Raw genomic sequence first — 225,488 nt, 5'->3', positions numbered from 1 at the left:
GATCCTAACGAGAATGCGATGGCTGAGAGATTATTCCGGACACTTAAAGGAGATTTTGAAATCAGAGGTTTTGTTTCTTTTTCGTCAGCATATGAAGCTGTCGAGAAAGCGATTAACAATTATAACGCCATGCGGCCACATGCATCGCTCGGATATCTGACACCCCATCAGGCACATTACCGGACCGGACCTCTCCCATTGAAATGGTATCCCTATAAAAAAATCCGTTTTGGGAATGTCCACTATCCGGATCATTATCAGAAAACCGGCTAACTGTCAACAGATTTCAGTAGCATATGAATGTACTTCGCAATTTCTGTTACCGAGGTGATCATTGATTACAGATGCTCGAGATGAATGAATCGGTCTTATTAATATGCTCTGAGGTTTTTATAAACCGGACCAATGTGTAGTTCTTTAATTTTGTTCAAACGTAAGAGCCAGTAACTTATGAATTGTCGAAGCTAGTTAATTCAAAGCCAGGAACTTTGGGCCAAGATTTCCATGTGAAGAATGTCGCCAATGAAATTGAATTTGAAACAATCCTTAATTTGCGCTTGCTATTTTTTATGATTTGCCGCCAGAAGTCGGCGGCAAATCATAAAATGGATTTTAAGCCACGTCGCAAATTTCGACGCCCTGTTTTAGTGAAGCAACTGCGTCAGCCCGTTTTGGAATAAATTCCTGGGCTACGAAACCTTTATAGCCTGTTTCAACAATCGCTTTCATAATTGCCGGATAGTACAATTCCTGTGTCTCATCAATTTCATTTCTGCCCGGAACACCACCGGTATGATAATGACCGATATACTTGTGATATTTTCTGATTGTCGCGATAACGTCACCTTCCATGATTTGCATGTGGTAGATGTCGTAAAGTAATTTGAATTTTTCCGAACCGATCATGTCACAAAGCCCAGCTCCCCATTCCGTGCGGTCACACATGTAGTCTCTGTGATTCACTTTGCTGTTCAGCAATTCCATGATCATCGTGATATTATATTTTTCAGCTGATGGCATTAATCGTTTCAGACCAACAGCAGCATTTCGCATTCCATCGATATCCGACATGCCCCGTCTGTTTCCGGAAAAACAAATCACGGTCGTATAACCTGCTGCCTGCAATTTTGGGAAAATGTCTTCATAACTTTTCACCAGTTCGTCATGATTAGCCGGATCGTTGAATCCTTTTTCGATTCCCATACCGGCGCCATTCGGCAGTGCACAGGTAAGACCATATTTTTTCAAAACCGGCCATTCATCCGGACCCAGCAGCTCAATTGATTTTATGCCAATTTTTTTACAATCCTGGGCGAAAGTTTCCAAAGGAATTTTACCATAACACCATTTACAGACCGAGTGATTAATTTTCCCTTTTAGCTCGGGACCAAGGACATTGTCCGAAGCGGCAAAGATGTCAGTTACGGTGAGGGGTAAACCAAGTGCACCTGCACCAGTCACCATTTTTTTTAATACCAATCTTCGGCCAGCAGTATTTTTCATTTTTTCTTTATAAAAATGTTTTGGAGTAAAATTTATGTTCAATTTATAAATTAGTGAAATAGTCTTTCCTATTTCGTCCTTGAATTTCACGAATTCGCTCTCCCCGTCTATTCCTGTTAAACATCATTCAAACGAAGAAGTGGTGTCCCGGCACCCTACCCTTTTTACCAGGTTTTGGTCGAATCCGTGACACCACTACTTAAGAACAATTACTTGAAATCTACTCTATAATTATTATTTGCCTGTTTTCTTTTGCGACGCACTTGATTCAGAATAAATCGGATTTTTCTTATTTCCCCCTGACATCAGATAAGCGATTAGATCTCTTAATTCATTAGGGTTAAGTCCATTAATTAGACCCGGAAGCATGACCGAAGAAGGTGAAATGGTTGTAGACAACACCTCTTTTTTACTGATTTTTCTAATCGTCTTTGAGTCAAATGGGTTTTGAGCAATGTAATAAAAATTAGCATCTTCATTAATCTGACGACCAACTACCGACTCTTTATCTTTTAAAAGGTATGCAATAGAAGCATACTGGTCGGATATTGCTTTGTTAGGTTCAATAATTGCTTCCAGCATGTCTTTAGCGGAAAAGCGTGTTCCCAGTTGCGTCAGATCCGGGCCAACATCCGATCCTTCTCCCTGAACCATATGACAACGACTGCATAATACAGCAGAGAAAATCATTTTACCTTTTTCAAAATCACGGTTACTCAAACTGTCCTGAACCAATGCAACAGCTTCCGGAACTCTCCATCCGCGTCCCGGACCTTTGGGACTGTAAAGTTTTACCAGATCATTCCCATTACCAGTTACAAGATCAGCACCGGAAAGTTTGTTGTAATAAGCAAATTTATCTTTAGGTACATTTTTCAAAGCGAGCTGCCGTGCCTTGTCAATAAAACCAATATAGCTATTCCCACCCTGGTAACTAAATGCTTTACTAAACCATTTGAAGTATTTCTCACGCAACTGAGGCGTCCAACCGGATTTTTCACTGCTAAGTACAACAGCATAAAATGTCTGCTGAGCTGGCGGCATTTTTTCCAGAAGCCTGGCAAGATCAAGTCCGTATTGTGGATTACGCAAAATCAGATCTGCCGTTGCTGTTGCTGTCGCATTGTCTTTGTCATCGAATTTTTCGTCGGCTTCCAATAGGGCCAACGTACGGTCTACTACTTTTGGAGCTTCCAGATTGACCAGTATCTTACTATAAAATCTGTTCAATAACGGTGATGGAGACGGATATTTAGGATTCAGATACGCCAGCAATGTTGCTTTTGTAGCAGCGTCTGGTTGACCGGTCCTGTACAAAATCACTTCAATTGTCCTAAGCAAATCCTGTTTTTGTATCTGGTTCAATTTGTTGTAATCGATTTTGGCCAGCCCTTTGAGCAGAGGCCCTCCTACTTTTGAGGAGTCTCCCTGGCGGCCTAATGCTAACGAACCGTAAATTAAGGTCTGCGGATCTTTTTCGGCATAAACTTTACTTTCCCACTGGCTAACTGGCTGATGTTCAATTGCAAGCCGCGCAGCATACCTAAGGAAACGATCCGGGCTTTTCAGGAAAGGCCAGGCTGCATCAACGGCTTTCGGATCTTGTTTCGCATGGAATTTTTCTAGATCTGTTCTTTGTTTATGTTCAGGTGTGATAACTACTTCTGCCGTATTTGATCCGGCTGGAATATTTTTATAGTCTCCATAATAAACGCGGTACAAATCAGATTCCAAACGGCGGCCACCGGTTAAGAAGTAAAGTGCACCATCCGGTCCGATCGCGCCATCGGTTAGCGGTAACGGTGCTCCGGAAAGAAACTCTTCATGATCGGCAGTATAGGTTGAACCACTTGGTTTCAAGTGCAGGCCATGCACAATGCCAAAACTCCAGTCGAAGGCCAACAGCGTGTTTTTATATTTTGCAGGAAAACGTGCATCTTTCAGATAGATCAGGTTAGTCGGTGACCCTTGTCCAATGTTCATAATCGGCGAAAGGTTATCAGCAAAAGTGGGTGACCAGTTAGCTGATCCGGTTCTCCATCCGTATTCTGCTCCACTCGTTGCATGGCAAACCCTGGTTGGCCGATACCACGGTGTTCCAAAATCCCACTCCATATCCGAGTCATAGATAAAAAGATCTCCCGCTTCATTAAAAGCAATATCATAGGAGTTTCGGTAACCAGCACTTTCCAGCTCCCATGTTTTACCTTCCGGATCAGTATGGGCAATCCATCCGCCAGGTGCATTTCTGTCTGTCGCATGTCCGCGCGGATCTTTTATCCATGGGAAAAGATTGTCATTTTTCCAATTTGGCATCAATAGATAGCTATCCATTTTTGGCAAATCGGTAAAATTTCCTGCTACGACATAAAGTGATTTTTTATCCGGAGCCAAAACAATACTATGCGGACCGTGTTCGCCTTCCCCATGCAGTGACTTCAGTAAGGTAATTTTATCGTACTGATCGTTGTTATCCGTATCTTGTAAGCGGTACAGCCCGCTTCCTTTTGGAAAGCGTGGGTTTTCACGATTATTGATCATCACATACAGGCTATTGAATGCATATAACAATCCGTGCGCATAGCCCATTGCAATCTTGGACGTATCACCGGCTATTTTTAGCTCTTCAACTTTTGGTTTTTCGGTAGAGCCAATTGGTGGCAACTCCAAACGAAACAGACCGCCGTATTGATCAGATGTAATCAACCGGCCTTTGTTGTCAAATGTCATGGAAACCCACGATCCATTGGATTCAGCCGAAGGACTATATAAATGTTCAGCCTTAAAGCCGGCGGGTAGTTTTAATTTATCTGCCTTTGAACCAGGCGGACGGTGTTTGGCCGTTCGGTTGCTCAACATAACTCCACAAAATACCCCTACTGCAATTAAGATAGCCAGGGTCATCGGAAGTTTTAGCCATTGTTTTTTTGTGTACATTTTAAGATAAAGAGTTTAAGTAAATATTAAGGTGAAAAGTAATCGTAGGTTCGAATTTTTATAAACATAGTCTGCTTACTTACATGCAAAAGTTTGAGCAGAGCTATAAATACTGCTTCCTGACTAAAAACAAATAAAACTTAGAATAGTCTGATTAATGCAATATTAAACTGATTTTGTATAGACTCTATCCTGCTGTGTCGGGTTAACAGGTCGGGAGTTTATGGCATGGCCAAATTAAACGTAAGCTCGATAGTATTCTCATTATATATGAGTTAATCGGCTTCTAAATCTGCCGGGTGGGTTGTAGACAAAATTGAATTTTTAATAAAATATTCACTGTCACTTCGGTTGCATATGATATAAAATATGTTGCGTATGGATTTAAAATCTACTTTATGTTTTATTTCAGTTACAGAAATTTATCCATCTATAACGAGCCGAAAACCAGTGAATTAAGAACTTCTCAGTAGTATTTTCTAGAAATAATTTATAATTTTAGATAGTCCAATTTTTTGTAGTTTTTACTGGTGATTATGCTGAGATATTTACTACTGTTTTTTCTATTCCTGAAAAGTACTTTTCTTCTTGCCAATCATATTGTAGGCGGAGAACTCAAAATGAAGCCAACAGCCGCTAATACTTTTGAGATTTCACTGATACAGTATTGGGACAAAAAAAACCTCACAATTCCCACAGGTAACACCGGAGGCAATCGGGATCCCGACGCAGATGTATACATATACAACAAACGAACACATCAGCTGACTGATATGGTGAAGGTGACACTTCGAAGTACTTCTGACATTGAATACCAAAATAAAGCTTGTGCTACCAGTCGCTCGATGAGCACGGTTATAGGAATATATACAGGGTCAATTTACCTTGATCCTCAGAAATACGTGGAGCCGGAAGGTTACTATGTCGTTTGGGAACGTTGCTGCAGAAACAGTGACATCAATAACATTGTCGATCCCGGTGCCGCAGGGATGGTTTTTTATCTAGAATTTCCGCCTGTTGCATTGCGCAATACGTCTCCGGAGTTCCAGCTTCCAAACGGGCAGTACATTTGTAACAAAAAAGGATTTACTATGAATATGTCTGCGGTTGATGCAGACGGGGATGAACTAAGATATTCGTTGGTTACCCCGATGAACGGTTACACCACAACGGGTAACGCAAAAGGGAATTCAAGCAGTAAAGCTACTTATCCGCTAATAACCTGGGCCAGCGGCGTGTCGATTTCGAACGTAATTCCCGGGTCCAGTCCACTTGCTGTGGATAAAAATGGTATATTAAAAGTGACATCGGAATTTACCGGACTTTATGTTTTTGCGATTCAAATTGAGGAATACAGGAATGGGAAAAAGATAGGACTGGTTAGAAGAGATTTCCAGCTTTTAGTGATTGATTGTAATGATGAAAGGCCGGAACAACCAATTGTCATGTTTAACGCGCAGCCTGTCACGGAGGTAAAGTTCTGTCCCGAAAAGCCAATTCAGCTTGAAACGTCTTCTGCTCAGGATTGGTTTTATCAATGGCAATTAAATGGCCTGAACATTCCCGGAGCAACCGATTCGCGGATAACCGTAAAAGATACAGGGAGTTATTCAGTTGTAAAAAGTTTTAGTAAAAAATGTTCGAGAGACACTTCTTCTACCATTATTCGTGTATCATACAGCAAACCGCCAGAGGCAGTTATTACGGTTGAAAAATCTGTTTTATGTAGGGATGAGAAAACAAGGCTTCTTGCAAATGGAGGAACGCCTTCACCTGGTCTCAATTTTTCATGGAAATTAGACAATGCACTTTTTGGTGGAAATGACCCAATAATTACTGCGGATAAACCAGGATTATACAATCTTGTAATTACTGAAACTTCATTGGGATGTACAGGGCAGGATACCGCATCGGTCCATTTGGAATTGATATCAGTAACCTTACCTGAAAAAGCCTCTTTGATAGAAAGCAGAAAGATGACACTTACTCCTGAGATTTCTCCTCCTGATTTGACATACACCTACAGTTGGATGCCAGACGAGGGCCTTGCGGTTAATACTCTGATATCTCCGGCTATTGATGTAGCTCCCCTGCAACCTACAAATTATACTATTGAAATAACTTCTTCAAATGGCTGTAAAGCAGATGCGACTATTCAAATTAATGTTATAGACAAAATGCATATTCCTTCTGCGTTTTCACCAAACAACGATGGTATAAATGACACTTTTGAAATTTTCAATGCAAAAGGTCAAATTGAAACACTTAGAATTTATAATCGCTGGGGTGAAGTGATTTATAGTTCGACGGGATATGATGTTCCCTGGAATGGCACAAGCCACGATGAGCCGGTTCCTCCCGGCATTTATCCTTACACTATAAAAGCCTCGGGCGAAACTTTCCGGGGTGAGATTCTTTTGCTCCGTTAATCAGTATTCTTGCTCGAAATAAGATCCCATCAGCTTTGTTTAAATTCCCTGAAAGTCCCGTCAGAATAAAATATCAGGATACGTTCAATGTTTTTTTCGGGTTCAACAAGCCGTTTTGAGTCTTCTACGTTTTTCCTTACAGGTGTTGGTTCAACCTGTTTTCGTACACGTAATTCTGCCGGTGTTTCCACGGGTGCTTTTTCCTTTATTTCAACAGGTTTCACTACTGATTTATAGCTGTTTACATCTGACTGTATAGCCGGTAATTCCTGGTCGTCCAAAATCCAATTTAAGCCAAGATCGGGAAATCTTTTGACTATTTTCTGAACAATATCTAAGCTTGGCTTGTTCCTGCCAGCAAGAATGTGGGAGATGCTTGACCTTTGTATACCTATTTCATCTGCAAATAAAGACGGAGATATTCCTTTTTGAGATAAGATTAATTTAATTTTTTCATTTAGATCCATACTAGCTTAACTTTACAATATTTACATTAACAAATGTAAATAATATTATAAAATATACAACAGAAAAAATAGTTTAATATCTTAATTTATTTCTTTTGGTTTAATATTATAATTTTAAATCCATTTCCCGCACATAGTTTACAAAGTTAAAAAGGTGCGAAATCATTTCTGATAACGCACCTTCTAACTATTTATTGAAACTACAATGTTAAACTGCTACCTGATTATCGCGTAAAGCATCATTTAGAGAAGTTTTAAGATCTGTACTTGCTTTACGCTTTCCAATAATCAGTGCACAAGGTACATGGAATGTTCCAGACGGGAATGTCTTAGGAATGCTACCAGGGATAACAACAGAATCCTCAGGAACAAATCCTTTGTACTCAATTGGTTCAGGCCCAGTTACGTCGATTATTTTTGAACTACCTGTAATAGTCACTCCCGCTCCCAAAACTGCTCTTTTCCCTATTCGTGCGCCCTCAACTACAATGCATCGGGATCCAATAAATGCACCATCTTCAATAATTACCGGCGAAGCCTGAACCGGTTCCAAAACCCCTCCTATTCCAACACCTCCACTTAAATGAACATTTTTACCGATCTGTGCACAGCTGCCGACGGTTGCCCAGGTGTCGACCATCGTACCCTCATCAATATAGGCACCGATGTTTACGTAGGATGGCATTAGGATGACTCCTTTAGAAATAAACGCACCATACCTTGCCACTGCCGGAGGCACTACGCGGACGCCGAGTTTTTCGTATCCGCCTTTTAGCTTCATCTTGTCGTGGTATTCAAAGATTCCAACTTCGCTGGTTTGCATCTGTTGGATTGGGAAGTACAAAATAATAGCCTTTTTAACCGCCTCGTTTACTAACCAAGTTCCATCCTGTTGTGGTTCGGCTACCCTTATCCTCCCCTTGTCTACTTCTTCAATAATGCTTTTAATCAGCTCTATTACCTCCGGGCTCCTCAGTAATTCCCGATTTTCCCAAACTTCTTCAATAGTACTTCTAAACTCCATGTTAATTTTAATGTTTAACAAAAATTATTTAAAGTGTTGTAGTATAGGCACTTACTCTGAAATTCAAAATTATTAATTAACACATAATCGAATTGGTTGTTTACAATTAACCGCTCAGCCCACGCACTATATTAGCTGTAAATATAAGAGATGTTTCTTAAAAAACTACCTACTTAATATTCGTAATCAGCAACGTAAGGAGAATCTTATTTACCAGCAACTAACTACTTATTTTAGTAATTTACTAAACCGAATATATCGGAAATTTCGATTTTTGCTAATTTAAATAGTAATATTCTAACTTGCCTTAGACCTCTTATTTCATAAATAAGTCTTGTCCATAAACCCAAATTTCATAAATTTGTACCTAAGAAATAACATAATCAAACAAGACATGTCTACAGTAAAAGTTGCAATTAATGGCTTCGGGCGGATTGGCCGCCTTGTCTATCGTCAAATCTATAATATGGAAGGCATAGAAATCGTTGCTATCAATGATCTGACAAGCCCAAAAGTACTAGCTCATCTATTGAAATACGATACAGCCCAAGGACGTTTTGACGCAGATGTTAAATCAACAGACAATTCAATAATTGTTAATGGCGAAAACGTAGTAATATATGCTCAAAGGAATCCTGCTCAAATTCCATGGGGACAACATGAAGTTGATGTAGTGCTTGAATGTACAGGATTCTTCACAAGCAAAGAATCAGCATCAGCACACATAACTGCCGGCGCAAAAAAGGTTGTTATTTCTGCTCCGGCTACTGGTGATTTAAAAACAATCGTTTATAATGTTAACCATAACATTCTTGACGGTTCCGAAACAATCATCAGCGGTGCTTCTTGTACAACCAACTGTCTTGCTCCAATGGCACAGGTATTGGAGGAAAAATTTGGTATTGTTAATGGGTTAATGACAACCATTCACGCTTATACAAATGACCAAAACACCCAGGATTCTCCACATCCAAAAGGTGATTTGAGAAGAGCACGTGCAGCTGCTCAGAATATTGTTCCAAACAGTACAGGCGCTGCGAAAGCAATTGGACTTGTTTTACCTTCACTAAAAGGAAAACTTGACGGATCTGCTCAGCGTGTACCAACCCTTACAGGTTCATTAACTGAATTGACCGTTATTCTTGCAAAAGAGACTACCGTTGAAGAGATCAATTCTCTGATGAAAGAAGCAGCCAACGAAAGCTATGGTTACACAGAAGATGAAATCGTGAGCAGCGATATTATCGGAATTAGCTATGGTTCTTTGTTTGATGCAACTCAAACAAGAGTTCAAAAAGTAGGTGATACGCAAATTGTAAGAACTGTGAGCTGGTATGACAATGAAATGTCTTACGTTTCTCAGTTGGTTCGTACAGTATACTACTTCGCTAAATTGATTAAATAAGCAGCGAATAAAATTTAAAATCGGCTCGATCTGTAATTGATTGAGCCGATTTTTATTATACAACCGTTGCTTTAATGTATTTTATTGAGTATCCCTTTGCAACAAAAATAGACTCGTAATGCGTTTTTACACCATAATGTTCCGCCAGTAACTCCGAGCTGTAAAGATCTTCAGTATGCTCAATTAGCCGGTACTCTTGCAAATCTGATAACGTTTTTAAACTATACTGATACAAAAAATCGCTATCAGTCTTCAGGCAAAATATACCATTTTTCTTTAAGTATTTTGCGTATTTACTTAAAAACGAAGGATTTGTAAGCCGCTTATTTTCGTCGCGGTCTCTCACTTGAGGATCCGGATGAATAAGCCAGATCTCATCGAGCTCATGCTCTGCAAAAAACTCATCCGCATACTGAATACCGGCACGAAGGAAACCAACGTTTTCTAAACCCATTTCCGATGCAGCCAGACTTCCGCGCGCAATTCTATCTCCTTTTATATCCATCCCGATAAAATTCTTTTCAGGAAACAGCTTACCCAGCCCTACTGTATACTCACCTTTTCCACAGGCAAGTTCCACTACAATCGGATTTTCGTTATTAAAGTAAAGTTGATTCCACCGGCCTTTAACTGTTGTGTAAAGCTCTTTTCCATCTTCAACGACGTTGGCTGCCTGTGCACTATACTGGTAATGATGTAACTTTCTGCGTGACATTTAAATAAACTTCAAAAATTATAAATCAATGAGATCTGCGACGACAAATGTGCTACCGCCAACATATATCGCATCCCCGGGCTTTGAATCACTAACCGCGTTCTCCAGGGCTGAATTTACGTTATCATATTCCTTACCCACAAGTCCAAATTCCGAGGCCATTACGTGTAATTTGGATGCTTCCAATGCCCTTGCGTTTGATGGCTGAGTGAAATAGTATTCGGCTCCCTTTGGAAATAGACTAAGCAAGGCAGTAATATCTTTGTCACTAACAAAGCCAATAACAAATCTTTTGTTCTTAGCTTCAATACTCATAAATTGAGGTATCGTAAATGACATGCCAGCTTCATTGTGAGCGGTATCACAATACACCGCTGGCTCAGATCTTAATTTTTGCCACCTACCTTTAAGACCGGTTAGCTCAACAACCCGCGAAAGCGCATCGTAAATATCCTTAACTGAAACTACATAGCCCTTTGATCGTAAAATTTCAACAGAAGCAAGAACACCGCAGATGTTTTTGTACTGATATTCTCCGGTAAGATCCAGACAGAGATCCTTATATTTTATCTCTTCACTTATAGTATCAGTGATTGAAAGCAGCAATTTTCCATCTGTCAAACTCGTATCTCTAACCCGAAATTGATCTGAAGCATAAAGTAAATGCGTCTCTTTATCCCTGGCAATTTCTTCAAATACACCGCTTGTTTCTGATTGGTATTCACTGATGACCACAGGCGTCTTAAACTTAATTATTCCGCCTTTTTCAAACGCAATTTTCTCTAAAGTGTCACCCAAGTACTGTGTATGATCATAACTTACGTTGGTTATGACAGATATAATTGGCTCGATAATGTTTGTAGAATCAAAACGCCCTCCCATACCAACTTCTATCACAGCGATATCCACTTTACTTTCGGCAAAATAAGAAAATGCCATAGCAACAGTTACTTCAAAGAAAGAAGGAGATAATCTATCAATGTTAGATAAATTATCATGTGTAAACTTTACTATAAAATCCTCTTCCACCTCATTCCCATTTATCTTAATGCGTTCTGTAAAGGATTTAAGGTGAGGAGATGTATAAAGACCCACCTTGTAACCGGCTGTCTGAAGAATGGCTGCCAGCATATGAGATGTGCTACCCTTGCCATTTGTTCCTCCCACATGGATACTTGGAAACTGACTCTGTGGATCTCCCAGTAATTTGCAAAAGGCTGATGTAGTATGAAGGCCCGGCTTGTAAGCACGGGCCCCAATATTTTGAAAAACAGGTAATCTGCTGTATAAGTAATCTATGGTCTGCTGATAATCCATTTTAAACTACCTGGAACGAATTTTAAAAGTAATTGTCCCGGTGGATTCATCAGGCACATTTGCAGACTTGGGAACAAAAGTCAGATCCCTCACTGCACTCTTGTATTTGTTCACAACAGCATAATCGGTAACCGTTGTGTTCTGAGTTATTATACTTTTTACACGGCCGTTTTTATCAACTGTAATCTTAAATGTAATGTCGCCGGTAACGTCGGAATTATCATCTACAACGGGTCTACGCGACATACCCCAGCCTGAGAGACTTAAACCAACCGCTGTACCGCCTCCGCCACCCTCACCTTTGTATGTTTTAGCAAACAAGCTTCCGGATTTAGATCCCTTATCTCCCACGCCTTGTGCATCGTCGCCGTTGTTGTTCCCTCCGACACCACTTTTGGTGCCGTTGGTACCGTTACTTCCCGACTTACTGCCGGAGGACTTCGTGAATAAAGCATCCTTGTTTACGGCTTTTTCCGGAGTTGGTTTGGCTGCCGGCTCCGAGGAATTAGCACTTCCGGTAGACTTCTTTACCTCCGTTTTTTCCGGTGCTTCAACCGGACTTTCAACTTTGGAAGTGATCGCGGGTTTTTCCGCAACTACCTTTGTTGGTTTGGCTGACTCGATCTTAGGAGGCGTTGGCGGAGTAGGTTTTGGAGTTGAAACCGATTTTACTTTTTTAACCTCATCCGCATCAGCGCGCATATTTTCAGCAACTTTTGAATCATTCGGTTTATTGAATGTTTGAATGTCGCCTTTTCCTACTTTACTTGTTCCGTAGTTCACCTCAACAAAAAGCTCCAACGGCTCTACCTTGGGCATGGAGCTTCCTAAACGAATGAAGAAAAACAGACCAAGTAATGCTATGGTAATTCCTATGGACAAAGCCCAGGACATGGCAATTCTCTGACGGTCTTCTGCCTCTAATGCAATCATTGGTTTTAATCTTGTGGTTATTTCGAAATGAACGTAAAACTAGGCATTTTCGTATAAAACACAAAGAGGAGGCGATCAGGCCTCCTCCTCTAATATAAGTCTTACTAAACTATTTGATCTTCATTACCCAACCTTCTTCTCCAATTACTTTTTTGAGCTTGGATGAAGCCTGATACGCATCCCTTTCCTGATCAAATCCCTGAACAGCAACCGTTACTTTTGAACTATGCTTGCCGGCAGGAATGACCAATGCATCGGTATAACCTTTACTTTGAAGATCCTCCAATAAAATATTTGCTCTCTTCATTCCCTTGAATGCACCTGCAATCAGATAGAATTTTTTATCAAAACTGATTTCCTGTTTTCCTACCTGAGCAGCTTCCACTGGTGCAACTGCTGGTACTGGTGGCACTTCTACAATGATACTGTCTGGTTTAACAGCAGTTTCAACCACTACACTATCAGCAACTGTTGGATCCACTTTCGATTCCGAAAGCTGAACCGGCTCTTTCACCACAACAGTGCTTGCTGTATTCCCGAAAAGATTATCGAATGGATTTAAAGTGCTTTTGTAATTGTCTTCATTTGCGGTTACCAGAAAGAAACTAACATAAAACATAAGTCCTGCCAATACCGCAGCCGCAGCCCATCGAAACCAATTAACTCTAACTGTTTTACGTTCACTAAACTCAATCACCTCAGCGTCGTTCTCTTCCAGGAAGTTGGCAGAAACAGTTGAGGTAGTCAGCACTTTATCAAATGTCTTGGCAGTGACCTTCGAAAACCCGTACCATTCATCCTTAAAGTGATTTTCGGTATTTGGTTCAAAAACCAGTTTTCCTTCACCGTTTGTCTGGAATCTTCCAACCCCATTAATCTTCGTTTCACCGTAGGTGTTAAGTGCAGACCTGAGCGTATCGGCATACTGCTTTACATAACCTACCGCTTCAAGATGAGAAACCTTTTCTTCCCGGGAAATATAGTTAGCAAGAAGCCCATCATCCAGTTTCAGAAACTCGTTAAAGGCAAGCTTCTTTACCGGCGGTGAAAACACACCTGAATTTTTATCAAAACTGGCATGAATCTGCCGTGACAGCAGGGCACCAAAGCCAGGAATGATTACAAATTCATAATCACTAACTAATTTCCGAATTACAGTTTCAACAGCTATCATGAAGCGTTTTTACAATTAATGCTGGCGAAGTTAAAAAGAAAACGATAATCCTCCAATAAAGTTAAGACCTTGCTGAGGATAATACTGATAACGCTGGTACTGTTTTCCCAGCACATTGTTGATCCCCACAAAAGCAGAGAAGTTCTTGGTTAACAGATAATCTATCTTCAAATTCAGATCAGCAATAACAGGCAGTTTGGTAACAATTCCTGACTGAAAATTTTTGGCTTTTATTCCTCTAAGCATGTAAAAATCTGCGGTCACAAACAGTTTTTTACTAATCGTCAGTGCATTGAACCAATTTAAAGTCAGATCCGGACGATGCCAGGCTTCCTCTACCGAACCCATCGAATAATCAAAGAAACTAACTTTTAAGGATGTCTTGAAAAGATCATTATAGTTATAACCAGCCTGGCCGGAAATTGTAAGAACCTTTGTCTTTTGCGGATCATAAATTATTGCGAACCGGGAAGTGTCGACAAGAGAATTATTAAAGTTGTAAAAATTCCGGTAACGGGCATAAGAAACCTTTCCTTCATAATTAAATCCGCCACCGGGCTCTCCTTTTACACCCGCATAAATATCTGCGTTTTTCTCTGTATTAACGATTAAAACATTAGGTGCCAGCCAAAGATTTTCACTCAGCATACTACGCAGGGTATTTCGTACAATATCCCCATCGTAACCCGCGAAAATATGTAAACCTGTAAAAGGAGCGACGTCGAAATTAACAACCGGGAAAGCTTTTGTTTTATTTATGTTTAATTCGCTGTCCGTCTCATTAACCGCGTTAAGACCTGCCGTAATAGTGAACATATCCGATGTGTACTTAAACGTAGGTTTTACTCTGAATAAATTCCTGTTATAGGTTAGTCTGTCCACGCGCTGTGACACAAACGCATCAGCATTCAGCAAAGCATAAAAGGATTCCGATATAGGAACTGAGGCCATCAGCTTGGTTCCCCAGTCCAATTCAGATGCATTGTAACGGTCCGTGATATTGTTCAGACTGGTCTTTACCGAATAATCAACTGCGACTGAAGCATCCGTGTTCTCAAATCCCAAATTAAGACCAAACTGATTAAGCGTCTGACGGATTGTATCCCGGTTTACTTCAAAACCTTCCGGCTGCGGTTTGTAACCATAGAAATAATAATTCTTACGGTCATAATCAACCGATGCTTCAACTTTGTAGGTTGGCCTGATATACTTGCCGCCAATTCTGAGATTAGTCCCGGCATTGGCCGAATTCTTACCATCTACAGGTCCGTTGGCTGCCGATAGGTGTTTAATCTGAGCCGTGAAAACCAGATCCTCCGATGTGCGTGAACCAACAAACAATTCACCCAGGAAACGACCATAGTTTCCCGCACCTAATTTTAGATAATTATTTAATACGTCCGGCTGCTCTGTTCTATCCTTTTCATCAGAAGAAACCCCCACGGCCGGCGTTAATTTTGGAGAAGAAATATTAATCTGCGGATCAATAATTTCATAGGAGACTTTCTTTTGTCCCGCCGCTGCCTGAATCGGCTGCACCTTATCAAATACCCGGTTGGCAGGTGCAAATTCTATACTCTTTTCTTTTACAATTTCGTAGGTCTGGCTTTCAATTTCTCCCCTCTGTGCCACTGCAAAGGTTGAGGAAAAGCCCAGCGCCAGTAAAAACAGGGAACTGCGTAATGCGATTGAATTCGTCATAAATAATATTTTTCTGTTAACTAAGACAGTGTTCATGATTTTACTTTGTAATCTGGGCCAACTTCGCCTTCGCCAATTCAACAGCTTCTTTATCATCCGAATTGTCAATGATTGAATTCAGCGTTGCCTTAGCCTGACCCATCTCATTTAATCCCACATACACCTCAGCCAGCAAGATAAAAGATCTGACACGCCAGAAATCGTAACCCTCAAAACTTTTTCCCATCTCAATGATAGCCGCTTCGGCTTCCTTATATTTTTTGTTTTTGTAAAGAATCGTTGCTCCCCAATAGCTGGCTTCTGCCCCATACTCATCTTTTGAAGACAAAGCAACCTTTTTAAATTCTTCGGCCGCTTTTGTTAAATCTCCTTTATCGTAGGGGACCTTACCCAAATAAAGCTGCGCCTTACCAAGGCCACCCGGAATGATATTTCCAACGTTGATGACTTCCTTGGCATAATACAGAGTAGAATCATAGCTTTTCAGCGTGTAATAGTTGTCCATCAAACCAATCCATGCCTGTGTTTGCTCCTTTTTACTTTCCGCATTCCGTAGAAGTATTCTGAAATTGGTAACCGCGTTATTGTAGTTCCCCCTGGCGATTTCCAGTTCAGCAGAACGCTGAGCCGCCGCAGCTACGAAAGTGGAGCGGTTTTCCTGAACTACTTTCGAAAAGTACTGCAGTGCTTCATTTACATTTCCTGTTTTGTCAAAAGACGAACCGATGAAATACCTGGCATCGTACTGATGCTTGCTTGCTGGATAGGTATTCAGGAATTCAAGAAGTGCTTTTTTAGCATTGTCATACTTTTCAGCATAGTACAGGTTGCGCACATTATCGAACTCAACCTCTTCCAGTTTTTCATTACCAGGATTATTTTTCCTGACTACACCTAAAACCTGAGTGAATTCCTCCGGACGACCAACCGCAGTGTAACTTTCCTGAATTCCTTCCAATGCACTACTTGCTGATGGAGACTCCGAATATTCCGTAAGTATTTTCCGGAAATCTACAATAGCCTGTTCGTATACCTGAAGGTTGTAATATGACTGTGCGCGACGTAAAAGGGCAGCAGGTATTAAAGTACTTTTTGGTTTTTCGTTAATCATGCGGGTAAAGCCTTTAACAGCCGCTGAATAACTTTGATTCTGAAACTCGATATCAGCTAACTGGAAATAGGCATCATCCAGGTATCTCGAACTAGGGAACGAACTGATTAAAAGTTCAAACTGACGTTTGGCTTCCTGCTCTCGGCTCATGTAAACATAGGCCCTTGCTTTTTGATAGAGTGCATAGTCCTTATCCGCTTTACCGTTCGCTGCAACCTTTTCATAAGTCCTGATAGCCTCATCGTAGTTTTTGGCTGCCAAATAACAATCTGCCAGCCTGGCGTGCGCGTCTTCAATGATCTGACTGTCGATACCATTCAGGTTGCTGACAAATTCCTTAAAATAACCCAGCGCCTGGCTGTACTTCTTTTGATTGTAATAAACATATCCCAAAGCATAAAGACTCTTTCTCGCATAAATTCCAGCTTTCGGATTTTTAGATATCTGTACGTAAAGCGGAACAGCTTCATCCACTTTTTTCAAACCATAGACCGACTCCGCTTTGTAAAAACTTGCTCCTAAAAATATCTGCTCATCAATGGGGAATCTAAGCGACTTATTGAACATGGCAATTGCCGCATCAAATTTCTGTGCGTTAAATTCTACCACACCCTGATTGAACGTTAACCGCTGATAGGTACCATTAATTTTAGCATTTCTTTTAGAAAGCCCCTCAATGTATTTGATCGCACCTGCATTGTTGCTTGCGCCAGAATATCCTTCCGCTACTAATTCACTTGCTTCTTCAATATGTTTGCTTTGCGGGTAAAGCGCCATAAAGTCATTTAGTTCTTTAATAGCCTCATTGTTATTTCCCGTCTCCAACTGGATTTTCGCGTGGTTGTAAGCAGCCTCTTCCCTTATAACTGCGTTGAAGTTCAACTTGGCGGCATTGCCTAAGGCTGTTAAAGCATAACTTGAATTATTCGTCTTTAAGTAACTGATACCGACCAGGTAAGATGCGTACTGCGAAACAGAATCCTTGCCCTGCGCAATACCTTTTAACACCGTAATTGTACCATCGAAGCTGTTGGTCCTGAATAGTGAATGACCATAATGTAATGCAACAGTTGGAGGTATGGTACCAGCCTTCATTTTATTATATCGCTCGTAAGCTTTAACTGCCGCCGCGTAGTCCCCCTTTTCATAGTATACTTCTGCAACGTAAAGAGCGACATCATCAAGCTTAGTATTTCCTCTTTGCTGAGATAAGGTCTTTTCACCGTATTGAAGCAGCTGATCGTATTTTTTTTGCTGATACAAAGAAGATATAATCCAGTTGGGCGCTTCGTTTTTGTAATACGGATGATTCTCAACACGAAGAAAATCCTGATATGCCTCATCAAAATTGTTTTTTTGGTAATTTATAACACCCGCATAAAACGAAGCGTCTCCTGAATTAGCAAAGGAAGCATCTGCTTTGACCTGATTAAAAAGAGGTAAAGCCGAATCCAGCTGTTTGGTATTGTAGTAAGACATGGCCAGCTGGTAGGTACTCTCGGTCTTTTTGGCGTTGTTTCCAGGTAACTTAACAGCCTTTTCGAGATAAGTTATTGCTTTCTCGTACGAACCACCCTCATAGTAATATTTTCCAAGGTCACTGTAAATTTGCTGTGCCTTAGGATGTTCCGAATGGTTTTTAACAAACCGGTCAATCTGGACTTCAGCTTCCGGGTAATTTAGATATAAACCGGTAACAGCCACATAATATTCTGCTGTCACTTTATTGTAATCCGTTGTACTTATCAGCTTGTCCTGTGTATTGAGGTATTCGCCAAACTCCTGTCTGGCAGCCACATAGTTTGATTTTTCGTAGTATTCAAGGCCGTTACGAAAGTGTGCTTCCGGCTCTGTAATACTCAGGGTATTCTGAGCCAGTGCGGCCGAAGCACCAAAAGCGAAATATAACCCAAGGGTATAAGTGCTATGTTTAAAAAGCATAGGGGTTGATTTGGTGGATTGTTGGGATAATTTAATGTTTTTAACCATATTATACTGATAAGTCAAATACAGAGGGCTGCTACCTTTAAAGTTTCAGCTATCTAACGAAAAGCATATTAAAACCGTATACGCAATGCTCAGATGCAAGTTTTATGTTTATTTTAAAATTAAAAAATCACTTCATTTCTTTTGAGTGTATCGGTAAAATCTACGTTCATAGAATCAAATAAGTTTGTTACCTTGTTGAGGAACAAATCATCCACGCATTTTTCGATTTCTTCAACGTTGGATACCTCATACTGGTCAATTTTGTAAGTTTGCTCGTACATTCCGGATTCAATTTTGATAATGTACTTATTATTCCACTGGTATAAGCTAATCTTGTATTTGTTGCTGACAATATCTTTAATATATCTCATTAATGTTTTTCTCCAAAAGTAATCATTTCCAGGTTGCCATAAAGCGCTCCTCTCACTTCTCGATCATACTAACAATAATAGTACTAATTATTGTAGCTTGCTCCGGGCAAAAAAAAGAAGATGCTTCAAATTTTTTCTTAAAGGCGAATATAGCATTTGCACAAAAGAACTATACCGAAGCCTTGCGGCTTTATGATGAAGCAATATCTAAAAATTCAGAGTTCCCCGATGCGTTGCTCAACAAGAGTATTTGTCTTATCAAGTTAAACCGTGCCGAAGAAGCTTATGAGATTTTGACAGAATCGATTCGGATGGATCCTACACTTGTACAGGCGAATCTCGTGCGGTCGGAAGCAGGCCTTCTTTTGGGGAGATTTAACGAAGCTGAGGCAGATTTAAAACAAATCGAAATGCAGTACAAAGATTCTTCAAGATTCTACCTGCTTCATGGAAACCTTATGGAAGCCCGAAGCCAGACGGCTCTCGCTGCGGCAGATTTTGACCGCGCAATTGCTTTGGATAAATCAAACGTAGAAGCACTGGTCAACCGTGGTGCTGTTTATTATAAATCAGGAAATATTGACCTTGCGAAAAATGATTTTACTGCCGCTTTAAAAATCAGACCTTCTCAGCTTGAGGCTTTAAACAACCTTGGCCTGATTGCTATTAAGCAAAATAACTTACCGGAAGCAATCCTCTACTTTGACAAAATATTAAATTTTAATCCTGCAGATGCATTGGCCTTAAATAACAAGGGTTATGCTCTTTTAAAAAGTGGAGAAACCGGGGAGGCCGGTAAACTTATCGACCGTTCACTTGACATACAGCCAAAGAATGGATATGCGCTTAGGAATATGGGTATTTATTACCAATCTTCCGGAAATTTGCCAAAGGCAATTGACGAGTTTAACAAAGCAATCGATCTGGCCGAGCCTGTTGAAGATTTATACGGACTAACCGGGATTGCATATCAGAAAGCAAATGATAAGGAATCAGCATGCCGCGTGTGGAAGCAGGGTATTGTCCTTAAGGACTCAATTGCGATTGGTGAATTCTCCAAAAACTGCAAATGACTAATTTATTTCCCTTATTCTCGATTTAAGACCTTTCCAAACATCAGCGTTGTGAGCAGGATCAGTAAATATTTCCATCAGGCTAATGTCCGTATGATCAAGAAATACAGTCAAATTTTTATGTAATGACTTTAAATCATGGACTGCGATATAAAATAATCCGGAATCTTCCGCTGTCCTCTTTGCATTAAATCCATGTTTGGTTTCAAAATAACTACCCAGTTCAGGCAATTTGGCTGGCCCATCGATCATCCGGAAAATGTTTCCACCGCCATTGTTCAGGACGATAATCTTTAAGTTCGAAGGCAAAGTATTTATCAATAGCCCGTTACGGTCATATAAAAAAGCTACATCTCCCACGAGCAGAACAGTTGGTGTGTTATTAACCATAGCTGCTCCGATTGTGGTACTTACACATCCATCAATACCGCTTGTTCCACGGTTACAAAAAACGCCTGTTAATGCATTACTTTTCCCCAGAGCATTGACATACCGGATAGGCATACTATTTCCAATATGTAACTGACTATTAGATTTTAGTGACTTAATTACAATATCTATCGATGTTAGATCATTTATCTTTGATAGATTAAGGAGATAATTTTCGATATTCACCCTGACGATAGCACTTTTAGAAAGCCACTTTGCCAGGAATGAACTGTCATTTTCGGAATCAGAATTTTGAACAAACAACTGATAATCAATCTTTTCGAATAAATTTTCAAAGAAATATTCATCTGACACTGCCAGTTGCCTGGTTACCGTTTTTATAGGATCTGTCCAAATGTTATCTTCACCTATATGCCAGTGACAAACCGCCGGATGGTTTCGAAGAAAAGTTTTTAATTCTTTTGACATCAGCGATAATCCGTAGGTAACTAGAAGATCAGGAGCCAATTCCTGGGAATTTTCTAACAACAAAATAAGATCCTGATGGTAAATAAACTGATCGCTGCCTTCCAAATTGCTGATGCTGTCGCCTACAACAGGAACATCCAGTTCTTCTGAAATACGACTTAAAGCTTTATTTAATCTGTCTGATTTTGGATGCTGCCCACCAACAATCAGGATCTTAGACGCATCGTCCCATTCATTTAACAGCTCGTGCCACATTTTTGTGGAAAGAACTTTTTCAACAGGAGCCCTTTTGACGATTCGGACCTTTTCTGAGGGAACCAGGTTCTCACTACCTGTTGGGTAAAAGGGTTCACGAATCGGGACATTGATATGAACAGGGCCGTAAGATAAGGCGGAAGCCAGATTTATAGCATCGTTCCCTATCCTATTCACCGACCAGGCAACATCATCATTTCCATAATCAGAAGAAAATTCATAAGACTTTTTAACATGCTTTCCATATAATTCAGACTGATAGATAGTCTGCCCATCATGCTGATGAATCCACTCCTTTGGTCTGTCCGCTGTAAGGATCAATAAGGGAATGTGCTGAAAATAAGCCTCCGCTATTGCAGGAGCAAGATTATATGCTGCGCTTCCGGATGTACACAGCACTACTACCGGGATTTTAAGCTGCTGAGCCATTCCAAGGGCAATAAATCCTGCTGAGCGTTCATCCATTACCGGATGTATCTGGAAGCCTCCATGGCGTGAAAAAGCAAGTGTTAAAGCTGCACTCCGGGATCCGGGCGACAGAACAACATGACGTAGTCCGTGTGCATAACATATCTCCGCCAGATCTATTATTGGTTGTAGTATTGCCATTATTTACTTCTGTACAAAAAAAGCCTCCGGAGAGGCTATTTTAAATATAACTTGCACGCTTTGGAAGTTATCCAAGATACGTTTTCAAAGCTTTGCTTCTTGATACATGGCGCAATCTTCTGATCGCTTTTTCTTTGATCTGACGAACGCGTTCACGGGTAAGATTAAATTTCTCGCCAATTTCTTCAAGCGTCATAGCATGCTCACCGTTCAAACCGAAATATAACGCGATAACGTCAGCTTCTCTTTGTGTCAATGTGCAAAGCGCTCTCTGAACTTCTTTACGTAACGACTCATTAACCAATCCGGAGTCGGGCTTATCTTCAAGGTCGTTTTCCAAAACATCCAAAAGGCTGTTTTCTTCACCCTGAACAAAAGGAGCATCCATGGAAACATGCCGCCCTGAGATCTTCATTGTATCAACCACTTCCGAAGAAGAAATTTCAAGTACTTCTGCAAGTTCTTCCGGAGAAGGTTCACGCTCGAATTTCTGCTCTAATTCAGAAAAAGTTTTTGAAATTTTATTCAAAGAACCCACTCTGTTCAAAGGCAATCGAACGATACGGGATTGTTCAGCCAGCGCCTGAAGGATCGACTGACGAATCCACCATACAGCGTAAGATATAAATTTAAAACCACGCGTTTCATCGAAACGCTGCGCAGCTTTAATTAAACCAAGATTTCCTTCATTAATTAAGTCGCCCAGAGAAAGACCCTGGTTTTGATATTGTTTTGCAACGGAAACCACAAAACGAAGGTTTGCCTTTGTTAATCGTTCCAGAGCAAGCTGATCACCGTCCCTGATCTTTTGAGCTAACGTCACCTCCTCATCCGGCGTTAACAAATCCACCTTACCGATTTCCTGCAAATACTTATCTAATGACTGACTTTCGCGGTTGGTAATTTGTTTACTGATCTTTAGCTGTCTCATCTACATTCTTATATTAATATGTATAAATAACGGCAAGTAAATGCCCTTGTTTAGAAAAACACCGTTTTAAGCGTTTTTGTTCTCCGGTTTTGGAAGTAAAACTTTGCGGGACAGACGGTACTTACCGGTCTTCTTGTCAACCTCAACCAATTTTACCTGAATCTCCTCACCAACTTCTAAAACACCATCCATGGTCTCCAGTCTCTCCCATTTGATTTCAGAGATATGAAGCAAGCCATCTTTACCCGGAAGGAATTCAACAAATGCTCCGAAAGGCATGATTGATTTCACTTTTCCTGAATAAATTTCACCTACTTCCGGCACCAAAATGATTCCTTTAATACGGGCAACTGCTTTATCCATTGAAGTCTTGTCGGCAGAGAATATACTTACGAAACCGGCACCATCTTTTTCCTCGATAGAAACTGTTGCTCCGGATTCTTTCTGAATATCCTGAACAACTTTACCGCCAGGTCCGATTACTGCACCAATCATCTCACGGTCAATTTTGATTATGACGGCACGAGGTGTGTGAGGTTTCAGTTCTGCACGACTTTCTTTTATTGTTTTGTTCATTTCGCCCAAAATATGCAACCTGCCGGCTTTTGCCTGGAGCAAAGCTTCGGTTAATACTTCAAATGAAAGACCATTTACTTTCATGTCCATCTGGCATGCAGTAATTCCTTTTTCCGTACCTGTAACCTTAAAGTCCATATCACCCAGGTGATCTTCATCTCCAAGGATATCGGAAAGTACTGCATATTTTCCAGTCACTTCATCCGAGATCAATCCCATTGCAATACCGGATACGGGCGCTTTAATTTTCAGACCTGAATCCATCAACGCAAGAGATCCTGCACAAACAGTTGCCATTGACGAAGATCCGTTTGATTCAAGGATATCAGAAACAATACGGATTGTGTATGGGTTGTCCTCAACCGCAGGAAGTACTTTTTTAAGAGCACGCAAAGCGAGGTTACCATGACCTACTTCACGACGGCCTGGTCCGCGGTTTGGTTTTACTTCACCAGTTGAAAATCCGGGGAAATTGTAATGAAGCAAAAATTTGCTGTATCCGTATTTCAACGGCGTATCTATAATTTGCTCATCATTTTTAGTTCCAAGCGTTACAGTTGTTAATGACTGTGTTTCTCCGCGTGTAAACAAAGCAGATCCGTGTGCATTTGGAAGAAAATCAACTTCGGAAGCAATTTCACGAACCTGATCCAGGCGACGGCCATCCAGACGAACTCTTTCGTCAAGAACCAGTCGGCGCGATGCTTCCCAAACGATATCTCCGAAATAACGTTTTACCAAAGAATTATTAAGAACTTCTTCTTCCGGAACGCTTGCAAGGAATTCAGTTAAAACTGCTTTGAATCCTTCTTTACGAACATTTTTATTGTTTGAACCAAGTTTTGTTACTGCATAGACCTTGTCATAACAAAATGCTCTCAACCGTGCTTCCAGTTCTTCATCCTGCTCATCTCCTACGTATTCTCTTTTAACTGTCTTGCCAGCTTCTGCTTCAAATTCTTTTAAAGCAAGACACTGCATTTTGATCACTTCATGAGCAAACTTCAGAGCTTCTATTACCTCGTCTTCTGAAACTTCGTCCATTTCACCTTCTACCATGGCGATGTCGTCATAAGTAGCACCAACCATCAATTCAAGGGTCGCATTTTCAAGCTCAGCAGCGCCAGGGTTGATTACCAGCTTACCATCGATTTTGGCTACACGCACCTCAGAAACCGGCCCTGCAAAAGGAATGTCCGAAACCATCAGCGCAGCAGAAGCCGCGAAAGCAGCAAGCGCGTCAGGCAAAGCCGACTGATCAGCTGAGATCAAAATAAGGTTTACCTGCGTTTCAGCATGATAATCATCCGGAAACAACGGACGCAAAACACGGTCAACCAAACGGCTAACCAATACTTCATGATCAGAAAGTTTACCTTCACGACGCATGAAACTTCCCGGAATTCTACCTGCAGAAGCGAATTTTTCCTGATAGTCTACGGATAACGGTAAAAAATCAAGGCCTTCTTTTATGTCTTTATTAGCAACCACAGTGGCAAGAATCATGGTATTACCCATACGTACCACTACCGATCCGTCTGCCTGTTTCGCTAATTTTCCTGTTTCAATTGTAATTTCTCTACCGTCAGGAAGAGTTATAGTTTTGTTAACTATATTAAATAGCATAGATATATATTGTTTGAAAAGCTGTTGAAACGTTGAACTACGTTTCCAAAGTTACTCTGGGATAAATTAATGCAAAAAATCAGGGAACTGTCTAGTAGAAGTTCCCTGATCGATAATTACTTACGTATGTTCAACTCGGCAATAATCGCACGGTAGCGGCTAATGTCGTTTTTGAAAAGATAGTCTAACAATCTTCTACGCTTTCCTACCATTTTAAGCAAGCCTAATCTGGTATCGTTGTCTTTTTTATGCGTTTTTAAATGCTCGTTCAGATAATTGATACGGTAAGTAAACAACGCAATTTGAGATTCGGCAGAACCGGTATCTCCACCTTCTTTTTTAAATCCTTTAGATTCGAAGATTTCTCTCTTCTTTTCCGCGGTTAAATACATGATTGTAACGACAGATTAAATATTTATGAGTATTTTACAGCACCCTGCTGTAAATAAGGTTGCAAAATTACAGAATTTATCTCTTTAATAAAAATATAATTTAACTATGATGGGATAAGCTCCTTTTTTCCAAATCTACTTGTCCACTTTGTTTTTATTTTTTTGATAAACATCAGGTAAACATCTTTTTCAAAAAGCCGCGAATCACTCCGGGCGCGGTCAACAAAATACAATCCTGTAAGCAGCAAAATTGTATTGGCAAGCCACGCTCCTACCGGCACTACAAGCAATCCTTCCTTCACCCATTTGTCACCCTGATTGGTTAGTACATATAACAGAATAAAAAACAGGATAGAAACCAAAACAGGAACTCCAAATCCACCTTTTTTTATAATTGCCCCCAAAGGAGCGCCAATCAGAAACATAATCAGGCATGACAGCGCCTGGGTGTATTTATGATGCTTTTCCAATTCATATTTGTTGGCATCTTTCAGTTTGGTCTGAAGGTAATCGGACTGAGAATTTACATAGCTCAGCATACTCGCCGACGCACTTTTTGCATTGGTGAAAATCTCTTTTTTCAAACTATCAGTTACGGGCACAGCAAGCAGCGAATCGATCCACTTCCCTTTTTTAATCGATTGATCCGAACCGGTTCTATAATTATATGAATAATACTGCTGACTGTTGGGAACAAGATCTTGCTGCGTCTGATCGTAAGATTTTCTTAAAGAATCTGCCGTAGAAGTAAGATCACCTATATTTTTCATGAACTCGTGATATTTAAACTGGCCCTCATCGGTCCTTTTCATACCAAATGAGGATAAACTTTCGGTCATTTTATAGTGATCAAAAGCGTCCCGCCGAAAGTTTGAAACCACTGTTCCAGGCAAACCTGGTGACGCTATATAAGACGCTCCCGCAGCACCGGAACCTGCTACCTCAGTATAATGTGTGCCATTGTATAACTCAATTACCAGGTAACGGTTATCATTAATGGAGTACATCCTACCCGAATCTGCAAGAATAATTTCGGTATTTCCCAGTTCGTACGACCGGTTAGAATGTTTGTAGATCACCATACCAACAAGCTTACCATTCTCTTCTTTTTTATCGACTTTTATACTGTAACCCGGAAGGTCATTGTAAAAAATTCCGTCCTTAATTTTTAATGTAGCCTTGGTGGTCTTTATATCATACAACAGACTATAACCCTTCAAATTTGCCCAGGGTGAAACTCTGTCATTGAAGTAAAAAGAGAATATACTGATCCCGATCGCAACGATAAACAAAGGCGCCATTGCACGGGTAACAGAAATGCCTGCACTTTTGATTGCTGTAAGTTCAAAGAATTCGCCAAGATTACCAAAAGCCATTAAAGACGAAAGCAACATGGCCAGCGGCAGGGCTGTCGGGACGGTGATGAGGCTAAAAAAGAAAAATAACTGTGCATAATCCAAAAGACCGAGATCCTTGGAGACAAAGTCATCTATATAAAAAATCATGATCCTCATTAAAAAAACGAAAACCACAACGGACATGGTAATTATAAATGGTCCCCAGAAGGACATTAAAATAAGCTTATCAAGCTTTTTCATCAACTCCCTACTATTTCTTTAAGATTATCTATGAACCCATGCCAGAGCGAATCCAACTCTGCCTGATCACGGTTAGCAGAATAATCTACAACGCGTAAAAAGGTAGTCTGTGTTAAATCGCTTACCTCAAGTTTTAGTTCCACATGATTATTGTCCAGATCATCTTCACTGGTATGTTCGAATTCAAATTTTACTCCTTTGTTTATACGAAGACCGGTCTGCCTGGCAATGTGGCTGTCTCCATCCCACTGGAAATCAAAACGATGATCCGGCAATACAGTTACTTTTTCTGCGAACCATTGTTCCAGGCCCGACGGCGTGGATATATAAGGGAACAACACTTTTGGTGAAGAGCGTAGTTCAAACTCGGTTACAAACTTATATTTTTCCATACGAACAAAATGTAATAGAGTTAATCTGACCAGCGAATACTTTACCAGCTGATTTCAAAGTTGTAATATAGCATAATTCAGTTATATAAAGCAGTAAATCAGACTTTGCTTTTTTTATTAAATATAATTTTGTGGTGAATTTAATAAATATGGTTGCAGGATAAAAAATTTTAACATACTTTTGCACCACAATTACGGCGGGGTAGCTCAGATGGTTAGAGCGTAGGATTCATAACCCTAAGGTCGGCAGTTCGATTCTGCTCCCCGCTACGAATAGAGGCCTCTTTTGAGGCCTTTTTTGTTTTCAGTCACACATAAATCACACACATTCAACTTTCTAAAAATCTGGACAAATCTTTAAAAATCTTGTTTCTGGGCCGGAAAAGCAGTTTTTAATAGTCAATAGTTCTTACCGCTCATGATCCTTATCACGGTCGCGGGCCGTAAACTTTCCCAAGAATTCACGTTTACGCCTCGCTTTATCCGTTTCAATTGGCTTAATGTCTTCAAATAATTCTTTGTTTTCGTGGGCCGCTTTATAAACTTTTTGATTAGCCCGGATCTCCTTGATGACAACTTTGTCTAGGGGAAGCTCCATATTTTTCATACGTTCCCGCATTTGCTTGGTACGGACAGAAAATTTTGCTTCTTTATCAACAAGTTTTTTCATCAAGTCAAAGCTTCTGCCTTTTTCGTCAATAATCATATATGGACGGCGGGTAGTTGAAAACGCAATCGTGTAACCGTGAACACGACAGTTTTTTATAAACTCCGGCCCATCTTTTGAAGCCTGCCAAGCCTCTATGACATTTTTGGTTAACACAGGTCTGTCAAGATTCCGGCGTGGTGTACGTGGGTGATTAAACTCAATTTCCAGCTCCTCACGGGTGTTATCGTTTTTATGATGTGTATGGTTGTCTCTGCGCATCTTCCCTGTTGCTGGGTCGTACTTCTGATGAACAACATGCATGTGCCAACCGTCATCATCTTTGTGCATCACCCCTGCCCAAGGCTGGCCCTCCCACCCTAAATTCTTTTGATGGGTCTTAATGGAATGCAACCAATGCTCGTCAGGCATAACCAAACTTTCTGCATGTGAAGGACGAATGATAGCATGAAATACCGGGTTCTTGCTTTTAGTGATTTCCTCAAATCTGCCCATCTCAATAACGGCCTGTTTCAAGTCGTCAGTAGTCGCACCCTCAATTCCGAAAACTCGAATTTCTTCATTATTACCCATGGTCAAAAGGTAATCAGCCAACTGCTCTGCATTTCCTCGGGAAGCCCCTTTGATTATCATTTTTTCAACCCGTTAGAAATAAGTTGCCCGGCTACGATAATTTCATTTCTCAGCATAACCAATGCCTCATTGGTAAACTTACCATTGAGAGCTTCAACAGTCTGCGCGATCTGCTGCAATGCAGATACCCCGTTTATCAATTGTTCCCTCAACGGTGTCGCAACCTTCTTGGTGGGTCGGACATTCAAAACATCCAAACGGATCATTTCAGATACGTTAATTCCACGGGTTTTTGCCTGCAAGAACAGGGCTTCATGCTCTGTGTTGGAGAAACAAACATGAATGCGTTTTTTGCGCTGCTCTATCTTTTTAGGTCGGGCCATGGTCTGTAACGTGAGGGTTAAGGGAGAGTGTAACGTCTCCTTACAAGATTGCCTTATGAGGAGGAATAACGCGAGTTTTCATACACATCAGGCACGTCTTGCAATATAGAATAAAATCCACCCCAGTACAACCCCTACCCTGCTGCTAACAAAATAATTTTCAGTCGGTTACAAAATAACACTGAATAATTCGATACCTTGATAACTCACTTTAAGCCTCCCTATTTATGTTCTTCAAACTTACCCCGGAAGAGGTATATCAACTCCTCAAGCCCAAGCCAGACCCAGAGGGAAAGGCCAAATTAAAACTCCTGCTGATCGGTACGTTACTCACTCCCATAACCCTTGGCGGCGCTCTGTGGGGATATGTGAGGGCATACAATCGGAAGCTATTTCATTTGAATGAACCACCGACACTTAACCCACTTCACCCGTTTGCAAGGCAGTCAATGAAGCTCTTTGCTGCGGTGGTATGGGCGCTTATTCTGGCGGTTATTTTGTTTTTTGGTCTGTTGTTTTTAATCACCTACAATAAAGGGCAAGGCCCCGGCCTCCTCTTTAGAATTGTGGTTGTATTTGTTGTCGTGTGGATTGTTCCCAACGCTCTTATTAGCTTGGCCGTACTTAGAAAATTTGAGCTATGGCGGGGTAAGATGTTCTCTCTGCGTACCAGCATGAACAAGTTTGGTTCGGCTAAATTTGCGGACGCTGGCGAACTCACCGACTTGGAAGGGAACAACGGAATATACATTGGCGGCGGCTATACCTACTCTAAACAAGGACACTTAATCACGGTGGCAGGAACGCGCTCTGGAAAATTCACAAACCTCATTGCACCCAACCTATTAGGCGCTGGTGGTTATGAAGGATCGTGGTTTGTAATTGACCCAAAAGGAGAGTGCGCGTTTGTCACTGCTAGATATCAACGGGAAACGGGAAAACATGTTCGGATAATTGACCCGTGGAAGGTGTATTCAAATAGTCCTGACACTTACAATCCCCTTGATATCATTCCTTCGGACGACCCGGAAGCACTTTCTGACGATGCGGCCATGATTGCTGAAATGATGGTGCCAAGTGATGAAAAAACGAATGACCCATTTTGGAACAATAGGGCAAGATCAATTATTAATGCGCTGATAATTCATTGCGTTTTAGAGAGTGCGGAAGGAAAGTGCGAATGCTCACTTACTACTGTTTGGCGGTGGCTGCGGATGGATGATGATGGCTTTAAGGAATTGCTTGGTGATATGGTTGCCTCCGATAACGAGATTGTGAGCCTGTCAGCGAATGAAGCCCAAAACACCATGAATAACTCGATTAAACAACATGGAAGCATAATGTCAAACTGTTATTCACAGACGGACTTTCTAAAGTCACCCATGCTTCAAGGGTCAATATCGGGTTCCAGCTTTGATATTAAAGAGCTTTCTAAAGGAAATACCTCGCTATATGTGATAATCCCACCGGATAAAATGGATAGTCAATCCAAATGGTTACGGCTCGTTGTTGCCACATCACTTAGGGCGGTTGTCAGGAACAGAGATAAAAAGGTAACCTTCATCCTAGACGAATTCAGTTCTTTGGGGAAAATCAAAGATGTAAGCAGTTTCATGGCTATGGGTGCAGGGTACAATATATCCCTGTGGCCCATTCTCCAAAGTCTAAGTCAGTTAAAGGATATCTACGGCAATGGCTGGGAAGTTTTCATGGCAGGGGCAACAGCTAAACACTTTTTTGGTGTGGGAGATAACTTTACCGCGGAATATGTTTCAAAAATGGCAGGGCAATCAACGTATATGGTTTATGATAGGAGTATTATCGGACCTGACAAGGGAAACCCGCAAGCACGAGCTTTAATGACACCGGATGAAATCAGAAGGGGGTCAAACGATAAAATATTCACCTTCATTGAGCAAAGGCCAATTGCAGTGTTTGAGAAGTTCCCGTATTACGAGATGGGCGTTATACAAGACCGGGCCGATAAAAACCCATATTACGTATCGGATTAAAAACGAGGTTTAAGCGTGTTTTTAGGCTGGTTTGAAGTGCCTTGGCTGCTCTGGTAGCCTTTGTCACGCATATAATAGGCGCTCAAATCTTTAAAGCCTAAATAATCCTCATTAAAGCCAAATGGTATGTCCTCAGCTTCTAAAATGGAGCCGAGGGCATGCATGGCTTTCTCGCCTGCACCTGACGGGTCAATATCTGGAAACAGCACTACAAGCTTTATTACGTCCTTTTTGGACAGCAGATACGCCCCTACTTCACCAAGCAAGCTGTCGCCGTTGCTGCATATAAATTCCTCGTTTGGCTTCTGGCCGTGGTTTATCTCATCCCATGTAGCCAAGTCAAACTTGCCATTAAAAACAAACGCTGTTATTTCTGTCTGCGCTGGATGCGCTGGGAAAGTCGTAATGGCTTTCGGGCCAACGCAGTTTTTAAACGGTTTACCGCCCCATTGACCGTAGGTGCTTATTTCATGGCCTCCTTTATCGTTTTCAAAGGAAATTGCTCGGAATATCTTCTTGTTAACCTCAACGTCAGCCTGTTTTAGGTATTTGCCAATCGTGGTTTTTGACAGGCTGCGCCTTTCCAACTCGTCTAGACAAGCGCGGTCAGTGAAACGGGCTGAATGCTTTTTGATCTTGTAAACGTCTGAATAGGTCACTTCGGCGCTCGTCTGCTGGTATGGGGTTATTCTGGGGATGGTATCAAAAGCCTCCAAAGCTTTCAATGCCTGTTTGGTGGCCTCGGGATCATTGCGGGGTAGGTCGTGGTAATCAAGCCATAAGTCGATGGTGTCGCCCATTGGCCGATGGTGGCCGTGATCTTTAAACCTGTTGGTTCGCTCGTTGATATGGAACGATGGCGTCTTTTCATTCCGAAAAGGCGAATACCACACTGTTACATGTGGCTTCGTCCGGCGGTCGAACCGCGCGCCTAGCTTTTCAGCGAGGTCAGTGATTAAGATGGTTTTGGCGTCATTGACGTTCATGGGCTATGGCTTGGATTACTGTATGAAGTTCTGCCAGCTCCTCCGTTGGAAACCAAATAGTCATACCACCAAAGAACGCAGAACCAGTTTTGTATAAACAAGCTTGCCATTTTAAGTTCATGTCTTGAAATATTCGGAAAGTCCACCCCTCAGGACGTATTGCCTTTAAAGTATCACGGCTACGAGTATATTGTGGCAAACCTGATGGAATTCCTAATGATATTGCAACTCTGGATTGATACCCATTTTCCCTAAAAATGTACTCGTAAATGTCAACATCCAGACGATCTAGTGCTTCCTTATCATTCACATTAACAGTTTCGATCCTTTTTAATATTATTTCAGAGTCAGTCATAATTCTATTCCTTATTCGAGGTAAAAATCCCGCTAATCACGGCGGCGCATGCAGTTATTCCCCAATTCGGGTGCAGGTCAAAGTCGCTCAAAACGCAGTCGGCCAGTGAAAGAAGCAGAATGCTTCCGATGAACAGTATATATTTTAGTATCATAGTTCCACTCCGGTAAGTATTAAATAAATGCTGTATAGCAACAGCGCACATGCGATAGTGACGGCTATGGATGTAAGGGTGTTCATTTGGATGCCTCGTATTCGGTTAGTGCTTTTAAAGCTGGCTCGTGTTCAATTCCATTGCCATGATTCATGAATACATCGGCAGGCTCTTGAGAACCCTGCATCAATTTTGACTTTTCTGCGTACCATTTCAAAGCATCGGCTAATTTATCAACAATATCAGCACGGATATACTTCACAACCTTCTCTGCCTCTTCATCAGCTTCATTAACAGATGCAAACCATACCTGCCCATAGCTATCAGTGTAAAAACTATCGTAGTCCGCGCGCTCTATGGCGTAAATTACATCCAGCATTTTATTTTGGGTCATTCTGTTATATCCTTAAATTGGGGCATGGCTACGGCAAGCACGTTCTCGATCTGGTCACGCTCTTTGACGCTGTATGAGGCTTGTGCTTCCGGCCATTGTGTTACGGTTTCGGCAATTGCGATACGCACACGGCGCTTTCCTTCAACGTACGACAAGGGAAGTGTGCCAATGAAAAGGGCAAGCAGGATAGCTATGATGTAGTTTTTGGTCATGATTTAGCTTTTCTATTCATTTGTTTAAAGAAAACGTCTTCTTGTTTTGCCTTCACTTGACCGTAGTGCCGAGAGCAAACTTTAAAGACATCTGCATCCCCCTGCATGTAGCCATTCTCAATACGAACAGTATGAGTTGCAGCTTTTGAACATGCTACACATTCCAATATTTCAGTCATCTGCGTTTCCTTTCCTGCTTCATGATAAGTGTTCGGATAATCTGGGCTGCTGTCTTGCAGTCTTCTTTGCCTTCCAGTTCTGATAAGGCGTCGTATAGGCCTTTGAGGTATGTTTTGCGGGTCATTTAAATATCCTATTCAATGGTGTTAATAAGACAAGAGCCGGAACAAAGAATACGATAAACAGCGTGGCAATGGATAGGTGGATTAATTCAGGCATTATTGAGCCTGACTTTCTTGGGAAAACGCCTCGTTGCAAATTTCAGCGATTTCATCATATCCGTTACCTTCTGCAATTTGGCGGATACGAGCAAATCGTTTTAGGTTGTCTTCGTGGGCATTACAGGCTCGTACGATAAACTCAGCGTTTGCCTCGGCTTGGTTCATCATGACCGTTGACGATGAAGGCGCTTCCACAAATCCAATAGAAGTCCTTCCCATGCCGGAAAACTCAATTTGTTTTGTGAATGACATTCCGTCCTTTTTGCTATCTCCGACTTTCCAAGGTGTTGGGGTGTGCTTGATTTCAGTCATTCATATTCTCCATAAATTCGTTGTAGGTGTTGGTAAAGAAGGGTGTAGAAAAGTAGAACCGTGCGTTAATCACGGCTTGGGTTAAGGCGCGTAACTCATCCATTGTCAATCACCTCCCTAACGTAATCGTCAAAAGCTTCTGTGGTCTGGATTGAACGGGATTTGCCGTTGTAGACTAGTTTCACGTCTTCGATCTCTGCGCCGCCGTAAATGCCGCAATCACGCTCTGACGGAGCAATGGAATAAAAGACTTCTACTGTGTGGCTGTTGTGGTCGATTTCGATTGATTGCATTACGTTTCTCCTTGGTTGGTAGACATACCGTACCATTTGGGGATTGTATTGTCAATACCTTTATTCTAGAAAAGTGATATTATTTTAAAATAAAAAAGGGCAGCTATTTGCTACCCTTAATTAATCTATTTTGTGGTGTCGTTCGCTTCCTGTCCTTTTCTTTCCTGATCGAGTTTTTTAGCCCGTTCATGCTGCTTCTCGTCATCTGATTTCCGCATCTCGTCAGCAATTTCTTTTTTGTCCGCGATTTGCTTTTTGTTCAAATTCTCTAAAGTTCCCATAATGCGTTGAGGTTAAGATGATTCAACTCCGTGCTGAACCAATTATCAACATCAAATTCTGTGCCAGATATCTCCTAAATTACTTCTTCCCGAAAACATTCTTGTGCGAAGCACGGTGAGCCTCTATACTGCCGGGAACAAAGGAGCATCCATGTACAAATATTTCACTCCCGAAGAAGAAAAAGCCCTGCGTGATAACGGTATTCGCACCGACCAAGGCAATGAGATTGACCCTAACCCTGTTGTAAAGCTGTTTACCACCAATGGCCGCGCTATCTGGTTACTGACAGAGCTATCCCCGTTCTATGAGGGGTTGGCGTTTGGTTTGTGTGATCTGGGCTTTGGTGAACCGGAGCTTGGCAATGTGTACATCCCAGAGATTGAAGCAGTTAAACACGCTACAAATGGAATGCCGTTGGTTGAAAAGGATTTGCATTTTGAAGCTACTCACCCGCTATCGGTATATACAGGAGCGGCACGGATGTTCGGTGAGATTTGCGAAGACAAGGATTCCTTGGAAGAGGCGGTTCGGTATATGAAGAAACAGAAAGGTTCTGAGCCTTTGTAGAATGGATTTAGTAGGCTTTCTACAATTAAAATTATTACAAGACTGTTCTTGCAATAATTCAATACAAATAAGTTCTACACTACGTTAAATAGATTTATTTAAAAAAATAATCCTATTTAATGGAACCAATTAGATTTAATAAATAGTTAGCTTATTTCAATCTAACTAAATTAATACAGTATGGAAGACATTGATTACCAAGTAGGAATTCAGAAAAAAATAATAGCTGATATTCAGAGTAGCTACGTTACTATTTTTAAAAATTATCCAGTAAAAAATATAACCACAATTGGACAGTCACCCCGGTATGCCCAGATCAATCAGCTTCTAGTTCCATTACACAATATTATGGCAATATATCACGGCCACATCAATAAGCTTTATGAAGGCTTCATTACAAGTTTTGATGCGGAGATGGGTGATGTAGAGCCTGTAAATATTAAGCTGGATCAGTTTTCCAGTATTTACTATGTCGATATGGTTACAACAAGTCAGCAGATTTATCTTTTAAACGAGGAAAAGAGAGAATTGGAAGTAAAATTAAATTATAAATTCCCTGTCTAAGTAAACGAATTGATTTGTATGAAAACTGAAGAGATAGAGCGCCTTGAAAAACAAATTATCATTGCGAAGGACAATATATGGAAAAGCGAACAGGCAATAACTGCAGCCGAGGAACTCGCGGTATTTGCCAAACACAATGTAAACATCAAAGGTAAAAACAATATATCGATAGAACGGGGCTTAATTCAACGCTTTAAAGTTGAATTGATGCAGCACAAAGAGGATTTACAAGTCTTAGAAAATCAACTCGCTGAACTAGAAAAGTAAATTACCCGCATTTCTTTTGACGCATTTTGTCATGTGCCAACACCTGACGCTTAGTTTCAACCGTATCCAGTGGGTGCGCCAGTATTGTGCGTGTCCACTGGATTAAAGTGCCTGATGAACCTAATTGCGTATACTACTGTTTTTGATGTATAAATTATCGTTTAGTATGGAAAATGTGTTAAATGAAGAATATGACCTGAAAGAAAAGATCAGGATCAATGAGATCAGGATTGAAGGTTATTTCAGTGATATCAGAAGCATGGAGTTATTTCCTGATGCCCATGGTACAACCGATCAAGTAGCGGCTGGTATTATCAAACTGGAAGAAAACAGTGAAAAAAGAAGAGAGGAGATTATTCTATATAAGAATAAGCTGAAAACTTGGAAAAAAAGTAGAGAGGTTGAGTCTAAAATTGCTGAAATACAAACGGAGGAATTTCTACTCAACAGTGATGTACTCATCGATGCATTCAACCAAAAGCATCACCTGATCGAACATAATCCAGTGAATATCCTATCGGAACGCACAAAGCATATTCATAATTTGAAACAAGAGTTGATGAAACTTCATGCTGAATTTAATGAAATGTATAATCTATATGCGGAAAAGTAATTTTTACTTTACTCTAGCCTGATCTCTCATTACTTGATAGTCGGGCATAAATGTGTTTGACAAGACAGGACACATACCGCCTAACATTTCCTTAGCGGCTTCTTTTTGAACCGCTGGACTGTATGCGATAACGTCAGGCTGGCTGTTAAAATGAACCGGACTGCAACCTGTTGATAACACCAAGGGCATCAGGGCGATTATTGCGTATTTCACGTTGCTTCTCCTTGACCTGTACGATCTTTTCAATTGTGATGGTCTTTTGCTGGGATTTACCTTTGTCTACACCAATCCAGTGTCCGGTTGCGTATCCGATATTCAGGCCGATAATTACGCCCACGATTGCCAGTAGAATGTCTTTAATGTGAAACATCAGGAAGCCTCACATAACAGTTTTTCACGTTTACGTCTGGCAACTATACCATAGCAGCCGTTACTTTTTACTGTGCAATTCTTCCCTGCTACATACGTCCAGCGCATAATTTCATCACAAGCTTTCGGGTCCTTGTTGTTCAGGCGCTTCAAAAGCGTTGAGCCTTTAAACGCACCCAGTCCGATATTGTAGGACAATGACACCAGTCCGGCAAAGCGCTCATTTGACATGGGGGTTTGTACCATGCTGTCAACACGCGCCCCGACAATTTTAAGTTTGGCTTTCATCATCAGTGAGCAGGATTCGGCTGTCTCAATTTGTCCAAGCTTAACACCTTCGGTTTCCCCGTGGCAGATAGTAAGCACTCCAGCTAAATCGCGGTAAGGAGTGTAAGAAACACCTTCCATCGAACCTATAACAGGAACCGCAATTGCAAGCATCCCGGCGATAGTACCAGCCGCTGCACCGCGTTTAATTGTCTGTGAGCTTATCATTTACCACCCCAAGAATTTAAGCATTTTAGGGCCATATAAGACGATACCGCCAAGTAAGGTCGTTCCACCACCCCAGAGAGCTGCCAGAAATTTCAGTTTTGTCTTGCGTTCCAGACTTTCGTCTTCGAGCTTTTTTGTTCGGGCCTCATGCAGTGTACAGGTTGCTTTCATCTCGGCAATGTCTGTTGTCATGGTGGTCATGGTCATTTTGAACTGTGCTAGTTCAACAACCTGTGTCGCCTGAATGCTTTTGATAATATCAACGTGGTCTTTAACATCTGCCAGCATTGCAGTGTTTCTACCTAATACCTCATTCATCCCGAACATTAGGCCGTATAAATCAGGGGATGGTGTATTGCTTGGCAAAGGCTATCTCACATTAATTATTCTGGTTTTGTAGGCCAAACGATATTGTTTACGTCATCAGTAATGTCACGAAGTGCTTTGCGGTATGCTTTCCAAGCTTTCTGGTCAGCGGATGTTAAAGGACTGTCTGATATCATTGTCCAATCACTAGCAGAAAGTAAATGGTCACGCTGGGCGCGAATAGAGACCAATCTTTCTTCCATTGTCGGCGGGGCTGGAATGTGTTCTACAACACTTCCGTTATCCCATTTTCTAAGCCCGGCATTATTCACTAAATCGAGCCATTGCTCATCGGTTAGCTTTATGGATTCTTCTGGAATATCATCATGCACATCTGTGGAATAGTATGCGAGAGGAAGACCGTCTTCATCAAATACGCCGTATTTAATAATCTTGTCAACGTTATCTTCTACGATTTTTTCTGTCATGATATCTCCTAATATCCTATTGCAATCCAATTAAAATTAGCACCAAAAGGTGAGGCAGCATCAACTTGTCTAATGGTCGCAGTAAAATTAGTGAGTGTCGAGGCTCCAAAATAGGTCACTACATCAGCCAAACGATTAACGTGTGCCATGGACAAAACACCATTCGGAAATGCAATAGGAAAGGTAACTGTCACAGGATTGGTTGATAAGGTGTTAGCATATCCCCATTGAACGATCAGGCCACCCGGAAAAATCTTATATCCGTTTGTTGTTAGAGATTGTGCGCCTGTTCCAAAATCGGTAAGTGACTGCCAATTGGTGTTATTTGTGCCAAATGTTGGCAGGGCATTCCCGGTGTTGTTATCAGTCAGAGAAGAATACAATTGAGTTGTACCGGGGGCTTTGACGATACTCTTTTGGTAATAAGTGGTTCCTGTGTCGTATTCCGGAATGCCCTCCTGAAGAACATAAGCGATTTGGGATGTTTCAATATAATGAAGCGCCTGAATTTCTTCCAGTGGTGGAAGTCTCTGGCCTGAAATGGTAATAGCGTTTAATCCGGTTAGATAGGCTGCTTTGGCTTGAAGCGTAACTAGGTCAGTGCTTAGCACTTTCGTTCCATCAGCGGCAGAACCAATCACACCATTATTCGCTGCGCCGGATGCAAAGACTTTTTGGGTTTTTCTTGTAATGCGTGGCATCAAATCTCCTAATTCATCAGCTTATCATAGTTAAGAACTTCACCTTGCAAGGTGTCGAAATCGGCGTAGGTCGAGAAACCCATAATTTTGTCAGAATATCCATCGTATGTAGCAAAACCAAAGAACGGCTCTTCTTGCTCGATAATATACTGTAACCTGACACCCATTGGACGCGGTAAGACGTTCTTTTGGATGGCTACGGTCAATATAACAGATTGTTGTCCGTTGGCAAAGTAATTCATTACCATGTTCCCAGAGCTGTCAGGAACAACGGTATTTCCGAAAAACGCGAACATACTGTCATCAATGCTCTTGTGGGAGTGATTACTATTATTCTGAATAATCTTCATCTTCAGTATTGTACGGTAGGCATCATCAGACAACACCATACCCTGACTTAACACACTGTCGTAATCAAGGAACTTGCCGGGCTTGGTGTCAAAGTCGGAATAGTTGGAAAAACCAATCCTGCCAGCCGGAGGGGATGCGACTTCATCATAATTGATAAATGAGAAGAACCCGGTCAAGACCTGACCAGTGTAAAAACGGTCAATTCCCACATAAAGGCCGATAACATCAAGCTGTGCGCCAACTGCGGTTTCAATATCAAAGCCATCTCGAACATCGAAAATAATCCCGTCAGCCAATAGACTGTCAATCAAAAGGCCGATTGTCGCCTGTGCTTTGGGTTTATTGTGATACTGAATTATCAGAAGGTTTTTATAAAATTCCGTCAGATCACTCATCAAAGCACCGTAACGGCTATGCGGGTAACGTCTAAAACAAACTGGCTGCTTAGGGTTGTTGGAGTGAGATAATCAAACCATGAAGACCCGTTCTTTGAAATCTCAACATTTACCGGGACAGCAGAACCACCTGTGGCAAGGATAGCGGAAAGCGCCACGGCTGTAATGCGGGAGGTTTCAGCATATTGCCCGATGTTGTATTCGAGATTATCCACGATGTACTGCTTAATGCCAGCGGAATCAACTGACGTACCAGCTACGGTACGCTGTACGTCAAAACGGATATAGAGGTTTTCAGCGACTGGACGGTCAAATCTGGCTGTAAATGTATCACCGCTGGCGGTAGTGACAGGGATAGCAACCGTTCCCTTCATGTTTGCGCCGTAGGACTTTTTATTATAGATGGCTTCGGCGATATCAGCGTTAGCTCCGCCTTCGGCAATTACCCAAATTCCATGGGCTGGAATACCGTTGCTGTCCGTCACATCACTGTAATTCTCGTAAACCTTTGCATCGGTCACGCCATCAATATTCAGGATTGTACCGTATAGGCCATTCAGGTAACCAGAGGCAGATAAGGCAACGGATTGCTCACGTCTGATACGCAATTCAAGGTCGGTTTCCTCGTTCTGACCAACCTGTAACGCACCGCTTGAATTGTTTACGGCCGTCACACCCAAAACGATTGTTGATTGGGTTGTGATGGTTCCAACCGTGGTTTCCACAAGACCGATTTGTTGGGCGCGGAAGTTTAAGGAAGTGGTGCCAACAGTTAAAGTAGTGCTATCCACAAGAATAAACTTATTCCCTGCGTCATCCTGAACTGTAAATCCCGTTCCGTTTATTTCAGTAAAATCAGCGTCCAAGCCGGACAGATCAACCGTACGGTCAACTGTAATATCAATTGGCTGGATGGTAAACGTACCGCCTTTACGGGCGATATTATTGATAGGAACGCGCTGATCTAGGACTGTACCGATAGCGTTATTGGGGTTAAAACTGTTGTAAATTCCCAACAGTGCTTCGCGCAAATCCGTAGCCGCTTGTGCAAAGATGTTCATCATCTGGCCGTCAGGGGAATTTTGGTCAAGGTTGATATCTTCGCCGTAAATATCACGGAAGCCTGTTTCCAAATCCGAAAGAACCTCATCCATCGTTTTAACGGTTAATCCGGTGCTATTCAGAATATCAGGCATCTAATTCCCAACTTGTAAGGTATCGCTCAAATCACTTGAATATACCGTGGTTACATTGTAAGAGGCTGTAAAGTCTCTGTTTGCAGCATTCAGGTATGTGTCGAAGCTGATTATGCCTGTAACCCCGTCAGATTGCAAAACTATTCTTCGTAGGTCGGCTTCAAGCAAGGCACGTTGGTTTTTACTGCCCAAACGGTTTACCCAGTCAACGCCGTCTTCCAGAGCAAAGAAGCAATCCCCTACCCAGCTTAATAAACGGGTTTTGATATGTAGGCCGATGGCGTCAACTTCGGACAGGTAATTCGATTTGCCCTTTCCAAACGTGAAATCGAAGTTTTCGTCAAGATTGCGAAAGATCATGGGGTTCCTCCGGTGACAATACCGTTTGCGACTGTCACGGTTGAGAAAGTACCCGTTGCACCATTGGCAAATACTGCGGCGGGCGCGGTGATTATTCCTGATGTGAGTGGCTTATTTATCACAACCCCTGCACCTTTTACCATTAAACTTGTGCTGCCATAGCGTATTTCAATACTATTATTCATGTACCCGGCAATAGCGTTCTGGGAATTGCGTATTCCAACAATGGCAATACCATCACTCAGGTCATGTGTCCGGTCAGATGAAGGAGCTTGAACGCCACCAGCCGTAAACCAGTTGTCTATCTCCCTATCGTTGAATAAAACGATACAGGTATCACCTTTTGAAACGGGCATACCAATGTGCCCAGCGCCACCACTCAACACCATAACAGGGCATTGAACGAGCAATGGACGCTCTTTGAGGGTTTGTGTTCCATCTGGGGCAATGCTGATAATGTGTTTTAAGGCCAGTTGAATTGTAGCCGTCTGGCTCTCCGCATTGAACTGCTCAACAATCCCGATCTGCACACAATTAATGTCGTGCATGATTTCAGACTTAAAGCTGTTCAGAAGGTCGTTTAAACCGGATTTGCTAGTTTGTTTCTGCAACTGTTTTATACGCCCCGTATAGTTGGTTACCCATTAAAAGGCTGAATCTGCTCTGGCACTGACCACCGATTGCCTCGGAAATTATACCCTGATGACTTGCGCCGATAACTTTATATTGCCCATTGTATACAGGTGCAATTGTGCTTTCAAGGGATATTGCTTGCCCAATTATAATTCTGGGTTCTAGTAATGTTGTGACGGAAAGATAGCTTTCCTCACGGCGTGGCGTTTCTAGCAGTCCAGTGCTGGAATCTATAACATCCAACTCACCAATAATCACCTCATTATCCTGAATCACATGCACTTTGTTCAGGTCAATAAAGGCGCTCAATTTCGTATATTTTTTGATCTGCTCCCATGTATTGCCATCCAGTACTACGGGACGGGATAGTTTTGCATCCATCCCACTGACAACGCCTTGGTTGACATTTGGGAAGTCGCCAATCAGGGTTTTCACCACATCGCCAATGGTTGCCCCGGCTTGGATGGTTTCAAAGCTTAACGTATTGGTCGTGTCAAACCCGCCATCATCAGCAATAACTGTTGTGATGATATTTGAGCCTTGTCTCATGCTCCCGGCAGAACGAATTGTACCCACAAAGATGGTTGCCAGAGTTTCATAGCCGACTTCAAGAATGACGGTTCTAAGCTTTGTCGTATCGAAACGATCATGTAAAATCCGTCCACGGGTGATTTCGCTTAGGTTGTAAATAATAAGCGTAGCCGCGTTAAGGCTTGCCAAGGCATTCCGTTCAACAGAGAATTGAAGGGTAAACGGTGGCTCGATTATGATTGCTTGCTGGCCGTCATCCATCTCAAGTGTTAGACGGTACTGTCGTCCAAACTTCATTCAAAAGCCGTTTCTATCAGGTCAACGTCTGCCTGATTAAGAAGGTAAAGCTTTATGCGTCCGGTGGCAAAGTCTGTCAGGTAAAACGGGTCAAGTCCGTCTTCGCTGATACAAGCAAGTCCAAAGCTGAAACGGTTGCGGAAGTTTCGCAAGATATTAGCCCCGGTCACAAGTTGGATACCGTTTGCAGTAATACCGTTGAATGAGATATTGAAACACCAAGATTGCTGGGTGGGAAGATAAAACAGGTAAAATGATATGCGTTCCCCGTTCTCACCTATCAAGTTGAAACGCTGCTTTGCATTAGCATCAATGGCATCAATCAATTTCATTGTAAGTTACTCAGCGGAAGTGATGGTGGCAATGCCGGAGACTTCGGATAGACCTCTAAAAAAATAGGGTCATTTGACAATGCTTTAATATCATTGTTTGTCATTACCTTCCCAGTAACATTACCCTTATTTGTCACGGGCGCATTCTGTACGCCGTTTCTATTTTGAGGGCCAACCGCGCCGGACGTAGCTCCCACGGGTGTAGTGCCGTTCAATGCTCCTGACTTACTGCGGTATTTGGAACGGTCAAAGGCTACGGTCTTGGTTTTGGCGTAGCGGATCTCTTTTAAAGTAATGGTAAATTCGCTTATCCATTCACTATCCCCGCTTTGTACGGCCGTAACGGATTCAATCGCCATATTTGCCATGTATTCAAAAGGGGTTTGCAGGCTGACAATGATCTTCTGTTCGGCCAATGCTTTGAAATACATGTAGGCTTGTTGCTGGCGCTGGGTCGGCGGGGTCAGGTTCTTCACGGTTGCCCAAAGATCAACGATGTTATTCACACCAATCCCTGTCAGTGTATCAAGCTTGTTTTTACCCTCGAAAACTGATTTTAGCTGTGTGGCTCCGGCGCTCAACTTCGGCAGATAATCACTTAGGATTGTCAGCTTCTGGGTCACGTTTTGCAGAACGGTATCGGTGTTACCATCGGTTCTGTGCACCAACTCACCGACAAACGTACTCAAAGTCACACGTTTGGGTTTAACGGCAATGTGATCCTGAATCGTGCTGTTGTCTTCGGTGTAATGGTCTGTGATTTCGTTTGTCAGCAATACCGTGGTGTCATTGGCAATGTCAAACACAAACCCGCCAAGGCCGAAAGCATTGATCGGACGGACAATGTATTTGCTGAACGAATCAACGAAACCGGAAATATTCATGGTAACCTCGCTGGGCGCTGGTCTTGCGCTTCTTGGATGTGACGTTGAACCGCTTCACCAACTGCGTCCGGGTCTTGAACACCGTTGACATTGATCGTTACGTTTGTGTCGCCCTGTGCTGTACGGACATTCCTATCAGCTTCTTCCAAGAAACTAAGGGAGTTTTTAAGACCTTTGTAAAGCAGGGTGTCCTCAAAAGGGATATCCGCTTCCGGCTGTGCCATCTCTTTCAGCCAGTTAACGCCACCATCAACTTTATTTCCAGCGCCTTCTTTGACGAACTCCCACCAGTCTTTGACTTCCTGAACGCGGTTGTTTTCGTATCTGGGGTCACCTAAACCTTCTGCCCATTTAAAGAGGCTGACGGTTGCTTGGCTTTTCATTAGGCTTAGATTCTTCCACATATTATTCAACAGGCGGTCAGCTTCTGCCAATGTCGCCAAATCATCTGGTGAAATAGCCAGCGGCAAGCCTGTTTGATTAACGTAGTTCGGGTTTTGGTAGATTTCTTGCAGAAGTTTGAGGTAATCCCCGCCTAACCCTGTCTGGTTTAAAAGATCAGTTGCGCGAGCGCGGTCCATGCCGTTGGTTTTCTCGGCAAGTTCGTTGATAATCTGTTCAATGTCTTTTCCAGTAGGGTCGATACCCAGAATATTCCAAGCGGAATTATTCCCTTTTCCCATTTGAATGTCGTAAATGGATTTCCGGAGATTTGCCAGACCAGACAAAGCACTATCAAAGCTAAAAGCGGAATTTGCGTTGTTTGCGGCATATGCGAACTTTTGCAGTTCTGTGGTGCCTAATCCGGTCTGCTCCCCGATATTGGCAATCTTTGCGGCGGCGGTTGTGCTGCTTTCAACAAATCTATCCAGCGCATAAAGCCCGGCTGTGATTGAACCAACGGCGGCAAGCATGTTGCTGCTTAGGCCACGAATACCACCATCAAACTGTTTAAGGTTCTTGTCATCGACTTTGAAGCCGAGGGCTACGAAAATTGAACCCACATTCATGTTTGGCAACCTACTGTATTCTTATAATAATCTTTGTTTGGGGCGTACATTTCAAGTAGTGTATCATAAAACTGATGACAATCAAAATATTCGCATACTCGATTAATATTAGAAATTACCGTCTTTTGCTTTTGCCAAACTCCAGCCCTGTATGAAGAAATGATATTCTGTATGTAAGAAGGGCAATCAATATAAAACATTCTCTTTTCTGAATGAATAACATTGAAAGTATCGTCAGGGCTTTGCGGGGTGATCTTCCCCTTTTTAGATGAAGAGATCTTATTGATGGTGTATTTGGAGCGTACCTTGCCATAGTTGCCGTGGTCTTCGCCTCTATTAAGAGATAGCTTCTCGGAAATAATCTTCTTGGTTTTTTCTGTATGGTTTTTACCATACATGCCGTTCTTAGCTCCTGACATGGAAACTCCGAACATGGAATTATTTTCACCCATTCGGGTCTGGCTATACAGGAGCTTTGTACTTTCAGAGTGCTTTCTTCCACGCATTGCAGCTACTGCGTCCCGTGCGATATTATAAGCCTGCGCTCCAATTTTATCAAAAAGCATTGTAATGTAATGGGTTTCTTTTAAAAGCAACTCCTCATAGGTATCTGCCCAATAAAGGACTTTACGCTTGAAGTTATCCCTCCCGTAAATCTTGATTGCTTTCTTGATATTGTCACCACCGCCCCAATAGTTTTTGTTAAATACGGGTTTGCAATGGGAACCAACATAAGCTCTGCCATTTTTCATGTTTCTGATGTAGTAAACATACCCAATTGGCAAATTAAACTCCCGGCTTATTCAGCGCAGTAAAAGTGTCAGTGTACTCATTTTCAAAGCGTTCATAGGCCAATATATTCAAAACAGTCCTATATGGCGCTTGCATGATTGCATCTGGATTGCCACCATAGTAACCTATTTTAGCCAGTTTCAAACAGTAAAATAACGCCAGATTATCTATTCTTGTTTCTGGGTGTTTGTACTTTGAATGCTCGATAGGCCGAACAACTTTGAAACCAGCGGCTTGAAAAAATCTGTCAGATTATCCTTCATGCACTGCATCATAATCGGCATGTAGTCTTGACGGCATTCACGCGGTTCAAAGGTATTGGCTGTGATCTTCTCGCCGTTATAAGTACAACGCATCAGGCATTTCATTAAACAGCGGTTTACTTCAGCGCTGCTGTCAACGGCCATCGCCATGGTCAGAAACTCGCCAATATCCAGATCGGATGTGGATGAAACCCCGGCAAGGTTAATTGATAACTTGGCTTCTTTGATTTCACGTTCAACAGCGTTTTTAAGAGCCATGGCATCTTCAAATGAAGCAATATCCATGACAACCTTAGCGCCTGACGGTACGGTGAGTTGTTCCATTAGCTGATTTCCACTGTTGCTTTCCCGCCAAGAATTATAGCGGCCAATTTCAGGAATGGGATTGCCAGCCACGCACGGATACGGAATTGTTTTGAAACCTTCACAAGGATAGTCAAGCTTTCCAGTTTTTTAATGGTGACTTCATCCATTATTGCATGCTCCGTACCGCTTGGGCGAAGCGCATGTTATAAACAGAAACGGCTTGGGTAGTATCACCTTCCACGTTGTCTTTGGATTCAACGCCTTTATAAATGACACCGCCACCCATGACATACACTTCACTGACAACACTACCCTGACCATCACCAAGACGCTTTACAAACGAGCCTGCCGCGAGGGAGGACGAAGCAAAATCACGCTGTTGGGCGTCAAGTTTACCTTGCAGGAAACGGTCATCGCTGGAACCCTTGTTCACACGGATAACAGCTTCAGCATTAATACCGTTGGCATTCTTGAAAAAGATCGTATTACCGTTTTTCCCTGTTTTCATGGTAACTAGGTCATTCGGGAAGGTGATAGTTGAAACATCACCGTCAGCCATATCAGTCAGAACGCGGTCATAAATAACCAGAGTGTCTTCGCCTGTAATTGTATTGGTAGCCATGATTTACTCCTAGTTATTGATGTTGACGATAACGTCTGAGGTGTGGATTGCTCCGGCACGTTTAACCGCGATTTGAACCAAAGGAGCTTTACGGGCTTCGCGTTCAGGTGCGGATTGCTGTGTGATTGGCAGGCTGTAAACATAGTAGCCACGGTTCAAGACATTCTCATCGAAAATCTCTGGGTCGCCAAATCTCTCGGATGAAGTCCATGAACCTGGGGCGATAGAGCCATTTCTTACAAAGCGTTCTACAACCTGAGAATAGGCGTTTTTCAAGCCATTCATGCCCGGCTCTGTCTGTGGAACCTTTGTATTTGTCTGGCGTAGATAGTTGAAGCCAGCGGTTTCCAAAGCGAACTTTAAAGCCAGATCAGCGTAAACATTGTCAAAGAAGTCGTTACCACCGTTGGAAATGACACAAGGCACACCGTCAATAGACACATAAATGTCTGCACCGCTAATCTCGGCAGCGTCATACAACGTCTGTGTAATGTTTGTATCAGGAACAATAGTCGCCAATTGCTTCAAATGCATTGTCTGGGCTGTTTGGCTGCCTGTGAAGTTTACAGACAAAGCGCGTCCGGCATAAGCTGCTTTCATCAAATTGGCTTGTGCTGCGCCTTGGGCGTAAACCAGAATACGGGTTTTATCCAGTCCGGCGTTTTTAACCGAAAGGGCGATACCTGAAATATCTTCCTGACTTCCTCCGTGTTGGAAGTACATTCTATCCATAGCTTGAATTGCTGTGGCATTGGCTGTAATAACAGCGTCTTCCAGATCAAGATTGGACATTACACCGACATAAGCCACTGAACCGCTTGTACGGGCGATAGCTGCGGTGATTGTTTCACCGGATGCATTCACACCAGCAAGAGCAGCACCTGCCGTGGAGTTTAGATATGTGGCTGTGATTAAGCTTGTACCAGTACCACCAGTGGCAGCCGCAAGAGCAACTGTTGAAGTCGTACCAACCTTTTTGCTGCTGAAGACAAGCGTGTTACCAACGGCTGTGACGATACCAAACGGAAGCTTTGCCTGAATAACGGCGGCAATGTCGGCAAGCGTTTGAACGCCTGTGAAGTTCATTCCCAAAAGGTTGTAAGCAATCGTATTGATTGTTACTCTCACATCACCGTTTGAAACAGCGGCAAAGTTGGCAATGTTCGCATTGATGGCAGTTGTTGTAAACTTCCCAGCGGTAGCAGAGACAGAGGCCAATAAAGGAAGAATAACCAGACGGCCATTACCTGTACGCAAATTGGGAGACTGTGCAAATACTGCATTTGCCATTTGAGCCGTAACGCTGGCTGTACCAAAATCAGTGGCAACCTGTGATGGATTAATGTAAATCCCATAGCTTCCGAAAGTACCCGGATTGGCTGGCTGCTCTGTCGTGAACAATGCCAAGCTATTGACATTCTTTTCTGTCAGACCGGAAGGGGTATTCGTAATGGATACGTTAATGATATTCTGTACTGGGATTTCTCCGGCCATTTTAAGCGTCCTCTGTTATATTAAACTCAATGATACCAGTTGGTGTTTCGATGGATTTATCGTCATCAACGCGGGTATCGAAATCATTGTAGTAGTCGTATCCGGTAAGTAATTTTTCCTTACGATACCAGATGTGGCAAGGGATTACTACAGAAAATCTGTTCAGTTGGCTGCTTCCCTCGGCATCGCTTGAATTAACGAAACTCATGGGCAAACCATAGATTTTAAAGCTGTTCAGTTCCTGTTGTTGCTGGGAATAAATGGACTTCAAAGCGGCAAGTATTTCGTAACGGCGAAGAATGGCCGATGTGTCACGGGAAAGAATGTCAATCTGTATATTCTCGCGGGTGATGACCTTTTGAACTTCCATCATACCAGCGGGAACGGAATAGGTCTCACGCGTAATTGAGAACGGTTGTGAATCTACCATCCCGACAATGACATACAGTTTTTTATCCTTGGGCATGACTTTGTTTTGGTCGCGTATCCAAATTTGATCGGCAGTTAAACCCATTTCAGCCGTTAGAATATTAATGATGATTTGCTCGGCAAGGCTATTCATTGCCAGCCTCGTAATCGCGGACTATATGAAATTCCATGTAATTGTTCAGGCTGTAATCTTTCGATGCCATCACTTTGTAAAGGGTGCCGTTATAGCTTACACGGTCATTGTTTCGCAAAGGAACTGTCGTGCCCATTACATGTACGTCCAGCCACTCCCAGAAGCGTTGACCCTCTGGTTTCAGGATAACTTCCTCGGCACTTAAAGGTTGGATAGTACCGTTAAAAACAACGGTCTTTTCACTGTCCACGACAAAGCCATCAACAACGGTCTGGGTTATCAGTTTGAATGTGATTTTCTGTGTCCACCCGGTAAAGGCGGCTTTCATTTGTGGCATACCGGACAACTGACTTAGCTTTTTCATGCCTTGTCCACCGTGCTTGTGATAGAGCGGCGCAACTGTCCTGTGTCAATAAGTGGGCTGGATGAACCCTTTGCATCAACTGTCTGTGGTTTTAAAGCAGGCCAATGTCCGAAGCCTTGTGTCTGGAATGCCCGGTCAACGATCTGCTCACCCTTCAATCCAATCAAGCGAAACACTTGAACGACTTCACCCTTTTTGATTAAATCCATCACATCCTTATTGCCCAGCATTTTCACGATCTCCTTAGATTTTTCCATCAAAGGCATACGGAGAAAGGAACGGATAGGAATATTACGGCTGGCGCTGCCAAACTCATGAATAACACCCAGCTCGGCATTGGTCAGATAAGTGGATGACCCGGCAGTCTTATAAGGCTTTCCGGTTTCAGTGTTGTACTTTGTAACGGATTCTTTATGGAGCGCGGTTGCATCAGAACCCATAATACCAACCTTTGCCACCAATTCAGTTCCCAGCTTTTTACGAAGGTTTGCAAGCTTGGAAAGGTCAATGTATACGCCCTTTTCTTTTCTCATGGCCGTGTAGCACCTGCTACCCAAGAAACACCACCTATCAGGCGTGGGATGAGAAGGGTAAGGTACTTAGTCCCATAACCGGATTGGGTTAGGAATGAATATGTCGGATTATCAGCATAGGCTTTGGGTATGGCATAGCTCTCGGAAACATTTCCTACTGATCTGCTGGCTACGCTGTACGAAGCTCCACCAAAGGAATTTCCGGCTGTGCGAATGTCATTGACCAGAAAATGCGCTGTCAGGTACAGGTACATCATCTTAATAGTGTCATCGTCACCAAATAAGTCTTGGTTGAAAATGATACGTGCCTCAGCCATGGCGCGGGTAATATCGGTGTCGGACACATAATCATTAATGTCCTCATCCGCATTGACTGACCACTTTGTAACGTCAGTTGGCAGGGCGGTATTCGAATTTGCAAGGGATGTATAAAATGTCTCGGTCGGCGTGTAATAAACAACAGCGCCTAACTTATATGTTTTGGTATTAACCAAAGTCGGTAGAAATGGAAAATCCCGTGAAAACAAGCTCTTGAAATCATCAACTGTGATTGTGCTTAAATCCACGGGATTTATCCTTAATTATTTAGTTTTTTTGGCAGCGGTCTCTGTCTCTTTTGTAGCAGCTTCGGCAGCGGCATCAGCAGCGTCCTTTTCAGCTTTCAAACGAGCTTTTTTCTCAGCAGCGGTCTCTGTCTCTTTTGAGGTTTCAAGAGATTTCGGCTCAGTAGTTGCCAAGTCTTTTGCCTTGTCAGACATGTCTTTTGCATGTGCTTCAAGATCATAAATCTCATCAGGATACATTGACACAAGCTTTGCAGCCAATTCTTTGGAAACAGACACAACTTCATTTGGAGCGAAGTCACCGCCCTCAATCTGAAAGATGCGCTGGCCCTTGTTGAGTAGTTTTGCAGTCATGGTTATCTCCAAGGTTTAAGTGAAGTCGAAATACAGGATTTCACGTTCACGGAACGCATTAACACCTGTGAAACGAGCGTGGGCCACGTTCTGGAACTGGAAGCCATTGATTGAACCCAAAGCAGTCGGGGTGTAATCAACAGGAACGTCCATACGCAATGTATCCATGTCATAACGGTACAGGATGTAACGGTTTTTGCCCAAGCCATTCAATGCCTGATCGCCGTAAGGAGATGGCAAGATTTTGAAGTTAGGGTTCATCGTTACTGCGCGGAACGCTGTTTCCAACTGTGTCAAACGTGTGACCATTGGGAAGTCTGGGTTCGTTGGTGCAGCCAAGCCATTAAAGTCACTTTGTGGAATGACAAAACGGTCAGGATAGGCTGTGTAGTTTGATTGTGTTTGGTATGCGCTCAGCAAAGTACCCGGCAAAGCAGCCAATTGAGCCGCAGTCATCGAGCTTAGACGAATTGTCATAGCTGAAGTGTTGGCTGTGATGTTCGGCATAGTCAAAAGACCATTGATACCGGGGTTGCTTGGCAATCCTAGGAATGCTACACGCTGGATACCCAAATCCCAATCACGCTTACGGGCGCGTTCTTTGGCTTCTACCAAATCCCAGTTGCCTTGGCTTAGGCGGGAAGCGAAAGCAAGCTGTGGCAGGGAGTAGGTAATTGTTTTGGCCCAACCAACGACTGGAACCAACTGGGAATCAATACCAGCGTCAACATCGGCCAAACGGGCCATGCTTGAACCATCATTGATAAGACCAGTCTCAAAGCCACCAGCAATTGCATACTCTTTGTATGTCAGAAGGTTTGTAGCATAGTCACCGGAGCCTACGCGGATAGGCACGTAGTCAGCAGGGGCAAATGTGTAGAACTTTTGCTGAATGATACGGGATTGAACCTGTGTCAGAGTGGTGAAGCTAATATCACCGCCCAAAGCGTTTTGCAGTTCTGTACCTGTACCCAACTCAGCTTCAAGCTTGCGTTGCATGTTGTTGGCATACGCTTGCTGACCCGGTGTTAACTGGATCGGCTTGCCATTAGCGTCTAGGATAGTTTGTTTCATTTGGAGGGTTCCTATTAAACGATTGGAGAGATGATGCGGACGCGAACAAGGTCACCAGCAGCGGCAACACCATTCAAAGCATGACCGATTTTAGTGTTAGAGCCAGCGGATGTGATGACACGGTTCGTTGTGTACACGTATTCAAGGCTTGCACCAGCGGCAATCGCGGCACCGGCTGTCATCCACATTACTGAGTTATCCATCGCCAGTTCAGTTACTTTGCTTGCAGCGAAGGTTCCGAAAACTGAGTTGTAAGGGACAAATCCTAAGATTTTATCAGTGTTGGCAGTTAGGGCAACAACCTTTGGAAGACCAGTTGTAACAGCTACGGACTGCTTAACGGCTTGACCCGGAATAAGCGGTGTGGAAACTGTCGTGTCAACTTGAACTTCGATAACAGTACCCGGAACTTGTAAGTCCATCAAACCTTGTACGGGTGCAAGGGCGAAATCGTTTAATGTAGGCATGTTCTATTACTCCTGTGTGCTAGAACCGTAACGAGACTGACCAATAGCGGCTTTGTCCGAGGATGTTTGGATGATGATGGTGTCAACATTATCCTTTTCGTTTGCATTGTTTAGTGCATCGAAATGTTTTTGACCTTCGGCAGCGGCCTTGGCGGCGGCTTCATCAGCTACCTTTTGAGCAGCAGCATCAGCAAGGGCTTTTTGAGCGGCTTCGTCAGTAGCTTTTTTATCAGCTTCATCCTTGGCATTTTGCAGCTCTTTGTATTTGGCAACTAAGTCAGTAACAGGCATTCTAACGCCGTCCACTTCAACTTCTTTGGTATTAGTTAATTCTTGTTCGGTAACCACTTTCGCGGCTTCTTCTGCGGCAATGTCAGCGGCAGTCTTTTCTTCAACGGCCTTGACCATATCACCAATAGACATGGCAACAGTCTCACCCGCTGCGTTTTGAAGCTCAACCATCGTGTCAGTGTCAACTGTCTCAACGGCTTCGCGTTTCATTTTAAATAGGTTAAGCATTCGTTTTACTCCGTGGTTTTTACTATTGTGCAACTCATTTGATTGATCTGCAAGGGTTTTTTTATAGTTCTTGAATTGTTCAGGCGTGAACACTTTTGCATCTTCATATCGCGGGTCGTCAACAATACCCAGATGTGTGAATACACTGGATTTGACGCTCTTTTGATATGGGATGTTCAGATATTTACCAGCATCCCCCCACTCTATCGGGCGGTGAGAATTACTAATTGACTTGCCGGAATCCATCTCGCGGATACCTTTGTCAGAAATCATCAGGACTTTTGACCATAGCCAACCGTCTTCCGGCAGAAAGAATGTTTGCGTGACGTAACCGTCTGCTTCGTCCTGGATGTTCTCCAGTTCAATATCACGGTGGTCAATATATACGGGCTTGCCATCGAAAGAAGGAGCCATGGCCTTAATAGTGTCAAGGGGGATATAGACGTTCATACCACGATACCCGACAACTCCGGGGGTCATGTGACGGCAATAATAGGTTTTGGCATGCTGGGAGGCGTTACTAAGTTCAGTCATTTATAAACTCGTCTCCCGGAAGTACTGGAATGGCAACACATCTACAACCAAATGGCTCACCGGGGTTACCTGTTTGGCCGTTTTCACCTGAGATGGGAGGATTACTGAAGTCAAATATCTTTCCGTTCAATTCTTTGTGACTGTGACGGACGCGCTCATCTTCGCTGCTTGACCATCTGTATCGTGTAATTCCGGCATCTGCGTATCTCTGTTGTCGTAGGCTGCTAACTGCAAGGCTTGTTTCCTGACGAGCAAGAAATCGGGCTTTGTTTTTAGAAACTTCGTAGTTGCCTTCAATTGTTTTTACCAGATTTTCAAAGCGTTGTCCAGCTACTACATTACTCAATACTTTCTGACGTAAGTCAAGAATATTCGTATCGCTCCATTTCTTGATATAAAGCTGCAAATTACCAGTCCATTGACGAGCAAGCCGTATCTTGTCTTCATAAGTGAGTACCGTGGGAATGCGGATTGATTTGACTGTCTCTTGAAACTGCGCCTCTGTCCGGTTGATTGTGTCGTAAAATGACGTTTCAATCCCTACCTCAGACATAGCGGCGGTGATACTGGCATCATCCAGCACACGGATAATTGACTGTCTCAGCGCTTGGTAACGACTATCAGCAGCGGCAACGGCCATACTGTACTTCGGGGGCAGACTGTCAACTTTCCATGTTTCAGATCTTCCATCATACTTTGCACCGATTGACCGGAGGATTTTTAGAATGGCGGCATTCGTATTTCTGGAGATTACCCCGGCATCGTAGTCCAGTCGTCCATAGGCCAAAGCATCGTAAAGGGCATCCGTGGCAGAGTTTTGAAGCTCTTTCTTGCCGATTGTGTCAATGATCTTTAACAGTCGGCCATATATCCAGCGATACCAAATACCGTTGATTTCCTTCTCAATGTCCTCAAAATATGAGTTTCTAAGGATAATTGGCCGTAATGTCTTCAAGCATACACTCTGACTGCCTTGGTGTTATCGGTGAACGACCATACCAAAGCCCATAACCAACCCAGACCAGACAAGCCAGTGAGCAGGTTAATCAGGAATATCGGCATAATGTTGTTGTGGCTTCTGAAAAACGCGATAAGCGTTGGAAAGAAATAGATAAATAGGGCTAACCATACTGACATTGTAAAACCTTTGTTTGAATGAAAAGGCATGGTATCACAAGTGAGGCGGCGAAATAAACAAAAATCACAAGTTCACTCTGTACGGCGTTTCTGGAATAACTTCATATTGCACAAGATTTTCAGGAAGGTCACCCGTCCAATTCACATGCCAGCCGGATTTGGTAATTGGAAGCGTAATGACAGCCAGTGTTAAAATATCAATCACCGCTGGAATGACTATCTGCCCCACCACGTCAATAGAACGCCCGTGTGCTTGAATAAATCTTCCATCTGCGTCCTTGTATGGAGCCATTGCTGTGTTCATAGCCGCTTGGGTGCTGAATTTCAGGTAGTGAATCATGTTGTCACCTGTTGCAGGAAATCATTGGGTTTTTGTGTGTTCCAGTAAGCAATCTCTTTGATACGTTGTGGAGCGCCACCGCCAATAATTATCTGGTTTGCCGTTGAAACCGTACCAGAGGCATCTGTCTGAACAACAGAACCATTTCTAGAAGCAGCAAAACTATTGGCTTTGTATGACTGCGCCACCTTGTAGACGGTATCTTTCACAAAAGGAGCAAATGCAAAATCATATTGACTGACATTGCCAGAGATACCGAAAGAGTTTGTTGTATTTGATGAGCCTTTCAATCTAACCGTCATACGTTCAGCAGCGGAAGCACCTAGGTATAACGAGTCAAAACCAGCATTGTTTGCATCAGTTTGTACAGAAATATAGAAGGTTCCTTCCAGTGCATTAAACCATGGCGTGGTTCCTAGACAAACATCTGTCACACGGGTGACCTGTGTCGTGCCAGTAGCAACGTAGCTGGATGCATTGATTCCAGCCTCGAATTGGTGGCATCCCTGATAGCGGGTTGAGTTTGGAATACCAGTGGCTGCACCATTAGAAGCGGCAGCATCTATATAAACATTACCACTTGTGGAGCTTGCATCTAGATAAGTGAAGGTAAAAACTCTCCATAGTTGTGACGCTGGGTGCCAGACCGCATAAGGAGTGGCCATAGACAATCCGGTGCCAGCTTGGGCAATTGTTCCGAATAGACCTGTAGCCATGTTAAACCAGTATGTGACAGCAGCAGTAAAACTGTTATTGTATATCTGAATCCTGATCCAGTCGTGGCTCCCTCGGGCAACATCAAAGTGAATTGCCTTTGTTTCCCCAGCAACAAGCGTCAATGCCTGTACGATTTCCGAGTTACCAGTGGCACCCTCGGTAATTAAATCCATATCCAATTGACCAGAAGCACCCATACGGACATTTGAAGTGATCGTTGTATCGACTTTGCCCCACGGAGAGACAGCTAGGTTGTTGGATTGAAGGCATTGATTGGTTGCAGAATTTTCCCAAAGATAACCTTCAGGTTGTAATGTTGTGGGGTTGTAGGTTTGATTTTCAAAAGCACGGGGTTTGAAAAAAGCGTCCGCTGTTGTGCGGAAATATGGACGAAGAATAGCTGATCTGTCACATTGTGCATCAGCTATTAATACAGCTTCGGTTGATGCAAATAGCAATCGGACACCACCTACTCCACTGGCTTGAGTCATGCCTGTAACGAAAATGCGCTGCCAAGTTCCTGTTGAGACTGCATTTGTTACAGCTCTTGAAATGTCACTTTGAGCATCCACAACATGAATAGCGACAGCCGTATCAACAACATCTGTCTTAATCCAAATACTGTTCGTAAAAACGGTATTTGCAACAGTGATTTGCTGATATTTTCGGTTTATACTCCCTGTTACGCTAGGCGGCTGGCCGAGAACAGCGGGAGTAAACCTAGAGGCGGTCATGCCTCCATAAGGGCCAATCGCTACATTATTTGTTGTTGAGCCGCCTGCCACATCCCAATTCGCAGAATTGCTAAATTCGTTACTACGAAACAAAAGGTTTTCAGGTGCGTATTCACGGAAACCCTGCGCATTATAGCGCATAGAACCACCCAGACGGGTAGCTGACACGCCGTTAAGCGCCGCGCTCTCCGGGCCTGCGAAGTTCATCCGCATCACTGCATCTGAGAACGGGCCACTTCCTGTCTTGTTGCCAAACAGCCCTTTTTGCCAAAACAGACCCTTTTGGCAGAACAAGCCTACTTTTCCAAACAAACCTGATTGTGCAAATTCAGCCATTAAACAGCCTTAACGAGTAATCCGGTGACGACAATAGAAGTAGCGGTGCCGGAAACATATAGGTAATTCGGGATAGCCACAAAGTAATCAATACCCGTAAATGCCGTGGCAGTTTGATACATGCCTGTCGGGGCTGTGCCTGGCTGAACCTGTGAGCCGTAAATACCGACTGAGCCACCAATCACCTCGATATTCGGAGCGATGGCATCAACGCTGTAACCGCTTCCGGTAACCTCATAAAGTGTGTTTGGCAGGATTGTGACTTGGTTTGGCTTCAACGGCATTATTTGTCCCCTTGGGCAATGGTTTCATCTTTTTCACGCTCGGCGGCGTAATTGACTTCTGTTTCAACAATTGTAATCGGCAGTAATCCAGCGGTGTTGATGGCTTTCTTAGCCTCAATATCCGACATGACTCCCATTTGCTGGGCTTTCATTATACGGTTAAACTGGAAGTCTTTGATCTTTTCCTGTTCTTCGGCAGACATGATACGAAGGGACGGCCACTTAATTTCAAGGCCGTCCGGCACAACCCCGAATAGCTTCTGGCAGCACAGTTTAAGGATTGAAATGATCTCGTCATGAGCCTTATAGCGGATTTCGCTTTCAATCATTGAGTTGTAGTTTTCAATGTCATCTTCACCAGAGCTGAACCCGGCAGCCGAAACACCAAACAGCTTGGTAATCGGGATTTTCAAGTCTGCTGCAATGCCCATACGAATTTGAGGGAGCATATCTGCAAGACCCGTGAAGCTCATTGTCTTTTGCTCGTGGTCGTCTTCACTATCCATTACCAGCGCATTGATGTAATTCTTAATCATGTTCGCTGCCTGCAAGCGGATGGTAGCTTTTTCAGTACCTCCAGCCATTGCAAGCAACTGGTTAAATCCCTGAATCTTATAAACATCAACCTTGGCTTCGTCCATCAATTCAAACACAACATCCTGATATTTTAGGTATTGGTTCAATGAACGGACAAGGCGTTCTACCTCGGACATACCCCAGCCACGCAGATTACCGCGTACCATTGCAGGGGCTTCTTTACCCTTGGCAACATACACTCGGGAAGGGTCAACCTGAATACCGTAGTACTGGAATGGTGTGGTTGTGCTTAACTGGTAGCGGGTCATTTCCTGTGGGTCGTAATTCCCGTACAGCTCATGCATATCAACGGCACGGAACTGCATAGGGGAATTTTCGTTGATACGCTCAATGGTCAACGGTCTGGCAGGGTCTTGGTCTGTGATAATAAGAGTACCAGCACCACCAAACAGACGCGCCCACTTACGGGCTTGGATGACAGCAGCCATTGCACCGGATGTACGGAGATAGTCTTGTAATGTGGCAATGTCAGTCTCGTCCAACTGTGGACAGAGGATTTCAATACCATGCCGGAACGCATCATCAACAGGCTGGTCGATAAGCGTCTGGACAATCCCCAGCTCAACGTAAAGCCATGAAAGCAGACCACGGTTATTGGAAACAAGATGCTGCCGGGTGTTATAATAGAATGTCGCGGGTGAGCTTAATTGAGCTTTGTTCCTGAAATCGTTGCCTAAATTCGTGGTTAAATCCGTAAGCGAATTACGGAATTCATCAGAAACGGCAAGAGTGGAAGTATCGCTCATCGGGAACCCTGTTTAATTATATCAGAACGATAGCACACTGCGAACATGGCAGCAAGCGCAAATCACAACACATCCCAAATGGTTACATTGTTCTTAATGTAGTCACCCAGAGCATACCGGAGGGCATCAATATAGTGGTTCCAAGCGTCCACAATCACAGGAAGGATTTCTTTGGTATTACGGTCAACCTTAAACGAATACTTCATAAACTCCTCGATTGTCTTCCGGCAACGGGGGTGTATGTAGATCGTATTGAATGAACGAAGATATTCTACACCGTCTTCAACGCTCCCAGACCATTTGGGGGCTGATTCGGTGTTAAAGCCCCTTTTCTTCAAGTGGCTGACTGTCTCCGGCCGGGCAGCATCAGCGTAAATCTTCCAACGGCGGCTATCAGGCACACTATCAAATAACTGGGGTATCTCATCCAGCTCCACCCCTACGCCTCCGGCTTCATGTTCAATATACAGGTTCTTTTCCCCGTTCTCCAGTTTGATAAAACAGCTTACAAGTGTGGTGGGGTCATTGGCAAAGCCCCAGTCAGCGCCATAAAAGAAGCGGGATTGGTATATATCGTACGGTGACGGATGGTCAAACTCCTTCTCTTTCCACTTACCATGGAATACAATCTGCTCTGCACGGCCAACGGCAACACCCATGTATTCATGCTCGTATTTAAGCGGGTCATTGCGTTTCAGTGTCTCGGCATCACGGATAAACTTACCGCCAAGCCATTCAGGGGGAACGTCCAGATATGTGGATGTGTGCACCATCCTGTCATCGACTGGCATTTCACATTCCTTATTCACCCATGCGGAAGGGTCATTCGGAGGGTTGTAGGTGATGAACTCAACGAACTTCTCACCACCACGAAGGACGGACTGTTCTACGTTACGGATTTCCTCCATCCCGTTAAACTCGGCGGCTTCCTCAAACCATAGGTATTTGAAATACCCTTTTTTGATCTTGATGGATTTGAGCTTTAAAGGGTCATCCAGCCCTTTCATGATGATCTTCTGTCCGGTGGGAAGGTAAGTAATCTCTGGCGGGGCTTGGGTGTGTCGGAAGTATTCTTCAACTTCCAGCTTCTCAATTGCCCAAAGAAGGTTCTCCATCACCGATGTACGGATGGTATCACCCACCTTTCTCAGTACCAGAGCGTTTGCAGTACCGTCACGGATAAGTCCGGTGATAATCTCAATGGCAGCAAATGAGGACTTTGTACTTCCCCGGCCACCCTTTAGCCAGAAAGATGAGAATGCGTTTTCTTTAATTGCTAGATGAACAGGCGCAAATACAGGGGCAATATTATCGGAAAGCTTGACGCGCCTAAGTGATGTCATCAAGGATTTGAACCTGTAAAGGCCCACCACCACTGCCAGTAACCTGTAAAGGAAGAACTTTGGCAATCAGCGTCAGAAATGCGGCAGGGCTTTTATTGGCTTGGGTTGTCAGGTAATCAACGCCACCGGCTTTATCCAGCGCCGTGAGAATCATATCCTTCAATTCGGCAGTAACCTTGTTGGCTACACCTTTCTTACGTCCCCCAGTCTTAACGCCCTTTGGCATTGTCTATTTCCTTCTATTATAGATACAATTTTATCTATTATTTGCTTTTCATTATGGTTTAGCAATTACTCATTGTAGCCATGTTTTGTTTAGTGGTCAACAAGTTATTGCTGGTTTTGGAACTTCAGTCATTCAGATTTAGTTTGAGAATTAGACAAGTATAAGAAATGACAACATTAGACTACATAATTGAAGCATCGGACAAGCTGAACAACCTCTTTTGGTTTCCAGCGCTGTTAGTTGCTGCCTTTTGGTGGTGGTTTAAAAGGGGAAAAATAGAGTTGTCAGAATTTGAGATTGAGAAAATAAAATATGAGGAAATTCAAAAAAAAATGCCTCAATATTTGTACATTTGCAGCCCCATTTTTTTGTTGAACATATTCATATAGAATATTGATATAATACAATTTAATCCTCTTCGGAATGTCCGATGGGGATTTTTTTATGGCACTTTACGAAGGAGGTTTCTCATAGTCCAAGCCCATCACTATTATTCCATTGGGTCAAGTATTTGCTTCACGTGGAACTATTCCATAATTTTGGAATAAATCCATTATAGCTATTTACTGGTATCTTTTCCGGTATTTGACTAGCTTTAAAGCATAATCCTCAAAGCGTTAAAAGTCAATGAAAGAAACACTTGAATCAATTCGCAACTTCCACAATATCCTAATCTTAATTTGTGCAGCAGGCTTTTTGTTCTCATTGTCAGTAAAACCTAAAGAAAATCCATACTCACTAACCAAGTCATTTCTCCATGATTTTGCTACGGATGTGCCTTCCGTGCGAGGTATGAGCATTGTAGATAGTATTAATCAGCCAATTTCTTCCGGAGAAAATATTTTGGAGAGATTCAGTAATGCAGAAATTTCTTCTATCTACAATTTGGTTAGTGAATGGGAAAGGATTGAAGATTCATCTAGCAATCAAAAGGATAGCTTGATGAATTCGGCAATATTTTTATTTGTTTTCGGTGGTGAGCCTGCGGATCCACATTACAATATCGTCAATCGTGATTCACTGAGCATGCTAATTGATAATTATAAAAACGGCTTCTCACTTGTGGCTGACGATTCGGATTTTTCAACATCTTGGAATTTTGTTAAAAACATGACCTTAAATGACGCTGTAAATGAACTAGAATCCCAGGTAAAAGCTTACGATCAGTTACCTGATTCGGATGCAAATTTATTCGGTTATTCGGTTTCAGCAAAACATATGCCCATTATTGCTCCTGCAATTGAATTATTGATTTTACTATACATTTTGACCCTAATACGTCACGCAACATCATTAACAACCATAGCAGATAAAGAAACGCTTAAGTCATTTCCTTGGGTCGGATTGTTTCCGGGGGTAATGGCAACTTTCCTAACTATATTAACCTTATTTCTTTTCCCCCTAATAGCAGCAATGGAAGTAATCTTCAGCACAGATTTACAACCGATTGAAAAGGGAGCAATTACACTAGGTTATTTTGTTGTCCTCAGCTTTGTTTGTAATTCTATACGAATAAAAGTAGAAGTTTTACAAGTCTTCAAGAACTCATAGCGATTTAGGGAAGATCACTTATTCCCTAAGTGTTTGAAAAGTGCAGCATTCCAGCCCTCAACGTAGCCGTACCTTTGATTAGTTTCACAATGTGCGTGTTCCAAAGCATTGACCAGATCGTCTGGTGCTGTGTTCTCCTGTAAGGCGGCTTGAAGCGTTTCACGGTCTTTTTTCAAACCATCATAGCGAATGCCGTTTGTAGCCAGCGCCATCATGACTCTCCGTAAAGCAGCAGCCTTATCGCCTGTGGGTGCTGCTGGAACCAGATCAGCTCGAGTATTCCATGCTTTATGAATGATGTCGTAAGATTTTTCCCCGTATTTTTCTTCAAGGTCTGCATCACGAGTTATTTGAAGTCCGCAAGTGCAACTGATAGACATTGTTGGTTTGTATAATTTACCACCTCTTTCAATTGCGGTCTTTGGTGCATAAACGTGTTCTTGTTTATATCCCGCTGGTTGACCGCCGCAAAATGGGCACGGCTTCAATTCAGTGGTGGGTTTTGATTGATCGGTCATTTCATTAATTCCTCTACAAGTGTTTCGTTATCCCACATCTGCAATCGGAATCCATTGCAATGATGTTCACAGTAGGCTTTTATACAGTTTGACAGATTATCCCCGTGATAAAGAACTTCTGATTTTCCATCATTGTAATTGGTAAGCATTAAATAGGTCATTCGCTTTTCTCCGGTGGGGTTGGTGGGGGCATCCAGTGGGTTGGGTATATTTTATCGCCGTATTCGCTGTCTAAGTTTGCCCACCACCATTCATCTTTTTCGTAGTGATCGTATTGCAAGCGTCTATTGTCAGCTTCCCCAACATCGCCATCATAAAAAACAATGCACGGGCTTTGATTACAAGTTTCAATTGGCTGCCATGTGGGTGCTGTCTTAGCGTCTATCAGGGTTTGTAGATATTTAATATTATCGATAGCAGCATCATAATCCTCATAAAAATTACCTCTTCGCAATCTGGTTACAATTGTTTCCAGCCGTGTCTTTGTTAAATGGGTCATTTAATAACCTCAATTTTCAATTTTGGTGTCAACGCACCAGTGTACTGCTTGGCTACTTCTTTCAAAGCCATGGCAGACTTCCTATAAAAACCAGACGCCATACGATTTTTTCTGTATGAGTAAAATGCATCCCCCAAGATGTTTTCTCCTGTCCATGGGTTTATCCAACATATTTTTATGTACTTCGCGTCCATCTTATTCCCCCTGTTTGAACTTGTTGTAATTGGCGAGTGCTTCACGGCGTGTTTTTTCAAACCAGACTGTTAGGTCTTTATTCAAAACGCTTTCAGAATAAAAAGCCGGATCAGGAACGTATCTCAAAGCCTCTGCCAGTGCATCAGCCTGTTTTTGTAATTGATCTATTACAGATTGAAGAGCGGCGTTGTCACTTTCGGATGGCGTTTGTAATGATGCGCGGATTGTTTCATCGTGTGGGCCTGCTCCACCGTCAGTAAATTCATTCCACCAATCCAAAGCCTTCTGCTTATCTTCTGGCAATGGTGCGGCGGTTCGGGTGTTCCATGCTGCTATTGTTTCTTCGACGGTATCTTTTATTGAACCCATAGCACTACAACCTTGGCAAAGAACATACTTTGAGGAGTTATCATAGGGTTCAATTATCATTGATCCTCCACCACAGAACGGGCAAGGCAACAGGTCTGGTTTATCGGTCATTTTTTACCTCGATGGCTGTGGCGCTTAATACAAATACAGGGATACCAAAGATTGCACCTAACAAGAAAAGATTATGCGGAAAAAATAAAAACAGGATGAGGCAACAAGCTCCACCAAAAAGACCTATCATCGCTATGATTGTTAAAATATTGTTCTTCATCTATTCGCACTCCTTCATAAGTTGTTGGGTCATTGCTTTGAAAACTTCACCAAATCCGGGTTCCGTATCAAGGTTCTCACATGATTTAAACATTAAATCACTCGGCTCTTCCTGTAGTCGGGAGCAGATCAACAGGGCTTTGCGGATGGTTTCAGATGCATTATCGGACAAATTAAAATCGTGGCCACCGCATTCGTTACAGCACCTAGCATCATCGGTAAATTCATCCAGTGCTTCTTTGAAATCAGTCATTTATAAATTCCATTCGTTGGTTTATCTTGGCTATACCTTATCCTGAAATGATTGTATGGTCAATACTTATTTAATCATTTTCTGATATTATTTTGAAATAACCATTTTGTAGCTGTCTACAAATTGGTCCAACCAGTGAAAGGACACCATGTATTACAACTCTTACGCACTCACACGAGAAATGAATGAACGGCGTATTGCCAAGCTAAAAGCGGATTTAAACGGTCTGGAGGTATGTATTGAGGCTTGTCTTGATGCTGATACCAGAAAAGCACTTCATCGCATTCACGGGCAGCTTAACGGGCAGATAGAGGCTTTGCAGGGGTGTAATCTTCGGCGGGTCGGATAGTGAGCAGCGACAATTTGGAGTTTTATAATTACCCAACTACTCCTTGACCATTCGGGCGACATTCAAATGTACGGGTTCGCTTCGTTTGGCATTGCCGCTATTACTTGTTACTCACCGCCAAGTCGAAAGGTATAAGTTGGAACCGAATTGAAGAACAGGCAGGTGGGATTCGAACCCACAACCACGGTCAAAGTTTATGTTGCGCAACCCTTGCTCTATCCATTGAGCTACTGACCTGTCCAGAAGTGCCGTGCTGCCCACCTAGGCGCTTATAGTGCGACAAGCACACACGACACATCAAGAAAGGTTCCGGTCATTACGCTGGCCGGAAAGCGCTTAAAAACAGGAGACCTGTCTTCGTTCTGAAGCCTTAAAATACCACCCTCAACAGATGCCGTCAATATTAATCTGTGCTCTTTGAATAAAATCTCTAATTGTTCAGTAGAAAGTCATCTACAACCGATAGTATTTCACCACTTTATGATCTAAATCGTTTTTATTTTCTTGGCAATTAATTACCTTACGTTCATAACCCTCAACGCTATGGATAACAAGAAAGCACAGATTATTCGCGACATGGAAGCGCGTATGGCAAAGATCATAGAACGCCATTCAGACGCACCCATAGAACAAACAATCCAGCCAATCCCACACAAGCCACCAACGCCCAAACAAAGCGATCCTGTCGTAAATAAGCTACTCGAGCCTGTAAAGCCGTACGTTCCTGCCGTAACTGTTGAAGTTCCAGTTGTGCAACCCCGTCAGCAGGATTGGCAGAATGAGGAAGTTGAGCCTGCCCCGAAAGCTCCGGTGAATTACCGGGCTGTGATTGGCTGGATTGTTCTGGCTCTTGTGCTTGTCGGGGCGGTTGTTGAGATGTGGTTTGTACTGTCATAATTTTAACCTCTAACTAAAAATAAAATGGGAGCGCACGAAGATTTACGGAGAGCAAAAGAGAAACTTGACACAAAAAAGCGGGAAATCAAAAGGAAGAATGAAGCAATTCAACAGAAAAACTCTAATTCGGCTATGGATAATTGGTTGGATAGCCTTCAACCAGCCAATCAAGATGATAGATTTGAGCCTACCGGCGACTGGGAGATTGATAGAATTGCGTATATCCCATTCATTGTTGTTGTAATTTTGGCCTTATTATTTCTCATTATTGAGAATGGATAGTGTTTTCTTCGGTCTCCCATGGAAAAGAAAGGCGGTATTGAAGGGTTTGAGGAGTTCGCTCAGAAAGTTGAAGATGACAAAGAACGGACAGAATTTGTTAAGCGATGGGAAGATAGCCATATCCCACATCCACGGTTTTTAACGAGGCTTAAAACGGCTCTTGGAATGCTTGAAGTTTGGCGTTTTCCGGCGCTTGAACCTGACGAACTTGAACGACTTAAAAAGAAAGGCCCGTTACACCCGGCGGCTAAGTTCATGACTGAGCTTTTACTCATCCTGATTATCCTCCCGTGTATGCTGTATAAAATTGGATACAGGCTTGTCACTACCGGGTCTATTTACGGGAAGTAAGCAGTCGAACGGCTCGTATTCTTCTGGTTTCAGGGTGTACATTGTTGCTGCTCAATCCAAAGCTTTGCAGCTTCAAAAGGTGAAAGGCCGTGGGTGTATAGGTATTCGATAATTTGCTTGTCGGTCATTGAAATTCTCCTCGCCGTTCATCATGTTTTAAGTTTTGGTATTGTTTTTATCTCTATTTTTCAGTCTAAATCACTAACCCATGGAAACAAAAAAACGCTCTAAATTTTGGATCAGGCTAGCAACTTTATCTTTTGATATCCTCAGCTTTCTTAAGTTGGCTCTTTTTTCATAGCTGCAACTTCATGAAGCTTTGATGTTTAAAAATATTTGTAGAACAGGCGTTTTACTTTCATCCAGAATGGAATTGGTTTCAAGACTACAGTTACTTCCACCTCCTGAACACGGTATTTGTCTTGCAATTGTTGTCTGAAGTTATCATCAAAAACGCGACATCTACCAGTGTGACGGCCCTTTGCGTTAAAATGTGGAATTGGCTGGCTTTTCACTTTATGACCTAAGTGCCATTTTTGACATACAGGACATTTATAAACAGCAAGTTCCTTTTTCAGGCCAATGTGGTGTCTAGTAGCCAAAGCCTGCTGCATTGTTTCATATGCTTTCTTCTTCCCGCAAACCTTTTTTCTAATCCGGCGCTTACTTGCCATTACTCATTCCCTCGGTGCTTTAATGTTTAAAAATACGCGTAGTCTTGTCTTCCAGTCCTTGGGTCGCCAGTCATCGTTGAAACGGTTGGACTTACCCATATTACACGCCCTGCACAGAATTTGAAGGTTTGTCAGCTTCAATGCCAGCTTTGGATAAAGTGACCGGGGTTTCACATGGTCAACGTGTAACTCACCATATTTACCGCAACACATGCACTTGTTACCGTATAGGCGCAATGCTCTGTATCTTAGCTTGTACCATGCGTCTGAGGTGTAGAAGTCTTGTTTAAGCACGGATGCGTCCTAGCTGCTGGTTTTCGTAGTGTTCAATGTATGCCTTTTCTTCCCGTGTAAGCTCAAACGGCCCTTTTTTAGAACGGGTGACAAAGCTTTGATATACTCTCGGGCAAAGCGGCTTTACGGTAGGGTCAAGAATTTCCACGATGTCAGCCGGTGTAGGGATTTCCTTACCTGTTTTCAGATATTGGATAAAGGCTCGTTGAACGTCATCAATCGGATAATCGCCTAATACCATCTGGAAACCCATGTCACGCATTTCTGCAACGTCTGAGGCTTCACCGAATTTCTTTAACATCGCGTATGTCTGTTGCAATAGCCGGGTTAGTTGTTCCTGGCTCTGCAAGCAATCCCTTATCAGGATTTTTCCCGCCGTTGGCTTCCCATCTTGCTCTTCGTTCGGCAATGATTTTTTCTGTAGCATCGGCGTAAAGTTCTGTCTGTGATTTACGACCGCCAAATCCGTTTCCGGTCTGTTCTCCGGTAGGGATTCCATTTCTGACAGCAATTTGTCCAGTGTTGTTTTGAGTGTTGTTTCCATTTTCTAGCGCCTCGTAATCGTTAAGAAATCTATCATCGTTCATCCATGCAGGGAATCCTTTGGCGTACTGGCTGTTACCTTCTCGGGAAACAGAATACTTTTTCACCCCTGCCAAGATTAGCTCTTCGGAGTTTCCACGTTCAACCGCAGCCTTCCAAGCTTTCAAGGCGTTGCCCCTACTGCCTGCCCTAAGTTTAGGATAGATCGCCCACGCCTGACTAAATATATCTTCGTTAGAAGATATTGTGGTTATGGTTGTGGTTGTAGTTACTAGGGCTTTGCTAGGGGATTGCTTTGGCATTGCTCTAGCATTGCTAGACTTGCTTTCACCACCCTTTTTCCCAGCATTTACGCGCTTTTCGTGGCGTTCGTTGGTTTGATTAATGACTTCAATTGTCTTTTCACTGACCCAAAAACCATTTTTCAGTTTGAAGAATTGATGCAGCACAACATCAACGTCTGACTGGTCTTGATCTGACAATGCCCTAGCAATGCTATAACATTGCTTCACGGGTATTTGCTGTTCGGTGGTGTAGATGTGGCGAAGCAGAAGCATGTATGCCCCATGCTGTGCCATCGTTAGATTGAAAGTCTTGCCGGAATAGTCAGACCAGTAAAACGGATACCATGCTTGCGTCATTGAGAGCCTTTGCCTTCACTTTGCCAATAGTCTGTTAAAAAATCGGGGCTGTCCTAATCCGGCAAAGGATAGACAGGACACCACGCGCATGGCTGCCCCAGACAAAGCATGCACATTGGTATATTTTTTGTCAACAAAATAATTCCGAACTTCGCATAAATCCACCTAAAATATCTAACTCCTAATGACACCAAGGCAAAAGCTCAAAGTATACCAAGATTTAGCCACAACTATATTGAGTGAACACTCTTTTGAGCAAGCTAAAAATCTGTTATCTATGTACGGCCTGTCGATGGAATGGACAAAGTTCGATTTACCACCAGAAGCATTTCTCGTAGATACATTTTTATTTCACGACCCTAATAGTGTATTTGAAATGGCAAAAGATTATGAGGTTGAAATCCCTTTGGAAGATGCAAAAACTAAATCTGAAAACAATCAAAATGAATCTATTGTGAATAGTCCCGCCAAAAAGATATTTATAAGCCATTCCAGCCAAGATAGAGATGTCGTAGGTAAACTGATTGACTATTTAAGGGCCATTGGTGTAAGCACAAGGAAGATATTTTGTACTTCTTATGAAGACTATGGTATTCCACTTGGTGAAGATTTTCTTGAAAAAATCAAAAAAGAGATTAGCAGCGAAACCTTGGTATTATTTGTTCTTACCGATAACTTTTATGCTAGTCCGGTATCTCTATGTGAAATGGGAGCGGCATGGGTTAATTCAAAGGATCATATCCCTATACTCGTTCCACCGTTTGATTTCATTGATATTAAAGGCGTCATACCTAATACCCAAGGTATGAAGATTAACGAAAAGCCCAAATTGAATAGCTTGAAATCAAAATTGGAAATTTTTTTTGAACTTGACCCGATAAGCTTTTCAATTTGGGAACGGGAACGTGACGAGATTTTTTCCCGCATGGATGCCGTGCTTCAAAAAAGAGCTACTCCAATCGTCTAATCCGATTTACATGAAGCTGAGCGACTTCCTGAAAGATTACAATGAAGCGGCGAACGATATCTTCGTAGACAAGTATTACGTTGAGGATTATATCCGGGAAAGACGTATTCCAGACGAAGACGGTGTTTATGACACAAGGACGAATGAGCAGTTTATCAGGGAGGAATACCCGCACCTAGTGGATAACCCGGAGCAGTATTACGAAGGAAAGCACAAAGCGAACTTTGAGAAAACGGTTAAGAAGCTGCAAGCGTCAAACCTTCCGAAAAAGGAGGTAAACAACGCAGTTAAGAACATACAGGCCCGGATTGAAACGAGTAAATCAGCCACACCGCATACAGCTATTGCGCGGGTTGCATATAAGGATGCGTTCAAAACTTATGTCAAGGCTCTGGATAACCAGATCGAACAGCTCAAAAAAGCTGAATTCATGAAAGCTTTCGGACCAAAAATAGATAGGAATCAGGAGAAGGAACGATAGATTTATTTTGTAAATTTACATCAACGTCAGCTACATTAAGCTGCCGAGACTACTTATATAGTACAGTACCCATGGTGGAGCTTTCTATCATGGGTATTCTATTATGATACCAGTGGCAATATACCAGTTCCACAAACTGGGTCAATGAGTATGCTTATGCAGATTATTTGATAAATATTTATCAAAACCATCTTGATATGTGCAACACTTTAATCAAAAGCACTTACATTTGTACAAATAATTTCAGTACATCTGGAAATAGAAGTGCTGCACCAATTGGCACAGCACTCTAACAAAGAAGAACGAGTTACGCATAGTTATGCGCAAAGTATTAAAAGAACTTATCTATGATGTGTGAGAGCAGTCCAGCTAGAACCAGCTCAATCAACCATCTTAGACAAGAGGGAGTACCATTCCAGAAACTCTGGAGGTAATTCCAAATCGCCTGCGACATCGGTGTCATTTAGGTGAAACATTTATTATCCGTATGCCCCATTGCAATCTCACCTGCAATGGGGTTTTTCGTTGGGATAAAAGTACGAAATTAGAAATAGATTGCCATATTGAATATTTGAATTTCCATTACCTCAAATACTAACGTATTCAGAAAGAATTGTTAAAATTCTTAGAATGAGATTGTTAGTCTCAACAGAGTTGTGAAAATAAATACAACTTTTTTTTATTGATTATCAATTAATTACAAAAATCAGGCTAAACGTATAGACATTTACCGTTATAGCAGTCTTGTTGTATCACCTAAGTCCACCATCAAGGCTTCGATCTGGCTATCTTCACTCTCATATAGCTCATAGTCTTCTGGCGCATTAGCGTAGATTTTGGGGAATGGTTGTTGCCTTCTCTTGCGTGCGTTGTTGCTGTTGTGTCTGCGAACCTGCCTGCCGTACTCTGTGTCTTTACGTTCCATTAACCAAACTCCCGCACCACCCAGTTGTGGTATTCTGCCACTGCTTCAATCGAATTGATAATCTTATATTCACCTTGCCAAGCGTCTTTCCAAACCACTTCATCCGGCGTAAGTGCTTGGGCGCTTTTAGCTTTCTCACCGTCTTTAATTTCTATTACTACCGTAAACCTGTAACCGCTGGGCAAGTGTTTGCTTGCTATAATATCAGGAAATCCACGGCCAATCATGTGTGTGTGCGCGACTGTCCAGCCTAGTTGTCGGAACGATTTGACAATTACAGGCTGGTTATCGTCTGCCTTAGCCGCTCTACGCATTACGCTGCATCAATCCATAAGCGGATTACTTCACTGGCAGTAATTTCACGCTTCTTGGCTAACGAATGCAGCTTTTTCAACTGGGATGGTTTCAGCTTCATTGAGAAAAACTCATTGTTCTTCTCTGGGATAATCTTTTTTTCTTTTTTCATCTTTTTTCTCCAGAAAGGTATTGACATTAACAGTATTGGCATGTAAAACAGTAATTGTCAAGCAAAAGGAGAGATAAAATGATTTACGGTTATACCAAACCGCCACAAGCTGTAAAAGATGGCATTGTCCAACGCCTTGCTATTTTCTACAAATCATTATCAGAAGATGAATTGATCGAAAAAAGCGGCGCACCGGAATATGTGCCAGTAGCAATTGAGGAGCTTACCATTGAAGGTAAAATTGAATTCATCAACGGGCGATATGTGCTGAAAGGAAACAACTAATGTCAGACAATATGAGAATTTGGGATCTGGTAAGTAAGACCGACCCAAAACATACCAAGCCATTTAAGCGGTCGGGCGGTTTCTCCGGTACGGCTATCAAGCCTATATATTCAGTTGAAACGATGACCAAACAATTTGGTCCTGTTGGCTTTGGATGGGGATATACCAAGCCTGAATACGTAACTCATTCTGGCCCTGACAATCAGCTAGTGGTCTATTGCACGATTGGTGTGTGGTACAAAGACGGCGATTTGAAGTCTGAGGCTTTTTATGGTGTTGGTGGCGATTTTGTAGTTGTCAAACAATCCTCTGGCCTACGTGCCGACGACGAAGCTTACAAAAAGGCATTTACGGATGCCATGGGTAACGCTTTCAAACATCTTGGTCTATCTGCGGATGTTCACATGGGTCAGTTTGACGGTAGCAAGTACATGGATGAGCCTAAGCCAGAGCCAAAGGTTGAGCCACTACTACCTGAACGCAAAGCTTTTATAATCGAAACCATCAACAGTGCAAAAGATGTGGCTACGGTTAAAAAACTAAATTCAGATGCACAAGCGGAATGCGTTGCAGCAAATGACCCTACCACTTTCCAAGACATACTGAAAGCTGCCAAGGAAAGAATAACCCAACTACAACCACCAAGAGAAGAACATCTTATTACCGGCGGTGGCTTAGTACCTACCGACATCTCACAATTTTAATCAAAAAAAAGGAGACTACAATTGACCAAAACATTTAATATCGACCTGAAAGCGGTTGCATCTTGCGCCCCAGCCATGTCAACAGAAGAAACCCGTTACTATTTATGCGGTGTTCACATTTTTGAGCGTGAAGGAAAGGTCATTTACGAATCAACCAACGGTCATTTTCTTATTCAGGTTCAATCAGAAATTGAACAAGATGAGATGGATTACGCTGGTTTAAATATTATCCTTCCTGCTTTTCTTGTAAAACAATTATCCAGTAAACCAATTCAAAAGGGCTTTGCAGTTGAAGAACATACTCTTGTTCCATGTGTGATTGATGGCACTCGTATCAATGTTGAAATGATTGACGGCCTCATTAATTTCAAACTGATTGACGGTAGCTTTCCTGACACTGCACGAGTTATCCCGACAAAGGCAAGCTGCAAAAACTTGGATTTTGACGCAATTGGTTTTAGCCCAACATACATGGATAAACTCGGTAAATCCCTTAAATCCTACACGGGTTTCAGTGTTCTTTCTGCCAAGTTTTCCGGTGATGAGAAATCGCCAATCCTGATTGAATGCAGCAGCCCATCATGGATTGCCGTATTAATGCCCGCCACTGTATAGGAGAACAAAACATGGCATCTGTAAATAAAGTTATCCTCCTCGGAAACGTAGGAAAAGACCCCGAAATCCGCACGTTCCCGAATGGTGGCCGTGTAGCCAATTTCACGATTGCAACATCTGAAAGCTGGAAAGACAAAGCAACGGGCGAACGTAAAGAACGCACGGAATGGACGAACGTATCTGTGACCAATGATGCGCTTGTCGGAATTGTTGAACGATTTGTCAAAAAAGGCTCTAAACTCTACATCGAAGGCCAACTGCAAACCCGCAAATGGACTGATAGCAACGGCGTTGACAAGTACAGTACGGAAGTAGTGTTAAAGGCTTTCAAGGGTGAAATTACCCTATTGGATAGCAAGCCGGACGATCAACAATCGGACAATGGCGCTGCTTATTCCAAAGCCAAAAATAATAGCACCCTGTCATCAAGCCTTGAAGGCGAAGAACCAAACTTCGATGTTTTCAATAACGATGAATTTGAAGCACCGTTCTAATGTCCGAAAGCAAGACCATAATCTTGCGATCTGAAAAGCAGGTTGATTATGCGAAAAGCATTTTAGTCAGCCTGCCCAAAGATGAACAAAAGCCTATATGGGTAATTATATTTGAGACTTACGAAGCAATCCGGTCAAAAAGATTTAATAGCTATTACTGGGTTTGTCTTACTCATATTGCCTCATGCAAACCAACTGGAAGTTATTTCAATCCCGAATCGTTCCATGAGTTTTTTGGTGGAATGTTCCTTGAGCCTAATATTTCCTACAATATTTTGACGGGTGCTGAAATACGGTCTATTCCATCCACTACCAAGCTGGGGTCTAAAAAGTTTAAGAAATACTTTGAAGACATTCAGGAATTTTGCCTGCACGAATGGTTTGTTATTCTACCCGACCCTAAACAACATGATATGGAGTACATAAAATGAAATACGTTGACCTACTGGAAGCAATACGCGACCACAACAATAAAATTGATGAGCAATACGGCGAACTGTTCGCAGAAGACGAAGAAGTTTCCGGTGACATTGATGAAAGTTTGGAATGGTGGTGTAACTACCTTCTGACCTTGTATAATGAAGATAAAGCCAAAGCTGACGCTGCCAAGGAGCTTGCTGACAAATATACTGCCCGTTCCAAATCCTTCGGAAACTCTGCCGATTGGCGTAAACAGGGTATTGAAACTCTAGTAGCTATGGCCGGAAAACCGATCAAAACGGTTGCTGGTTCTGCCCGTATTCAACAGGGCGTTATCAGTGTATTGGTGAACTGCCCACCTGAATTATTGCCAGAAGAATACAAAAAAGTCTCGTATGCTGCCGACAAAGCTGCTATCAAACGTGATTTGGAAGCTGGTAAGGAGATGAACTACGCCACTCTCGAACGTGGTAAACCATTTTTGGTGATCCGATGAACGAACTTGACGGTATTAACTATATCAGCATAAGCCACTGGGGATTGTTCCTTGCCCCGAATTAAGCCAAAACGAATAACGGACGCGGGTTTCCTACATTTCCTGCGTTCGCTCCCTTGCCTATGTTCCGGGAGAATGGGACAAGTAACTGCTCATCATCTCCTTGACACAGGTTTACGAGGTATGGGGTTGAAAAGCCCTGACAGGTATGCAATCCCTCTGGACTGGAAAATCCATGATGCTCTCCACCGGGCAGGCGATGAAACGATGTTTCTCGCTGGCTATGGCATTACTGACGCTATGGATATTGCAGACCAGTTCTACGAATGCTATCTAAACAACGACCACGAAACACCGTATGATTATATAATGAGGAGATTTCTTTGACCGATCTACATGACCAAATTACAGGTAAAATTATCGAACAACTTGAACAGGGTTTGGCCCCATGGCGGCAACCATGGAAAACCGGAATAACTTTCGGAATGCCACTCAACGGCGTTACAAGAAAGCCCTACCGTGGTATCAATGTGCCTTTATGCTGGTATGATATGCAGGAAAAAGGTTTCCAGAGCAATGAGTTTGCCAGCTTCAAGCAATGGGCCGAGAAAAAAGAATACGTCCGTAAAGGCGAAAAAGCCACCCAGATTGTTTATTACGACACAATCGAGCGCAAGAAAGATGACGAGATCACGAAAATCCCCTTCCTGAAAATGTCCTACGTCTTCAATAAGTGCCAGTTAAAATCCTACAATCCTGAACAGGAAACAAAGGAAGAAGTTGACATTGTGAAGAGTATTCAGCAAGTTGACGCATTCGTAAAAAACACCGATGCCATTATCAAGCATGGTGGAAATCAGGCGTTCTACAACAAAGCCCAGGACTACATACAGATGCCTCCCACGGTTGCTTTTATCGGCACCAAAACACAATCACCAACGGAAGCGTATTATTCAACAGAACTTCACGAGTTGTCTCACTGGACTGGCGCTGAAAAGCGTTGCAACAGACAGTACGGCAAACGCTTTGGAGATCACGACTATGCGTTTGAGGAACTTGTAGCAGAGTTATCATCTGCGTTTCTATGTGCGGAATTAGGGATTGCAGACGGCCCCCAGCTTGACCATGCAAGTTATATAGGCCATTGGCTGGCGATACTAAAGGAAGACAAAAAGGCCATTCTGACGGCTGCTAGCGCTGCCAGTAAAGCAGGAGATTGCTTAAAGGCGTTTCAGACTAACGCTCTTTCTCATGATCGCCCTTTGATTGGAAATTCACCCGGAATCGTTCTTTCTTAGCCTCCTTAGCCCCAGCAGAGAAACCCATATTATAGTTATTGAGTGTTAGAGCTTGATTACCCTTAATATGGGCCTCAAACTCTTTCACAAGCTTAGGGTCATGTTTTTCCAGTAGGTAACCGTCGTTGTAACCCTTAACCATGTCAGGATTTACCCGGTCATCAAGTTCATCGCTCATGGTCTTTTTGTTTATCGTTTTTCTTAAATGCTGCTAAGAACTTTTCCTTTTTAGTTAAGGTCGGCTCAGGCTTACGTCCAATCTTCTCGTCAAACCGCTTGCTTTCCTCCTCTCGCTTGTTGCGTAAGTAATCCCGTTCGGCCATTTCGGCCTGATGCATGTTGTATTTTAGCTTATCGCTCAGGTTCTTAATGTCGCCGCGCTGGACATTCTGTTCCATTTCGGAAACCTCTCTTTCGGTAAACTTTGGCTGACCGTTATCAAAAAATGGCTCGGTTGCAGGCTCATCTTTTTTGAGTGCCTTTTCATTGTCAGCGAATTGTTTTGCAAGCCGTTGTAGTTCTTCTGGTGTCATATCAGAATGGGTTTTTGGCGTGTTTATCTAAATAGGCATCAATGCTGTCAAGGTCATACAAAATATGCTTTGGAAATGGCTGGCTGAAACGGATAGCACCAGTGTCACGAAGCTTCTGCAGCGTGGTTTTACTGGATATCCGCATGTATTTCATAGCTTCTGCCCCATCGCACCAGCGGTCGCGTTTGTTACCCTTAACACGGGCAACAACCTCCTCTATGATGCGGTAAAACTGCTCGTCTGTAAGTTTAGAGGGTTCCATGAAAGCAATATATTAATTTATTCACCTAAAACCGCGTCAAGAGCATCATCAGCCGTTTTGTGAATGAAATTATTTTGGTAAGAAATTGTCGTGGTCAAGCTGCTGTGCCTGTAAAGCTTTTGAAGCATCTGTGGAGTGATTTTATCACCAGAGATATTTCCGAAGGTATGGCGGCTAATGTGGTTCGTCATCGGCTTGTCTATCTCGGCCTTTTCCGCTACCTTTTTAAGATATTTATTGAGATTTTTAACCGCGTAAGATATTTTTCTTTCCACTGTATACTGGTCACTCATATCTTGAACAACCTTTAATTCTGGGAATATCAGATTATTAACTTTCTCATCGCCTCTGTACTGGTCTAAAATTCCTTTGACTTTTTGGGGTATTTTGAGTGAACCAGCTTTGTCGTTTTTACCCATGGAATAGAAAAGACGATCATTCTGAAAGTCTGACCATTTCATCCTCAGAACGTCAGAAACTCTCACCCCAGCAAAATAATAGGAGAACAAAAATACGTTTCGAGCATGGTTCATTTTAGCGTCTGGCAAATCCAGCTCCTCAATTTTGGTAACTTCTTCCTTTGTTAAGCCAATTTTAGAGGATTGAGGAATTTTGATCTGTATCTTCCCCCGTCCGAATGGGTAGGCTCTCGGGTCGGCGATCTCCGCCAATATTGCCTGATTATAGATAGTTCGGATAAGTATTAGGTGATTTACAATTGTCCGGTCACTAAGCTTCTTATCCCCTTTCAAATGAGCCTTAAAGCGGTTGAGCAGTGCAACGGTGATTTCAGAAAAATCAATGTTCTTAGTTTCGAGGAATTCTTCAAAGTTTTTTAAACGTGATAAGTCAGTCGGAACTCGGTTGTATTTACCCTCTTTGGTCATGTTATCCGTAAATTCCTTCGCAACTGCAAAAAACGTAACACCCTTTTTAGGTTTGATCTTTTTGGCTACAAGCTTTGCGGAAACATCCTTTTTCTTTGCTTGTAGTTCAAGGCTGGTGTCACTGGCCTCTGCTAGCTTCTGAGCAATTAAATTGTTGAGTCTGACGGAATTCCGGTGAGATTTTTTAACTTTACAGGCGACTGCATCCCAGTCTTCTAGATTGACACTCTGTCCGATATGGATGTATGAGTGCTTTCTATCCTTCGTAATCCGCAGTGCAAGCGGATAGGTGCCGTCCACTTTTGCGGTATTCCTGACCACTACTTTTATTGTTGTTGCCATGACTGTCTGTTGTTTACAAAACAAAGATACAAATTTTCAGTCACACATCAGTCACACAAAGCATGGTTTATTGTGTATCACCATGAAATATATTAAACACTAAACTGCTGATTTATAATACGTTAATTTCATAGTGAACCATAGTAAACCATAGTAATACAGATGGAATAGATTTCATAACCCTAAGGTCGGCAGTTCGATTCTGCTCCCCGCTACGAAAATGAAAGGGCGCTCTGATGAGTGCCTTTTTTTGTTACTATAAGAATTAAATTCGTCTTCTTTCAGTTTGTACTAAGTACAGGTAAATACACTCCTGAAAACCACCATGACATGAAATTACTGATACAATACCTAAGCAGGTATAAAGCCCTCATTTTGCTTGCCCTTGTCCTCGCAGCCATTAACCAGATTTTTTCTTTGCTTAACCCGTACATTCTGGGAAACTATCTGATTGATCCTTTTGCCAATAAAGCAAAGTACTTCCGTGATAACGGGCTTGATAATGAATTTTACAAAGGAATAACGATAGGATTACTGCTAATTATCGGTACGGCGATGGTTTCACGTATAGCCAAAGCCTTTCAGGATTACGTTGTTAATGTTGTCATCCAAAAATTTGGAGCAAACTTATATACAGATGGTCTTCGTCATGCGCTCCGTCTACCCTTCCAGGATTTTGAAGATCAAAGAAGCGGCGAAACTTTATCGGTACTGCAAAAAGTAAGAGCCGACTGTGAAAAATTCATTACCAACTTTGTAAACGTTCTTTTTGCGACATTGGTCGGAATTGTCTTTGTGGTGATCGTCGCTTTTAAACTTAGCCCGGCTTTGCCGCTTATCTATCTGGTAGGCTCCGTTGTTCTTGCTTATCTAACCAGCATTTTGAGCAGGAAGATAAAAACGATTCAGAAAAACATTGTCAACGAAACCACGGCACTTGCCGGATCAACCACAGAATCGCTTAGAAATATTGAGCTGATAAAAAGTCTTGGTTTAACCCAGCAGGAAATCGCCAGACTGAACACGACTACATTCAAAATCTTAAAACTCGAACTTAAAAAGGTTAAGAGCATCAGATCAATCAGCTTTATCCAGGGAACGTTTGTCAACTTTCTTCAGCAATGTATCATGTTCGCTTTGCTGTTCTTTGTTTTCCGTGATCAGATTACGGTAGGACAAATGATGATGATGCAGTTTTACTCTTTTTTCATCTTCGGACCTTTACAGGAACTTGGCAACGTAATTTTGTCATACCGTGAAGCAGAAGCGTCATTGTTTAATCTTGAAACTTTGCTCGCCAGGCCGGTTGAGCACAAACCGGAGAATCCGGAAATCATTAAAGACATTGAATCACTGCGTTTTAAACATGTGCGTTTTCAGCATCAGTCAGCAACGCGCCCTGCTTTGGAAGAAATATCGTTTCATGTAAACAGAGGGGAAACCATCGCTTTCGTCGGTCCTTCGGGTTCGGGAAAAACAACTTTGGTAAAACTCCTTGTCGGACTTTATCACCCCAATACCGGTGCTGTTTATTACAACAACATCGATGGAAGTAAAATCGATTTTGATGAAATGCGTCATAAAATAGGTTTTGTAACACAGGATACGCAGCTATTTTCCGGTACGATCAAGGAGAATCTTTTATTCGTTAATCCGGAAGCGACTGACGAACTAATAGAAGACGTACTACATAAAGCTGCTTGTTATAATTTGCTTGCCAGGGCAGAAAACGGAATTGAAACGGTTATTGGTGAAGGTGGACTGAAACTTTCCGGCGGTGAACGTCAGCGTTTGTCCATTGCACGCGCACTGCTGCGAAACCCGAATTTAATGATCTTTGACGAAGCTACTTCCGCGCTGGATTCACTTACGGAGGAAGAAATTTCAAACACCATCCGCACCATTACCGACCAGCGTCAGCACATTACCGTCATGATCGCCCACAGGTTATCGACAATCATGCATGCTGACAGGATTTATGTCCTGGAAAAAGGAAAGGTGGTAGAGACTGGCAGTCACTTATCTCTTATCAATGAAAAGGGATTGTATTATGCCATGTGGAGACAGCAAATTGGCGAACGAAAAATCGAGCCTGTTCTTGCATCATAAACACAAAAAGGGGAGCCTGAAATAAGATAAGACTCCCCTTTCCAACTTTTTTAAATCTGTCAGTGAACGATTTTGAATACCAGTTCTTTTAACAATTCTCCTTCCGGAATGGAAACACCGTCCAGCCCTTTCATACGGGCGTCGCAATCCCTTAAATAATGAATAACCATCGCTGCCTTGTTCAGCGGGTAATTTCTTGCAGCTAAATTGTAATCCTTTACAAAAAAAGGATTGATCCCTAATTCAGTTGCCAGTCCACGTTCGGACTTGTCTTTACTTGCATGAGTTAAAAGAACCTTTGAAAAGAAATTATACAAAATGATCAGAATCGGCGATAATGGATTGTCTTTTGAATTAGCCGAAAAGTATGATGCAATTTTATTCGCCTTCAAAACATCCCGGGTCGCAAGTGCTTTTTGAAATTCAAAAACATTGTATTCCTTACTGATCCCCACAAATCTTTCAACTGCCTCTGCATCAATCCCCTGATCTACCCTCAGGTTTACCATAATCTTGCGTATTTCATTGGTTAATCTTTTCAAATCATTGCCAATGTTGTCGACAATCATCTGGACGGCCTTGGGACTTATCTTTACACCCTCTGCCTGACAAAAAGAGGCGACCCAGTCAGGGAGTTTGTTGTCATACATTTTCTTGGACTGCACAACAACTCCATGATTATTGAATGCTTTGATAAATGATTTCCGCTCGTCGGCATTGGCCTGGAAACACAAAATAAGCACGGTGCTGCTCAACGGGTTTAAAGCATAGTCTTCCAGCCTTGCCTGCTGTTCCTTTTGTTCAATTCCCCCAAGCTTATTGGCATCTTTAACCAGAATTAGCTGCCTCTCCGCCATAAACGGATACCTCCGGGCATAGCTTAACACACCGGCTACGTCGGTATCTTTTCCATACAATACAAACTGATTAAACCCTTTCTCTGATTCCGGTACAATCCGTTTTTCGAGCTCGTCAGAGATAGAATCAATGTAAAAAGGCTCATCGCCATGCAGAAAATAGAGCGGTTTAAACCGTTTTGCTCTAATGTCTTTTAATATAACTTCGGGCGTTTGCGCCATAGGACTCTTTAAATTTTTAAACTATCCGAAACGATAAATTCCGCTGCTCTTTCTGTCAGTTCCGGATAAAACACTTTAAATTTTTCGCTATAATATTCCTGATTCTTTCTTAGTTCATGGCCTGCATCTTTTATCGGGCTCATAAATCCGGCCCTGCGTGACATCCTGCTGAAAGTAAGATCAATTCCTTCGAAGGATGCATAACTGTTCAGCCAGTCCTGACGTATCATTGCATTTGACATGGGAATCATTTGCTCCGGAATCAAATATTCATTTTTTTCGATCAGCGAATATATTTTATGCGAATAAGTCCACAGCGATTCGGTGCAAAAATCGGAAAAATATTTTGCCAAAAAATAATCAAAATAAATATCGACGATAATTCCGGCCAGCCTGCCATGAACCAGTGCCGCTTTATTTTTCGCTTCCCGAACCACAGCGTGTGTATCAGTAAACATATCAATAAAGCGGTGCAGTTTTAAACCTGTCACGTATTCAGGGTTCCAGGTCAGGGTTTTCTCGTCTGTTAACTTTCCTTTGACGAAATCCCCGACATAATTTCCCATTATTACTCCATCCTTCTCTCCTGACAGCAGCAAATGCGCTAAAAAATTCATAAAAATGACATTTTGACAAAATTGCCGTACGTTTGCTTCTTTAATTCTTTCAGGGTAACATGCAGGAACAATTATTTTACAACAACAATTATTTTAACCAGACAAGCAAATGAAAGTCGAAAAAAATAACGTGATCACGTTAACATATAGTCTGCGGATTCCCGATACAGACGGAGAAATGGACGTAGTTGAAGTAGTAACGGAAGAAGATCCGATGTTGTTCATTCAGGGGATCAGCGGTCTGCCGGAAGGTTTCGAAAACCAGATCGAGGGACTTGTGGTTGGCGATATCTTTGATTTTACGGTAGAAGCTGAAAATGGCTACGGTGAATTCGATCCGGAAGCAATCGTTGAATTGCCGAAAGAGGTATTCCAAATGGATGATGTTGATCAGGAAGAGTTACTTCAGATCGGCAACATTATTCCGATGACAAACGAAGACGGAGAACGCATGCACGGACAGGTTACGGAAATTAAAGATGACGTTGTTGTCATGAACTTTAACCATCCTTTAGCTGGTAAGGAAATGCACTTCGAAGGGCAGATTCTTTCAATTCGTCCCGCAACTGCTGAGGAAATCAGCCATGGCCATGTGCATGGAGAAGGCGGTGTTCACCATCACTAATGAAATGAAGAATTAAAAAATGAAGAATTAAAAATTTGCTACTCCAGCTAAATTCTTAATTCTTCATTCATAATTTTTAATTCACTTGATACTGCTCCACCTCCACACCGAAACGTCTTAAAAACTCCACTCCTTCTTCCACAGCAATTCCTTTGTATGCTGCGTATGATTTAAGAAAAATCACTTTTTTGATTTTCATTGTATAAATCACCCGGGCACAGGCTATACAAGGTGCGAGCGTAACAAACAAAGTCGATCCTTCAATATTGGACCCGTTTTTTACAGCAAACAGAATCGCATTTTGTTCTGCATGAAGCGCAAGGGAACAACTCCCTTTTGCATCCCTCGGACAACCTGTTTCAGGGAATTCCTCATCGCAATTATGTGTTCCTGCCGGAGGGCCATTGTAGCCAATGGAAATGATCCTGGTATCTTTTGTCAGTACCGCACCCACCTGTGCTTTGATACAATGGGAACGCTGCGCCAGATTATTTGCCAATTCCATAAAAATATCATCAAATTCCGGCTTTAAATTCGTTGTTAGTAAAGTCATTGCGATTTTTAATACTGAAAGAACATACAAACTTAGAAAAACGATGGTTTGGATTCAATATACATTGCCATTAACATACAAAAGCCGGCTGATCACATTACTGCTAATACTTTTGTATCTGAATGGATACGCACAGCAGGACAAGGTTACTTTACGCTTTTCGAAACCGTCGCCTTCTTTGCTGAAATCGTATAAATTTTATATTCAGGAAGTTGAGGATAAAAGAAAGGAACCAGGATCCGGATTGGGAAAGGTGGTGGCATTTGGTAAAGATGTTGCATTGGAACTGAACGGAAGTCTTGAAAAAAATCTGATATCCTACTGGTCCTTTTTAGCACCGAAAAATAAAGAGACTTACCTGCCTCTTTACATTACTGTGAAAGATTTCAAGGTGAGTGAAAAAAAAATAGGTACCAATAAAATCGCTGGTGAAGTCAGTCTGACCATCACATTTCGATGGTATAGAGACATGCAGCCCGTGGAATTGACAAATTATCAAACCTCGGCAAGTTACACCAGGCCGGAGCATGATCTTTACTATGAAAAAATTACCGAACAAATTCTGACTCAGTCCATTGTCCACTTTAATAAATGGATGACGGATAATGCAGGTAAAACTCCGTCCCTTGCGAGAAATCTGGTACTGGTTTTTAAAGAAATCAGAAACAACTCCAACCGTGATACTGTGTTTTATGATCCCAGGCGACCCCTGATCTGGTCGGACTTTCGGGGAATGGGAGGCAGGCCGGGAAGCCGTTATGCTGCTGCCGTTTTCACCAGTTTCGCCTATGAGGGAAGATCTTATCCAAAGGGTGATGATTTGGTTGTGGAAATCGGATTAAAGGTATTTATGGTGAAGGACATGTCCTGGGGCAGACCCGAATACCGCACAGCGAGTACACTTCGGCATGAGCAGCTTCATTTTGACGTTACCCGTATGGTTGTTGAGAGATTTAAAGCCAATTTAAAAAAGGCTGAACTTACCATAGAGGATTATGATAGTGAAATACAATATCAGTTTCTTGAAACCTTTCGTGAAATGAACCGGGAACAGGAAGCTTATGACGGTGAAACCGGTCATGGGCTAAATCCGGCGGCACAAGCTGCGTGGGACAGAAAAATTACAGCAGAAATTTCTTCGATCTATTCAATGCAGTGATAGCGCTCCGCTGGACAAATCATAAAAAGTATTTTTCCCAAAGTAGCGTTGCCACTGCGCTTGCCTGCGACCGTGTATTTCTCCACCAGTGAGAAAAATAGTATTTGACTTCATCGTTGGCATTTTCCCTGGTTTTCCGGAGGTGATAAGCATGTAGTCGACTGACTGCGAAGTATTGACATAATTTCCATGCGTGATTATTTTGTCCTGCCATGCTATTAGCCGGCCATCATCCCAATTCTTAACAGTTAACTTTCCCGATGTATTTTTATAGGTGTTAGGGATAAAAATCCTTTCCAGTACACCTTCGCTTATCGCATAATTCTTTATCCGAAAATCGTAAGCATCACTGTCTTGTATAAAAGCAGGATCACTTGAAATGTACAAGCGATTACCTTCTTTAAAACTGATTACGGAATGTTTTGGCACCGAATGGATCATGGCAGCAGGCGTAACATACTTTTGAAAACTTAACGATACGGAGTAAAAAATAAAGACTAAAGTTGCAGCTGAGCAATACTTCAACCATATATTTTCCTGCTTACTATAAGAAAGCCAGACCAATACGATACAACCATACAGTAAAACAACCTCAAATTTGTCCAGATATAAATTTTCAACCAGATATCCGGGAAGAAGCTTTGGTACGGAGACAGAAACGTTGGTCAGATAAGCAGAAATGTCGACAGTCCAGTTCACCACGGCTTGCAACCAGGTAATATTTAGCAGACTAAATAGCAACAAAACCATTGCCGCAGGTAAAAGCACATTGGTAAAACCGATCACAAACGGATTGATCAGCCAGAAATAGGAAGGAAACTGATGAAAATAATACAAACTTAACGGGAAGGTAGCGAGCTGTGCAGCAAAAGACAAAGCGGTAATCTGCCAGATGTATTTTGACAAATGGTTTGACGGTTTCCAAAATCGCTCGATAGGTTGATACAATAAAAAAATACCGGTCATCGCCAGATAGGAAAGCTGAAAACCAACATCATAGATGGCATTTGCATCAAATATCAGGATCAATAAGGCAGAAATGGATAAAGTATTTATCGATGCCTGCTTACGTTTAAAAACCTCTGCGATTACAAAAACGATGCACATCAGTGTGGCGCGCTGAACCGAAGGAGGTATTCCGGTTACCAGCGCATAAAAACACAAGAGAGCTGTAACGAGTAAAAGATAAATGTAACGGCCCGGGTTCCACCGTTTCAACCAGTTGAGGCATGTACTTATTACCAGAAAGATGATTGCAACATGCATTCCTGAAACCGATAAGCTATGTACAGTTCCGGAAGTTGTGTAATCATCTACCTGATCGGAACGAAGGTCATCGCGCCTGCCTAACAACATGGCTTTGACCAAACCATAAGACTTATCATCTTTGATATTTTCACGAAAGGTCCTATCAGCCCACTCTGACAGCTTCATACTCCAAAATGCTGGTCCCGACGCCTGATGATCAGGTAAAATCTGATAACTTCCTTCCGGCAGATAGCCGGTCCATACAATTCCTTTATTCCATAAATAAGTCTGATAATCAAATTCTTCCGGATTAAGCGGTAAATCCGGTCTGCCAAGTTTACCTCTTACAACGATAAAATCACCTGGTTTCGGCACAACTGCCGCATCTGAGGGAATACTTAGCAAAGCCCTGGTACTTTCGGACTTCCAACCAGCTTTCTTCCTGATAGCCTGTATCAGAACCTCCATCCGGATACTTTTTGCCCGCTTTTCCGGAAGAGAGCGAACCACCGTCTGATATGACGTGTAGGTTGAATCTGATAATGCAGTTAAAGAAGTGTTGAGCTGATTGAGCTGCAGTAAATGTGTCACGGCACCTGCAGATATCAAGCAGACCGATAGGCAAAAGGTGGTAAAACGGTAAGATCTGATTTGGAAAAACCAAAAAGACAGCGCAGCGCTTGATAAAGAAATACCGATAATTACAGTATTTGAAATACCCGTTTGTGACAGCAGATAGGTATCTAAAAGTATCCCTGTGATAAAGAATATCACAAACCCAAGGTAAGGTGTTCGTGAAAACATGTAAACTAACTATCTAACCAAAAATCGTTTTGTAACGGTTTCTGAATCTGTATTGACCCGAAGGAAATACAAACCAGCAGGATAGTTTTTCACGTTGATATAAGTTTCATTAACCGCATCAGCAGACATCTTCACGCCCCGGACATTAAAAATACTTACGGTAAAAGGCTTGTAATCCGGAGTGTAAATATTGGCATTAAGATATTCCTGTGCGGGATTTGGAAAAAGCTCCACGGTGACGGACGGAGTTGTGATCTGAGCATATTCGACCAGTTTTGCACGCCTCGGGCTCAGTTCCAGCACGGCGTACATTCTGTTTTTTTGATCCTGAGTAAAAACACTCATGCACCTGTCCGGAGAATAATCCATGTAATTTTCGATCATATTTCGGGAAAGAGCGCCTCCGCAGGTCGAATATTTAGGGCTGCAAGAAAGATCAGTTGTTTCATTAGCAGCCTGTGCACGTGGGGTATCGTCGCAATAATCGGTCCCACAACCGTTAACGTTCACACCCCAAATATGAAAAAGTCCAAGCCAGTGGCCAACTTCGTGTGTTGTTGTACGCCCCAGATTATAAACTGCGCTGGTGATCGCCGGTGAATTTCTGCCAAAGTAACGTGAATCAATTATTACGCCGTCAGTTAAGGGATCAGTGTCCTCTTCATCTTCAAGTAATAATCCGGTAGTTTGTTTATTAATCTGGGTAATTACCGGAAATTGCGCAACACCCAGAAATAAATTAGATAAGGAACAAACCCAAATATTCAGATATCTGCTGGTTGGCCAGGGTGGAGATATGGTTGCCAGGGTAATGTCATCCGTATAGGCACTGAATTGTCCTTGCGCATCATACTTACGCACAACGCCCACCAGCTTAAAACGTATTCCCGTATCCACACCGAGAGAATCCGTGTAAAAACCTTTATATCCCGATTTGTTGGCATAATCCTCATTGAGCACATCAATCTGGCTTTGAATCTGTTCGTCAGAAATATTGGAATTGTTGGTCCCTCCGATACGATTGTCTTTTTGGTTGTGGACTACATGCACGACAACCGGAATCGTAATTGCATCAGCCGAAACCCGCATCCGCGAACGGATCCTGCTAATTTGTTCCTGAATTGCTGTTTCAGAATCCTGTCTTAACCTGCGAAGCATTGGACTTCCGGAAATCCGTATAGAATCCCGCTCGGCAGTGACGCAGCGAATCAACAGAGAATCTGCCTGCTGCGCCAGTGCCGGTACGGAAATCATTAACAATACGATTGTCTTTAACAGAAAGTTATTGCTCCGTCTTTTCATAGGCTGCAAGAATATCTTTTACCAGGCGATGGCGTACCACATCTGATCCGTCTAATTCAACAAAACTGATGCCTTTAATACCTTTCAGTATTGATAAAGAATCTATTAAACCTGATTTCAAATTTTTCGGCAAATCGATCTGCGATTTATCGCCTGTAATAATTGCTTTTGAACTTGGTCCCATCCTTGTAAGAAACATTTTCATCTGCATTGGGGTCGTATTCTGAGCTTCATCAAGCAAAATAAAGGCATTATTCAGTGTTCTACCCCGCATGTACGCCAGGGGCGCTATTTCTATGACGCGGCTTTCCAGATAAAGTTTCAGTTTTTCCGGCGCAATCATATCGTCAAGTGCATCGTAGATCGGACGCAGATAAGGATCTATTTTTTCTTTCAGATCACCCGGAAGAAATCCCAGATTCTCTCCCGCTTCAACAGCGGGACGTGTGATTATGATTTTTTTAACTTCCTTGTTTTTTAATGCTCTTACAGCAATGGCCACGGCCGTGTAGGTTTTACCTGTACCAGCGGGGCCAACCGCGAATACCAGATCGTATTTGGAGGCCTGATCAACAAGCAATTTTTGGTTTGCCGTTTTGGCTTTTACAACAAGACCTTTATTTCCATAGATAATTACATCATCGTCATCATCGGCCGATTTCTTGCCGGGCGATAACGTAACCCCGTTTAAATATACTTTGACATTCTCGTTCGTAATTTTTCCGTACTTCTGATAGTGTGCAATAAGCGAGTCCAACACATCGGTGATACGGATTATTTCGGGAGCAGTACCCTGAATCCTGATTTCGTTACCCCTTGAAATAATTTTACTACCGGGAAAGGCCGCAGCTACTTCTTTGATATTCGAATTGTGAATTCCTAAAAAGTCGACCATTGAAACGTCTTCGAGCGTGATGATTTTTTCGAGCAAATGAGTTAATGTTTGAGTGATTAATTAAAGTTTGTAAAATTTAGTAATAATAACCAAGATTTGCGAAATTAAAATACAGCGTTTCGCCCTTCCTTTTTTATTTAACGGCAAAATCCCGTCAAATAAGAACCAAGTGATTCAGTATCAGCCACCCATATTTTGATATTTTTTGTCAATACCTCTTCTAAAAAAATAGTTGATGCAACTTCCTTTACTTCAAGCCCGGCAATGCTTAATTTTGTTATAACATGGAAAATAACAACGCATCAAACAACTATTCCAAGAACGGTTCAAAACTAGCCGGTTCCGCCAGGAAACCAAACGGCACACGCACAACAGGTCCTGAACAAACCTTTGGCAAACTACCTCCTCAAGCCATTGATGTGGAAGAAGCAATTCTGGGAGCACTGATGATTGAAAAGGATGCCCTGACTGCAGTTGCCGACATTTTAAAACCTGATAGTTTCTACAAGGAAGCTCACCAGAGAATTTACACGGCAATTATTACCCTGTTTGCTGACTCCGAGCCAATCGATATGCTGACCGTTACTTCTAAATTGAGAAGTACCGGTGAACTTGAAATCATAGGCGGCGCCGCTTATATTATGGAATTAACTTCCAGGGTCAATTCTGCTGCCAATATTGAATTCCATGCACGTATTATTTCACAGGCTGCCATCAAGCGTGAACTGATCAAAATATCATCTGAGATCTTAAAAGAAGCATTTGAAGACACCACAGACGTTTTCAGATTACTGGACAAAACGGAACAGTCACTGTTCCAGATCTCAGAAAGCAATATCAAGAAAAATTACTCTGACATGGGTGCGCTGATGCGTCAGGCACTGGAAGAACTTGATCAGAAAAAGAATAATACCGACGGGCTTACCGGCGTTCCTTCCGGTTTCAGCGCTTTGGACAGGCTGACTTCCGGATGGCAAAAAACGGAATTAATGATTCTGGCCGCTCGTCCTGGTATGGGAAAAACGGCTTTTGTTGTCTCCTCGCTTCGTAATGCAGCTGTGGATTTCAACATGCCCGTTGCGATATTTTCTCTTGAAATGTCGTCTGTCCAGCTGGTGAATCGTTTGATATCAGCGGAAGCCGAAATCGATAGTGAGAAAATCCGGAAAGGTAGTCTTGCTCCTCACGAATGGGAACAGCTTCACCACCGGATTCATAAACTTACCAATGCCCCTATTTTTATTGATGATACCCCTGCCCTGTCGATCCTGGAATTGCGTGCAAAATCGAGACGTTTAAAAGCGCAGCACGATATTCAGATGATCGTTATTGATTACCTCCAATTGATGACAGGTGATACAGGCGGAAAAGGAGCGGGAAACAGGGAACAGGAAATCGCTATGATTTCGCGTTCGCTTAAAAACCTGGCAAAGGAACTTGACGTACCCGTGATCGCGCTGTCGCAGCTTAGCCGGGCAGTGGAAACACGTGGGGGAGAGAAAAGACCTCAGCTGTCCGATTTAAGGGAATCAGGATCTATCGAGCAGGATGCCGATATGGTTTTATTCCTTTATCGACCTGAGTATTATGGAATTACAGAAGATGAAGCCGGAAATTCAGTAGCCGGTATCGGCGAAGTAATTGTAGCTAAAAACCGTGCAGGTTCACTGGATACGGTTCAATTAAGATTTATTGGTAAATATACCAAGTTTGCAGATCTGGATTCGCAGTTTTCCCCGGTTCCTTATGCTGTTGACCGCCCGATCGTAACGAGCAATCCAATCGCTTCCTTTGAAAGCCAGGCGCCACCAGCAAGCGGAACATTGAGAAGCCGTGCAAATGATTTAAGCAATTTCGATTACAAAGGCCCCGACAACGAGCCCCCGTTTTAAGAGCAGGGGCTTTGGGTTATGGGCATAGGGAAAAATAGCCGATGCCCATAACTCTTTGCCCTACCCTCTCCTCACCAAAAGAGCGATGTTCTCCACATGGTGCGTGTTGGGGAACATATCTACCGGCTGAACCTTTGTAACTTCGTAATCATCCGACATCAGCGCCAGATCCCTTGCCTGCGTTGCCGTGTTACAGCTCACATATACAATCCGGTCAGGACCCGCTTTTAATATCGTTTCCACAACCGGCTGGTCCATTCCTGCACGCGGTGGATCGGTAATGATCACATCCGGCCTTCCGTGTTTTCTCAAAAAATCTTCATTCATGATCCGGCGCATATCTCCGGCAAAAAATGAAGTATTGGTAATTCGGTTTATCTGAGAATTTATTCTCGCGTCTTCAACAGCAGCTTCCACATACTCCACACCAACTACTTTTTTAGCACGCCTGGCTACAAAATTGGCGATCGTTCCTGTTCCTGTATAAAGATCATAAACAGATTCATTACCGGTAAGCCCTGCAAATTCCCGGGTAACATTAAACAGGGTGTAAGCCTGCGCTGAATTGGTCTGGTAAAAAGACTTTGGACCAACCAGGAAAGTAAGATCTTCCATCGTTTCACGTATCGTCGTCTCTCCTGCATAATGTATCACATCCTGGTCCTGATACGAATCATTTCCTTTCAGATTGACGATGTAGTTAAGAGAGGTAATTTCCTTGTGCGTTTTGTGCAAATATTCCATCACTTTTTCAATCGCCTCATCGTTTTGCTCACCGAATTGTACAATCACCATCACATCACCGGAGTTGGCTGTACGGATCACAACATTCCGGAGTGTTCCCACATTAAAACGCACATCGTAATAGGGAATGCCATGCAGCTCACCAAAATGATGCAGGGAATTCCGGATTGTGTTGGAAGGATCAGATTGCAAATGACAATGATCGACGGTGAAAATTTTGTCAAAGCGTTTTGGAACATGAAACCCGAGCGCATGTTTGGTAAACTGCTGACCGGAATCCATCTGATCTTTCGTAAGCCAGCGCCAGTTGGAAAAAGTAAATTCCAGTTTGTTACGGTAATATTCCGTCGCCGGAGCAGCAATAATCTGATTGATTTCTACATCCTTGATTTTACCGATTCTTTCAAAATGATCTACAACCTGCTGTCTTTTAAAACGCAACTGATGTTCATACCCGATGTGCTGCCATTTACATCCACCGCAAACGCCATGATGCAGGCAATACGGGTCCGTCCGCATGGAAGACTTCGAATGAACCTTGGTAACAATGGCTTCCTTTAATTTCTTTTTGGTTTTTACTACTTCAAGATCCACTATGTCACCGGGAGCAACATTTCCTTCTACAAAAATTACGCCGTCTTCTGATTTAAATATACATTTGCCTTCTGCCGCGAAATCAGTAATTTCAACGTATTCATATTTGTTATGTTTTGACATATTTCTTTTTATAATTTCTAAAACCGAATACTTATCGGATAATCTTTACTCTTGTTATCAGTCATGAAAAATCAGTTTATTTTACTGTTTCTGATACTGTTTTCTTTTTTTGAAGCCAACGCCACACACATAGTCGGCGGACAACTTTTTATCACCCAAAATAAAGGAACTGTCAATAATTACCGCATTGGCCTGACGATGTATTTTGATGCCATCAATGGAAATCCGGGTGCAGAAGATCCGTTTGTAAACATTTATGTTTTTCGAAAGAGGGACAATGCAGCAGTCGGTTATCTTCAGGCCCCAAAAATAGAACGAAAATCGGTCAATTACACCAATCCGACCTGCGGAATATCATCTTTAGAAACCTACATGATCACCTATGCTTCGGATGTGCTGCTGGAAACCAGTGCTTTTAACGATGCCCAGGGGTATTATATGGTGTGGGACCGGTGCTGCCGGAACGGAACAATAACCAACATAAAAGATCCGGGTGATGCGGGCAGTTTGTTCTATCTGGAATTCCCACCCATTGTGAAAAGTAACCTTGCTTTTAATAACAGTTCGCCTGTTTTTCCGACTATTCAGGGAGATTACGCCTGTGTAAACACCCCATTTAATTTTGACTTTGGCGGAACGGATGCCGACGGAGACAGCCTGGTGTATAGCCTGGTAACACCCATGCAGGGGTATTCTTCAAAAGACCAGCCCAGTGCTCCGGGCCGTGGTTCTTCTAATTATCCGAAGCTGACCTGGATTGACGGGATCTCGGTTTCCAACATGATCCCAGGACCAAAACCCCTTAGCGTTAATACCAGAACCGGTATGCTTTCGGTAACCGCTGGAAATAAAGGTTTATATGTGTTCACTGTCCAGGTTGATGAGTATCGGAAAGGAGTAAAAATCGGTTCTTTAACAAGAGATTTTCAGCTGATGGTGGTTGACTGCCCAAAAATGGATGCTCCGAAACTTTTATTTAAACCGACAGGGAAAGATACCTACTACGCCAACAACGAAATTATAACAGTCAAAAAAGACGACCCAAATTGCTTCGAAGTTATGGTTGTTGATCCGTCTCTCACAGATCTGATCAGAGTAAACGGAAAAGCAATAAACAACTCAAAAAATTATTTCACGATTCTGCCTGCTGAGTTTAGGAAAACCTCCCAAAGCGATACGATGCGTTTTCAGATTTGCCTGGATGAGTGTTTTGTCACTTACGATAACCGCCCGATACGTATCGAGCTCATTGCCGAAGATGGAAGCTGTCCGGTACCCTTAATGGACACGCTGACCATTTTTATCCGCCGTGAAAATAGTACAAATACCCCTCCGGTCGTTACCACTTCCCTACCCGGCAATTATGTTCATGCGACGGTTGGCGTACCGGTTAATTTCACGGTCTTTGGAAAGGATGCCGACAAAGATGATCTGGAACTCTCCGCTCAGGGTCAGAATTTCTCGCTCACTTCCCAGGGTATGAATTTCAGGCCCGCAACCGGTAAAGAAACCGTGCAGCAAAACTTCACATGGACGCCGCCCTGCAATGCCCGGAAAGGTGACACGCTTGCCGTAGACTTTTTATTGGAAGATATGCGCTGCTCTGGAAATCCGCTTGGCGTTTCCAAACCGGTTTACTTTGTAATCGATCAGTCGCCAAACAATCCGCCATCAGTGTCCACGAGTCTCGCATCGCCTTCCTTGACCTACACAATAGGGCGCTATGATCCGATTCAGTTTAATGTATCAGCTTCTGATCCTGATACGAACAACATCACGCTCACCGCAGCAGGAAGAGGATTTGACATGAAGGCGCTGGGTATGAGCTTCACAAATAAATCTGGGGTTAAGAGCCTGACAAGCCCTTATTTATGGGCTCCCGACTGTGCGATGATGAATGGCGAATCAGAACAGGTCTTTACAATAGATTTTATTACCGTGGATAAAAACTGCGGCGCAGCCAGTGACACGACCACAGTTGAAGTTTTGGTAAAAGATGAAGTAGATGTCGAAATGCCTGAAATAGCGAATGTGATTACTCCAAACGGGGATGGTAAAAATGATTGCCTTGTGCTGGAAACGCTGCCACCGGGCACCTGTGGGAACGAATTTAAAAGTGTGATTATATACAACCGCTGGGGCAAACAGGTTTATTTCACCAGAGAAATCGGTAAAAACTGGTGTCCTGATGATATTTCTGCCGGTTATTATTACTATCTTATTGAGTACACTAATAAGTCATTTAAGGGTGGGTTGACAATCCTTAAATAATAAATTCACCTGATTGAAAATCCTCCCTGTTAAGGTTATAAACCTAATCAGGGAGGATTTTTTGTTTTCCGACAGATCCAAATAATAATGATCCAAATAATAATCTGTTATCTCATTTTCTCAAAAGTTATTTCGTAAACCAGCCCAGGACGAAACCAGCAGAGAACAGCCGATGTTAAGTATTATATCAATCAAAGAAAATATGACAAATTCTTTTCAATGGTCCTTTCTGCTGGGACGACTTGCAGTTGGCATGAGTATGTTTGGCCACGGGCTTGTACGGCTTCCAAAGCTTGCTGGTTTTAGCAGTTGGATGATCGGGCAGTTTCAAAAATCCATGCTGCCGGTAATTCTGGTCAAACCTTTCAGTTATGCATTGCCAATCGCTGAACTTTTGGTGGGCTTGTTTCTGCTGCTTGGACTGTTTACCAGACAAGCTCTTATTGCCGGAGGTTTCGTGATGATAAGCCTGATCTTTGGAACTTCCATGATTGAGGAATGGAGCGCAATACCATCACAACTGATTCATACAGCTTTCTTTTCAGTAATGCTTTGCTTCGTAAGAGATTATAATTTTTACGCAATAGACAATTTGAAGAGGAAATCCTGACGAGCAAATGTATTAAAAGGAACATCTTATGGTTTGTAACAAAACATTTTAAAAGTATAAAAAGTGAAGAACTATTTAAATTAATAATTAATACAATAAGGTATTTAAGGTATAAAAGTTTAATACACTGTAATATTAGCTATGATTTAAAATGTAAAATATGTTTATCACATTTTAAAAGTATAGAAAGTATAAATATTCGAATTAATATATATTTATTAAACCTTATTATACTTTTAATAGTATGAGTAAACTAAATATGTACAGAAAGTAAAAATGACTTTAATACAAAAATCACTTTTTATAAGCATTAATAATAAATAACATATTATTAATATTAAAAGTATTTACAATATAATTAGTTAAAATCACAAAGTTATGGAAAAGAGACAATTAGGAGAAAGTGATTTGTATGTAGCACCGCTAACACTGGGAGGTAATGTATTTGGCTGGACAATTGATGAAAAGAAATCCTTTGAAATTCTGGATGAATTTGTAGCTTCCGGGTTCAACTTAATCGATACTGCGGATGTATATTCCCGGTGGGTACCTGGAAATAACGGCGGTGAATCCGAAAAAATAATTGGAAAATGGATGAAAGAAAGGGCTAACCGAAACAAAGTAATCATCGCCACTAAGGTTGGAGCAGACATGGGACAAGGCAGAACCGACCTGAGTAAGGCTTATATTTTAAAAGCTGTAGACGATTCTTTACGTCGTTTGCAGACAGACTATATTGATTTGTATCAAACGCATTGGGATGACGACGAAACACAGGTGGAAGAAACACTGGAAACTTATGGTGAGCTTGTGAAGGCGGGCAAAGTTAAATGGATCGGAGCCTCTAATCTTTCGCCGGAAAGACTATCGGCTTCTCTGGAAGCCAGCAAAACACACGGCTTCCCCTCCTACCAAACATTTCAGCCGGAATACAACCTGTATGCCCGTGAAGGTTTTGAAAAAGAGATAGAAGCGCTTTGCCTTGAAAACAATCTAGGCGTGATCAACTATTATGCGTTGGCCAGCGGGTTTCTTACGGGAAAATACCGGAGAGAAGCAGACCTTGGGAAAAGTGCAAGAGGTGGTGGTATAAAAGACTATCTGAATGAAAGAGGATTCAAAATATTAAAATCGCTGGACGAGGTCTCTGGCCGTTACAATACAACGCCTGCTAGCATATCCATCGCATGGTTGATTGCTCGTAAGTCCGTTACTGCGCCAATCGCAAGTGCTACAAGTTTGGAGCAACTGAAAGCTTTAACCAAAGCAGCAGAATTGCAATTGGATACAGATGCAGTTGAACAGTTAAATAACGCCAGTGCATACTAGAGTCTTTGACTGATTAATCAGGGCTGAATCCGAAAGGATACAGCCCTTTTTTTATGCAAAAAAAATGAGTCATGAACTTATTTTCCAGTTAAAATGTCTTCATACTGTAATGAAAATAATTACAGTATGAATAACGGAAAATTTGCGATTTCGGTCCATATATTGACACTTCTTGCAACGAGTGGGGAAGAATGGACTTCCTCGGATTATCTTGCCGGCAGTATCAACATAAATCCCGTTTTAGTTCGTAAAGAGCTGATTAATCTAAGGGAATATGGATTGGTTAAGAGTAAAGAAGGAAAATCAGGTGGAAGCAGGTTAAATAAAGCACCGGATCAAATTTTGATGTCGGACATTTACGAAGCAGTCCGACAAAAAGATTTATTGGGAAAAGGAATCAATTTCCCAAACCCTGCGTGCCCGGTAGGAAGGAAAATCAATGATCATTTAGATGATTTGTATGAACAGTCCGAACGAGCACTTGTTTCCAGTCTCGCCAGGACCACCCTTGCCGATTTTTGCAGCAAGTTCTGATTCTTCGAGAACTGTAACAGATCATTTCAGTATTTTACAACCTTTAAAAATTAATAAAATGAAAGTAGCATTGATCGGAGCAACCGGATTTGTTGGAACCCAGGTATTAAATGAGTTAGTTAGCCGTGGACATGAGGTTATCGCTATTGCGAGAAATACGGACAAAATTGAAAATAATGCGCTGGTGACGCCTTTGAAGGGAGATGTCTCAAGCACAGAAGAAGTAGCAAAACTGGTAACGGGAACCGACGCGGTGATCAGTGCTTACAACGCCGGCTGGACTAATCCTGATCTTTACAATGAGTTCCTAAGAGTATCCCAAATCATACAGTCAGGTGTGAAACTTGCTGGTGTAAAGAGACTGCTGGTTATAGGTGGAGCGGGTAGTTTAGAAGTGGCACCCGGTGTACAGCTTATTGACACGCCACAGTTTCCGGAAGAATACAAAGCCGGTGCGGGTGCAGCAAGGGATTATCTAAATATACTTAAAACCGAAAATGAACTGGATTGGACTTTTTTAAGCCCGGCGATAGAAATGCATCCGGGAACTTCGGGGGTGAGAAAAGGAACTTACCGCACCGCTCTGAACAATCCGGTGTTTAATGAACACCACAGAAGTATTATTTCTGTAGAGGATCTTGCAGTTGCCATCATTGATGAAATTGAGAATCCTCAGTTTATTAAAAAGCGTTTTACTGCTGCCTACTAATTATACATTTTATATTTCTAAAAGATATAATCTTTTAGAAATATTCATAAGTGCTAAGCTTATTCAACTAATTAAATGTATCAAAAGTATATTTCTTTAAATATTATAAATACATATATTTAATTTTACGCTAATTAAATAAAAATAAATATAAAAAGTAAGGTACTTTCAAAATGTTAAATACATATAAATATTATTATTAGCATTTAACTTTCAAAAGTAATCAATATAAAAGTCTCATTTTTAAAATATTAAACAATGAACTTACAAGATCTAAGAAAGATATCAACTGGCTTATCAGCGTCTGATTTAATGCCCGTGCTATTTCTTGGCCATGGCTCACCAATGAACGGGATCGAAACAAATGTTTTCACAGAAGAATGGAAAAAACTTGGTGAGACAATTCAGGTTCCTAAAGCGGTGTTGATTGTGTCGGCCCACTGGCTTACAAAAGGTACCAGGATAACAGCAATGCCCTTCCCTGCCACTATTCATGACTTCGGAGGATTTCCAAAAGAACTATTCGCCGTTCAGTATCCTGCACCCGGCGACCCGCTGCTCGCTTTGGAAACATCACAGCTTGTAAAGAGTACAAACGTAGGACTAGACCACGATTGGGGACTGGATCACGGAACCTGGACGATCGTTAGGCACATGTACCCAAATGCGAATATTCCAATATTACAGCTAAGCATTGATTACGATAAACCAGCAACTTATCACTACAAATTAGCCAGAGAAATAAACTCTCTCAGGCAGAAAGGTATACTAATCATTGGAAGTGGAAATATCATACATAACCTGAGAATGGTAGCCTGGGACAAAATGAAAGAGCCGGAATACGGCTATGACTGGGCCATGGAATTGAAGGTTAAGGTTAAAGATCTTCTTGAAAATGGAAACCACGAACCGTTGATAAACTATGAGAAACTGGGAAAAGCCGCCACTTACGCCATCCCGACACCGGATCATTATTATCCACTTTTATATACGCTTGGTCTTCAAAACAAAGAGGAGCAAGCTACTGTTTTCAACGACATTGCTGTGATGGGATCGCTTTCAATGACATCCGTTAAAATAGGATAAGTTGGCGGCAACAAACCAGGATTGCAGACTGACGTTTGCATATTACGGTTAGGGCTATGGCACGATTTTTCAGTATAATCAGGTATCACCAGACCGACTTACGAACATGAATCGCAAACTTCTTGCAACAACATCGCTATCTATGCATGCAACGCCGGCAGAAGTGTGGCAAGCGCTGATAAACCCTGAAATCATAAAGGAATATCTACACGGAACTGACACGATTACAGACTGGAAACTTGGAAGCCCTATTATATTTACCGGAGAATGGCAGGGCAAACCGTATATTGATAAAGGAACGATTCTGGATGTTAATCCGGAGAGAGTTTTAAGTTATAGTTATTGGAGTTCCATGTCCGGTACAGATGATTTTGAGGACAATTATGCCCATATCACTTTCCATATTTCCCCGTATGATGAAGAGACGACACTGACAATTACCCAGGATAATCTCGAAGATGACGAAGCGGTTGTCAAAGCTGAAGACAACTGGATGACCGTTTCGCATACCATCAAACGGATCGTTGAAAATACGTCTGAGCTAAATCACAAAACCAGCTAAAATTACAATGGTTTACCAGAAATTTGATTCTGGTAAACCATTGAATAGATTGGACGGATTCTCAACGAAATTTTTCCGTTAAAACTTTCTTCCTATACTCAAATATTCCGGTTACTTCCTTCCTGACGAAAAGCGCGTCTACGATATTTCCCAAAAAACCCAGAGGAACCTTATAATTAAGGATGTCCTCCATCAGAACACCGCCAGCAACGGCAGTAAAATGATGCTGATGATGCCAAAAAGCATATGGACCGAAACGCTGTTCGTCAACGAAATATTTTTTGTCTTCAACATGCGTAATTTCAGTGCACCATTTTAGAGGAATTCCCAGAACCGGCTTTACGATATAGCGAATGATCTGTCCCGGATACATGACATCGCCATGGTGCTTTGATGTAACAACAAATCCCATATGCGCCGGGGTGATTTCTTTTAAGTTAACGGGGTTAGAAAAAAAAGCCCATGCTTCATCTAACGAAATAGGCAATTCCTGAGTAAAATATAATTTCTGCATAAACCTGTTCATGTGAAAAATAAAGATCAAGGCAAAAAGCTCTCCTGAGATCCGATAAATCAGAAAATTCCTTTCATACTTAATGCAATCCTTTTTCGCGCAAGATCGACTTCCGTAACTTTAACGGTGACTATTTGCTGCAAGCGCACTACTTCGTTGGGATCCCTGATAAATTTATCGGCCATCTGAGACAAATGAACCAGGCCGTCCTGCTTTACACCCACATCGACGAATGCGCCAAAAGCGGTAATATTCGTAACGATTCCCGGCAATACCATCCCTACTTTTAAATCCTCAGGTTTTCTGACTGAGCTGTCGAACTCGAATTTTTTAACAGGTGTGCGCGGATCACGCGATGGTTTCTCAAGTTCCTGCAAAATATCCTTTAAAGTGGGAAGCCCTATTGTTCCGGAAATATATTTCACCGGATCCAGTTGTTTACGCAACTCCTGTTTTTGGACCAGATCTTTAACCGTCGCTCCTACATCTTTTGCCATTTTTTCTACGATAGGGTAACTTTCCGGATGCACAGCGCTGTTATCCAAAGGGTTAGTTCCATTTTCTATTCGTAAAAAGCCTGCAGCCTGCTCAAATGCCTTGGCGCCCAGCCGCGGAACTTTTAACAATTGTTGTCTGGATTTGAAATTTCCGTTTTTTGACCTAAATTCTACGATATTTTGCGCCAAAGCGGGTCCGAGCCCCGAAACATAGCGCAATAAATGCTTACTTGCTGTGTTGAGATTTACGCCTACGGAATTTACGCAGCTTTCCACGACTACATCCAAAGCATTCTTCAATGAATTCTGGTCTACGTCGTGCTGATATTGGCCCACACCGATTGACTTGGGATCAATTTTAACAAGTTCAGCCAACGGGTCCATTAAACGCCGGCCTATTGACACCGACCCGCGAACTGTAACATCCTTGTCGGGAAACTCTTCCCTTGCCACATCCGAAGCGGAGTAGATAGAAGCTCCCTGTTCGCTTACGCTGAATAGTCCTATTTCGTCTGACTTATCAAGCATATTTAAAATTTTCTTGACAAAGTCTTCTGTTTCCCTTCCAGCCGTACCGTTCCCTACCGCTATGGCTTCAATTTTATATTTTGATATTAAATCCCCAAGTGTGGCGCTTGCTTCATTGGACTTATCGAAAGGATAAAGCACTTTATCTGCCACCAGAGTTCCCTGTCCATCCAACACCACAACCTTACAACCCGTTCGATATCCCGGATCGATCGCAATCACGTTCTTTTGACCTAAAGGCGATGCCAACAATAGCTGACGCAGGTTTTCGGTAAATATCTGAATGGCTGAAACATCAGCTTTGTCTTTCGACAGATTAGAAAACTCTGTTTCGATGGATGGTTTTAAGAGCCGTTTGTAACCATCCTCTACAGCCAGTTCTATCTGGTCCTTACATGCATTTGAGCCTCTTACAAAAATCCGGTCAAGGGCTTCCAAAGCATCGTCTTCATCCGGGGAGATATCCACACTTAAAAACCCCTCTTCCTCACCCCGACGGATAGCAAGTAACCGGTGAGAAGGGATGCGTGACAAAGGCTCTGAAAACTCAAAATAATCCTTATACTTGATTCCATCTTCTTGTTTCTTCTTTTTAACTTTGGAAGTAATCAATGCACTTCGCTGAAAAAGATTCCTAATTCTTGTGCGAGCGTCCTGATTTTCACTGATCCATTCTGCCATAATGTCTCTGGCGCCCTGTAGCGCCTCATCAGCTGTTTTAACCTGCTCATTTACAAATGAACCTGCTTTATTTTCCGGATCATTCTCCTTACCTGAAAAGATAAGCCGTGCCAGCGGCTCCAATCCTTTCTCAATAGCCAGGGACGCCCTGGTCTTTCGTTTCTGACGGTAGGGCAGATAAAGGTCTTCCAGCTCTACCAGAGAGAATACACCTGTAATCTGTTTTTTAAGTTCAGGAGTTAGCTTGCCCTGCTCTTCTATATTTTTAAGTATTGCCTCACGACGTTTTTCTACTTCAAGTTGTTTTTGCCATGCATCTTTAATGGCACCAATCTGCACCTCATCCAGCCCTCCCGTGGCCTCTTTACGGTAACGTGAGATAAAAGGTAACGTAGCACCTTCCTCGAATAACTGTATGGTATTGCGGACTTGTTTTTCCGATACGCTTGCCTGGCCTGAAATCAGGGAATAATTCATATTTACTTTTAACAATGACAAACTCTTTTTGTAAAAGTAAGGAGTGTTTTAAAACAATGGTATTTTAAGTTAAGCTTTCTCGCAGCTGTAACTGCTGCTTGTTAGTGGTACACAAATACGTAAATTTATCCCGCTAAGTTTTTTACCATTAATTCTGCTTTTTACCATGAATTTACTCCTGCCGAGATCTATAATTTCCCTCCTAATTTTTCTGATGTGCTCTGCACCTTTTCAACTATATGCACAAACTGCAAAGTTTAGAGTAATTGCTTTTTATACAGCTAAAAATGACAGGGCACATGTAAGTTTTGTGCATGAAGCGAACAGGTGGTTTCCGAAAATGGCGGAAAAATATCAGTTTTCCTATGACTCCACCAACAATTGGAATAACCTGAACACCAAATATTTAAGCGATTATCAGGTCGTAATATTTCTTGATACACGTCCTGAAACACCGGAGCAGCGTTTGGCATTTGAAAACTATGTGAAAAACGGAGGCGGATGGATGGGTTTTCATTTTTCTGCCTTTGCGTTATCACCATCGGCTTATCCGCAAAACTGGGATTGGTACCACAATACTTTTCTTGGATCCGGACAGTATAAAAGCAACACCTGGCGTCCCACCTCCGCAATTTTGCGCATCGAAAACCAAAATCATCCGATCACTAACAATTTACCCGAAACATTCAGATCATCACCCAACGAATGGTATTGTTGGGAAAAAGATCTGAAAGCCAATCCGGATATAGAAGTTCTCGCTTCGGTTGACTCCACAAGTTTTCCGTTGGGGACCGGCCCAAAAGCGTATGAAATTTGGAATAGCGGATATTACCCAATCGTGTGGCGAAACAAGAATTACAGAATGGTTTATTTCAATATGGGTCACAACGATATCGATTATGAGAACAAAACTAATAAGGAACTCTCTTTTACATTCGAAAATGAGGTTCAAAATCGGCTCATTTTGAACGGTTTGTTGTGGATTGGCAATGCTGGTAAAAAGGTTAAGAAATAGATAAAAAGTTTATTTAATATACTGACTATCCTTGGTTTAATTGAATTATTTTACAGTGTTATAATACTTAACGTTAAAAAATACAGCTGTGAAATCTCTTTCATAGAACCAAGGCAACTACATCCGAAAATAAAATAGGTAATTTATTGGGCATTTTAAATTTCCAAAAGGTATGTCACTTATGATACCAAAGTTATTTCCGTTCAAAACTGCATTGGTGTTAGTGACCGGTTTAATGGAAATATTGTTTGGCCTGAGCTTACTGTTTATTCAGTCAAGAACAATCACAGCCTGGTGTCTGATTTTATTTCTTTCTGGCACTGTTGCCCGCAAATATTTATGCTGCAATGCATAAACTTCATTATCAGAAAGGAACCTATGACGGTAAAGGAATGCGATACCTATGGTTTCGAATACCGATGCAGCCATTTCTAATCTGGTGGGTCTGGTATTTCTCCCTGAGCGTCTAGCAGTTTTATTTCTTTTGAAGTAGGGCCATATAAAACCCGTCAAAACCATCATTGGCCACAGAAGTGCGGTGTTGGGAAAGAAGCTTCCATTCCTTTCCATGTTTTTTCATAAAACGCGCGATCTGGTCCTCTGATTCAGAAGGCAACACGCTGCATGTTGCATAAACCATCTTACCTCCTTTTTTGACCATAGTACAGTAGGTACTTAAAATCTGCCACTGTACATTTCGAATCGTTTCTAAGAACTGCGTTTTAAGTTTCCATTTACTATCGGGATTGCGCCGCAGCACTCCTAAACCTGAGCACGGCACATCCAAAAGCAATCGATCCGCTGTGCCGGCCAGACCGTGGATAATTTCCTCCGAAGTAATCAGCATTGTTTCCAAATTTGTAACGCCGTTTCGTTTTGCACGCCGTTGCAGCTCGGTCAATTTGTTTTCTTCTATATCCATAGAGAGAACCGATCCTGAATTCTGAAGCAATGCAGCCAGATGCAATGACTTTCCGCCTGCACCTGCACAGGCATCAATAACGCTCAATCCAGGTTTTATGTCAAGAAATGGAGCGATAAGCTGTGAACCAGCATCCTGAACTTCAAAAAATCCATCTTTAAAACTTTCAGAGCCAAATACATTCCGTCGTTTTTTAAAGACAAGTGCATCAGGAACCCCGTCAATCGTTTCTACATCTTCCGCTCCCAAAAGCTGCTTCACCGTTTCGATATTGCTTTTTAAGGTATTTACCCTAAGTACAACCGGCGCAGGCTGATTAAGCGCATGAAGCTCAGAAGGCCACTTATTACCCAGTTGCTCTTCGCCGGTCTGATCGATCCAATCCGGAATTGACTCTGCAATTTTTCTGATTGGCAGCGCCTGTGCATACAATTCTAAAACATGTTCTGCATTAAGGCGGCTAAATTCTTCCCATTCCGGTAGCTTATTATCGGTTTCAAGTTTTAAATGCAGCGGTTTTATGATCTGCCAGGCACCGAACAAAGTCCAGAATTCGTCTTTGTCAGTAGCTTTGTCAATTGAACTTACATATTTGATAAGTCTCCACCATCTGACCATCTCATAAGTATTCTCAGCAATGAAAGCGCGGTCCCTGGCGCCCCATTTTTTGTTTGACTTTAACAGCACCTCTACGACCCGATCAGCCTGACGGTTTTTTACAAAAATGTCCATTACAGCCTGAACAGTGGCATCTACTAATCCTTTATATAGTTTCAATTGTTTTCTGATTGACGGCTAAACCGTGATTTTATACTGAACAGTCAATAACCTGACGGCTTCAAAGTTCGGTAAAATTGGGTTAGATAAGTTTACAAATCTGAAAATTTCAAAGTTGAACGGCACAGTTTTTATCCTTTTAGTAAGATGGACTCGTATATTATCATCGTCATTATTATTGGAATTGCTACGCTCGGAATGGCCTGGATGCCTTCCTTTACTAAGAAAACCGGTATCTCCGATTCTGTTGTTTATGTTTTGCTGGGCGTTATCGCCTATGAATGCCTTGATATATTACCCTCTCCAAGTCCGCTTGTTTATACCGGATACACCATCCATCTTACCGAACTTGTCGTAATTATTTCGCTGATGGGAACAGGGCTGAAAATCGACAGGCCATTTTCCTTTAAGTCCTGGCAGGTTCCTTTTCGGCTTTTAACCATTACTATGCTTCTTTGCATAGCTGCCGTCACATTTTCCGCCTGGTATTTTTTGGGTTTTGATCTGCCGTCAGCGTTGCTTTTAGGCGCCGTGCTAGCTCCTACTGACCCGGTCTTGGCATCAGATGTACAGGTTGGCCCTCCACTGGAAGATAGGACCGACGATGTACGGTTTTCTCTAACCGCAGAAGCAGGCATGAACGATGGCATGGCGTTTCCATTCACCTGGCTTGCAATATTACTGGCCGCAGCATCGGGTACAAGTTTCACGGGAGTTTTAAAAGAATGGTTTACCATAGATTTGATATACAAGATATTATCCGGTGTAATTTTTGGCGTTCTCCTCGGTCGGCTGCTGGCTTATGTAATCTTTAACTTTTCCGAAAAAAACAAACACATTAACCTGAATGATGGCTTTATTTCCGTTGCAGCTTCTTTAACTGTTTTTGGTATTGTTGAATTGCTACATGGTTATGGCTTTGTTGCTGTTTTTGTGGCTGCGATTACACTTCGTAACTACGAGCTGGACAACGAATTCCATAAAGAACTGCACAGTTTCTCCGACCAGATCGAACGCATTCTCGTCGCAATCGTCTTATTGATTTTTGGAGGAAGTCTGGTACACGGAATATTAGATTATCTTACCTGGCCCATGGCTCTGCTATCCGTTATTTTTCTCCTGCTAATCCGGCCTATGTCCGGAATTATCGCGCTGATCGGTACAAAACTACATTTAAAAGAAAAACTGGGAATTAGTTTTTACGGAATACGCGGAATAGGATCGTTTTATTATCTGGCATTTGCATTGCGTGAAGCATCCTTTCCACTTGGAAAAGAACTTTGGTCGATGGTTGCTTTTATCGCCTTGCTATCCGTATTGATGCACGGACTTTCTGCGGCCAGGGTGATGGCCAAACTGGAAAAGAAATTTTCTCAGATAGCTTAGCACAATTTTTTAGAACATTCTGACCAAAAAATACATTGACCATGGGAACACAAATCGAAGTCATCTGCCCTCCTGACATCAGCAGCAGGCCATTCAATTTAAAATTGGAAAAGCATGTGCCGCTTTCTATTGAAAATTTGTTTAAAGCCTGGACCAGCCAACTTGATTTATGGTTTGCATCCCCTGGATCTCTGCTTTCAAAAGCTGAACCTAATACTGCATTTTATTTCGAAACCCAGCACGAAGGACGCCGGTCGCCACACTATGGCCGTTTTCTGAGGATTGAATTTCCAGGTTTAGTCGAGTTAACCTGGATCACCGGTGAAGGCGGCACGGAAGGTGCAGAGACTGTTCTAACTGTCGAGCTAAATTCAGAAAACGATGGCACACTGATAAAGCTGTCACATGCAGGTTTTGCTGATGAAGTTTCCAAAGATAAACATCTGGAAGCATGGCCATACGTGTTGGATCAAATGACTGAAAGACGATCGAGACCAATCGATTGAATTGTGCCCGGTTAGGCCAAGGTGTTTACATACCGGGAATTGTGAGCGATATACTTTTCACCAAAGCCAATAAGACTTTCTTGAAATAATTCAGTTTACCATAAATTAAATAAGAGTTGTATATTGCACAGTATTTGCTTTGAAGAATATAAATAAAGCAAGTTAGTTCAAGGATAAAAAGCGAGCATATTAGAAAGAAACAGGTGATTTAACATAAGAAAAAATATTTAACATTGTTAGAAGTATTGTTAAATTACTAAAAATCTGAGTTTCTAAAATTTCACCGTTAAAGAGCTCAAAATCATCCAAATAAAATACTATCATTATTTTAAGCAAGCAAGAATATTCTCCTCTATACAAAAACATTAAAAAGAAAATGAAACAACTGGTTTTATCAATAATTTTAATTTTTTCTCCGCTACTTATTTATGCTCAGGATACTGCTGCTGATAAGATTTTAGGAGAATGGCTCAACGAAGAAAAAGATGAGAAAATTGAAATTTATAAATCCGGAATCCACTACTTTGGAAAGGTAACCTGGGGAACCGATTTTTTGGAGGCGGATGGTAAAACTTCAAAAAAAGATCTTCGGAATACAGACGAAACGCTCAAAGCACGTAACCTGATCAATACAATTATTCTTAACAAATTTGAATATAACGACGGTACTTGGGACAATGGGACGATGTACGATCCTAAAAGTGGCAAAACTTACAATTGTATCATCAAACTAAGAAATAACAAACTCGAAATAAGGGGATATGTTGGTGTATCACTCTTTGGCAGAACCACTTACTGGGAGCGATTAGAATAATATCCTTCACCTGCTATACCAAAGGTTAGTTGCATTTTAATTTTTCGGGAATACATCCCTGCTTGTCATTGTTGTCTAATAAAGACAATAAACCGATGACAAATATAAAACTAGGAATTCTGGATCAATCCATTGTCCGGCAAGGAAGTACGGTTCAGGAAGCCATACAGGAAACAATTGAAACGGCTAAACTAGCGGAAAATCTCGGTTACAGCCGTTTTTGGGTATCAGAGCACCACAACTCGACTTTTATTGCCGGCTCTACACCGGAAGTTTTAATGGTGAAACTGGCTGATGTTACTAAAACCATCAGAATCGGCTCAGGAGGAATTATGCTTCCTAATCACAGTGCCTTAAAAGTTGCCGAAAATTTCAGGATGCTTGAAACGCTTTTCCCTGGCCGGATCGATCTTGGAATGGGACGTGCACCCGGAACTGACAGAATTACCTCTTCCATATTAAATCCTTCCAACGATTTTAGCGAAATCAGCTATCTTCGTCAGCTTGATCATTTACAGCATTTCTTTAGGGATACAGCAGGAACGGAACGGGGTTTCATCTACGCAACTCCTCAGTCCACAACAATTCCGATGCAATGGATTCTCAGTTCAAGCGGAGGAAGCAGCAAGATAGCAGCCAAATATGGTATGGGACTAGCCGTTGCTAAATTCATTAATGGATTTGTTAAACCGGATGTTGTTGAAACCTACCGAAAAAACTTCCGCCTCTCCGATCAATATGCAGCGCCCCACGCAATCTTATCAGTGTTTGTGCTTTGCGGTGAAACCGAAGAAAAAGCATTGCAGATGCGAAAAATGATGGATTATATTCTGGTTGAATTTGAAAGGGGCAAGTTTGGCCCTTTTCCTGATGCTGAAACGGTGAGAAAATATCAGTTTAATATGGGAGAACTCGAACGGATCCGCTACAATAGCGGACGGATCATTTCAGGAACAGCCGAATCGGTAAAAGAACAATTAACGACTTTGGCAAATGAATTTGACGTTGACGAAATTATCATATCGACTATGTCGGACAGCCGTGATTCGCGAAACCGTTCATTTGAATTACTATCAGAAGCATTTAGCTTGAGAGAAGCGGTAGTTTAGTTATTTTTGTTTTTTTGGTAACAATAGCTGCCAAGTCAGCAACTGCCCTACCCTAATCAGCCAAATAACTAACTGATAATGAATCGTTTTGACCGAATAACAGCTATCCTGATTCAACTTCAATCGCGAAAGATTGTTAAGGCCCAGGATTTGGCTGAGCGATTTGAAATTAGTTTGAGAACCGTATACAGAGATATGAGCACGCTGGCGGAGGCTGGTGTACCAATTATCGGAGAGGCGGGCGTTGGTTATTCCATCATGGAAGGCTATCGCCTGCCTCCCGTCATGTTTACAAAAGAAGAGGCTCGTACGTTTATAACTGCTGAAAAACTCGTTGAAAAGTTTACTGATTTTTCAACACAGAACCATTATCAGTCAGCCATGTTCAAGATCAAAGCCGTTCTCAGAAGCAGTGAGAAATCGATGGTTGAAACGCTTGAAAATCATATTGAAGTCAGAAGAAATAATGTGGCTTTCAACACCGCAAGCAGTAACGTGCTGGATTGTCTGCTTAAAAGTATCTCAGAGAAAAAGGCTGTCAGGATTAGTTACCTGGCTATGACAGCCGACATTCCCGGCGACCGTGTAATCGAGCCCGTGGGCATTTATCATGAGACCAGTTATTGGTACACGATTGCGTTCTGCCACCTTAGAAACGCCTACCGTAATTTCCGTTCCGACCGCATTCAGCGAATAGAAATTACCGAGCAGTCGTTTGAACATCAACACGCACCTTTGAATGACTTTTTAAATGAAGTTCGTGAAAATAGAAAAGTGCAGCTGGTTGTGGTTCGCGTAGCAAAAAATGTGGCCCGCTACATTGGCGATCAAAAATATTACTATGGTTTTGTCTCAGAAAAAATTATCGGCGACCAACTCGAAATGGCTTTTTTAACCGAGTCGTTGGAATGGTTTGCGCATTGGTATCTTATGATTGCACCAAATGCCATTGTTATCGAACCGGAAATTTTAAAAAGCCATTTGAAAAAACTTATTTCCCAAATATCGGAAAGCTTGCAGTTATGAAAACAGATACCGGTTACAAAATCAAAATTCTGGGAATCTCAGGGAGTCTGCGTGATCATTCTTCCAATACGCACCTTTTACGAATCATAGGCAATCTACTACCTGACAACGTTTCATTTAATTTGTTCGGCGAGCTTCATTTAATACCTCCATTTAACCCGGGTGACAAGGAGAATGAAGTAATAGTCAACTTAAAAAACGCCATTTCTGCTGCACAAGGGGTAATTATCTGCACACCCGAGTATGCTTTTGGTGTTCCGGGTGTACTCAAAAATGCCCTGGACTGGACAGTGTCCAGTGGAGAGTTTAACGACAAACCGTTAGCCGCCGTCAGCGCTTCTCCTCTCAATAGTGGCGGCGACAAGGCCCTGGCTTCCCTTCTGCTCACGATGACTGCCTTAGGAGCCAGAAAAAATGAGATCTGTTCTTTATCCGTTCCCAACATAAAAGCGAAACTTTCCGTTGAGGGTCACCTAACAGACGCATCACTTTTACATCCGTTACAAATTCTGGTGGACAACCTTTTGCTAACTATTGACGAATCTGTTTGATCCTGAACAAATTCGATTCTATATTGGTAAAATAATATAAATTACATCAATAATAAAAGTCTATAATTTCTACATACAAAATAGATTTTTTATAGATTTGCAGCCTGTCCATTTAAACATGTCCACGAAAATGAAATTTGAAACACTGCAATTACACGCCGGCCAGGAGCCGGATCCGGTGACAAACTCCCGCGCTGTACCGCTTTACCAAACAACTTCATATGTTTTTAACAATGCAGAGCATGCAGCTAATCTGTTCGCATTGAAGGAATTCGGGAATATTTACACCCGGATTATGAATCCGACCAGTGATGTTTTTGAAAAGAGGGTGGCTGCTCTCGAAGGCGGCGTCGCTGCACTGGCTACTGCTTCGGGGCATTCAGCACAATTTATAGCTATCAATAACATTACGACTGTTGGGGATAACTTTGTAACAACCTCATTTCTGTATGGTGGCTCACACAATCAGTTTAAAAATTCATTTAAAAACATCGGTGTAGAGGCTCGTTTTGCAGATGGAGACGACGTTTCAAGTTTTGAAAAACTAATTGATGATAAAACTAAGTTCATCTATTTGGAAACGATCGGAAATCCGAGTTACAGTGTACCGGATTTTGAGGCTTTTTCTGCACTCGCTACTAAACATGACCTTCCGCTCATTGTAGATAATACATTTGGAGCGGCGGGAGCCATATTTCAGCCTATAAAACACGGCGCTCATGTTGTGGTTCAGTCTGCAACCAAATGGATTGGCGGACACGGTACTTCCATTGGCGGTGTTATCGTAGATGCAGGAACTTACAATTGGGGTAATGGTAAATTCCCACAGTTTACAGAGCCGTCACCGAGTTACCATGGCCTGGTAATGAACGACGTTTTTGGCATCGGCGGACCGTTTGGCAACATCCAGTTTATCATTAGGGCCCGGGTTGAAGGACTGCGCGACTGGGGGCCTTCCCTTTCGCCATTTAACTCATTTTTGTTTTTACAGGGACTTGAAACGCTGTCACTTCGGGTTGAAAGAATTGCTGAAAATGCATTAAAACTTGCCTCCTGGCTTGAAAAGCATCCAAAAGTGGAAAGTGTAAATTACATCGGGCTTGAAGGGAATAAATATCACGAACTTGCAAAAAAATATCTGACGCGTGGATTCGGAGGAGTGCTTTCTTTTGCGCTGAAAGGTGATAAAAAAACAGCCGAAGGTTTTGTAGATCGCCTTAAATTAATCAGCAACCTGGCGAATGTGGGAGATGCGAAAACGCTGATCATCCACCCGGCATCTACCACTCATTCCCAGCTTTCCGAAGAAGAGCAGCTCGCCGCCGGTGTTTTACCGACCCAGCTTCGTATTTCCGTCGGAATAGAGCATATTGACGACATCATTGCAGATATTGAAACAGCATTTAATTCATAAGATTTCACGCAAAGTCGCGGAGGAAAACGCAGAGCGCGCAAAGGATTTAATCTTTGCGCGCTCTGCGTTGTTACTTCACAACTCTGCGTGAACCTTTAACAGATTCGTTATTCCCCAATGCCTTCCAAAGCAAAAAGAAACGAATACTGCAAAGCAATTTCCTTCAAGTATTCAAAACGACCGGAGGCTCCGCCATGTCCTGCTTCCATGTTTGTCTTTAAAAGAAGCACATTTGTATCTGTTTTATGCGTCCTGAGCCTGGCCACCCATTTAGCCGGCTCAAAATACTGAACCTGACTATCGTGCAAACCAGTAGTTACCAACATATTAGGATAGTCTTTCCTGTCGACATTATCATAAGGTGAATAGGATTTCATATAATCGTATGACTCCTTATTTTTGGGGTTTCCCCATTCGTCAAACTCATTGGTAGTGAGCGGAATACTTTCATCGAGCATCGTTGTAACAACATCCACGAAAGGTACATCTGCAATGATACCATGCCAGAGATCCGGACGCATGTTGGCAACTGCTCCCATCAGAAGACCGCCGGCACTGCCTCCTTCTGCATACAGATGATCAACCGAAGTATAATTTTCTTTGATCAGATACTCACCACAAGCGATGAAATCCCCGAAAGTATTCTTCTTTTTAAATAATTTACCATCTTCATACCATTGACGCCCCATTTCCTGTCCACCGCGTATATGAGCAATGGCAAACACAAAACCCCGGTTTAGCAAGCTCAAACGGTTTGCGCTGAAACCTGCATCCATACTGTGACCGTACGATCCGTATGCATAAAGTAAAAGAGGTGCTTGTCCGTTTTTCTCAAAACCTTTTTTGTAAACCAGAGAAACCGGAACCTGTACACCATCAAATGAAGTAGCATATAATCTTTCAGTCACATAATCGTCCGGATTGTAACCGCCTACCACTTCCTGCCGTTTTTTCAACTCCCTGGTTTTTGATTCCATATCGTAATCATACACAGAATTCGGCGTAGTCATCGATGTGTAAATATACCGAAGTGTTGTACTGTTAAACTCGGGATTGGAACCGGTATAAGCGGCATAGGCAGGTTCTCCAAAATCGACATAATGTTCATCACTGGTTTTGTCATTACGGATCCTAAGCTGAATTAAACCATTTTTTCTTTCGGTAACGACCAAAAAATCCCTGAAAACATCGATTCCCTCCAACAGAACGTCATCTCTGTTCGGAATGACTTCTTTCCAGTTTTCAACCCCTGTTTTGTCCAATGGCGTTTCCATCAGACGAAAATTCAGAGCGTCCTTATTTGTTACAATCAAAAATTTATCATTCTGATGCTCGATCTCGTAAAGCACATCCTTCATCCTGGGTTGAAAGACTTCAAATTTACCTTCCGGCTGATCTGCATCCAGAATGTAAAACTCGGAAGACATGGTCGCCGAAGAAGCAATCACAATGTATTTCTCAGACTTGGTTTTGCCAACGCCGATGTAGTTACTTTTATCCTTTTCGTTATAGACAACAACATCCTTTTTCGAATCCGTGCCAAGTGTATGTCTTTTGATCTTCTCACTCAGCAGCGTCTTCGGATTGGTTGCCGTGTAAAACAGTGTTTTATTATCATTACCCCACTCCGACCCGCCGCTGGTTGGAAAGATCGAATCTTCCAGCAGTTCGCCGGTTTCAAGATTTTTGATGTAAAGGGTGTATTCCCTGCGTGAAACGTTGTCGACCCCGTAAACAAGCAATTTATTGTCCGGGCTGATATTGAATCCTGTGGCAGAATAATAGGCATGTCCTTTCGCAAGTGCATCCACATCCAAAAGTATTTCTTCCGGTGAAGACAACGAACCTTTTTTCCTACAATACTTGAAGTACTGTTCACCCTCTTCGCTGCGGGTATAGTAAAAATAACCATTACTGAAAACAGGCACCGATTCATCCTTCTCTTTAATCCGGCCTTTCATTTCCGAAAACAGGTTCGCCTGAAACTGGTCCGTACCTGCCATTAGGGTATCGGTGTACTTATTTTCGGCGTTGAGATATTCCACCACTTTATCGCTATCAGGTCCGTTTGTGAAAAAATCAGCCATCCAATAGTACTCATCATTTCGCTTATCCCCGTGCATTCCGGTCTCATAAGCTTTCAATTCGGCCGACGGCGCCTCTGCAACAGGCCAGTTATATGTTTGTTTCACTTTAAATTTTTAGTTACCGAAAAAAAAGACAACAGCTAAAATCATTAAAATAATTCGAATACGTATGTTTTTCTTACATTTTTGTCGTACATATAATACTTTTGATACTTTTATTAAATTTATATCTTTTCATACTAATTAGACATGTAATTAAGTTTAAATTTATTTTACTTTTAAAAAAGTCAATAAGTATTATTTGTAATTAAAATTATTAAAAGTTATCTATTATTAGTATATCAAAAAAGTATAAACCAAATAATACTTTAATACAAAAAACAGACATCAATCTTAATCATCTCTGAACATACATTATATTTGAATTTAGAAATTTAATGATCTTATGGATAAACCCGTTCACAAGCTTTTTTTGCTCGACGCTATGGCGTTGATTTACCGTGCTCATTTCGCATTCATCAAGGCCCCAAGGATCACTTCAAAAGGATTGAATACAAGTGCTGTATTTGGTTTTACCAATACTTTGCTGGAAGTTTTACAAAAGGAAAAGCCAACCCACATCGGGGTAGCTTTTGACACCTCTGCGCCAACATTTCGTCACATTCAGTACGAAGCTTACAAAGCACAGCGTGAAGCACAGCCGGAAGATATTACGGTTGCGATTCCACTTGTGAAGAAATTATTGGAAGCTATGTGTATTCCAATTTTGGTATTAGATGGTTTTGAAGCAGATGATATCATTGGTACTATCGCAAAGGAAGCTTCGAAAGAAGGTTTTGAAGTATACATGATGACACCTGACAAGGATTACGGACAGCTTGTTGAGCAGTATGTCCACATGTACAAACCCGCGTTTATGGGTAAGGGCGCAGAAGTGCTTGGTGTTCAGGAAATACTTGACAGATGGCAGATCAAACGCATCGACCAGGTTATCGATATTCTCGGGTTAATGGGTGATGCAGTTGATAACATTCCCGGAATTCCCGGCGTTGGTGAAAAAACGGCTCAAAAACTTATTGCTGAATATGACACGATCGAAAATGTGCTTGCGCATGCAGGCGAAATAAAAGGAAAACTTGGAGAGCGAATCAGAGAACATGGTGACAAGGCAATTCTGAGCAAGCAGCTTGCAACAATTGATATTAACGTCCCGGTACCTTTCGATGCAGAAGATCTGACAATTTGCGGTCCAAATACGGAGAAGATCATTGCTTTATTTGACGAACTCGAATTTAAATCACTGCGACCAAGAGTTTTGGCAATCGGGCAACCCGTAAATGCTCCGGTAGTTCCTGCTGTTGCTCCGGCAAAAGTAGCCGACAAAAAAGGACAGCTGGATTTGTTTGGAAACCCATCAGAGGAAATTGGAAAGCAGCCTGCAGTAATTAGTGAAAATATCGCAGATCCGGATGGAGGACGATTAGAAGATGAATTAATTCTTCCTGCACATAAAAAAGTAATTGACAACACTTTCCACCGCTATCATACGGTGGACACGCCGGAACTAATGACCAATCTGGCCTACTATCTCAGTTTGCAGGAAGCGTTTTGTTTTGATACAGAAACCACCTCCCTGGAAGCTGTTGATGCCGAATTAGTCGGGATGTCATTTTGTTATTTATCAGGGGAAGCATTTTACATCCCGGTGCCGGCAGATCAGGAGGAAGCACAAAAAATTGTTGAATATTTCAGGTTCGTTTTCGAGAATGAAAATATCGAGAAAATTGGGCAGAATATTAAATATGACCTGCTCGTCCTGAAAAATTACAATCTGGAAGTACGTGGAAAGCTGAGCGATACCATGCTTGCGCATTATCTGCTGGAACCGGACAAACGTCACGGAATGGACATACTGGCTGAGTCTTACCTAAATTACCAGCCCGTTTCAATCACTGAGCTTATTGGCAAAAAAGGGATAAAACAAAGCAACATGCGCGATGTGGGTATTCCGGAAATCACGCAGTATGCAGGAGAAGACGCGGATATTACCTTTCAGTTAAACACTATTTTCCGAAAACAACTGCCAAAAGTTAATGCAGAAAATCTGTTCCGTACCGTAGAAATGCCATTGGTTCAGGTACTCGCAGCTATGGAAAGTAAAGGAGTTCGCCTGGACATCAGTGCGCTGAATGAAATGTCGGGTGTCTTGGAAACGGATTTAAGACAAACTGAATCTGAAATTTTTGAGATAGCTGGTCAATCCTTTAATATCGGTTCACCAAAACAGCTGGGCGAGGTGCTTTTCGACAAAATGAAACTCATTGCCAAGCCGAAGAAAACAAAGACGGGTCAGTACGCTACCGGAGAAGAGATTCTTTCAGAACTTGAAAATGAACACGCGATTGCACGTAAAATTCTTGATTACAGAGAATTACAAAAACTAAAATCAACTTACGTAGATGCTTTGCCGATGCTGGTGAGTAACAGGTCTGGCAGGATACACACTTCTTACAACCAGGCCGTAGCGGCAACAGGCAGGTTAAGTTCAACCAACCCCAACTTACAAAATATTCCAATCCGGACGCATAGAGGAAGAGAAATCCGTAAAGCTTTTGTGCCTGATAACGAGGATTTTCAGATTCTTTCTGCTGACTATTCGCAGATCGAACTCCGAATTATGGCTGCTTTCAGTATGGATGAAAGTATGATCGAGGCTTTTAACCAGGGACGGGATATTCACGCAACAACCGCCAGTAAAGTTTTCAAAGTGCCGCTTGAAGAAGTTACAACGGACATGCGCCGGAAATCGAAGATGGTAAACTTTGGTATCATTTATGGTATCTCTGCATTTGGACTTGGTCAGCGTCTGGCTATTTCACGCGGTGAAGCAGGAGATATTATCAAAGCCTATTTTGAAGAATTTCCGGCTGTAAAAGGCTATATGGATAAGGTTGTGAACGATGCTCGGGAAAGAGAATACGTGGAAACAATACTGGGAAGGAGAAGATATGTTCCTGATATCAATTCACGCAACCAGACCAACCGGGGTTACGCTGAGCGAAATGCCATTAATGCACCTATTCAGGGATCTGCTGCTGATATGATCAAAGTGGCGATGATTAATATTCATGATTTCATCATCAATGAAAAATTGAAATCCCGGATGATTTTGCAGGTGCATGATGAATTGGTATTTGATGCACACCGTGATGAAATTTCGTTGTTAAAAGAAAAAGTCGATGAACTGATGCGGCTTGCGATTCCTTTACCAGTCAAAATGGAAACCGGAATCGGTATCGGAGCCAACTGGCTTGAAGCACATTAAAAATTATATCTTGCAATAGGCCGCCCCGCAGCGGCCTATTTTTATTAAACAACAAATACGACTGACTTCTAGAAATGCCTATCCTGTGATTCTAAGGATTATAATTTTAAAAAATTCATAAATAATCGCAATATATTAGTAGAAAAAATCACGAACTTCGTTCTATAATTGTAAACATTACACTTAATATATTCAATGCAGAAATTCATTCGAAAATGTTCCCTGCTTTTCCTTGCCTGCCCCCTTCTTGTTTCAGGGCAAACGGGAAAAGGAAATTACACCACCCTGCCACTTAAAGATCTTAGTACGTTTGAAACCAGCAGTGCCAATTGGTCAGTAGCAGGCGGAATATCCGTGTTGCCTGTGGGCACGGCGAAACCAAAACTTTCATCCGGGGAAGGTATTCTTATTGGAACGGCCGGCAGCCCTATTACGACCAAACTTAAAGCCGGTGATTTGAGATTATCTCTTGAATTTATGGTCTCTCCGGGCGCTGAGGGAAATATCATTCTTCCGGGCAACCAGAAAATCCGGATTTCCGACAGCAGCCGCGACAAAGATCCTAATGCGCTGACCTCCGGATTCATCGGACAGTTTCCAGTGCAAAATGCAGCAAAGGCACCTGGTTTGTGGCAAACTATAGAGCTGGCCTATGATGTTTCGCTGCCCCAGTTAAAAAATTCTGCAAGGCTCAATTACCTGACCTTAAATGGTGTGACTGTTCTGGAAACAGTGTACCTGCCCACTCCTACAACCATTTCTGATGCACAGCCAATTTCTCTGGAAGTAAAAAAAGGGAGTATTGCTTTTCGTCACATTGGCTACCAGTTACTAGCGAGTAGAAAACCAGTCGCGCTTAACAACCTGGCCTACAAAGTTTATTCTGATAAATGGGATGCAAAAACGTTCACCACAGTTGACCATGAGGGTAAATCGGCCACACTAACACAGGAAGTGACAAATGGCATGCGTGAGTTTCATCTTGTTTATGAAGGTGATCTGGAAGTGAACGAAGCAGGCGATTATATTTTCACTACAATTTATTCCGGGAATGTTTTAGATTTAAACATAGACGGAAAGAGTGTTGCGTCATCAGGAGAAAGTACTTCTCAGGAAACGCATACCGGCCTGGTAAATTTGTCGCAGGGGAATCATAAATTTAAATTACATTATTCACGTTTTCCGTGGAGACAGCCGGCAATGGGTCTGCGGGTCGAAAAAGCCGGCATCAGGCCGTATGATCTTCATGTACTTTCGTCACTGCCGGAGCCGGAACCAAAACCGTATATCAGCGTGACGCCGGAAATGCGTCCTGAAATGGTGCGTTCTTTTGTTTACTTTAACGAGGAAAAAAACAAGCGTACGCACTGCATCTCGGTTGGCACTTCTGCCGGCTGGAACTACACTGTTGATTTAAGTCGCGGCGCCCTTTTACAGGCCTGGCGTGGCCAGTTTGCCAACGTTACCGAAATGTGGTACGAACGCGGCGAACCACAATTACTCTCACCTGCCGGACTCACAGCACTGATATCAGGCAAAAGCAGCATGGCTGTACTCTCCGATGCAAACGCACTCTGGCCGGATTCTTCTGATATTAATTTTTTGGGTTACAAATTAGATAAAGAAGGAAATCCTGGCTTTCGTTACGCAATTGGTTCAGCTACGGTAGTTGATAAAATGACCTCGGGCAGCAATGGAATTACCAGAACCTTCCAGTTGGAAGGTGCCGCAAAAGGTTCGATCTTTTCACTTTTAGCCAGCGGTAAAAACATAGTGATGTTAGAAAAAGGGCTTTATCAGGTTGATAACCGATATTACATTCAGCTCGATAAAAAAGCATCCGTGTTACTACGAAATGCAAGTGAGGGAAAAGAACTTCTCTTACCTGTTACCGGAACTACGTCGTATACAATGTTCTGGTAGCAAACAGACTTTCCAAGTCTTCAAGACCTGGAACGTCTCCTCTTAACAATCGAATCAATTTTAACATCAGGATTTGAATTATTAATGAAAAATATAGTATTAACTACACTGATCTCACTTGGTTTTGTAAATGCGCATGCACAATCCAAACAAAACAAGGAAGATGACTTTTACCGCATCATAACTATACCCATCCCTGAAACCATTAAAATGGAAGTGGGTGGTTTGCAGGCGCTTCCTGACGGACGTCTGGCTGCGTCAACCCGTCGCGGTGAGGTTTGGCTGATTGGCAATCCTTATCTCAAAGGTGATGGCCGGCCTTCTTTCAGCCGTTTTGCATCCGGACTTCATGAGCCGTTGGGACTGCTGTACAGAGGCAAAGATTTTCTGATTTCCCAGCGCGGAGAAGTAACCCGACTTGAAGATACCGATAACGACGGGATTGCTGATATTTATGACTCGTTTGCAAAATGGCCCCTGTCCGGCAATTATCACCAGTATTCCTACGGGCCCGTCAAACTGCCAAACGGTGAAATGATCGTGACCCTGAATCTTGACTGGATTGGTAAAGGAGCTAGTCAGTCAAAATGGCGTGGATGGATGCTTAAATTAGGTGAAGATGGAAAACTGACACCTTACGCGACAGGGCTTCGTTCGCCATCGGCTTTCGGATCTTACAAAGGAGACATTTTTTATACCGAAAACCAGGGCGACTGGGTTGGTTCAGGCAGGATGACACATCTTGAGAAAGGTGATTTTGCGGGAAATCCCGCTGGTTTAAGATGGAGCTCGGAAGAAGGTTCACCTGTAAAGCTTAAACCGGAAGATATTCCAGATACGGGCGAGCCGCTGTACGATGTCGCAAAACGGACCCCCGGACTAAAAGCACCGGCTGTCTGGTTTCCGCATACACTTGTTGGTATTTCTACCTCAGGCTTTGTTGAAGATGCAACCAACGGCGCATTCGGGCCTTTTGCGGGACAAATGTTTGTGGGCGACCAGGGACACAGCATCATCACTCGTGTGGATATGGAAAAAGTGAACGGAGTCTGGCAGGGCACCGTTTTTCCATTCCGTGAAGGTTTTATGTCCGGCATCCTTCGGTTAGAATGGGGCCTGGATGGTTCAATATTTGTGGGCCAGACAAGCCGCGGTTGGTCTGCAACAGGTAAATCAGAATTTGGTATTCAGAGGTTGGTTTGGACAGGTAAAATGCCGTTTGAAATGAAGAATGTACGTTCGATGCCTGATGGTTTTGAAATTGTATTTACCAGTCCGGTTGATAAAAAATCTGCCGCTGATCCCGAATCATACAAGCTGAACAGTTTTACCTACAAATACCATCACACATATGGAAGTCCGATCGTCAACACTAAGGAGCTTAGTCTTAAAGGTATCATTGTCTCGGAGGACGGCCTGAAAGTTCGATTGGTGTTGGATACGGCCGCATTGCGTAAAGGATATATTCATGAAATAAAAGCAGAAGGAGTAAAAGCGATTGAAGGAAACAATCTGCTTCACGTGACCGGTTATTATACGCTCAATGAAATTGCGTCCGGTTCTCCGGCAAACAGTGCTCAATTCACTACATTAGTTAAAGCTTCGCCCACCGGTCACAGCGACCATGTAATGCCTGCACAGGAAACCGCATCAGCTCCGTCTGCTAAACGTTTGGTAGAAATGCCTGCCAGCTGGACAAACGGACCGGATCAGGTGATCACAATCGGAACTGTGCCCGGCTTAAAATTTGATGTTTCCGAAATTCAGGTAAAATCCGGCAGCCGTATTAAAATTGTCTTCAATAACAATGACGATATGCTGCATAACCTGGTTATCACCAAACCCGGTACAGCCAATGCGGTTGGTGAAGCGGGACTAAATCTGGGACTAAAAGGCTCTGAGATGAATTATGTCCCAAAAACAAGTGATGTGCTTTTCCACAGCAACATCGTTGAACCCGAGAAATCGGAATCGATTTATTTTGTTGCGCCAAAACAAGCTGGAACCTATCATTACGTATGTACATTTCCGGGGCATTATACTTTAATGCAGGGGAAATTGAAGGTTACTAAATGATATGTTTTAGTTAGACTTTCCAAGTCTTGAAGACTTGGAAAGTCTAAAGTTCAATCAACAGATTTTCAATATCTCGCACATTTTGTTTCTGGGAATGAAATTTTTAAATTCTTCAACTCCACCAAACCATTCGAGTACCTCTTTTTTCTTCAACTTCGAATCTCGGTGCAGTAAAAATCTTTGATAAGAACTCCATGGGTAATCCGCATCGTCAAGATGAAAAAATCCATGATGTTTTAGCTGATTATGAATATAATAAACAAGAGAAGTGAAATACGACTTGTTGTCAACAGGTTTTCTTCTGAATTTTTTTGGAAAAGACTTCCGGTTCTGTTTTGTTGAATATTTATGCTCTTCGAATAACTCATAAAAAAACGTCTGAAAAGCTCACTGACAATTTCTCCTGCGCTTAATCCGTCTATGTCATCTTCTGTCGGGAATTCAATTTTCCTAGCAACAAATTCTTTCTTTGCCTTGACTTTAATAAGTAAATGAAAATGATTTGGAAGCAGATTGTAGGCATAGGTTTCCACATAATCAGACAGATAGTAGTCATACTTATTCAAGAAGTAGACATAGTTTCTATGTTGATAGAATAAATCGACCCCATCATTACCCCTGTTGTACACATGATAAAACTTTTCTTCTTCCAGTGGAATCAAACTGTGTGAGGACATCGGTGAAAGTTATAATTCTTTTGGATAAGACGTTTGTAGTTTCCTGAGGTCTCGTGCGTACATACTTTCCAAGTCCAGAAGACTTGGAAAGTATGAAAATTCTTCCGGAGCGGAATCAAACCGCGAGGGGATAATGTTAATGTTTTTTGTCTAAGGCGTCTGAGATAATTTTCAGTCCAGTCATCAGGATTACCTTAGACTTTCTAAGTCTTGAAGACTTGGAAAGTCTATTCCCAAATCCTTAATCAAACCTTAAACTGCTTTTAACCTCGCCAATCTATATTTTTCGTATTTTGCGCGCTTCACTCCCCCACAGAAATATGAAGAACATACGCAACGTACTCTTTTATACGATAACCATTGGCGCATTTTCAGGTTTGCTTTACTGGTTTATCATTCAGGGGCAAAAACTGGAAAGTATCGAAACCACTTCCAGAATTCCTGACCAAAACACTTCCTCATTCGAGCAGTTTGTCAATACACTTTTACACGATGTTAGCAGCCCGCTTTCAATCCTGCTTTTACAAATCATAACCATTATCATCGTTGCCCGCGTTTTCGGTTGGTTTTGCAAAAAGATCGGTCAGCCTACGGTAATCGGAGAAATTGCTGCCGGGATATTTTTGGGACCATCACTGGTTGGTATTTTTTTTCCGGAATTCTCAGCATTTCTTTTTCCAAAAGCTTCGTTAAGCAACCTTCAGTTTTTAAGCCAGATCGGCCTGATTCTGTTCATGTTTATTATCGGCATGGAACTTGATCTTAAAGTACTAAAAACAAAAGCGCAGGAGGCCATCGTGATCAGTCACGCCAGTATTATTCTGCCTTTCGCACTTGGAGTGGGTCTCGCACTATTCATTTACCAGCAGTTTGCTCCGGAGGGCATTAGTTTTCTCTCCTTTTCACTTTTTATCGGTATTGCACTGAGTATCACAGCCTTTCCTGTACTTGCCCGTATCGTTCAGGAAAGAGGTTTGTCTAAAACAAAACTCGGCACAATGGTGATTACCTGCGCCGCTACGGATGACATAACCGCCTGGTGTATCCTTGCGGCCGTGATTGCAATCGTCAAAGCCGGATCGTTTTTAAGTTCGGTTTACACCATTCTTCTGGCAGGTGCGTACGTATTGATTATGCTCAATGCTGTAAAACCTTTTCTCAAAAGGATTGGGGACCATTACAGTTACAAGGAAGGACTCACCAAACCTGTTATTGCGCTGTTCTTTGTGATCTTACTCCTATCCGCTTACAGCACCGAAGTAATCGGCATACATGCTCTTTTTGGCGCCTTCATGGCCGGAGTAATCATGCCCTCAAACCAAAAGTTTAGAAATATTTTTATCGAAAAAGTCGAGGATGTTTCCATGGTGCTTTTGCTGCCGCTATTTTTCGTTTTTACAGGGCTCAGGACTCAAATAGGCCTTCTTAACGATCCTTATCTTTGGCAGGTAACCGGACTCATCATAGCGGCAGCTGTGGCCGGAAAATTTATCGGAAGCGCCGTAGCGGCACGTTTTGTAAAACAAAGCTGGCGCGATAGTCTTATTATCGGATCGCTGATGAACACCAGAGGACTGATGGAGCTCGTCGTGCTTAACATCGGTTACGACATCGGTGTGCTTTCGCCGCAGATCTTTGCTATGATGGTGATTATGGCATTAGCAACAACCTGTATGACAGGGCCGGCGCTCGATCTGATTGACCGTTTCATGCCAGAAAAAAAACCGGTACCTGAAGTAATTACCAAAAAAACCGGATTCTCTATTCTGATCGCTTTTGCCAGCCCGCAAAGTGGGAGAAAAATGCTTCAGTTAGCCAATCATTTTGTTACACCCGAACCCGAAAAAAACATTACCGCACTTCATCTGTCTCCAAGCAGTTATCTCAATCAGGTCAATACAGAAGAGTACCAGTATGAAACTTTCAGGCCTATTACCGAAGAAGCAGTTAAACTGAATTTACCGGTAACCACGCTGTTCAAACCCTCACAGGATATCGAACACGACATTATTGAATCCGCTGATACAGGAGGCTTCGATCTGTTGCTTATGGGAATTGGCCACGGCGTGTTTGAAGGAACTGTGTTAGGAAAGGTATTAGGAATTACCAATAAATTCATCAGTCCGGTTCGTTTATTCGACACCATAAGCGGTAAAGAAAAATTGTTTCATGCCGATATCTTCGACGAAAGAACCAGTCATGTTATCAAATCCGTGAAAGTACCTGTTGGCTTACTTATTGACAAAAATTTACTTAATAGTGAAAATGTCTTTATTCCATTATTTTCACCCGAAGACAGGTTTTTACTTACGTTTGCTGCCAAATTAATCGCCGATGGTTGTACAAGGATTACCATTATGGATCCGTCAGGACTAATTGAACAACATCCGGACATAAAAAATACAATCGGTTCAATTCAAACCACATCACCAAACCAGATTTTCCTGAACAGCGAAAAAGCGCTTGAAAAAGACTTTTTAAGCAAACAGGATCTGATGATCATCAGTTACCAAAGCTGGAAAAAAGCTGTGGAATCGCATAGCTTATGGCTCTCACACTCGCCGTCAGTACTGGTAATCCGTGCCTGAAACGCTAATTTTTCTGCTATCCGCCTACATTGAGTTTTTAAAAGGAATAATAAGTGTTTATTTTACATGAGTGACGCTAGCATTCCAACTATATGATATCCTTGATAAGAAATAATAGATTTTTAAACACCATTAATAAGCAGACCTTACTCTTTTTCTTCCATAACTTTTTTATCAACGTTGGCACCACCCTTGTCTATGTCTCAGCCAATGTATTGCTATTAGAAAACCATCCAGAATACTCCCTTCCGATTGCCTATATCGCCGCCGCGCTTGCTGTGATGGCTGCCGGGAAAATTTATGAATATTATGAGCATCATGTAGTGCTTAAGCGTTTAAGCCTTGGAACGATGCTCGCATCTCTTTTTCTTGTTGCAGCGGTCATGCTGCTGCTTTGGCTGGGACATGGTATTGCCACAGCCGTCGCTATTATGGTTGGGTACAGGGTCATTTATCTGCTCATCAATCTTGAATTCTGGGGGTTATCCGCACTGGTATTTGATGTCAGACAAAGTAAAAGGCTATTTAGCGTCATTGGCTCGGGAGATATGCCTGCGAAGGCACTGGGTGCGGTTTTGGCCGTGTTGATCCATTCTCCTTCCGTGCTGATGATTTTGCTTGTGATTTCCCTGGTCTTTTTTGCGCTTTCATTTTACACGCAAATTCTGACCTTCCGACATACCGAAATTCCAAATCCGCATCAGGCGCGTCCTAGGCAAACCAGCTCATCTCAGTCAAAAATTGTCCAGAAATACTTTGGTGGAAATAAACTTGTAACCGCGCTATGTCTCGGAATGGTTGCCGTAGCCGCTGCCGCTACCTGGATAGAATATCATTTTTTTGTAAATGTAAAATATAAATTCCATAGCCAGCATGAGGTAATTTTCTTTGTAGGTTCTTTGCTTACAGCTACTTATGTTATCAGCACTTTCGTTAAATTACTTTTTTCGGGAAAAACGGTGGAGCGGTTTGGTGTTCATTACACATTGTATCTTCTTCCGTTTACCACCATTCTCATCTCACTGGGACTGCTGATTTCCTCTTACTTTAAAAAGGACGAACCATCCCTGCTCGTTTATTATTGCATCGCCTACCTGCTGTTCGAACTTGTCAGAAGAACGATTTTTGATCCGGTTTTCCTGGTTTTATTCCAACCGTTGTCAACCAAAAACCGACTGAAAGGCCATACTCTGGCAAAGGGCTTTTACGAGCCATTGGGTATGCTAATCGCCGGCGGACTGCTCTGGTTGATCTATACCAACAAGTTATCCAACATCAGTCTGACCTTTGATTTGTCTCTTTTGTTTGCCGTTGCTGCGCTACTTATTTTTAGAAAAGCATACCGTGAGTACATTTTAGAACTTAAAAGTGCAATCAGCAAGCGTTTTATCAGAAGCGGCGAAATGCCATCACCCGCGGAAGCTTTACCGATAATCACAGAAAACTTAAACAGTGATCGAAAAGAAGAAGTAATCAATGCGATCGACTGGCTTGCCCGGTATAAAAAATCTGTTTTCCGAAAAAACGTAGACCTGCTTTTGAAGAACCAGTTTCCCCAGGTAAGACTTAAAACGCTCCAAACCTTATTCGCCTTAGGCAGACCTGAGCTCACAGCAAGTTTCTACGCATATCTCGAATCGGAAAAAGACACCGCCTGCCAGACTTTGGCAGTCAGGATTGCATGTGCTTCCTCAAAGTTATCCGAAGAAAAGCTGGCGCGTTATCTTTCACATCAGGATCCGGATATTGTTAAAGGCGCAATCATCGGATGTTGGGAAGCGGGAAAATCGTTACCCTTAATGCATGGCACGCTAAGAAAACTCTTCAGTTCGGAAAATGAGCAATCCCAGCTCGTCGCTTTGGAATGTCTTCAAGTCATTGGAATCAGTCCTTATGAAACATCACTGCTGAATTTGTTACATAATGCAGCGCCAAGGGTTAAAAATGCAGCTGTAAACGTAATTGCCTCTGACGAATCCGGTAAGCTAATTGAAGAACTTCGGCCGCTTCTTTCCGGAGCCATGTCCAAAACCATAGCAGGTAAGCTAATCAAAAGCGGAGGGCCAGGAATTGCACTTTTGCAGGAATGGCTTCAAAATGACGAAGCAGGAGACAAAATATCGGCTGTAATCAAAGCATCAGAAAAAGTACAGCACGAATTTATACTTCCTTTACTTTTTGATCATTTAAAAAATATATACCAAATAAATATTACAGACCATAAATTACATTTAAAAAATATAAACCTTTCGATACATTTATCAATTCTAAAAGTTCTTTCAAATTATACATTAACCGCTGATCAAAAGATCCTTACAGGTAGTTTTGCTGAAAAAGAACTCATTAATGCCTACCGTTTATTGACCGGGATGAGTGAGAATGATCGGGATTTCGCATGGAATGCGACGCTGGAATATGAAATGGAGCTAACCAGCCAGCGGCTTTTTTATGTCTTCATGATGCTTTATGACAAGGATGCAGTTCAGAATGCCTGGAAAGGGATCAGGCATGCCTCTAAGGAAAAACGGGCAAATTCACTTGAAATGATTGAAAGCCTTTTGCCAAGAACGCTTTACCCGTCTCTTCATGCTCTTTTCGAAAATATACCAATTGCAAAAAAACAGGATGCACTGCGCCAATACCTGGGAGATCAAAACACAGAAACTTCGCTGATTAGCCTGATTCTTCTCAAACAACAAACGGCCTTTACACCGTGGACCGTCGCGCTTGCCATTCAAAAATCTACGCAGCAAAACGCTGAATCCGATGGGTTGGTCTTATTGTCGAGCCATCCAAATAAACTGATCCGCGAAGCCGCGATCAAAAGAATACAGGAATTAAATTTCAACAATACATCTTCTGAAACGATGGAAAAAACAGATATCAGCCGCCAAATTTCGGAAATGGAGCGGATCATTGTTTTGAAAAACACACAGCTGTTTTCAAAGACACCAGAAAATGTTCTTAGTTCGATTGCCCCGATCATGAAGGAGGTGACTTATCAGGAGGGCCAGGAAATATTTGCCAAAGGTGATCTGGGTGACAGCATGTATATCATTTATGCAGGCGAGATCGGAATCTATGACGGCGCAAAACAGCTTGCGCTTTTTGACAAAGGAGAGATTTTCGGAGAACTCGCCTTACTCGATACAGAACCAAGATCAGCCAGTACAGTTGCCGAATCGGATGTACTCCTATTCCGTATTGATCAGGAAGATTTCTTTGAGCTTATGGAAGAACGTGATGAAATACTGCGTAATGTGTTAAGAATTCTTTGTCAGCGTATCAGGGTGCAGAATGAAAAAATGCGGCTTTCAGGTACTAATTGAAGTGGGGTAAACTCTGACCCCGGGCATCAGCGTGGGGAAGAAAGCTCCCACCTGATGAAAGGTTTTAGCCTAAGTCCGGCTATAGTCAATTCCGGAAATGGTATCAGTTGCACTGTAAACCAGCTAAGTGAATCAGCTTTGCCTGCTCCCTTTTTTCTTTGGAAGTCTTTGTCCAATATTGATGAGCCCCGATAAACTTGATCTGTATTTGATTCCAGGCGTGAATATCAGAAACCAAACCTCGTTCTCTTAATTCTAAAAACAAGGTTTGGCTGATCGGCTCAAAGTCATTTCTTCCCAGGTAATCCAGATCCGCATCACAGATGATTTCTTCGAGGTGATTTTTCGGTTTTTGCGGGATTTTGGTAGCCATAATCATCCCGCATATCAGGTCGATTTGTGAGGCGCTAAAGTCGAAATCGGGCAGTTTTTCCCGTGCGATCCGGCATCCTTCTTCTTCGTGGTTCTGATAGGCGTTCATAAAACCACAATCGTGGTATAAGGCAGCTGTTTTCAGGAGTGCGAGTGATTCTTCATCCTGTACGCCTTCCTGAACCGCTATCGACAAAGCGGCATCCTTTACATCCAAGACATGGTGAACGCCATGATAATATAAATCAGCCGGAAGATGCAATCTAAGCCGACCAACAATATATTTTTCAGCATCTTGTACATTCATATAGTGTGACTTACAAACACGCACTTACTCCATAACTTCATAAATGTGAATGGGATTGGCTTTGTTTTTGAGGTTGACTTCACCAATCAGATTACACTTAAATGAGTCTTTTATTTTTAAATACGCCGATTCAGGCACCACTACCTGCCCCGGTTTGGCCAGAGCCTGCAAGCGCTGAGCGACATTTACTGCGTCACCTATCACGGTGTAATCCAGTCGTTTTAAAGCTGCGGAACCTATGTTGCCCGATACCATTTCCCCGGAATTAATACCAATTGCCACCTTTGGGAAATATCCCGACTGATCGGATAGCTCTTCCATAAAACCATTTATGTGATTTCTTACGGCGAGGCTCGATTCCACTGCACGGTCCAGATGATACTCCCCTCTGAAAACAGCCATTACTGCATCGCCCATGAACTTATCAACTAAGCCTCCCTGTGCGATAACCTCCTTTACCATTACATCAAAATACTTATTGATCAGCTTGACAACCGTGTCCGGAGATTCGCGTTCGGATATGGATGTAAAACCACACATATCCATAAAAACAACCGTTGCATCGATGTTTGTACTTGCCATCAGCGACTGACCAAAGCTGTCCTGCGTCATAAATTGAAGGACGGACGCATCGACATACATACGCAGAATATCGTTTTCCCGAACTGCTTTCAGCGTTTCCTTGAGTTGCGCCACATATTTCAGGGTCTTCTCCATCGTCACTTCAAGATCCTTAAAGTCAATCGGTTTGGTCAGAAAATCATAAGCACCACGGTTCATTGCCATGCGGATATTGTCCATGTCACCATAAGCGGAAACAATCACCGATTTCAGCAGCGGGCTTGACTCCCCCAACCTGATAAGTAAGGTGAGTCCATCCATTTCAGGCATATTAATGTCACTTAACACCATGTCGACATCAGGATGCTGTTCAAGCACTTCCAAAGCCTTAAAGCCATTTTCAGCAAAAACAAATTCATATTCCTGCTCGCGGATCTGCCTTCTGAATTTCTGCCTGATCAACAGCTGCAAATCCGCCTCATCATCTACTACAAGTATCTTAGCTTTCATAAAGTTGTTGTTTGTGCCCGACTTTCGCCTGTATTGTAAAGTGAATGTCTCTCGCACATTTCAGAAACGCTCATTCCTGCACCATCAATAGTTTTTCTTTTAATTCGACAAAATTGACCGGTTTCGTCAGAAAATCGTCTGCGCCAAGCTGCATAGCCTGATCGTGGTTATTGCTGTCCCCATAGGCAGTAATCATCATAACCTGTGGCGGAGCGGCCGGGAAGTCTTTCCTTATAGATTTTAGCAGTTCTATTCCACTCATTCCAGGCATATTGATATCGGACAGGATCATGACCACCTCGGAAGCATGGCTGGCCATATAACTTAAAGCCTCCTCACCGGAAAAAGCAAAGGAAAACTGAAACAGGCCACTGCGAATTTCTTTCCTGAATTTTTGTTCAAAAAGAGATTTTACATCTTCTTCGTCATCGACGACCAGAATCTTCATAGTTTGTAAATTATTTATTGTTTCATAAACGGCACTTTTTAACATTTCAAGCAGGCTACCTGGTTTTCATGTTTACACTTTTTCTAACGGAAGCGTAATTTTAAATTCTGTTTTTTTCCCCGGAACAGTTTCAACATCCAGTGAACCGCCGTGCGCATTGGTGATGATATCGTAGCTCATCGAAAGCCCAAGACCCGTTCCCTGACCGGTAGGTTTGGTTGTGAAAAACGGTTGAAAAATCTTCGCTTTCACTGTTTCCGGCATTCCTGTACCATTATCTGTCACTCTTATGTACAGTGTGTCAGCAAACTTTTTGGTCGTGATTTTGACTTCCGGTCTGTAATCCGTTACGGTGCCTTCCTCCGCCAGCAGACGTTTCTTTTCTGCAACGGCATAAAAGGCGTTGGTAAACAAATTCAGAAATACGCGTCCCAAATCCTGTGGCATTACTTCAACCTGGCCGATAGTCGGATCAAAATCAGTAACCAGCGCAGCGTTAAATTCTTTGTTTTTAGCCCGCAAACCGTGATAGGCAAGCCGCATATATTCGTCAGCGAGTGCATTGATGTCCACCAGCTCTTTTTCACCTGAAGAAACTCTCGAGTGCTGAAGCATGCCTTTTACAATCGAATCTGCTCTCTTTCCATGATGTGTTATCTTCTGCTGATTCTGGCTTAAATCACTGATTATTTCTTTTATGTACTCTTTATCTGATTCAGGAAGTGTCGTTTTATCTATCTCTTCTTCCAGTTCCTGGCAAAGTTCTACCGAAACCTCAGAAAAATTATTGACAAAGTTCAGCGGGTTCTGGATTTCATGTGCTATACCGGCAGTTAGTTCACCGAGAGAGGCCATTTTCTCACTTTGTATCAGCTGATTTTGCGTAGATTTTAGCTCATCAATGGTTTTTTGAAGTTCTTCTTTCTGCAATGTTAATTCATAGGTTCTTTCAGCAACGAGATATTCCAGAGATTCCTTTTGCGCTTTACTGGCTAGCTCTTCTTTTATCCGCTCCTCTCGTTCAAGGATTAAAGCTTTTTGTTGTTTTTGAACATAAAACCAGATTACAAAGCAAAGTACAAAAGCAAAAGCAGCGGCCGTAGCGAAGTAATCGTCGTTTTTTGCGTAGAATTTTGGGGCAATCAGCTCAACTGAATCATTAATTACCGAAATCAATACAAACGGGATGGCTGACTGAAGAAGTCCCCGCACAGGCCGGAAAACCTCATTCCGATAGCCGACAACAAGTAAAAATATCAGAAACGCATGCCATATCCATTGGTACCAGTCTGGCGAATCGGCAACATAATAAGTACCAAGAAGCGCAATGGAAATATATTTAACTATCTCGAGTTTTTTATCCCACTCAGGAAGCTGAGTTTTAGTCTGAAGGATTTTCCTTACATAAAAAATTAGAAAGGATGAGACCAGAAAATAATCCATGCAGTTATCGACGTATTTGATTATCTATATTATTTAACAAATAGCAAAGTACTTATTTTCCCTCAAAATAATGAATTTGGATGTAATTCAAGATTATTGTATCCGCTCTAATTTTTTTCTAACGTTTTTTTAACCCAATTATAAAACGGTTTTAATTCCGTTTTTACCCTCTGAATCAACCTTTGTCGCAAGGAAGCCTAAACTAAAAAGACAATGGCGTTCAAAGTAATAAAAATGGGGCTGACCATGGCGTTATTCTGGTTTTTCACCACCGCCCGGGCTCAAACGATCTACAATTTACAACAGGCATTACAGACTGCCAGAACAAATAATCCGGTCCTGAAACGGGAACAGTATAATGTCAGTATTTCGCAGGCAGAAATTACCACAGCATCACTTCGGCCAAATCCGATCGTCAATAACCAGTCACTTCAGCTCATACAACCTAACAGGTTTCCCGAACAGACCGGCTGGGCAAATGGTGCAAACCGGCAGGTTTGGTGGCAGATAACCAAGCCTTTCCAATTGCCCATGCAGAGAGAAAATAAAATAAATTTCGCTGAGCAAAACGTCAGGCTCTCACAAAAGCAATATACAGAAACAGAACGGAGCCTCTTCCGGGAGGTTGCACAAAAATGGCTGGATGTTTGGGCTGCGGGAAAACAGCTGGATATTTTGGAAAATGCCAGCAGTAACATCGATTCACTGGTTAACATTAATAAACTGCGTTTAAAAAACCAGGTCATCACCAACACGGATCTTGCCCGAACCGAACTTCTGGCCAACCAATACGCCATTCAAATTAAGTCAGCCAAACAGATTTATGAAAATGAACTGACCAACCTGAAATTTCTTCTAGGCACAGCAGAACCTGTTCAGATCGACACAACTGACAGATTTCAGTTTGCCATACCATCTCAAATGGATGCGCTGATACAGGACGCACTAAAAAAAAGAAGCGATGTACAAACCATAAGATCCAAGATGGATGTGGCAGAAGCTAATATCAAACTCCAAAAATCAAGCGCGCTGCCAACACCGGAACTTGGGTTGATTTATAACCCGCAAAACAAAACGCAGTACATGGGCGTCTTTGCAACGCTGGGAATTCCCATTTTTTCAAGGAATCAGGGTGAGATTAAGAAATCGGAAACAATTAGACAGCAGGCTGAACAGGACCTGAAAACAACCGAACTACAAATTCAGTCGGAAATACTAACCGCTTATCGCACCTATCAGACCCAGAATTTAAATGTGCAGAATTTCAGTAAGCTCCTGACGCAATCCCAAAGTATACTTGGCAGCGTGAAATATTCCTACCTGCGCGGAGGCACCACCATCATAGACCTGCTCGAGGCCCAGAGAAGCTGGCTGGATACGCAGCACCAGTACTACGACATTTTACAACAATACCGCCAAAGTTATATCGACCTGCTTTACACATCCGGCTTAATCAATCAATTCGCCCAATAACAATGAGAAATTTAATTAAATACAGCTGGCTGGTTTTTGGACTTTTATCTGCCTGTACAAGCAAGGAAAACAAGCAGGTACAGCAGGATGATACCACACCGGCCGTAAACGATACAGGAACAAAAATCACATTTCCGAAAGAACAGAGTGCTGATTTTTTTGCCACTGAAAATATAAAAAGCAGCACACTGATGGCAGATATAACTGCGCCTGCCAAGGTTGCTGCAACAGTGGTAAGATCCGATGAAGGCGCGTCAGGAAACATCGTACTCTTTGATAACCCTGAACTATCCGGAAACTACACCCAGCTGTTACAGCATCTGACGATGATCAGTCAGATCCGTAACATCAACATCAAACAAAGAAAAACCGAACTCGCCCGTATGAAAGATTTGCAGGAGCACGGCGCAGCTACAGGAAAAGATCTTCTTGAATCTCAAACTGCTCTTTCCATGGAAGAGACCAATCTGCTCAACGAACGATCGGCTATAATAGAGCATGAAACAAAACTGAAAGCGGGAGGTTTTGAGCCGGTTCAGCTACGAAGGGCTCCTGCGGGAACAGCCTATATCATCTGCGATATTCCTGAAAATGAAATAAGTATGGTAAAAGAAGGTAGTAAATGCACCTTACAGTTCACTGCCTTTCCAAACGAAAATTTCAAAGGGAAAATAGACGATGTGGCAGATATGATCGACCAGACAACGCGAATGATCAAACTTCGGGTTAGTATCAACAACGCAAATGGAAAGCTAAAAGCCGGCATGTTTGGCACACTTGCCTTTGGTTTAAGTGAAGGTAAAAACATGAGTATTGACAAGGATGCGCTCATCACTATCCAGGGTAAAAACTATGTATTTGTCAAAACCAGTCCAACTGCTTTTGAAAGACGAGAAGTGAATATAGGCGACCAGGTTGGAGACCGCATCATTGCTTATTCAGGTTTAAAAAATGGTGATAACGTTGCCGTTAAGGGTGTTATGCAATTAAAAGGACTTTCATTTGGATATTAAGCCAGGAATTAGGGGCTTGGAGCAGAGGGCCTGGGGTTTAGACTTTGAAGCGCCCATGCCCTCAGCCCCACGCGCCCGAAAAACATGCCGCTTTGACACAGCTTCGCAGGGAAGTTAAAAGGCGGATTTATAATTACAAATCACGTAGACAATTACAATGATTAAGAACCTGCTTTTTTTCAGCTTGCGCAACCGCTGGATAATTATATCCATCAGCGTTGTGCTCATGGGAATCGGATACTGGTGTTTTACCCAGCTTAAAATCGAAGCATATCCCGATATCGCCGATACAAATGTTATTGTTGTCTCGCAGTATCCCGGCCGTGCCGCCGAGGAAGTGGAGCAACAGGTAACCGTTCCCATCGAAAGGGCATTACAAAACACGCCCAATGTATTGGACAGAAGAAGCAGAACCATTTTTGGTTTGTCAGTTGTTCAGTTGACTTTTAAAGACGGTACAGATGATTATTTTGCCCGCCAGCAGGTTACCGAGAGGCTGGCAGCCGCGGGACTCCCCGAAGGCGTAGCTCCTGAGTTGGCTCCGTTGTCAACCGCCGTGGGTGAAATTCTGCGGTATGTGGTTGAAGCACCTTCGAGTTACAGCCCTACGCAGCTCAGAGATTTGCAGGATTGGGTTATCAAACCTGCGCTTTTACAGGTGCCTGGTATTGCAGATGTCACTACTTTTGGAGGGCCCCTCAAACAGTTCCATATTAATACTTCTCCCGAAAAACTGGTGAAGTACGGACTCTCCCTGCAGGAGGTGATGAACGCCATTCAGGTAAACAACCAAAATACAGGCGGAAACATCATCTCCAGAGGCGGACAGGGCTTTGCAATTCGCGGACTTGGTGCCATCAAGAATGAACAGGATATCCAGAATATTGTGTTAAAATCCGAAAATGGTGTTCCTGTTTTCGTCCGTGATGTGGCAACGGTAGAAATTACACCACCGCCGCCAAGCGGAGTAATGGGTTATACCATTACGAAAGATAAAGTCGACGTAAGCAGCGGCGTTGAAGGTATCATTCTTCTACGGCGTTATGAAAATCCAAGCGAAGTATTGAAAGTTTTAAAGCAAAAAATGGCCGATTTACAAGCCACAGAATTACCCGAAGGTGTTCAGCTAAGACCTCTTTATGACAGAAGCTTTTTGATTGATCACTCCCTTGAAACCGTTGCACATACCTTATTTGAAGGAATATCCATTGTAATTATTTTGCTGATATTCTTCCTGGGAAGCGTTAGAAGCGCGCTGGTAGTTGCACTGACAATTCCATTCTCTCTATTGTTTGCATTTATTCTGATGCGTCTCACAGGAATTCCCGCCAACCTGCTGTCTCTTGGAGCCATCGACTTTGGGATAATTGTGGACGGCGCCTGTGTAATGGCCGAGCATTTGATCAGAAAATACAGGACGGCAACGGTTGAAGAAAAACAGCAGGGCATCGTAAAAATCACACTTATGGCAGCTCAGGAAGTTAGCCGGGAAATCTTCTTTTCTGTAACGATCATCATACTGGCCTACATGCCCATACTGATGATGACCCGGGTGGAAGGAAAGCTGTTTTCACCGATGGCGCTTACACTTGCTTTTGCCGTAATTGGTTCAATGATCGCTGCACTTACTTTCATTCCGGTACTAATCTCATTTGCCTACAAAAAAGTTTTATCAGATCCGGAAAAGCCTATGAAAGAGCATAAAAACTATGTACTTGATTTCATGACAATAACCTACGCAAGGTCTTTGAATTTGTTTTTGAAAAATTACAAAACAACCGTAGTCGCAGGATTTTCAGTGGTAATGATTCTTGTATTATTTGGCTTAAAACTGGGAACAGAGTTTTTACCGACACTGGACGAAGGATCTATCTTTTTGCGCGGCAATTTTCCATCAGGGATTACAATTCAGGAAAATGCCAAATATGCTCCTAAAATCCGTAAGATGATTGCCAAATACCCGCAGATCGCTTTTGTGATAACCCAGACAGGAAGAAATGACGACGGCACCGACCCGTTTCCTGCAAACAGGAATGAAATCCTGGTAGGTTTAAAGGATTATGATCTCTGGAGTAAAACCATAACCAAAAAGGAATTGGTTGAAAAAATAAGAAAAGACCTTCAGATACATCTTCCTGCAGTCTCTTTCTCATCCGGCCAGCCGATCATTGACCAGGTAATGGAAATTGTTACAGGCAGCGCGGCAGATCTGGCTGTCTCCATTGTTGGGGATGATCTGAATATGATGCGAAAAAAAGCGGAAGCAATTGCCAAAATTGTGAAAGCCACGCCCGGGGCGGATAATGTAAATATTGAACAGGAAGGACCTCAGGAACAGCTTGTCATTAATATCAATCGGGAAGCAGCGGCTCGTTTTGGGATCAATGTAGCCGAAATACAGAACATGATCGAAGCAGCCATTGGTGGTAAAACCATTTCAACGCTTTACGACGGTACCAAAAAATATGACATTGTCGTACGGTTTTTACCCAAATACAGAAACTCGATCGATGCCATTCGTAATGTTCAGGTGCCTTCGCTTTCCGGTGCGCTGATTCCGATGAGGCAGCTTGCGAACATTCACTTTATGGAAGGACAAACAAACATTTACCGGTATGGAAGCAAACGTATGGTAACAGTCAGGACCAACATCCGAGGGCGTGACCAGGGCGGTTTTGTAGCTGAGCTTCAGAAAAAACTCAATGCTCAAATCCATGTACCAAAAGGATACAGTATCATTTATGGCGGGCAATATGAAAATTTGGAACGCGCCGGTAAACAGCTGCTTTTTACGATCCCGCTTACGATCGTAATGGTATTTCTCTTTCTGTTTATGTTATTTAAAAACCTCTCGCACACAATGGTCACAATGAGCTGCATTCTCTTTGCGCTTGGTGGGGGAATTGTTGCGTTGCTCATGAGAGGATACTATTTCAATGTATCCGCCGGGGTTGGCTTTGTAAGTATTTTCGGAATTTCGGTGATGGCGGGTGTTTTACTGGTTTCAGCATTGAACCGGGCCCAGGAACTTCATGAAAATAATATAAAGGCAAATGTACTCGCAGCATCGACGGAGCAGTTGAGAGCACTGCTTTCGATTCTGGTCGTAGCGATCATAGGTTTGGTTCCGGCAGCCATATCATCCGGAATCGGCTCTGATGTGCAGCGGCCGCTGGCAACTGTAATTATTGGCGGCTTAACCAGCACGCTTTTGTTCGCCCCCATTTTACTGCCTCCGCTTTATCTTTGGGCGCAGAAAAAACAAAAACCAAAAAAGGCCGAAGTCGCCGAACCGGAATTATCCTGATAAAATAAAAACCAAAAAAAACCGCATCAAAGCAACGAGATGCGGTTTCTTTTTTTATTGTTGCTCAGCTGCCAGGGCATTAATATCTTTAACTTCAAGAACATTTTTTGGGTACCCGTATTTAACCGATTTGATCATCGCTTTTCCCATCTGTTCGAGCCGGGAAACATAATTTGGCACCACTATTTTTGCAAAAGGATATAACCACGTAATGTACTTAGCAAACGAATTTACATTTTTTAAACCAGGGGTCGGATGCATATAACCCGGACGAAAGGCGTAAACTTGTTTGAAAGGCAGTTTCATCAGATCATTCTCCGTCTTTCCTTTGACCCTTGCCCACATAGAACGTCCTTTTTCACTGCTGTCCGTGCCAGCCCCGCTGACATAACCGAAGATCATATCCGGATTTACCTTAGACAGGATTTGGGCAACGTGCATCGTAAGCGTGTAGGTCATTTCATAATATTCAGCTTCCTTCATGCCAACCGATGATACACCCAGACAGAAAAAACAGGCATTGTATCCTTCAAGCTGATTTTCAATGGGCGAAATATCAAAAAAGTCTTTGTGAATAATCTCGGTTAACTTGTGATGCTCAACACCGCAGGGTTTTCGGTTAAGTACCAACACAGTTTCTACATCTTCATCCAGGAGGCATTCGTGCAAAACTCCCTCTCCTACCATTCCTGTTGCTCCTGTTATTATAGCTCTTATACGACTTTTCATAATTCTGAATTTAGTGTTTTAAAGCTTATGCTCATATTTAAGCAGCTCTTCGTACGGATCTCCCGCCAGACCTAAAACAAAGGCAAATGCGGGCTCAGTTTTATATCCCTTTCTTTTTAGGTCTTTTATTTTACAGCGAAAATCATCTCCGTATTTCAAAAGTAACTGATGTTCTACCAACATATGCCGGTAAGCGTTTTGCTGTTTTGTCGGAACATCTTGTCCAAATAGCTCAATTTCAAATGGAACAGCCTGAAAAGCAGCAACTACACTTGTAAAATTCTGCTTTTCCCTTAAAGTAAAATCCCGATGGCCGGAGAAAAGCGTTTTAACTTTTTTAATATAGTAAGATTTGTCTTTATAAAAGCAAACAATATCCAGATCGCTGGTTTCGATATCAATATCAATTGGTATCGTACCAACAAGCAGCGGATCAAATTCTGCCAGCAAATCCATAATCCCGGTTTCTGTCAGGATATTATAAGCAAGCAGTTGTTTTGCATTACCGTATTTCAAATATTCAATTGTATCAAAATCAATCATGACAGAGGCCGTTATTTAGCCGTTTTCATTTCATCAACTTTCAGTACCCGAACAAGCAGAGGCAAACTCAGACCCTGTACTAAAAGCGTAATCAGCACAACAATTACCGACATGAAAATAAGAACGTCCCGCTGCGGAAATGCCTCGCCGCTGCTTAATGTCAACGGAAGCGCCAAAGCGGAAGCCAGCGATACAATTCCCCGCATGCCCGACCACCCGATAATCAGGGAGTTTTTCCAGTCGATGTTTTCATCTGCATAAAAACTAAACCTGAATTTGCCGGGATTTTCTTTTTTTTGAATTGTCGCTTTTCGTAAATTGTTGCTATGTCCAAACATCCAAACCATTCGGATAACAAGCATAATAAAGCTGATCAAAAAACTGTAACCAATCAAAGGCAGGATTTCCTGATGGCTTATGCTGTTTACGACCTGTGGAAATTCGAGTCCGATGAGGATGAAAACCAAGCCGTTGAGCAGGAAAATGATCACGTCCCAGAATGATTTATTCTGGATTTTGGTCTGGGAAGGAAAGAGTTTGTTGGTGTACCGTGCCAAGGTAATCCCAAGAACTACAACGGCCAGCACACCGGACACATGAAACTCCTCAGCCAGCAGGTATGAAATAAAAGGAGCCAATGCCATTGCGCTGATCGCAATCAGGCTGTTACCATAAATTTGTCTTAAAAACGTAGCCAGAATAACACCGACCACAATTCCTACAAAAACTCCTCCCGCCACCACGAGAATAAATTGCAGGTACATATTCCAGATCCCTACACCTACTCCGGCAATTGCGGCCACAGCGAAGCGGTAAGCGATCAAACCTGAAGCGTCATTAACCAGACTTTCCCCTTCCAGGATCGTAAGCGTTCTGTGTGACAAACCAAGACCCTTTGTAACGCCCGTTGCGGCAACTGCATCCGGCGGAGAAAGAATTGCCCCAAGAACAAAAGAAAGTGGCCAGGTCATTTCCGGAATCAGGAAGTGAATCACTACGGCAACAGCTGAGGTTGTTAAAAAAACAAGCGGAATCGCAAGCGTAGCGACAGTAGCCAGGTTACTTCTGAGCTGCTTGATCGAAATGTTAAAAGCTGCATCATACAGCAGCGGAGGAAGAAAAAGCAGGAAAACAACTTCCGGATTGATTGCTATTTCTGGCATACCGGGGATAAAGCCAATCGCTATACCCGCCGAAACCAGCAGGATCGGATATGGAATTTTTATCCTGTTGGCAACAGCTGACAAGCCGATCATCAATCCCATGATCAGAAGAACAATACTATAATTTTCCATAAACAGAGCGCCTTAACATACATCTTACTCTAATCCTGCCCGGTTACTAGGTTCTAACCTACTTTCAACTCTTATTTCTCCAAAAGTTGATTAAATGTAAAAATAGGCACAAACACCATGTGATAAACAAGGTTTAGACAGTATTTCGGAACTCAGTTTCGACACCTTGAAAACATTGTCTTTTGTTCTACATTAAAAAATGTGGTTGAGAAGGCAATAAATGAATTCAATCCAACTAATAATTGTTGCTGGTATTATAAACGAAAAAGACTTCTGCTCCCAAATCTGCTGATCATTTTCGACAGGAATTTTAATCGTATTTTAATCTGAAGAGGGATTTTTTAAAAGAAATAAAACCTTGTCCGATATATCTTTACAAGTTAAGAAGACCACAATAAAATGAAATCGATACTCCTTGATGTCTCAGAAGACTCTCAGAAAGAAATGCCGAAGATCGATGCGGTTATTTCTTTCAGAAAATATATAGCTTACCTTAAAGACAGAATTAGCAGGGAGAAAAGCGTTCGTAAGATTTTCCTGCAGATGGTTATAGAAAAACTGGAAGAAAATCCCGCTTTTTTAGACAACATCCCTATTGCTGAAATTCATCTTTATGAGGAGCAGCTCAACCTCGTTTACGGCCTTATGATACCGGCGGTTGCCGATGAAAAAAATATTCTCTGGGCACTGAGCACCCCCATCAGCCCGACTATCTTCTTCGGAACAGACAATTTCTACAACCTGATGACCGAAGAAAAAACCGGCCAGATTCGCTGTGATCTTGTAAAAGAAGATTCAATGTCAATGAAGCAGAAAGCACTGATTGTGTATGCGATCATCCTGGAAAAGTTTTACAATTTTCCGGCCACGAATCACACAGACATGCTCGTTTCGCTGCGGGATAACCAAACCGGTTTACAGAAATTTTACAAAATCAATATCGATACCCGTTTTACGGATGTCATTCTGAAAGGTGAACTTCCTGATATTAATCTGGATTACATTCGCCGTCAGTTTCAGGAAAATGCTGATTCATCGGAACTTGTGCGACTTTTACCGCTGTCTCTTTTTAAGTTCGAAGGTATTTCCGTGTTAACGCTGACGGACGTCACCGATGACCATGCAGTTGAGAATCTTAAAAACACAATCCTGAATCGCAACTCTTTCGGAGCGCAGGCATACTACCAGCATATAACCGATTCGCTGAAAATGCTTGTCGAGAACCGTGATGTTGAATTTGGCATGATGCCTCTGCTGCGGGTAAATAATCGGCTGATCTTCAACAAAAGCACCATTCTGCACAGCAAGCTTATCAACGCAGCCACAGCCAGTGACGTTGCCGAAGAGACTTATATTTCTATGGCAGAAGAATATTTCAAAAGTCCGAAAGTTCTTTTTATGCGAAACATCACAGCGGATGACGAAAAGCATGAGTTTGTTAAAATTCTAAAAAATGACGGGGTGGAATCCTATGCTTTGCTGCCGGTGTACTACGATAACAAAATCGTTGGGGTCTTGGAAGTATTTTCAAGCGTGCCAAACGCGATAGATGAACATTCACTTTCGAAAATCAATCCTGCCCTGCCACTTATTGCACAAATATTTGAGAATAACATTGATGAATTCAATGCGAATATTGAAAACGTGATCCGGGAAAAATTCACTTCCCTGCAGCCTGCTGTACAGTGGAAATTTAAGGATGTAGCCTGGCATTACCTGCGTGACCGGAATCTCAAACCGCATACAGCTGTAATTGAATCGATTGGGTTCAAGGATGTTTACCCGCTTTATGGAGCAATCGACATCCGTAACTCTACGATTGAAAGAAATGCTGCACTTCGGGAAGACCTTCGTTTACAGTTTACCGTCCTGATCGATACGTTTTGTGTGTTAAAACAAAAACTGGGCTTTGGTCTTGCAGATGAGATGGTTTTCAAATGCAAAAAAATGCTTGCACAGATCACAGACGAAACCAGGGACAATGATGAAATGAAAATTCAGGAGTTCCTTGAATCTGAGGTTCATCCGTTTCTGACACATTTTAAAGAAAACCGTGTTACCAAAGGCGCAGCGGTTCTGGCACTTGCCGGAAGCGACGACACAGAAAATGAAAATGAGGAGATCAGCGAAGCGATTGATAAATATTTCAGGATCACCAACCCGCAGACCGGAGCTGCCTATACAAACAGACGTGCGCTGGAATCCTCAATGCAGACAATCAATTCGTCTGTAAACCTGTATCTGGATCTTTTTAAAACAGAAATTCAGCAGTCCTACCCGACCTACTTTGAAAAGTTCAGGACTGATGGCATTGAGTATGATATTTACATCGGGCAGTCCATAGAACCGCAGAAAACTTTCAGCAACCTGTATTTAAAAAACATTCGTTTGTGGCAGCTTACTTCGATGGCAGCAATTGCAAGAATAACACATTCGCTGCTGCCGGCTATGGAGAAACCGTTGTTGACTACCCAGCTGATCTTTATTAATTCTGGAAGTATTGATATTAGTTTCCGGGATGATGAACGCCGCTTTGATGTGGAAGGTGCCTACAACATCCGCTACCAGGTTATCAAAAAGCGTATTGATAAAGTCCATGTCAAAGGAACCGGCGAAAGACTTACCCAGCCAGGCAAAATTGCGATGGTCTATTTCAACAATAAGTCCGCTGAGGAATATGTAGATTATATCAGATATTTACAGGAACAAAACACGTTGCTGGACGATCTGGAGTATCTCGATCTGGAAGAATTACAAGGTGTGAACGGATTGAAGGCCCTGCGAATCGGAGTGAATCTGGATTCGGCATGGAAGTAACTTATTAAAAAAGCACTTAATATTTTTTATGAACTACAATCACCGGCTCGACAAAGTAAGGCACTATGTTCATCGCTTTTTTGCAGAAAAGGATATTTCCAGTCTGACTTATCATAATCTAACACATACAGAATCTGTTGTATCCAACGCGGCCAGGATTGCTGACCACTACAAACTTGATGAGAAAGAATCCTTCATCGTTGGAGCAGCCGCCTGGTTTCATGATACTGGTTATTATGTCGGTGAAGCATCAGGACATGAACAAAGAGGGGCCGAAGTTGCAACGGCTTTTCTAAGTGATGACGGAATTGGAAAAGCCGAAATTGAAGAAGTAAAAGGCTGCATACTGGCCACGGTTGTTCCCCAGCAGGCGCATAATCTTTTACAGCAAATTGTTTGTGACGCGGATCTCTTTCATTTTGGTACCGAAGAATTTGTGGAGCGTAATAAGCTGATGCGCAAAGAGGCGGAAAAGCGGTGTGGTAAAAAAATTGATAAAGCTACCTGGCGGAAAAGCACGATCAAACTTTTGGAAAACCACACATTTCAAACCGATTACTGCAAAGAACTTCTGGGTCCTCAGAAATTAAAAAATCTGGCGAAGCTCAAAGAAAAAGATTCGGAGAAGGATTCGGAAATTTCTGATATTGAACCCATTACGCTTCCATCGACGTCAAAAAGAGAAGAGCCACTTCCGGCAATTGAAGCGGATGCAAAGAAACAAAAATCTGACAGACCGGATAAAGGAATTGAAACCATGTTTAGGATCAGTTCCAACAACCACCAGAGATTGAGTGACATGGCGGATAACAAAGCGCATATAATGATCACCACAACCTCGATCATTATCTCGGTTTTGCTGAGTGTGCTTATCCGGAAACTGGAAGATAATTCCTATCTGATTTTGCCCACCATGATGCTGCTTACGGTCTGTGTAGTTACAATGGTATTTTCGATTCTGGCAACAAGGCCGACAATTCCGCACGGAACCTTTACCCAGGAAGATATTGATACAAAGAATGTAAACCTGTTGTTTTTCGGGAATTTTTACCGGATGTCTTACAGCTCCTATGCAGAAGGGATGCAGCGAATGATGAACGACAGGGAATTTCTATACGGAAGCCTTACCAAAGATGTCTATTCTCAGGGAGTGGTTTTGGGACGAAAATACCGTCTGCTCAGAGTGGGTTACAATGTCTTTATGTTTGGTATTGTAATTTCCGTAATTGCCTTCGTAATCGCTTCGGTTTTTTACGGTCATACGTTGGAAAACTATGACTGAACCGCTTTTTTTCATCCGGGACATAAGCTGGCTTTCTTTTAATGAAAGGGTGCTGATGGAAGCTGAAAATGTGAGGGTGCCGTTATTGGAACGCATTAAATTTCTCTCCATCTATTCTTCAAACCTGGATGAATTTTACAGGGTGCGAATGCCTCATTTGCAAAAAAACAATTCAGAAAATAATTGCTATGAAAAGGCTGCTGCCATCATTAATGCGCAGCAGGACAGGTTTGGAAAAATTTTAAGTCAATCTATAATCCCTGAATTAGAGAAAAACGACATTCATTTTTGTTACAAGGAGGATATTCCTAAGGATCTGAATCCGTTTATAGCTAATTATTTTTATACCCAAATAGCAGGCTTTCTTCATCCTGTAGCGCTAGGAGCGGAAACAACGTTTTTTCCCGAAAACAACCTGCTTTACCTTTTGGTAATTGCAGAGCAGAACTCCGGTGAACAAAGTTATATGCTGAATATTCCCAGTCATCACGTTAAACGTTTTGTAAAGGTTGACTTTAATGACAAGACTTATATTATTTTTCTTGAAGATATAATCAGGTCTAATTTAAAAGCTATTTTTCCTGCTGCAACTCATTTAAGGGCATTTAACATTAAAATTACAAGGGATGCGGAACTTGACACGCTCGAAGCGGAGGACGAGGATTTGGCCGAAAGTTTTGAGAAACAGTTAAAAAAGCGAGATCTGGGGTTTGCCGTAAGGTTTTTATACGAGCCCGGGCTCCCGCAAAATTATCTTCATCATATAGTCAGTTCGTTAAAGCTGAAAACAGCGTCACTGGTTGAAGGCGGCAGATACCACAATCTTAAAGATCTTGCCTCCCTGCCGGTTTCCTCTTCCTCACTTTCATATCCCGACTGGCCTGCAATTCAAAACCTTAATGGATTTGATCCGGCGCATAGTTTGTTTGCTGCCATTTCAAAACGGGATCTGATGGTGCACGCGCCTTACCAAACTTATGACACTGTACTCCGTTTTTTTAATGAAGCTGTAATTGATCCTGCGGTAGAAGAGATTTACACAACTTTGTACAGAGTTGCGCATGACTCTAAAATTGCGCACGCGCTAATTAATGCAGCCAGAAACGGGAAAAAGGTAACGGTGCTAGTAGAACTAAAGGCGCGATTTGATGAAGAGAATAACATCACCTGGGCCAAAAGAATGAAATTCGCTGGTGTAAAAATTATTTACAGTGTTAGTTCTTTAAAAGTGCATGCCAAATTAGCCTTGATCAAAAGAAAAACGGAACAGCTTCCATATCTGGGTCTGCTCGCAACCGGAAATCTAAATGAGACGACTGCACGCTTTTATACAGATCATATTCTTATGACTGCCAACCAGCCCATGCTCGCGGAAGCAGAAAATCTGTTCGGGTTCTTAAGCAAAAAGAAAAAACCGGAGAAAACCGATGTAATTAATTTCAGGCATTTGCTTGTCGCCCAGTTTAATCTGCATAGCCGTTTCTTAGCGCTTATTGACCGGGAAATCGAAAATAGCAAAGCTGGACAGCATTCAGGTATCACCATCAAATTGAACAATCTCGAAGAGGAGGTGTTGATCAGAAAACTGTATGAGGCGTCAAATGCCGGAGTTAAGATAAATCTGATCGTCAGAAGTATCTGCAGACTGATTCCCGGAATAAAAGGTCAGAGCGAAAATATAACCCTTAAAAGGATCGTAGACCGCTATCTCGAACACGGACGAGTTTTCATATTTGAGAACGCCGGATCACCTGAGGTTTTCATGGGATCAGCAGATTGGATGAACAGGAATATTTACCGACGGATTGAAGTTTGTTTTCCAATTTATAATCAGGACTTAAAAAATCAGTTGATCCGGATCATTTCCCTGCAATGGAATGACACAGTTCAGGCAGTTCTCATCGACGAAGTACTTCAAAACAAAGCCATCAATCAAAGCAATGGCCTTCGGTCCCAAGAAGCCATTTACCGATATCTTACAGCCAGTAATAACAAAATCATTAAGAATACTTACCTGCCATGATATGAAAATTTATTCCGCATCATCACTTAAATCACTTTGCCTCGCTGCCATACTGGCCGGCTGTGGATCTACGGATAAACCAAAACCGCACTATACCGAATATGATCTGGAAAAGCCGGACAAATTCAACATGCCTGAAAGTCTTTTTGAAATATCGGGAATTGCTTTCGACAATGGGAAAAATGACACTGTTTACGCCATTCAGGATGAAGAAGGCAAACTGTTCCGCCTTGCATGGGATGTGAAAATGCAGACTCATACGAAGTTTGGAAAAAAAGGCGATTATGAAGATGTCTCCATCGTAAACGGAGCGGCCATTGTTTTAAAAAGTAACGGCGCTTTGTATAGCTTTCCGACTTCAGAGGTCAATCATGAAGAACCGGAAAGCGTCAGAGAATACAAAAAGCTTTTTCCAAAAGGCGAATACGAAGGCATGTACGGTGATGAGAAAACAGGAAACGTCTATGTGATCTGTAAAAACTGCCCTACCGATGATGCAAAAAGCAGCGTAACGGGTTACATCATCAACCTGAGCGATTCAACCAAAACTGCCGAAACATTCAGTATTGATGTTAAACAGATTAAAGCCATCCACGGGAAGGTCGACCGTGGTTTTCGCCCTTCGGCTATCGCAAAAAATCCTGTCAACAACAATTGGTACATTGTCTCAGCTGTTAATAAACTCCTGGTGATAACTGATTCGAAGTGGAAAGTAAAAGATGCTGTTTCACTGAGCAGCAATATGTTCACCCAACCCGAAGGCATTGCATTCGATAGCCAGGGAAATATGTATATCTCCAATGAAGGTGATGATTTAGCAGAAGGTAACATTTTAAAATTTGTCAGGACGGCAAAGTAAAAGTTACGGTACAAGGATTGTTTTGCTAAATAAATATCACCTGCACCTCCGCCTGACCACTAAAACTTGCAGGGACGACAACGCCTTTTCAAAAAACGCTGTTTGAAATGAAAAAAACTTTACGCTATATTTCAATTTTAGTCCTTTTACAAATACTTGCTTCCTGCGCAGGTTACAAGACTAAGTACGCCAAAGATGCCCGGCAGTGGCAGTCGGAATCGCCTGACCCAAATCTGGTTTTAAAACATACGATGTATCTCATTGGAGATGCCGGCAACGATTCTCATGAACACCCGGCACCCGTTCTTGAATACCTCAAAAAGAAACTGGGAACTGAATCCAAAAACAGCTCTGCGCTTTTCATGGGAGATAACATCTACGAATACGGGATGCCGCCTTCGGATGACTCCGCAGCACGGAAAGTAGCAGAGTACCGGATCAACTCCCAGTTGGAAACACTACAAGATTTTAAAGGCTACCCTGTTTTCCTGCCCGGCAACCATGACTGGCGCGGCTGGGGCGTGAAAGGTCTGAAACGTCAGGAAAAGTATATTCAAAAATATTTAAATACCAGAAGAGGGAAAACGGATAAGGACGACTACGAAAATTACTTTCTGCCTCTCGATGGCTGCTCAGGCCCCGAGGTAGTGGAGCTCAATGACAATGTAGTGATCATCGTCGTCGATTCGCAGTGGTGGCTTACCGACTGGGATAAGGATTCAGGAATTAACGAAGGCTGTGAGATCAAAAACCGGGAGCATTTCAAATTCGTTTTTGAAAACGTAATCCGTAAGTACCGTAACAAAAATGTAATAATTGCCATGCATCATCCGCCCTACACGAATGGTCCGCACGGAGGAAAATTCACAATCAAACAGCATATTTTCCCGCTAACGGAATTAAACCCCAAACTTTACATTCCGTTGCCTGTTATTGGGAGTTTAAGTGCCATTTTCCGGGCAACAATTGGTTCCAGACAAGACGTAGTCAATAAACATTATCAGGAACTCCGGGCAGCCGTTCTGGCAGGGACCAAGAAAAACGGGCATTTTATTTTTGCCAGCGGCCATGAGCATACCCTTCAGTTTATTGAAAACGAAGGACAGGAATTTATTGTAAGCGGCAGCGGGTCGAAGAACAGCCCTGTTGGCATGGGAAAAGGTTCTCAGTTTGCAAGCACTTCTCTGGGATTCAGTACACTCAGTTTTTATGAAGGAGGTGAAACCTGGGTAAAATTCTGGGAAGTAAATGCAGACGGCCGGGATGCAAAAGTTATTTATCAGAAAAAAATAAAAGATAAGCTTCCTTCGGAGACAACGGATGTCAAAGCGGTTTTTCCTGAATATGAAATGCACAAAGATTCTGTCACGGAATTTGTCACCAAAACGGAAGTAAAACAGGTGGGCAAATTTCACAATTTTCTTTTTGGCAAACACAACCGTAATCTGTATCTGGAGAAATACCCGTTTCCGGTTATGGATCTGAGTACAGCCAAAGGCGGACTTACTCCTGTAAAACAAGGCGGCGGCAATCAAACAAATTCTTTAAGGATGCGCGCAGCGGATGGAAAAGAATTTGTACTTCGGGGACTAACCAAAGATGTAAGCCGTTTTTTGCCCTCACCCTTTAATAAAATGGTCGCGGCAAAATATCTGGTGGAAGATAATTTCCTGTCAACTAACCCATTTGCACCGCTGTCCATGCCGGTTATGGCTGATGCTATTGATGTCTATCACACCAATCCAAAGCTTTATTATGTGCCTTCCCAGCCGGCATTGGCAAACTTCGATGCCCTGTTTGGTGGAACAATGAATCTTTTTGAAGAACGTCCTGATGGAAAAAAATGGCATGATGCCGCATTTTTTGGAAAACCTGACAAAATTGTAAACACGCCCGAAGTAGTAGAAAGCATTCTTGAAAACAACAAAAACAAAGTCGATGAACCCTGGATGATCCGGACGCGTTTGTTTGACTTTGTCATTGGTGATTGGGACCGTCATGACGACCAATGGGCATGGGCATCCATCAAACAAAAAGACGGAGCAAATTTGTACAGACCAATTCCCCGGGACCGCGACCAGGCATTTTCCCTTTATGACGGTTTGATTACCAGTGTGGCAAGACTAACGCTTCCCTTTCTGCGGCAGCTGCAAAGTTTCAATCCTGAGATCAACAGTATTAAATGGACCACCTGGAGTGCCAGACTGATTGACCGCACCTTTCTCAATCAGTTAACCTGGGATCAGTGGCAGCAGCAGGTTACTTTCATACAGAAAAATTTAACGGATGAGGTAATTGAAAGTGCCTTTAAAAACTGGCCGGATAAAGCCAGAGAAATTTCATCACCGGCTATTATCAAAAGCATTAAAACACGCAGAGATAATCTACAAAGCATTGCCCGCAGGCATTATGAATTCGTAAGCAAGTCAGTCAATGTAATCGGGACGGAAGAAAAGGAGCGCTTCGTTGTAGAGCGGTTGGATGATAGACGCACAAGTGTTACGGTATTTGAAACAGGTAAAGGCGGACGTTTAAAACAGCAGACCTATCAGCGGGTATTTGAAAACGAGATCACCAAAACCATCAATCTTTATGGAAACGGGGATGAAGACGAGTTTATCCTTCAGGGAGATGTTCAGAAAGGAATTTTGGTCCGGGCAATTGGCGGACTGGGAAAAGATTTGTTTGCCGATAGCTCACGGGTTCACCGCGGAGGAAAAAAGACGTTTGTATACGATGATTGGAAAAACAACAGAGTGCTTCCCGGGCCGGAAACAAAAGACAAACGCTCAGACACATACCGTTTCAATGTGTATGACAGGCGAAGCAGCGACAGCAACTATGACATCACACTGCCTATTCCCATCCTTGGCTTTAACCCCGACGACGGCCTGTTTGCCGGCGCTAATTTCAGTCTGACCAAATATGGTTTTAAGAAAGAACCATATACGTCTGTCCAAACCTTTGGAGGAAGTTACGCTTTTGGTACAAAGGCCTTTAAAGTAAATTATACAGGTGATTTTATTAATACTTTTAGGGCTTTTGATTTTTATCTGGACACCTATTACCGCGGACCGACTTACGCTTTTAATTACGCCGGACTTGGAAACGATACGCAGCGGCCTATAGAACATCCGGATTATTACAGGGCCAGACAGAGTTCATTTTATGTATATCCGGCATTAAAAAAACGGTTTGCAGGTAACAGCGGATTCGTAACATTGGGACCGTATGCCGAAGTGACGGATTTGGAAGAAACGTCGGGAAGGTTTGTTGTATCCGGGCAGAACGGTCTGGACGATGATATTTTCCAGACAAAGTATTTTTCGGGCGCCAGACTTCAATTTAATTTCAGCAGCGTCGATAATATTTTCGCTCCGCATTCAGGAATTCGTTTTAATGCCGGCCTTAACTGGACGACCAATCTAAAAACCAATGCCAACTACACAGGGCTTCGGGCTCAGTTTTCACTTTACCAGGCGCTGGATACCCGGGAAAATTTCATCCTTGCCACTCAGGTCGGAACCGGACTTAACTTTGGAAAGGGCTACGAGTTTTTTCAAATGCCGACGATTGGAGGCAAACAAGGTTTGAGAGGTTATCGGACCGAAAGGTTTTACGGAAACAGCAGTATCTGGCATGATACGGACCTGCGTATCCGCATCGGCAGCAGCGAGAACCCTACCCTGCCGTTAACTTATGGCCTGTTCGGAAGTTTCGATTACGGGCGGGTTTGGCTGAAAAATGATCCATCCGGGAACTGGCATTACAATTACGGCGGTGGAATCTGGCTTGCCCCGGTTGACATTCTGACGATAGCAGCAGGTGTTTTTATTCCAAAAGAAAAACAGGAAGAAAAACCCCGCATTGCTTTTCAGGTCGGATTCTGGTTTTGATATTAACGGTTCAGACTTTGTGGCTTAAGCATGCCATGATAACCATTATGACCGAAATGACGGATGAAACTGCCCGGATATTATTAAGCCGGTTCCAGGATAGCTCAAAGGCAGCACGTTTTGAGTCGATAACATGCTGGCTGGCCGATTGCTGATCAAATGAAGCAAGCATATCGTTCAACGGGATATTTCCGAAGATAGTTACTGCAAATGTACCGCCAAGATAAAAGACTGTAGCGACCAGCAAAAACCAAAATCGCTGCGGAACAGGCGCATCATAATGCAGATAGGTGCAAACCGGCAGCAAAATTGCAGTTCCCATAAAGGACGCAAAAAACAACGGATTTTGAATTGCCTCATTAAATACCTTCATAGCCTTGATAAACTCCGGGCTGGGCAACTGTGCCATTCCCACCATTACGGAGCAGCTCCATGCATAAAAAAGCCCTGCAATCAGAGCGGTAGTCGTGGCTGCTGCGATAAGAATCAGATTTGAAAAAGTCATAAGCTCAAATGTTGGTTAAATTACCAAGATGAAAACTAGTTCAGTGCGTACCAAACAGTAGTTTTTGATATATTAAAAAATCGTAAAGCTTTTTTGGCCAAGACAGCCGTTGAAATAAAATTATTGAAAAAGATGTTATAAACTTACCTGAGTTAATCTTTTCCTAAAAAACCTGTTGCCATGACCTACCAGCCAGATCCCCTTCGTTATGATAAAATGACCTATCGCCGCTGCGGAAAAAGCGCACTGAAATTGCCCGCAATTTCCCTTGGCCTGTGGCATAATTTCGGAGGTGTTGATCACTTTGAGAATTATCAGGCAATCCTTCGTTCCGCTTTTGACAATGGCATTACGCATTTTGATCTGGCCAACAATTACGGCCCGCCTCCCGGCTCGGCTGAGACTAACTTTGGCAGATTGATGAAATCTGACTTCGCCGGACACCGCGACGAACTGATCATATCCACAAAGGCGGGTTACCTGATGTGGCAGGGACCTTATGGCGAATGGGGTTCAAAAAAAAATCTTGTAGCCAGTTTGGACCAAAGTCTGAAAAGAATGGGATTAAACTATGTCGATATTTTTTACTCACATCGCCCGGATCCGGAAACGCCATTGGAAGAGACCATGGCAGCACTTGATCTGATCGTCCGTCAGGGAAAGGCTTTATATGTTGGAATCTCCAATTACAAAGCCGACGAAGCAGAAAAAGCGATTTCAATTTTAAAAGAACTGGGTACACCCTGCCTGATCCACCAACCGAAATACTCGATGCTTGAACGATGGGCTGAGGGCGGCCTGCTCGATGTACTCGAACGCAAAGGCGTCGGATGCATCCCGTTTTCTCCTCTGGCGCAAGGCTTGCTGACGGACAAATATCTGCATGGTATTCCTGCCGATTCCAGGGCCGCTAAACCTGAAGGTTATCTTCAGGAGAATCAGGTAACTCCGGAGGTTGTCGAAAAAATAAAAAAGCTTAACAAGATCGCAGAAGAACGTGGGCAGACGCTGGCTCAGATGGCACTTGCCTGGCTGCTCAAAGACCCGCGCATAACCTCGGTACTTATTGGCGCCAGCAGGGTCTCGCAATTGGAGGATTCGCTTAAATCCCTGGAAAATCCCGAATTCTCAAAAATTGAACTGGCAAGCATCGAGGGAATACTTTGGTAATTTTGAATAAACAACGCGCCGCCCAATGTCTCAAAGCACCGGGAAGTATTTGATCGTGATTGGTTTGGTCATCCTGACATTCGGCATTTCCATTTATTTCATGGGAGATAAACTGCGCTGGCTTGGCCGGCTGCCAGGAGATATACGGATTGAAAAAGAAAACCTCAAATTCTTTTTTCCAATCACCACCATGATTTTGCTTAGCGCACTGCTAAATCTGATTATTTATCTGTTTAGAAAATTTCTTGGCTAAGCTGATCAGGGCAATTCCATGTCATTTGGTATACTGTCAGCTAGTTCCTTTTCAGTAAATCCAAATTCCTGTGTCAACTTCTGATAAGACATGCTCTCCGCACGCAGGTAAAGATCCCGTTTGCTAAGTGTATCGACTCCGGAATTCAACTCCCCTTCCTTACCAGTCCAAACGTGGGTTGCATACTCGCCCAGAGGCACGTTTTTGAATTTCAGCCCCTTGGTATTTAGATGATGGAACCATCTGACAGCCGTATCAAGATACATTTGTCCAAACAAGATTTCCCGGTCATATGGGTATTGGTGTGGGGCGGTCTGCTCGCGATCAACCAATGCCGACCATTCGTTCAGTCGGCACTCCGGCAACGGCCAGGCTTCTCTGCCATCCCTAAAATAATCGTATACTTCCTTGCGGGGAGCCGGATAATTTGCGGTTAAATCTGCAAGTTCCATTTCAGTCGGTCGGTAGTCCAGGTAATGATCCGAATCGCATAGTCCGGCGTAACTCGCAGGGCAATTCCAACACATTCCAATGGGACCTACTCCGGCATAATTTTCGCTTTCAATTTCGTTCAAATACAGGCCTAAAATGTCTTTATAAAACAAAACATCGTTGTGAATTATATAAAGATATTTTTGATTGCTCTTTTCAAAAGCATACTGATATCTGATTGACCACCGGTACCAGTTAAAACCAAAAAACGTTGGTTTTGCAGGTTTAAGTCCGAAGTAAAACCAGGGTTTATATAAGATTACTTTTCCCTTGAAATGTCTTTCAATAAATTTAAAATCTTCATTAAATGGCTGCTCCCTTTCTGTTACTAAATAAATCTTATCGATCCATTGACCGGACTTATCCAGTAAGGAACTGATAGCAGCTGCCGTCATTAGCGGTTTACCATACACATGAAGCGCAACGTCAACGGAATTAGGAGAAGGCATTTAAATAACTTGTTTTAAATTTTTACAAATTAAACAACTTTTCAGTTGTGGAACTCTTGCGATTTTTTACGATTGACAAAAAACCAGGTATCGATACAAATTCAGATGACCTATTTCACGAACTATAACACCCGAAATGGTAAAGTAAATGACTATAACGCAGATACTTCTTTTTCAAATCTGAATTGAGTTGACGACAAAACTATGACTTTTCAATCTGCTATTTTCAAGCAACAGTTCCTCCTAATTCCAAAAGAACTTTCAGAATTTCATCCACTTTTTTTGACTTCGTCCCGCTGAGTATTTGTTCGGCCGCAGCTTCCGCAGTAGCCATGGAATCATTCAAAATCCGCTTACCGGCAGGCGCCAGCTTTACATAACTGACCCGGGCATCACGGCTGTTTGCCTCTCTTCTGACCAGCCCTAATTTTTCCAAAGGAGACAATATTCGTGTCACGCCAGACGGGGTTAAACCAATTTTTTCAGCCAGATCTACACGCCTTAATTTCTCGTCCGGGGCGGCTCCCAGCTGACACAAAATCGTGAAATCATTAAGGCTAAGTCCGTGACTTGCAAGCTGTGCGTCCATACGTCTGCCAGCAATAACCTGGACGATCGATAGGTTCAAAAAGAACTTTAAAGACGTGGATAAACTTTCCATATACTTGATATATTGTTGATATATACTTGACCATTCAAGTACTTTGCAAATATATGAAATATTTAACAAAAACAAAGTGAGTGTGTTATATTTCAATTTTTCCTTGATATGAAATGGTGAAATAATAAATCAAAGTGATATAGTAACCGTTTCCTGCTTGGTCAGGTCAACTGTTTTCAGCAAAAGTCTGCGCGGTGAGAATCGGCTGTATGAAAAATTTTAAGAGGAGACCTCGAATACGGGAAATAATAGAAGGGAAAGATAATCGTCAAATTTTTCGGCAGGAAACCGATCCGGTACAGGTCAGTTGTAAATGTAAAATAGAAATTTTGCTTAATCTGAGTGTGATTGCAGCAGTTGTCTGTAACTGTTTAAAACGCTGGACTTGGATATGAAGCCGACATAGACACCCGACGCTTTTACGACTGGTAAATTCCACGCTCCCGTCTCATCAAATTTTTTGACAATTGACATCACATTATCAAATTCATGAATTAAGACGGAGGGCTCTTTCATCAGTCCGGTTACACTGGAAGTGGCTTCTGCCCCCTCATCAAAAAGTATCGGACGAAGATCATCCATGGTAATGATCCCGTTAAGTTTACCGGCTTCATCCACCACAGCGATCATATTCCTTCTGCCATTTTTTACTAAATCTTTGAGCTCATTAAAACCGGCATTTATGTTAATTGTCTGAACATCTTTGTCAATTAAATCCAGAGTTTGCATCATCGATAAAAGATTCCGGTCGTGCTCCCGTGTAAAAATTTTTCCTTCATCGGCGAGCTTTTGCAGGTCGGGAGATATAGCAGAAAACCATTTGGCAATTAAAAAAGAAATCACGCTGACGACCATCAGCGGAATAAATAAATCATAGCCGGAACTGGATTCTGCAATCAGAAAAATAGCCGTTAATGGAGCATATAATACACCGCTCATGACGCCTGCCATTCCAACCAAAACCAGATTATTAACGGGTACTTCGGTCATTCCGATTTGTTGGCAAAATAAAGCGAATACGAAACCAAGTGTTCCGCCTGCAAAAAGTGATGGTGCAAAATTACCACCATTTCCGCCACTGTAAATTGTGACTGAACTGGCAAATGCTTTTAGCAAACAGATTACCGCCAGAAATATTAAAACCACCCAGTCGCGGTAGCCGATAAACCGAAAAAAGCTATTTTCCATTACCTGCCGGACTTCTCCGTTTGTCAGCGATTTAATGGTATCATACCCCTCTCCAAACAACGGTGGATATAACACGCATAGCACAGAAAGAAGCGCGCCGCCTGCCATCGCTTTCTGTATTCTGGACCATTTTGAGTGATGAAAAATTTCTTCAATATACTTGCCAATCAATACAAAATACCGGGCATAGAGACCACACAGAATTCCCAGAATCAGGTAAAAAGGAAGGTTATGATAATCGAAAGGACTCCTGCTTTTAAACTGAAAAAGCACTTCTTCCTGAAGCAACACGCGTGAAACCAAACTGCCGCAAACAGCTGCCACCACCAACGGGATGAAATCCGAAAATACCACGCCGGTCAGAAGAATTTCAAATGCGAACATTACCCCTGCAATGGGCGCATTAAACGCAGAAGCGATCCCAGCAGTTGCTCCCGCGGCGAGCAGCAGCGTCCGTTCCTTATAGCTCAATTTATAGGTTTGTGCAAAATTGGAGCCGATCGCTGCCCCTGTTACAGCGATTGGACTTTCCAGCCCAGCCGACCCTCCCAACCCCACAGTGATTGCACTTTGAACGATTTGTGAATACATTTTCACAGAGGAAACCACACTTGAATTTTGCGCTATTTCAAAAAGTATAACTGGAATACCCTTTTTATCCTGGCCATTAAAAATAAAGATAACCACTAGGGTGGTTATCAAAATCCCTAAAAAAGGGAATATGAGGTAGAACAAAACCTGCTCTTCAAAATGGACTTTGTGTGTAATTACGAAGTGAATATAGTGTACCAGCGACTTCAAAATCACGCCTGCAAGACCACAGGTAAACCCCACCAATATACCGGAGAGGATCAGAAACTGAGATCTTGACAACACACTTTTCAACCAGAATAAAACGATTTCATAACTTCTTACCTTGTTGAGGCCGTACCTGGTAAAGTTGCGTCTGAATTTAAGGAAGCTGTAAAATCTTCTGAGATTATTTTTATTCACTGTAGTTGTTTTAAAATGGATACTGAATACAATAAGATTTTACGTATCCCCTAATCCGTTTAGCTGTAAAAATCGTATAGTTTATCAAGACCACAAATTTTATTCCGCTATTTCTGATAAGTAAAAATTTAGGATTAAAACTTCTGGCGGGTTTACTGTAAGCAATTCATGGCCTGGCCTGGATGGATTAACTAATAATTATAAAAAGATGATTACCACCCTGAAAATTGTTTTTACCATACTTTTAATCTGGATGTGTTATGTTGTAATATCAACCAGCCTCAAAAGCAATCTGTTCAAGGAATGGAATTTCCTCGGATCAATCCCGTGGATGAGAGCTACACTTTGGGACTTTTATGCCAACGTCTTTATCATTTACCTTTGGATTTTTTACAAAGAACCGGGTGTACTTCTGAAAATTGTATGGTTGGTTGCCATGGTCTTTCTTGGAAGTATAGCCAGCTGCGTTTACGTCCTGATAGAGCTTTTCAGACTTGAACCGGGAGAAGGAATTCAGGAACTCCTAACGAAACAGCATGATTGAGGCTCTGGTTTTACCTGTAACAATATCCATCATTGCCTGCTGTCTGATCATGGCTGCCGTCTGGTTCTGGGCATATAAAATTAAAAATGGTGGCGTCGTGGACATTTTTTGGTCACTGAATTTTCCGGTTATTGTTCTGATAATACTTTTTACATCAGAGGGTTGGAGAGAAAGAACCTGGGTCATTTGCGCTATGGTGGTGGTTTGGGGAGTCAGGTTAGGCGTGCACCTGGGTAAGCGGGTCATTGGCCACATCGATGAAGAAGAAGGAAGATATGCCCAACTGAGAGAGGATTGGGCTCCTAATGCCAACAGAAACCTTTTCTGGTTTTTTCAGGCTCAGGGTTTTTCCAATGTACTATTATCCCTGCCATTTTTTATTATCTCTGCCAATGAGAATAAGGGCTTTTCTGCATTTGAATACACCGGATTTGTACTGTGGCTCATCGCTTTAAGCTGCGAAGCACTCGCTGACAATCAACTAAACCGCTTTAAAATGGATCCGTCTAATGAAGGAAAAGTTTGTAATGTTGGGCTTTGGAAACATTCAAGGCACCCCAATTATTTTTTCGAATGGCTGATCTGGATGTCGTTTGCCATATTTGCTTTGGGCTCTCCTTATGGGTATCTGGCCATCATCAGTCCGGCAATTATCCTGGATTTGCTCCTCAATGTGACCGGCATTCCAACGACTGAGAAACAGGCGGTGAGGTCAAAAGGTGAATTGTATAAGGAATATCAGCGAACAACGAGTGCCTTTATACCCTGGTTTAAGAAAAAATAAAACGTATTTCTTTTTATTTGAGATTGATAGAAATAAAAAAATCAACCGCAAATCTAACCCATGGCTCTCGTCGTATTTAAAATAAACACCAGCATTTCACCTCCGAACATCATCCTCTATGTGGATAGACAGCATTTTAGAAAGAGACCAGGTTCCTGATTTCCTTATACGCACACGAATCCGCCAGCTGCTTAAACAAAGGCTGGCGGATGAAAACAAAGGTGAGGTTGAAGCGCAGCAGGCTCACCTGATGAAGTTCATTGAAAATTTAAAATCATCTCCCATTGCAGTAAACACAGTTGATGCCAACGAACAGCACTATGAGGTTCCAACTGAGTTTTACCAATACTGTCTGGGCAAAAATCTGAAATATTCAAGCGGCTACTGGAAACCGGGCGTGACTGACATCGACACCTCTGAAACCGATATGCTGCAAATTACCTGTGAACGGGCAGAATTATCAGAAGGGCAACATGTACTGGAACTGGGTTGCGGATGGGGTTCACTTTCCCTTTTCATGGCAGCCAAATTTCCGGCAAGCAGCTTCACGGTCGTTTCCAATTCAAGAACGCAAAAGCAGCATATCGATCATCAGGCAAAGCTGCGCGGAATAAATAATATTACTGTGGTTACAGCCGATATGAATACCTTTCAGATCGACGTGAAGTTCGACCGAGTTGTTTCGGTTGAGATGTTTGAACACATGCGTAACTATCAGCTTCTGATGAAAAAAGTGGCTTCGTTTCTAAAAGACGACGGTAAGCTTTTCATCCACATTTTTACACACAAAGAATATGCTTACCTGTTTGAAGTAGTTGATGAAACCGACTGGATGAGCAAATACTTTTTCACAGGCGGTGTCATGCCAAGTGACGATCTGATGTTTTATTTTAATGAAGATCTGACTGTTCAAAAGCACTGGCACGTAAGCGGAAGACACTATGGCAAAACCTCAGAAGCCTGGCTTGCCAATATGGATCGTCATAAAAATGAAATTATGCCGCTCTTTGAAAAAACCTATGGCAAAGAAAACGCCATTAAATGGTGGGTTTACTGGCGTATATTCTACATGTCCTGCGCAGAATTGTGGAACTATAACGACGGTAATGAATGGATCGTAAGTCATTACCTTTTCCAAAAAGCAGGAAGCAATTCTTAAAAATTGTTTATTTCACTTTTAGGTATTGACAGTTTTACAGAAGCCTGCCTGTTAATCCGGATAGCACCAATTGATCACGGGCTGCCTCCCTCATTCATAACCTAACTTTTGCCCAAAATGAAAACAGCTATTATAGGAACAGGTATAGCCGAAATGGGTTGCGGCCACTTTCTCAACAACTCAGACGACCTTACTTTTTATGAGCAAAATGACTATGTCGGCGGTCACACAAACACGGTCACAGTTGACGAAGACGGCTCACCTGTTTACATTGATACCGGTTTTATGGTCTTTAATTTCGAGACATATCCTAATCTCTGTAAACTTTTTGAACAGATCAAGGCGCCGATAAAAAAAACTGACATGTCATTTAGTGTGCAGCATTTACCCAGTAAACTCGAGTACAGTGGTTCCAGCCTGAACCACCTTTTTGCGCAGCGAAAAAACATTTTTAACATCGGCTATCTGAAAATGCTCGGGCAGATCAGCCGTTTCAACAAAGAGAGCGTTAAAATACTCGACGATCCGGCTTTTGCGAACTATTCCCTGGGGCAATATATCAAGGAATTTAAGTTCAGCGACGATATGCTATGGAAATACCTGGTACCTATGAGCTCAGCAGTCTGGTCGACTCCGATGAAAGAAATACTTGACTTTCCAGCAGTTACGCTTATTCGTTTTTTCAAAAACCACGGATTTCTCGGCCTGGATACACAGCATCAATGGTACACTCTCGACAAGGGAAGTCAGGCTTACCGAGAAATTTTAATCAAACCTTTCCGTGGTAAAATTTATCTGAACCGGAAAGCAATTAAAGTTTCCCGGACAAATGACAAGGCAATTGTTCATACCTCAGACGGTTCCCAGCAGGAATTTGACCGGGTAATTGTTGCAAGCCACGGAGATCAGGCTTTAAAGATGCTCGGCACACCCACAAATTTGCAACAGAGAATTCTATCTAATTTTAAATATCAATATAACAAAGCGGTTCTTCATACCGACGAAGGCACCATGCCAAAAACGAAGCTGGCCTGGAGCAGCTGGAACTACCGGATACAGGAAGAAAGTGGTTTTCAGCAGCCTAGCACTATTTATTGGATGAACCAGCTTCAACAGGTTTCAGAAAGGAAGAATTATTTTGTTTCAATTAATCCACATAATGATTTAGACGAGAAAAAAATCATCAAAGAGATAGACTACGATCACCCGCTTTTTGACGTGCCTGCTATACGCGCTCAGGAAGAACTTCAATTACTCAATGAAAGCGGTCCTATCTATTTTTGCGGGAGCTATTTTAAGTACGGTTTTCACGAAGATGCTTTTGCAAGCGCGGTGACTTTGTGCTCAAAACTGCTGCATAAAAAAGTTCTCTGACACCACCAATCCAAACTTATCCGTTTAAACGTATATGAAGTATGATAGCAGCAGATTCAAAATCATGTCTATACGAAGCTAGAGTTATGCATCATCGGTTTCATCCAAAGAAGCATTACTTCTACTATGATATTTTTATGTTTTATCTGAATCTGGATGAGCTCAACGGGCTTGACAGCAGTCTGAAATGGATGAGCCGGAATAAATTCAATCTGTTTAATTTCAGAGATAAGGATCACCTGCAATTACCAAGGAAGAAACCGGATAAAAGTAAAAATGTTAAAGAACAGTTAACTGTCTATTTGAAAGAAAACGGAATTGATATCGGAAAAGGCCGCATCATGGTACTTACCAATCTTGCGACGCTCGGGTACCAGTTCAATCCTGTTTCTTTTTACTATTGTTTTGATGAAAACGAAAAGCCCCTTTGTTCCGTAGTTGAAGTTTGTAATACATTTATGGAATTGAAACCGTATTTTCTGGGTCCGCAAACGACTGAGGAAAACAAGTTTAAACTTAATACCGCCAAAGAATTTTACGTTTCACCCTTTATTGACCTGGACACACACTTTGACTTTAACCTGACAGTGCCGGACCAAAAGCTCGACATCCGCATTGATGATTTTGATAAAAATGGAAAACTTTTTTTTAATAGTACGCTTACTGGAAAATCCAGGGAACTGAATGACAAGAACTTACTGATATACTTCTTTTCGTTTCCGTTCATTACCGTTAAAGTAATTGCCATGATACACTGGCAGGCTTTACTGCTTTGGAAAAAGAATATCCGGTTCAACAGAAAATCAGAAAACGGTGACCTGCAGAAGGGAGTTTTCCGACCATACCAATCCTAAATGGGAAATAACATGTTAGTAAAAAGCCATCCGATCATTTACAAAAACACTTCTGAAAAGAAGCCGGGATTTTATCAAAAGTTGGTATTCAAGCAACTCTCGGCGATGACGCTGGGTCGGCTGGATCTTAATTTACCGGATGGAAATTGTGTAATATTTGGTAATTCCTCCGAACATGTATCCGCAACCGTTACCGTAAATGATACTGATTTTTTTAAAAAGATTGTGCTTTTTGGAGACATCGGTTTTGGTGAAGCTTATGTAGCGGGATTGTGGGAAACAGAAAGTATAACAGAGGTGATTTCCTGGGTGCTGCTCAATGTTGAAAATGCGCCGGGCGTGTCGGGAAGTAAATCCCAAACATTCGCCACGAACGTACTTCGGTTTTTTAATAAATTCTCCCAGAATAACCGCGCCAACACACTGGTAGGTTCAAGGAAAAATATTTCAGAACATTACGATCTGAACAACGATTTTTTTGCAACCTTCCTGGACGAAACCATGACCTACTCTGCTGCGTATTTTAACAGAGAAAATATGGATTTACAGGATGCACAGCTTGAAAAATACGAAAGGCTGGCTCGTAAACTTCAATTAAAACATACCGATCACGTGTTGGAAATCGGAAGTGGCTGGGGTGGAAATGCGATTTACATGGCACAGAACTATGGCTGTAAAGTGACATCGCTTACTTTGTCGGTGGAGCAGCAGAAATTTGCGACTCAGCGAATAGACGAAGCAGGATTGTCGGACCGTGTGCAGGTGCTGGTAGAGGATTATCGCACCATTAATGGCACTTTTGATAAGATTGTTTCAATTGAAATGCTTGAAGCCGTGGGACATCATTATCTGGAAACCTATTTTAAAAAGTGTACGGCTCTTTTAAAAAGAGATGGTATTCTTGCTATACAGGTTATAATTTGTCCCGATTCACGCTACCATAGTTTGCGAAACGGTGTTGACTGGATTCAGAAACATATTTTCCCCGGTTCATTGCTCCCATCGGTGAGCGCGATCAATAAAGCGGTCAATAACACAGGCGATCTTACGATGGTTGATTTGAAAGAAATTGGCCTGCACTATGCACACACACTAAAACTCTGGCTTGATCAGTTTAACGAAAACATTTCGGAAGTAAAAAAACTTGGATTTGATGACACTTTCATCCGCAAATGGAGATATTATCTTTGCTACTGTGAAGCAGCATTCCGGATGCGCAACATTAGTGTCATTCAGGTAGTTTATACGCGTCCTAACAACACATCAATACCAATGTAGTGCAGGAAATAAACTCTGTCAGTAAGCAAAAATGCCTGTGGCCGAAAGACCAACAGGCATTTTTTTTAATTAAATTCTATCTAACGAAAATCTGCACGCGCAAGCCGTACCTGCAAACGGATATCAACACTGCGGTCATCGTTTCCGTACCGTGAGCCGCTGCCGGTTCCGAGTCCTACTCCCATACCACCCCCCATGCCAATTCCTCCGCCAAGGCCAATGCCAATTCTTGGAGAAAAGCCGGATTGGGACGATTGTCCATCAATTTTTATGTTTACACCCAGCACAGAAGCTTCTTTTGTATTGAGTGCCATCAAATTAAAGGGAATCGCGATTTGCTCGGTAAGCTCACCATTTCTGTCCATGGAAATGTGCGATTTGATACTTCCCTCTCCTGCAACAAGGTTAATCGAATGCTGCCCCTGTTTGTCTTTCCACATCGCTTCTTTATTGTAAGAATCAAGCAAAAGATTTAATCCCAGGCTATTTGGAAGATCTGTTTCGATTCTTTTCAAAGCCTTGCGGTCCTCTTTCATAATAACCGGAAAAAGTAAAGAATATGCTTCTTTTTTCTGGCCTTCAGGACTGAAAGATACCTTCAAACCACTCCCCAGGATTTTCTGAACCGTAACCGGATCTTTTGTTTTTAGTGTAAGATAAACGTATTGATCGTCATTGATGATACCATATCTCAATCTGGACTTTTGATCCTGCTGATCCGGCTTAACCTCGTCTACATAAGTAAACGGAGCATTCCATTTCGATTCATAATTCATTGTTTTTGAAGAACTACACGCAGCCAGGCCGGCGAGTAAAAGCAGGGTCCAACGGTTTCTTATATTTTTCATCTTTAGCGGTTACTACTGAAATTGTTTAACTGATATTCTAACGAAAATCACCTGACAAACATTACTATATTAACCGCTAATTCGTTGCATTCTCCAAATTTCCAATTTATTATATCAGCGAATACATGAGTGTTTCAATTTTTTCATGGAGTTTTGCCGGCTGAAATGGCTTTGAAAGCGTGTCGTTCATGCCTGACTGCAACGCTTCTTGAACTTCCTCGGTTAGTACTGTCGCAGATAAAGAAAGAATGGGAACATCCAGATGAAGCGTATTTCTGATATATCGGGCTGTTTCAAAACCGTCCATAACCGGCATTCTCGAATCAAGAATAATCAGATCATATTCACTTTTAGCCAAAGCATCAAGTGCTTCCTGGCCATTAACCACCATGGTGGTGGCGATCTTCCAGGTTGTGAGATATTTTTTTATTAAAAGTGAATTAACCGGATTATCCTCAGCCACGAGCACTTTTTTATCCGTAAAAGGAGGCAAATCGTTAAAAGAAATCACAGCAGCTTTTTGGGACGTTTTTGCATCTTCTTCCAAAAGAAAAGTAAAATAAAATTCACTTCCTCTATCTACCTCGCTTTTTACTTTGAGGTCACCCTTCATAAGTTTCACCAGGTTTTTTGAGATCGTCAGACCAAGCCCTGTTCCGCCGTAATGGTGTGAGGTTTCTTCGGATGCCTGACCATATTCCGAGAATATATTTTTAATGTTTTTCTCCGATATACCTATACCCGAATCCGCAACGATGAACTTGATCTGATGGTGGTTTTCCACAAGTCCATCATGTTCGATTCTAAGGTTAACAGATCCCTGGTGCGTGAACTTAATTGCGTTACCCACCAGGTTCATCAGTATCTGATTGAGCCGCATGCCGTCAACCATCACGCAATCCGGAATTTTACTATCTACATAAAAGCCCAGTGATATTCCTTTTTCATCACCTTTGAATTTGAGCAAATCCATAATGCTTTTACCAACATTACGCAAATCCGTTGGCTGGGGAATGATGGAGAATTTACCCTCCTCCATTTTCGAAATATCCAGGATATCGTTCAGAATGTTCAGAAGAGAACCTGATGACTGGGTCAGCATATCCAGCAAATTTCGCTGGGACGAATCCAGTTCCGTTGCATCCAGCAAATTGGCTATCCCAAGAATACCATTAAGAGGTGTACGGATCTCATGACTCATGTTGGCAAGAAATGATTCTTTTACTTTTCTTGCTTTCTCGGCAACAGCCTGAGCTTCTACCAGCTCTCTTTCATGCGCTTTCCGTTTTTCAATATTATGTAAATTGATAAACAAAAGCCTGTTTTTAAACATGATGCGCAATTCAAGCCAAAGCGGCTCGCGCAGCCGTCCGTAAAACTGATCCTCTGTTACAATTGTCTGCCCCTCCATGTAGGAACGGCTGATGAGCACTTCTTTTAAACCTGAATTAAGCGGATCTACAAGTAAGTCCAGCATCGAAGTATCTACCAGACTCTGAGGTGGAAGTCCCAAAATCGTGTGTACCGAAGGATTGATAGAAAGAATCCTGGCCGTTTCCGGATCCACCGTTGCTATAATATCCGGTGAGTTTGTAACGATGGTTGCGTAATTTTCCAGCAGCCTGTTCTTTTCACGTATCTCACGCTGGCTTCTGGAAAGCCGTATCAATGCATCTACTTTTGCATTGGTTATATAAGGATCAAGTGGTTTGTACAAATAATCGATCGCGCCAGATTTAAGTCCGCGCACTGCATAGGTTGTTTCCTTCGAAATCGCTGTTACAAATACGATCAGAATTTCCCTCGTTTTTGGATTCGAGGCCAGTGTTTCGGCAAATTCAAATCCATCCATTCCCGGCATCTGAACATCGACAAGAGCGACTGCTATTTCATTATCCCAAACAATGCGAAGCGCTTCGTTTGCCGATGTTGTTTCATATATAGCGATATCGTCCCGGTTAAGGATTGCCTTTAACGCGAGCAGATTTTCCTCACGATCGTCCAGCAGCAATATTTTTGTTTTATCCATCATTCCGTTTTCTCGTTCGTAAAAAACTTCTTTTGAATCATTTTGCAGTGTGTGTGCTGCAAAACTTTACTACAGAATTTTTTGATAAATATTCAAATGAAAACTCACGATCCTGAAATGATCTTCAAATCCGGAATATCGTAATGTTTCCCTTTTTCCCAGACATAAAAAGCCCAGCATGCCCAAACTGTCATATAAAATCTTAAAAACCTTCCTTCGCTGTTCGAGCGTAAAATAAATCATCACATTTCGACAGCAAATCAGCTGAAACTCGTTAAAAACCCCGTCACCAGTTAGGTCATGGATGGAGAATACAATGTTTTTCCTTATTTCAGGATTCATAATTACTTTTCCGTAAGAAACATTGTAATAATCCGAAAGCGAAGTTTTACCCCCTGCCTTGATATAGTTTTCCGAAAAGCTTCGGATTGCAGTTCTGGAAAAAACACCTTCCCTGGCGGATTTAAGTACTTTTTGATTCAGATCCGTTGCATAAATTATCGTTCTGTCCATCAAATCTGCCTCGGTCATCAGGATAGAAAGAGAAAATGCTTCCTGCCCCGCCGCGCACCCGGCGACCCAAATTCTCAGCTCAGCGTATGACTGCAGATAGCTGCACACCTCCGATTGAAGCAGAGCAAAAAATTCCGGATCACGGAACATTTCAGAATAATTAACTGTCAGATCCTGAATCAAATCATACGCTGCACTTCCTCCCTGGTCAAGATGAATCAGCAATTCCTGCAGACTCATCGCATTTTTGGACAAATATGTTTCTGCCTGCCGCATGAGCGATGGTCTTGTGTAGCCCGAAAAGTCAAACCCTGAGATATCTTTTATTCTGACAATCAGTGTTTCGAGCTCCGGATAATCAAGTGCTACCATATTTATGCCGCGTGCAGCCATACTTTAATTAAGGACAGCAATTTATCAATATCCACCGGCTTGGAAATATAGTCGTTTGCCCCGGCTGCCATGCACTCTTCACGGTCTCCGCGCATGGCTTTTGCGGTCACTGCGATGATCGGTAAATCGGCCCACTTGCTGTTTTTACGAATAGCACGCGTGGCTTCAATCCCATCCATTTCAGGCATCATCACATCCATCAAAACCAGTTCTATGTCATCGATTTCTTTAAGCTTTTGAATGGCTTCCAGGCCGTTTGTTGCAATAACTACGGTAAATCCTGCATCTTCCAACACGGCACTCAGCGCAAAAATATTACGCATGTCATCATCAGCCAGCAATACTTTTTTACCTAAAAATACCCTTTCGCTATTGACAACAGGATTGCTGAAATCACCCGAAAAAGAAGGGATGGAAACTGGAGCAGGACTTATTTTTTTCAAAAAAAGCTTCACTTCATCGAGCAGCCTTTCGTTTGATTTCTTTGTTTTCATGACCACCGGATGAGCGTATTTCATCACGCGCGCCAGGTCTGTTTGGGAAAGATCCTCGGCCGTATTAACAACCACAGGAATCGAAGCAAAAGCAGGTTCCGTTTTTATTTTATCAAGAAAATCCAGCCCGCTCATGTCGGCCAGCCTGATATCCAGTATAATTCCATCTACCGATTCTTTCGACAGCAACTCCAAAGCTTCACCGGCAGAATAGGCATAAAGCACAAAAATGTTATTCTCCGTTAAAAAATCGCCGACATATTTGCTTTGGTAGGTGTCATCTTCTACAAGCAGTATTCTGTGTTTGAGCTGATCTATTCCTTCCAGTTTCAAAAGATTAAAGATGCCTTCCGCCGACTTTCTGTCGACCGGTTTTTGCATAAAGCCAATTGCTCCTTCCGTTTGGAAATTACTTTCTTCGCCCGCGGAAACCGTATGAACGGGTATCAGCCGGGTTTTGGGATCGGCTTTAAGCGTGCGAAGCAGTTCGTCTCCCGAAATATCAGGAAGGTGCATATCCAATATGATCGCAGTGGGTTTGAAGGATTTAACCAGGGCCAAAGCTTTTTTTCCCGTTTCTGCGGTCATTACCTGAAACCCGCTGTTTCTTGCACGATTGGCCATGTCGGCTGCAAAAAACGGATCGTCTTCAATCAAAAGTAACCTGTTTTCCTGCTCTTCGCTGTCGACCGGGTTTTTAGTATATATTTCCTGATGACTTTGTCCAAAATCAACAATCTGCAAATCAACTTCTTCCGCTTTTAATAATGGGATTCTTAAAGTGAACACCGAGCCATGACCTGGCTCACTTTTTACTGAAATAGATCCCTGGAAAAGATTGGTAAGCTCCCGGGTGATAGACAAACCTAACCCTGTACCGCCGTATTTACGGCTTGTTGAACCATCGGCCTGCTGGAAAGCTTCAAATATTGCCTGCTGTTTATCCAAAGGAATTCCTATCCCCGTATCGGCAACAGCAAATTTTAAAAATCCATTTTCAAAAGAAATCAGAAGAGAAACCTCTCCTGGTGCTGAGGTAAACTTGATTGCGTTGGAAAGCAGGTTTCTTAGAATTTGCAGAAGCCTTACCTGGTCTACATAAATCGTTTCCGGGCAATTTTGATCTTTTGACAGTTTAAGATTTAGTCCTTTATTCTCAGCCACCTTCTGGAACGTATTCCGTACTTCCACCAGCAGCAATTCAATTCCTACATTTTCATAATGAAGTTCAACTTTCCCTGATTCCACTTTCGCCAGATCCAGAATATCATTGATCAGCGTGAGCAAATCACTTCCTGAATTATGGATAACAGACGCATAACGCTGCTCTTCATCGCTTAAATGCTGTGCCTTATTCTCCTGTAAAATCCGTGACAAAATAAGGATACTATTCAAAGGCGTCCGAAGTTCATGGCTCATGTTGGCAAGAAATTCACTTTTAAATTTCCCGCTTCGTTCCAACTCGTCTGCCTTGCTCTGAATTTGATTCCGCGCTTCTTCAAGTGTACTTTTTTGCTCTTCCAGCATAAACGCCTTTTCTTCCAGCTCGGTGTTAATCTGTCTCAGCTCCTCCTGCTGAACCCGCAGTTCTTCTTCTGAAACCTGAAGCATGGAAGTCTGCCGGGTAAGCTGCTCGTTGGTTGTACTGAGTTCTTCCTGTTGGGTTTCGAGCTCTTCTGCCTGTTTTTGAGTTTTATCCAAAAGCTCCTGCATGATTTCCCTCGCACGGGCTGCTACGATGGCAATTGAAACGTTTTCAGCAATTGTATTGAGTAACGGAATGATTCCCGGAACCGGCTCTTTCAAAAATGCAAGCTCGATTAAAGCGATAACATTTCCCTCAAATATCAGAGACCTGACGATCACCTTTCCGGGATCGCTCCTTCCTGAACCTGTTACAACCTGAAAATATCCAGGCATCACGTCAAGCTGCACCAAATCAGTCCGGTTGGAAACCATTTGTCCCAATACACCCTGCCCTGGTGTGATGATCGTCGGTACAAGTTCAGGAACATCTACACCATGCATGATAGCCAGCTCAAGGTGATCATCACCCTGTACTTTCAGGTACATAACCGCGATCACTGCATCGGTAATTTCTGCCAGCTTTTGGATCAGGTTTCCGGCCAGGCCAGAAAACGAAGGCTGTCCGCGAATGGCGACAATAACTTCTGCGGCGGCGCTCAAAATCCAATTTTTTTCTTTGTCTTCCGCGGCAATGATTTCAAGCTGTTTGTTCAGTTTGTTCGTTTCTTTTTCTGAGGCGATCTGAGAATTGTAAGTTCTTCGTATGAAATAAAACATTACAAAAATCACCAGCATAAAAATGGCAGTTCCCAAAACAATAAACGACTTGGCTTGTGACGAGCTTTCACGTGCCATTTGTTCACGTTCTGTTAAAAGGGCCTGTTCGGTGTTTTCGATACGGTTAAAATTGAATTCGATTTTTGATGAAAGCATTTTACCCTGAAGAATGAACGAACGGAGGGTATCTACACTGAAGCTGTTGGAATTGATCATATCCAACTGTCTATTCATCAAATCAAGCTTGTTGGTGAGCAGCAGGTTCAGCGTATCAAGCCTTACAACCTGTCCGGGATTATCGCTTACCAGTTTTTTAAGAACATCTACTTCTACCCAGATATTTTCAGAAGCGAGTCGATATGAATTTTCAAAGGTTGGATTTTTTGTCAGAGCCAACCCCCGAATATTGGATTCTGCGGTGAGTAATAAATTTTTAACTGAGCTTGATGATCGGATTACATCTCTGGTGTGGCTCACCAGCGCTGCATTTTGCTGCTGGAGAATGAGTGCATTATAGGATGTGAGCCCTACACCTATGATCAACAAGATGGAAAAAGCAATCCCCGCAAGGACTTGCTGCTGAAAAGAAAAACGCATAACTTACTTCAATAACGTTGAGCAGGAGCTTTCTTAACTCTTAATTTTTCCCGAATATCACTAAAAAACACGATTTAATATATACGACAAAACAACATTTCTTCATTTATGTAGCCAAAATCATCAAATAAGTGTCCTAACAAAAAATATAATTAAAACCAGAACTAAAATTATTTGAAATACAAAATAAAATACAGCAATAATTATAAATATCAAATTGCTTCTACAAAGTTTATAGATATTGATTGACATGGAAATAGCGGAAAATTATCTGGAAAGTGTAATCAAACTTTTTAACTATTATAAGGTTTTGGGTGACAAAGCGATAGAACAGCTTAGTCCCAAACAGATTTTCGAATCGGTAGATTCGGATAAAATTAATAGCATTGCCGTCATCATTGGCCACCTTCATGGCAACATGCTTTCGAGATGGACCGACTTTCTGACCACAGACGGAGAAAAGACCTGGCGCAACCGCGACCGGGAGTTTGAGGTACAGACTTTGGACTTTGAATTGGTTATGAACCAATGGGAAGAAGGATGGCAATGTCTGTTTGATGCGTTAAACTCTGTAAGAGCTGATCAACTCACAGAGATTATTTACATCAGAAATGAAGGGCATACGGTTATGGAGGCCATTAACCGGCAACTGGCCCATTACCCCATGCATGTTGGACAAATTATTTTTTATGCAAAATTGCTCAAAGAAGGAGAATGGAACAGTTTATCAATTCCAAAAGGAAAATCCGGCAGTTATAACGAGGCTAAGTTTGAACAGGAAAAACAGGTTAAGAACTTTACTGACGACGAATTAGACCGATTGAGATAGGTGACCAAAAGAGCTAATCTAAATCTTTAAGCATCCAGATTTCACAGGAATGATGTCCGCTGTTACCAAGCGGAGCATCCAGCGTTCTGAATCCCAGCCGATTGTATGTTTGTACAGCTTTTTGCAGTTCGTTCATCGTCTCCAGATATATCTTTTTATAACCATTAGCCACAGCTGTTTCCACGCAGGTCAGTATTAGCTTTTTACCCAGGCCAATGCTGCGGGCTTCGGGAAGCAAATACATTTTAACCAGTTCAAGGGTGTCGTCAGGCAATCCTTCGGTAGGAAAAAGCCCTGCCCCTCCTACCAGTCTCCCATCCAGCTCGGCGACAAAATATTTACTTTTTTCAGCCAAAAACAGATCACTGAGATGATCCGTGCTTTGATCATAATAAACCGTTCCGGGTTTATCAGCCTTAAATTCTTTCAGTGTTTGCCGGATAATAGCCGCGAGTTCCTTGTTGTCACTTTCCCTGATTTCACGTATTACAATTTCCATATCCCAGATTAAATCCATTCAACCATTTCATTTTCAAGTGTAACGAGCACACCCTTTGAAGACTTTCCTGTATTTTTAAACGCCTGAATTAACCTCCTTAAATGACGGCGGTTTTCATCATTTCCATTTCCTCCAACAAAAGTCATAAAAATATGATCTCCCTCTGCAGTCGAAACCATTCTGTCGATGTGAAGCAGTTTTCCTCCGGGAATCATCATTTCTTTATTGATCTGCAAAACATTTTCATCACTGTAAAGTTCTTTCAATGACGGATTTTCCAGCAAAAAAGTAATCTGATTTTTAACTGCATCCGCTTCAAATCTGGTAAAAATTCCTTCACTAATCAACCTTTCCACTGTATTATCAAGATCGGAAATGCTTTTTAGCCTTGTCAGCAAATACCTTACTTTTTGCAAACGGTCATATTTTGGCTCAAAGGTATCTATGTCAAAAATCCGGTCAGCCATTCTCCGCAACCGCAGCGTATTTGTCCGGTCATTGCTTAAAACATCATTTATAACAAACGGCGTCGCATCTGTTCTCACGTGTGCATGCCGGCATTGTTGCGATCCTTCGGCAAGTATAAATTCTGTTTGTTCTTCATCCCAGGCAGGCTCAAAATCCGGCTGACTGAGGTAATCATGAAGCCAGCTGCCAATCGATGGAGAACTCTGCCAGTTTTTTTCTCTTTTGGCAAGAATATATAAACGCTGAATCGGTCGGGTAAAAGCTACGTAAAGCAAATTCATTGTTTCAACCAGTTTCCTTGTTTTTTCATTTATATACTGATCGGCGATAACCGTATTTTCAAGATCTTTTTGAACCGAAACCATTGAGCTCTTCAATTTTTTTATGTTTCCATCCAAACCTGCTGATCCTTCCAAACTCAATTCTTCATAATCAACCTCATCCAAATCAACCCATAATCGGTCCAAGGTCGCGCTTGGTGTGAATTTCCAATTGGCGTAGGGAACGATGACAACCGGATATTCCAGACCTTTCGATTTATGAATTGTCGTAATTCGTAACGCATCTGTATCCGCAGGGATCGTAATCGAAAGTTTGTTTTTAGCCAAATCCCAGTAACCCAGAAAATCGCCGAGATGGTTTGTGCGCCTGGTGCCAAATTCCTGAACAACATCCAGAAACCGGAACAGATATTCTTTATCCGTATTTCCATCAAACAATCCAAAAGTTTGCATCAGCTGTTCGCTTAGCTCAAAAACAGATAACTGCCGCATCCGGAAAGCCGTCAGCGTAATCCCCCATCTCGAAAAGTAATTTAGAAAGCTGTCGAGACCGGTTTCGGTGCACACTTTACGGATTGCTTCGTATTCTGCGGCACCCGGATTTTCCTGCCTGATCACGTGGTGATACAGATAGGCCGCCTCATAACGGGCCAGCCTGTGATCCGATGTGTGCAGCACCTTCATGAAGGCGATGACAAAATGGATGGATCTCGAATAAGCCAGCAGCAATGCATCGTCGGAAATAAGCGGAAACCCTTCCTCCTTAAGCGCGTTAGCAATTGCGGTTGCCTCTCGTTTCCTCTGGCAGAGGATAGCAATATCCCGCCAGTTATAACCTGTTGCCCGAAGTGTTTCGACCAATTCGATTGAGCGTATAACCATGGCATCATGCGAATCCTGATCAGCCGAAAGTTCCTCATTCCCCTGATTCATTTCCAGAAACTCAAGCTGTACATGGCCGCCTTCGGATACTCCTTCAGGAATTTGCTGCTGAAAATTTTCGTCATACACATCGCCCACCAAAGGAAACTCTGTCTGCAACGTGTTTGAAACAAAGGAGAAAAACTTATTATTAAAATCTGTTATTTCACGAAAACTACGGCGATTGGTACGTAGATGATCGACGATGAGATAACTATCCAGACTAAAAAGTCTTTCCTGATTGAAGGCATTATCACCTAAGATCTCTGTAAGCTGCATAACCTGATCCTGCGCAAGATGAAGCAGTAAATCCATATCTCCACCACGAAAACGATAAATCGATTGTTTGGCATCACCTACAATCAGGTTAAAAAAACCATCCGCAAGGGCATTTTCAATTAAAGGCAGCAGGTTGGCGAATTGTAGTTTAGAGGTATCCTGAAATTCATCAACCAGAATGTGATTATACTTTTCACCAAGCCTTTCAAAAATAAACGGAACAGGTTCTTTTGATACGATTTCAAGGATCTTTTTATTAAAATCAGAAATATGGACCTGATTGTTCTGTTTCAGAAGTGCATCGAATTCTTTACGCACCTCACCCAGCAGAGACAGGTTATAAATATGTCTTTCCAGTAAAGTATAAAGACTTATTTTTTCAGTATCGGTGGATCGAATATTTTCGATCTGATGAAAACAGTTTTCAACTTCCGGCCTGATTTCCTCTATTTTGTCCTTAACCAGTATTGCCGTTTTAGCACCATACCATACACCCTCTCCAATGGTTTTGTAGGCGTAGGAGTTTGGCTCAACCCATAATTTCTTTCCCTCTGCCCTGTCTTTGAAATACCCGTATATTCCGCGGCTTCCCTGATGAAAGTCTTTATCAATCAAAAACCCCTCCACCATTTTCGTAAAAGCTTCTTTGGCAAGGTCGGTAATCCTGGTTTCTTTTTCCCGTACGAATTTCCGCATCTGATTCCGGATTTTGATCCAGTCTTCCATTTGCAGATCGGCAACACGCTGCATCTGCATATAACTTTGCTCGCTTAGCAGCGTCCCGGAAGTCTCTCTTATTCTGGCCGGAAGTGCAGCCCAGCTTTTACCTTCTTCGGCATTCTCCCTGTAATATTTCTCAACAATGTCTGTCAGTATTTCCTCACCCTCCTGCCCGATTCTGGCAAGTAGCCTGTCTACGGCATCATCCAGCAGGTCTCCGTCCAGCTGCGTTTCAAAAATAAATGGTATGCCCAGCTCATCGGTAAAACTGCTGATAAGTCGTTGGGTAAATTTATCAATCGTCATGACTGAAAAATCGGAGTACCGATGCAGGATCTGGCGAAAAACCAGCTGGGCACGGCCCGCTATCAGCTCACATGCTCCCGAAAAAAGCGTTTCGTCTGTTAAAGTTTCAGGATACATTTCTGTTACCACGTCCCGAAGCATTGGCGGTACAACAGCTGAATCTGTATTATAAGCAGAAAATATTCTCAGCGTCTGCAGGATACGATCTTTCATTTCGTTGGCCGCTGCGTTGGTAAACGTTACAGCCAGGATCTGCCGGAAGTAAGTATCAGAATTGGAATGTAAAGCCAGCTTGATATATTCCTTCGTCAGCGTAAATGTTTTGCCGGAACCTGCCGAAGAACTGTATACTTTAAACACGAGAAGCTATTTTGAAAACTTTGTAAAAATGACAAAACCGGATGCCAATTTAAGCAAAAAGAGCAGGTTAAAAACCCGCTCTCAAATAAAACATTTTGCTGTTAAGCGCGATTATTATAGGTTAAAACGAATTCCTCCTGAAATATTCGGACTAAGGTAAAATGGTCGCGGAAGAAGCTCAACATACAATCCTCCTTCAAGAAATACCGACATTTTGTTGTCCGGAATAAAATATTCAAATCCTCCCAACGCAGAACCTCCCAGCGAAATCGGTCTTTCACGGTCACCAGGTGAAGCCAGGTTTCTTTTGTTGTCAGGATAGTAATTTCTGCTGTTTACCTGCCCGCCAAGTCCATAATACACATGTACTGCTTCTGAGTTAAACAGAGGTGTATGCCACAAATAATGCGCCTGAATAGCTAATCCGGCATTTTTATAAACCCCTCTTCTATAATTACGGTCATTGGCCAGTATCCCGCCATAGGTTCCGATACTAATGTCAATGGCGTGAATGTTATTGAAATATTTCCGGATGTTAATACCGGTTGGTTCGCCTAACTTAAACCCTACCGCCCAATTATCGTATTGCGCCTGGGCAAGGCTAAAGCATAACGTGCAAATTACGGTTAGTGCTAGTTTCTTCATATTATGGTTTTTGTAATAATAGTTAAAGTACTGTTGACTTAATAAATGTTATACGGTAACAGCACTTTGCTGATATTTCTTTAAAGCGTCTACCAAAGCTTCATTTTCCTCATCTGTACCAACTGAAATTCGCAGACATCCTTCACACAGATGTACACGGGAACGGTCGCGGACAATGATCGTCTCTCTAAGAAGATAATCCATAACTGAACGCGCGTCGTCGAACCTTACAAGCAAAAAATTGGCATCGGATGGAAATACTTTATTCACCAACGATAAATTTTCCAACATGGTACGCAGGACCTCTCTTTCTTTAAGAATTTCCTGCACCATCTGCTTCATTTTCTCCACTCCGTCCAGTCCGGACAGCAATGCTTCCTGCGCCGGCTGACTGATATTGTATGGTGCCTTAATCTTATTGAGGATTTTCACCAGGTCTTTTGAGGCAAAACACATTCCTGCACGAAGCCCCGCCAGTCCCCAGGATTTGGAAAAAGTCTGAAGTACGACCAGGTTTGGGTAGCTGTCCAGACGATGTATCCAGGAAGGTTTATCTGTAAAATCAACATATGCTTCGTCTACCACAACCAGTCCGCCGAAGTTTTCCAGTATTGTTTCAATGGCGCTTTCCTGCATCACGTTTCCTGATGGATTATTCGGTGTGCAAATCCAGATGATTTTGGTATTTTCTGTAATTGCACTCAAAACGCCTTCCACATCAATTTGGTAATCTGCTGTCAGTGAAACCTTGTCGATGATTACGTCATGGATTGATGCACTTACTTCGTACATTCCGTAAGTCGGCGGCATAATGATCACATGGTCTTTTCCCGGCGTGCAAGTTGCGCGTACAAGCAGGTCGATCGGCTCATCGCTGCCATTTCCAAGAAAAATGTGCTCCGTACCAATTCCTTTCAACGGAGCCAGTTTCTTTTTGATGTTGGCCTGATATGGATCCGGGTACCGGTTGTAACGCTCGCTCGTTACAGAGCCGTAAGGATTTTCGTTGGCATCCAGGAAGATGCCTACATGCCCGGTATATTCGTCCCTTGCAGATGAATAAGGTGCCAGGTTCAGTATGTGTGGCCGAAGTATTTTATTTAGTTCAAATGAATTGTTCATTATTATACTTATTTTTCCTTGACGAGGAACTGATTAAATATCTTTATCCGGCTCTAAATAACCGTTGATCGAATTGAAAGGGCTCAATACTTATCACTTTAACTGACTCAGCTTCGGGATGGTTCGGATTGATCAGATAGTTGGATTCGTTACGAACAATTACGGACGGAACTCTTAAAATCAGTGATTTTTTCTCTTTTATCCAGTTGTCTCCCGTTTCCCTGGTCCATTGCTGGTCATTTTGCCATTCAGAAATAACCGAAAGGCTCTGCGTATATTTTTGAGAATCAGGTACAAATATTACAACGACTACGTAGTCAGGTGGTGGTGTGGGCCGCTGCAGGTGAACCAGAATTTCGAGCATGGCCAAAGACCGGCGCGAACAGGTATACAACATTGCGTTTCGCGGGGAGTTCCACCTTCCGCCATGATAATAAGCCCCTATTCCGCTCAAATCATTTTGATACTCTGATCGCGTTATTCGGAATAACTCCATTAGAGCTGGTTAGGTTACAATTTAAAGTGCTGGTGATTTGTGAAGTGAATGGGTTTTCAGGCAAAAATACCATGCTCGATACGCCCAAGTTCTGTTTTGACAAGCTCAATGCCTGCATGCGTCCGCAGGAATTGAATCGGCTTTTCACTGCCAAGAGCCAGAATGTTACTGTGCAGCCATTCCAGGAAATACTCCCTTCCCAAAACCCGAGTGCCTACTGAAATCAGATCTGCCAGAGAAATAAGATGATCTGAAACCACGTTGCTCAACAGATCTGTATCTTCATAACGAAGCAGGTTTCGCGGTGTGACAGGTAGAAGAGAAATCAACTCTTTAATATCCAAACCTGCCGAATCTGCCAGATGCTGTATCGCAGCTTTTGGAACACCATTCTCGGCAAGAAACGCAAGGTCAAAATTATTCCTGATCTTGTGTTTCAAAACACTATAACCACCTAACCGTTCATTTACTGTCATTGCTGTCATAACACGTTATTTTAAAGCCCGGAAATATGTCCTCAAACATACGACATTTTTCCTGACCTTTCAAATTATCACAACAAACTTTGTAATCGTATTCTGACTGCACGCTTATGTGCATCCAGCGATTCGGCAGCAGCCATCGCTTCTACCGTCGGACCAATGTTCTTAATTCCTTCTACTGTAATGTTTTGTATCGTTATTTTTTTCACAAAACTATCCACTGAAACACCGCTGTACGCTCTTGCATACCCATTAGTTGGAAGCGTATGATTGGTTCCGGAAGCATAATCTCCGCAGGATTCAGGCGTGTAATTACCAAGAAATATAGATCCGGCATTGATGATTTTCTCCGAAACAGCCTCCGCATTTTCAACACTCAAAATTAAATGTTCAGCGGCATATTCATTCAAAAGATCAATGGCTTCTTCCGGCGTTTCAACAAGAATAGCTTTGCTATTCTCAATGGATTGTGCGGCAAGATCTCTTCTTGGCAGTTTATCCAATTGTGATGACAAAGTAAGATTTACAGATGCCAGAAACTTTTTACTGGTCGAAACGAGTAACACCTGGCTATCCGCTCCGTGCTCGGCCTGTGAAAGTAAATCGGCAGCCACAAATGCGGGAACTGCGGTATCATCCGCATAAACGGCAACTTCCGACGGGCCGGCAGGCATATCAATCGCGATACCTTCCTTACTGACCAGCATTTTTGCTGTGGTCACATACTGATTGCCGGGACCAAAAATTTTATAAACCTTTGGTACACTTTCAGTTCCGTAAGCCATGGCTGCAATAGCCTGTGCTCCGCCCAAACGAAATGCTTTGGTTACTCCCACCAGTTTCGCTGCATACAAAATGGCCGGATGGTTTGATGGCGTGCACAAAACAACTTCTTTACATCCGGCAAGCTGCGCAGGAATACCCAGCATTAATACCGTACTGAACAAAGGTGCCGTGCCACCGGGAATGTAGATACCGACCTTCTCAATACCAACACTTTTGCGCCAGCAGGTTACACCAGGCATTGTTTCAATCTTTTCAACCGGCTGAAGCTGCGCTTTATGAAAAGTATAAATATTTTGATAAGCCTGGCTGATTGCGTTTTTTAGCTCATCATCAAGCTGACTTTCAGCATTTTGAATTTCTTCATCGGAGAATGCCAGTTCTGTCAGTTCTGTTTTATCAAATTTTCTTGCAAGTTCGCGAAGACCTTCATCTCCCTGCTTTTTTACCTGATTCAGTATCGGAAGGACTTTCTGTTCGATCTCGTTTGAATCCTGTACAGGCCTGGCCAGCAGTGCAGGCCAGAGCGTTCTGTTTGGAAAGGCAATAATGTTCATAATTATTTTTTTGGCGAAAAGCTGATCCTGATAATATCGAAACTAATCCAGCCCAGTTACAGAATCATTTTTTCAATTGGAATAACCAGGATTCCCTCTGCCCCAGCTTGTCTTATTTTTTCTATATTTTCCCAGAAATCATTTTCGTTTATCACCGAATGCAAAGAACACCAGCCTTCTGTTGCCAATGGAAGAACCGTCGGAGAGCGCATACCGGGAAGAAATTTGATAATATTTTCAACTGCCGAAGTAGGACAATTTAAAAGAATATACTTGTTATTTTTCGCAACCTGAACTGCTTTAATCCGAAACAGCAACTGATCCAAAAGTTCCTGCTGCTGCTCAGAAAGATGTTTGCTTGCAATCATCACAGCCTCTGAACGGAAGATCGTTTCCACTTCTTTCAGGCCGTTGCTCAACAAAGTACTTCCTGAACTGACAATGTCACAAACTGCATCGGCCAGACCAATACTCGGCGCTATTTCAACTGAACCGCTGATTTCGTGAATCTGAGCGGAAACGTTATTCTCTTTCAAGTATTTACCAAGCAGACGCGGATACGTCGTAGCAATACTTTTACCCTCCAGATCTTTTAATCCCTGATAATCGTGTTCTCTCAAAACACCAATTGATAAACGGCACTTTGAAAAACCAAGTCGGTGAACCGTTTCAACATTCCTGGCCGACTCTTCTGATACGTTTTCACCCACAATACCCAAATGCGCAACACCATCCTCTACATATCCCGGAATATCATCATCGCGTAAAAAGAGAATTTCAGCGGGGAAATTAGTAGCAGCAGTTTTAAGTTTACCAGCACCGTTATCAAAACGGATACCGCATTCTTTAATAAGCTTCAGAGAATCTTCACTTAACCTTCCGGATTTTTGTATTGCAATGCGTAATATATTGTTCATGTTCATGTCAGCTTACGGCCTGTTACTGAAATCGTCCAGGTATTCAGCTATTTAGTCTACAGTTTTATTTTTATTTATTTCAAATGTCTGTTCCAAAGCAGGAAACAACCTAATTCATTACAAAAGTGATAAAATATATCGTATCAGTATTAAAAAGCTTCTTTAAAAAAGCAAAGTTGTTGGGCTATAGGAATGCTATTTTAACTGCGAAATGATCCCTTCCAGTTCAACTTTCTGCTGCTCACCGGTTTTCATATTTTTCAATGTCAGCTTACCCGACTGAATTTCATCCGAACCGATCAGAATCACAAAAGAGATATTTTTCCTGTCTGCATAATCCAGCTGCTTTTTCAGTTTCACCGAATCAGGATACATTTCCGCATTAATGCCCGCTTCCCTGAGTTTAGGTAAAAGGGACAATCCGAATTCAAATGCTTCTTTATCAAAATTTGAAAGCATGACTTTGGTACTGGTCGTCTGATTTTCAGGAAAGAGACTGAGCTCTTCCATCACATCATAAATCCGGTCTACACCAAGCGAAATGCCTACACCGGAAATACCGGGAACACCGAAAGTACCGGTTAAATTATCATATCTGCCTCCGCCTGAGATACTTCCAATCTGTACATTATTAGCCTTCACTTCGAAAATTGCGCCGGTGTAATAAGATAACCCGCGGGCAAGCGTAACATCAAACTGTATTTTAGGGTTTTCCAGTCCCAGCAGTTTAACCATTTTCCAAACCTGTTCAAGCTCGTCAATACCTTTCAGGGCAATCTCTGATTTTTCCAGCCAGGTTCTTAACTCACGGAAAGGCTCTTCATCATTTGACAAAGAAAAAATCGGATCAAGAAGGATGATGCTGTCCAGAGAAAAACCACGCTCGATTAATTCTTCAACAACCTTATCCTTTCCAATTTTATCAAGTTTATCAATCGCTACACAAAGCGGACCTTCCATTCCTTCCGCCCCGATAATATCAGCTATCCCGGTAAGAATCTTTCTGTTATTAATTTTAACCGTAAAATCAGTAATGCCCAGTGCTGGCAGAATATCGTGCAGCAGATTGACAATCTCTGCTTCACAAAGCAGGGAGTCTGTTCCTACAACATCGGCATCACACTGGTAAAATTCACGATAGCGTCCCCGTTGTGGCCGGTCTGCACGCCATACCGGCTGGATCTGATACCTTTTAAAGGGCATTGCGAGCGTTCCGCGGTTCATCACCACATATCTTGCAAAGGGAACTGTTAAATCATACCGCAGCCCTTTTTCCGAAATTTTTGATGTAAGCGGTTTATATCCTTCCGACCAGTCTTTCTCTATAAGTTTTCCACTAAAATCACCGGAATTCAAAAGTTTAAAAAGAAGCTGATCACCCTCTTCTCCGTATTTGCCCATCAATACCGAAAGGTTTTCAAAAGCAGGGGTTTCCAAAGGAAGGAAGCCATAACGTTGAAAAGAGCGCCGTATGGTTTCAAAAATAAAATTGCGCTTTGCCATTTGTTCCGGACCGAAATCACGGGTTCCGCGGGCAAGGGATGGTTTACTCATTGTATTTATTCTGTCAAAAAATCATTTACTTCCTGAATCAAACTGCGAACGTGCATCTTATAACAACCACAAATTGGCAGAAATCATTATAAATTCATCAGGAAGACCATTAAAACCGTAAAGTTAGGAGAGCTTGTGCAATATTTATGATTATTATCTTCATTATTTACACATAAATCCTTAATTTTGCGGCTCTTTCACAAAACAATAATTTTAAAATGGGAGTTACGGAATTAAAACGTAAAGGTCGCAGAAATAAAGCAGTAGCAAATAATCGTACCGCGAAAATTAAAAACCTTTTACGTAAGCCAGAAGTACGGAACGTCGATGTTGAGGCAATAAAAGCTCAGTTTGAAGCTAATAAAAGTAAGTAATAGCCTCTCCGATACAATGTTATCCAACAAGTCCCTGTCAATCTCTTTTGGTAGGGCTTTTTGTTTTCTTGTCCGGAAGTAACTTACGTGCTGTTTTGGAATTAACTTTCCTGAGCAATTGTCTCATACTGCGTCGCGTTTCACGGCGAACATCCAACAGGATCCGGAAGCGAAGCGCTTCACCAAACAGGATAAGACCGACATTGATCAGTACAAGGCTATACAGACCCAGAACCACCCAAACCTGTGTTGGCTCACCTGTACGACGCTGATGCGCAGCTTCGCTAAGAACGGTGAGGCCAAAACTGAACAATAACAAACCAACCGGAGCAAGGATCATCCACTTGGTCCGTGTCGACATACGTTTGATAAGCTTTTTACCTGGAGGTTTGGGATCTATGGCTGGGATCATTGATTGTTTTTTCCGAATATGATCCTAAAATTATTAATTTTTAATCAATTGGTTTAATGAAAGCCATCATAAGTTTAGTTTTAAGGTATATTCCCCGTCCCTATCTACAACTAGTTGGGCACTGGGCGGCTCGATTTTTAAGTATTTTCTATTTGGGCAACAAGGTAGAATGCCCGGTTTGTAATAGTCATTACGGCAAGTTTCTTCCTTATGGCAGAAACACTTCAAGCCGTGAAAATGCTTTGTGCCCTTCGTGCCTGTCTCTTGAACGTCACCGTCTGATGGGATTATATCTCAAACGGAAAACCAATTTTTTTACAGCAGATCTGAAAGTGCTTCATGTTGCTCCGGAATACTGTTTTATCGACAGGTTTGAACATATGAAAAATCTGGATTATATCACGGCCGATATTGAATCTCCCCTTGCGAAAGTCAAAATGGATATCCACTCTATCCCTTTTGAAGACAATACTTTTGATGTGGCATTTTGTAACCATGTAATGGAGCACGTTGATGATTACATATTGGCAATGAGTGAATTACATCGTGTTCTAAAACCGGGAGGCTGGGCGTTGATACAATCTCCGCAGGATATGAAATATGAAGTTACCTATGAAGATGCCACCATCACGGATCCAAAGGAAAGAGAAAAATATTTCCTGCAAAATGATCACCTGCGTTTGTTTGGGAGAAATTATGGACGTGAATTAGAAAAAGGCGGCTTTACAGTAAGAGAAGATCGTTTTGTGATGGATGAATTGACAAAAGAGGAAGTGAAACGCTACGCATTGCCATCGGAAGAGATCGTATATTTTTGTCAGAAATAACTTTTGTGAGTAAATTATTCAACCACTTTGTGGTTGTAAAATCATTTCATAACGTTTACCCCGGATTGCATCCGGGGCTATTCATATTTAAGTCCTTTGGACTTGTGAGCCTCTCCTTCAAACCTTAGCGAAGGACATTGTTTCTCACTTCGGAATTTTATCGCGCCCAAATCCCAAAGGGTTTTAACTTGAATAACCCCGGATGAGATCCGGTGGAAAAGGAAATGACGGAGTTAACGCCAACCATGAAATGGTTGAACAGGAGAGTCAAAAATCAGGATGGATATTCAATCGCTGCGCCGGTTTCGCGATGTGATTTCTTCTCCCAAATTCGTTTCCAGCCTTCCTGCAAAAACCCGGTTCCATAACCGAATAACTGTACAAACGCCGCACAAACTCCGAGATAAGCAACTCTTAAATCTTTTGTCGTACGCAGTGCATCAATAAACAGAAGGGCAACGTAAGTAGCCAAACCGATCAGACCCAGATAAAAGAATGGTTCAAAAATAAAAAACCAGAAAGGTATACTGGTTACAGCCAGCGTAAATAATAAAGGGAAGGTATGAACCAACTTTAATTCATCCGGATAAAAGCGGGCAATGTTAATCCTTGCTCTGCCGAAAAATTTCAACTGTCTGAAAAACTGCGCGAATTCGGTTCTTCTTTTATGATAGATAAAAGCTTCGGGGATCAGTGCTGATTTAAATCCAAGACGAATAGCGGCAATACTAAAAAGTATGTCCTCTCCCATTCTGCTGGTTAGAAATCCGCCGGTTGCCTCCCAAACTTTTCTGGAAAGTCCCATATTAAAACTACGCGGATGAAAGGTACCACCCATATTGCTCTTCTTTCCACGTATTCCACCAGTTGTGAAAACAGATGTCATCGAGTAACTGATTGCTTTCTGGATAGGAGAAAATGAAGGATGATCTGTATCTGGTCCACCATAAAGGTCCACATAGTCAGTTTCCAGCTTATGATTTACTACGGTCAGATAGTTTTCTTCAATTAAGGCATCTGAATCCAGAAGAATAAAATAATCTCCGGACGCCCTTTCAAAACCATGATTTCTTGCAAAACCCTGGCCACCATTCGGCTTAAAAAAATAGTGAACATCCACTCTGTCCTGAAACAACGACACCACCTCTTCGGCAGTGTCCTTGGATCCATCCTCTACGATGATAACCTCGAAATACTTATATGTCTGTACCGCCAAACATTCCAATAACTCCCGCAGCTCGTCGGGACGGTTGTAGACTGGAATGATAACGGAATATTTTCTCATCTTCGTTTCCTGAAACATTTAGAGGCTCAACGCTGCTTTCAAAGACTCTTCGTTGGCTTCAATAACGCGATCGATGTGCGCATCTGTAAGTGCCGTTGAAAGAAACATACTTTCAAATTGTGATGGCCCCATGTATATGCCGCGGTTGAGCATTTCATGAAAATATTTACCAAACAAAACCAGGTCAGAAGATTTTGCAGAAGGAAAATCGGTCACCTGCTGATCGGTAAAAAACAGTGTGTACATCGAACCAATGTGATTAATTGTATAATCCAGTCCAAGTTTTGCGATGGAGTTTGAAAAACCGGAAGTTAATCTGTGTCCTGAAGTTTCCAGCTGGCTGTAAACCTCAGGATGGTCATTCAGGTAATTCAGCATCGTCAATCCCGCTGCCATAGCAATAGGATTTCCCGAAAGTGTTCCAGCCTGGTAAACGGGTCCCAAAGGTGAAACCCAGTTCATGATTTCTGCCTTTCCCCCGTAAGCACCAACCGGCATACCTCCGCCGATAATTTTCCCAAGTGTTGTCAGATCAGGTGTGATACCAAAGCGTTGTTGAGCCCCGCCTTTTGACAAACGGAAGCCAGTCATTACTTCATCAAATATCAGGACAATTCCCTCTTCATCACATATTTTGCGCAGGCCTTCCAAAAAGCCCGCAGCAGGAAGTACACACCCCATGTTTCCGACAACCGGTTCAAGGATCAATGCGGCGATGTGATTTTTGTTAGCGTCTACCAGTTGCTGAACTGCCGCCAGATCGTTGTAAGGAGCAGTTAACGTGTCATTGGCAACACCTTTTGTCACACCCGGGCTATCAGGTGTTCCAAACGTTACCGCACCGCTGCCAGCTGCAATCAGAAAGCTGTCTCCGTGACCATGATAACATCCCTCAAATTTGATGATCTTATCACGGCCGGTAAATCCACGGGCTACACGAATCGCAGACATAGTGGCTTCCGTCCCGGAATTGACCATCCTGACCTTTTCCACGGAAGGCATCATGCTGACGATCAGTTCGGCCATTTCGACTTCCCTACGGGTAGGCGCACCGAATGAAAACGAATGTTGGATCGCGTCGGAAACTGCTTCCTGGATCAGTTCGTTAGCATGGCCCAGAATCATTGGTCCCCAGGAATTGATCAGCTCGATATACTCATTTCCATCTTCATCATAAACATAAGGTCCTTTTGCAGATTTTATAAAAACCGGAGAACCACCTACTGCACGAAAAGCACGTACCGGCGAATTAACACCCCCGGGAATAAACTTTTGGGCTTTCTCAAACAGCCCCTGACTCGTTGATATATTCATTGATCAATACTATGTAAAACCGGCAACCCGGCTGAAATCCTAATTCTTAATTTTAACTACTAACTTCTTCAACTCCTTAACTTCTGACAAATCAATTTACCGGCACCCACTTACTTCCGCTGTATTTCAAAACCGGCGTGATTTGATTGTCATGGGATTTTGTGTAATCAAATCCTGACAACAGGTAATCCTCATCCACGTGTTTTCTGATTTCAAGACCTCTTGACAGACCGTCTTTATACTGACTCATCATTCTACCGAAAAACAAAAGCTGATCATAGCCCTGGTAGGAATAAACAGACGGAAAAGTATTATTCAAATTCCAGTAGTTCTTTTGAAATTCCCGTATCCCTTCTTTTTCGCGGTCAACATAGTCCGTTTCAAGCAGATATAATCTGGTCCCGTATTTGCTTACCCTGGACTGCTGCATGTTAAAACTGGTGGATGTTGCCAAAATCGGAGTTGTGTTGAGCTTGCGACCGTTGACCACTTCAATCAGCATGGGTCCTGTCCCTGCTTCGGTAGAAAAAAGAGCGATGTGAGAAGGTTTTGTTGTTTCAAACAAAGAAATTTTACTTTCCAGCCATTCTCTGTCCGAGCGGATTTTTACCATTTCAATTATTTTACCACCCTTACTTTTCCATTCGTCTGCATAGGTAAATGCCATGGACGAATCCTTAGACGTGCCTCCATAATAAATTGCAGCTGACGGTCCGTAAGCAACTGTCTTCATCCATTGAGCTGCCTTTTGCATTTGAAACGGAATACCAGGATGTGCCAGGTAAACATTTGAACCGGTTTTTAAAAGCCCGGCGTCTGCCGATAAAGGATTAAGCATAACAGCGTTACTTCCGCCAATGTACTGCGCCGCTACATCAAAAGTACCTGCATAGAGCGGTCCGATTACCAGATCCGATTTCCGGAATGAAGCATTTTCTGCCACGACGCTCATTGGTTTGGGATCATTGCTGATGTCGTAGGCCCAAAGATTAATATTTATACCTTCTGAACTAAGTTTTTCCTTCGCCATGGTCAGGCCAATGTAATAATCATAGGCAAACTGATTGGTTCTGCGTTTGGATGCACTGAACTCGTCCAGACGAAAGGGAAGCAAAACAGAAACTTCCAGATAACCCTTTTTCCACTGGTTGTCATTTTTCGGGATCGTGCTTTTTGGTTTATCCTCTGCGACAACGGCTTTTTCTTTTGTACTTATTTTAAACTGTTTTTCCAGCTGCTGCGCATACTGAATATCCGTCTGAGTAGATGAGGCAGCACCTTCAACCTGCTGCACTAAGACAACAGCCACGTCTCTGTCGGTAGGATATTGTCTTTGTAAATCTTTTAGTTTTGCTAGATCATTCAGCGCATTGAAATGATACTGTTTCAAATCCTGCACATCTTTTGCAAGAGAAGAGTCTTTTATTCTTGACAAATTTTCCATGGCCTCTTTTAACTGGCCTGTGGCAAGGTTGTTCGCGCCTAATAGGTAATACACATCATTGATTTTGTTCCAACCCGGATATCTGCTCTGAAGCTGCAACAACATTTGTCTGCTCTCCCGGTATCGTTTCAACTGATAAGCAGAGAGGGCGTAGTAATAATGAGCGTAAGGTGCAAGCGTTGAATAGGATGCATTAGAACTGGCAATTGTCAGCGGAGACAACTTCTCCATGGCAGCGGCATAACGCTGCTGTTTGTAATCGTTAACGCCGGCTTTGTACTTGCCTTCAAACTGTGTAATCGTTTGTGCATGCAAGTAAGCGACAAGACTAACCTGTATAATCAGAATCAGAAAAAACCTCAATTTCATTCGTCTTTTAGTCATATTGATTTGGTTCGACAAATTACGAAAACCATTCTGAGAGAAAAAAGAACGGGCAATGTTTCGGTTGAAACATTGCCCTGATTCATGTATTAAAGTAATATTTATTTCTTTTTAGCGCGTTTTTCAAGTTCAGCCTGTTTCTTCTTGGCTTCATCTGCTGCTTGTAAAGACTTTTCAAGATATTTCTGGAACTTGGTCTGTTTCTTTTCTCCGGAAGCATTTTTCTTACGGTTCTCATCCAGAATCGTTCTGATCTTATCCTCGTTCACAAACTTTTTGATCAGGAGCTGCTGAGCGATCGTTACAACGTTTGATACAAAATAATAGAAAGTCAAGCCGGCAGGAAACGAGTTCAAGACAAACATGAACATCAATGGCATGATATAACTCAATATCTTCATGTTCACCGGACCTGGCTGGGTTGGCGTAATCTGATTGTTATAGTAAGCATATCCGATGCTGGAAAGCGTCATCATGATCGTAAACAAACTGATGTGATTTCCTACTCCGAAAGGAATTGAGAACGGAAGTTTGATAAACGAATCGTAAGTTGACAAATCGTTTGACCACAAAAAGTGCTGCTGTCTTAATTCAATAAGGTTAGGAAACAAAAAGAACAGCGAGAACAAAATAGGCATGGTTGCCAGTACGGGGATACATCCGCTAAGCGGGCTGACTCCTACCTGCTGGTAAAGTTTCATCTGATCCTGCTGTTGTTTTGCAGCATCGTCAGGGTTTTGCTGACGAATTTCTTCCAGTTCAGGAGCCAGTAACTTCATCTTAGCCATGCTGATGTAGGATTTGTATGTCAACGGCGTTAGCAGCGTTTTTACAAACAAAACCAGACAGATAATCAGCAAGCCGTAGTTTGAAATAAACTTTTCAAGGAAATTGAAAAGAGGTACCAGTACAAACTTATTGATTGGTTTCAAAAAGGCATAACCCAGATAAACGTTCTGATCGAAGTTCTCAGCTTTTACTTTATCAACAACGTGATATTCATTTGGTCCAAGATAGAACTGATAATTAGCTTCCCCTTTTTGTACGGCCGCCATTGGAATACCAGCCATTACATCCATCGTTTTTACGATAACCGAATCATTTGGATTTACGTCTGCTTTCAAAGCAACGTTTCCAAACGGATGTTTATCAGCTATAAGTCCTGCAAGAAAATACTTATGTTTAATGGTAAACCACTTTACCGGATCTGCTGTTTTAGCTTCTTCGTTTGCAGTAGGACTGGTTGCAAGACTTTCAAGTCCGTCCGTGTAATAGTTAATGGTAACTACCTCACGGTTTTTATGCATGTCATTTTCCAACTGAAGCAAATCATTTTTCCAGTCAAACTGAACAAATTTGTCTGTCAGTCCAACGCCATTTGATTTGATTCCGTAGTCAATCACATAACCTGAACCGTGAACGACGTAAGTCTGCTCGACATACTGATTATTTTTCAGATTGGTACGGTAGGTGATGACTGCTGAATCCTTTGCAGCAAGCGTTCCTCCTTCTGCATCAGTTGTGAAATAAAGATCTGTTAATCTTACATCCCCGGTCTGAGTCGGAAAATCAATCTCAAACTTGTTATGATTTTCAGCGATCAGATAAAGAGGTTTCTGATCGTAAGTTTTATATTTTTTCAGCATCACCTCTTTCAAAACACCCCCTTTGTTTGAAAAAACAACACGGGCATCCTGTGTTTCAAAAACGATCTCTTTGGGTGCAGCCTGAGTTAACGAAGCAGAATCAGCGGTTTTTAAAGGTGAAACAACTGTGTCGGATACAACTGTACTTGCAACTGAATTACTTTTAGTCTCATTTTTAATCTGTGCCACAGGCGTTGGTTCCACAGGTTTAGGAACCAATATCTGGTAGCCTACCAGCATTAGCATGATTAGTACTAAGCCGATTATAAAATTTTTATCCATTCTAAACTTTAAATAATTGAAAAAGTAAGTCCCTTTCGGGAGGGCAAAGGTAATAAGATTTTCCCGATTGCCCCTTTATCATAACATGAACGGTAAGTTTCAGGATATGACCGATCTTTTTTCCTGCGAATAAACCAAAGAAGCCTTTACAAAATTGACAAACAAAGGATGCGGATTCATCACCGTACTTTTTAGCTCCGGGTGAAACTGAACACCAACGTAGAAAGGATGTGAAGGCAATTCTACCATTTCCACAAGATTGTTATCCGGATTGATACCGGTAGCCAGCAATCCTTTTTCTTCGAAGTCTTTGATGTATTTGTTGTTGAATTCGTACCGGTGACGGTGTCTTTCCTTAATGTTCAGCTTACCGTAGATGCGGTTTGCAAGGGAATCCTTTTTGATTTTGCAGGGATAGGCTCCCAATCTCATTGTCCCTCCTTTGTTAGAAACATCTTTTTGATCCTGCATCAGGTGTATAACGGGATGGTCGGTGGTTGTATCCATTTCAACAGAATGCGCTCCCTCCCATCCAATCACATTTCTTGCGTATTCAATTACGGCCATCTGCATGCCTAAACAAATCCCAAAGAAAGGAATCTTGTTTTCACGAACATATTGAATTGCAGCAATCTTACCATCTATACCCCTTTCACCAAATCCGGGAGCAACAAGCACTCCGTCCAGGTTTTCGAGTTTTTCAAGGACATTATCCTCAGTAAGGCTTTCTGAATGAATCCATTCAATATTTACTTTACATTCGTTAGCGGCTCCTGCGTGAATGAAGGATTCAACGATGGATTTATAAGCATCATGCAATTCTACATATTTCCCTACCAAACCAATGGTGATTGAATCCATCGGATTTTTCAAACGGGATAAAAACGTTTTCCAGCTATCCAGATCGACATCTTTGTCATTGTATATATCCAGCATGTACAAAGCACGCTGATCCAGTCTTTCTTTAAGCATCAATAACGGAACAGCATAAATCGTATCCGCATCCATGGCTTCAATTACTGAATTGATCTGAACGTTACAGAACAACGCAATTTTTTTACGAAGGTCATAAGGTAAAGGGTGTTCGGTACGGCACACCAGAATATCCGGCTGAATACCCGACTCCTGTAACATACGAACTGAATGCTGTGTAGGCTTGGTTTTAAGCTCACCGGCAGAATTTAAATATGGAATAAGGGTCAAATGGATTACCAAAGTGTCCTTTTCCTCCATTTCGAATTTAACCTGACGGACAGCTTCCAAAAATGGCAGGGATTCAATATCACCTACACATCCGCCAATTTCAGTAATAACAATATCATAATCACCGGTTTGACCCAAAAGAAGCATATTTCTTTTCAGCTCATCCGTTATATGCGGAACAACCTGTACCGTTTTACCAAGGAAATCACCACGTCTTTCAGCGGTAATGACGTTATGATAGATACGTCCCGTTGTAACGTTGTTCGCCTGTGATGTGCGGACATTTAAAAAACGCTCATAATGACCAAGATCCAGGTCAGTTTCTGCACCATCGTCCGTTACGTAGCATTCGCCATGCTCATAGGGATTCATTGTGCCCGGATCAATATTTAAATAAGGATCAAACTTTTGGATAGTGACTGAGAGGCCTCTGGCTTGCAGCAATTTAGCCAATGAGGAGGCAATTATTCCTTTGCCAAGTGAAGATGTTACACCGCCCGTAACGAAAATGTACTTCGCGGTCTTTCGTGCTTTAGAAGCCATGAGACTTTGCTTTTTTTCTATGATTACGGGATACAAAGGTACACGAAAATTGGAAGACTTTTAACCCCGGACCTTTAAATTTTTCTAATAGGAGAGATAATGAATTGTAGGTCTACGCCTTTATGAGCGCCAAATATTTTTTCAGGAGGTTTGCACTGATGTATTTAATGCTATCAAATAGAAACAAAGTGCCAAATTATTGCACATTAAGAAAATGATAGGAACAAAATAACCTCCCTAATTGTGTAAACAGTTTACGGCAAAGATTTCCAGGCGGCAGTCGGTAATTTGCGAAGTTGTCGTATAAGTCAACCATTCTGATTTATACAAAAAAACAACTGGCCGAAAACTTCAAATCCATCGAATGTTCCGGCCAGTTTTTCTGAACCTCAGCGATCCAAAGGGTCAATTTACTAAATCAATTTTACGATAAGCGATCTTTGAAGCTTTCATAACCATAACTCCGTATTAATTTAAATGCCTGATTTTTAGACCATAGACCGATGGAAGGCAAGTTAACACCGTTAAATGTTGTAGTTTTTACCATTGTATAATGAATCATGTCTTCAAAAATCAGGGTATCCCCAATTTCCAGGGGCTTATCAAAAGAATAGTCCCCAATAAAGTCTCCTGCAAGGCAGGTCATTCCCCCCATTCGGTAAGTTGGCTTCTCTGCTACGGCATCCTGATAGGCTCCGGTTATCACAGGCTTGTAAGGCATCTCCAAAGTATCCGGCATATGTGCAGCAAAAGAGGTGTCAAGAATAGCAACCTGAATTCCCTGACTGTCCATAACATCAAGAACGGTCGTGACAAGTTCTCCGGTACGCCAGGCAATGGCAGAACCGGGTTCAAGGATCACATCAAGATTATACTTTTCCCGGATATTACTAACGACTTTAACAAGCTTGTCAATGTCATATCCTTCACGCGTCATCAAATGTCCGCCTCCCATATTCAGCCATTTAGCCTGCTTTAAAAGGTCACCAAAACGCACTTCAAGGGCTTCCAATGTACGTTCAAGGGTATCCGAACCATTTTCACACAATGTATGGAAGTGAATCCCGTCTATTCCTTCGGGTAAAGTATCAGGCAGTTTGTCCCTGGTGACGCCCAAACGGGATCCCGGAACGCACGGATTATACATTTCCGTAGTTACTTCTGAATATTGTGGATTCACCCGAATTCCGCAGGAAAGGAAATGTTCAGGATTTTTATGCTTAAATTCTTCAACCCGGCTTTTGAAACGCTCCCACTGGCTTAGAGAATTGAAAGTAATGTAGCTGCTACGCTCCATAATTTCAGTAAATTCCTGATCCGGATAGGCAGGCATATAAGTATGCGCCTTATAACCCATAAAGTCGTTTATCAGCTTTACTTCATTTAAAGAGCTCGCAGTTGCGCCGCTTAAATACTCTTTAACGATGGGAAACACGCTGTACATCGAAAAACCTTTCAACGCTAAAATGATTTTACATCCGGCTCTTTTCTGCACAGAATCAATCAATTGCAGATTTTTACGCAGCAACTCTTCCTGTAAAACAAAACAGGGAGAAGGTATTTGGCTATAATCAACAGGCATTTGTCAAATAAATAGTAATGATGAAACGTAAGCAAAACACATAGTTTTTTACTTTTACACACAAAAGTATGCTTTTGGGTTCCTTTAACACCAATTCATTTTCATTTTATAAGATAATTAGCAGCCAATGGCCTTCCTCGTATTGGATATAGAAATGACCGGTCCGGAACCGGGTTGGAACGAAATCATTCAGTTAGGTGCAGAATTGTTCGACGACCAGTGGCGATCGCTGGGTACTTATTTACAAAATGTATATCCGGAAAATGAAGAAGCGTTTTCTGTTAAATCGGAAGAGATACATGGTCTGTCGTTGGAAGACCTTGAAGATGCACCCATGATTTACGATGTTATACCTGAATTTGAAAAGTGGATAAAGAAACATAACAGCGGAAAACCCAATCTTTCCAATGTGATCTTGTGCGGGCAAAGTGTTATCAACGATATCAACTTTCTTCGGTTTGCTTACAGAAATGAGAAGATGAAATGGCCATATTCAAACAAAATGCTGGATCTGCACACAGTTTCTTATCTGTTTTTTCAGATTATGGAGAAAAATGGCAAGACTGTCCCAAGGTCGTTGAGCCTGGGATCGGTTGCAACTTATTTTGGTTTTGAAAGAGAAGAAGACACGCACAACGCGCTGGAAGATGCGCAGTTAACTGCAAGATGCTTTAAAGAATTTTTTAAACTGATTGACAAAGTTAAACTTGTATGATTGATTACAATCCGAAAGAATGGTTTAAATATATATTCTATTTTCAGAAAGCGGATACAGTTCGTAAACTCACTCCATTGATTCTCTCAATTGGTGTTTACTCCACGGTTGTAGCCTACCTGCTGCTGATCTTTTGGAAATTTCAGGATACTACAGACTTAAAGAACATATCGATCATGCATTCCCTGCTAGGGTTTGTAATTTCGATGCTGCTTGTGTTTCGAACCAACACGGCTTACGACCGCTGGTGGGAAGGACGAAAACAATGGGGAGCGCTGATGAATAGCAGTCGTAATTTATGCATGAAAATAAGCGCACTCATTGGAAGCGAATATCAGGACGAAAGGTCGTTCTTCCGTAACATGGTTCCCAATTATGCCTTTGCACTAAAAAACCACCTAAGGGGAAAATATCTTTCCGCAGAATTTGAAGATACTGTTTTAGGCAAAAAGACTGACCTCACCGTTGAAGACCATATTCCTAATCAGATTGCTTCGGCCATTTTCGCCAGGACAATTCTTTTACAAAGACAGGGTGTGCTCCTGCCGGAACATGTGATCCTGCTAAATTCGGAATTGGAAAACTTTGCCAATGTGTGCGGAGCCTGCGAGAGAATCAAAAATACCCCAATTCCGCTTTCCTATAGCTCCTTTATCAAAAAGTTTATTTTCACCTACTGTTTAACCCTGCCGATCGGATACGTTTTCAGCCTTCACTTTCTGGTGATACCATTTGTAATGTTCGTCTTTTACATTCTTGCCAGTCTGGAAGTGATTGCTGAGGAAATTGAAGATCCGTTCGGGGAAGATTCAAATGACCTTCCCATAGACAGAATTTGCAGTGGAATAAGGACGTCAGCTCATGCCCTCTTAAAGTAACTTTTCTCCGAAAAATTTCCGAATCATTAGAGACTGATTAGAATATCGAAAAATTTAAACTTTTTTCGGAACAGCTGTTTTGTACCTGATTTTTACCTTTTGGCAAAAATTGTACGACATCAGCCAAGTACAAAAACCTATCTTTTCAGTTTCTGTAAAAAAACTTCGAAATCAAACTAAAATATAATCCTGTTAATACAAAAATTGAATTTTAACCTGAATTTTAAAGATTTGGTGGTTTGACAAATAAGTGTTTCTTTCATACATCCTTTAAAAAGGACAGGTTTAGTATTCAGAAACAGACAGATATAGTTATGCTAAAAAAGTCAATTTTCTCCGCAATTATATTAGCCGTTTTCGGAACCGTAGCGGTTAATGCACAGTCGGTGGATGCAGGTATTTCCACTCATAATTACAAGCATCCAAATAAAGCAGCAAAAGCGGCTGCCAAAAAAGGACCCGGCGTTACGGTTGCCACAACCAATACGGTTCAGAATAATTACAAAATGCAAAATCGCGGCAGCATTAACACAATGCCTAAATACGCCGAACGACCAGCATCCCTTATTGTAATTAAGTCGTATGAAAAAGAGGGCGTGGACATCAATCCGTTGGTTTCACCAAGAAACTACAAGACGCCAAACAAATCGGCAGCGAAGAGCAATCTGGAAGTAGCGGATTATTTCAACTTAAAAGACAGCACAAACCTGCCGACGATCGATTAACCGGTTGTAAACGGTTTTACAGAAGGCGGATACTTAACGGTATTCGCCTTTTTTTGTTTTCAGTTCAAAAACAAGAAATATTATAATGATAAAAAGGGCAGCGGGTATTTAATAGATTTTTAATTAAATCACCTTGTCCCCGTTATTTGAATTTCATAGTTTTATGAAATGAATTCAAATGAAACATTAGAAGATTTTTACCGGAATCATCCTGCTGCTAAAAGTCTGCCCGAGCTGCCGGACTTTAAAAACAAGGAACACGGTCACTTCAATATTTTTTCAAGGAAATTCTGTACCCGTTACACCTCCTACAATCGCAGAGATTTTTATAAAATTTCGCTTCTTCTCGGTAAAGGAAAACTTTACTACGGAAATCAGGAAATAGAGGTAAACCAAAACGCGCTCATTTTCTTTAACCGGAACGTTCCCTATTCCTGGGAAGCACTTTCTGAAAAGCAGGCCGGCTACTTTTGTCTGTTTACAGAAGATTTTATCAACGATGGTCATCGCACTAAAAGCATGACCGATAACCCGTTATTCAGAAGCGATACGATTCCCGTTTTTTTTATCAACAAAGAACAGGAAAAGGCTTTGTATGATATTTTCCATAAAATGAGCACAGAACTGGAATCAGGCTATATACATAAGTATGACCTGATGCGCAGTTATCTTGATTTGATCGTCCATGAAGCTATGAAAATGCAACCTACCGAAGCGATGGGCATGCATATGAATGGCTCGGCCAGAATCACTTCATTGTTTATGGAATTACTCGACAGACAATTTCCGATTGATTCTCCTGAACATAAACTGCAGTTAAAAACAGCCAAGGATTACGCTGCAAAACTTTCAGTGCATGTCAATCATCTTAATCGTGCGTTAAAGGAAGTAACCGGAAAAACAACCACGGAGCATATCATCGACCGTATAATGCAGCACTCAAAGGTGATGCTGCGGCAATCGAACTGGAGTATTACCGAAGTAGCTTACTGCCTGGGATTTGAGTATGCGGCTTATTTTAACAACATCTTCAAAAAACAAACGGGAATCACACCAAAATCATATAGAGAAACGCACAGATTATAATTGTTTGAATTTTATAGTTTATTATTTGAAAAACGTATAAAATACCAGCAGTTACATAATTACTTTTGCGTCACCAAATATTCATTTATCAAATTAAGAAAGCTACAAATTATCCATTGCAAAAGCCGGCTTGCTTAGATTAGTTTATTGCATCTGTAATTATTTCAAAATATGTCAAAACAAGGTATTGTCAGCTGTGCTGTCCTGCTGAGCCTTTCTTTAATTGTGTACCCCGCCCGGGCCCAGGTTCTGACAATTCAGGACGCTATTCATACGGCGCAAACCAATTATGGTACGATCAAAGCGAAGTCTGAGTATGTAAATGCTTCCAAAGCAACGGTAGTACAAAGCAGGAAGGATTATCTTCCAAACCTAAATCTTTCCATGCAGCAGGACTATGGAACTGTGAATGGCCAAAACGGCCCATTATACGGTATGGGATTATCTGTTGCATCTTCGGGTCTTCCGCTTCCTGAACAAAACTGGAATTCGGCTTTCGGCGCATTGTATCTGACCAATGTCAACTGGGACTTTTTTGCATTTGGCCGTGCAAGGGAAAAAATCAAAGTCTCGGAATCCATGGTTTATCGCGATCAGAGTGATCTGAATCAGGAACAATTTCAACATGGTATTAGAGTTGCGGGAGCTTATCTCAGTTTACTGGCAGCAAAAAGACTGATCCGTTCGTGGGAAAACAACCTGCAAAGAGCATCGGGCTTGAAAAACGTTGTAGTCACACGTGCAAAAAATGGTTTGATCCCCGGAGTAGATTCTTCCTTGGCGAATGCAGAGGTCTCAAATGCAAAAATTTCCATCATCCAGGCAAGAGATTATGAGCAGGAGCAAGCAAGCCGACTAGCTCAGTTGTTAGGTATAACCACCCAGTCTTTCGTTTTAGACACAATGTTTATTACAAAAATGCCAAAAACGATCAATGATTCTTCGACTGTAATAAAGAGCCATCCGCTGCTACAATATTATTCTAACCGCATTGCAGTAAGTAATCAGCAGGCCAGGTATTTTCAAACTTTAAGTTACCCCACCCTATCGATGTTCGGCGTTTTTCAGGGTCGCGGGGCGGGGTTTTCTGCAACCTATGCAGCTGACCAGACAGCTTATTCGCATAATTATTTCGATGGTGTGAAAGCAGTAAGGGCCAATTACCTTTTAGGCATTGGGGCAACCTGGAATCTCACAAGTATTCTGCGTGTAAAACAGCAGGTAGCTGCACAGAAATTTGTTTCACTTGGTTTACAGGAAGAATACAATGTGATCGACAACCAGATTAAAAATCAGCTTTTGCTTTCGGAAAATAAAATCAATAACGCGGTAGCCAATTTTAAAGAAGCTCCGATACAGGTTCAGTCGGCATCCGATGCCTACCTTCAGAAAAGTGTTTTGTACAAAAACGGTTTAAGTAACATAGTCGACATTACGCAAGCTCTTTACGTGCTGAACCGGGCAGAAACAAGCCGTGATGTTGCTTTTATAAATGTTTGGCAGGCTCTATTGCTGAAAGCTGCCGCCGCGGGCGATCTGACAATATTTACCGATTTATAGTTAAATGTCTAAATGGTAAAGCGGGCAAATACATTCAGCCAACGGTACCGACCTATCAGATAAAAATCAAAAAAATATGGATTTAATTCGTTTCGCATTACGCAAGCCCATTACCATCATCGTGCTTGTTGCAGGGTTGTTTTTCTTTGGCTTAAATGCAGTGCGAACCATCAAGGTAGACATCTTCCCAAAGCTGGATCTGCCGGTGATGTATATTGCCCACCCTTTTGGAGGTTACACGCCTACCCAAATGGAGACGTTTTTTGGTAAACAGTATATCAATATCCTGCTTTACGTAAACGGTATCAAAACCATTGAGACCAAAAATACGCAGGGTTTAACGCTGATGAAAATCAGTTTTTACCCCGGTACCAACATGGCGCAGGCATCGGCAGAACTTAGCTCATTTACGAATCGTATCCAGGCTGTATTTCCTCCCGGCTCAAATCCGCCTTTTATCATCCGTTTTGATGCTTCCACTCTCCCGGTCGGTCAGCTTGTACTAACCAGTCCTACCCGATCTAATAACGAGCTGCTGGACATGGCCAACGTTTATGTTCGTTCTTCCTTTACATCTATTCCCGGCTTAGTTTCTGCCCCCCCCTTTGGAGGGAATGTGCGTACGATTGTCGTGAAGGCAGATCCTGAACTGCTGCGCTCGCATAATATGACTGCGGATCAGTTGGTCGAAGCGATTAAACTGAATAATCAGACAGCTCCATCCGGCAATGTAAGGATTGGTGATAAAAACTACATTACGCCAACCAACACAACGATCCGCAATGTGAAAGATTTTGAAGATATTCCTTTGTTTAAAGGAAATGTTCAGAACCTGTACCTCCGCGATGTTGCAACGGTGGAAGATGCAGCAGATATTACCGTGGGTTATGGGCTGGTTAACGGAAAAAGATCTGTTTATCTTAGTATTGCAAAAGGCGCGGACGCATCTACCTGGGAAGTTGTCCAAAATCTGAAAAAGGCAATTCCTAAAATTCAGGCAATGCTGCCAGAAGACGTGAAGGTCAGTTACGAATTTGACCAGTCTGTTTACGTTAAGAACTCGGTAATGAGTTTGCTGACGGAAGGAGCCATTGGTGCTGTCTTAACCGGGCTTATGGTACTGCTATTTTTGGGAGATGCCCGCGGTGCGCTTATCGTGATTCTTACTATTCCAACATCAATCATAGCCGGTGTTTTATTCCTGAATCTTTTTGGGCAAACCATCAATATCATGACGTTGAGTGGTCTTGCATTGGCGATTGGAATTCTGGTCGATGAGAGTACGGTTACGATTGAAAATATTCACCAGCATTTTGATATGGGTAAACCCAAGGCGCTCGCTATTTGGGATGCCTGCCAGGAAATTGCTTTTCCTAAATTGCTGATTCTGTTTTGTATTCTCGCCGTGTTTGCGCCGGCTTTTACAATGGGTGGCATTCCGGGATCACTGTTCCTTCCTTTGGCTCTGGCAATTGGTTTTAGCATGATCGTTTCCTATTTCCTGGCACAAACCTTCGTTCCGGTTATGGCCAACTGGATTATGGTGGTAAAACATCATAAAAAAGCAGATGGTACCGAAATGACCGATGCAGAAGAATTTGCTGCTTCCGGAATTGGCAGAGACAGTGCCGCTCAAAAGGAACATCTAGCAGAACGCGCGGATATGGATAGGAATGGTAACATCAGCATGTTTGAACGGATACGCTCACGTTTCATGCGTTTTATTAACCGCACCATGCCCTACCGTAAGCCCATCGTTGTTGGGTATCTGGTGGTGTCCGCTGCATTGGCGGGGCTGCTGCTTGTTAACATTGGAAAAGACGTTTTGCCAAAAGTGAACGGCGGGCAGTTTCAGGTGAGGCTTCGCGGAGCAGAAGGAACGCGGATTGAGATCACGGAGAAAAAAACAATTGAAACAACCAACATTATAAAAGACATTGTAGGAGCTGAAAACATCTCAGTAACCTCGGCATACGTCGGACAGCACCCAGGTCTGTTTTCTATCAGTCCAATCTATCTGTGGATGTCCGGTCCCCAGGAGGCCGTCTTACAGGTTGCTTTTGAGGAAGGTTTCCATATCAACATGGATGAACTGAAAGAAAAAATCAGAAAAAAGGTTGGTGAAAAGTTGCCGGATCTTAAACTTTCTTTTGAACCGATTGAATTAACTGATAAAATTCTAAGTCAGGGTTCTCCTACCCCGATTGAGGTTAGAATGACAGGCAGGAATAAAAAACTGAATGAAGAATATGCTCAGAAAATAATCGGGAAGCTAAAAGAGATTTCATATCTGCGCGATGTGCAGTTGGGGCAGTCCAACAAATATCCTGCAATAAATATTGAAGTAGACAGAATTCGTGCTGCCCAGCTGGGCGTAGATATGAATGATGTTTCCAGATCACTGACAGCATCCACTTCTTCTTCAAGGTATACAGACAAAAACATCTGGGTTGACGAAAAAGCTGGTTATAGCTACGCAGTACAGGTATTGGTGCCCGAAAGTAAAATGGCAAGTATAAACGACATCGGAGAAATCCCTTTGCTGAAAAACTCCAGCCGCCCGATTCTACATGATGTTGCAACAATCACAGCGGATTCAACTTATGGACAAAATGATAACCTGGGTGCGATGCCCGTTCTTTCTGTAACGGCAAACCTGAATGATCAGGATCTGGGTGTTGCCAAAGCGGATGTTCAGAAAGTGATCGCTTCCCTGGGGGAACTTCCCCGCGGATTAAGCGTTGAGCTTATAGGTCTGAGTCAGACACTTACGGATACTCTGGACAGTTTACAAAACGGACTTGTTGTTGCCATCGTGGTTATATTTTTAATGCTGGCAGCAAATTTTCAGTCTTTCAAAGTATCAGCAATCGTGCTGGCGACGGTGCCTGCAGTAATTTTAGGATCTCTTGCACTTTTGATGATAACCGGTTCAACACTTAACCTTCAGTCATATATGGGCATTATTATGTCGGTGGGTGTATCCATCTCCAACGCGGTATTACTCGTTACCAACGCGGAACAGCTGCGAAAACACAGCGGAGACGCCATGGCAGCAGCGAAAGAATCCGCATCTCTTCGTCTTCGCCCGATTGTGATGACTGCCGTAGCCATGGTTGTCGGTATGATTCCGATGGCAAGCGGACTTGGCGAAGCGGGCGACCAGTCGTCCCCGCTTGGCCGCGCAGTGGTTGGCGGTTTGATTGCCTCTACCTTTGCTGCCTTATTTATACTTCCTCTTGCATTTGCATGGGGACAGGGCAAGGCTACGACTCAAAGCGTTTCGCTTGACCCTGAGGATGAAGAAAGTAAATTCTACGTTCCTGCGAATCAGTAAGATAAAAAAAAGAAAACACCTGACGATGAAAAATATATCAAATATCACGCTCGCAATTCTAATGGCTGCCGGAGCAGCTACTCTACAGAACTGCGGTTCTTCAAAAGCGAAGGAAGAAGAAGCGGAAGAAAAAAAGACAACAGCTGCAGCGCCAGCTGTTGAAGGATTTGTATTAAAAAAAGGACAGCTGTCTTCTGACCTGCATGTACCAGGCGAATTGATCGCGTTCCAGCAAGTTGACCTGTATGCGAAAGTGAGCAGTTTTGTAAAAAAAATGCATGTGGACGTGGGCACCGAGGTAAGGCAGGGACAGTTGCTCGCTTCCATGGAGGCACCGGAACTTTCTGCACAGTATACCAGCAGTACATCAAAACTGAAAGCGCAGGAAGCAATTTATCTGTCCAGCAAAGCAAGTTATAACAGACTGCTTGAAACCAGTAAAACACCCGGAACTGTTTCGCAAAACGATTTGGATCTGGCTCTGGCAAAACAAAATTCAGATCTGGCGCAACTGGAAGCAGCACGTTCTGCCAGTAAGGAAATAAGTGATACCCGTAATTATCTGGAAATTCGCGCACCTTTCAGTGGAGTAATCAGTGCACGTAACGTGAGTGCCGGCGCGTTTGTCGGCCCATCGGGCAAAGGCTCGGAGTTTCCATTGTTTACTTTGGTTGAAAAAAGCAAACTAAGGCTGGTTGTGAGTGTTCCGGAAGCTTACAGCAGCTATCTGACCAGTAAAAGTACTGTGAGTTTTAAGGTTAAAGCTTTGCCTAACGAAGATTTTCCTGCTAAAGTTGCGCGTATGTCGGGTGCACTGGATGCTCGTTTGAGAGCGCAACGTGTAGAAATGGATGTCAATAATAGCAACGGAAAATTGTTACCCGGCATGATTGCGGAGGTTTCCATTCCTTTAAGTCGCGGTACAGATTCTTACGTCGTACCAAAATCTGCGGTACTGAACTCAACACAAGGCACTTATCTTGTCAGAGTAGAAAATCAAAAAGCGGTGTGGGTACCAGTTACTGCCGGAACAAGCGCAGATGGCAAAACCGAGATTTTCGGAAATGTGAAAGAGGGAGATGTGTTTCTCAAAACCGTCACCGAAGAAGTTAGAGAGAATTCCGAAATTAAAAATATTAAAACCGTCAGTCTGTAACCAGAGCGGAAGGGAAAAGTTACTTAAGCGTATTTTTCCCTTCATTTAAAACAATACGCAGTTTGAAACCTGCAAGGTCGGTTTTCACTTCTTGACACTGACCATTTTTATAAGTATAAATTCCCTGCTTGCCATCCGGCAAATCAACTCCGTAATTTCCCTCGGAAAGCTTTTTGATCTTACACATCTGTCCGTAACGCTCTGAATAAACCTGGGTGATATTGATAGGCTCTTTGTAATAAAGACTCGTTACAGTATTATTGATGGGTGTGTTAAAAGCCTTTTTTGGTTTATCCTCAGCATCTTCTCCCGAGAACCAGATTTCATAAAGCGACTTAGCACTGGTTTTTGTCTGTGTTTTTTCTTTCAAATCTCCGTTCACATGATGTGCTGAAACGGCAGAAACCAACTTGCCTTGAACAAAGTCCGTTTTTGTCGCATATTTCCCCTTGTAAAACAGAACTTTAAAATCAGACTCGATCCGGTGCGTTTCCGTGTCGTTCTTTGCCTCATTGTCAAATACTTTTAGCGACCCGATTGTACGACCGGCTACGATCACATCGTATGTATTGTTTTGAGCACTTACAGTTGATGAAGCAAAAGAGGCAAAACTTACCAATAAAAGGCTTAAAAATTTCATAGTTGAGTCTTTGGTGTCAGCGAACAATTTCCACTGCTGTATATACTACAATTTCCGTTCCCCGGATTTGACGACCAGATATTTCCCGAAAACGCGGGGCGGTAATCTCAAACAAAAATCATTGTAATAACGCAAAAAATCATTGAAAAATATAAAAATGAAACTCACAAAGGTAGTAGTTATCAAACGACGTCGCTTTCCGTTCCGTTGTTTTTCCGGCACCCCGCTTCTTGGGCGCCAATAATGGTTTCTAATTAATTAGGTTGAAGTCAAGCTGCTGAATTAAACCGGGGTTTTCGGGTGAAAGCGTGAAGTAAACTTTTATACTTCCACGTTCGCATTTAATCGGAAACCAACCTCGTAACTGATTTTCTGCATTCATCTCACCAACACTTTGAATCTTTCCCGCTTTGGAGTAAACAGTTTCCCATTCCGTTTTACGATGTCGTAAGGATCTGTCCGGAAAGAAATTTTCCGCAAAGATTCCGCTTTGCTCAGCATTCTTCCACTCTGGCAACAGGTTTGATAACTCTTGTTTTCTCTGAGCAAGAATTTTAGAAACATTGATGGGCAGCGGTTTCAATCCTGCAAGGGAAATAATGGTGTCTAAAACAGCGGTATTGATCGCATTCATTCCAGCATAGGTACGATTCGCGTAAGCAACGATTCCTATCCCGTAATCAGGTAAAATCTGCCACTGGCTACCAAAACCCGGTAAACCTCCCGTATGCCCGATGCCTACCCGCCCCTCGCAATCTTTGCTCCAGCGCAAACCGTAACCATAAGCTGAAACCATGGGACAGATTCTTCCGCCGGGATATTTGAAGGCGGTATTTAAATTATTGAAATTCCATGGCTGGGACATTTCACGGACATCGCTGCGCAGAACAGGCCCTGTTTCAAGCTTTGAACTGGCCGGCCAGGCCGACAGAAAGAAAGCCATATATTTGCTGAAATCCTCTATAGAAGTGATCAAACCGCCCATTGCTCCGTAAGTGCCGTCGTGTTCGAGCTCCTCTTCTTTCCAGATGCCGTCCTCGAACCGGTAACCGTGCGCCAGCAGAGTTTTTGGAACCTCTGTGTACTCCCAGACCGTATGGTACATTCCAAGTGGTTTGAAGATCTTTTCATTGATATATTGCTGATACGGTTTACCGGCAACATTGGTAATGATTCTTCCTAAAATAGCGAAGCCAAGGTTACTGTATTCATATGCTGTACCCGGCACGTTCGAAAATGAGATTCCTTTTTTGATCAGCGCAATCAGGTCTTCGTCGTTGGTATCCAGCTGACGGTCACCCCAGGGATTATCTTCAGGAAATCCTGCCGCATGTGTCATCAGGTGCCGGATTGTTATCGCCGGTGCATCTGTTGTAAGGGAAGGCATGTTTTTCAGTTCCGGAATGTATAGATACGCAGGATCGTCCAGCTTGAGTTTTCCTTCTTTTCTTAAAGCCAGGATCCCCATCGCTGTTACGCTTTTGGACATCGAAGCAATCCGGAACATCGACGTGGATGTTGCTTTTGTTTTCGTCGCTATCTCAGAATAGCCATTTGCTCCGCTATGCAAAAGCTTCCCATCTACAACAAGGCCAAAAACAGCCGCCGGAAAATTATTTTTCTCGGCATATTCCTGATAGAGCTTCTCAACAACGGGAAGCGCCGCCTTGATTTTGTCTACGCGATCGGTAGTCTGGCTAAATGCATGATGAAAAAGAATGATGGCAAAAGCAGTTATAAAAATTTTCATTTTCTGATAGGTAAAGCAGTTTATCGGAATGAGTGAATTTAGTGAATTTGAATCAATATTTATCGACATGTTAAACGCTTATGCGCTGGTTATCGGAAAAACCTTCAATCCAAAAACCGAAATCTTGAAATTGTACAACAAGTACTTTCTTATTTGATCAAAAAAGTACAATTTATGAGAATTTTATTAGTAGCAAAAGCGTTAATTTTGCATCAGGAATTAGTTTAGGATTCGTCATCAACGTTTTATAAACTATTCGACAAAATCGACATATCAAAAAAGTTATATTATTTAAATTTCAATTACTAGTCGGTCTCCGATTCCGGCACAAACTAAAAGCTATGAATTATTCAATATTTGCTCCTTCCGATTCCCGCAAATACCTCCGCATTGCCGTTGCTGCGTTTTTCTTTGTGCAGGGGCTAAGCTTTGCGGCCTGGGCGAGCCGTATCCCCGATATCAAAAACATGCTTCATTTAACCGAAGGCGGGCTTGGAACTGTTTTGCTGGCCCTACCAATCGGATTAATGGCAAGTTTACCGATCTCCGGATGGATGGTAACACATTATGGAAGTAAAAAAATGGTGCTAATCGGAGCAATATTATATGCAGTAACACTTGCGTTCATCGGTTTCGTAACCCGTACAGAACATTTGGTAATTGCACTTTTTGCTTTCGGTTTGTGGGGAAATCTTACCAACATTGCAGTAAACACACAGGCTGTCGCCGTTGAGCAGGTTTACGGCAAATCGATCATGGCATCCTTTCATGGTTTGTGGAGTCTGGCAGGTTTTATCAGCGCAATGATCGGATCGTTATTCATTTCAGTAAACATTCCGCCTCAGATACATTTCAGTGTCATTGCATTGGCAGCTTTTATAATCATTTTTACTGCCTACAAACATACCATGCCGGATCAGGAAAAAAACGGAGATGAAGCACAACCCATGTTTGTTAAACCCGACAAAGATCTTCTTATGCTCGGTCTGATCGGATTTTGTGCGATGGTTTGCGAAGGTGCTATGTTTGACTGGAGCGGTGTATATTTTCAGGAAGCGGTTAAAGTGCCTGCCTCGATAACAACTCTTGGTTATGTTGCTTTTATGGGTACCATGACTGGCGGCCGCTTTGCAGGAGACTGGCTTGCTAACCGTATCGGCAGAAAAAAAATGTTACAGCTTAGCGGCTTATTTATGGGTACCGGTTTGGCCATCGCGGTTGTTTTTCCTTTCCTGATCACAGCAACATTAGGATTTCTGCTTGTAGGTTTTGGTGTATCTTCGGTTGTTCCTCTGGTTTACAGTGCAGCGGGCAGATCCACTACCATGAAAGCTGGAATGGCTTTGGCAGCGGTTTCTTCAATCAGCTTTATCGGCTTTTTAATCGGGCCACCTCTGATTGGAATTGTTGCTCAGTTTGCTGATCTCCGCTGGTCATTTGCAATTGTTGGAATACTTGGCTCATTAACTGCCGTTCTCTCGTCAAGAGCTAAACTAATTCAGTAACAGCAGCTGGCATATTATTTTCAGAAGGATAACCTTAACAGGTTATCCTTTTTATTTAAAAGTACTTTCAAATGAAACTAACAGCATTATCTATCATTGTTAGCTTATTTTTCACATTAAAATTATCAGCTCAAGTTGACTCTTTGCGCGAGCTGGACATCAATCTCACCAATTACCAGTACCCTTTTCCAGTACAGCACATCACCTTTGAATCTCAGGGAGAGAAATTAAAGATGGCGTTTATGGACCTTGTTCCGAATAAGGCAAATGGAAAGATCATTATGCTCTTACATGGCAAAAACTTCAACGGCGCCTATTGGGAAGAGACGGCTAAACATTTAAGAAAATTGGGATACCGGATTATTATCCCCGATCAGATCGGCTTTGGTAAATCTTCCAAACCAGAACATTACCAGTACTCCTTTTTTGATCTTGCTGCCAATACAAAGCGGATCCTCGACACATTAAAAGTTTCCAGGGTGATAGTTTTAGGACACTCTATGGGTGGCATGGTAGCTACGCGGTTTACGCTGATGTATCCTGAAATAGTTGAGAAATTAATATTAGAAAATCCAATTGGGCTAGAGGACTATAAGCTAAAAGTTCCTTATCAATCTGTTGACAAATGGTACCAGAATGAACTGAAAAGCGATGTCAATTCTATCATGAAGTACCAGCTAACCAGTTATTACGGTGGAAAATGGAACGATACGTATACAAAATGGGTAAATCTGCTGGCCGGCTGGACGCTTAGCAAAGATTATCCGCGTATCGCCTGGAATGCAGCTCTTACCTACGATATGATCTACAACCAACCTGTTTGCTACGAGTTTCAAAATATAAACGTCCCTACCCTGTTAATTATCGGGCAGCGTGACCGGAGCGCAGTTGGTAAAAATCTTGCTGCTGAGGAGGAAAGAAAAACATTGGGAGATTATCCGAACCTGGGACGGGCTACACAAACGAAAATTAAGAATAGCAAACTTGTTGAACTCAACGGAATCGGACATCTTCCACATATTGAGGATTTCAGTAGATTTATCCAGCCAATAGTCGAATTTATTAGGTAAAATAAAGATACTTAGGAAAAAAGTAATAGTATTAAGTTTGTTTTATTGGGAAATGCCGAACATGTCTTATATTTAAATCAGCTCGATTTTTGTGGAAGATTTATTTCTTTTTTCTACGCGTGCAGTGTTTAAACATTAGTCGAAATAGTAATGTTTCGATGTCTTCGCTCGCACACTATGATAATCATGACTGATAAAATTATGGCAGCTTTGGTTCAGTAATCCTTCCTCCTCCTTATGATTTATAGTTTTTACGTTAAAATTCTTTTATTTTTTATACTTTTTCTTGTAACTATTTGGCTTCTTAAATTTTTTTTAGACAGGCCCGGTGTAAAAGTTACTGGCTGGAAGTCATATCTGCTCCTGGGACTTCTGTTTGGTTTGATCATAGTCGTACGACTGGTTTATCTTCGCAATACGGAAACTGATGTTGATACAAGTACCTGGTTAAGCGCCGTGATCGCTTTTAAACATTATCCGGCTAAACTTTGGACACTGCTTAATTATACAGATTCACGCCCACTTACTGTCCTGCCACTAATTGCCGGCTCGTTTCTTGGTTTTCAACCAAACTATTCTGAGGCGGAAATTATCGGATTAATACTTTGGTTGTCAAGTAGTTATTTCATTTTTCGAATTTGCAGTCTTTTCATGGCATCCAGTATGTGCTTACTCATTACGTGGAGCATGTGTATGTTTTTAGCAACAATCTGGTCCGGATTTGCAGCTTACAATTCAGAACATGTAAGTGTTTTCATTCTGACCGCGGCACTTGCAGGTTATGTTGCCTTTGTATATGAAAAATGGGATAGGACGCTAATTTCTTTATTAATCGGCATTTTGTTGGGTAGCCTTGTTTACGCCAAGTTCCAAAATGTGCCTATGGGCATAATAGTCGGTCTTTTTTTGCTTATAGAAATGGCAAGGCGCAGCAACTGGAGACATGCCATTTTTCTTCTTACCGGAACAATTTTGCCCACAGTCCTGATTAACATTTACTATATTTCGCTAGGTAAATTAAGCGTTTTTTGGAATAATTACTTCTGGAATAACTTCTATTATTCCTACACGAACCAATTTTCAAATACGGCGATTACAGATCGTTTTAGTTTAAGTAGAGTGTCATCTTTCATCATGCACCATGGTAACTCGGGATACTACATTCTCACATTAAGCTTTTTAATCTTCATTGGCTTGGTTTTTAACTACAAATCCTTGTTAAATAAGTCGACGAAAGAGCCAAGACTGATCCTGTTTGCGGTTTTGTTCTTACTTTCCAGTGTTTACGCAGTTCTCCAATCAGGAAATAACTTTGAACATTATAAACTCTATTTATTTGTTCCGCTTGTTTTTCTGGCTGCCTTGGCGATCGCAATCAGCCCTGTATCCGTCCAGAAATATATGGCTGTTTTACTTGTTATCGGTAGCCTTTCACAAACAGCCCGAAATATCAAAGAATTGAGAGACATGTCCGATTACAGTGCCAATTCAAGATTGGATTATAAAGTTTCCCGGAGTATCAAGTCTCACAGCACGCCGTCCGACCGCATAGTTGTTTGGGGTTGGTGTGACCGCCTGTTCGTCAAATCAAAGAGAGCAATGGGCTTTCGTGACGCACATGTTTTTCATTTTTCATTAAAATCGCCACTTATTCCTTCCTGGACAAAAGATTTTCTTTTTGACATGGAAAGCAACAAACCTAAACTTTTCATTGAAGCGATGATACCGGTATATTCCGAAAAGGGTGATGTTTTCCTTCCACACGACCGCGTGCCTGTCATCAGAGAATATGTGGCTCAGCACTACACTCTGATTGATCAGGTTGACGGCATAAGGATTTTTCAAAGACGGTAATTAGAATTGAGAGGTCTTTGCACCCATATTTAACCCAAAAACTGCCTAAGATAATTCCTGCTGGTCAAAATCGCGCTGGTGACATCATCAACGCTTGCTTCGTAGGCTTTGTCTTCCACTTCAATAACCACCGGCCCACGGTAACGAACGTCTGTTAATGCTCCGAAAAATCCCCGCCAGTTTACGTCTCCCAGGCCAGGTAGCTTTGGTGAGTGGTATTCCAATGGGTTAGCCATAATCCCAACTCTATCCAGTTTTTCCGGGTACAACTTTGCGTCTTTAAGATGCACGTGATGAAGGCGGTCCCTGTAAGCATAAATAGGTCTAATCTCATCCATCATCTGCCAGATCATATGAGACGGATCATAATTTAATCCAAAAATCGGACTTGGGATAATTTCAAACATCCTATCCCACACGGCAGGACTTATAGCCAGATTTTTGCCTCCGGGCCACTCATCATCAGTAAAAAACATGGGGCAGTTTTCGATTGCGACCTTAACATTCTGTTCTTCTGCAACTTTAATGATTGCAGGCCATACATCGGCAAAAATCCTAAGGTTATCCTTGATTGTTTTAGTCTGGTCACGTCCGATAAATGTTGTAACAACCGGAATACCAAGCTTAGCGGCACCTTTGATCACCTGTTTAATGTGTTCAAGGTAAAAATCTGAGCGCCCGGGAGCGGGATCAAGCGGATTGGGATAGTAGCCCAAGGCAGAAATAAAAACGCCTGCCTCCTTCAAAGCAAATTTTATTTCAGATATACGCTTGTCAGTCAAATTGTTCACATCAATGTGCGTCACGCCAGCGTATCGGCGACTGTCTGCATTATCTGAGGGCCAGCACATCATTTCTACACAAGAGAAACCATGATTTCCTGCGAAACTGACAACATGTTCAAAACCGAAGTCAGCAAGTATGGCACTGTTAAAACCTAATTTTAGCATATCTTATTTGTTAACTGGAGTAATTTAGGGACAAATAAAAAGTAAACATTCTAATTAGCAAGCTCTGCTCTGCTGGATAATGGTTTCCTTTCAGATGTCAAGTTCGCAATTTGCTTTATTCTATAATATGACCGTTGTCAGCTAGCACTTATTATTGCCTAAGAGTTAAAATTGCCAAAATTTCGTCCTGAGCCCCGAAAGTCCATCCAATTTTTAGGCATTTCATCAATCCAGGCTACCATTTGTAACTAACCTGCAGTAGTAAATCCTACGAATATTAGTAATATTGACATAAGAAATTGATGAATCTAAACACTTTTTAACACTTATGGCAGATTCTGAACAAGGCTTAGGGAGAAAAATTCTTAGCTTTTTTATCAAGGAAGGTACCGATCCAGCGCAACCGGCCCCGGTAAATGAAAAACCAAAAGAAGTAGTGCCAGCCGCTCCTTCACCTACTGTGCCTAACGTAGCAGGTACCGCAAACGTAGACCGTAAATTCGTTCAGCATTTTGTAGAGCTTCTGGAGAAGGCAAACCTTCCCGGACCTGACTATTTTGAATACAAACAGGCGCTTCAAAGTATGGAGGGGCTTGGTCTTGGCGAAGAAAAACAGTTTCAGGCAGCCTGGGCCAGCTTTAAAGCCATGGGCGGAGCAAAGGACACATCCGTGTTAAAAACGTCCGCAGACCAGTATCTGGGTATTCTTGATAAGGATCGTGCTGCATTCTTAAAGGATGTTGAAAAGGCTATCGGTGACCGGGTTGGCTCCTTGCAGCAGGAACATAAAAAACTTGAGGAGAGCAACATAACGTTCGCACAGCAAATAGCTGACCTTCAAAAGAAAATTGATGATAATAAAAATCGCCTGGGACAGATCGCCGGAGAAATTACGGAGCAAAGTGCGAAAATAAATGTCAACAAAGACAATTTCGAAGTTACTTATCAAAGTTTCGTCGAACAGATTAAATCGGATTTGAACCAAATTAACAAGTATCTTAAATAACTAAACTATTCCTTTTAACTATGGCAACACCAGATTTCAGTCAAATTGGAGGTTCGCAGGAAGATGCTTCCAAACGTTCTTACTGGAGCAAACCGGAAGGGGTCACTTCCCTGCTTTTTCTTGGTGCAGCAGGAGCTGCTGCCTTATACTACTGGAATAAAATTGCAGCATTTCTGATCGAAGTAACCCAGAACACCCTTTACCTTGGGTTCCTGATGGCAATTCTGGCTGTAGTGATATTTCTTTTCACCAGCAAAGACGTTCGTACAGCGGTTTTCTTTCTTTTTAAAACTCTCATGCGCAAGATAACGGGCACAATTATTAAACTGGACCCGATTGCCATTATGAAAATTTACATTGACGACCTCAAAGAAAAAAGAGAAAAAATGCAGGGTCAGATCAATACGCTGGCCGGACAACTGGTAAAGCTCAATAAAAACATCAATGAGAATAACGAGCAGATCAAACAGAAATTTGCGGAAGCTAACAAGGCCGGAACCATGCTTGATCGTCCGGGAATGAAGGAAACAGCGTCGTTGGCAACAATTGAAGGAGCTGGTCTGCAGGAGATGAATGAGAAGCTTTTTCCTTTGCAGAGAAACATGAAAACGGTTCTTGAATTCATGGAAAAAGTGAATAAAAGTGCTGATTACATCATTAAGGAGACCGAAATAAAAGTAAAACTGAAAGAGGCCGAGTATAGAATCGTAAAGGAAAGTTCTAATGCGCTAAGAACCGCCGTGAGCATTTTTAAAGGTAATCCGGATAAAAAGTTTTATTTCGATGAGTCGATGGAATACATCCAGGACGACATGAGTCAAAAGCTGGGTGAAATGAAAAGGGCGATGGACCTTTCTCTGGACTTCATAAATGGTGTAGACGTTCAGAACGGTTTACTTTCTGATAAAGGTCAGGCTATGCTTGAAGCCTATAATCACGGTGAGTTTAAACTGATACAATTGGATACGCCGCAAACAAATGTAAAGCGGTCAGTAGACACTCCGAAAGATTCCAGCTATAAAGGACTATTAGACTAGAATTTACATATTTAAACTACAATCTAATCAAGTAAAAGTATAATAAACTAAACTATAATTTATAATTATAAATCAATGAAAAGACTCACAGTTGCAGGAAGACTATTTATAACAGTGCTGATACTGGCCGCAATATTTTTTGGATACAAATATCTTGGAGGTCAAAAAATGGTGGACCAGATGGCAGCCGATCGGGCACAAAATACTCAAACCGACATAACCTCTGAGAATGGTGAAAGTACTCCTTCAGAAAGCACTTCAACAGACTCAGAAGTGACCGATACGAAAGTACCATCATTTAACTATACACCACCTGCTCCTGTTGACGGGAAGTTGAAAGGTGTTGTTGAATTGGGGGCGAGCGGTTTCAATTCATTTATTATAAAAGTTGACAAGCAGAAACGGTGGAGCCTGGAAAAATCCGAGTTTGGAAACAGCCTGGTCACTGAAAACATGGCTACCGACGAAGATGTAAGGATCGGATTAAAAAAGTATATTGGGACCATGCTTGATTATGGTGTTAATGGCAAAGAAATTCACTTTGTGGTTAGTTCAGGAGCAGCGAAAGCAGAAGTTACTCAAAAAATCACTAAGGCGCTTAAATCGCTTAATTATGTTGTTAACCAGGTTACCCCTGAGCAGGAAGGTCAATTGGCTTTAAAATCAGTGCTGCCTGCGGACTATTATAATAAAGCATTTGTGGTTGACATCGGATCGGGAAACACAAAGATCTCCTGGATGGATGGTGAAAGTACAAAGGCTTTGGAGACTTATGGAGCGAAATATTTCCAGGACGGCACAGAAGACACCAAGGTGTATCAGGAAGTAAATGCGAAGGCAAAACAGATTCCTGCCGACCTTAGAAAAACATGTTTCATTATAGGAGGCGTCCCTTTCGAAATGGCAAAGGAAGTTCGTAAAGGAAAAGAGCGGTTTACAACATTAAGCGCACCACTTGCATATAGTAAACTGACGAATGCAAAGTCAAAATCAGGAATTAACATTTATAAATCCATTGCCGATGCGACCGGTTGCGATCAGTTCGTATTTGACTGGGATGCCAACTTTACAATTGGATTTTTATTACAAATGTAAATAACAGCAAAGCAGGGGAAAGGATGCATCCTATCCCCTGCTCTTTCTTTTTTTCAAAAAAATGACACTATCTCAACTCTTCGCATATATTTCTGAAAACCCCTGGCCGATGGCCCTGTATTTTATATTGATGCCTGTAATAGTATGGATTACAGGTTTAGTTTCTACAGGAAGCCGAGATGTAAAATTTTGGAGTTATGTATATGCGGTTTTAGTTTATGCAATCTGCATTCCCGGAATTTTTGCTGTAACGCTGAATATTTACCTATTTCTCTTTGAAAGACAAAGCATTTGGCAGACCAATGTCATTTTACAGTTTCTTCCTGTCATTTCGATGGGATTATCGCTGATGTTGATAAAAAGTAAGATCCCATTCTCGTTAATTCCCGGATTTGGCAAAATTTCCGGTTTCCTCACACTCATTACAGCGCTAATTGGAGTGATGTGGTTCTTCGACCGAATTCACTTAGTAGCATTTACTTACGTTCCGTTTACAGTCATTATTGTTGGGTTTGTACTCACTTTACTAGCTATCAGATTTGCATGGAGCAAATTGTTCTGAACAACTCCTCGTATATTCAAATCTCTGTAAGTGAAAATCAGAGACTTTTTGCACGGCAGCTTGTCGAACACTCTCTCCGTCATCATCATGTCTCCAACATTTGGGACAAGCAGCAAACCGAACTATCAAAAACGCGGATGATGCGTTTTACCGGAACATTGGGAGAAATTGTTTTTGCAGATGCCTATCATCTTTCCCGTCCTGCAAAATCCTTTGGCGCTACAGACGGCCAGGACTGGGGACAAGACTTCATCATTCCAGCGCCCGAACAGAACTTTTCGGTTGATATCAAATCAATGAAAAGGCTCTCCGGAAATTTAGCCGCTGACTATGTTCTGAATATTCCGTCTTCTCAACTTCACAAACCCAATTCGAAAACTTCCCATTATTTTTGCATTTCCTTCCACCAGTCAGAAACCGAAGGTGCAGTTGCTTCCCTGCTCGGATTCATAGATAAACTTGCGCTTGAAAAAGGTGAAGTTGGTCAGCTGTATAAGGCAGGGACAAAAAGAATACGCGGCGATAAAACAGCCTTCACTTTTCACCAGGACACTTACGAAATCCTGTTCAAAGATATTAACCCACCTGTGGTGACCCCCCATATAAAGGCGCTTAATGGTTTTAAGATTTGTCAATTAAGATGATAAAGATTATGGTTTATCTTTGGCAATTCTCTTACCTTACGCATAAAGGTTAGAATTGAAGTGATACGTTAGAAAATCCCGGACGAATTACCTGGTTATCATATTGTGTATCACCTTCTAAGGCTAATCAGAACTTATGCATGGATGAGTTTCCAGCGTTTATAAAACAATCAGATACCATCGTATTTCAGGGTTCATCAATGGAATTTCACAACAAAGTAGCAATGAATCAGTTTTAATGGGCTCACAAACTCGCGTTTATAATAAGCAAAAACTACTCGGGCAAATATATACCCCCCTTCATATCGTAGAAAAAATACTAGAGGATTCCGGGTTTTACTCAATGAATTTGACTGAAAGTTTAATCCTTGATCCGGCTTGCGGAGATGGCCGCTTTCTGATCCCCATAGCTAAATACATTATTGAAAATATTCCTGAAAATGATATCGAAGCGTGTTTAAAAAATTTGCATGGCTGGGATATTGATTCCGAGGCACTTGAACTTTGTCGGAAAAACATGGATGCTTTAACAGAAAATTTAGGCTTCAGAGTATCGTGGAATCTACACAGCAAAGACGCACTTCACCAAATTAACAGCAGGACAAAGTTTCATCTCATCGTTGGAAACCCTCCGTATATCCGTATTCAGCACCTCCCGGCTTCGCAACGAAAGTATGTAAGATCGTTTTACTCGTTTTGCAGTTCCGGATCCACAGACGCATACGTGGCGTTCTTCCAGCTTGCATCGGTTTTGCTGGCAGAAGATGGGATCTGTGGCTTTATAACTCCCAACTCTTTTCTGACCTCCCAGACAGCCCGGCCACTTCGCTTGTACTTTTCTCAGAATCAGAATTTAAAACAAATAACGAATTATGGCTCCGTGAAAGTCTTTGGAAACACCGGTACTTATGCGGTAATAACTATTTTTGGCCGGGCTTCGGCCGAGAAATTCCGGTACGAACTCAGCGATCAGGAATTTGCTTACAGTAGCAGGGAAATCCCTTTTTCGGAAATCACTGAGCAGGAAAAGTGGCAGTTATCTGTTGATTTTACTCCCAAGACCGATGGAATCCGCTTGGGAGACCTTTGCCAGATTTCTGTGGGTGTTACTACACTTTCCGACGGTCTATATCTGTTCACCATTGTTGAAGACTCGGGTGAATTTGTAGAAGTGGTAAGTAAAGCGGGTTGGAACGTGAAGTTGGAAAAACATATCCTAAAGCCGATAGTCAAAGGTTCAAAGCTGAAAACAGCATCGGATTCTATTAAAGAATATATTCTTTTTCCCTACCAAAAGGATGACAGGGGGAAGCATAAAATCATGCCGGAAGGTAAGTTGCAAAGTGAATATCCGCTGGCTTACTCCTATCTGACAAGTATAAAAAGCCAGCTTGACAAAAGAGACAATGGCAAACCAAACGCTGTCGCGTGGTATGCCTTTGGCCGTGCGCAAGGGCTGGATACATCATTTGGGAAGAAAATAATCTTTTCTCCAATGAACCGCTTTCCAAAATTTGTGTTGTATGAAAATGAAGAGTGCACCGTTTATTCAGGATATTTTATCAAGTACGACGGAGCCTACGAACCACTTTTGAGGCAGTTAAATTCACAAAGAATGGCAGAGTTTATTGGGACTGCCGGCCGTGACTTCCAGGGGGGCTACAAAGGCTATAACAAAAAGGTAGTCGAAAATTTTATAATAACAGACCTTTCCAAGGAAAATTAACCAGATAGAATAATTCAAACCATGTCAGAACAAACCAAATCTGGTTTTTCCAGATACCAGATATTTATTATCGCACTTTTAGCCACGCTGCAGTTCACTGTTGTCCTGGACTTTATGGTACTTTCACCCTTGGGTGCTATTCTTCTGAATGAACTGTCCATTACAACTGCCCAATTCGGCCTTGTGGTTTCTGCTTATGCTTTTAGCGCAGGTGCCGCCGGCCTCCTGGCAGCGGGTTTCGCCGATGAATTTGACAGAAAAAAACTGCTTCTTTTCTTCTATACAGGATTTGTGGTTGGGACTTTCCTTTGTGGTATTGCACCGGACTATAACTTCCTGCTGATGGCCCGTATTGTAACGGGTATCTTCGGTGGTGTGATCGGATCGATCAGTTATGCTATTATCACCGACATTTTCCCTATGCAATATCGAGGCAGGGTGATGGGTTTTGTGCAGCTTGCATTTGCTTTGAGCCAGGTGATTGGCATTCCGCTCAGTTTATACTTAGCGGCTCAATATAACTGGCACGCCCCTTTCCTGCTCATTGTTGGCGCCAGTATACTTATTGGAATAATTATATTTTTATATTTACGTCCAATCACCGGACACTTAAAATATCGTTCTGAGAAAAATGCATTTCGCCATCTGGGGGCGATCTTTTCTACACCCCAATATCTGCGCGGTTTTGCAGCAACAACCCTGCTTGCAACAGGTGGTTTTATGCTAATGCCGTTCGGAAGTGCTTTCGGTGTTCACAATCTGGGTATCTCCATGAAACAACTTCCATTTCTTTATATGGTTACCGGGGTTTGTATGCTTGCTTTCAGCCCGATGATCGGATACTTAAGTGACAAGATCGGAAAATTTCAGATGTTTATAATTGGCTCCGTGATTACTTCCATCATGACGTTGATCTATTGCAACCTGGGCGTAACGCCACTTTGGATTATTCTTATTCTGAACGTTCTATTGTTCGTCGGAATTACCGGAAGAATGATCTCGGCATCGGCGTTGATGACTGCCGTTCCGGAGCCTCAGGATCGCGGTGCTTTTATGGGTGTCAACTCATCTGTCCAACAAATCGCTGGTGGAATTGCCTCTCTTATCGCCGGCTTCATTGTTTCTGAAACCAGTACCGGTTATATAGAACATTACCCGCTTCTTGGAAATGTGGTGGTGGCGGCAGTTGTACTAACGGTATTTTTAATGTATAATATCCACAAATACGTTACCGCAAAATTAAAAAAAGAAGCAGCTGCGGCGGAAGCGATCATTTCCGCTTAACCGGAGAATTATTTACAATTTTTAAAGCGATTCATCTTCATGAGGTGAATCGCTTTTTTATTTTGGTATTCAGACTGCGACGTTCCTGAAAACTTAATTGTATCATTTTGAAAGTAATTAAAAACAGAAAACACTAAACACTCATTATCAAGTATTTAAAAAATAAATAAATATTTATCATATAATATTTAGAATACTTTTTAAAAGTTTTTTACATTTACAGCTAATAATAACTTTTGACACTTTTTATTTAAATAGATAAGTGATAAAATTATTTTATGTTTATTTACATACCAATCTTTAAATAAACGTTTAACTTTTTATACATTTAATACTTTTAAATGAAAATCATCAGTATTGTCAACAATAAAGGGGGTGTAGGAAAAACGACTTCTGCCCAAAGCATAGCTGCCGGTCTTAACAAATTTGCTAATGCGCGAGTACTCGTAATCGATCTGGATGCGCAGGCAAGTCTTACCAAGAGCTTTGGCATAACACATGCCGGACTAAAAAAAGACAGCGGCTCCTTTATCACAGGCGAATACGAATTTGACGAAATTGTTAAAAGAGTTGGAGATATTGATATTTTACCGGGATCGGCTGAAATGATCCACAGAGAAGACACTATTAAGTCTGCTCCTGTTTTTCCTTTCAATCTGCGTATCGCACTTGAAAAAGTAAAGGAGCGTTACGACTTTGTGATCATCGATTGCCCGCCGGCACTTTATGGAAATACACGTTTGGCACTGGTTTCATGTCATCAGTATTATGTACCTCTTCAGGCAGAATTTTTAAGTTACGAAGGGTTGCGAAATTTTCTGGTTTACTCGGCAGAAATAAAAAAAATCAGTCCGAGCACAAACCTGGGTGGCGTGTTTGCAACACGGTATAATCCAAAAATAAGAAAGAAGATTAGTCATGAGCTGGTGAGTGCTACCAGGGAGCAGCTTGGCGATGTATTCATGGATTCGTACATTCGCGACAACATTGCACTTTCGGAAGCACAGGCAAGCGGACAGACAATTTTCGACTATGCTCCAAACAGCAACGGAGCTGAAGACTATTACAAACTGACCAAAGAAATACTGGAACGAATTAATAACTGACACGATGGCTAAAGAAAGGAAATTTGATTTTGCACCTCTACCACTGGTAGCCGATATTCAGGAAGAACAGGAAGTAGTTCAGCCAAATGATGTGGTTGACGGAGTACCCACCAAAGTTACTTTTGACTGCGATTATATCCTGATGGAAAACATGAAGGATTATGGCTACTGGGAAGGACTTACACAAAAAGACATTATTCTGGAATCTTTGAAATTATATTTTCAGGACAAAGAAATTCGTCCTCGCCCGGATAAAATCCGTAACCGGACAAAAGTGGGTCGTAAGCCAAAAAATGCAAATGACTGATTTATCCAAAGCTGATCAAATTTGAAATATTGTAAAGATGCTTCTGACGGAGGCATCTTTTTTTGTGCTTAGAAATCTTCCAGGATTTGATAGTTAAATTTAGTTTAAGCGTAAAAAGATTATGCTGAGATATACATTGTTCATTCTCGTAAATTGGGTATAAAATGACTTTGCGCCATGAAAACCCGGAACACCTCCCTGTTAATTTTTATAAGTCTCTTTTCGTTTTTATCCTGCGACGAAACCTCTATGAATAAAGAACAGGCAGAGTTTTATGTTTTCGCAAATCAACTTCTTCAATACAGATATCCCGAAGTTGGTATGGTTCAGATGGAGACCTTTGCTACTGATATAGAATTTTGGGATTACCGGTCTCCACAGATGAATTCCGGCAGAAATTATAAAAAAGACGGAAAACCGGTTGATAAAGGAAGTATTAAAAACGAGCTTATTTCTGAAAATTTCCTAAGCGAGAAGGATGTAGCTTATATACTGAATTTGTCCGCTTCTAAAAAAATATGGAAACTCGACTCCATCCAATTACAAATACCAATTTTATCTAAACTCCGCCTTTCCAAAGAGTTACATAAAAGGAAAAACCCGGAACTTTGGCTGACGCAACAATATGGTTCAAGCTGCTATCTGATTTTTTCACAGCCGATATTTAATGAGGACATCACAAAGGCAATTCTGACGATTGAAAAAAACTGCGGTCCAAAAGACGGTTATGGCGAGATTCTTTTTTTAACAAAGCAAAATGGTAGTTGGACAATAAGAAGAAACTGGAAAACGTGGGTTAGCTAATCGATTTTGTGATTTGTAAGAAATGTTTATAGAAATTAATTTCAACATCCTTACAAACCAACTTACTCATTATTAACACTTTCCTCCCTGCCTGCACTGCAATTGCACTTCGCAACAATAATGCAACTAGCTGATTTTCAGCACCTGTAACATTGTTGCACACCATTATTTTCTATTTTTGTAAAGTTGTTTAGCCCAATCTTCTCATCAAGAACAGGCATTTACTATTAAACGGCCTGACACTCCGGGCCTGGATATGAAAACTGATAAAAAAACAGAAAGTGCCGATCATTGCTGCGATCATGATCATATACAAATTATAGCGAAACCTGCCAAGAAACATGATCATGCAAGTTATTCCCATGAGGAACATGATGATCATTCCCATGACGATCATGATGGCCATGATCATGGCAACGGTGAAAACGCTGGTTTACTCGCAGGTCGGTGGCCTCTTTGGTTAAGTCTGCTGATTTTGGCAGTTTTTCTTATAACAACATACATTCTGGGAATAAAAATTAACCGGTCGGTAGAAATTGGGCTGATGGTATCTGCCTATGTACTGGCCGGATACAAAACCATTGGTCTTGCGTTTAGAAGGGTGAAACGCGGAGATTTGTTCAATGAATTCACGTTGATGACAATTGCAACACTTGGCGCTTTTTACATTGGCGAGTTTAGTGAAGGTGTGGCTGTTATGATATTTTATGAAATCGGAGAATTATTTCAGGATCTGGCGGTGAGCCGCTCGAAACGCTCGATCAAAGCTTTGCTCGATATCCGACCAGATAGCGTAACCGTCCTGCGGGATGACAAAACATTAACACTTGCTCCTGACGACGTGGAAATTGGAGATACTATTTTGGTAAAGGCTGGTGAAAAAGTGGCACTGGATGGCTTACTCTCCTCCGCTTTCGGAACATTTAATACCGCAGCTCTTACAGGGGAATCTAAACCGGATACAAAAAAAGAAAACGAAGTTGTGCTTGCCGGGATGATCAATACCGACAAATCGGTTGAGATCAAGGTGACTGCTCGTTTTCAGGATTCCAAACTTTCCAGGATTCTGGAAATGGTGCAGGAGGCAACTGCCAGAAAAGCACCGACACAATTACTGATCAGCCGGCTAGCAAAAATATACACGCCAATAGTTTTCGGGTTGGCTGTTGTCATCATTCTGCTTCCCTGGATGTTCGTCCAGGATTATAACTTCCAACAATGGCTTTACCGCGGGATGGTATTTCTGGTGATCGCCTGTCCGTGCGCACTGACCATCTCAATCCCTCTGGGTTACTTCGGTGGAATTGGTCTGGCTTCCCGAAACGGGATTCTTGTCAAGGGTTCAAACTTTTTGGATTCCATCACCAAAATCGATACCCTGGTAACTGACAAAACCGGTACACTCACAAAAGGAGTTTTTAACGTACAGAAAGTTGAAACAGGTTTAGACAGAAACAATTTTCTATCTCTGACTGCATCGCTAGAAAGTTACTCGACCCATCCGGTCGCAAAAGCGGTTGTTTCCTACGCATCCGATCTCCCGCTTTCCAAGCCTACTGAAGTTGAGGAAATTTCAGGTCATGGTTTAAAAGGAAAAGTGAACGATCAGCAGGTGCTGGCAGGAAATCTCAAATTGCTTAAAAAATACAGTGTTCTTTATCCGTCGGAAATAGAAACGATTGTTGAAACGATTGTGGCCGTTGCCGTTGATGGAAAGTACGCCGGATATATCACAATAGCGGATGAAGTAAAGGAAGACTCAGCCTCAGCGATTGCTGAATTAAAAAAGATGGGGATTGAAACCATTATGCTTTCAGGAGATAAATCCGCGGTTACAGACAAGATTGCCAAACAACTGGCCATTACCCAATCTTATGGTGACTTGTTGCCGGAAGGAAAAGTTGAAATTGTTCAGGATTTAAAGAATAAGGGAAAACATATTGCTTTTGTTGGTGATGGGGTAAATGATGCGCCTGTGATCGCCCTATCGGATGTAGGCATTGCCATGGGAGGGCTCGGATCGGACGCAGCCATTGAAACCGCCGATATTGTTATACAAAATGATCAGCCTTCAAAAATCGTCTCCGCCATCAAAATTGGCCGGATTACGAAAAGTATTGTTTATCAAAACATAGGACTTGCTATGGGAATAAAAGTGCTGGTGATGATTTTGGGCGCAGGTGGAATCGCTACACTCTGGGAGGCCGTTTTTGCCGATGTTGGTGTAGCCCTGCTTGCCATTCTGAATGCATTTCGTATTCAGGGCAAAAGCGTTTGATTATCTGCTAGTTATCAATTTTATCAATCAGCTTTTGCACATATTCTTTTTCAACCTGCGATTCCGTTTGAGTTAGCGTTTTGAGAAAAAACGTTCTGGCTTTTTCAAGATTACCTTCCAGAAGATTGATCTTTCCAAGCGCCGCATTGAGCAGGTAGTACTGATTTAAAAATGGCTTTTGTTGTAATTGCTGCAAAATATCCGTTGCTTTTTGTTTATGACCGGCATAATATAGTGCTATCGCATAGTTCATTTCCACAAAGGGATTAGGATTATTTTCCAGAAGCTGTTTATATAACATACTAATTGATTCCCAATCCGTTGAACGGAAACTTTTAGCCATGCAATGAAGATAGGCGACGGAAGCTTCATAGTGATAGGACGAAATTACACCGCCCTGCGCTTCGGACAAAAACTTTGAACCATAAAGAATCAGGTCTTTATTCCAAAGAGAGCGGTCTTGCTCTTCAAGATCCAGCAACTCGCCCATAGCACCGAATCTCGCCTTGAATCTGGCAGCGCTAAAAAGCATCATCGCATGCAAAGCAGCCGTTTCTCTATTCCCCACCCCGCTTTCCAAAAGTGCTTTATTCATTAGCAGCGCATCTTCACATAGTTCTTCTCTGATGATTTCCTTACCCCAGGATGATTTGTAACCTTCGTTAAAAATCAGATAGATAATTTTGTGAACAATTGGAATCCTGTATTTGAGGAAAAGCAAATCGGGCTCAGTAAACAATATCTTTTCATCACGGATTTTTTGTCTGGCACGAAGAAGCAGCTTATCTACACCATCGACGGTCATCCCCAGAATTTTAGCGATCGCCTCGACTTTAAGATTTGCCACATATTTCAGCGTAATTACAACCTGGACTTTTGGAGAAAAATCAGGATGCGCGCAGGCGAAAAGTAATTTTAGCTGCTGATCGTCTATTGGAGATTCAGAGGTTTTTGTCTCGGAGGCACTGAAATCCTCATCTTCAAAAAATCCGCGAATCTTTTCTCCCTGTTTTATTTTATTGAGCGCCTTATTACGACAAACCCGAAAAATCCAGCCTGCAGGATTATTCGGAATTCCATCATCTCGCCAGTGAGTTAGCGCCGAAGTGAATGCATCCTGAACAATATCCTCAGCCGATTCAAGATCGATACTTTGAGAAAAATACAAAAGCGATGAAACCATTTTACCATAATGGCTTTTATATAAGCGGTTTACCTGCTGCTGTACGTTTTCCAAAATTTCACTCATCTTCCATTTCGATAATTGGCCGAACTTCAATTATTATATTTCCGGATGTTACTTCCGGACAGCTTTGCGCAATCGATGCCGCCTGATTAATATTCTCCGCCTGGATAAATACATATCCGCTAATGACCTCCTTGGCTTCAATAAATGGTCCGTCTGAGAGGATGAAATCTTTACCGACATATCGTCCAACTGTCTGTAACGGCTCCCCGCTGAGATAATTCCCTGATTCAGCCAGTTCCTCTACCCAACGCGTCATAGCCTGAATACCGGCATGGAAGTCTTCCTCAGAAGTTTCACCTTCCTTTTTAATATCTTCTCTGATCAATAACAAAAATTTTTCCATACGAAACCCGATTTACTGATTATCCAAAGACATGATTGGACGGACTTCAACTTTGCTGATCTTGTTCAGCACCTGCGGACAGGTTTGCGCAAAGGCCGTTGCTTCTTCAAGATTTTCAGCCTGAATGATGAAGTAACCGCTGATTGCTTCCTTCGCTTCAATAAAAGGGCCGTCAGACAGCACATTGTCCTTCGTTACATAGCGTCCAATCGTCATCAATGGTTCAGCCGCAATATACCTTCCCGATTCTGCCAAATCGCCAACCCAATGTGTCATGCGCTTGATACAATCTTGAAAATCTTCATCCGGGAGAACTTTAAGTTTCTCCATATCTTCCCTGATCAGCAATAAAAACTTTTCCATACTCGATGTTTAAATACCTTAACAAACATTACTTGATTCTAAGGGGCCTTACCTCAATACCTACTTCGCCTGAAATAACCTGCGGACAAGTTTGAGCCAGGGCAGCAGCGTGATCCAGATCATTTGCAGTAATAATGAAATACCCGCCAATGGCTTCCTTTGCTTCAATAAAAGGGCCATCTGAGCTCACACCATCATAGCTTACATAAGAACCCGTGGTTAACAGTGGCTCTGCCGATACGTAATTTCCGGACTTTGCCAGATCGTCAACCCAGCGGAGCATAGCGTCCAGTTTAACCTGGTATTCTTCCTTTGTCATCTGGTTCACCTTATCCAGGTCCTGCCTGATGAGCAACAAAAATTTTTCCATCGATTTTTGAATATTTTAAAGATTAATTCTGAATTCGGCTCATTCATAAAAAGCATATACGATAACAACCCGAACCGTTCCGAATTTTACTTCAAAATATTCAAATTTCTAAATCTGATTTATAGACAAAGCAGAAGTATCAATCCGTACAGTATTTCCAAACAAATTTTTAGAACAAGTTCAACGGCTTCGATTCGATTCAGACTATCTTTTTGAACAAAACCGAATTCGTAATTAAGTAATGAATCGTCATTGTGTGCTTTGATAAAAATAGAATTATAACGAAACAGCTCATGAAAAAAATTTCCTTTCTAAGTTTCCCGGCACTTTTACTTTTCGCGACACTGTCATTTGGTCAAAATAAAACAAAAAACCTTTTCAATGGCAGAGATCTAAAAGGATGGCATGCTGATGTTCCGGAAATGGACAAAAAACCGGACATGCAGACACCATTTATCGTACGCAACGGATTGCTGGTAAGTCTGGGAACACCGGGTGGACATTTGATTACAGATGCTCAATATGAAAATTTTAAACTTACATTTCAGTATCGTTTTGCAGGAAAGCCGGGCAACTGCGGTGTTTTGGTTTTCGTTTCAACGCCAAGGGCTTTATACGATATGTTTCCAAAATCCATTGAGATACAGATGATGAATCAGAATGCGGGCGATTTCTGGTGTATTCAGGAAGACATCGCGGTTCCTGACATGGAAAAACGACGAGGACCAAAAGACAAGTGGGGAATAAACGGAGATAAATTAAGAAGAATCCCAAACCTTACCGACGGGACAGAAAAACCCCTTGGTGAGTGGAACACCATGCGTATAGAATGCCTGAGGAACACGATCAAAGTCTGGCTAAACGGAGTACTGGTCAATTACGGATTCAATGCCACTGCACAAAAAGGGCAGATTGCATTACAGGCAGAAGGTTCCGAAGTCGAATTCAGAGATATTGTAGTAACGCCGATTTCGAAGATGACGAAATGATAGAATGAAGAATGAAGAATGAAGAATGAAGAATGAAGAATGAAGAATGAAGAATGAAGAATGAAGAATGAAGAATGAAGAATGAAGAATGAAGAATGAAGAATGAAGAATGGATGCCGCATCCATTTAAATCAAAGGGCCTATTCCATCATTCTATCATTCCTTCATTTAAAATAAATTAAAGCCCTTTGCTAACCTGCTTCATTTTTTCCAATCCGGTTTTTGCGACAAGCAGCGCATCCTGGGCGTAGTAATCTTTGTTAAAAACTTCAAAGGAAAGAATAACCGGTTTATCGGGATTTCTAAGATTTTTAAGCAACTCTTTTAACGGCGCGATCCCATCTCCGGCATAGACACGATCCGCATCCGTAATCGTTTCTCTTGGTGGTGTGTCAGGGTAATCATTGATGTGAAAGATTTCCACCAGTGATTTACCGACATTTTTAACACTATCCATTCCCGATCCGCCTTTATGCAAATGATAAACGTCCATAAGCAATCGGGCAGAAGGATGTGAGGCTTCACTGGCAACGTAGAGGATCTCTCCCACCCTGCTCAGGTTTTTTGAAAAGCCCCAAAGTTCCAAATGTGGAACAACAGTCGTTTTATCACCCAGTTCCAAAATTGCCCTGTATCGTTCTGCAACTCTGGCCAGGTCAAGAGAAGCTCCGGTCGTGGCGCCCATAGGCGGGGCTGCAACACGCGGACAGCCAATTGCGGCGAGTTGGTCCATTTCCAGCTTTAACTGTTCCAACGCTTTTGCTCTGGTTGTTTGGTCATCTGCAATCCAGGGAGCAAAACCGATTGCATCTTCCACTTTCAACCCCAGATCATCAATAATTCGTTTAGCTTCGGGAAGCGTTCCGCCTGTTTTGAGATAATCCTGCAAGGTATTGATCCAGATTTCAACCGAACCGTAACCTGCCTTGGAAGCAACTTCAAGCTCCTTCCTGAATCCAAGTTTATGACCACGCAGGGTGCTCATGTTAAGAGAGTAAATAAAAGGACCAGCTTTCCTCTTATTTATTTCAGAGGGAAGAAGGCCTGTTCCGGTAACAGCCAGCATGGAGGTAAGAGCGTTGCGGCGATTCATCGATAATTGGAAAATAGGTAAGTGATATCCTATAAAGAAAAATCGACGCGGTTTTTACCGATATATCCTTTTTTATCCCTAAGTCACTTTTAAATTTTCCTCTACATAATATCAATTTCAAACCAACATGTGAAAACCAATTGTTGCCCGTTAAATCACCCCCATTTAGCAACAACTAATACTACATAGTTTTGGTAATTGAAATGCATCAGAATAAGTCTTCTTTGGTTTTCCCAACAAATAGCCAAATGAACGTAAAATGGAAAAAAGAAGATTAACTTCTATTTAATATTATATAGAACAATTAAATAATAACATAATAGTCTGTTCAGACTAGATGGTTGTAAAGAAACCTACGGTTGATTATTTATAATATTTATAAATAAAAGCGACTTAAAAATAGAAAAATGCGAAATTTAAACGTACAAACGTTTTTAAAAATTTTCTAGTGTAAAATTTCAAAAAAGATTTTTATTGTAAAACTAATTCTAATTATACTTGCACAACTAATAATTGAGGACAACAACATACTCAACGTTTACCCATCTCTTTCATGAAGTTCATTGGCTCAATCTGCTCGATTGTCTTAATGGTTATTGCCCTTTCGGCCGTGTGTTTAAAAGCGCAGCCTGGAGATGCGGTATATGCAACGTCGGAACACAATAACGGCAGTTCAACTTTAAGCGGAAGAAGCGTAACAAATGCCAGCGAAGCTTATCATTACTTTAACGAGCAAAATCCTACCAGTTCACTTACTAATAAAAAGCCAAATAACAGGCATGCAACATTAAAAGCTAGTTCAGCTATTGCGCCTGCCTGGCTGCATTTGACGTTCCCTTCAGTTGTTACCAGTACAGTGGCTAAACCTGTTACGGTTTACATACGCACAAGTGGAAACGGTGCTGGATTACTGGGAGGGGGAACTGAAATAAAAGCTTATAACAATACATCCGGAGAAAACAGCGAGAGTAATATCGTGTCACAAACTCCATATTATTTAGCAGACGGAACCGTTTTTATCGCTGTTGTAATCAGTTCGAACTTTCAATCTGTCAGAGTAACACTCTACGGACCCGTGTTAGGAGTGAATGAAGTGGATGTCTATTATGCCTTTTACGGGCCAAAGGCTAACAACTCTTCCAACCCATATCCATACAATGTGGCTGACTGTGGCTTACCGAATGTCACAACGAAAAGTTTTGATTCCGGACTCTTGTCACTACTTACGATTGATAATATGGCTAATGCCATCGACAGCGATGCCACCGGGACTCAATCTTCTTTCCGAGCGCTCCTTGGGATTACAGGTTTACAAAACAGCATGAAAATGAAACAGATGTTTTATTTCAATGGCCCGTCAAATCCTGAAAATGCTGTCAGATTGATTGTTTCCAAAACAACTTCATTGTTATCAGCAACAATATTAGGCAATGTTACGCTTCAGGCGTATAGAGGGGATACGTTATCAGGAAACTTTCAGGTAGCATCCTCAATTTTGGAAGCAAATTTGTTAACACTTTTTGACACTGCTCCAGTAACATTTTACTTTGCACCCAAGGATGAAAATGGAAATCCGGTAAGATTTGACAGAGTCGAAGTAATTCTTGAAGTAAAAGGATTAACGCTTGCTGTTGGTGGTGTGCCCTTAAACATTCATGATGTAAGGCGTGTTCCGTTGCAGCCGACAATAACCACCCCGAATACAAATGTTTGTACCAACGTTGGTAAGATCCTTCTGGGAGCAGCCTCAAGTCTGGATAATTTATTAAGCAACCTTTCTTATAACTGGTACAATTCATCGGGCAACTCAACGGGATCCGGCAGCAACTTAAACCTGGACCAGTTGACCGATGCCGGAACGTATACCTACTATGTAGATATTAAGAAAGACGGATGTGATACTCCTTCCGGAAGAAGGAAGGTAGAAGTTGTGGTAACCCAAAATCCCACTTCTCCACCCATCAATCTGATACCCTAATTTCGAATACAATTAATCTTTTTATACCTATCTATCACAATCAAACAAATCAGTACAATGAAAATGAAAATTACCTCAATCTGTGTGGCGATCATGTTTTTTATGACAGCCTTTTCTGCAAAAGCGGATGTTTTTTATGTAGTGAGCGG

218 protein-coding genes, 1 tRNA gene and 1 pseudogene (1 of these 220 cut by a window edge) are annotated in these 225,488 nt (G+C 42.1%); 94 read left to right on the top strand and 126 right to left on the bottom strand.

The window, feature by feature from the left end; genetic code table 11:
- Positions 1–273 (top strand): integrase core domain-containing protein (locus E0F88_RS07690; protein ID WP_165940013.1); only part of this gene is annotated, 273 nt, incomplete at its 5' end.
- Between the two features lie 339 nt (positions 274–612).
- Here E0F88_RS07690 and E0F88_RS07685 read toward each other — a convergent pair.
- Both E0F88_RS07685 and E0F88_RS07680 read right to left on the bottom strand, forming a co-directional pair.
- A complete protein-coding gene (locus E0F88_RS07685; protein WP_131957629.1) occupies positions 613–1,503 on the bottom strand; it encodes a hydroxypyruvate isomerase family protein in 891 nt (296 codons plus the stop codon).
- Positions 1,504–1,737: 234 nt separating this feature from the next.
- Positions 1,738–4,440 (bottom strand): c-type cytochrome, encoded by a 2,703-nt coding sequence (locus E0F88_RS07680; RefSeq protein WP_131957628.1) that lies wholly within the window; start codon positions 4,438–4,440, stop codon positions 1,738–1,740.
- Positions 4,441–4,976: 536 nt separating this feature from the next.
- On the opposite strand from E0F88_RS07680, the gene E0F88_RS07675 reads away from it, so the two are divergent.
- Positions 4,977–6,869, top strand: coding sequence for a T9SS type B sorting domain-containing protein (locus E0F88_RS07675; protein WP_131957627.1), 1,893 nt, complete (start codon positions 4,977–4,979; stop codon positions 6,867–6,869).
- Between the two features lie 29 nt (positions 6,870–6,898).
- Here E0F88_RS07675 and E0F88_RS07670 read toward each other — a convergent pair whose 3' ends face one another.
- Together E0F88_RS07670 and E0F88_RS07665 are read right to left on the bottom strand one after the other, a co-directional pair.
- Entirely contained in the window at positions 6,899–7,336 is a 438-nt protein-coding gene (locus E0F88_RS07670; protein ID WP_131957626.1) for a helix-turn-helix transcriptional regulator, read from the bottom strand.
- Positions 7,337–7,544: 208 nt separating this feature from the next.
- A complete protein-coding gene (locus E0F88_RS07665) occupies positions 7,545–8,360 on the bottom strand; it encodes a 2,3,4,5-tetrahydropyridine-2,6-dicarboxylate N-succinyltransferase (protein ID WP_131957625.1) in 816 nt (271 codons plus the stop codon).
- A gap of 394 nt (positions 8,361–8,754) precedes the next feature.
- Between E0F88_RS07665 and gap the strand changes: the two genes are divergently transcribed.
- Complete coding sequence (gene gap / locus E0F88_RS07660) at positions 8,755–9,765, top strand: type I glyceraldehyde-3-phosphate dehydrogenase (protein ID WP_131957624.1); 1,011 nt, start codon at positions 8,755–8,757, stop codon at positions 9,763–9,765.
- A 55-nt stretch (positions 9,766–9,820) separates the two neighbouring features.
- Here gap and trmB read toward each other — a convergent pair whose 3' ends face one another.
- The 7 genes from trmB to E0F88_RS07625 form a co-directional block, all read right to left on the bottom strand.
- Positions 9,821–10,480 carry a tRNA (guanosine(46)-N7)-methyltransferase TrmB gene (trmB, locus tag E0F88_RS07655; RefSeq protein WP_131957623.1) on the bottom strand — a complete coding sequence of 220 codons (660 nt, stop codon included), beginning with the start codon at positions 10,478–10,480 and terminating at the stop codon, positions 9,821–9,823.
- 18 nt (positions 10,481–10,498) lie between these two features.
- Positions 10,499–11,797 carry a bifunctional folylpolyglutamate synthase/dihydrofolate synthase gene (locus E0F88_RS07650; RefSeq protein ID WP_131957622.1) on the bottom strand — a complete coding sequence of 433 codons (1,299 nt, stop codon included), beginning with the start codon at positions 11,795–11,797 and terminating at the stop codon, positions 10,499–10,501.
- 6 nt (positions 11,798–11,803) lie between these two features.
- The gene (locus tag E0F88_RS07645; RefSeq protein WP_131957621.1) at positions 11,804–12,730 is read right to left on the bottom strand and encodes a hypothetical protein; all 927 of its coding nucleotides are present in this window, start codon (positions 12,728–12,730) and stop codon (positions 11,804–11,806) included.
- A gap of 109 nt (positions 12,731–12,839) precedes the next feature.
- Positions 12,840–13,904, bottom strand: a complete 1,065-nt coding sequence (locus E0F88_RS07640; protein ID WP_131957620.1) for an HU domain-containing protein — start codon at positions 13,902–13,904, stop codon at positions 12,840–12,842.
- A 30-nt stretch (positions 13,905–13,934) separates the two neighbouring features.
- Entirely contained in the window at positions 13,935–15,605 is a 1,671-nt protein-coding gene (locus E0F88_RS07635; protein ID WP_131957619.1) for a TonB-dependent receptor, read from the bottom strand.
- A 40-nt stretch (positions 15,606–15,645) separates the two neighbouring features.
- Complete coding sequence (locus tag E0F88_RS07630) at positions 15,646–18,657, bottom strand: tetratricopeptide repeat protein (RefSeq protein ID WP_229213698.1); 3,012 nt, start codon at positions 18,655–18,657, stop codon at positions 15,646–15,648.
- Positions 18,658–18,824: 167 nt separating this feature from the next.
- Positions 18,825–19,076 carry a hypothetical protein gene (locus E0F88_RS07625; RefSeq protein ID WP_131957617.1) on the bottom strand — a complete coding sequence of 84 codons (252 nt, stop codon included), beginning with the start codon at positions 19,074–19,076 and terminating at the stop codon, positions 18,825–18,827.
- Between the two features lie 2 nt (positions 19,077–19,078).
- Here E0F88_RS07625 and E0F88_RS07620 point away from each other — a divergent pair, with 2 nt between their 5' ends.
- The gene (locus E0F88_RS07620; RefSeq protein WP_131957616.1) at positions 19,079–20,149 is read left to right on the top strand and encodes a tetratricopeptide repeat protein; all 1,071 of its coding nucleotides are present in this window, start codon (positions 19,079–19,081) and stop codon (positions 20,147–20,149) included.
- Here E0F88_RS07620 and menD read toward each other — a convergent pair whose 3' ends face one another.
- The 6 genes from menD to E0F88_RS07590 form a co-directional block, all read right to left on the bottom strand.
- Positions 20,150–21,871, bottom strand: coding sequence for a 2-succinyl-5-enolpyruvyl-6-hydroxy-3-cyclohexene-1-carboxylic-acid synthase (menD, locus tag E0F88_RS07615; RefSeq protein WP_131957615.1), 1,722 nt, complete (start codon positions 21,869–21,871; stop codon positions 20,150–20,152).
- A 67-nt stretch (positions 21,872–21,938) separates the two neighbouring features.
- Complete coding sequence (locus tag E0F88_RS07610; protein WP_131957614.1) at positions 21,939–22,802, bottom strand: sigma-70 family RNA polymerase sigma factor; 864 nt, start codon at positions 22,800–22,802, stop codon at positions 21,939–21,941.
- A 66-nt stretch (positions 22,803–22,868) separates the two neighbouring features.
- Positions 22,869–25,004, bottom strand: a complete 2,136-nt coding sequence (locus E0F88_RS07605; protein WP_131957613.1) for a polyribonucleotide nucleotidyltransferase — start codon at positions 25,002–25,004, stop codon at positions 22,869–22,871.
- A gap of 116 nt (positions 25,005–25,120) precedes the next feature.
- Complete coding sequence (gene rpsO, locus E0F88_RS07600; protein ID WP_131957612.1) at positions 25,121–25,396, bottom strand: 30S ribosomal protein S15; 276 nt, start codon at positions 25,394–25,396, stop codon at positions 25,121–25,123.
- A 104-nt stretch (positions 25,397–25,500) separates the two neighbouring features.
- A complete protein-coding gene (locus E0F88_RS07595) occupies positions 25,501–26,994 on the bottom strand; it encodes an LptF/LptG family permease (protein ID WP_131957611.1) in 1,494 nt (497 codons plus the stop codon).
- Complete coding sequence (locus E0F88_RS07590) at positions 26,994–27,386, bottom strand: START-like domain-containing protein (protein WP_131957610.1); 393 nt, start codon at positions 27,384–27,386, stop codon at positions 26,994–26,996. The genes E0F88_RS07595 and E0F88_RS07590 overlap by 1 nt, the downstream gene beginning before the upstream one ends.
- Positions 27,387–27,582: 196 nt before the next feature.
- Here E0F88_RS07590 and E0F88_RS07585 point away from each other — a divergent pair.
- Positions 27,583–27,656: transfer RNA gene (locus E0F88_RS07585), tRNA-Met, on the top strand.
- Between the two features lie 139 nt (positions 27,657–27,795).
- Here E0F88_RS07585 and E0F88_RS07580 read toward each other — a convergent pair.
- Positions 27,796–28,686 (bottom strand): relaxase/mobilization nuclease domain-containing protein, encoded by an 891-nt coding sequence (locus E0F88_RS07580; protein ID WP_131957609.1) that lies wholly within the window; start codon positions 28,684–28,686, stop codon positions 27,796–27,798.
- Entirely contained in the window at positions 28,683–29,009 is a 327-nt protein-coding gene (locus E0F88_RS07575) for a plasmid mobilization protein (RefSeq protein ID WP_131957608.1), read from the bottom strand. The genes E0F88_RS07580 and E0F88_RS07575 overlap by 4 nt, the downstream gene beginning before the upstream one ends.
- A gap of 227 nt (positions 29,010–29,236) precedes the next feature.
- On the opposite strand from E0F88_RS07575, the gene E0F88_RS07570 reads away from it, so the two are divergent.
- Positions 29,237–31,021 (top strand): type IV secretory system conjugative DNA transfer family protein, encoded by a 1,785-nt coding sequence (locus E0F88_RS07570; protein ID WP_131957607.1) that lies wholly within the window; start codon positions 29,237–29,239, stop codon positions 31,019–31,021.
- On the opposite strand, the gene E0F88_RS07565 is transcribed toward E0F88_RS07570, so the two are convergent.
- The 9 genes from E0F88_RS07565 to E0F88_RS33620 all read right to left on the bottom strand — a co-directional run bounded on the left by E0F88_RS07565 (position 31,018) and on the right by E0F88_RS33620 (position 34,409).
- Positions 31,018–32,007, bottom strand: coding sequence for a DUF8464 domain-containing protein (locus E0F88_RS07565; protein WP_131957606.1), 990 nt, complete (start codon positions 32,005–32,007; stop codon positions 31,018–31,020). The two genes, E0F88_RS07570 and E0F88_RS07565, sit on opposite strands and share 4 nt — an antisense overlap.
- Positions 31,994–32,362, bottom strand: coding sequence for a hypothetical protein (locus tag E0F88_RS07560; RefSeq protein WP_131957605.1), 369 nt, complete (start codon positions 32,360–32,362; stop codon positions 31,994–31,996). Before E0F88_RS07560 ends, E0F88_RS07565 begins: the two co-directional genes overlap by 14 nt.
- Before the next feature lie 4 nt (positions 32,363–32,366).
- Positions 32,367–32,516, bottom strand: coding sequence for a hypothetical protein (locus E0F88_RS33625; RefSeq protein ID WP_165940012.1), 150 nt, complete (start codon positions 32,514–32,516; stop codon positions 32,367–32,369).
- A gap of 82 nt (positions 32,517–32,598) precedes the next feature.
- Positions 32,599–32,910, bottom strand: a complete 312-nt coding sequence (locus E0F88_RS07555) for a hypothetical protein (RefSeq protein ID WP_131957604.1) — start codon at positions 32,908–32,910, stop codon at positions 32,599–32,601.
- The gene (locus E0F88_RS07550) at positions 32,907–33,122 is read right to left on the bottom strand and encodes a hypothetical protein (RefSeq protein WP_131957603.1); all 216 of its coding nucleotides are present in this window, start codon (positions 33,120–33,122) and stop codon (positions 32,907–32,909) included. Before E0F88_RS07550 ends, E0F88_RS07555 begins: the two co-directional genes overlap by 4 nt.
- 175 nt (positions 33,123–33,297) lie before the next feature.
- The gene (locus E0F88_RS34510; protein WP_262709867.1) at positions 33,298–33,426 is read right to left on the bottom strand and encodes a hypothetical protein; all 129 of its coding nucleotides are present in this window, start codon (positions 33,424–33,426) and stop codon (positions 33,298–33,300) included.
- A gap of 94 nt (positions 33,427–33,520) precedes the next feature.
- Complete coding sequence (locus E0F88_RS07545) at positions 33,521–33,835, bottom strand: hypothetical protein (protein ID WP_131957602.1); 315 nt, start codon at positions 33,833–33,835, stop codon at positions 33,521–33,523.
- Between the two features lie 95 nt (positions 33,836–33,930).
- A complete protein-coding gene (locus tag E0F88_RS07540; protein ID WP_131957601.1) occupies positions 33,931–34,128 on the bottom strand; it encodes a hypothetical protein in 198 nt (65 codons plus the stop codon).
- A 125-nt stretch (positions 34,129–34,253) separates the two neighbouring features.
- A complete protein-coding gene (locus E0F88_RS33620) occupies positions 34,254–34,409 on the bottom strand; it encodes a hypothetical protein (protein ID WP_165940011.1) in 156 nt (51 codons plus the stop codon).
- A 151-nt stretch (positions 34,410–34,560) separates the two neighbouring features.
- Here E0F88_RS33620 and E0F88_RS07535 point away from each other — a divergent pair, with 151 nt between their 5' ends.
- From E0F88_RS07535 to E0F88_RS07520, 4 genes are all read left to right on the top strand, one after another.
- Positions 34,561–34,977, top strand: coding sequence for a DUF2958 domain-containing protein (locus tag E0F88_RS07535; RefSeq protein ID WP_131957600.1), 417 nt, complete (start codon positions 34,561–34,563; stop codon positions 34,975–34,977).
- Positions 34,978–35,157: 180 nt separating this feature from the next.
- The gene (locus E0F88_RS07530; RefSeq protein ID WP_131957599.1) at positions 35,158–35,541 is read left to right on the top strand and encodes a hypothetical protein; all 384 of its coding nucleotides are present in this window, start codon (positions 35,158–35,160) and stop codon (positions 35,539–35,541) included.
- Positions 35,542–35,559: 18 nt separating this feature from the next.
- On the top strand, positions 35,560–35,808 hold the full coding sequence (locus E0F88_RS07525) for a hypothetical protein (RefSeq protein WP_131957598.1): 249 nt from the start codon (positions 35,560–35,562) through the stop codon (positions 35,806–35,808).
- A gap of 166 nt (positions 35,809–35,974) precedes the next feature.
- On the top strand, positions 35,975–36,421 hold the full coding sequence (locus tag E0F88_RS07520; RefSeq protein ID WP_131957597.1) for a hypothetical protein: 447 nt from the start codon (positions 35,975–35,977) through the stop codon (positions 36,419–36,421).
- Between the two features lie 145 nt (positions 36,422–36,566).
- On the opposite strand, the gene E0F88_RS07515 is transcribed toward E0F88_RS07520, so the two are convergent.
- From E0F88_RS07515 to E0F88_RS07355, 33 genes are all read right to left on the bottom strand, one after another.
- Complete coding sequence (locus tag E0F88_RS07515) at positions 36,567–36,791, bottom strand: hypothetical protein (protein WP_131957596.1); 225 nt, start codon at positions 36,789–36,791, stop codon at positions 36,567–36,569.
- Positions 36,791–37,285: a lysozyme gene (locus E0F88_RS07510; RefSeq protein ID WP_131957595.1), complete on the bottom strand. Its 495-nt coding sequence runs from the start codon at positions 37,283–37,285 to the stop codon at positions 36,791–36,793. The genes E0F88_RS07515 and E0F88_RS07510 overlap by 1 nt, the downstream gene beginning before the upstream one ends.
- Positions 37,286–37,603, bottom strand: a complete 318-nt coding sequence (locus E0F88_RS07505; protein ID WP_131957594.1) for a hypothetical protein — start codon at positions 37,601–37,603, stop codon at positions 37,286–37,288.
- Between the two features lie 65 nt (positions 37,604–37,668).
- Positions 37,669–38,079 (bottom strand): tail fiber assembly protein, encoded by a 411-nt coding sequence (locus E0F88_RS07500; RefSeq protein WP_131957593.1) that lies wholly within the window; start codon positions 38,077–38,079, stop codon positions 37,669–37,671.
- Positions 38,080–38,087: 8 nt separating this feature from the next.
- Positions 38,088–38,780, bottom strand: coding sequence for a gp53-like domain-containing protein (locus tag E0F88_RS07495; RefSeq protein WP_131957592.1), 693 nt, complete (start codon positions 38,778–38,780; stop codon positions 38,088–38,090).
- A gap of 8 nt (positions 38,781–38,788) precedes the next feature.
- Entirely contained in the window at positions 38,789–39,526 is a 738-nt protein-coding gene (locus E0F88_RS07490; protein WP_131957591.1) for a baseplate wedge 1 family protein, read from the bottom strand.
- Positions 39,526–40,680, bottom strand: a complete 1,155-nt coding sequence (locus E0F88_RS07485) for a baseplate J/gp47 family protein (protein WP_131957590.1) — start codon at positions 40,678–40,680, stop codon at positions 39,526–39,528. Before E0F88_RS07485 ends, E0F88_RS07490 begins: the two co-directional genes overlap by 1 nt.
- Positions 40,681–40,722: 42 nt before the next feature.
- Positions 40,723–41,082, bottom strand: coding sequence for a contractile injection system sheath initiator (locus tag E0F88_RS07480; RefSeq protein WP_131957589.1), 360 nt, complete (start codon positions 41,080–41,082; stop codon positions 40,723–40,725).
- Complete coding sequence (locus E0F88_RS07475; protein WP_131957588.1) at positions 41,079–41,630, bottom strand: Gp138 family membrane-puncturing spike protein; 552 nt, start codon at positions 41,628–41,630, stop codon at positions 41,079–41,081. Before E0F88_RS07475 ends, E0F88_RS07480 begins: the two co-directional genes overlap by 4 nt.
- A 46-nt stretch (positions 41,631–41,676) precedes the next feature.
- Positions 41,677–42,543, bottom strand: coding sequence for a baseplate hub protein (locus E0F88_RS07470; RefSeq protein ID WP_131957587.1), 867 nt, complete (start codon positions 42,541–42,543; stop codon positions 41,677–41,679).
- Positions 42,540–42,875, bottom strand: coding sequence for a phage baseplate plug family protein (locus tag E0F88_RS07465; RefSeq protein WP_131957586.1), 336 nt, complete (start codon positions 42,873–42,875; stop codon positions 42,540–42,542). The genes E0F88_RS07470 and E0F88_RS07465 overlap by 4 nt, the downstream gene beginning before the upstream one ends.
- Positions 42,872–43,759, bottom strand: a complete 888-nt coding sequence (locus tag E0F88_RS07460; RefSeq protein WP_131957585.1) for a phage baseplate protein — start codon at positions 43,757–43,759, stop codon at positions 42,872–42,874. Before E0F88_RS07460 ends, E0F88_RS07465 begins: the two co-directional genes overlap by 4 nt.
- Entirely contained in the window at positions 43,756–44,769 is a 1,014-nt protein-coding gene (locus E0F88_RS07455) for a hypothetical protein (protein WP_131957584.1), read from the bottom strand. The genes E0F88_RS07460 and E0F88_RS07455 overlap by 4 nt, the downstream gene beginning before the upstream one ends.
- On the bottom strand, positions 44,766–45,554 hold the full coding sequence (locus tag E0F88_RS07450) for an NUMOD3 domain-containing DNA-binding protein (protein ID WP_262709864.1): 789 nt from the start codon (positions 45,552–45,554) through the stop codon (positions 44,766–44,768). Before E0F88_RS07450 ends, E0F88_RS07455 begins: the two co-directional genes overlap by 4 nt.
- A 174-nt stretch (positions 45,555–45,728) precedes the next feature.
- Positions 45,729–46,148 carry a phage tail assembly chaperone gene (locus E0F88_RS07445; RefSeq protein WP_131957582.1) on the bottom strand — a complete coding sequence of 140 codons (420 nt, stop codon included), beginning with the start codon at positions 46,146–46,148 and terminating at the stop codon, positions 45,729–45,731.
- 148 nt (positions 46,149–46,296) lie between these two features.
- Positions 46,297–46,752 carry a hypothetical protein gene (locus tag E0F88_RS07440; protein WP_131957581.1) on the bottom strand — a complete coding sequence of 152 codons (456 nt, stop codon included), beginning with the start codon at positions 46,750–46,752 and terminating at the stop codon, positions 46,297–46,299.
- Positions 46,753–46,761: 9 nt separating this feature from the next.
- Positions 46,762–48,246: a DUF3383 family protein gene (locus E0F88_RS07435; RefSeq protein ID WP_131957580.1), complete on the bottom strand. Its 1,485-nt coding sequence runs from the start codon at positions 48,244–48,246 to the stop codon at positions 46,762–46,764.
- Position 48,247: 1 nt separating this feature from the next.
- Positions 48,248–48,808, bottom strand: coding sequence for a hypothetical protein (locus tag E0F88_RS07430; RefSeq protein ID WP_131957579.1), 561 nt, complete (start codon positions 48,806–48,808; stop codon positions 48,248–48,250).
- Positions 48,801–49,172, bottom strand: a complete 372-nt coding sequence (locus E0F88_RS07425; RefSeq protein WP_131957578.1) for a hypothetical protein — start codon at positions 49,170–49,172, stop codon at positions 48,801–48,803. Before E0F88_RS07425 ends, E0F88_RS07430 begins: the two co-directional genes overlap by 8 nt.
- Positions 49,169–49,705, bottom strand: coding sequence for a phage virion morphogenesis protein (locus tag E0F88_RS07420; protein WP_131957577.1), 537 nt, complete (start codon positions 49,703–49,705; stop codon positions 49,169–49,171). Before E0F88_RS07420 ends, E0F88_RS07425 begins: the two co-directional genes overlap by 4 nt.
- Positions 49,702–50,271, bottom strand: coding sequence for a DUF4054 domain-containing protein (locus tag E0F88_RS07415; protein ID WP_131957576.1), 570 nt, complete (start codon positions 50,269–50,271; stop codon positions 49,702–49,704). Before E0F88_RS07415 ends, E0F88_RS07420 begins: the two co-directional genes overlap by 4 nt.
- 15 nt (positions 50,272–50,286) lie before the next feature.
- Positions 50,287–50,622 (bottom strand): hypothetical protein, encoded by a 336-nt coding sequence (locus E0F88_RS07410; RefSeq protein WP_131957575.1) that lies wholly within the window; start codon positions 50,620–50,622, stop codon positions 50,287–50,289.
- 15 nt (positions 50,623–50,637) lie between these two features.
- The gene (locus tag E0F88_RS07405) at positions 50,638–51,696 is read right to left on the bottom strand and encodes a major capsid family protein (protein ID WP_131957574.1); all 1,059 of its coding nucleotides are present in this window, start codon (positions 51,694–51,696) and stop codon (positions 50,638–50,640) included.
- A 14-nt stretch (positions 51,697–51,710) separates the two neighbouring features.
- The gene (locus E0F88_RS07400) at positions 51,711–52,163 is read right to left on the bottom strand and encodes a capsid cement protein (protein WP_131957573.1); all 453 of its coding nucleotides are present in this window, start codon (positions 52,161–52,163) and stop codon (positions 51,711–51,713) included.
- 6 nt (positions 52,164–52,169) lie between these two features.
- Entirely contained in the window at positions 52,170–53,216 is a 1,047-nt protein-coding gene (locus tag E0F88_RS07395; protein WP_131957572.1) for a hypothetical protein, read from the bottom strand.
- Positions 53,209–54,171, bottom strand: a complete 963-nt coding sequence (locus E0F88_RS07390) for a phage head morphogenesis protein (protein ID WP_131957571.1) — start codon at positions 54,169–54,171, stop codon at positions 53,209–53,211. The genes E0F88_RS07395 and E0F88_RS07390 overlap by 8 nt, the downstream gene beginning before the upstream one ends.
- On the bottom strand, positions 54,168–54,353 hold the full coding sequence (locus E0F88_RS07385; RefSeq protein WP_131957570.1) for a superinfection immunity protein: 186 nt from the start codon (positions 54,351–54,353) through the stop codon (positions 54,168–54,170). Before E0F88_RS07385 ends, E0F88_RS07390 begins: the two co-directional genes overlap by 4 nt.
- Before the next feature lie 64 nt (positions 54,354–54,417).
- The gene (locus tag E0F88_RS07380; protein ID WP_131957569.1) at positions 54,418–54,693 is read right to left on the bottom strand and encodes a hypothetical protein; all 276 of its coding nucleotides are present in this window, start codon (positions 54,691–54,693) and stop codon (positions 54,418–54,420) included.
- Positions 54,690–56,480 (bottom strand): phage head spike fiber domain-containing protein, encoded by a 1,791-nt coding sequence (locus E0F88_RS07375; protein WP_131957568.1) that lies wholly within the window; start codon positions 56,478–56,480, stop codon positions 54,690–54,692. Before E0F88_RS07375 ends, E0F88_RS07380 begins: the two co-directional genes overlap by 4 nt.
- Positions 56,480–56,764: a hypothetical protein gene (locus tag E0F88_RS07370; RefSeq protein WP_131957567.1), complete on the bottom strand. Its 285-nt coding sequence runs from the start codon at positions 56,762–56,764 to the stop codon at positions 56,480–56,482. Before E0F88_RS07370 ends, E0F88_RS07375 begins: the two co-directional genes overlap by 1 nt.
- Positions 56,764–58,107 (bottom strand): anti-CBASS protein Acb1 family protein, encoded by a 1,344-nt coding sequence (locus E0F88_RS07365; RefSeq protein WP_131957566.1) that lies wholly within the window; start codon positions 58,105–58,107, stop codon positions 56,764–56,766. The genes E0F88_RS07370 and E0F88_RS07365 overlap by 1 nt, the downstream gene beginning before the upstream one ends.
- Before the next feature lie 62 nt (positions 58,108–58,169).
- Positions 58,170–59,450, bottom strand: a complete 1,281-nt coding sequence (locus tag E0F88_RS07360) for a PBSX family phage terminase large subunit (protein ID WP_131957565.1) — start codon at positions 59,448–59,450, stop codon at positions 58,170–58,172.
- The gene (locus E0F88_RS07355) at positions 59,437–59,676 is read right to left on the bottom strand and encodes a hypothetical protein (protein ID WP_131957564.1); all 240 of its coding nucleotides are present in this window, start codon (positions 59,674–59,676) and stop codon (positions 59,437–59,439) included. The genes E0F88_RS07360 and E0F88_RS07355 overlap by 14 nt, the downstream gene beginning before the upstream one ends.
- 627 nt (positions 59,677–60,303) lie before the next feature.
- Between E0F88_RS07355 and E0F88_RS07350 the strand changes: the two genes are divergently transcribed.
- Positions 60,304–61,227, top strand: a complete 924-nt coding sequence (locus E0F88_RS07350) for a hypothetical protein (protein WP_131957563.1) — start codon at positions 60,304–60,306, stop codon at positions 61,225–61,227.
- A gap of 14 nt (positions 61,228–61,241) precedes the next feature.
- Here the strand turns inward: E0F88_RS07350 and E0F88_RS07345 are convergent, their stop codons facing one another.
- The 4 genes from E0F88_RS07345 to E0F88_RS07330 form a co-directional block, all read right to left on the bottom strand.
- Positions 61,242–61,745, bottom strand: coding sequence for a Lar family restriction alleviation protein (locus E0F88_RS07345; protein WP_131957562.1), 504 nt, complete (start codon positions 61,743–61,745; stop codon positions 61,242–61,244).
- Between the two features lie 157 nt (positions 61,746–61,902).
- Positions 61,903–62,244, bottom strand: coding sequence for a DUF551 domain-containing protein (locus E0F88_RS07340; protein ID WP_131957561.1), 342 nt, complete (start codon positions 62,242–62,244; stop codon positions 61,903–61,905).
- A 195-nt stretch (positions 62,245–62,439) separates the two neighbouring features.
- Positions 62,440–62,919 (bottom strand): Lar family restriction alleviation protein, encoded by a 480-nt coding sequence (locus E0F88_RS07335; RefSeq protein WP_131957560.1) that lies wholly within the window; start codon positions 62,917–62,919, stop codon positions 62,440–62,442.
- Positions 62,920–63,079: 160 nt separating this feature from the next.
- The gene (locus E0F88_RS07330; RefSeq protein ID WP_131957559.1) at positions 63,080–63,331 is read right to left on the bottom strand and encodes a hypothetical protein; all 252 of its coding nucleotides are present in this window, start codon (positions 63,329–63,331) and stop codon (positions 63,080–63,082) included.
- Positions 63,332–63,479: 148 nt separating this feature from the next.
- Here E0F88_RS07330 and E0F88_RS07325 point away from each other — a divergent pair, with 148 nt between their 5' ends.
- The gene (locus E0F88_RS07325; protein ID WP_131957558.1) at positions 63,480–63,680 is read left to right on the top strand and encodes a hypothetical protein; all 201 of its coding nucleotides are present in this window, start codon (positions 63,480–63,482) and stop codon (positions 63,678–63,680) included.
- 153 nt (positions 63,681–63,833) lie between these two features.
- Here E0F88_RS07325 and E0F88_RS07320 read toward each other — a convergent pair.
- Positions 63,834–63,919 (bottom strand): annotated as a pseudogene (locus E0F88_RS07320).
- 304 nt (positions 63,920–64,223) lie between these two features.
- Between E0F88_RS07320 and E0F88_RS07315 the strand changes: the two are divergent.
- Genes E0F88_RS07315 through E0F88_RS07305 form a run of 3 tightly spaced genes read left to right on the top strand, consistent with a single transcriptional unit; the run spans position 64,224 to position 65,210 of the window.
- Complete coding sequence (locus tag E0F88_RS07315; RefSeq protein WP_131957557.1) at positions 64,224–64,577, top strand: hypothetical protein; 354 nt, start codon at positions 64,224–64,226, stop codon at positions 64,575–64,577.
- Positions 64,578–64,601: 24 nt separating this feature from the next.
- The gene (locus E0F88_RS07310) at positions 64,602–64,859 is read left to right on the top strand and encodes a hypothetical protein (RefSeq protein ID WP_131957556.1); all 258 of its coding nucleotides are present in this window, start codon (positions 64,602–64,604) and stop codon (positions 64,857–64,859) included.
- A gap of 18 nt (positions 64,860–64,877) precedes the next feature.
- Positions 64,878–65,210, top strand: a complete 333-nt coding sequence (locus E0F88_RS07305) for a hypothetical protein (protein WP_131957555.1) — start codon at positions 64,878–64,880, stop codon at positions 65,208–65,210.
- 326 nt (positions 65,211–65,536) lie between these two features.
- Here the strand turns inward: E0F88_RS07305 and E0F88_RS07300 are convergent, their stop codons facing one another.
- The 4 genes from E0F88_RS07300 to E0F88_RS07285 all read right to left on the bottom strand — a co-directional run bounded on the left by E0F88_RS07300 (position 65,537) and on the right by E0F88_RS07285 (position 67,362).
- Entirely contained in the window at positions 65,537–65,884 is a 348-nt protein-coding gene (locus E0F88_RS07300; RefSeq protein ID WP_131957554.1) for a hypothetical protein, read from the bottom strand.
- A 3-nt stretch (positions 65,885–65,887) separates the two neighbouring features.
- Positions 65,888–66,097, bottom strand: coding sequence for an HNH endonuclease (locus E0F88_RS34735; protein ID WP_131957553.1), 210 nt, complete (start codon positions 66,095–66,097; stop codon positions 65,888–65,890).
- A gap of 73 nt (positions 66,098–66,170) precedes the next feature.
- Positions 66,171–66,479, bottom strand: coding sequence for a hypothetical protein (locus E0F88_RS07290; protein WP_131957552.1), 309 nt, complete (start codon positions 66,477–66,479; stop codon positions 66,171–66,173).
- Entirely contained in the window at positions 66,460–67,362 is a 903-nt protein-coding gene (locus E0F88_RS07285; RefSeq protein ID WP_131957551.1) for a DUF1376 domain-containing protein, read from the bottom strand. Before E0F88_RS07285 ends, E0F88_RS07290 begins: the two co-directional genes overlap by 20 nt.
- A gap of 184 nt (positions 67,363–67,546) precedes the next feature.
- Here E0F88_RS07285 and E0F88_RS07280 point away from each other — a divergent pair, with 184 nt between their 5' ends.
- Both E0F88_RS07280 and E0F88_RS07275 read left to right on the top strand, forming a co-directional pair.
- A complete protein-coding gene (locus E0F88_RS07280) occupies positions 67,547–68,329 on the top strand; it encodes a toll/interleukin-1 receptor domain-containing protein (protein ID WP_131957550.1) in 783 nt (260 codons plus the stop codon).
- Between the two features lie 10 nt (positions 68,330–68,339).
- On the top strand, positions 68,340–68,810 hold the full coding sequence (locus tag E0F88_RS07275; RefSeq protein WP_131957549.1) for a hypothetical protein: 471 nt from the start codon (positions 68,340–68,342) through the stop codon (positions 68,808–68,810).
- 924 nt (positions 68,811–69,734) lie between these two features.
- On the opposite strand, the gene E0F88_RS07270 is transcribed toward E0F88_RS07275, so the two are convergent.
- Positions 69,735–70,049 (bottom strand): hypothetical protein, encoded by a 315-nt coding sequence (locus E0F88_RS07270; RefSeq protein WP_131957548.1) that lies wholly within the window; start codon positions 70,047–70,049, stop codon positions 69,735–69,737.
- Complete coding sequence (locus E0F88_RS33610) at positions 70,049–70,201, bottom strand: hypothetical protein (protein ID WP_165940009.1); 153 nt, start codon at positions 70,199–70,201, stop codon at positions 70,049–70,051. Before E0F88_RS33610 ends, E0F88_RS07270 begins: the two co-directional genes overlap by 1 nt.
- Positions 70,202–70,279: 78 nt before the next feature.
- Between E0F88_RS33610 and E0F88_RS07265 the strand changes: the two genes are divergently transcribed.
- The 8 genes from E0F88_RS07265 to E0F88_RS07230 are packed head-to-tail and all read left to right on the top strand — an operon-like array spanning position 70,280 to position 74,513.
- On the top strand, positions 70,280–70,486 hold the full coding sequence (locus tag E0F88_RS07265) for a hypothetical protein (RefSeq protein WP_131957547.1): 207 nt from the start codon (positions 70,280–70,282) through the stop codon (positions 70,484–70,486).
- Positions 70,487–70,497: 11 nt separating this feature from the next.
- Complete coding sequence (locus E0F88_RS07260) at positions 70,498–71,190, top strand: hypothetical protein (protein WP_131957546.1); 693 nt, start codon at positions 70,498–70,500, stop codon at positions 71,188–71,190.
- A gap of 21 nt (positions 71,191–71,211) precedes the next feature.
- Complete coding sequence (locus E0F88_RS07255) at positions 71,212–71,805, top strand: DNA polymerase III subunit beta family protein (RefSeq protein WP_131957545.1); 594 nt, start codon at positions 71,212–71,214, stop codon at positions 71,803–71,805.
- Positions 71,806–71,816: 11 nt separating this feature from the next.
- A complete protein-coding gene (gene ssb / locus E0F88_RS07250) occupies positions 71,817–72,299 on the top strand; it encodes a single-stranded DNA-binding protein (RefSeq protein ID WP_131957544.1) in 483 nt (160 codons plus the stop codon).
- Positions 72,299–72,730 carry a NinB/YbcN family protein gene (locus E0F88_RS07245; protein ID WP_131957543.1) on the top strand — a complete coding sequence of 144 codons (432 nt, stop codon included), beginning with the start codon at positions 72,299–72,301 and terminating at the stop codon, positions 72,728–72,730. The genes ssb and E0F88_RS07245 overlap by 1 nt, the downstream gene beginning before the upstream one ends.
- Positions 72,727–73,215, top strand: a complete 489-nt coding sequence (locus E0F88_RS07240; RefSeq protein WP_131957542.1) for a siphovirus Gp157 family protein — start codon at positions 72,727–72,729, stop codon at positions 73,213–73,215. The genes E0F88_RS07245 and E0F88_RS07240 overlap by 4 nt, the downstream gene beginning before the upstream one ends.
- 51 nt (positions 73,216–73,266) lie before the next feature.
- Positions 73,267–73,602 carry a DUF968 domain-containing protein gene (locus tag E0F88_RS34980; RefSeq protein WP_131957541.1) on the top strand — a complete coding sequence of 112 codons (336 nt, stop codon included), beginning with the start codon at positions 73,267–73,269 and terminating at the stop codon, positions 73,600–73,602.
- Positions 73,599–74,513 carry an ArdC family protein gene (locus tag E0F88_RS07230; RefSeq protein ID WP_220466244.1) on the top strand — a complete coding sequence of 305 codons (915 nt, stop codon included), beginning with the start codon at positions 73,599–73,601 and terminating at the stop codon, positions 74,511–74,513. The genes E0F88_RS34980 and E0F88_RS07230 overlap by 4 nt, the downstream gene beginning before the upstream one ends.
- Before the next feature lie 167 nt (positions 74,514–74,680).
- Here the strand turns inward: E0F88_RS07230 and E0F88_RS07225 are convergent, their stop codons facing one another.
- Genes E0F88_RS07225 through E0F88_RS07215 form a run of 3 tightly spaced genes read right to left on the bottom strand, consistent with a single transcriptional unit; the run spans position 74,681 to position 76,537 of the window.
- Positions 74,681–75,046, bottom strand: coding sequence for a hypothetical protein (locus E0F88_RS07225; RefSeq protein WP_131957539.1), 366 nt, complete (start codon positions 75,044–75,046; stop codon positions 74,681–74,683).
- A gap of 1 nt (position 75,047) precedes the next feature.
- On the bottom strand, positions 75,048–75,308 hold the full coding sequence (locus E0F88_RS07220) for a helix-turn-helix domain-containing protein (RefSeq protein ID WP_131957538.1): 261 nt from the start codon (positions 75,306–75,308) through the stop codon (positions 75,048–75,050).
- A gap of 17 nt (positions 75,309–75,325) precedes the next feature.
- Positions 75,326–76,537, bottom strand: coding sequence for a site-specific integrase (locus tag E0F88_RS07215; protein WP_131957537.1), 1,212 nt, complete (start codon positions 76,535–76,537; stop codon positions 75,326–75,328).
- 330 nt (positions 76,538–76,867) lie between these two features.
- Between E0F88_RS07215 and E0F88_RS07210 the strand changes: the two genes are divergently transcribed.
- Entirely contained in the window at positions 76,868–78,646 is a 1,779-nt protein-coding gene (locus E0F88_RS07210) for an ABC transporter ATP-binding protein (protein WP_131957536.1), read from the top strand.
- Positions 78,647–78,705: 59 nt separating this feature from the next.
- Here E0F88_RS07210 and holA read toward each other — a convergent pair whose 3' ends face one another.
- Positions 78,706–79,725: a DNA polymerase III subunit delta gene (gene holA / locus E0F88_RS07205; protein ID WP_131957535.1), complete on the bottom strand. Its 1,020-nt coding sequence runs from the start codon at positions 79,723–79,725 to the stop codon at positions 78,706–78,708.
- An 8-nt stretch (positions 79,726–79,733) separates the two neighbouring features.
- On the bottom strand, positions 79,734–80,342 hold the full coding sequence (locus E0F88_RS07200) for an acyl carrier protein phosphodiesterase (protein ID WP_131957534.1): 609 nt from the start codon (positions 80,340–80,342) through the stop codon (positions 79,734–79,736).
- A gap of 109 nt (positions 80,343–80,451) precedes the next feature.
- On the opposite strand from E0F88_RS07200, the gene E0F88_RS07195 reads away from it, so the two are divergent.
- Entirely contained in the window at positions 80,452–80,967 is a 516-nt protein-coding gene (locus E0F88_RS07195; RefSeq protein WP_131957533.1) for an FKBP-type peptidyl-prolyl cis-trans isomerase, read from the top strand.
- A gap of 76 nt (positions 80,968–81,043) precedes the next feature.
- Here the strand turns inward: E0F88_RS07195 and E0F88_RS07190 are convergent, their stop codons facing one another.
- A complete protein-coding gene (locus E0F88_RS07190; RefSeq protein ID WP_131957532.1) occupies positions 81,044–81,520 on the bottom strand; it encodes a deoxycytidylate deaminase in 477 nt (158 codons plus the stop codon).
- 43 nt (positions 81,521–81,563) lie between these two features.
- On the opposite strand from E0F88_RS07190, the gene E0F88_RS07185 reads away from it, so the two are divergent.
- Positions 81,564–82,679, top strand: a complete 1,116-nt coding sequence (locus tag E0F88_RS07185; protein ID WP_229213697.1) for a DUF922 domain-containing protein — start codon at positions 81,564–81,566, stop codon at positions 82,677–82,679.
- Here E0F88_RS07185 and E0F88_RS07180 read toward each other — a convergent pair.
- Genes E0F88_RS07180 through E0F88_RS07170 form a run of 3 tightly spaced genes read right to left on the bottom strand, consistent with a single transcriptional unit; the run spans position 82,668 to position 86,964 of the window.
- Complete coding sequence (locus E0F88_RS07180) at positions 82,668–84,731, bottom strand: ComEC/Rec2 family competence protein (protein WP_131957531.1); 2,064 nt, start codon at positions 84,729–84,731, stop codon at positions 82,668–82,670. The two genes, E0F88_RS07185 and E0F88_RS07180, sit on opposite strands and share 12 nt — an antisense overlap.
- 9 nt (positions 84,732–84,740) lie before the next feature.
- Positions 84,741–85,985 (bottom strand): M43 family zinc metalloprotease, encoded by a 1,245-nt coding sequence (locus E0F88_RS07175; RefSeq protein ID WP_229213696.1) that lies wholly within the window; start codon positions 85,983–85,985, stop codon positions 84,741–84,743.
- A 28-nt stretch (positions 85,986–86,013) separates the two neighbouring features.
- The gene (locus E0F88_RS07170) at positions 86,014–86,964 is read right to left on the bottom strand and encodes a PhoH family protein (RefSeq protein ID WP_131957529.1); all 951 of its coding nucleotides are present in this window, start codon (positions 86,962–86,964) and stop codon (positions 86,014–86,016) included.
- Positions 86,965–87,212: 248 nt separating this feature from the next.
- On the opposite strand from E0F88_RS07170, the gene dnaB reads away from it, so the two are divergent.
- Positions 87,213–88,820 (top strand): replicative DNA helicase, encoded by a 1,608-nt coding sequence (gene dnaB / locus E0F88_RS07165; RefSeq protein WP_131957528.1) that lies wholly within the window; start codon positions 87,213–87,215, stop codon positions 88,818–88,820.
- A gap of 60 nt (positions 88,821–88,880) precedes the next feature.
- On the opposite strand, the gene rlmD is transcribed toward dnaB, so the two are convergent.
- Positions 88,881–90,281 carry a 23S rRNA (uracil(1939)-C(5))-methyltransferase RlmD gene (gene rlmD / locus E0F88_RS07160; RefSeq protein WP_131957527.1) on the bottom strand — a complete coding sequence of 467 codons (1,401 nt, stop codon included), beginning with the start codon at positions 90,279–90,281 and terminating at the stop codon, positions 88,881–88,883.
- Positions 90,282–90,344: 63 nt separating this feature from the next.
- Here rlmD and E0F88_RS07155 point away from each other — a divergent pair, with 63 nt between their 5' ends.
- From E0F88_RS07155 to E0F88_RS07125, 7 genes are all read left to right on the top strand, one after another.
- The gene (locus E0F88_RS07155; protein WP_131957526.1) at positions 90,345–92,552 is read left to right on the top strand and encodes a T9SS type B sorting domain-containing protein; all 2,208 of its coding nucleotides are present in this window, start codon (positions 90,345–90,347) and stop codon (positions 92,550–92,552) included.
- Positions 92,553–92,754: 202 nt separating this feature from the next.
- Complete coding sequence (locus E0F88_RS07150) at positions 92,755–93,162, top strand: DoxX family membrane protein (RefSeq protein WP_131957525.1); 408 nt, start codon at positions 92,755–92,757, stop codon at positions 93,160–93,162.
- Between the two features lie 378 nt (positions 93,163–93,540).
- Positions 93,541–94,491, top strand: coding sequence for an aldo/keto reductase (locus E0F88_RS07145; protein WP_131957524.1), 951 nt, complete (start codon positions 93,541–93,543; stop codon positions 94,489–94,491).
- A 126-nt stretch (positions 94,492–94,617) separates the two neighbouring features.
- A complete protein-coding gene (locus E0F88_RS07140; protein ID WP_131957523.1) occupies positions 94,618–95,025 on the top strand; it encodes an Rrf2 family transcriptional regulator in 408 nt (135 codons plus the stop codon).
- A 58-nt stretch (positions 95,026–95,083) separates the two neighbouring features.
- Positions 95,084–95,734 carry an NAD(P)-dependent oxidoreductase gene (locus E0F88_RS07135; RefSeq protein WP_131957522.1) on the top strand — a complete coding sequence of 217 codons (651 nt, stop codon included), beginning with the start codon at positions 95,084–95,086 and terminating at the stop codon, positions 95,732–95,734.
- 258 nt (positions 95,735–95,992) lie between these two features.
- Positions 95,993–96,820 carry a 4,5-DOPA-extradiol-dioxygenase gene (gene ygiD, locus E0F88_RS07130; RefSeq protein ID WP_131957521.1) on the top strand — a complete coding sequence of 276 codons (828 nt, stop codon included), beginning with the start codon at positions 95,993–95,995 and terminating at the stop codon, positions 96,818–96,820.
- Positions 96,821–96,926: 106 nt separating this feature from the next.
- Positions 96,927–97,382, top strand: a complete 456-nt coding sequence (locus tag E0F88_RS07125; RefSeq protein ID WP_131957520.1) for an SRPBCC domain-containing protein — start codon at positions 96,927–96,929, stop codon at positions 97,380–97,382.
- Positions 97,383–97,443: 61 nt separating this feature from the next.
- Here the strand turns inward: E0F88_RS07125 and E0F88_RS07120 are convergent, their stop codons facing one another.
- Positions 97,444–97,896 carry an SRPBCC family protein gene (locus E0F88_RS07120; protein ID WP_131957519.1) on the bottom strand — a complete coding sequence of 151 codons (453 nt, stop codon included), beginning with the start codon at positions 97,894–97,896 and terminating at the stop codon, positions 97,444–97,446.
- A gap of 59 nt (positions 97,897–97,955) precedes the next feature.
- A complete protein-coding gene (locus tag E0F88_RS07115; RefSeq protein WP_131957518.1) occupies positions 97,956–100,079 on the bottom strand; it encodes a Tex family protein in 2,124 nt (707 codons plus the stop codon).
- A gap of 166 nt (positions 100,080–100,245) precedes the next feature.
- Between E0F88_RS07115 and E0F88_RS07110 the strand changes: the two genes are divergently transcribed.
- The 3 genes from E0F88_RS07110 (at position 100,246) to E0F88_RS35025 (ending at position 101,564) form a co-directional block, all read left to right on the top strand.
- Positions 100,246–101,094, top strand: coding sequence for a ThuA domain-containing protein (locus E0F88_RS07110; RefSeq protein ID WP_131957517.1), 849 nt, complete (start codon positions 100,246–100,248; stop codon positions 101,092–101,094).
- Between the two features lie 145 nt (positions 101,095–101,239).
- Complete coding sequence (locus tag E0F88_RS35030; protein WP_510185871.1) at positions 101,240–101,449, top strand: DoxX-related protein; 210 nt, start codon at positions 101,240–101,242, stop codon at positions 101,447–101,449.
- Positions 101,418–101,564: a hypothetical protein gene (locus tag E0F88_RS35025; protein WP_510185870.1), complete on the top strand. Its 147-nt coding sequence runs from the start codon at positions 101,418–101,420 to the stop codon at positions 101,562–101,564. Before E0F88_RS35030 ends, E0F88_RS35025 begins: the two co-directional genes overlap by 32 nt.
- Before the next feature lie 5 nt (positions 101,565–101,569).
- On the opposite strand, the gene E0F88_RS07105 is transcribed toward E0F88_RS35025, so the two are convergent.
- On the bottom strand, positions 101,570–102,793 hold the full coding sequence (locus E0F88_RS07105) for an RsmB/NOP family class I SAM-dependent RNA methyltransferase (RefSeq protein ID WP_131957516.1): 1,224 nt from the start codon (positions 102,791–102,793) through the stop codon (positions 101,570–101,572).
- A 147-nt stretch (positions 102,794–102,940) separates the two neighbouring features.
- On the opposite strand from E0F88_RS07105, the gene E0F88_RS07100 reads away from it, so the two are divergent.
- From E0F88_RS07100 to E0F88_RS07070, 7 genes are all read left to right on the top strand, one after another.
- Positions 102,941–104,179 (top strand): cation:proton antiporter, encoded by a 1,239-nt coding sequence (locus tag E0F88_RS07100; RefSeq protein WP_131957515.1) that lies wholly within the window; start codon positions 102,941–102,943, stop codon positions 104,177–104,179.
- Between the two features lie 41 nt (positions 104,180–104,220).
- Positions 104,221–104,685: an SRPBCC family protein gene (locus E0F88_RS07095; protein ID WP_131957514.1), complete on the top strand. Its 465-nt coding sequence runs from the start codon at positions 104,221–104,223 to the stop codon at positions 104,683–104,685.
- A 376-nt stretch (positions 104,686–105,061) separates the two neighbouring features.
- Positions 105,062–105,499, top strand: coding sequence for a DUF2147 domain-containing protein (locus E0F88_RS07090; RefSeq protein ID WP_131957513.1), 438 nt, complete (start codon positions 105,062–105,064; stop codon positions 105,497–105,499).
- Positions 105,500–105,594: 95 nt separating this feature from the next.
- Positions 105,595–106,608, top strand: coding sequence for an LLM class flavin-dependent oxidoreductase (locus E0F88_RS07085; protein WP_131957512.1), 1,014 nt, complete (start codon positions 105,595–105,597; stop codon positions 106,606–106,608).
- 78 nt (positions 106,609–106,686) lie between these two features.
- On the top strand, positions 106,687–107,634 hold the full coding sequence (locus E0F88_RS07080; protein WP_131957511.1) for a helix-turn-helix transcriptional regulator: 948 nt from the start codon (positions 106,687–106,689) through the stop codon (positions 107,632–107,634).
- Complete coding sequence (locus tag E0F88_RS07075) at positions 107,631–108,185, top strand: NADPH-dependent FMN reductase (RefSeq protein ID WP_220466242.1); 555 nt, start codon at positions 107,631–107,633, stop codon at positions 108,183–108,185. Before E0F88_RS07080 ends, E0F88_RS07075 begins: the two co-directional genes overlap by 4 nt.
- A gap of 130 nt (positions 108,186–108,315) precedes the next feature.
- Positions 108,316–109,599 (top strand): O-acetylhomoserine aminocarboxypropyltransferase/cysteine synthase family protein, encoded by a 1,284-nt coding sequence (locus E0F88_RS07070; protein ID WP_131957510.1) that lies wholly within the window; start codon positions 108,316–108,318, stop codon positions 109,597–109,599.
- Between the two features lie 107 nt (positions 109,600–109,706).
- Here the strand turns inward: E0F88_RS07070 and E0F88_RS07065 are convergent, their stop codons facing one another.
- Positions 109,707–111,722, bottom strand: a complete 2,016-nt coding sequence (locus E0F88_RS07065; protein ID WP_131957664.1) for a S9 family peptidase — start codon at positions 111,720–111,722, stop codon at positions 109,707–109,709.
- Positions 111,723–112,131: 409 nt separating this feature from the next.
- Here E0F88_RS07065 and polA point away from each other — a divergent pair, with 409 nt between their 5' ends.
- The 3 genes from polA to E0F88_RS07050 all read left to right on the top strand — a co-directional run bounded on the left by polA (position 112,132) and on the right by E0F88_RS07050 (position 119,010).
- Positions 112,132–115,011, top strand: a complete 2,880-nt coding sequence (gene polA / locus E0F88_RS07060) for a DNA polymerase I (protein WP_131957509.1) — start codon at positions 112,132–112,134, stop codon at positions 115,009–115,011.
- Positions 115,012–115,206: 195 nt separating this feature from the next.
- Positions 115,207–116,934, top strand: a complete 1,728-nt coding sequence (locus E0F88_RS07055) for a 3-keto-alpha-glucoside-1,2-lyase-like domain-containing protein (protein WP_131957508.1) — start codon at positions 115,207–115,209, stop codon at positions 116,932–116,934.
- An 84-nt stretch (positions 116,935–117,018) separates the two neighbouring features.
- Complete coding sequence (locus E0F88_RS07050; RefSeq protein WP_131957507.1) at positions 117,019–119,010, top strand: plastocyanin/azurin family copper-binding protein; 1,992 nt, start codon at positions 117,019–117,021, stop codon at positions 119,008–119,010.
- A gap of 236 nt (positions 119,011–119,246) precedes the next feature.
- Here the strand turns inward: E0F88_RS07050 and E0F88_RS07045 are convergent, their stop codons facing one another.
- Entirely contained in the window at positions 119,247–119,687 is a 441-nt protein-coding gene (locus E0F88_RS07045) for a hypothetical protein (RefSeq protein ID WP_131957506.1), read from the bottom strand.
- A gap of 320 nt (positions 119,688–120,007) precedes the next feature.
- Between E0F88_RS07045 and E0F88_RS07040 the strand changes: the two genes are divergently transcribed.
- Both E0F88_RS07040 and E0F88_RS07035 read left to right on the top strand, forming a co-directional pair.
- Positions 120,008–122,275 (top strand): cation:proton antiporter, encoded by a 2,268-nt coding sequence (locus tag E0F88_RS07040; protein WP_131957505.1) that lies wholly within the window; start codon positions 120,008–120,010, stop codon positions 122,273–122,275.
- 92 nt (positions 122,276–122,367) lie between these two features.
- A complete protein-coding gene (locus tag E0F88_RS07035) occupies positions 122,368–125,604 on the top strand; it encodes a cyclic nucleotide-binding domain-containing protein (protein ID WP_131957504.1) in 3,237 nt (1,078 codons plus the stop codon).
- Positions 125,605–125,707: 103 nt separating this feature from the next.
- On the opposite strand, the gene E0F88_RS07030 is transcribed toward E0F88_RS07035, so the two are convergent.
- The 4 genes from E0F88_RS07030 to E0F88_RS07015 form a co-directional block, all read right to left on the bottom strand.
- Positions 125,708–126,283 carry an HD domain-containing protein gene (locus E0F88_RS07030; protein ID WP_131957503.1) on the bottom strand — a complete coding sequence of 192 codons (576 nt, stop codon included), beginning with the start codon at positions 126,281–126,283 and terminating at the stop codon, positions 125,708–125,710.
- 24 nt (positions 126,284–126,307) lie between these two features.
- Positions 126,308–127,354 (bottom strand): adenylate/guanylate cyclase domain-containing protein, encoded by a 1,047-nt coding sequence (locus E0F88_RS07025; RefSeq protein WP_131957502.1) that lies wholly within the window; start codon positions 127,352–127,354, stop codon positions 126,308–126,310.
- A 70-nt stretch (positions 127,355–127,424) separates the two neighbouring features.
- Positions 127,425–127,802, bottom strand: a complete 378-nt coding sequence (locus tag E0F88_RS07020; protein WP_131957501.1) for a response regulator — start codon at positions 127,800–127,802, stop codon at positions 127,425–127,427.
- 72 nt (positions 127,803–127,874) lie between these two features.
- Complete coding sequence (locus E0F88_RS07015) at positions 127,875–129,245, bottom strand: sensor histidine kinase (RefSeq protein WP_131957500.1); 1,371 nt, start codon at positions 129,243–129,245, stop codon at positions 127,875–127,877.
- Positions 129,246–129,458: 213 nt separating this feature from the next.
- On the opposite strand from E0F88_RS07015, the gene E0F88_RS07010 reads away from it, so the two are divergent.
- The 3 genes from E0F88_RS07010 (at position 129,459) to E0F88_RS07000 (ending at position 135,038) form a co-directional block, all read left to right on the top strand.
- A complete protein-coding gene (locus E0F88_RS07010; RefSeq protein WP_131957499.1) occupies positions 129,459–130,718 on the top strand; it encodes a TolC family protein in 1,260 nt (419 codons plus the stop codon).
- Between the two features lie 2 nt (positions 130,719–130,720).
- The gene (locus E0F88_RS07005; protein ID WP_131957498.1) at positions 130,721–131,731 is read left to right on the top strand and encodes an efflux RND transporter periplasmic adaptor subunit; all 1,011 of its coding nucleotides are present in this window, start codon (positions 130,721–130,723) and stop codon (positions 131,729–131,731) included.
- A 157-nt stretch (positions 131,732–131,888) separates the two neighbouring features.
- A complete protein-coding gene (locus E0F88_RS07000) occupies positions 131,889–135,038 on the top strand; it encodes an efflux RND transporter permease subunit (protein WP_131957497.1) in 3,150 nt (1,049 codons plus the stop codon).
- Positions 135,039–135,092: 54 nt separating this feature from the next.
- Here E0F88_RS07000 and E0F88_RS06995 read toward each other — a convergent pair whose 3' ends face one another.
- The 3 genes from E0F88_RS06995 to E0F88_RS06985 are packed head-to-tail and all read right to left on the bottom strand — an operon-like array spanning position 135,093 to position 137,605.
- Positions 135,093–135,767: an NAD-dependent epimerase/dehydratase family protein gene (locus E0F88_RS06995; protein WP_131957496.1), complete on the bottom strand. Its 675-nt coding sequence runs from the start codon at positions 135,765–135,767 to the stop codon at positions 135,093–135,095.
- Between the two features lie 18 nt (positions 135,768–135,785).
- The gene (locus E0F88_RS06990) at positions 135,786–136,310 is read right to left on the bottom strand and encodes a DUF4269 domain-containing protein (protein WP_131957495.1); all 525 of its coding nucleotides are present in this window, start codon (positions 136,308–136,310) and stop codon (positions 135,786–135,788) included.
- A gap of 11 nt (positions 136,311–136,321) precedes the next feature.
- A complete protein-coding gene (locus tag E0F88_RS06985; RefSeq protein WP_131957494.1) occupies positions 136,322–137,605 on the bottom strand; it encodes a Na+/H+ antiporter in 1,284 nt (427 codons plus the stop codon).
- Between the two features lie 399 nt (positions 137,606–138,004).
- Here E0F88_RS06985 and E0F88_RS06980 point away from each other — a divergent pair, with 399 nt between their 5' ends.
- The 5 genes from E0F88_RS06980 to E0F88_RS06960 all read left to right on the top strand — a co-directional run bounded on the left by E0F88_RS06980 (position 138,005) and on the right by E0F88_RS06960 (position 148,482).
- Positions 138,005–140,422: a GAF domain-containing protein gene (locus E0F88_RS06980; RefSeq protein WP_131957493.1), complete on the top strand. Its 2,418-nt coding sequence runs from the start codon at positions 138,005–138,007 to the stop codon at positions 140,420–140,422.
- Between the two features lie 28 nt (positions 140,423–140,450).
- Entirely contained in the window at positions 140,451–141,704 is a 1,254-nt protein-coding gene (locus E0F88_RS06975; protein ID WP_131957492.1) for a Pycsar system effector family protein, read from the top strand.
- The gene (gene ppk1 / locus E0F88_RS06970; RefSeq protein WP_131957491.1) at positions 141,697–143,727 is read left to right on the top strand and encodes a polyphosphate kinase 1; all 2,031 of its coding nucleotides are present in this window, start codon (positions 141,697–141,699) and stop codon (positions 143,725–143,727) included. Before E0F88_RS06975 ends, ppk1 begins: the two co-directional genes overlap by 8 nt.
- Before the next feature lies 1 nt (position 143,728).
- Entirely contained in the window at positions 143,729–144,586 is an 858-nt protein-coding gene (locus E0F88_RS06965; protein WP_131957490.1) for an SdiA-regulated domain-containing protein, read from the top strand.
- Positions 144,587–144,693: 107 nt separating this feature from the next.
- Entirely contained in the window at positions 144,694–148,482 is a 3,789-nt protein-coding gene (locus E0F88_RS06960) for a metallophosphoesterase (protein WP_131957489.1), read from the top strand.
- A 10-nt stretch (positions 148,483–148,492) separates the two neighbouring features.
- Here E0F88_RS06960 and E0F88_RS06955 read toward each other — a convergent pair whose 3' ends face one another.
- A complete protein-coding gene (locus E0F88_RS06955; RefSeq protein ID WP_131957488.1) occupies positions 148,493–148,987 on the bottom strand; it encodes an anthrone oxygenase family protein in 495 nt (164 codons plus the stop codon).
- Positions 148,988–149,167: 180 nt separating this feature from the next.
- On the opposite strand from E0F88_RS06955, the gene mgrA reads away from it, so the two are divergent.
- Together mgrA and E0F88_RS06945 are read left to right on the top strand one after the other, a co-directional pair.
- The gene (gene mgrA / locus E0F88_RS06950; protein ID WP_131957487.1) at positions 149,168–150,157 is read left to right on the top strand and encodes an L-glyceraldehyde 3-phosphate reductase; all 990 of its coding nucleotides are present in this window, start codon (positions 149,168–149,170) and stop codon (positions 150,155–150,157) included.
- A gap of 25 nt (positions 150,158–150,182) precedes the next feature.
- Positions 150,183–150,410: a DUF2905 domain-containing protein gene (locus tag E0F88_RS06945; RefSeq protein WP_131957486.1), complete on the top strand. Its 228-nt coding sequence runs from the start codon at positions 150,183–150,185 to the stop codon at positions 150,408–150,410.
- A gap of 5 nt (positions 150,411–150,415) precedes the next feature.
- On the opposite strand, the gene E0F88_RS06940 is transcribed toward E0F88_RS06945, so the two are convergent.
- The 3 genes from E0F88_RS06940 to E0F88_RS06930 all read right to left on the bottom strand — a co-directional run bounded on the left by E0F88_RS06940 (position 150,416) and on the right by E0F88_RS06930 (position 154,193).
- A complete protein-coding gene (locus tag E0F88_RS06940) occupies positions 150,416–151,351 on the bottom strand; it encodes a hypothetical protein (RefSeq protein WP_131957485.1) in 936 nt (311 codons plus the stop codon).
- Positions 151,352–151,577: 226 nt separating this feature from the next.
- On the bottom strand, positions 151,578–152,012 hold the full coding sequence (locus E0F88_RS06935; protein ID WP_131957484.1) for a MarR family winged helix-turn-helix transcriptional regulator: 435 nt from the start codon (positions 152,010–152,012) through the stop codon (positions 151,578–151,580).
- Between the two features lie 333 nt (positions 152,013–152,345).
- Positions 152,346–154,193 carry a chloride channel protein gene (locus E0F88_RS06930; RefSeq protein WP_131957483.1) on the bottom strand — a complete coding sequence of 616 codons (1,848 nt, stop codon included), beginning with the start codon at positions 154,191–154,193 and terminating at the stop codon, positions 152,346–152,348.
- Between the two features lie 208 nt (positions 154,194–154,401).
- On the opposite strand from E0F88_RS06930, the gene E0F88_RS06925 reads away from it, so the two are divergent.
- From E0F88_RS06925 to E0F88_RS06900, 6 genes are all read left to right on the top strand, one after another.
- The gene (locus tag E0F88_RS06925) at positions 154,402–154,737 is read left to right on the top strand and encodes a DUF1475 family protein (protein ID WP_131957482.1); all 336 of its coding nucleotides are present in this window, start codon (positions 154,402–154,404) and stop codon (positions 154,735–154,737) included.
- Positions 154,730–155,521: a DUF1295 domain-containing protein gene (locus E0F88_RS06920; protein WP_131957481.1), complete on the top strand. Its 792-nt coding sequence runs from the start codon at positions 154,730–154,732 to the stop codon at positions 155,519–155,521. Before E0F88_RS06925 ends, E0F88_RS06920 begins: the two co-directional genes overlap by 8 nt.
- A 118-nt stretch (positions 155,522–155,639) precedes the next feature.
- On the top strand, positions 155,640–156,680 hold the full coding sequence (locus tag E0F88_RS06915) for an SAM-dependent methyltransferase (protein WP_131957480.1): 1,041 nt from the start codon (positions 155,640–155,642) through the stop codon (positions 156,678–156,680).
- 117 nt (positions 156,681–156,797) lie between these two features.
- On the top strand, positions 156,798–158,054 hold the full coding sequence (locus tag E0F88_RS06910; RefSeq protein WP_131957479.1) for an NAD(P)/FAD-dependent oxidoreductase: 1,257 nt from the start codon (positions 156,798–156,800) through the stop codon (positions 158,052–158,054).
- 41 nt (positions 158,055–158,095) lie between these two features.
- Positions 158,096–158,908, top strand: coding sequence for a DUF1365 domain-containing protein (locus E0F88_RS06905; protein ID WP_220466239.1), 813 nt, complete (start codon positions 158,096–158,098; stop codon positions 158,906–158,908).
- A 12-nt stretch (positions 158,909–158,920) separates the two neighbouring features.
- Positions 158,921–160,186, top strand: a complete 1,266-nt coding sequence (locus E0F88_RS06900; protein ID WP_220466237.1) for an SAM-dependent methyltransferase — start codon at positions 158,921–158,923, stop codon at positions 160,184–160,186.
- 80 nt (positions 160,187–160,266) lie between these two features.
- On the opposite strand, the gene E0F88_RS06895 is transcribed toward E0F88_RS06900, so the two are convergent.
- The 4 genes from E0F88_RS06895 to E0F88_RS06880 form a co-directional block, all read right to left on the bottom strand.
- Positions 160,267–161,034 carry a hypothetical protein gene (locus tag E0F88_RS06895; protein WP_131957477.1) on the bottom strand — a complete coding sequence of 256 codons (768 nt, stop codon included), beginning with the start codon at positions 161,032–161,034 and terminating at the stop codon, positions 160,267–160,269.
- A gap of 109 nt (positions 161,035–161,143) precedes the next feature.
- Positions 161,144–163,066, bottom strand: coding sequence for a response regulator (locus E0F88_RS06890; RefSeq protein ID WP_229213695.1), 1,923 nt, complete (start codon positions 163,064–163,066; stop codon positions 161,144–161,146).
- A 66-nt stretch (positions 163,067–163,132) separates the two neighbouring features.
- Positions 163,133–163,969: a CheR family methyltransferase gene (locus E0F88_RS06885; protein ID WP_229213694.1), complete on the bottom strand. Its 837-nt coding sequence runs from the start codon at positions 163,967–163,969 to the stop codon at positions 163,133–163,135.
- Positions 163,951–167,364, bottom strand: a complete 3,414-nt coding sequence (locus E0F88_RS06880) for a hybrid sensor histidine kinase/response regulator (protein ID WP_131957475.1) — start codon at positions 167,362–167,364, stop codon at positions 163,951–163,953. The genes E0F88_RS06885 and E0F88_RS06880 overlap by 19 nt, the downstream gene beginning before the upstream one ends.
- 250 nt (positions 167,365–167,614) lie before the next feature.
- On the opposite strand from E0F88_RS06880, the gene E0F88_RS06875 reads away from it, so the two are divergent.
- The gene (locus tag E0F88_RS06875) at positions 167,615–168,193 is read left to right on the top strand and encodes a DUF1572 family protein (RefSeq protein WP_131957474.1); all 579 of its coding nucleotides are present in this window, start codon (positions 167,615–167,617) and stop codon (positions 168,191–168,193) included.
- Between the two features lie 13 nt (positions 168,194–168,206).
- On the opposite strand, the gene E0F88_RS06870 is transcribed toward E0F88_RS06875, so the two are convergent.
- From E0F88_RS06870 to hisS, 9 genes are all read right to left on the bottom strand, one after another.
- Positions 168,207–168,692: a GNAT family N-acetyltransferase gene (locus tag E0F88_RS06870; RefSeq protein ID WP_131957473.1), complete on the bottom strand. Its 486-nt coding sequence runs from the start codon at positions 168,690–168,692 to the stop codon at positions 168,207–168,209.
- An 8-nt stretch (positions 168,693–168,700) separates the two neighbouring features.
- Positions 168,701–172,027, bottom strand: a complete 3,327-nt coding sequence (locus E0F88_RS06865; protein WP_131957472.1) for a UvrD-helicase domain-containing protein — start codon at positions 172,025–172,027, stop codon at positions 168,701–168,703.
- Positions 172,028–172,141: 114 nt separating this feature from the next.
- Positions 172,142–172,672, bottom strand: coding sequence for a hypothetical protein (locus E0F88_RS06860; RefSeq protein WP_131957471.1), 531 nt, complete (start codon positions 172,670–172,672; stop codon positions 172,142–172,144).
- A 48-nt stretch (positions 172,673–172,720) separates the two neighbouring features.
- The gene (gene hisC / locus E0F88_RS06855; protein WP_131957470.1) at positions 172,721–173,794 is read right to left on the bottom strand and encodes a histidinol-phosphate transaminase; all 1,074 of its coding nucleotides are present in this window, start codon (positions 173,792–173,794) and stop codon (positions 172,721–172,723) included.
- 43 nt (positions 173,795–173,837) lie between these two features.
- Positions 173,838–174,290, bottom strand: a complete 453-nt coding sequence (locus E0F88_RS06850; RefSeq protein ID WP_131957469.1) for an RES family NAD+ phosphorylase — start codon at positions 174,288–174,290, stop codon at positions 173,838–173,840.
- Positions 174,291–174,346: 56 nt separating this feature from the next.
- Positions 174,347–174,775 carry an Xre family toxin-antitoxin system antitoxin gene (locus E0F88_RS06845; protein WP_131957468.1) on the bottom strand — a complete coding sequence of 143 codons (429 nt, stop codon included), beginning with the start codon at positions 174,773–174,775 and terminating at the stop codon, positions 174,347–174,349.
- Between the two features lie 68 nt (positions 174,776–174,843).
- Positions 174,844–176,112, bottom strand: coding sequence for a histidinol dehydrogenase (hisD, locus tag E0F88_RS06840; protein ID WP_131957467.1), 1,269 nt, complete (start codon positions 176,110–176,112; stop codon positions 174,844–174,846).
- 56 nt (positions 176,113–176,168) lie between these two features.
- Positions 176,169–177,029: an ATP phosphoribosyltransferase gene (hisG, locus tag E0F88_RS06835; RefSeq protein ID WP_131957466.1), complete on the bottom strand. Its 861-nt coding sequence runs from the start codon at positions 177,027–177,029 to the stop codon at positions 176,169–176,171.
- Positions 177,030–177,224: 195 nt separating this feature from the next.
- Positions 177,225–178,583: a histidine--tRNA ligase gene (hisS, locus tag E0F88_RS06830; protein ID WP_131957465.1), complete on the bottom strand. Its 1,359-nt coding sequence runs from the start codon at positions 178,581–178,583 to the stop codon at positions 177,225–177,227.
- A 218-nt stretch (positions 178,584–178,801) separates the two neighbouring features.
- Between hisS and E0F88_RS33605 the strand changes: the two genes are divergently transcribed.
- Positions 178,802–178,957 carry a hypothetical protein gene (locus E0F88_RS33605; protein WP_165940008.1) on the top strand — a complete coding sequence of 52 codons (156 nt, stop codon included), beginning with the start codon at positions 178,802–178,804 and terminating at the stop codon, positions 178,955–178,957.
- Positions 178,958–178,994: 37 nt separating this feature from the next.
- Here the strand turns inward: E0F88_RS33605 and E0F88_RS06825 are convergent, their stop codons facing one another.
- Positions 178,995–179,369, bottom strand: coding sequence for a hypothetical protein (locus E0F88_RS06825; RefSeq protein WP_131957464.1), 375 nt, complete (start codon positions 179,367–179,369; stop codon positions 178,995–178,997).
- A gap of 56 nt (positions 179,370–179,425) precedes the next feature.
- Between E0F88_RS06825 and E0F88_RS06820 the strand changes: the two genes are divergently transcribed.
- Positions 179,426–180,196, top strand: a complete 771-nt coding sequence (locus E0F88_RS06820) for a class I SAM-dependent methyltransferase (protein ID WP_131957463.1) — start codon at positions 179,426–179,428, stop codon at positions 180,194–180,196.
- 274 nt (positions 180,197–180,470) lie between these two features.
- Here the strand turns inward: E0F88_RS06820 and E0F88_RS06815 are convergent, their stop codons facing one another.
- The 6 genes from E0F88_RS06815 to nspC form a co-directional block, all read right to left on the bottom strand.
- Positions 180,471–181,481 (bottom strand): glycosyltransferase family 2 protein, encoded by a 1,011-nt coding sequence (locus E0F88_RS06815; protein WP_131957462.1) that lies wholly within the window; start codon positions 181,479–181,481, stop codon positions 180,471–180,473.
- Positions 181,482–181,499: 18 nt separating this feature from the next.
- Positions 181,500–182,795, bottom strand: coding sequence for a glutamate-1-semialdehyde 2,1-aminomutase (hemL, locus tag E0F88_RS06810; protein WP_131957461.1), 1,296 nt, complete (start codon positions 182,793–182,795; stop codon positions 181,500–181,502).
- A gap of 91 nt (positions 182,796–182,886) precedes the next feature.
- Positions 182,887–184,623: an ABC transporter substrate-binding protein gene (locus tag E0F88_RS06805; protein WP_229213693.1), complete on the bottom strand. Its 1,737-nt coding sequence runs from the start codon at positions 184,621–184,623 to the stop codon at positions 182,887–182,889.
- Between the two features lie 101 nt (positions 184,624–184,724).
- On the bottom strand, positions 184,725–186,551 hold the full coding sequence (gene yidC, locus E0F88_RS06800; protein ID WP_131957460.1) for a membrane protein insertase YidC: 1,827 nt from the start codon (positions 186,549–186,551) through the stop codon (positions 184,725–184,727).
- Between the two features lie 99 nt (positions 186,552–186,650).
- Complete coding sequence (pyrG, locus tag E0F88_RS06795; RefSeq protein WP_131957459.1) at positions 186,651–188,297, bottom strand: CTP synthase; 1,647 nt, start codon at positions 188,295–188,297, stop codon at positions 186,651–186,653.
- A gap of 424 nt (positions 188,298–188,721) precedes the next feature.
- Positions 188,722–189,879: a carboxynorspermidine decarboxylase gene (gene nspC, locus E0F88_RS06790; RefSeq protein WP_131957458.1), complete on the bottom strand. Its 1,158-nt coding sequence runs from the start codon at positions 189,877–189,879 to the stop codon at positions 188,722–188,724.
- A gap of 127 nt (positions 189,880–190,006) precedes the next feature.
- Between nspC and E0F88_RS06785 the strand changes: the two genes are divergently transcribed.
- The 7 genes from E0F88_RS06785 to E0F88_RS06755 all read left to right on the top strand — a co-directional run bounded on the left by E0F88_RS06785 (position 190,007) and on the right by E0F88_RS06755 (position 199,336).
- Positions 190,007–190,594 carry a 3'-5' exonuclease gene (locus tag E0F88_RS06785; RefSeq protein WP_131957457.1) on the top strand — a complete coding sequence of 196 codons (588 nt, stop codon included), beginning with the start codon at positions 190,007–190,009 and terminating at the stop codon, positions 190,592–190,594.
- Entirely contained in the window at positions 190,591–191,472 is an 882-nt protein-coding gene (locus E0F88_RS06780; protein ID WP_131957456.1) for a bestrophin family protein, read from the top strand. The genes E0F88_RS06785 and E0F88_RS06780 overlap by 4 nt, the downstream gene beginning before the upstream one ends.
- A gap of 314 nt (positions 191,473–191,786) precedes the next feature.
- On the top strand, positions 191,787–192,197 hold the full coding sequence (locus E0F88_RS06775) for a hypothetical protein (RefSeq protein ID WP_131957455.1): 411 nt from the start codon (positions 191,787–191,789) through the stop codon (positions 192,195–192,197).
- Between the two features lie 168 nt (positions 192,198–192,365).
- Positions 192,366–193,283 (top strand): helix-turn-helix domain-containing protein, encoded by a 918-nt coding sequence (locus E0F88_RS06770; RefSeq protein WP_131957454.1) that lies wholly within the window; start codon positions 192,366–192,368, stop codon positions 193,281–193,283.
- A 171-nt stretch (positions 193,284–193,454) separates the two neighbouring features.
- Positions 193,455–194,843: a TolC family protein gene (locus E0F88_RS06765; RefSeq protein ID WP_131957453.1), complete on the top strand. Its 1,389-nt coding sequence runs from the start codon at positions 193,455–193,457 to the stop codon at positions 194,841–194,843.
- 76 nt (positions 194,844–194,919) lie between these two features.
- Positions 194,920–198,180 (top strand): efflux RND transporter permease subunit, encoded by a 3,261-nt coding sequence (locus E0F88_RS06760; RefSeq protein ID WP_131957452.1) that lies wholly within the window; start codon positions 194,920–194,922, stop codon positions 198,178–198,180.
- A gap of 25 nt (positions 198,181–198,205) precedes the next feature.
- On the top strand, positions 198,206–199,336 hold the full coding sequence (locus tag E0F88_RS06755; protein ID WP_131957451.1) for an efflux RND transporter periplasmic adaptor subunit: 1,131 nt from the start codon (positions 198,206–198,208) through the stop codon (positions 199,334–199,336).
- A 19-nt stretch (positions 199,337–199,355) separates the two neighbouring features.
- Here E0F88_RS06755 and E0F88_RS06750 read toward each other — a convergent pair whose 3' ends face one another.
- Positions 199,356–199,976, bottom strand: a complete 621-nt coding sequence (locus E0F88_RS06750; RefSeq protein WP_229213692.1) for a DUF6134 family protein — start codon at positions 199,974–199,976, stop codon at positions 199,356–199,358.
- A 250-nt stretch (positions 199,977–200,226) separates the two neighbouring features.
- Complete coding sequence (locus E0F88_RS06745; protein ID WP_131957450.1) at positions 200,227–201,726, bottom strand: serine hydrolase domain-containing protein; 1,500 nt, start codon at positions 201,724–201,726, stop codon at positions 200,227–200,229.
- 341 nt (positions 201,727–202,067) lie between these two features.
- Between E0F88_RS06745 and E0F88_RS06740 the strand changes: the two genes are divergently transcribed.
- The 3 genes from E0F88_RS06740 to E0F88_RS06730 all read left to right on the top strand — a co-directional run bounded on the left by E0F88_RS06740 (position 202,068) and on the right by E0F88_RS06730 (position 206,155).
- The gene (locus tag E0F88_RS06740) at positions 202,068–203,231 is read left to right on the top strand and encodes an MFS transporter (protein ID WP_131957449.1); all 1,164 of its coding nucleotides are present in this window, start codon (positions 202,068–202,070) and stop codon (positions 203,229–203,231) included.
- A 71-nt stretch (positions 203,232–203,302) separates the two neighbouring features.
- A complete protein-coding gene (locus E0F88_RS06735) occupies positions 203,303–204,301 on the top strand; it encodes an alpha/beta fold hydrolase (RefSeq protein WP_131957448.1) in 999 nt (332 codons plus the stop codon).
- Positions 204,302–204,964: 663 nt separating this feature from the next.
- Positions 204,965–206,155 (top strand): hypothetical protein, encoded by a 1,191-nt coding sequence (locus tag E0F88_RS06730; RefSeq protein WP_229213691.1) that lies wholly within the window; start codon positions 204,965–204,967, stop codon positions 206,153–206,155.
- 29 nt (positions 206,156–206,184) lie between these two features.
- Here E0F88_RS06730 and E0F88_RS06725 read toward each other — a convergent pair whose 3' ends face one another.
- Positions 206,185–207,105, bottom strand: coding sequence for a sugar phosphate isomerase/epimerase family protein (locus tag E0F88_RS06725; RefSeq protein ID WP_131957446.1), 921 nt, complete (start codon positions 207,103–207,105; stop codon positions 206,185–206,187).
- A gap of 328 nt (positions 207,106–207,433) precedes the next feature.
- Here E0F88_RS06725 and E0F88_RS06720 point away from each other — a divergent pair, with 328 nt between their 5' ends.
- The 11 genes from E0F88_RS06720 (at position 207,434) to E0F88_RS06670 (ending at position 218,954) form a co-directional block, all read left to right on the top strand.
- Positions 207,434–208,111 (top strand): hypothetical protein, encoded by a 678-nt coding sequence (locus tag E0F88_RS06720; protein ID WP_131957445.1) that lies wholly within the window; start codon positions 207,434–207,436, stop codon positions 208,109–208,111.
- 20 nt (positions 208,112–208,131) lie between these two features.
- The gene (locus E0F88_RS06715; RefSeq protein WP_131957444.1) at positions 208,132–209,148 is read left to right on the top strand and encodes a hypothetical protein; all 1,017 of its coding nucleotides are present in this window, start codon (positions 208,132–208,134) and stop codon (positions 209,146–209,148) included.
- A 75-nt stretch (positions 209,149–209,223) separates the two neighbouring features.
- A complete protein-coding gene (locus tag E0F88_RS06710; RefSeq protein WP_131957443.1) occupies positions 209,224–210,243 on the top strand; it encodes an acetate and sugar kinases/Hsc70/actin family protein in 1,020 nt (339 codons plus the stop codon).
- Between the two features lie 61 nt (positions 210,244–210,304).
- On the top strand, positions 210,305–210,805 hold the full coding sequence (locus tag E0F88_RS06705; RefSeq protein ID WP_131957442.1) for a hypothetical protein: 501 nt from the start codon (positions 210,305–210,307) through the stop codon (positions 210,803–210,805).
- Entirely contained in the window at positions 210,787–211,449 is a 663-nt protein-coding gene (locus tag E0F88_RS06700) for a hypothetical protein (RefSeq protein ID WP_131957441.1), read from the top strand. Before E0F88_RS06705 ends, E0F88_RS06700 begins: the two co-directional genes overlap by 19 nt.
- A 238-nt stretch (positions 211,450–211,687) precedes the next feature.
- Positions 211,688–213,175, top strand: coding sequence for an HsdM family class I SAM-dependent methyltransferase (locus E0F88_RS06695; RefSeq protein WP_131957440.1), 1,488 nt, complete (start codon positions 211,688–211,690; stop codon positions 213,173–213,175).
- Between the two features lie 21 nt (positions 213,176–213,196).
- Positions 213,197–214,459, top strand: a complete 1,263-nt coding sequence (locus E0F88_RS06690) for an MFS transporter (protein ID WP_131957439.1) — start codon at positions 213,197–213,199, stop codon at positions 214,457–214,459.
- A 341-nt stretch (positions 214,460–214,800) separates the two neighbouring features.
- Positions 214,801–215,565, top strand: a complete 765-nt coding sequence (locus E0F88_RS06685; RefSeq protein ID WP_131957438.1) for a ParA family protein — start codon at positions 214,801–214,803, stop codon at positions 215,563–215,565.
- Positions 215,566–215,569: 4 nt separating this feature from the next.
- Positions 215,570–215,872 (top strand): hypothetical protein, encoded by a 303-nt coding sequence (locus tag E0F88_RS06680; protein ID WP_131957437.1) that lies wholly within the window; start codon positions 215,570–215,572, stop codon positions 215,870–215,872.
- A gap of 249 nt (positions 215,873–216,121) precedes the next feature.
- Positions 216,122–216,676 carry a hypothetical protein gene (locus E0F88_RS06675; RefSeq protein ID WP_131957436.1) on the top strand — a complete coding sequence of 185 codons (555 nt, stop codon included), beginning with the start codon at positions 216,122–216,124 and terminating at the stop codon, positions 216,674–216,676.
- 256 nt (positions 216,677–216,932) lie between these two features.
- Complete coding sequence (locus E0F88_RS06670; protein WP_131957435.1) at positions 216,933–218,954, top strand: heavy metal translocating P-type ATPase; 2,022 nt, start codon at positions 216,933–216,935, stop codon at positions 218,952–218,954.
- A 7-nt stretch (positions 218,955–218,961) separates the two neighbouring features.
- Here E0F88_RS06670 and E0F88_RS06665 read toward each other — a convergent pair whose 3' ends face one another.
- Genes E0F88_RS06665 through E0F88_RS06650 form a run of 4 tightly spaced genes read right to left on the bottom strand, consistent with a single transcriptional unit; the run spans position 218,962 to position 221,279 of the window.
- Positions 218,962–220,203, bottom strand: coding sequence for an RNA polymerase sigma factor (locus E0F88_RS06665; RefSeq protein ID WP_131957434.1), 1,242 nt, complete (start codon positions 220,201–220,203; stop codon positions 218,962–218,964).
- Positions 220,196–220,546, bottom strand: a complete 351-nt coding sequence (locus E0F88_RS06660) for a YciI family protein (RefSeq protein WP_131957433.1) — start codon at positions 220,544–220,546, stop codon at positions 220,196–220,198. The genes E0F88_RS06665 and E0F88_RS06660 overlap by 8 nt, the downstream gene beginning before the upstream one ends.
- A gap of 12 nt (positions 220,547–220,558) precedes the next feature.
- Entirely contained in the window at positions 220,559–220,909 is a 351-nt protein-coding gene (locus tag E0F88_RS06655; RefSeq protein ID WP_131957432.1) for a YciI family protein, read from the bottom strand.
- 28 nt (positions 220,910–220,937) lie between these two features.
- Positions 220,938–221,279, bottom strand: coding sequence for a YciI family protein (locus tag E0F88_RS06650; RefSeq protein WP_131957431.1), 342 nt, complete (start codon positions 221,277–221,279; stop codon positions 220,938–220,940).
- Between the two features lie 293 nt (positions 221,280–221,572).
- On the opposite strand from E0F88_RS06650, the gene E0F88_RS06645 reads away from it, so the two are divergent.
- On the top strand, positions 221,573–222,268 hold the full coding sequence (locus E0F88_RS06645) for a 3-keto-disaccharide hydrolase (RefSeq protein ID WP_131957430.1): 696 nt from the start codon (positions 221,573–221,575) through the stop codon (positions 222,266–222,268).
- A gap of 178 nt (positions 222,269–222,446) precedes the next feature.
- On the opposite strand, the gene E0F88_RS06635 is transcribed toward E0F88_RS06645, so the two are convergent.
- Entirely contained in the window at positions 222,447–223,361 is a 915-nt protein-coding gene (locus E0F88_RS06635; RefSeq protein ID WP_131957428.1) for a sugar phosphate isomerase/epimerase family protein, read from the bottom strand.
- A gap of 553 nt (positions 223,362–223,914) precedes the next feature.
- Here E0F88_RS06635 and E0F88_RS06630 point away from each other — a divergent pair.
- A complete protein-coding gene (locus E0F88_RS06630) occupies positions 223,915–225,339 on the top strand; it encodes an Ig-like domain-containing protein (protein ID WP_131957427.1) in 1,425 nt (474 codons plus the stop codon).
- Positions 225,340–225,396: 57 nt separating this feature from the next.
- Positions 225,397–225,488, top strand: partial view of a hypothetical protein gene (locus tag E0F88_RS06625; RefSeq protein WP_131957426.1) — the beginning only. 571 nt of this gene lie beyond the right edge of the window; only the first 92 of its 663 coding nucleotides appear in the window; its start codon is at positions 225,397–225,399; its stop codon lies beyond the right edge, outside the window.

Source organism: Dyadobacter psychrotolerans (genome assembly GCF_004349265.1).
In the GTDB taxonomy this organism is placed as follows: domain Bacteria; phylum Bacteroidota; class Bacteroidia; order Cytophagales; family Spirosomataceae; genus Dyadobacter; species Dyadobacter psychrotolerans.
The sequence above is the reverse complement of the archived record's forward strand: the minus strand, read 5'-3'. Positions and strand labels throughout refer to the sequence as shown.

Excerpts from the sequence above, each read along its gene's own strand:
- E0F88_RS07685 (WP_131957629.1), bottom strand. The coding sequence starts at position 1,503 with ATGAAAAATACTGCTGGCCGAAGATTGGTATTAAAAAAAATGGTGACT.
- E0F88_RS07680 (WP_131957628.1), bottom strand. The coding sequence starts at position 4,440 with ATGTACACAAAAAAACAATGGCTAAAACTTCCGATGACCCTGGCTATC.
- E0F88_RS07675 (WP_131957627.1), top strand. The coding sequence starts at position 4,977 with ATGCTGAGATATTTACTACTGTTTTTTCTATTCCTGAAAAGTACTTTT.
- E0F88_RS07670 (WP_131957626.1), bottom strand. The coding sequence starts at position 7,336 with ATGGATCTAAATGAAAAAATTAAATTAATCTTATCTCAAAAAGGAATA.
- E0F88_RS07665 (WP_131957625.1), bottom strand. The coding sequence starts at position 8,360 with ATGGAGTTTAGAAGTACTATTGAAGAAGTTTGGGAAAATCGGGAATTA.
- gap (WP_131957624.1), top strand. The coding sequence starts at position 8,755 with ATGTCTACAGTAAAAGTTGCAATTAATGGCTTCGGGCGGATTGGCCGC.
- trmB (WP_131957623.1), bottom strand. The coding sequence starts at position 10,480 with ATGTCACGCAGAAAGTTACATCATTACCAGTATAGTGCACAGGCAGCC.
- E0F88_RS07650 (WP_131957622.1), bottom strand. The coding sequence starts at position 11,797 with ATGGATTATCAGCAGACCATAGATTACTTATACAGCAGATTACCTGTT.
- E0F88_RS07645 (WP_131957621.1), bottom strand. The coding sequence starts at position 12,730 with ATGATTGCATTAGAGGCAGAAGACCGTCAGAGAATTGCCATGTCCTGG.
- E0F88_RS07640 (WP_131957620.1), bottom strand. The coding sequence starts at position 13,904 with ATGATAGCTGTTGAAACTGTAATTCGGAAATTAGTTAGTGATTATGAA.
- E0F88_RS07635 (WP_131957619.1), bottom strand. The coding sequence starts at position 15,605 with ATGACGAATTCAATCGCATTACGCAGTTCCCTGTTTTTACTGGCGCTG.
- E0F88_RS07630 (WP_229213698.1), bottom strand. The coding sequence starts at position 18,657 with ATGCTTTTTAAACATAGCACTTATACCCTTGGGTTATATTTCGCTTTT.
- E0F88_RS07625 (WP_131957617.1), bottom strand. The coding sequence starts at position 19,076 with ATGAGATATATTAAAGATATTGTCAGCAACAAATACAAGATTAGCTTA.
- E0F88_RS07620 (WP_131957616.1), top strand. The coding sequence starts at position 19,079 with ATGTTTTTCTCCAAAAGTAATCATTTCCAGGTTGCCATAAAGCGCTCC.
- menD (WP_131957615.1), bottom strand. The coding sequence starts at position 21,871 with ATGGCAATACTACAACCAATAATAGATCTGGCGGAGATATGTTATGCA.
- E0F88_RS07610 (WP_131957614.1), bottom strand. The coding sequence starts at position 22,802 with ATGAGACAGCTAAAGATCAGTAAACAAATTACCAACCGCGAAAGTCAG.
- E0F88_RS07605 (WP_131957613.1), bottom strand. The coding sequence starts at position 25,004 with ATGCTATTTAATATAGTTAACAAAACTATAACTCTTCCTGACGGTAGA.
- rpsO (WP_131957612.1), bottom strand. The coding sequence starts at position 25,396 with ATGTATTTAACCGCGGAAAAGAAGAGAGAAATCTTCGAATCTAAAGGA.
- E0F88_RS07595 (WP_131957611.1), bottom strand. The coding sequence starts at position 26,994 with ATGAAAAAGCTTGATAAGCTTATTTTAATGTCCTTCTGGGGACCATTT.
- E0F88_RS07590 (WP_131957610.1), bottom strand. The coding sequence starts at position 27,386 with ATGGAAAAATATAAGTTTGTAACCGAGTTTGAACTACGCTCTTCACCA.
- E0F88_RS07580 (WP_131957609.1), bottom strand. The coding sequence starts at position 28,686 with ATGATAATCAAAGGGGCTTCCCGAGGAAATGCAGAGCAGTTGGCTGAT.
- E0F88_RS07575 (WP_131957608.1), bottom strand. The coding sequence starts at position 29,009 with ATGGCCCGACCTAAAAAGATAGAGCAGCGCAAAAAACGCATTCATGTT.
- E0F88_RS07570 (WP_131957607.1), top strand. The coding sequence starts at position 29,237 with ATGTTCTTCAAACTTACCCCGGAAGAGGTATATCAACTCCTCAAGCCC.
- E0F88_RS07565 (WP_131957606.1), bottom strand. The coding sequence starts at position 32,007 with ATGAACGTCAATGACGCCAAAACCATCTTAATCACTGACCTCGCTGAA.
- E0F88_RS07560 (WP_131957605.1), bottom strand. The coding sequence starts at position 32,362 with ATGACTGACTCTGAAATAATATTAAAAAGGATCGAAACTGTTAATGTG.
- E0F88_RS33625 (WP_165940012.1), bottom strand. The coding sequence starts at position 32,516 with ATGATACTAAAATATATACTGTTCATCGGAAGCATTCTGCTTCTTTCA.
- E0F88_RS07555 (WP_131957604.1), bottom strand. The coding sequence starts at position 32,910 with ATGACCCAAAATAAAATGCTGGATGTAATTTACGCCATAGAGCGCGCG.
- E0F88_RS07550 (WP_131957603.1), bottom strand. The coding sequence starts at position 33,122 with ATGACCAAAAACTACATCATAGCTATCCTGCTTGCCCTTTTCATTGGC.
- E0F88_RS34510 (WP_262709867.1), bottom strand. The coding sequence starts at position 33,426 with ATGACCCGCAAAACATACCTCAAAGGCCTATACGACGCCTTATCAGAA.
- E0F88_RS07545 (WP_131957602.1), bottom strand. The coding sequence starts at position 33,835 with ATGACTGAAATCAAGCACACCCCAACACCTTGGAAAGTCGGAGATAGC.
- E0F88_RS07540 (WP_131957601.1), bottom strand. The coding sequence starts at position 34,128 with ATGCAATCAATCGAAATCGACCACAACAGCCACACAGTAGAAGTCTTT.
- E0F88_RS33620 (WP_165940011.1), bottom strand. The coding sequence starts at position 34,409 with ATGGGAACTTTAGAGAATTTGAACAAAAAGCAAATCGCGGACAAAAAA.
- E0F88_RS07535 (WP_131957600.1), top strand. The coding sequence starts at position 34,561 with ATGTACAAATATTTCACTCCCGAAGAAGAAAAAGCCCTGCGTGATAAC.
- E0F88_RS07530 (WP_131957599.1), top strand. The coding sequence starts at position 35,158 with ATGGAAGACATTGATTACCAAGTAGGAATTCAGAAAAAAATAATAGCT.
- E0F88_RS07525 (WP_131957598.1), top strand. The coding sequence starts at position 35,560 with ATGAAAACTGAAGAGATAGAGCGCCTTGAAAAACAAATTATCATTGCG.
- E0F88_RS07520 (WP_131957597.1), top strand. The coding sequence starts at position 35,975 with ATGGAAAATGTGTTAAATGAAGAATATGACCTGAAAGAAAAGATCAGG.
- E0F88_RS07515 (WP_131957596.1), bottom strand. The coding sequence starts at position 36,791 with ATGTTTCACATTAAAGACATTCTACTGGCAATCGTGGGCGTAATTATC.
- E0F88_RS07510 (WP_131957595.1), bottom strand. The coding sequence starts at position 37,285 with ATGATAAGCTCACAGACAATTAAACGCGGTGCAGCGGCTGGTACTATC.
- E0F88_RS07505 (WP_131957594.1), bottom strand. The coding sequence starts at position 37,603 with ATGAATGAGGTATTAGGTAGAAACACTGCAATGCTGGCAGATGTTAAA.
- E0F88_RS07500 (WP_131957593.1), bottom strand. The coding sequence starts at position 38,079 with ATGACAGAAAAAATCGTAGAAGATAACGTTGACAAGATTATTAAATAC.
- E0F88_RS07495 (WP_131957592.1), bottom strand. The coding sequence starts at position 38,780 with ATGCCACGCATTACAAGAAAAACCCAAAAAGTCTTTGCATCCGGCGCA.
- E0F88_RS07490 (WP_131957591.1), bottom strand. The coding sequence starts at position 39,526 with ATGAGTGATCTGACGGAATTTTATAAAAACCTTCTGATAATTCAGTAT.
- E0F88_RS07485 (WP_131957590.1), bottom strand. The coding sequence starts at position 40,680 with ATGGATGAGGTTCTTTCGGATTTGGAAACAGGCTTCCGTGATATTTAC.
- E0F88_RS07480 (WP_131957589.1), bottom strand. The coding sequence starts at position 41,082 with ATGATCTTTCGCAATCTTGACGAAAACTTCGATTTCACGTTTGGAAAG.
- E0F88_RS07475 (WP_131957588.1), bottom strand. The coding sequence starts at position 41,630 with ATGCACGACATTAATTGTGTGCAGATCGGGATTGTTGAGCAGTTCAAT.
- E0F88_RS07470 (WP_131957587.1), bottom strand. The coding sequence starts at position 42,543 with ATGAAGTTTGGACGACAGTACCGTCTAACACTTGAGATGGATGACGGC.
- E0F88_RS07465 (WP_131957586.1), bottom strand. The coding sequence starts at position 42,875 with ATGAAATTGATTGATGCCATTGATGCTAATGCAAAGCAGCGTTTCAAC.
- E0F88_RS07460 (WP_131957585.1), bottom strand. The coding sequence starts at position 43,759 with ATGAATATTTCCGGTTTCGTTGATTCGTTCAGCAAATACATTGTCCGT.
- E0F88_RS07455 (WP_131957584.1), bottom strand. The coding sequence starts at position 44,769 with ATGAATGTGGGTTCAATTTTCGTAGCCCTCGGCTTCAAAGTCGATGAC.
- E0F88_RS07445 (WP_131957582.1), bottom strand. The coding sequence starts at position 46,148 with ATGGAACAACTCACCGTACCGTCAGGCGCTAAGGTTGTCATGGATATT.
- E0F88_RS07440 (WP_131957581.1), bottom strand. The coding sequence starts at position 46,752 with ATGGCTACCAATACAATTACAGGCGAAGACACTCTGGTTATTTATGAC.
- E0F88_RS07435 (WP_131957580.1), bottom strand. The coding sequence starts at position 48,246 with ATGGCCGGAGAAATCCCAGTACAGAATATCATTAACGTATCCATTACG.
- E0F88_RS07430 (WP_131957579.1), bottom strand. The coding sequence starts at position 48,808 with ATGAATAGCCTTGCCGAGCAAATCATCATTAATATTCTAACGGCTGAA.
- E0F88_RS07425 (WP_131957578.1), bottom strand. The coding sequence starts at position 49,172 with ATGAAAAAGCTAAGTCAGTTGTCCGGTATGCCACAAATGAAAGCCGCC.
- E0F88_RS07420 (WP_131957577.1), bottom strand. The coding sequence starts at position 49,705 with ATGAGAAAAGAAAAGGGCGTATACATTGACCTTTCCAAGCTTGCAAAC.
- E0F88_RS07410 (WP_131957575.1), bottom strand. The coding sequence starts at position 50,622 with ATGACTGCAAAACTACTCAACAAGGGCCAGCGCATCTTTCAGATTGAG.
- E0F88_RS07405 (WP_131957574.1), bottom strand. The coding sequence starts at position 51,696 with ATGAAACAAACTATCCTAGACGCTAATGGCAAGCCGATCCAGTTAACA.
- E0F88_RS07400 (WP_131957573.1), bottom strand. The coding sequence starts at position 52,163 with ATGCCTACATTAAACGATTTCGCCCTTGCACCCGTACAAGGTTTGATG.
- E0F88_RS07395 (WP_131957572.1), bottom strand. The coding sequence starts at position 53,216 with ATGACTGAACTTAGTAACGCCTCCCAGCATGCCAAAACCTATTATTGC.
- E0F88_RS07385 (WP_131957570.1), bottom strand. The coding sequence starts at position 54,353 with ATGTCAGTATGGTTAGCCCTATTTATCTATTTCTTTCCAACGCTTATC.
- E0F88_RS07380 (WP_131957569.1), bottom strand. The coding sequence starts at position 54,693 with ATGATTCACTACCTGAAATTCAGCACCCAAGCGGCTATGAACACAGCA.
- E0F88_RS07375 (WP_131957568.1), bottom strand. The coding sequence starts at position 56,480 with ATGGCTGAATTTGCACAATCAGGTTTGTTTGGAAAAGTAGGCTTGTTC.
- E0F88_RS07370 (WP_131957567.1), bottom strand. The coding sequence starts at position 56,764 with ATGCCGTTGAAGCCAAACCAAGTCACAATCCTGCCAAACACACTTTAT.
- E0F88_RS07365 (WP_131957566.1), bottom strand. The coding sequence starts at position 58,107 with ATGAGCGATACTTCCACTCTTGCCGTTTCTGATGAATTCCGTAATTCG.
- E0F88_RS07360 (WP_131957565.1), bottom strand. The coding sequence starts at position 59,450 with ATGACATCACTTAGGCGCGTCAAGCTTTCCGATAATATTGCCCCTGTA.
- E0F88_RS07355 (WP_131957564.1), bottom strand. The coding sequence starts at position 59,676 with ATGCCAAAGGGCGTTAAGACTGGGGGACGTAAGAAAGGTGTAGCCAAC.
- E0F88_RS07350 (WP_131957563.1), top strand. The coding sequence starts at position 60,304 with ATGAAAGAAACACTTGAATCAATTCGCAACTTCCACAATATCCTAATC.
- E0F88_RS07345 (WP_131957562.1), bottom strand. The coding sequence starts at position 61,745 with ATGACCGATCAATCAAAACCCACCACTGAATTGAAGCCGTGCCCATTT.
- E0F88_RS07340 (WP_131957561.1), bottom strand. The coding sequence starts at position 62,244 with ATGACCCATTTAACAAAGACACGGCTGGAAACAATTGTAACCAGATTG.
- E0F88_RS07335 (WP_131957560.1), bottom strand. The coding sequence starts at position 62,919 with ATGACCGATAAACCAGACCTGTTGCCTTGCCCGTTCTGTGGTGGAGGA.
- E0F88_RS07330 (WP_131957559.1), bottom strand. The coding sequence starts at position 63,331 with ATGACTGATTTCAAAGAAGCACTGGATGAATTTACCGATGATGCTAGG.
- E0F88_RS07325 (WP_131957558.1), top strand. The coding sequence starts at position 63,480 with ATGTATTACAACTCTTACGCACTCACACGAGAAATGAATGAACGGCGT.
- E0F88_RS07315 (WP_131957557.1), top strand. The coding sequence starts at position 64,224 with ATGGATAACAAGAAAGCACAGATTATTCGCGACATGGAAGCGCGTATG.
- E0F88_RS07310 (WP_131957556.1), top strand. The coding sequence starts at position 64,602 with ATGGGAGCGCACGAAGATTTACGGAGAGCAAAAGAGAAACTTGACACA.
- E0F88_RS07305 (WP_131957555.1), top strand. The coding sequence starts at position 64,878 with ATGGAAAAGAAAGGCGGTATTGAAGGGTTTGAGGAGTTCGCTCAGAAA.
- E0F88_RS07300 (WP_131957554.1), bottom strand. The coding sequence starts at position 65,884 with ATGGCAAGTAAGCGCCGGATTAGAAAAAAGGTTTGCGGGAAGAAGAAA.
- E0F88_RS34735 (WP_131957553.1), bottom strand. The coding sequence starts at position 66,097 with ATGTGTTGCGGTAAATATGGTGAGTTACACGTTGACCATGTGAAACCC.
- E0F88_RS07290 (WP_131957552.1), bottom strand. The coding sequence starts at position 66,479 with ATGTTAAAGAAATTCGGTGAAGCCTCAGACGTTGCAGAAATGCGTGAC.
- E0F88_RS07285 (WP_131957551.1), bottom strand. The coding sequence starts at position 67,362 with ATGACGCAAGCATGGTATCCGTTTTACTGGTCTGACTATTCCGGCAAG.
- E0F88_RS07280 (WP_131957550.1), top strand. The coding sequence starts at position 67,547 with ATGACACCAAGGCAAAAGCTCAAAGTATACCAAGATTTAGCCACAACT.
- E0F88_RS07275 (WP_131957549.1), top strand. The coding sequence starts at position 68,340 with ATGAAGCTGAGCGACTTCCTGAAAGATTACAATGAAGCGGCGAACGAT.
- E0F88_RS07270 (WP_131957548.1), bottom strand. The coding sequence starts at position 70,049 with ATGCGTAGAGCGGCTAAGGCAGACGATAACCAGCCTGTAATTGTCAAA.
- E0F88_RS33610 (WP_165940009.1), bottom strand. The coding sequence starts at position 70,201 with ATGAAAAAAGAAAAAAAGATTATCCCAGAGAAGAACAATGAGTTTTTC.
- E0F88_RS07265 (WP_131957547.1), top strand. The coding sequence starts at position 70,280 with ATGATTTACGGTTATACCAAACCGCCACAAGCTGTAAAAGATGGCATT.
- E0F88_RS07260 (WP_131957546.1), top strand. The coding sequence starts at position 70,498 with ATGAGAATTTGGGATCTGGTAAGTAAGACCGACCCAAAACATACCAAG.
- ssb (WP_131957544.1), top strand. The coding sequence starts at position 71,817 with ATGGCATCTGTAAATAAAGTTATCCTCCTCGGAAACGTAGGAAAAGAC.
- E0F88_RS07245 (WP_131957543.1), top strand. The coding sequence starts at position 72,299 with ATGTCCGAAAGCAAGACCATAATCTTGCGATCTGAAAAGCAGGTTGAT.
- E0F88_RS07240 (WP_131957542.1), top strand. The coding sequence starts at position 72,727 with ATGAAATACGTTGACCTACTGGAAGCAATACGCGACCACAACAATAAA.
- E0F88_RS07225 (WP_131957539.1), bottom strand. The coding sequence starts at position 75,046 with ATGACACCAGAAGAACTACAACGGCTTGCAAAACAATTCGCTGACAAT.
- E0F88_RS07220 (WP_131957538.1), bottom strand. The coding sequence starts at position 75,308 with ATGGAACCCTCTAAACTTACAGACGAGCAGTTTTACCGCATCATAGAG.
- E0F88_RS07215 (WP_131957537.1), bottom strand. The coding sequence starts at position 76,537 with ATGGCAACAACAATAAAAGTAGTGGTCAGGAATACCGCAAAAGTGGAC.
- E0F88_RS07210 (WP_131957536.1), top strand. The coding sequence starts at position 76,868 with ATGAAATTACTGATACAATACCTAAGCAGGTATAAAGCCCTCATTTTG.
- holA (WP_131957535.1), bottom strand. The coding sequence starts at position 79,725 with ATGGCGCAAACGCCCGAAGTTATATTAAAAGACATTAGAGCAAAACGG.
- E0F88_RS07200 (WP_131957534.1), bottom strand. The coding sequence starts at position 80,342 with ATGAATTTTTTAGCGCATTTGCTGCTGTCAGGAGAGAAGGATGGAGTA.
- E0F88_RS07195 (WP_131957533.1), top strand. The coding sequence starts at position 80,452 with ATGAAAGTCGAAAAAAATAACGTGATCACGTTAACATATAGTCTGCGG.
- E0F88_RS07190 (WP_131957532.1), bottom strand. The coding sequence starts at position 81,520 with ATGACTTTACTAACAACGAATTTAAAGCCGGAATTTGATGATATTTTT.
- E0F88_RS07185 (WP_229213697.1), top strand. The coding sequence starts at position 81,564 with ATGGTTTGGATTCAATATACATTGCCATTAACATACAAAAGCCGGCTG.
- E0F88_RS07180 (WP_131957531.1), bottom strand. The coding sequence starts at position 84,731 with ATGTTTTCACGAACACCTTACCTTGGGTTTGTGATATTCTTTATCACA.
- E0F88_RS07175 (WP_229213696.1), bottom strand. The coding sequence starts at position 85,985 with ATGATTTCCGTACCGGCACTGGCGCAGCAGGCAGATTCTCTGTTGATT.
- dnaB (WP_131957528.1), top strand. The coding sequence starts at position 87,213 with ATGGAAAATAACAACGCATCAAACAACTATTCCAAGAACGGTTCAAAA.
- rlmD (WP_131957527.1), bottom strand. The coding sequence starts at position 90,281 with ATGTCAAAACATAACAAATATGAATACGTTGAAATTACTGATTTCGCG.
- E0F88_RS07155 (WP_131957526.1), top strand. The coding sequence starts at position 90,345 with ATGAAAAATCAGTTTATTTTACTGTTTCTGATACTGTTTTCTTTTTTT.
- E0F88_RS07150 (WP_131957525.1), top strand. The coding sequence starts at position 92,755 with ATGACAAATTCTTTTCAATGGTCCTTTCTGCTGGGACGACTTGCAGTT.
- E0F88_RS07145 (WP_131957524.1), top strand. The coding sequence starts at position 93,541 with ATGGAAAAGAGACAATTAGGAGAAAGTGATTTGTATGTAGCACCGCTA.
- E0F88_RS07140 (WP_131957523.1), top strand. The coding sequence starts at position 94,618 with ATGAATAACGGAAAATTTGCGATTTCGGTCCATATATTGACACTTCTT.
- E0F88_RS07135 (WP_131957522.1), top strand. The coding sequence starts at position 95,084 with ATGAAAGTAGCATTGATCGGAGCAACCGGATTTGTTGGAACCCAGGTA.
- ygiD (WP_131957521.1), top strand. The coding sequence starts at position 95,993 with ATGAACTTACAAGATCTAAGAAAGATATCAACTGGCTTATCAGCGTCT.
- E0F88_RS07125 (WP_131957520.1), top strand. The coding sequence starts at position 96,927 with ATGAATCGCAAACTTCTTGCAACAACATCGCTATCTATGCATGCAACG.
- E0F88_RS07120 (WP_131957519.1), bottom strand. The coding sequence starts at position 97,896 with ATGCAGAAATTATATTTTACTCAGGAATTGCCTATTTCGTTAGATGAA.
- E0F88_RS07115 (WP_131957518.1), bottom strand. The coding sequence starts at position 100,079 with ATGAATTATTCCCTGATTTCAGGCCAGGCAAGCGTATCGGAAAAACAA.
- E0F88_RS07110 (WP_131957517.1), top strand. The coding sequence starts at position 100,246 with ATGAATTTACTCCTGCCGAGATCTATAATTTCCCTCCTAATTTTTCTG.
- E0F88_RS07100 (WP_131957515.1), top strand. The coding sequence starts at position 102,941 with ATGGACTCGTATATTATCATCGTCATTATTATTGGAATTGCTACGCTC.
- E0F88_RS07095 (WP_131957514.1), top strand. The coding sequence starts at position 104,221 with ATGGGAACACAAATCGAAGTCATCTGCCCTCCTGACATCAGCAGCAGG.
- E0F88_RS07090 (WP_131957513.1), top strand. The coding sequence starts at position 105,062 with ATGAAACAACTGGTTTTATCAATAATTTTAATTTTTTCTCCGCTACTT.
- E0F88_RS07085 (WP_131957512.1), top strand. The coding sequence starts at position 105,595 with ATGACAAATATAAAACTAGGAATTCTGGATCAATCCATTGTCCGGCAA.
- E0F88_RS07080 (WP_131957511.1), top strand. The coding sequence starts at position 106,687 with ATGAATCGTTTTGACCGAATAACAGCTATCCTGATTCAACTTCAATCG.
- E0F88_RS07075 (WP_220466242.1), top strand. The coding sequence starts at position 107,631 with ATGAAAACAGATACCGGTTACAAAATCAAAATTCTGGGAATCTCAGGG.
- E0F88_RS07070 (WP_131957510.1), top strand. The coding sequence starts at position 108,316 with ATGAAATTTGAAACACTGCAATTACACGCCGGCCAGGAGCCGGATCCG.
- E0F88_RS07065 (WP_131957664.1), bottom strand. The coding sequence starts at position 111,722 with ATGCACGGGGATAAGCGAAATGATGAGTACTATTGGATGGCTGATTTT.
- polA (WP_131957509.1), top strand. The coding sequence starts at position 112,132 with ATGGATAAACCCGTTCACAAGCTTTTTTTGCTCGACGCTATGGCGTTG.
- E0F88_RS07055 (WP_131957508.1), top strand. The coding sequence starts at position 115,207 with ATGCAGAAATTCATTCGAAAATGTTCCCTGCTTTTCCTTGCCTGCCCC.
- E0F88_RS07050 (WP_131957507.1), top strand. The coding sequence starts at position 117,019 with ATGAAAAATATAGTATTAACTACACTGATCTCACTTGGTTTTGTAAAT.
- E0F88_RS07045 (WP_131957506.1), bottom strand. The coding sequence starts at position 119,687 with ATGTCCTCACACAGTTTGATTCCACTGGAAGAAGAAAAGTTTTATCAT.
- E0F88_RS07040 (WP_131957505.1), top strand. The coding sequence starts at position 120,008 with ATGAAGAACATACGCAACGTACTCTTTTATACGATAACCATTGGCGCA.
- E0F88_RS07035 (WP_131957504.1), top strand. The coding sequence starts at position 122,368 with ATGATATCCTTGATAAGAAATAATAGATTTTTAAACACCATTAATAAG.
- E0F88_RS07030 (WP_131957503.1), bottom strand. The coding sequence starts at position 126,283 with ATGAATGTACAAGATGCTGAAAAATATATTGTTGGTCGGCTTAGATTG.
- E0F88_RS07025 (WP_131957502.1), bottom strand. The coding sequence starts at position 127,354 with ATGAAAGCTAAGATACTTGTAGTAGATGATGAGGCGGATTTGCAGCTG.
- E0F88_RS07020 (WP_131957501.1), bottom strand. The coding sequence starts at position 127,802 with ATGAAGATTCTGGTCGTCGATGACGAAGAAGATGTAAAATCTCTTTTT.
- E0F88_RS07015 (WP_131957500.1), bottom strand. The coding sequence starts at position 129,245 with ATGGATTATTTTCTGGTCTCATCCTTTCTAATTTTTTATGTAAGGAAA.
- E0F88_RS07010 (WP_131957499.1), top strand. The coding sequence starts at position 129,459 with ATGGCGTTCAAAGTAATAAAAATGGGGCTGACCATGGCGTTATTCTGG.
- E0F88_RS07005 (WP_131957498.1), top strand. The coding sequence starts at position 130,721 with ATGAGAAATTTAATTAAATACAGCTGGCTGGTTTTTGGACTTTTATCT.
- E0F88_RS07000 (WP_131957497.1), top strand. The coding sequence starts at position 131,889 with ATGATTAAGAACCTGCTTTTTTTCAGCTTGCGCAACCGCTGGATAATT.
- E0F88_RS06995 (WP_131957496.1), bottom strand. The coding sequence starts at position 135,767 with ATGAAAAGTCGTATAAGAGCTATAATAACAGGAGCAACAGGAATGGTA.
- E0F88_RS06990 (WP_131957495.1), bottom strand. The coding sequence starts at position 136,310 with ATGATTGATTTTGATACAATTGAATATTTGAAATACGGTAATGCAAAA.
- E0F88_RS06985 (WP_131957494.1), bottom strand. The coding sequence starts at position 137,605 with ATGGAAAATTATAGTATTGTTCTTCTGATCATGGGATTGATGATCGGC.
- E0F88_RS06980 (WP_131957493.1), top strand. The coding sequence starts at position 138,005 with ATGAAATCGATACTCCTTGATGTCTCAGAAGACTCTCAGAAAGAAATG.
- E0F88_RS06975 (WP_131957492.1), top strand. The coding sequence starts at position 140,451 with ATGAACTACAATCACCGGCTCGACAAAGTAAGGCACTATGTTCATCGC.
- ppk1 (WP_131957491.1), top strand. The coding sequence starts at position 141,697 with ATGACTGAACCGCTTTTTTTCATCCGGGACATAAGCTGGCTTTCTTTT.
- E0F88_RS06965 (WP_131957490.1), top strand. The coding sequence starts at position 143,729 with ATGAAAATTTATTCCGCATCATCACTTAAATCACTTTGCCTCGCTGCC.
- E0F88_RS06960 (WP_131957489.1), top strand. The coding sequence starts at position 144,694 with ATGAAAAAAACTTTACGCTATATTTCAATTTTAGTCCTTTTACAAATA.
- E0F88_RS06955 (WP_131957488.1), bottom strand. The coding sequence starts at position 148,987 with ATGACTTTTTCAAATCTGATTCTTATCGCAGCAGCCACGACTACCGCT.
- mgrA (WP_131957487.1), top strand. The coding sequence starts at position 149,168 with ATGACCTACCAGCCAGATCCCCTTCGTTATGATAAAATGACCTATCGC.
- E0F88_RS06945 (WP_131957486.1), top strand. The coding sequence starts at position 150,183 with ATGTCTCAAAGCACCGGGAAGTATTTGATCGTGATTGGTTTGGTCATC.
- E0F88_RS06940 (WP_131957485.1), bottom strand. The coding sequence starts at position 151,351 with ATGCCTTCTCCTAATTCCGTTGACGTTGCGCTTCATGTGTATGGTAAA.
- E0F88_RS06935 (WP_131957484.1), bottom strand. The coding sequence starts at position 152,012 with ATGGAAAGTTTATCCACGTCTTTAAAGTTCTTTTTGAACCTATCGATC.
- E0F88_RS06925 (WP_131957482.1), top strand. The coding sequence starts at position 154,402 with ATGATTACCACCCTGAAAATTGTTTTTACCATACTTTTAATCTGGATG.
- E0F88_RS06920 (WP_131957481.1), top strand. The coding sequence starts at position 154,730 with ATGATTGAGGCTCTGGTTTTACCTGTAACAATATCCATCATTGCCTGC.
- E0F88_RS06915 (WP_131957480.1), top strand. The coding sequence starts at position 155,640 with ATGTGGATAGACAGCATTTTAGAAAGAGACCAGGTTCCTGATTTCCTT.
- E0F88_RS06910 (WP_131957479.1), top strand. The coding sequence starts at position 156,798 with ATGAAAACAGCTATTATAGGAACAGGTATAGCCGAAATGGGTTGCGGC.
- E0F88_RS06905 (WP_220466239.1), top strand. The coding sequence starts at position 158,096 with ATGATAGCAGCAGATTCAAAATCATGTCTATACGAAGCTAGAGTTATG.
- E0F88_RS06900 (WP_220466237.1), top strand. The coding sequence starts at position 158,921 with ATGTTAGTAAAAAGCCATCCGATCATTTACAAAAACACTTCTGAAAAG.
- E0F88_RS06895 (WP_131957477.1), bottom strand. The coding sequence starts at position 161,034 with ATGAAAAATATAAGAAACCGTTGGACCCTGCTTTTACTCGCCGGCCTG.
- E0F88_RS06890 (WP_229213695.1), bottom strand. The coding sequence starts at position 163,066 with ATGATGGATAAAACAAAAATATTGCTGCTGGACGATCGTGAGGAAAAT.
- E0F88_RS06885 (WP_229213694.1), bottom strand. The coding sequence starts at position 163,969 with ATGGCTGCACGCGGCATAAATATGGTAGCACTTGATTATCCGGAGCTC.
- E0F88_RS06880 (WP_131957475.1), bottom strand. The coding sequence starts at position 167,364 with ATGCGTTTTTCTTTTCAGCAGCAAGTCCTTGCGGGGATTGCTTTTTCC.
- E0F88_RS06875 (WP_131957474.1), top strand. The coding sequence starts at position 167,615 with ATGGAAATAGCGGAAAATTATCTGGAAAGTGTAATCAAACTTTTTAAC.
- E0F88_RS06870 (WP_131957473.1), bottom strand. The coding sequence starts at position 168,692 with ATGGAAATTGTAATACGTGAAATCAGGGAAAGTGACAACAAGGAACTC.
- E0F88_RS06860 (WP_131957471.1), bottom strand. The coding sequence starts at position 172,672 with ATGAAGAAACTAGCACTAACCGTAATTTGCACGTTATGCTTTAGCCTT.
- hisC (WP_131957470.1), bottom strand. The coding sequence starts at position 173,794 with ATGAACAATTCATTTGAACTAAATAAAATACTTCGGCCACACATACTG.
- E0F88_RS06850 (WP_131957469.1), bottom strand. The coding sequence starts at position 174,290 with ATGGAGTTATTCCGAATAACGCGATCAGAGTATCAAAATGATTTGAGC.
- E0F88_RS06845 (WP_131957468.1), bottom strand. The coding sequence starts at position 174,775 with ATGACAGCAATGACAGTAAATGAACGGTTAGGTGGTTATAGTGTTTTG.
- hisD (WP_131957467.1), bottom strand. The coding sequence starts at position 176,112 with ATGAACATTATTGCCTTTCCAAACAGAACGCTCTGGCCTGCACTGCTG.
- hisG (WP_131957466.1), bottom strand. The coding sequence starts at position 177,029 with ATGAACAATATATTACGCATTGCAATACAAAAATCCGGAAGGTTAAGT.
- hisS (WP_131957465.1), bottom strand. The coding sequence starts at position 178,583 with ATGAGTAAACCATCCCTTGCCCGCGGAACCCGTGATTTCGGTCCGGAA.
- E0F88_RS33605 (WP_165940008.1), top strand. The coding sequence starts at position 178,802 with ATGGGAGTTACGGAATTAAAACGTAAAGGTCGCAGAAATAAAGCAGTA.
- E0F88_RS06825 (WP_131957464.1), bottom strand. The coding sequence starts at position 179,369 with ATGATCCCAGCCATAGATCCCAAACCTCCAGGTAAAAAGCTTATCAAA.
- E0F88_RS06820 (WP_131957463.1), top strand. The coding sequence starts at position 179,426 with ATGAAAGCCATCATAAGTTTAGTTTTAAGGTATATTCCCCGTCCCTAT.
- E0F88_RS06815 (WP_131957462.1), bottom strand. The coding sequence starts at position 181,481 with ATGAGAAAATATTCCGTTATCATTCCAGTCTACAACCGTCCCGACGAG.
- hemL (WP_131957461.1), bottom strand. The coding sequence starts at position 182,795 with ATGAATATATCAACGAGTCAGGGGCTGTTTGAGAAAGCCCAAAAGTTT.
- E0F88_RS06805 (WP_229213693.1), bottom strand. The coding sequence starts at position 184,623 with ATGACTAAAAGACGAATGAAATTGAGGTTTTTTCTGATTCTGATTATA.
- yidC (WP_131957460.1), bottom strand. The coding sequence starts at position 186,551 with ATGGATAAAAATTTTATAATCGGCTTAGTACTAATCATGCTAATGCTG.
- pyrG (WP_131957459.1), bottom strand. The coding sequence starts at position 188,297 with ATGGCTTCTAAAGCACGAAAGACCGCGAAGTACATTTTCGTTACGGGC.
- nspC (WP_131957458.1), bottom strand. The coding sequence starts at position 189,879 with ATGCCTGTTGATTATAGCCAAATACCTTCTCCCTGTTTTGTTTTACAG.
- E0F88_RS06785 (WP_131957457.1), top strand. The coding sequence starts at position 190,007 with ATGGCCTTCCTCGTATTGGATATAGAAATGACCGGTCCGGAACCGGGT.
- E0F88_RS06780 (WP_131957456.1), top strand. The coding sequence starts at position 190,591 with ATGATTGATTACAATCCGAAAGAATGGTTTAAATATATATTCTATTTT.
- E0F88_RS06775 (WP_131957455.1), top strand. The coding sequence starts at position 191,787 with ATGCTAAAAAAGTCAATTTTCTCCGCAATTATATTAGCCGTTTTCGGA.
- E0F88_RS06770 (WP_131957454.1), top strand. The coding sequence starts at position 192,366 with ATGAATTCAAATGAAACATTAGAAGATTTTTACCGGAATCATCCTGCT.
- E0F88_RS06765 (WP_131957453.1), top strand. The coding sequence starts at position 193,455 with ATGTCAAAACAAGGTATTGTCAGCTGTGCTGTCCTGCTGAGCCTTTCT.
- E0F88_RS06760 (WP_131957452.1), top strand. The coding sequence starts at position 194,920 with ATGGATTTAATTCGTTTCGCATTACGCAAGCCCATTACCATCATCGTG.
- E0F88_RS06755 (WP_131957451.1), top strand. The coding sequence starts at position 198,206 with ATGAAAAATATATCAAATATCACGCTCGCAATTCTAATGGCTGCCGGA.
- E0F88_RS06750 (WP_229213692.1), bottom strand. The coding sequence starts at position 199,976 with ATGAAATTTTTAAGCCTTTTATTGGTAAGTTTTGCCTCTTTTGCTTCA.
- E0F88_RS06745 (WP_131957450.1), bottom strand. The coding sequence starts at position 201,726 with ATGAAAATTTTTATAACTGCTTTTGCCATCATTCTTTTTCATCATGCA.
- E0F88_RS06740 (WP_131957449.1), top strand. The coding sequence starts at position 202,068 with ATGAATTATTCAATATTTGCTCCTTCCGATTCCCGCAAATACCTCCGC.
- E0F88_RS06735 (WP_131957448.1), top strand. The coding sequence starts at position 203,303 with ATGAAACTAACAGCATTATCTATCATTGTTAGCTTATTTTTCACATTA.
- E0F88_RS06730 (WP_229213691.1), top strand. The coding sequence starts at position 204,965 with ATGTGCTTACTCATTACGTGGAGCATGTGTATGTTTTTAGCAACAATC.
- E0F88_RS06725 (WP_131957446.1), bottom strand. The coding sequence starts at position 207,105 with ATGCTAAAATTAGGTTTTAACAGTGCCATACTTGCTGACTTCGGTTTT.
- E0F88_RS06720 (WP_131957445.1), top strand. The coding sequence starts at position 207,434 with ATGGCAGATTCTGAACAAGGCTTAGGGAGAAAAATTCTTAGCTTTTTT.
- E0F88_RS06715 (WP_131957444.1), top strand. The coding sequence starts at position 208,132 with ATGGCAACACCAGATTTCAGTCAAATTGGAGGTTCGCAGGAAGATGCT.
- E0F88_RS06710 (WP_131957443.1), top strand. The coding sequence starts at position 209,224 with ATGAAAAGACTCACAGTTGCAGGAAGACTATTTATAACAGTGCTGATA.
- E0F88_RS06705 (WP_131957442.1), top strand. The coding sequence starts at position 210,305 with ATGACACTATCTCAACTCTTCGCATATATTTCTGAAAACCCCTGGCCG.
- E0F88_RS06700 (WP_131957441.1), top strand. The coding sequence starts at position 210,787 with ATGGAGCAAATTGTTCTGAACAACTCCTCGTATATTCAAATCTCTGTA.
- E0F88_RS06695 (WP_131957440.1), top strand. The coding sequence starts at position 211,688 with ATGGGCTCACAAACTCGCGTTTATAATAAGCAAAAACTACTCGGGCAA.
- E0F88_RS06690 (WP_131957439.1), top strand. The coding sequence starts at position 213,197 with ATGTCAGAACAAACCAAATCTGGTTTTTCCAGATACCAGATATTTATT.
- E0F88_RS06685 (WP_131957438.1), top strand. The coding sequence starts at position 214,801 with ATGAAAATCATCAGTATTGTCAACAATAAAGGGGGTGTAGGAAAAACG.
- E0F88_RS06680 (WP_131957437.1), top strand. The coding sequence starts at position 215,570 with ATGGCTAAAGAAAGGAAATTTGATTTTGCACCTCTACCACTGGTAGCC.
- E0F88_RS06675 (WP_131957436.1), top strand. The coding sequence starts at position 216,122 with ATGAATAAAGAACAGGCAGAGTTTTATGTTTTCGCAAATCAACTTCTT.
- E0F88_RS06670 (WP_131957435.1), top strand. The coding sequence starts at position 216,933 with ATGAAAACTGATAAAAAAACAGAAAGTGCCGATCATTGCTGCGATCAT.
- E0F88_RS06665 (WP_131957434.1), bottom strand. The coding sequence starts at position 220,203 with ATGAGTGAAATTTTGGAAAACGTACAGCAGCAGGTAAACCGCTTATAT.
- E0F88_RS06660 (WP_131957433.1), bottom strand. The coding sequence starts at position 220,546 with ATGGAAAAATTTTTGTTATTGATCAGAGAAGATATTAAAAAGGAAGGT.
- E0F88_RS06655 (WP_131957432.1), bottom strand. The coding sequence starts at position 220,909 with ATGGAAAAGTTTTTATTGCTGATCAGGGAAGATATGGAGAAACTTAAA.
- E0F88_RS06650 (WP_131957431.1), bottom strand. The coding sequence starts at position 221,279 with ATGGAAAAATTTTTGTTGCTCATCAGGCAGGACCTGGATAAGGTGAAC.
- E0F88_RS06645 (WP_131957430.1), top strand. The coding sequence starts at position 221,573 with ATGAAAAAAATTTCCTTTCTAAGTTTCCCGGCACTTTTACTTTTCGCG.
- E0F88_RS06635 (WP_131957428.1), bottom strand. The coding sequence starts at position 223,361 with ATGAATCGCCGCAACGCTCTTACCTCCATGCTGGCTGTTACCGGAACA.
- E0F88_RS06630 (WP_131957427.1), top strand. The coding sequence starts at position 223,915 with ATGAAGTTCATTGGCTCAATCTGCTCGATTGTCTTAATGGTTATTGCC.